The 164,773-nt window shown below is 46.2% G+C and carries 162 protein-coding genes, 5 tRNA genes, 1 other RNA gene, 3 pseudogenes and 1 riboswitch; of the genes and pseudogenes, 75 read left to right on the forward strand and 96 right to left on the reverse strand.

Features of this window, described 5'->3' with window-relative positions; translation table 11 throughout:
• Positions 1–435: 435 nt before the first annotated feature.
• A complete protein-coding gene (locus tag ACH2BK_RS03255; protein WP_395002081.1) occupies positions 436–2,793 on the reverse strand; it encodes a tol-pal system YbgF family protein in 2,358 nt (785 codons plus the stop codon).
• An 834-nt stretch (positions 2,794–3,627) separates the two neighbouring features.
• Here ACH2BK_RS03255 and ACH2BK_RS03260 point away from each other — a divergent pair.
• The gene (locus ACH2BK_RS03260; protein ID WP_395002082.1) at positions 3,628–3,981 is read left to right on the forward strand and encodes a hypothetical protein; all 354 of its coding nucleotides are present in this window, start codon (positions 3,628–3,630) and stop codon (positions 3,979–3,981) included.
• Positions 3,982–4,193: 212 nt separating this feature from the next.
• A complete protein-coding gene (locus tag ACH2BK_RS03265; protein ID WP_395002083.1) occupies positions 4,194–4,412 on the forward strand; it encodes a hypothetical protein in 219 nt (72 codons plus the stop codon).
• Between the two features lie 177 nt (positions 4,413–4,589).
• Here the strand turns inward: ACH2BK_RS03265 and accA are convergent, their stop codons facing one another.
• The 8 genes from accA to flgL form a co-directional block, all read right to left on the reverse strand.
• Positions 4,590–5,519 carry an acetyl-CoA carboxylase carboxyl transferase subunit alpha gene (gene accA / locus ACH2BK_RS03270; protein WP_394994801.1) on the reverse strand — a complete coding sequence of 310 codons (930 nt, stop codon included), beginning with the start codon at positions 5,517–5,519 and terminating at the stop codon, positions 4,590–4,592.
• 9 nt (positions 5,520–5,528) lie between these two features.
• On the reverse strand, positions 5,529–6,767 hold the full coding sequence (locus tag ACH2BK_RS03275; RefSeq protein WP_395002084.1) for a beta-ketoacyl-ACP synthase II: 1,239 nt from the start codon (positions 6,765–6,767) through the stop codon (positions 5,529–5,531).
• 82 nt (positions 6,768–6,849) lie between these two features.
• Complete coding sequence (gene acpP / locus ACH2BK_RS03280) at positions 6,850–7,083, reverse strand: acyl carrier protein (protein ID WP_394994807.1); 234 nt, start codon at positions 7,081–7,083, stop codon at positions 6,850–6,852.
• A gap of 89 nt (positions 7,084–7,172) precedes the next feature.
• Positions 7,173–7,916: a 3-oxoacyl-ACP reductase FabG gene (gene fabG, locus ACH2BK_RS03285; RefSeq protein ID WP_394994810.1), complete on the reverse strand. Its 744-nt coding sequence runs from the start codon at positions 7,914–7,916 to the stop codon at positions 7,173–7,175.
• A 120-nt stretch (positions 7,917–8,036) separates the two neighbouring features.
• Positions 8,037–8,134, reverse strand: an RNA gene (gene ffs / locus ACH2BK_RS03290) — signal recognition particle sRNA small type.
• 93 nt (positions 8,135–8,227) lie between these two features.
• Positions 8,228–8,908, reverse strand: a complete 681-nt coding sequence (hsrA, locus tag ACH2BK_RS03295) for a homeostatic response regulator transcription factor HsrA (RefSeq protein WP_394994812.1) — start codon at positions 8,906–8,908, stop codon at positions 8,228–8,230.
• Positions 8,909–9,002: 94 nt separating this feature from the next.
• Positions 9,003–9,788 (reverse strand): polysaccharide deacetylase family protein, encoded by a 786-nt coding sequence (locus ACH2BK_RS03300; RefSeq protein ID WP_395002085.1) that lies wholly within the window; start codon positions 9,786–9,788, stop codon positions 9,003–9,005.
• Positions 9,785–12,334: a flagellar hook-associated protein FlgL gene (gene flgL / locus ACH2BK_RS03305; RefSeq protein WP_395002086.1), complete on the reverse strand. Its 2,550-nt coding sequence runs from the start codon at positions 12,332–12,334 to the stop codon at positions 9,785–9,787. The genes ACH2BK_RS03300 and flgL overlap by 4 nt, the downstream gene beginning before the upstream one ends.
• Before the next feature lie 283 nt (positions 12,335–12,617).
• Between flgL and ACH2BK_RS03310 the strand changes: the two genes are divergently transcribed.
• The 10 genes from ACH2BK_RS03310 (at position 12,618) to trxB (ending at position 22,194) form a co-directional block, all read left to right on the forward strand.
• Positions 12,618–13,781: a NifS family cysteine desulfurase gene (locus ACH2BK_RS03310; RefSeq protein WP_395002087.1), complete on the forward strand. Its 1,164-nt coding sequence runs from the start codon at positions 12,618–12,620 to the stop codon at positions 13,779–13,781.
• Positions 13,782–14,083: 302 nt separating this feature from the next.
• Complete coding sequence (locus ACH2BK_RS03315; protein WP_394994823.1) at positions 14,084–15,064, forward strand: iron-sulfur cluster assembly scaffold protein; 981 nt, start codon at positions 14,084–14,086, stop codon at positions 15,062–15,064.
• 15 nt (positions 15,065–15,079) lie between these two features.
• Positions 15,080–16,198 carry an acyltransferase family protein gene (locus ACH2BK_RS03320; protein WP_395002088.1) on the forward strand — a complete coding sequence of 373 codons (1,119 nt, stop codon included), beginning with the start codon at positions 15,080–15,082 and terminating at the stop codon, positions 16,196–16,198.
• 59 nt (positions 16,199–16,257) lie between these two features.
• On the forward strand, positions 16,258–17,307 hold the full coding sequence (locus ACH2BK_RS03325) for a D-alanine--D-alanine ligase (RefSeq protein ID WP_395002089.1): 1,050 nt from the start codon (positions 16,258–16,260) through the stop codon (positions 17,305–17,307).
• A gap of 4 nt (positions 17,308–17,311) precedes the next feature.
• The gene (locus tag ACH2BK_RS03330) at positions 17,312–18,061 is read left to right on the forward strand and encodes an alpha/beta fold hydrolase (RefSeq protein WP_395002090.1); all 750 of its coding nucleotides are present in this window, start codon (positions 17,312–17,314) and stop codon (positions 18,059–18,061) included.
• Positions 18,062–18,331, forward strand: a complete 270-nt coding sequence (locus ACH2BK_RS03335) for an acylphosphatase (RefSeq protein WP_394994838.1) — start codon at positions 18,062–18,064, stop codon at positions 18,329–18,331. It abuts the gene before it with no gap.
• A 17-nt stretch (positions 18,332–18,348) separates the two neighbouring features.
• Entirely contained in the window at positions 18,349–19,821 is a 1,473-nt protein-coding gene (locus tag ACH2BK_RS03340) for a Mur ligase family protein (RefSeq protein WP_395002091.1), read from the forward strand.
• Between the two features lie 9 nt (positions 19,822–19,830).
• Positions 19,831–20,322: an HIT family protein gene (locus ACH2BK_RS03345; protein ID WP_394994844.1), complete on the forward strand. Its 492-nt coding sequence runs from the start codon at positions 19,831–19,833 to the stop codon at positions 20,320–20,322.
• Entirely contained in the window at positions 20,322–21,173 is an 852-nt protein-coding gene (locus tag ACH2BK_RS03350) for an ankyrin repeat domain-containing protein (protein WP_395002093.1), read from the forward strand. Before ACH2BK_RS03345 ends, ACH2BK_RS03350 begins: the two co-directional genes overlap by 1 nt.
• 85 nt (positions 21,174–21,258) lie before the next feature.
• On the forward strand, positions 21,259–22,194 hold the full coding sequence (trxB, locus tag ACH2BK_RS03355; protein WP_394994849.1) for a thioredoxin-disulfide reductase: 936 nt from the start codon (positions 21,259–21,261) through the stop codon (positions 22,192–22,194).
• A 120-nt stretch (positions 22,195–22,314) separates the two neighbouring features.
• Here the strand turns inward: trxB and ACH2BK_RS03360 are convergent, their stop codons facing one another.
• The 3 genes from ACH2BK_RS03360 to glmM form a co-directional block, all read right to left on the reverse strand.
• Positions 22,315–23,217: an FkbM family methyltransferase gene (locus ACH2BK_RS03360; RefSeq protein ID WP_395002094.1), complete on the reverse strand. Its 903-nt coding sequence runs from the start codon at positions 23,215–23,217 to the stop codon at positions 22,315–22,317.
• Positions 23,218–23,773: 556 nt separating this feature from the next.
• Positions 23,774–24,265, reverse strand: coding sequence for a signal peptidase II (gene lspA / locus ACH2BK_RS03365; protein WP_395002095.1), 492 nt, complete (start codon positions 24,263–24,265; stop codon positions 23,774–23,776).
• Positions 24,265–25,644: a phosphoglucosamine mutase gene (glmM, locus tag ACH2BK_RS03370; protein WP_394994861.1), complete on the reverse strand. Its 1,380-nt coding sequence runs from the start codon at positions 25,642–25,644 to the stop codon at positions 24,265–24,267. The genes lspA and glmM overlap by 1 nt, the downstream gene beginning before the upstream one ends.
• A 128-nt stretch (positions 25,645–25,772) precedes the next feature.
• On the opposite strand from glmM, the gene rpsT reads away from it, so the two are divergent.
• The 6 genes from rpsT (at position 25,773) to ACH2BK_RS03400 (ending at position 31,669) form a co-directional block, all read left to right on the forward strand.
• Positions 25,773–26,045: a 30S ribosomal protein S20 gene (gene rpsT, locus ACH2BK_RS03375; protein ID WP_394994863.1), complete on the forward strand. Its 273-nt coding sequence runs from the start codon at positions 25,773–25,775 to the stop codon at positions 26,043–26,045.
• Positions 26,046–26,128: 83 nt separating this feature from the next.
• Positions 26,129–27,199: a peptide chain release factor 1 gene (gene prfA / locus ACH2BK_RS03380; protein WP_395002185.1), complete on the forward strand. Its 1,071-nt coding sequence runs from the start codon at positions 26,129–26,131 to the stop codon at positions 27,197–27,199.
• Between the two features lie 52 nt (positions 27,200–27,251).
• A complete protein-coding gene (gene dapB, locus ACH2BK_RS03385) occupies positions 27,252–28,019 on the forward strand; it encodes a 4-hydroxy-tetrahydrodipicolinate reductase (protein ID WP_395002096.1) in 768 nt (255 codons plus the stop codon).
• A 64-nt stretch (positions 28,020–28,083) separates the two neighbouring features.
• Positions 28,084–28,554 (forward strand): DUF2147 domain-containing protein, encoded by a 471-nt coding sequence (locus ACH2BK_RS03390; RefSeq protein WP_395002097.1) that lies wholly within the window; start codon positions 28,084–28,086, stop codon positions 28,552–28,554.
• A gap of 3 nt (positions 28,555–28,557) precedes the next feature.
• Positions 28,558–30,243, forward strand: coding sequence for a phytoene desaturase family protein (locus tag ACH2BK_RS03395; RefSeq protein WP_395002098.1), 1,686 nt, complete (start codon positions 28,558–28,560; stop codon positions 30,241–30,243).
• Between the two features lie 277 nt (positions 30,244–30,520).
• Positions 30,521–31,669, forward strand: coding sequence for an aminotransferase class V-fold PLP-dependent enzyme (locus ACH2BK_RS03400; RefSeq protein WP_395002099.1), 1,149 nt, complete (start codon positions 30,521–30,523; stop codon positions 31,667–31,669).
• A 44-nt stretch (positions 31,670–31,713) separates the two neighbouring features.
• On the opposite strand, the gene ACH2BK_RS03405 is transcribed toward ACH2BK_RS03400, so the two are convergent.
• Positions 31,714–31,872 carry a hypothetical protein gene (locus tag ACH2BK_RS03405; protein WP_395002100.1) on the reverse strand — a complete coding sequence of 53 codons (159 nt, stop codon included), beginning with the start codon at positions 31,870–31,872 and terminating at the stop codon, positions 31,714–31,716.
• On the opposite strand from ACH2BK_RS03405, the gene ACH2BK_RS03410 reads away from it, so the two are divergent.
• Positions 31,872–32,003, forward strand: a complete 132-nt coding sequence (locus ACH2BK_RS03410; protein ID WP_394994880.1) for an aspartyl/asparaginyl beta-hydroxylase domain-containing protein — start codon at positions 31,872–31,874, stop codon at positions 32,001–32,003. The genes ACH2BK_RS03405 and ACH2BK_RS03410 overlap by 1 nt on opposite strands.
• 140 nt (positions 32,004–32,143) lie before the next feature.
• On the opposite strand, the gene ACH2BK_RS03415 is transcribed toward ACH2BK_RS03410, so the two are convergent.
• The 12 genes from ACH2BK_RS03415 to ACH2BK_RS03470 all read right to left on the reverse strand — a co-directional run bounded on the left by ACH2BK_RS03415 (position 32,144) and on the right by ACH2BK_RS03470 (position 42,176).
• On the reverse strand, positions 32,144–32,365 hold the full coding sequence (locus ACH2BK_RS03415) for a hypothetical protein (RefSeq protein ID WP_395002101.1): 222 nt from the start codon (positions 32,363–32,365) through the stop codon (positions 32,144–32,146).
• A gap of 58 nt (positions 32,366–32,423) precedes the next feature.
• On the reverse strand, positions 32,424–33,431 hold the full coding sequence (locus tag ACH2BK_RS03420) for an NAD-dependent epimerase/dehydratase family protein (protein ID WP_395002102.1): 1,008 nt from the start codon (positions 33,429–33,431) through the stop codon (positions 32,424–32,426).
• 3 nt (positions 33,432–33,434) lie between these two features.
• A complete protein-coding gene (locus ACH2BK_RS03425; RefSeq protein ID WP_395002103.1) occupies positions 33,435–33,797 on the reverse strand; it encodes a transporter in 363 nt (120 codons plus the stop codon).
• Positions 33,797–34,423: a GtrA family protein gene (locus ACH2BK_RS03430; RefSeq protein ID WP_395002104.1), complete on the reverse strand. Its 627-nt coding sequence runs from the start codon at positions 34,421–34,423 to the stop codon at positions 33,797–33,799. The genes ACH2BK_RS03425 and ACH2BK_RS03430 overlap by 1 nt, the downstream gene beginning before the upstream one ends.
• Positions 34,417–35,379 carry a glycosyltransferase family 87 protein gene (locus ACH2BK_RS03435; protein WP_395002105.1) on the reverse strand — a complete coding sequence of 321 codons (963 nt, stop codon included), beginning with the start codon at positions 35,377–35,379 and terminating at the stop codon, positions 34,417–34,419. The genes ACH2BK_RS03430 and ACH2BK_RS03435 overlap by 7 nt, the downstream gene beginning before the upstream one ends.
• Before the next feature lie 34 nt (positions 35,380–35,413).
• Positions 35,414–35,608 (reverse strand): hypothetical protein, encoded by a 195-nt coding sequence (locus ACH2BK_RS03440; RefSeq protein ID WP_395002106.1) that lies wholly within the window; start codon positions 35,606–35,608, stop codon positions 35,414–35,416.
• Positions 35,595–37,283 (reverse strand): ArnT family glycosyltransferase, encoded by a 1,689-nt coding sequence (locus ACH2BK_RS03445; RefSeq protein ID WP_395002107.1) that lies wholly within the window; start codon positions 37,281–37,283, stop codon positions 35,595–35,597. The genes ACH2BK_RS03440 and ACH2BK_RS03445 overlap by 14 nt, the downstream gene beginning before the upstream one ends.
• 9 nt (positions 37,284–37,292) lie before the next feature.
• A complete protein-coding gene (locus ACH2BK_RS03450) occupies positions 37,293–38,177 on the reverse strand; it encodes a UbiA prenyltransferase family protein (protein ID WP_394994900.1) in 885 nt (294 codons plus the stop codon).
• 124 nt (positions 38,178–38,301) lie between these two features.
• On the reverse strand, positions 38,302–38,427 hold the full coding sequence (locus tag ACH2BK_RS03455) for a hypothetical protein (protein ID WP_394994903.1): 126 nt from the start codon (positions 38,425–38,427) through the stop codon (positions 38,302–38,304).
• Positions 38,424–39,632: a lipid IV(A) 3-deoxy-D-manno-octulosonic acid transferase gene (gene waaA, locus ACH2BK_RS03460; RefSeq protein ID WP_395002108.1), complete on the reverse strand. Its 1,209-nt coding sequence runs from the start codon at positions 39,630–39,632 to the stop codon at positions 38,424–38,426. Before waaA ends, ACH2BK_RS03455 begins: the two co-directional genes overlap by 4 nt.
• 41 nt (positions 39,633–39,673) lie before the next feature.
• Positions 39,674–40,750, reverse strand: coding sequence for a dihydroorotase (gene pyrC, locus ACH2BK_RS03465; RefSeq protein WP_395002186.1), 1,077 nt, complete (start codon positions 40,748–40,750; stop codon positions 39,674–39,676).
• A gap of 22 nt (positions 40,751–40,772) precedes the next feature.
• On the reverse strand, positions 40,773–42,176 hold the full coding sequence (locus ACH2BK_RS03470) for a phosphomannomutase/phosphoglucomutase (RefSeq protein WP_395002109.1): 1,404 nt from the start codon (positions 42,174–42,176) through the stop codon (positions 40,773–40,775).
• 140 nt (positions 42,177–42,316) lie between these two features.
• Between ACH2BK_RS03470 and hisC the strand changes: the two genes are divergently transcribed.
• The 5 genes from hisC to dxs are packed head-to-tail and all read left to right on the forward strand — an operon-like array spanning position 42,317 to position 48,885.
• On the forward strand, positions 42,317–43,408 hold the full coding sequence (gene hisC, locus ACH2BK_RS03475) for a histidinol-phosphate transaminase (protein ID WP_395002110.1): 1,092 nt from the start codon (positions 42,317–42,319) through the stop codon (positions 43,406–43,408).
• A 13-nt stretch (positions 43,409–43,421) separates the two neighbouring features.
• Positions 43,422–45,134, forward strand: a complete 1,713-nt coding sequence (gene fliF / locus ACH2BK_RS03480; RefSeq protein ID WP_394994913.1) for a flagellar basal-body MS-ring/collar protein FliF — start codon at positions 43,422–43,424, stop codon at positions 45,132–45,134.
• Between the two features lie 16 nt (positions 45,135–45,150).
• Entirely contained in the window at positions 45,151–46,182 is a 1,032-nt protein-coding gene (fliG, locus tag ACH2BK_RS03485) for a flagellar motor switch protein FliG (protein WP_395002111.1), read from the forward strand.
• The gene (gene fliH / locus ACH2BK_RS03490) at positions 46,169–46,987 is read left to right on the forward strand and encodes a flagellar assembly protein FliH (RefSeq protein ID WP_395002112.1); all 819 of its coding nucleotides are present in this window, start codon (positions 46,169–46,171) and stop codon (positions 46,985–46,987) included. Before fliG ends, fliH begins: the two co-directional genes overlap by 14 nt.
• An 11-nt stretch (positions 46,988–46,998) precedes the next feature.
• A complete protein-coding gene (dxs, locus tag ACH2BK_RS03495) occupies positions 46,999–48,885 on the forward strand; it encodes a 1-deoxy-D-xylulose-5-phosphate synthase (RefSeq protein WP_395002187.1) in 1,887 nt (628 codons plus the stop codon).
• A gap of 251 nt (positions 48,886–49,136) precedes the next feature.
• Here the strand turns inward: dxs and ACH2BK_RS03500 are convergent, their stop codons facing one another.
• The 9 genes from ACH2BK_RS03500 to ACH2BK_RS03540 all read right to left on the reverse strand — a co-directional run bounded on the left by ACH2BK_RS03500 (position 49,137) and on the right by ACH2BK_RS03540 (position 58,174).
• Entirely contained in the window at positions 49,137–49,259 is a 123-nt protein-coding gene (locus ACH2BK_RS03500) for a hypothetical protein (protein WP_394994921.1), read from the reverse strand.
• 1,197 nt (positions 49,260–50,456) lie between these two features.
• Positions 50,457–50,918, reverse strand: a complete 462-nt coding sequence (locus ACH2BK_RS03505) for a DUF4149 domain-containing protein (RefSeq protein ID WP_395002113.1) — start codon at positions 50,916–50,918, stop codon at positions 50,457–50,459.
• Entirely contained in the window at positions 50,919–52,091 is a 1,173-nt protein-coding gene (gene ftsZ, locus ACH2BK_RS03510) for a cell division protein FtsZ (protein WP_394994929.1), read from the reverse strand.
• A gap of 15 nt (positions 52,092–52,106) precedes the next feature.
• Entirely contained in the window at positions 52,107–53,528 is a 1,422-nt protein-coding gene (gene ftsA, locus ACH2BK_RS03515; RefSeq protein WP_395002114.1) for a cell division protein FtsA, read from the reverse strand.
• A gap of 10 nt (positions 53,529–53,538) precedes the next feature.
• The gene (locus ACH2BK_RS03520) at positions 53,539–55,029 is read right to left on the reverse strand and encodes a SurA N-terminal domain-containing protein (RefSeq protein ID WP_394994935.1); all 1,491 of its coding nucleotides are present in this window, start codon (positions 55,027–55,029) and stop codon (positions 53,539–53,541) included.
• A gap of 125 nt (positions 55,030–55,154) precedes the next feature.
• Positions 55,155–56,153, reverse strand: a complete 999-nt coding sequence (gene ruvB / locus ACH2BK_RS03525; RefSeq protein WP_395002188.1) for a Holliday junction branch migration DNA helicase RuvB — start codon at positions 56,151–56,153, stop codon at positions 55,155–55,157.
• 18 nt (positions 56,154–56,171) lie between these two features.
• On the reverse strand, positions 56,172–56,963 hold the full coding sequence (gene panB, locus ACH2BK_RS03530; protein WP_394994938.1) for a 3-methyl-2-oxobutanoate hydroxymethyltransferase: 792 nt from the start codon (positions 56,961–56,963) through the stop codon (positions 56,172–56,174).
• Positions 56,951–57,823 (reverse strand): prolipoprotein diacylglyceryl transferase, encoded by an 873-nt coding sequence (gene lgt / locus ACH2BK_RS03535; protein WP_395002115.1) that lies wholly within the window; start codon positions 57,821–57,823, stop codon positions 56,951–56,953. Before lgt ends, panB begins: the two co-directional genes overlap by 13 nt.
• Entirely contained in the window at positions 57,824–58,174 is a 351-nt protein-coding gene (locus tag ACH2BK_RS03540) for a hypothetical protein (protein WP_394994944.1), read from the reverse strand.
• A gap of 293 nt (positions 58,175–58,467) precedes the next feature.
• Here ACH2BK_RS03540 and ACH2BK_RS03545 point away from each other — a divergent pair, with 293 nt between their 5' ends.
• Entirely contained in the window at positions 58,468–58,602 is a 135-nt protein-coding gene (locus ACH2BK_RS03545) for a hypothetical protein (RefSeq protein WP_395002116.1), read from the forward strand.
• Positions 58,603–58,723: 121 nt separating this feature from the next.
• On the forward strand, positions 58,724–59,023 hold the full coding sequence (locus ACH2BK_RS03550) for a hypothetical protein (RefSeq protein ID WP_395002117.1): 300 nt from the start codon (positions 58,724–58,726) through the stop codon (positions 59,021–59,023).
• A 218-nt stretch (positions 59,024–59,241) separates the two neighbouring features.
• On the opposite strand, the gene ACH2BK_RS03555 is transcribed toward ACH2BK_RS03550, so the two are convergent.
• From ACH2BK_RS03555 to ACH2BK_RS03575, 5 genes are all read right to left on the reverse strand, one after another.
• The gene (locus ACH2BK_RS03555; protein ID WP_395002118.1) at positions 59,242–59,487 is read right to left on the reverse strand and encodes a hypothetical protein; all 246 of its coding nucleotides are present in this window, start codon (positions 59,485–59,487) and stop codon (positions 59,242–59,244) included.
• Positions 59,488–59,595: 108 nt separating this feature from the next.
• Positions 59,596–60,324 carry an RluA family pseudouridine synthase gene (locus ACH2BK_RS03560; RefSeq protein ID WP_395002119.1) on the reverse strand — a complete coding sequence of 243 codons (729 nt, stop codon included), beginning with the start codon at positions 60,322–60,324 and terminating at the stop codon, positions 59,596–59,598.
• A 34-nt stretch (positions 60,325–60,358) separates the two neighbouring features.
• Complete coding sequence (locus ACH2BK_RS03565; RefSeq protein ID WP_395002120.1) at positions 60,359–62,566, reverse strand: NADP-dependent isocitrate dehydrogenase; 2,208 nt, start codon at positions 62,564–62,566, stop codon at positions 60,359–60,361.
• 147 nt (positions 62,567–62,713) lie between these two features.
• A complete protein-coding gene (locus tag ACH2BK_RS03570) occupies positions 62,714–66,889 on the reverse strand; it encodes a type ISP restriction/modification enzyme (RefSeq protein ID WP_395002121.1) in 4,176 nt (1,391 codons plus the stop codon).
• Between the two features lie 76 nt (positions 66,890–66,965).
• Positions 66,966–67,904, reverse strand: a complete 939-nt coding sequence (locus tag ACH2BK_RS03575) for a DEAD/DEAH box helicase family protein (RefSeq protein WP_395002122.1) — start codon at positions 67,902–67,904, stop codon at positions 66,966–66,968.
• 401 nt (positions 67,905–68,305) lie between these two features.
• Here ACH2BK_RS03575 and ACH2BK_RS03580 point away from each other — a divergent pair, with 401 nt between their 5' ends.
• Together ACH2BK_RS03580 and ACH2BK_RS03585 are read left to right on the forward strand one after the other, a co-directional pair.
• A complete protein-coding gene (locus tag ACH2BK_RS03580) occupies positions 68,306–68,455 on the forward strand; it encodes a hypothetical protein (protein ID WP_395002123.1) in 150 nt (49 codons plus the stop codon).
• Positions 68,456–68,559: 104 nt separating this feature from the next.
• Positions 68,560–69,435: a viperin family antiviral radical SAM protein gene (locus tag ACH2BK_RS03585; RefSeq protein ID WP_395002124.1), complete on the forward strand. Its 876-nt coding sequence runs from the start codon at positions 68,560–68,562 to the stop codon at positions 69,433–69,435.
• A gap of 106 nt (positions 69,436–69,541) precedes the next feature.
• Here the strand turns inward: ACH2BK_RS03585 and ACH2BK_RS03590 are convergent, their stop codons facing one another.
• Both ACH2BK_RS03590 and ACH2BK_RS03595 read right to left on the reverse strand, forming a co-directional pair.
• The gene (locus ACH2BK_RS03590; RefSeq protein ID WP_395002125.1) at positions 69,542–70,633 is read right to left on the reverse strand and encodes an NAD(P)-dependent alcohol dehydrogenase; all 1,092 of its coding nucleotides are present in this window, start codon (positions 70,631–70,633) and stop codon (positions 69,542–69,544) included.
• Between the two features lie 147 nt (positions 70,634–70,780).
• Positions 70,781–71,038 (reverse strand): hypothetical protein, encoded by a 258-nt coding sequence (locus tag ACH2BK_RS03595; RefSeq protein ID WP_395002126.1) that lies wholly within the window; start codon positions 71,036–71,038, stop codon positions 70,781–70,783.
• Between the two features lie 59 nt (positions 71,039–71,097).
• On the opposite strand from ACH2BK_RS03595, the gene ACH2BK_RS03600 reads away from it, so the two are divergent.
• The 8 genes and pseudogenes from ACH2BK_RS03600 (at position 71,098) to ACH2BK_RS03635 (ending at position 77,826) form a co-directional block, all read left to right on the forward strand.
• Positions 71,098–71,238, forward strand: a complete 141-nt coding sequence (locus ACH2BK_RS03600; RefSeq protein ID WP_395002127.1) for a hypothetical protein — start codon at positions 71,098–71,100, stop codon at positions 71,236–71,238.
• Positions 71,239–71,398: 160 nt separating this feature from the next.
• Positions 71,399–71,502, forward strand: a riboswitch (TPP riboswitch).
• Positions 71,503–71,558: 56 nt separating this feature from the next.
• Entirely contained in the window at positions 71,559–72,851 is a 1,293-nt protein-coding gene (gene thiC, locus ACH2BK_RS03605) for a phosphomethylpyrimidine synthase ThiC (RefSeq protein ID WP_395002128.1), read from the forward strand.
• Positions 72,852–72,980: 129 nt separating this feature from the next.
• Positions 72,981–73,172: a carbamoyltransferase N-terminal domain-containing protein gene (locus tag ACH2BK_RS03610; RefSeq protein ID WP_395002129.1), complete on the forward strand. Its 192-nt coding sequence runs from the start codon at positions 72,981–72,983 to the stop codon at positions 73,170–73,172.
• A gap of 110 nt (positions 73,173–73,282) precedes the next feature.
• Positions 73,283–74,197, forward strand: a pseudogene (locus tag ACH2BK_RS03615) (carbamoyltransferase); the annotation flags it as partial.
• A 642-nt stretch (positions 74,198–74,839) separates the two neighbouring features.
• Positions 74,840–75,589: a carbamoyltransferase C-terminal domain-containing protein gene (locus tag ACH2BK_RS03620; protein ID WP_395002189.1), complete on the forward strand. Its 750-nt coding sequence runs from the start codon at positions 74,840–74,842 to the stop codon at positions 75,587–75,589.
• A gap of 152 nt (positions 75,590–75,741) precedes the next feature.
• Complete coding sequence (locus tag ACH2BK_RS03625; protein WP_395002130.1) at positions 75,742–75,912, forward strand: hypothetical protein; 171 nt, start codon at positions 75,742–75,744, stop codon at positions 75,910–75,912.
• A gap of 242 nt (positions 75,913–76,154) precedes the next feature.
• Complete coding sequence (locus tag ACH2BK_RS03630; protein WP_395002131.1) at positions 76,155–77,453, forward strand: hypothetical protein; 1,299 nt, start codon at positions 76,155–76,157, stop codon at positions 77,451–77,453.
• Positions 77,443–77,826, forward strand: coding sequence for a hypothetical protein (locus ACH2BK_RS03635; protein ID WP_395002132.1), 384 nt, complete (start codon positions 77,443–77,445; stop codon positions 77,824–77,826). Before ACH2BK_RS03630 ends, ACH2BK_RS03635 begins: the two co-directional genes overlap by 11 nt.
• A 140-nt stretch (positions 77,827–77,966) precedes the next feature.
• Here the strand turns inward: ACH2BK_RS03635 and ACH2BK_RS03640 are convergent, their stop codons facing one another.
• Entirely contained in the window at positions 77,967–78,188 is a 222-nt protein-coding gene (locus ACH2BK_RS03640; protein WP_395002133.1) for a hypothetical protein, read from the reverse strand.
• A 23-nt stretch (positions 78,189–78,211) separates the two neighbouring features.
• Between ACH2BK_RS03640 and ACH2BK_RS03645 the strand changes: the two genes are divergently transcribed.
• Positions 78,212–78,595, forward strand: a complete 384-nt coding sequence (locus tag ACH2BK_RS03645; RefSeq protein ID WP_395002134.1) for an SxtJ family membrane protein — start codon at positions 78,212–78,214, stop codon at positions 78,593–78,595.
• A gap of 10 nt (positions 78,596–78,605) precedes the next feature.
• Positions 78,606–78,755 (forward strand): DUF5989 family protein, encoded by a 150-nt coding sequence (locus ACH2BK_RS03650; RefSeq protein WP_395002135.1) that lies wholly within the window; start codon positions 78,606–78,608, stop codon positions 78,753–78,755.
• On the opposite strand, the gene ACH2BK_RS03655 is transcribed toward ACH2BK_RS03650, so the two are convergent.
• The 4 genes from ACH2BK_RS03655 to ACH2BK_RS03670 all read right to left on the reverse strand — a co-directional run bounded on the left by ACH2BK_RS03655 (position 78,752) and on the right by ACH2BK_RS03670 (position 82,404).
• Positions 78,752–80,050, reverse strand: coding sequence for a TRAP transporter large permease (locus tag ACH2BK_RS03655; protein ID WP_394994996.1), 1,299 nt, complete (start codon positions 80,048–80,050; stop codon positions 78,752–78,754). The two genes, ACH2BK_RS03650 and ACH2BK_RS03655, sit on opposite strands and share 4 nt — an antisense overlap.
• A gap of 303 nt (positions 80,051–80,353) precedes the next feature.
• Positions 80,354–80,572: a 4-oxalocrotonate tautomerase family protein gene (locus tag ACH2BK_RS03660; protein ID WP_394995000.1), complete on the reverse strand. Its 219-nt coding sequence runs from the start codon at positions 80,570–80,572 to the stop codon at positions 80,354–80,356.
• 3 nt (positions 80,573–80,575) lie between these two features.
• A complete protein-coding gene (locus ACH2BK_RS03665) occupies positions 80,576–81,196 on the reverse strand; it encodes a TRAP transporter small permease (RefSeq protein WP_395002136.1) in 621 nt (206 codons plus the stop codon).
• A 164-nt stretch (positions 81,197–81,360) separates the two neighbouring features.
• Positions 81,361–82,404 carry a DctP family TRAP transporter solute-binding subunit gene (locus ACH2BK_RS03670; protein WP_394995004.1) on the reverse strand — a complete coding sequence of 348 codons (1,044 nt, stop codon included), beginning with the start codon at positions 82,402–82,404 and terminating at the stop codon, positions 81,361–81,363.
• 175 nt (positions 82,405–82,579) lie between these two features.
• Between ACH2BK_RS03670 and ACH2BK_RS03675 the strand changes: the two genes are divergently transcribed.
• The 3 genes from ACH2BK_RS03675 to ACH2BK_RS03685 are packed head-to-tail and all read left to right on the forward strand — an operon-like array spanning position 82,580 to position 84,809.
• The gene (locus ACH2BK_RS03675) at positions 82,580–84,268 is read left to right on the forward strand and encodes a glycosyltransferase (RefSeq protein ID WP_395002137.1); all 1,689 of its coding nucleotides are present in this window, start codon (positions 82,580–82,582) and stop codon (positions 84,266–84,268) included.
• Positions 84,265–84,531, forward strand: coding sequence for a glycosyltransferase family A protein (locus tag ACH2BK_RS03680; protein WP_395002190.1), 267 nt, complete (start codon positions 84,265–84,267; stop codon positions 84,529–84,531). Before ACH2BK_RS03675 ends, ACH2BK_RS03680 begins: the two co-directional genes overlap by 4 nt.
• Entirely contained in the window at positions 84,510–84,809 is a 300-nt protein-coding gene (locus ACH2BK_RS03685; RefSeq protein WP_395002138.1) for a hypothetical protein, read from the forward strand. The genes ACH2BK_RS03680 and ACH2BK_RS03685 overlap by 22 nt, the downstream gene beginning before the upstream one ends.
• Here ACH2BK_RS03685 and ACH2BK_RS03690 read toward each other — a convergent pair.
• The 3 genes from ACH2BK_RS03690 to ACH2BK_RS03700 all read right to left on the reverse strand — a co-directional run bounded on the left by ACH2BK_RS03690 (position 84,775) and on the right by ACH2BK_RS03700 (position 86,328).
• A complete protein-coding gene (locus ACH2BK_RS03690; protein ID WP_394995009.1) occupies positions 84,775–85,113 on the reverse strand; it encodes a type II toxin-antitoxin system PemK/MazF family toxin in 339 nt (112 codons plus the stop codon). The two genes, ACH2BK_RS03685 and ACH2BK_RS03690, sit on opposite strands and share 35 nt — an antisense overlap.
• Positions 85,113–85,367 (reverse strand): AbrB/MazE/SpoVT family DNA-binding domain-containing protein, encoded by a 255-nt coding sequence (locus ACH2BK_RS03695; protein WP_394995012.1) that lies wholly within the window; start codon positions 85,365–85,367, stop codon positions 85,113–85,115. The genes ACH2BK_RS03690 and ACH2BK_RS03695 overlap by 1 nt, the downstream gene beginning before the upstream one ends.
• A gap of 97 nt (positions 85,368–85,464) precedes the next feature.
• Complete coding sequence (locus tag ACH2BK_RS03700; protein WP_395002139.1) at positions 85,465–86,328, reverse strand: glycosyltransferase; 864 nt, start codon at positions 86,326–86,328, stop codon at positions 85,465–85,467.
• A gap of 393 nt (positions 86,329–86,721) precedes the next feature.
• Between ACH2BK_RS03700 and ACH2BK_RS03705 the strand changes: the two genes are divergently transcribed.
• The 13 genes from ACH2BK_RS03705 (at position 86,722) to ACH2BK_RS03765 (ending at position 96,454) form a co-directional block, all read left to right on the forward strand.
• Positions 86,722–87,774 carry a GDP-L-fucose synthase family protein gene (locus tag ACH2BK_RS03705; protein ID WP_395002140.1) on the forward strand — a complete coding sequence of 351 codons (1,053 nt, stop codon included), beginning with the start codon at positions 86,722–86,724 and terminating at the stop codon, positions 87,772–87,774.
• Entirely contained in the window at positions 87,771–88,568 is a 798-nt protein-coding gene (proB, locus tag ACH2BK_RS03710; RefSeq protein ID WP_395002141.1) for a glutamate 5-kinase, read from the forward strand. The genes ACH2BK_RS03705 and proB overlap by 4 nt, the downstream gene beginning before the upstream one ends.
• A gap of 9 nt (positions 88,569–88,577) precedes the next feature.
• A complete protein-coding gene (locus ACH2BK_RS03715) occupies positions 88,578–89,501 on the forward strand; it encodes a methionyl-tRNA formyltransferase (protein WP_395002142.1) in 924 nt (307 codons plus the stop codon).
• A 227-nt stretch (positions 89,502–89,728) separates the two neighbouring features.
• A complete protein-coding gene (gene secG / locus ACH2BK_RS03720) occupies positions 89,729–90,148 on the forward strand; it encodes a preprotein translocase subunit SecG (RefSeq protein ID WP_394995026.1) in 420 nt (139 codons plus the stop codon).
• 18 nt (positions 90,149–90,166) lie between these two features.
• On the forward strand, positions 90,167–90,733 hold the full coding sequence (gene frr / locus ACH2BK_RS03725) for a ribosome recycling factor (RefSeq protein WP_394995030.1): 567 nt from the start codon (positions 90,167–90,169) through the stop codon (positions 90,731–90,733).
• A gap of 5 nt (positions 90,734–90,738) precedes the next feature.
• A complete protein-coding gene (gene thrS / locus ACH2BK_RS03730; protein ID WP_395002143.1) occupies positions 90,739–92,559 on the forward strand; it encodes a threonine--tRNA ligase in 1,821 nt (606 codons plus the stop codon).
• Positions 92,556–93,080, forward strand: a complete 525-nt coding sequence (gene infC, locus ACH2BK_RS03735; protein WP_395002144.1) for a translation initiation factor IF-3 — start codon at positions 92,556–92,558, stop codon at positions 93,078–93,080. Before thrS ends, infC begins: the two co-directional genes overlap by 4 nt.
• A gap of 197 nt (positions 93,081–93,277) precedes the next feature.
• Positions 93,278–94,426 (forward strand): hypothetical protein, encoded by a 1,149-nt coding sequence (locus ACH2BK_RS03740; RefSeq protein WP_395002145.1) that lies wholly within the window; start codon positions 93,278–93,280, stop codon positions 94,424–94,426.
• A gap of 52 nt (positions 94,427–94,478) precedes the next feature.
• Positions 94,479–94,673, forward strand: coding sequence for a 50S ribosomal protein L35 (gene rpmI, locus ACH2BK_RS03745; protein WP_394995042.1), 195 nt, complete (start codon positions 94,479–94,481; stop codon positions 94,671–94,673).
• Between the two features lie 95 nt (positions 94,674–94,768).
• Positions 94,769–95,116 (forward strand): 50S ribosomal protein L20, encoded by a 348-nt coding sequence (gene rplT / locus ACH2BK_RS03750; protein WP_394995044.1) that lies wholly within the window; start codon positions 94,769–94,771, stop codon positions 95,114–95,116.
• A gap of 149 nt (positions 95,117–95,265) precedes the next feature.
• On the forward strand, positions 95,266–95,400 hold the full coding sequence (locus ACH2BK_RS03755) for a hypothetical protein (RefSeq protein WP_394995047.1): 135 nt from the start codon (positions 95,266–95,268) through the stop codon (positions 95,398–95,400).
• A 102-nt stretch (positions 95,401–95,502) separates the two neighbouring features.
• Complete coding sequence (locus ACH2BK_RS03760; RefSeq protein ID WP_395002146.1) at positions 95,503–95,646, forward strand: hypothetical protein; 144 nt, start codon at positions 95,503–95,505, stop codon at positions 95,644–95,646.
• A gap of 262 nt (positions 95,647–95,908) precedes the next feature.
• The gene (locus ACH2BK_RS03765; protein ID WP_395002147.1) at positions 95,909–96,454 is read left to right on the forward strand and encodes an outer membrane beta-barrel protein; all 546 of its coding nucleotides are present in this window, start codon (positions 95,909–95,911) and stop codon (positions 96,452–96,454) included.
• 85 nt (positions 96,455–96,539) lie between these two features.
• On the opposite strand, the gene ACH2BK_RS03770 is transcribed toward ACH2BK_RS03765, so the two are convergent.
• From ACH2BK_RS03770 to ACH2BK_RS03780, 3 genes are all read right to left on the reverse strand, one after another.
• Positions 96,540–96,707 (reverse strand): hypothetical protein, encoded by a 168-nt coding sequence (locus ACH2BK_RS03770; RefSeq protein WP_395002148.1) that lies wholly within the window; start codon positions 96,705–96,707, stop codon positions 96,540–96,542.
• A 202-nt stretch (positions 96,708–96,909) separates the two neighbouring features.
• Complete coding sequence (gene mqo, locus ACH2BK_RS03775; protein WP_395002149.1) at positions 96,910–98,433, reverse strand: malate dehydrogenase (quinone); 1,524 nt, start codon at positions 98,431–98,433, stop codon at positions 96,910–96,912.
• Positions 98,434–98,516: 83 nt separating this feature from the next.
• On the reverse strand, positions 98,517–99,287 hold the full coding sequence (locus tag ACH2BK_RS03780) for a sulfite exporter TauE/SafE family protein (protein ID WP_394995293.1): 771 nt from the start codon (positions 99,285–99,287) through the stop codon (positions 98,517–98,519).
• Between the two features lie 287 nt (positions 99,288–99,574).
• On the opposite strand from ACH2BK_RS03780, the gene ACH2BK_RS03785 reads away from it, so the two are divergent.
• On the forward strand, positions 99,575–100,384 hold the full coding sequence (locus ACH2BK_RS03785) for a J domain-containing protein (protein ID WP_394995054.1): 810 nt from the start codon (positions 99,575–99,577) through the stop codon (positions 100,382–100,384).
• A 302-nt stretch (positions 100,385–100,686) separates the two neighbouring features.
• Here ACH2BK_RS03785 and ACH2BK_RS03790 read toward each other — a convergent pair whose 3' ends face one another.
• Positions 100,687–101,802, reverse strand: coding sequence for an autotransporter outer membrane beta-barrel domain-containing protein (locus ACH2BK_RS03790; protein ID WP_395002150.1), 1,116 nt, complete (start codon positions 101,800–101,802; stop codon positions 100,687–100,689).
• Between the two features lie 40 nt (positions 101,803–101,842).
• On the opposite strand from ACH2BK_RS03790, the gene ACH2BK_RS03795 reads away from it, so the two are divergent.
• The 5 genes from ACH2BK_RS03795 (at position 101,843) to ACH2BK_RS03815 (ending at position 105,144) form a co-directional block, all read left to right on the forward strand.
• Positions 101,843–101,989: a hypothetical protein gene (locus ACH2BK_RS03795; protein WP_395002151.1), complete on the forward strand. Its 147-nt coding sequence runs from the start codon at positions 101,843–101,845 to the stop codon at positions 101,987–101,989.
• 325 nt (positions 101,990–102,314) lie between these two features.
• On the forward strand, positions 102,315–103,199 hold the full coding sequence (locus ACH2BK_RS03800; RefSeq protein WP_395002152.1) for an MFS transporter: 885 nt from the start codon (positions 102,315–102,317) through the stop codon (positions 103,197–103,199).
• Between the two features lie 24 nt (positions 103,200–103,223).
• Positions 103,224–103,676 carry a hypothetical protein gene (locus ACH2BK_RS03805; RefSeq protein ID WP_395002153.1) on the forward strand — a complete coding sequence of 151 codons (453 nt, stop codon included), beginning with the start codon at positions 103,224–103,226 and terminating at the stop codon, positions 103,674–103,676.
• Entirely contained in the window at positions 103,670–104,092 is a 423-nt protein-coding gene (locus ACH2BK_RS03810; protein WP_395002154.1) for a hypothetical protein, read from the forward strand. The genes ACH2BK_RS03805 and ACH2BK_RS03810 overlap by 7 nt, the downstream gene beginning before the upstream one ends.
• Positions 104,089–105,144, forward strand: a complete 1,056-nt coding sequence (locus tag ACH2BK_RS03815) for an HlyD family secretion protein (RefSeq protein WP_395002155.1) — start codon at positions 104,089–104,091, stop codon at positions 105,142–105,144. The genes ACH2BK_RS03810 and ACH2BK_RS03815 overlap by 4 nt, the downstream gene beginning before the upstream one ends.
• Positions 105,145–105,213: 69 nt before the next feature.
• Here the strand turns inward: ACH2BK_RS03815 and ACH2BK_RS03820 are convergent, their stop codons facing one another.
• Positions 105,214–105,474 carry a hypothetical protein gene (locus tag ACH2BK_RS03820; protein ID WP_395002156.1) on the reverse strand — a complete coding sequence of 87 codons (261 nt, stop codon included), beginning with the start codon at positions 105,472–105,474 and terminating at the stop codon, positions 105,214–105,216.
• A gap of 4 nt (positions 105,475–105,478) precedes the next feature.
• Between ACH2BK_RS03820 and ACH2BK_RS03825 the strand changes: the two genes are divergently transcribed.
• A complete protein-coding gene (locus ACH2BK_RS03825) occupies positions 105,479–108,121 on the forward strand; it encodes a TolC family protein (protein WP_395002157.1) in 2,643 nt (880 codons plus the stop codon).
• Positions 108,122–108,261: 140 nt separating this feature from the next.
• Here ACH2BK_RS03825 and truD read toward each other — a convergent pair whose 3' ends face one another.
• Positions 108,262–109,383 carry a tRNA pseudouridine(13) synthase TruD gene (truD, locus tag ACH2BK_RS03830; RefSeq protein WP_395002158.1) on the reverse strand — a complete coding sequence of 374 codons (1,122 nt, stop codon included), beginning with the start codon at positions 109,381–109,383 and terminating at the stop codon, positions 108,262–108,264.
• A gap of 82 nt (positions 109,384–109,465) precedes the next feature.
• On the opposite strand from truD, the gene ACH2BK_RS03835 reads away from it, so the two are divergent.
• Genes ACH2BK_RS03835 through ACH2BK_RS03850 form a run of 4 tightly spaced genes read left to right on the forward strand, consistent with a single transcriptional unit; the run spans position 109,466 to position 115,018 of the window.
• Positions 109,466–111,304, forward strand: a complete 1,839-nt coding sequence (locus ACH2BK_RS03835; protein ID WP_395002159.1) for a Na/Pi cotransporter family protein — start codon at positions 109,466–109,468, stop codon at positions 111,302–111,304.
• A 44-nt stretch (positions 111,305–111,348) separates the two neighbouring features.
• On the forward strand, positions 111,349–112,125 hold the full coding sequence (locus ACH2BK_RS03840) for a Nif3-like dinuclear metal center hexameric protein (RefSeq protein WP_395002160.1): 777 nt from the start codon (positions 111,349–111,351) through the stop codon (positions 112,123–112,125).
• A 16-nt stretch (positions 112,126–112,141) separates the two neighbouring features.
• Positions 112,142–112,876 (forward strand): zinc ribbon domain-containing protein, encoded by a 735-nt coding sequence (locus tag ACH2BK_RS03845; RefSeq protein WP_395002161.1) that lies wholly within the window; start codon positions 112,142–112,144, stop codon positions 112,874–112,876.
• Positions 112,877–112,915: 39 nt separating this feature from the next.
• Positions 112,916–115,018, forward strand: coding sequence for an LTA synthase family protein (locus tag ACH2BK_RS03850; protein WP_395002162.1), 2,103 nt, complete (start codon positions 112,916–112,918; stop codon positions 115,016–115,018).
• Between the two features lie 155 nt (positions 115,019–115,173).
• Here ACH2BK_RS03850 and ACH2BK_RS03855 read toward each other — a convergent pair whose 3' ends face one another.
• A complete protein-coding gene (locus ACH2BK_RS03855; RefSeq protein WP_395002163.1) occupies positions 115,174–115,296 on the reverse strand; it encodes a hypothetical protein in 123 nt (40 codons plus the stop codon).
• A gap of 239 nt (positions 115,297–115,535) precedes the next feature.
• Here ACH2BK_RS03855 and ACH2BK_RS03860 point away from each other — a divergent pair, with 239 nt between their 5' ends.
• Complete coding sequence (locus ACH2BK_RS03860; protein WP_395002164.1) at positions 115,536–115,886, forward strand: hypothetical protein; 351 nt, start codon at positions 115,536–115,538, stop codon at positions 115,884–115,886.
• Positions 115,887–116,055: 169 nt separating this feature from the next.
• A complete protein-coding gene (locus tag ACH2BK_RS03865) occupies positions 116,056–116,838 on the forward strand; it encodes a DUF2339 domain-containing protein (protein WP_395002165.1) in 783 nt (260 codons plus the stop codon).
• On the opposite strand, the gene ACH2BK_RS03870 is transcribed toward ACH2BK_RS03865, so the two are convergent.
• Complete coding sequence (locus ACH2BK_RS03870; protein ID WP_395002166.1) at positions 116,738–118,522, reverse strand: ArsB/NhaD family transporter; 1,785 nt, start codon at positions 118,520–118,522, stop codon at positions 116,738–116,740. The two genes, ACH2BK_RS03865 and ACH2BK_RS03870, sit on opposite strands and share 101 nt — an antisense overlap.
• 176 nt (positions 118,523–118,698) lie before the next feature.
• On the opposite strand from ACH2BK_RS03870, the gene ACH2BK_RS03875 reads away from it, so the two are divergent.
• Positions 118,699–122,178 (forward strand): proline dehydrogenase family protein, encoded by a 3,480-nt coding sequence (locus ACH2BK_RS03875; protein WP_395002167.1) that lies wholly within the window; start codon positions 118,699–118,701, stop codon positions 122,176–122,178.
• Between the two features lie 12 nt (positions 122,179–122,190).
• Entirely contained in the window at positions 122,191–123,975 is a 1,785-nt protein-coding gene (locus tag ACH2BK_RS03880) for a sodium:proline symporter (RefSeq protein ID WP_395002168.1), read from the forward strand.
• Between the two features lie 53 nt (positions 123,976–124,028).
• Here ACH2BK_RS03880 and ACH2BK_RS03885 read toward each other — a convergent pair whose 3' ends face one another.
• A complete protein-coding gene (locus ACH2BK_RS03885) occupies positions 124,029–124,670 on the reverse strand; it encodes an SDR family oxidoreductase (RefSeq protein WP_395002169.1) in 642 nt (213 codons plus the stop codon).
• 304 nt (positions 124,671–124,974) lie between these two features.
• Here ACH2BK_RS03885 and rrpB point away from each other — a divergent pair, with 304 nt between their 5' ends.
• The gene (gene rrpB / locus ACH2BK_RS03890) at positions 124,975–125,304 is read left to right on the forward strand and encodes a MarR family transcription factor RrpB (RefSeq protein WP_395002170.1); all 330 of its coding nucleotides are present in this window, start codon (positions 124,975–124,977) and stop codon (positions 125,302–125,304) included.
• 34 nt (positions 125,305–125,338) lie between these two features.
• Here rrpB and hypE read toward each other — a convergent pair whose 3' ends face one another.
• From hypE to hypD, 3 genes are read right to left on the reverse strand one after another with little or no spacing between them, the layout of a single operon-like run.
• Positions 125,339–126,337, reverse strand: coding sequence for a hydrogenase expression/formation protein HypE (hypE, locus tag ACH2BK_RS03895; RefSeq protein ID WP_395002171.1), 999 nt, complete (start codon positions 126,335–126,337; stop codon positions 125,339–125,341).
• Positions 126,338–126,352: 15 nt separating this feature from the next.
• Positions 126,353–128,020, reverse strand: a complete 1,668-nt coding sequence (locus tag ACH2BK_RS03900) for an AAA domain-containing protein (RefSeq protein ID WP_395002172.1) — start codon at positions 128,018–128,020, stop codon at positions 126,353–126,355.
• Positions 128,021–128,028: 8 nt separating this feature from the next.
• On the reverse strand, positions 128,029–129,135 hold the full coding sequence (hypD, locus tag ACH2BK_RS03905; protein ID WP_395002173.1) for a hydrogenase formation protein HypD: 1,107 nt from the start codon (positions 129,133–129,135) through the stop codon (positions 128,029–128,031).
• Between the two features lie 221 nt (positions 129,136–129,356).
• Here hypD and ACH2BK_RS03910 point away from each other — a divergent pair, with 221 nt between their 5' ends.
• On the forward strand, positions 129,357–129,533 hold the full coding sequence (locus ACH2BK_RS03910) for a hypothetical protein (protein WP_395002174.1): 177 nt from the start codon (positions 129,357–129,359) through the stop codon (positions 129,531–129,533).
• 221 nt (positions 129,534–129,754) lie between these two features.
• Positions 129,755–130,414, forward strand: a pseudogene (locus ACH2BK_RS03915) (alpha-1,2-fucosyltransferase); the annotation flags it as partial.
• Between the two features lie 190 nt (positions 130,415–130,604).
• On the opposite strand, the gene fusA reads toward ACH2BK_RS03915, so the two are convergent.
• The 25 genes and pseudogenes from fusA to ACH2BK_RS04040 all read right to left on the reverse strand — a co-directional run bounded on the left by fusA (position 130,605) and on the right by ACH2BK_RS04040 (position 154,901).
• Positions 130,605–132,683 (reverse strand): elongation factor G, encoded by a 2,079-nt coding sequence (gene fusA, locus ACH2BK_RS03920; protein ID WP_395002175.1) that lies wholly within the window; start codon positions 132,681–132,683, stop codon positions 130,605–130,607.
• 21 nt (positions 132,684–132,704) lie between these two features.
• Positions 132,705–133,172, reverse strand: coding sequence for a 30S ribosomal protein S7 (gene rpsG / locus ACH2BK_RS03925; RefSeq protein WP_095627519.1), 468 nt, complete (start codon positions 133,170–133,172; stop codon positions 132,705–132,707).
• A gap of 21 nt (positions 133,173–133,193) precedes the next feature.
• The gene (gene rpsL, locus ACH2BK_RS03930; protein WP_095627520.1) at positions 133,194–133,583 is read right to left on the reverse strand and encodes a 30S ribosomal protein S12; all 390 of its coding nucleotides are present in this window, start codon (positions 133,581–133,583) and stop codon (positions 133,194–133,196) included.
• 82 nt (positions 133,584–133,665) lie between these two features.
• The gene (locus ACH2BK_RS03935) at positions 133,666–142,335 is read right to left on the reverse strand and encodes a DNA-directed RNA polymerase subunit beta/beta' (protein ID WP_395002176.1); all 8,670 of its coding nucleotides are present in this window, start codon (positions 142,333–142,335) and stop codon (positions 133,666–133,668) included.
• A 151-nt stretch (positions 142,336–142,486) separates the two neighbouring features.
• Positions 142,487–142,864, reverse strand: a complete 378-nt coding sequence (gene rplL, locus ACH2BK_RS03940) for a 50S ribosomal protein L7/L12 (protein ID WP_394995122.1) — start codon at positions 142,862–142,864, stop codon at positions 142,487–142,489.
• A gap of 19 nt (positions 142,865–142,883) precedes the next feature.
• Positions 142,884–143,366, reverse strand: a complete 483-nt coding sequence (gene rplJ / locus ACH2BK_RS03945) for a 50S ribosomal protein L10 (RefSeq protein ID WP_394995125.1) — start codon at positions 143,364–143,366, stop codon at positions 142,884–142,886.
• 92 nt (positions 143,367–143,458) lie between these two features.
• Positions 143,459–144,163, reverse strand: a complete 705-nt coding sequence (gene rplA / locus ACH2BK_RS03950) for a 50S ribosomal protein L1 (protein ID WP_394995128.1) — start codon at positions 144,161–144,163, stop codon at positions 143,459–143,461.
• A 16-nt stretch (positions 144,164–144,179) separates the two neighbouring features.
• Positions 144,180–144,605 carry a 50S ribosomal protein L11 gene (gene rplK, locus ACH2BK_RS03955; protein WP_395002177.1) on the reverse strand — a complete coding sequence of 142 codons (426 nt, stop codon included), beginning with the start codon at positions 144,603–144,605 and terminating at the stop codon, positions 144,180–144,182.
• Between the two features lie 37 nt (positions 144,606–144,642).
• Entirely contained in the window at positions 144,643–145,158 is a 516-nt protein-coding gene (gene nusG, locus ACH2BK_RS03960) for a transcription termination/antitermination protein NusG (protein ID WP_394995135.1), read from the reverse strand.
• Positions 145,159–145,195: 37 nt separating this feature from the next.
• Positions 145,196–145,378: a preprotein translocase subunit SecE gene (gene secE, locus ACH2BK_RS03965; RefSeq protein WP_395002178.1), complete on the reverse strand. Its 183-nt coding sequence runs from the start codon at positions 145,376–145,378 to the stop codon at positions 145,196–145,198.
• A 54-nt stretch (positions 145,379–145,432) separates the two neighbouring features.
• Positions 145,433–145,508, reverse strand: a tRNA-Trp gene (locus ACH2BK_RS03970).
• Between the two features lie 17 nt (positions 145,509–145,525).
• Positions 145,526–145,696: a 50S ribosomal protein L33 gene (rpmG, locus tag ACH2BK_RS03975; protein WP_394954831.1), complete on the reverse strand. Its 171-nt coding sequence runs from the start codon at positions 145,694–145,696 to the stop codon at positions 145,526–145,528.
• Between the two features lie 8 nt (positions 145,697–145,704).
• Positions 145,705–146,904, reverse strand: coding sequence for an elongation factor Tu (gene tuf, locus ACH2BK_RS03980; RefSeq protein WP_394908601.1), 1,200 nt, complete (start codon positions 146,902–146,904; stop codon positions 145,705–145,707).
• A 63-nt stretch (positions 146,905–146,967) separates the two neighbouring features.
• Positions 146,968–147,042: transfer RNA gene (locus ACH2BK_RS03985), tRNA-Thr, on the reverse strand.
• Between the two features lie 105 nt (positions 147,043–147,147).
• Positions 147,148–147,224 (reverse strand) — tRNA-Gly (locus ACH2BK_RS03990).
• Between the two features lie 66 nt (positions 147,225–147,290).
• Positions 147,291–147,375 (reverse strand) — tRNA-Tyr (locus ACH2BK_RS03995).
• 56 nt (positions 147,376–147,431) lie between these two features.
• Positions 147,432–147,507: transfer RNA gene (locus ACH2BK_RS04000), tRNA-Thr, on the reverse strand.
• 102 nt (positions 147,508–147,609) lie between these two features.
• Entirely contained in the window at positions 147,610–148,194 is a 585-nt protein-coding gene (gene ruvA / locus ACH2BK_RS04005; protein WP_394995140.1) for a Holliday junction branch migration protein RuvA, read from the reverse strand.
• Positions 148,195–148,208: 14 nt separating this feature from the next.
• Entirely contained in the window at positions 148,209–148,796 is a 588-nt protein-coding gene (locus tag ACH2BK_RS04010; RefSeq protein WP_394995142.1) for an HAD family hydrolase, read from the reverse strand.
• Between the two features lie 48 nt (positions 148,797–148,844).
• Positions 148,845–149,579, reverse strand: a complete 735-nt coding sequence (locus tag ACH2BK_RS04015) for a toxin-antitoxin system YwqK family antitoxin (RefSeq protein ID WP_395002179.1) — start codon at positions 149,577–149,579, stop codon at positions 148,845–148,847.
• A gap of 86 nt (positions 149,580–149,665) precedes the next feature.
• A pseudogene (selD, locus tag ACH2BK_RS04020) lies at positions 149,666–150,652 on the reverse strand (selenide, water dikinase SelD); the annotation flags it as partial.
• Between the two features lie 77 nt (positions 150,653–150,729).
• Entirely contained in the window at positions 150,730–151,347 is a 618-nt protein-coding gene (yedF, locus tag ACH2BK_RS04025; protein ID WP_394995146.1) for a sulfurtransferase-like selenium metabolism protein YedF, read from the reverse strand.
• A gap of 23 nt (positions 151,348–151,370) precedes the next feature.
• Positions 151,371–152,714, reverse strand: coding sequence for a class II 3-deoxy-7-phosphoheptulonate synthase (locus ACH2BK_RS04030; protein WP_394995149.1), 1,344 nt, complete (start codon positions 152,712–152,714; stop codon positions 151,371–151,373).
• 14 nt (positions 152,715–152,728) lie between these two features.
• Positions 152,729–154,285: a ribonuclease Y gene (gene rny / locus ACH2BK_RS04035; protein WP_395002191.1), complete on the reverse strand. Its 1,557-nt coding sequence runs from the start codon at positions 154,283–154,285 to the stop codon at positions 152,729–152,731.
• Positions 154,215–154,901, reverse strand: coding sequence for a 5-formyltetrahydrofolate cyclo-ligase (locus ACH2BK_RS04040; protein WP_394995151.1), 687 nt, complete (start codon positions 154,899–154,901; stop codon positions 154,215–154,217). The genes rny and ACH2BK_RS04040 overlap by 71 nt, the downstream gene beginning before the upstream one ends.
• A gap of 63 nt (positions 154,902–154,964) precedes the next feature.
• Between ACH2BK_RS04040 and ACH2BK_RS04045 the strand changes: the two genes are divergently transcribed.
• From ACH2BK_RS04045 to radA, 3 genes are read left to right on the forward strand one after another with little or no spacing between them, the layout of a single operon-like run.
• The gene (locus ACH2BK_RS04045) at positions 154,965–155,732 is read left to right on the forward strand and encodes a TlpA family protein disulfide reductase (RefSeq protein ID WP_395002180.1); all 768 of its coding nucleotides are present in this window, start codon (positions 154,965–154,967) and stop codon (positions 155,730–155,732) included.
• A gap of 25 nt (positions 155,733–155,757) precedes the next feature.
• A complete protein-coding gene (gene ftsY / locus ACH2BK_RS04050; RefSeq protein ID WP_394995157.1) occupies positions 155,758–156,642 on the forward strand; it encodes a signal recognition particle-docking protein FtsY in 885 nt (294 codons plus the stop codon).
• A gap of 6 nt (positions 156,643–156,648) precedes the next feature.
• Complete coding sequence (gene radA / locus ACH2BK_RS04055; protein ID WP_395002192.1) at positions 156,649–157,995, forward strand: DNA repair protein RadA; 1,347 nt, start codon at positions 156,649–156,651, stop codon at positions 157,993–157,995.
• A 65-nt stretch (positions 157,996–158,060) separates the two neighbouring features.
• Here the strand turns inward: radA and ACH2BK_RS04060 are convergent, their stop codons facing one another.
• The 10 genes from ACH2BK_RS04060 to ACH2BK_RS04105 all read right to left on the reverse strand — a co-directional run.
• Positions 158,061–158,936, reverse strand: a complete 876-nt coding sequence (locus ACH2BK_RS04060; protein ID WP_394995160.1) for a carbon-nitrogen hydrolase — start codon at positions 158,934–158,936, stop codon at positions 158,061–158,063.
• Positions 158,936–159,109, reverse strand: coding sequence for a hypothetical protein (locus tag ACH2BK_RS04065; RefSeq protein ID WP_395002181.1), 174 nt, complete (start codon positions 159,107–159,109; stop codon positions 158,936–158,938). Before ACH2BK_RS04065 ends, ACH2BK_RS04060 begins: the two co-directional genes overlap by 1 nt.
• Positions 159,096–159,797, reverse strand: coding sequence for a ThiF family adenylyltransferase (locus ACH2BK_RS04070; protein WP_394995164.1), 702 nt, complete (start codon positions 159,795–159,797; stop codon positions 159,096–159,098). Before ACH2BK_RS04070 ends, ACH2BK_RS04065 begins: the two co-directional genes overlap by 14 nt.
• A 24-nt stretch (positions 159,798–159,821) precedes the next feature.
• Complete coding sequence (gene surE / locus ACH2BK_RS04075) at positions 159,822–160,628, reverse strand: 5'/3'-nucleotidase SurE (RefSeq protein WP_394995166.1); 807 nt, start codon at positions 160,626–160,628, stop codon at positions 159,822–159,824.
• Positions 160,628–161,494 (reverse strand): polyprenyl synthetase family protein, encoded by an 867-nt coding sequence (locus ACH2BK_RS04080; RefSeq protein WP_394995169.1) that lies wholly within the window; start codon positions 161,492–161,494, stop codon positions 160,628–160,630. Before ACH2BK_RS04080 ends, surE begins: the two co-directional genes overlap by 1 nt.
• Positions 161,495–161,502: 8 nt before the next feature.
• Complete coding sequence (locus tag ACH2BK_RS04085) at positions 161,503–162,522, reverse strand: PDZ domain-containing protein (RefSeq protein ID WP_394995171.1); 1,020 nt, start codon at positions 162,520–162,522, stop codon at positions 161,503–161,505.
• A gap of 9 nt (positions 162,523–162,531) precedes the next feature.
• A complete protein-coding gene (locus ACH2BK_RS04090) occupies positions 162,532–162,834 on the reverse strand; it encodes a YbaB/EbfC family nucleoid-associated protein (RefSeq protein WP_395002182.1) in 303 nt (100 codons plus the stop codon).
• An 18-nt stretch (positions 162,835–162,852) separates the two neighbouring features.
• Positions 162,853–163,212, reverse strand: a complete 360-nt coding sequence (panD, locus tag ACH2BK_RS04095; RefSeq protein ID WP_394995176.1) for an aspartate 1-decarboxylase — start codon at positions 163,210–163,212, stop codon at positions 162,853–162,855.
• A gap of 79 nt (positions 163,213–163,291) precedes the next feature.
• Positions 163,292–163,690 carry a glycosyltransferase gene (locus ACH2BK_RS04100; protein ID WP_395002183.1) on the reverse strand — a complete coding sequence of 133 codons (399 nt, stop codon included), beginning with the start codon at positions 163,688–163,690 and terminating at the stop codon, positions 163,292–163,294.
• 8 nt (positions 163,691–163,698) lie between these two features.
• Positions 163,699–164,773 (reverse strand): glycosyltransferase family 4 protein (locus ACH2BK_RS04105; RefSeq protein ID WP_395002184.1); only part of this gene is annotated, 1,075 nt, incomplete at its 5' end.

The following is a 164,773-nucleotide window of genomic DNA, read 5'->3' on the forward strand; positions in this document are numbered from 1 at the left end:
CCGCTGCGCGAACATACACTGCGTTTTCTAGCAAGGTTACAGAATCTCTTAGTGTAGCCGCGTCAGGAACGCCGCTTGGGCTAGCACGTTTTCTATAAACCAAAGATTCTATCAGAACATACCATAGAATCTAGGTTTTTTGGATTGTGTGTGCTCTTTAGATTCTGAATCTGCTCGAGATTCTGTAAAGTTTTTGGAGTTTGGATTCTGTGTGTTTGAGAATCTATGTGGCTAGATTCTGTAATGTCTTAGATTCCGCAATTTTGTTTGTATGAATCTTGATTGGATTGCGCGAGGGTAGATTCTGCGCAATGGAGTTGGCAGTCATATCGATATTCACAGCCTATTGGTGCATTACACTCGAGCATAATCAAGCAAGCCCATAAGCCCCCAAAGCACCAAAGTCCGCAAGCAAGCCCAATCCACCCCCCATTTTTATGGCAGCAGCCCTAGCCCTTCAGTGCAGAGGTTTTGCCACACTTCCACGCCCTCGCCCCCTAGCTTTTGACAGGATTCAAAGCTCTCCCTAGCGCGCGCATAATCACTAGCATTTTTGTCATTAGAGCCCTGCAGGTAGAGGGCTTGGGCGCGCGTGGATTGCGTGATATCTTTTTGCAAAAGTGCGCCAAGTATGGCGTTCGCATCTCCCCACGCCCCAAGTCGCATATAAGATTGTGCGAGGGCGAGCTCCACATACGGCGTGCCATTGCTCGTGCTATGGAGTGCTTGTAGGCGCAAAATATCACGCGCATACAGCTCGATAGCAGTCTCCTCCTTTTGTGCCTGCGCGCCTTTTAGCAGCTCTAGCTCCACATCTATCATACGCGCATCATCGCCCAAATGCTTGTGCAAAAATGTATAAACCTCCCGCGCCTCATCAAGGTTTTCTAATGCCATTAGGTTTTTAAAGAGCACAAACCCCACATCATAGCGCGCGCTTTGCCCTAGCCCGCGTGCTAGCGTGAGCGCATCGCGACTTGCGAGCACGACTTGCTTTGTCAAGCCTAGCTTATCGAGGTTGCGCGCTTCACGATAGAGAATCTCTAGCCTTTTACTCATATCGCTTTGTGCTTGCGCCATACCCTCGATGACTGCTTGGGCTTGACTATTGAGCGAGAGCTCATAGAGGCAGTCAAAAATCCTTAGATTCTGTGCCTCATCAAACTCTCCTCTATCGTAGTGCGCAAAATACTCCGCGATTTTTGGGCAGTCGTTGGACCGCTGGGCTTTGAGGATAAGCTTTTGGTAGCTTTTGTGGGCGAGCTCCTCATTTGGCGTATCTAGGAGTTCCTCATAGCGTCCCTGTGCAAAGAGGATTTGGGATTTGAGCTCTTGGGCTTTTTGGGCAATGTCAGTATTTGGGTATTTTTGCATTAGATACTCATAACGCTCTATTTTTTTCTCGTCCTCATCGCCCACGCCCACAAAAAAGAGCAGCTTGTCATCGCGCTCCTTGACTTCTTGCGCCTTTGGTTTGTTGCCAAATTCCTGCAGGAAAAGTGCGTTGAGTTCGTGGGATTTTTCATACTGCTGGGCGTTTTGGTAGTATAGCGCGGCTTTGTCGAGCACCTCCTCGTGCGAGAGTATCAGGCTATCTTGGAGTTGGGTAAAGAGCGACTCGCTCATCTTTGCCGCACTCTCCCACATCTCGCTTTCTGCGAGCAATCGGATAAAGCCCTCGACTTTGGCAGGGTTTTTGCCCAAAAATTGCGGATAGGCGAGCATAAGCGTATCGATGAGCTTTTTTGCCTCGGGCTTTTTGTGAGATTGTATATAAAACTCACTCCAAGCAAGTGCTATCATACCCGCGCTATCGAGATCCTTAGCCTCTTGATAGGCTTGCACAAAAAGTCGCATCGCCATTGGCGAATCTGAAAGCCCATAATAATTTTTGGCTAGCTGCATTTTGGCTAGGGGCGCGAAGCGCGAGCTAGGATACTCGCTGATAAGCCGCTCGTAAAAATACTTAGATTCTACGCCAAAGCGGATATCGTTATACGCATTGCCCACATAATAGAGCACCTCGGGGATATGCATATCGGTAGGATAGCGTTTTACCCATTTAGTCCCCATATCGATGATAGCATCGGCGTTTTCTTGGGGATCTATCTCTTGGAGTGCCTTGAGGCGGTAATACATCAAATCTTTGACAAAAATGCTCTCTGGAAACGCGCGCAGGGTTTCATCAATCGCCTTTATCGCATCGAGATAGAGCGCGTTTTTCATCATATCCTGAATCCCGAGATAATAAGTAAAATCCTGCCCCTCCTCAAACTCTAGGGGCGCGCGATTGACATCTAGCTCGTGGATAAATGTCTCTTGGTTGTGCGCTATAGACACGGGGAAGTTTAAGCCCTTGGCAGCAGTGGAGCTCGATGAGAGGAATGGAATGCGCTCTTTGTAGCCCACAATCTGCCATTTTTGGGATTTTTTGGGACGCTCTTTGGGGATAGCCACTTCATCGCGCAAATCCACATAGGTGTTGAAAAGCTTGGCAGAGAAATTGGGCTCGATATAGAGGTAGAGCTCCCCATCTATCACGCGATTCCAAAATTTAAAAAACACCGTGCTTGTAGGAGCAAAACTCGCCATAGGCGTTTTTTTGACCACACACACGATGCGTGTAGCCTCGCCTTGGGTGTTGTCAATCTCTTGGCACTCAAAGGGCTCACTATGCTGGAGATTGAGGACAGAGAAGTGCGCGCCATTTTGCTTGCCGTAATTTATGCTCACCTCAAGCGCGCCACTTACCCCTGCCAAAATCCACGCACAGCACACAAAAATCCGCAGCAATCCCACTCCTTTTGCTAAGCTTTGTGAGTGTGTAAGCAATTTTTGCGCCACTTTGGTGTGTGCGTTTATTTTACGCGCCACTTTGGCGAGATGAGTGGGTTTGGATTTGGTGATTTTGGAAGTTGGGTTCTCCCACAGGAAAATGGCTCCGCAGGCTTGCAATGCGATAAGGTTGAAAAATTTCTAAAGAAACTTCGTTTTCTAAAGAAACTTCGTTTTGTGAAAGGCACACACGACGCTTTGGCTTAAGTGAGCACAACGAAACAAAAAACATTTAAACCTTACGCACAAAGCATAGCTTCCTTAGAAAACAAGACAAAGCCGCAGTTTCTTTAGAAAACCCTAGAATACTAAGGGGCAAAGCCACGCGCGAAGTCTCAAGCGGATTTAGAATCTAAAGAAAGTTTAGATTCTAGTTTTAGCAACTTAGATTAAGAATCTAGCTCCACAGATTCTAAGGCATTCATAAATCTACCCCAACAGATTCAGAATCTAGAACAATTACAGAATCTACTATTTTAAAAAAACCTCATCAAGACTTTGCCCAATATCAATAATAGTGCGGTGCGCAAGCACGATGCCCAAACAGAATCTAAAGATTCTAAATCTTTATTCTGCCATTAATGCAGCGCAAAAATCCAATCAAAAATCCCGTGCGAAGCACCCACAAAAAGCGTTGTCGGGGTGGGGGGAGAGGTTGAGAGGGGAGAGGGAACGACTTCGCACGCGTGGCAGAGCCACTCGCCCACACTTGCACATTTTAAGCCTCGCTCCCCCCTCTCGTATAAAACAAGTGATACAGAGAATCTAGAAAGTATTCGTGAGAATACAACTTTGAGAAATGGAAAAATGCAGAATCTAAGCAATATGGAAATTACAGAATCTAAAGTGGATTCAAAATCTAGATTCAGAGTTTTGGCTTTAGATTCAGAATCCAAAGCAGATTCACAATCTCATCAAAACTTAGAATCTAGCCTCTTAGATTCACGCTCTCACGGATACTTCCTAGATTCTCAAAATCGCTTGTTTGCGCAAAAGAAAAGGGGTTTCCCCTCTCCCCGCACTCTCAAAGCCCGCAAAAAGAATAAAGCGCCGCGTTTTTGCTGCGCTTTGCTTGCAACCCGTTGGCTCTTTTTGCGCAATCGGGGAGAGTGCCTCGCTGTTTCCTTGTCTAGGCAAAAATGCTAAAAATGCACTGCTGCATTTTCTTAACGCATTTTTCTAAAGAAGCTTACGCTTTGCCACACACGACAAGGGCGAGTGGCGGTTGGTGCTTGCGCACCTATATATTGATTTGATTTTTGCGTTGCAAAAATGGCAGAATATAAAGATTCTCAATCTTTAGATTCTGTTTGGGCATCGTGCTGGCGCACGCACTATTATTGATATTGGGCAAAGTCTTGATGAGGTTTTTTGAAGTGGGGGATTGTGAATCTGTTTTAGATTCTGTGAGATGGGATTTTGTGTTTGAATCTCTCAATCTAGATTCTGAATCTATTGGAGTGGATTATGTGATTGTTTTGGATTCTATGGAGGGAGGTTTTAATTTTCTGAATTTAGATTCTGAATTTGAATCTAAAGCATTGAAACCAGCTTCTATGTCTCCCCCTAGATTTTGAATCTATTGGGCTAGATTCTAAATTTTGTTTTTGTGAATCTTACTTGGTTTCTTGGGAGTAAATTTTGTGAAGCTAGATTCTGAATCGATTCCGTGGGGCTCAAGTCTGAATGTAAGCCAAAATAAATCTCTAAAACTAGCACCTACATTTTGAGTGCCAATCAAGCTTTATCAGTTTTTAATCGCCAAAAACCCCATAGCGCATAATCTTATCGTAACGCTTTTTCATATACTCTTCATCGTGTTCAAGCTCTGCAAGGGATTTGAGAAAATATGTCTCTATGGCTTTTGCCGCGCCTGCCCTGTCTCTGTGCGCACCTACCGATGGCTCAGTAATCACATCATCAATAAGCCCCATTTTTTTAAGCTCATCTGGAGTGATTTTGAGTGCCTTTGTAGCAGTCTCTAGCTTAGTTGGATCGTTCCACAAAATCGCCGCGCAACCCTCGGGCGATATGACGCTAAAGACGGAGTATTGCATCATCGCGAGCTTATCGGCAACTGCAATGGCTAGCGCACCACCGCTTCCACCCTCGCCAATGACGACAGAGATCGTGTGAGTCTGCAATGCTGCAAACTCTTGGAGATTTTTAGCGATAGCCTCGCTCTGCCCCCGCTCCTCGGCACCCACACCCGGATACGCGCCAGAAGTATCGACAAGCATAAGCACGGGAAGTCCGAATTTTTCTGCGATCTTTGCAGCACGCAACGCTTTGCGATAACCCTCGGGGTGTGGCATACCAAAATTACGCATTAGCTTGTTTTTCGTTCCTCGCCCCTTTTCTTCCCCTATCACCACAGCGGGCTGGATACCGATTTTACCAATGAAGCACACTATCGCCTTATCGTCATGAAAATGCCGATCGCCACAGATTTCGTATTTGTCTTTGAGTATGAGATCAATATAATCCATCGCATAAGGTCTATCGGGATGACGCGCAAGCTGCAACTTCTGATAATCACTCATATTGCCATACACTTGAGCGATCTCCTTATCGAGAGCCTTTTGTAAAATCTCTTTAGCTGCGATATCGCCACGAATATCCGCAGATTCTATATCATCTTGTAGGCTTTTTATTTTTTGCTCAAAGTCAAGGTAAGTAGCCATTCCCTAACCTTAAGGCTTTTTGAAAATTACCACACCATTGGTCCCACCAAAACCAAAAGAATTACTCATAACGGCACTGACATTCGCCTGCCTTGCAACATTTGGGATATAATCGAGATCGCACTCCGGATCGGGGGTTTCTTGGTTTATCGTAGGTGGTAGCACTCCCTCTTGCATCGCCATAATCGATATTACAGCCTCTAGCGCACCCGCTGCCCCTAGACAATGCCCAATCTGCCCTTTTGTAGAGCTCACTGGAGGGACATTTTCCTTAGATCCAAACGCGCTTTTAAGTGCCATAGTTTCAAAAAGATCATTATAGGCAGTGCTCGTGCCGTGGGCGTTGATATAGTCAATCTTTGTATTTGCCATCTTAAGCGCAGCTTTTATCGCACGCAGCGCACCTTCCCCGCCGGGTGCGGGCGTCGTGATATGATTTGCATCGCCACTCTCGCCAAATCCAGCGACTTCTGCGTAGATTCTCGCTCCACGTGCCTTAGCGCTCTCATAATCCTCTAAAACCAATGCAGCCGCTCCCTCGCCCATCACAAAGCCATTTCGATCCTTGTCAAATGGTCTTGAGGCTTTTTGTGGCTCATCGTTCCTATCCGAGAGGGCTTTCATAGCTGCAAAGCCACCAATACCCACAGGGCATATCGCAGATTCAGAGCCAATCACAAGCATTTTGCCCACTTCGCCTATCATAATCGACTTCGCCGCCTCTATAATTGCGTGAGTGCCCGCCGCACAAGCTGTAACACTTGCGAGATTAGGCCCTTTGATACCAAACTCAATAGAAGTAAAGCCGCCAAGCATATTCACAAGCGCGGAGGGGATAAAAAACGCGCTAATCCTTCTTGGACCCTTTTCAAAACATACGATAGAATTTTTCTCGATGTTACCAAGTCCGCCAATCCCCGCACCAGAGCTCACACCAAAATCATCAGCGATACTCTCACTCACCTTGCCATCACTACCAAGCAGTCCAGAATCTAGCATCGCTTCTCTTGAAGCCTTAAGTGCTAGCTGGATAAATCTATCCGCCTTTTTGACTTCCTTAGGATCCATAACTTCCTCGGGGTTAAAATCCACGATCTCCCCTGCAATCTTCACAGGAAAATTCTCCACATCGAAGCAAGAAATTCTTTTAATTCCACTTTTGCCCTCAACGATAGCCTTAAAAGAATCGCCTCTATTAAGTCCTAATGAATTTATCATTCCTAGTCCCGTTACCACTACCCGACGCACATATTCTCCTTGTGTGATTTTGTGAAAAATGTAAGCAATAAATAAAAAGGTAGATTCCCTAATAAATAGAGAATCTCAAATGCTACTTCTTGACTTTTTCAATGTAATCTACGACATCTTTAACGGTTTTGATAGCTTCAGCATCTTGATCTGGAATCTCAATGCCAAACTTCTCCTCAAGTGCCATAATCATCTCTACGACATCTAGTGAGTCTGCATTAAGATCATCGATAAAGTTAGAATTTTCCTTTACCTCATCAGCATTCACACCAAGCTGCTCGACAATCACTGCCTTTACATCATCAAATAGTGCCATAAACTCTCCTTGTGTTTAGAATTGACTTGCATACAAGATGGGATTATAACTTAAGAAAAGCAAAAATAAGCTTAAACTTTGTGAGCAAGCTACATATACAGCCCGCCATTTACCCTTAAAACTTCGCCTGTGATATAGCTCGCCTCATCGCTTAGCAAAAACGCCACGGCATTTGCGACTTCCTTTGCCTCACCAAAGCGCGCTAGAGGGATATTTTTGATATACATTTCTTTAATCTCGTCTTTGAGTGTGTCTGTCATATCTGTGCGGATAAATCCCGGTGTTATGCAATTACAGCGCACATTCCTAGGTGCTCCCTCATAGGCAAAGCTCTTAGTCATCGCGATCATTCCGCCCTTGCTCGCAGCGTAGTTTGTCTGTCCGGCATTGCCTTTTTCGCCCACGATAGAGGAGATATTTACCACAGCCCCAAACCGCTGCTTACTCATTGTCTTTAGCGACTCGCGTGTGCCGATAAATGCCGACTTTAAGTTCGCTTCAATCACACCCATAAAGTCCTGCGTGCTCATTCTGATAGCAAGCTTATCATTAGTTATCCCTGCATTATTGACGAGATAGCTTAGCTCCCCATCACTCTCTACAATCGCCTTTATCGCATTCAAAAAGCCCTCTTCATCTGTCGCATCAAATTGTATAACCGCTGCTTTTCCACCATTAGATTCTATCTCTTGCTTAAGCGCGTCCGCGATTTCGGGCTTGCTGCGGTAGTTTATCCACACCTTTAATCCATAGCCTGCCAACACCTTGCAGATTTCTGCACCTATGCTTCTGCTCCCGCCCGTCACAAGGACATTCTTACCAGTAAAAGTCATAATATTCCTTTATGAAAAAATGTGATGATACCATCAAGGGGTATTATAACCAAATCAATGAGTAGATACAATGCAAACGACAATGAAGGGATTTGTGTCATAAGAATCCTAAGAGGGAACCCCCTTACAGATACCCACGGCACACAAAAATCTAAGCTGCTCTGCTGTGTTCCCACCCTGAAGCGTTGTCCTAGAAACTCGTTGCATGGGTCTATAAAGGAGCGGGTGGCATTATACACAGACTAGACTTAAAGAAAAATATAAAAAATAAAGCTTTTTAGTGGGTTAATGGAGAAAAGAAAGTGGCGTCACTAGCTTTCGCTAGGTGCCTTTGGGTAACAAAATCTATAACCTCTGCGGCGCACCGTCTCGATCGTGCTGATACCCAGAGGCTTGTCCATTTTTTGCCGAATCTGATTAATCGCTACTTCAATCACATTTGGAGTTACGAGCTCTGGCTCCTCCCAAATCGCGTCTAAGAGCTGCTCTTTTGATACGATCTGATCACGATGCCGTGCTAAATGCGTAAGCACCTCAAAAGGTTTGCCTTTAACCTCGATTTCTTGTCCCTTGTAGGTGATTTTTTCCTCATCTGGGTTGATCACGAGATCCTCAATCTCAATCACACTCGATCCCCAAAACTTCAATCGCGCTTCCACGCGCACGAGCAACACTTTCATATTGAGCGGCTTTGCGATAAAGTCATCAGCCCCGTCCTTAAAAGCCTCAATCTCACGCTCCGCGTCAGCCTTATCAGAGATGATGATCACAGGCGTTCGCGGGGATTTTTCTTTGACTTGAGAGATGATTTCCACGCCTATGCCATCAGAGAGCGTATATCCACTCACGACTAAATCATAATTACGGATACTGATATAATACTCCCCATCTTTGATATTTTCAGCCACATCTGTTTGATAGCCGCCAGCACTCAATGTCTCGCTTAGTGCCTTGCTTAGCGTCGTATCGTCTTCTATGATCAAGATTCGCATCGTCTTCCCTTCGAGATTTTAGTAAATTGCTTAAAAAAATCTTGGGCATTATAACACATAAAATGATTTTTTGTTAAAAAAATTTAAGAAAACCTTATAAAAAGGCTTTTAATGCCTTGTAGCGGAAAGAGTTCTCACACACAAAAAGAAACTTTTTCAAATGCCACAAACCATCGCGCATAGGATAATAGCTGTTTTCTTCTAAAACAGAATCTTGGAGATTTAGCCCCGTTTGCTTGAGATAAAAGGCATTAAACTCCATCTTTTTAGCCGTGCGCAAAAGCGTAGCATCATACTCGCCACGGGGCCAGAGCAAATGCGTAGTGCGCACCCCAAGATGCTGTGAGATAAGATCCTTTGAGAGCTGCAAATCCTCGTGCCACGGCTTAGCCACATAATTTGAAAGCTGATAGGTATGCGTCATAGAGCCGATACTGACAAAATCTTTTGCCCGTGCTAATTCCTCCCATGTGCAGACTACCGAGCGAGGATTCTCACTTAGTGCTAGCATCGCTTCGTTATGCGCCACATTAGCATCTTGTATGCCCATCGGGTTTTGCTGCTCCTGCTTTGAAGCCTCATCAATCCACTCCGTAGCGATAAAAACCCCCACCTTTGCCCAATAATGCTGCAAAATCGGCACCGCATTGGTATAAAAATCCCTCCAAGCACCCTCAAAAAGTATGAGCACATATCTCTGCCTGCTAGATTCTAAGGACTTTGTATCGCATTTGAGCGCGACATACTCATCAAGACTCAAAAACTCATAACCTCTTTTTTTGAGATACGCGATTTGTCGCTCAAACTCCCCCACGCTCACGCTTTGGGATTCTGCCCTATCCCGAATATGCTGATAGCCAATAATAGGTATATTTTTCATAGATAATTTACCAACGACATTTGATTGATACGACTTGTCGAAGCCAAGATGGCATTGTAATTTGTCGTGAGGTTTGAAAAGTGATTGTAGGTTTGAGCCATATCTGTGCCAATGTTATCGTTTTTGATAGAGGCGATTTGCACCTTAAGCACCTCATTGCGTCGCAAAGCATTCTCAAAACTCCTTCCGTGCGCGCCATTTTGGGCAATCATTTTTTCTATGTGATTGCTAAAATGCCCAAAAAGCTCAATGCTATTTTGTATGCCGATATTGCGCATATCTGGGACATAATTATCCCCATACATATCGGGACGATAGATTCCATTACGCACAGCCTTAATCATCTCATCAAGCCCATCAAAAAAGTTAATATCTGGCTGATCGATGGTTAGGGCATTATTTGCGTTAAAGCTCAAAAAAGTCGTGTGATTGTGCAGTGCGTCTTCTGAAAAATCATTGCTTTTAGCATTATAAATCATAAACTTCATCCGCGATATAGAGCGCATTTCATCAGAGATTTGTATGCGTCCTTGCGAGGTGAGATTTACCTCTATTTTGCCTTGCTTGGCTTGGAGCAGAGATTCAAAGGCTCTCTTGCCCTCTTGAGTAGGCGCGCCATTTTCAAGCCTAGCAGCAGCGAGATAGGCTTGTGAATCTTGATTAGAATAATTTAGCGCAATGCCAATGGCATCCATTAGCTGCCTATAAGTCATATCATCGGCTTTTGTGATACTCACCGCAGGTGGCTCATCGTGTGGATTATAAAGCGGGATATGGATCTCTTCACCACTCTTTGAATCTGGCAACACAAGGAACGATCCCTCTTTGTTGCTTAGCATAACGCGCGCTTGGAGCGGCACGCCATTATGATCGCTAAGGCTTAAATTATACACCTGTCCATCGATACTCCCTCCAGCGACTTCAGAAAGTTTTGTCTCATCATTGGCAAATCCCATACCACTGCTTAGAATCTGCTGCACATTGGATATAAGCTTTGAGCCACGATTTTCAAACGCTAGCCTGTCATACTCTGCCTTATAATCGCTCCTAAGCCCATTGCGCAACTCCCCACCGCCATAAGTAGAGAGCGAGAGGCTAAATCCGCTCTCGCCATTAAATGGCGGCTCATAGGTATCTTTGTCTTTGTTTTTGACATTTTTATCCCTAAAAACAAGCTCCCCGTGGATCATCTCGCCCTCTAAGCCACCCCCAAAATGCGCGCTCACTTGCTTAATCACATCGCGAAACTGCAGAGAATCGTCAATGCTGATTTTTAGAGATTCTATAGGCTCGGGGTTTATCTTGCCTTCAGTAGTGTTTGGGCGTGTGCCGGCAAACACAAGCGTATCGATCCCCTCAGGCAGCACATCGCGCAGTTTTGTGGTGAGGGTAGCGGGCGCATTGTCTTTGGTTAAAAATGTCGAGGGGATTTTTGAGATTCTATGATCATAATTATCGCGCAAGCCCGCAATTGTGTGCTGCGAGTATTCCCCCATAAATGGGCTTTTCTGAAAGCTCGTAACCCTCGCACCCATAGAGGCAAGCTCATCGAGATTTTCCACATCGGCGTTGCTTGAGATGAGATGAAAGTCCAAATTCGCATTACCCGGTGCTAGATTCTTAATCTCTATTTCCCCCCAATAATTCAAACTCACATCTACGACTTTATTCTTAGAAGTGTTGCCAAACTCCCTGCCTATCTTATCGAGCAAATCCTGCACCCTCGTGGCATTTTTCTCATCGCCAAAGCCCACATCAAAGGCAAATTTGCTCTTAAAGCTCGTGCCATCGGGGCGCACGCCACGCATATAAAAATATTCCTTGCCATTATTATCAGTAATCCTATCATCATCGCCTAGCAAATCCCGCAGGGTATCCGTGCTCTTAATATACACTTCCTCAGGTATATCGCCGCGGCGGATTCTATCCATAATGTCGGGATTGAGCTTGCTTTGGTTGAGTTTTCTTATATTGGTTGTGATGGTTTTGTAACTATCAGAATCTCGCCCAAAAAACAGCTCCTCGCCCGTGATATTATAGGGCATAAGATTTTTTGAGCTTATGAGGGCTTCTAGTCGCTCGTTATTGCCTTTATAAGTGCCATCGGGCTCAAAAGGGCGGATTTTGACATTACTCCCGGAGAAAAGAAACTCCCCGCCGATGGAGGTGTTAGCAATACTAATCATATGCTCTTTGAGCTTTTCCAAATCCCGCGCAATCGCCTCCCGCGAGACAGGGGAATGTATATCATTAGCCGCTTGGATGAGCTTAGTGTTAAACTGCATGGCGGTTTGGGAGAGCTCTTGGAGGGCTTTGTCGGTATTGAGCGTGCGCGTGTAGGCGGTGTTGGAGTTATCAATGCCTTGATCGAGGTTTAGCTCCTCGTATTCTAGCTTTAGATTCTGATTAAACACTGAGCTATCTTGATAGCCGTATTGAATCTTTAGCCCAGAGGCGATTTTGGTATTGATATCAGAGAGCTTGCTCTGCATCGTGCCTTGGTAATAATTCATTTGGTTGTATTTAGTCCCAAAGGTAATACGCATTCTCTAACTAACCCCCTAGCTAAATTTTAAGCTACATAACTATCGAAATATGCCTATAAACATTTAAGCCCTAACCGACAGCATCACTCCCAAGCTTTAAGCAATTTTGATACCCAAATTTACTCCAACCCACTCCCTTGAGAAAACGCGGCGATTTTGCAAATGGCAAATAAAGCATTAATAAACATTGTGTAAAATCCACGCGTTTTTAAGTCCCTAAAGAGCATTTTTCACTCAAAAACACAACAACTCTTTACATTATAGAATCTAACAGGAGCAGTTAATGAAAAGCGTATATTTAGACAACAACGCCACGACTATGGTGGATCCAAAGGTAAAAGCACTTATGGAGCCATTTTTTTGTGAATATTATGGCAACCCAAACTCTTTGCACAAATTTGGCACACAAACCCACCGCGCCATCCACGAGGCGATAGAGGAGCTCTATAAGGGCATCAACGCAAGCGATGAGGACGATATCATCATCACTTCTTGCGCGACAGAATCGAACAATTGGGTGCTAAAGGGCGTGTATTTTGATCTCATTCATAATGGCGATAAAAAGCATATCGTTACCACCGAAGTGGAGCACCCAGCGGTGGGGGCGACTTGCAGCTTTTTAGAATCTCTTGGCGTGCGCATAACGCGCCTACCTATAAATAGCAATGGCAATATCTCGCTAGAGCAGGTGCGCGAGGCACTCTGTGAGGATACCGCGCTTGTTAGCATTATGTGGGCAAACAACGAAACGGGGCTTATTTTCCCTATAGAGGAGATTGGGGCATTGTGCAGAGAGAGGGGCATATTATTCCACACAGACGCGGTGCAGGCTATCGGCAAAATCCCTGTGGATGTGCAAAAAGCAAATGTGGATTTGCTAAGCTTTAGCGCGCATAAATTCCACGGACCAAAGGGCGTGGGCGGGCTCTATATCCGCAAGGGCGTGGAGCTAACCCCGCTTTTGCACGGCGGCGAGCATATGCGCGGACGCCGCAGCGGCACGCTCAATGTCCCCTATATCTTGGGTATGGGCGAGGCGATGAGGCTAGCGGTAGAGAGCCTAGAGCATGAGGATACGCAGGTGAGGGCGTTGCGCGATTATCTAGAGGACGAGCTCCTTAAGATAAAAGATGTCTTTGTCGTGGGTAGCCGTGAAAACCGCGTGCCAAACACCACGCTTATTAGCGTGCGCGGGATTGAGGGCGAGGCGATGCTCTGGGATCTGAACAAAGCGGGGATTGCCTGCTCCACGGGCAGCGCGTGCGCGAGCGAGGATCTGGAGGCAAATCCCGTGATGGTGGCTATCGGTGCGGACAAGGAGCTTGCGCACACCGCGATTAGAATCTCGCTAAGCAGATTTAATACCCGCGAGGAGATAGAGTATATGCTAGAGGTGTTTAAAAAGGCGGTAGAGAGACTGCGCACTATCTCTAGCTCGTATGAGTAAATCTCACGCTAGACACAGAGGGCTGGGGCTAGATTCTAGGCTTTTACAAATCTTTAGAATCTACAGAGATGTTGCACAAAATCTCATAATAAGCCCCTTAGCAAAGCCCGCAAAAAAAAGCTAGTGAAAGAAGGAATTAGCAAAAGGTGGCGCGTAATGAGAGAGATTCTCTACTTGCTTTATCGTGCGCTTATAAATTGTCGTTTGCTTACCCTTAGAGTAGCACGCGGAGCTACCCTAAAGCTAAGCAAATCTATCACAGGGATAGAACGCTAAATCTCATAACATTTTAAGGAAGAAATATGGCAAAAAATGACTTACTCGGTGGTGCGCTCTGGGACGCATATAGCAAAAAAGTTAGTGAAAGAATGGACAACCCCACGCATTTGGGTGTATTGACGCAAAAAGACGCAGACGCAAAGGGAGCTAAACTCATCGTAGCGGATTATGGCGCGGAATCTTGTGGCGATGCGGTGCGGCTGTATTGGCTCGTAGATTCTAATGATGTGATTATTGATGCGAAGTTTAAGAGCTTTGGCTGCGGGACGGCAATAGCAAGTAGCGATATGATGGTGGAGCTCTGCCTTGGCAAAAAGGTGCAGGACGCGGTAAAAATCACCAATCTCGATGTGGAGCACGCACTGCGCGATGATCCCGATACGCCCGCGGTCCCGGGGCAAAAAATGCACTGCTCGGTAATGGCGTATGATGTGATAAAAAAGGCTGCGGGAATGTATCTAGGCAAAGATGCGGAGGATTTTGAAGATGAGATAATCGTGTGTGAGTGCGCGCGCGTGAGCCTCTCGACTATCAAGGAAGTGATAAAGCTTAATGACTTAAAAAGCGTAGAAGAGATCACCAACTACACCAAGGCTGGGGCGTTTTGCAAAAGCTGTGTGAAGCCCGGAGGGCACGAGAAGCGCGAGTATTATCTCGTGGATATTCTCGCTGATGTGCGCTCTGAGATGGAGCGCGAGGCTCTCAAAGAAAATGTCGCAAAGAGTGCGAGTGGCGCGCTAGCGTTTAAAGATATGACGATGGTGCAAAAAGTAAAGGCGGTAGATTCTGTGATTGATGCGCAGGTGCGCCCAATGCTAATGATGGATGGCGGGAATATGGAGATTTTGGATATTAAGGATTCTAGTGATGGGCATATCGATGTGTATATCCGCTATCTTGGGGCGTGTAGTGGCTGTGCGAGTGGAGCGACTGGCACGCTGTATGCCATAGAATCTGTCCTGCAGGAGAACTTAGATTCTAGTATCCGTGTGTTTCCGATATAGCGCATAGAGGGCGATATGGCAGACAAAAACGCGCATTTAGGGGCGTTAGATAGCTTCCGAGGGATTGCGGCTCTTAGCGTAGTGATCTACCACCTCTACATTGTCTCTGCGGTGAGCGAGTGGGAGTTTTTTAGATATTCCCATCTGTTTGTGCCATTTTTCTTTGTGCTTAGTGGCTTTGTGATCGCGTATGTGTATGACAAAAGCTCCTTTAGATTCAAAGATTTTATGATTGCGCGAAGTTTTAGAATCTTGCCGCTTTATTACATAATGCTTGCGTGTTTTCTAGCCCTAGAGTGCCTGAATTATGTGCTGTATTATAAATTTGGATTGTTTTTTAAAAACATTCCTTTTAGCGAGGATAGGGGCTTAGATCAGATTGTGCCAAATATCTTGCTTTTGCAGTCTTGGCTGCCCTGGACTTATCCGCTCTCGTTTAACAACCCCGCTTGGAGTCTGAGCGTGGAGTGGTATCTCTATATTTTCTTTGGAATCTTGATGTTTGTGCCTAGATTCACGCGCTATGGGGTGTTTTTGCTCTGTGCGAGTTTGGCGTATTTTCATCTTTTGGGATTTTTGAGGAGTGAGAGTCTCTCTGGAGTCTTGTATTTTTGTAGCGGGGTGTTGGTGTATTGGCTTTTTGCACTTTGCAAGCTTAGAACAATCCCGCCCCTCCTCCTCACGACTTTGGAGATTCTCCTCATCATCTTAAGCGCGTATATCATTGCTCACAACCACGCGCAATACGCGGTTTTTGTCTTTGGCGCGTTAGTCTTTGTCTTTGGGTTTAGCTCGTATCAGCATAGAAGGGTAATTGGGGGGGGGGCAGTCGCCTCTTTGTTAGAATCTAGATTTTTCCTCTTCTTTGGCACCCTCTCATATAGCATTTACATTTCACACTACTTTGTTATCAGCATTATCAAAGCGGCGATGAGCCTACTTGCCAAATACGGCTATTGGGAGATGGTGCGCCTTGATGAAAAGCTCTATGTCGATTTTGGTAATCCCCTTATCGCAAACCTCTATCTTGTGCTAAATCTCTGTGTGGTGGTGGCGTTTGCCTATCTCTTGCACAAGTATATAGAAAAGCCCTCCATCGCCCTTGGCAAAAACCTTCTCAAAAAGCGCACATAATAATCTTTTTAGTTATTTCAAGCTACAATCTAGCCCCTAAATCGTAGCAAAGGAATGTGATGGGTATTAGCATAATCTTTGGTGGGGCGAGTTATGAACACGAGATTAGTATCGTGAGTGCGGTGGCGATTAAAAAAACACTTGGGGCGCACATAGAGCATTATATTTTTTTAGACGGCGAGCATCGATTTTGGCTCATTTCTCATACCGAGATGAAGTCCTCATTTTTTGCCAAAGGCTTGTATAAAACAAAAGCCAAAGAGCTTTTTGTAGGCAATGGCGGATTTTACCACCCACAAGGCGTATTTAACAAACCAAAGATTCTCAAAACGGGCATTCTCTATAGCCTCATACACGGGGCTGATGGCGAGGATGGCGTCTTAAGCGCGCTGTGTGAGTTTTTTGCTATCCCCTATATCGCGCCGCGCGTGCAGGCTTGTGTGCTAAGCTTTGACAAAGCCCTCACCAAGCTCTTTGCAGCCCAAAGGGGCGTGCTCACACTCCAATCCCAAATCCTCACACAAAACCAAACACCACACCTCACTATCCCCTACCCCGTGATTATCAAGCCCACAAGGCTTGGCAGCTCACTTGGCGTGAGCGTGGCGACAAATGAGAGTGAGCTGCGCTATGGGCTTGATAGCGCGTTTGAATACGATACGCGCGTGCTTATTGAGCCATTTATCCAAGATGTCAAAGAATACAATCTCGCAGGCTGCAAAGTCGGTAATGAGTGGATATTTTCCCTCATTGAAGAGCCACGCAAAAAGCAGTTTTTGAACTTTGAGGATAAGTATTTGGATTTTGCGCGCACCGAGCAGGTTTTGCGGGCGGATATCTCTAGCGAGCTTGAGCGAGAGATTGAGGAAAATTTCAAAAAAATCTATGCCGATGCGTTTGAGGGCGCGCTCATACGATGTGATTTTTTTGTGATTGATAATCGCGTGTATCTCAACGAGATTAATCCCATTCCCGGCTCTGGCGCGCATTATTTGTTTGAAAATTTCCCAAGCACTCTCCAAGCCCTAAGTGAGAATCTCCCCTCAAGTAAGCGCATAAAGCCAAGCTACAAATACATAGAGCAGATTCAAAGAGCCAAGGGCAAATAGCGCGATGGCATTAGCACGCATTCACTACCAAGGCAGCGCATTCCCCATCAGCTATGATCTCCACAACCTAAGCATTCCAAGCCCCCGCGGGGTGCTTGTGTTTTTGCACGGATGGGGGAGCAACAAGGAGCTGATGAAAATCGCTTTTGGGCAGAGCTTTGGGGAATATGTGCATCTTTATATCGATTTGCCCGGCTTTGGAGCAAGTGCCAATGAGCAGATTCTGCACACCCACGATTATGCACAGATTCTAGAATCTTTGCTTAGCTACATACGCACGCATTTTAGCGAGCTAGATTCACAGGAGTTTATTATGGTGGGGCATTCCTTTGGGGGCAAGGTAGCCACTCTGCTTGCAAAAGAGCAGCTAATCCTCCTAAGCAGCGCAGGAATCCTCACGCCCAAACCCCTCAAGGTGCGCGCCAAAATCCTCCTAGCAAAGCTTTGCAAAAAACTCGGGATTGGGGCAAAATTTTTGCGCGCTCAAGACGCGCACAATCTCAACGAAGCGATGTATCAGACATTTAAAAATGTGGTTGATGAGGACTTTAGCCAATCTTTTAAGCAATGCCGGGCGCAAGCCTTTGTCTTTTGGGGCAAGGACGATAGTGCCACGCCCCTTAGCAGCGGGGAGATGATCGCCTCGCTGCTGCCTAGAAGCCAATTTTTCCCCCTTGAAGGGGATCATTATTTTTTTCTCAAACAAGCTAAGCTTATAGAATCTCTCTATCACAAAAGCACACAAGGAGGCTAAATGCAAACGCATTATATTTTGGTTTTTGGGAAGGTGCAGGGCGTGGGGTATCGGAAATTTGCCAAATACCACGCCGACAAACTCGGAATCCTCGGAAGCACGCGCAATCTCGAAGATGGTAGTGTGGAAATCTACGCACAAGGGGAACAAAAAGTGCTCGAAGTGTTTATGCAATACCTCCATAGCGGTCCAGAACGCTCCGATGTGGTGCATATACAATCCCAAAAAATCGCGCCGCGCGAGTTTAGTGGGTTTGTGATTTTGAAATAATACAGAAGTGAGAGAGAATGAATATAGAGGATTTTATCGGCATTGTCGCGAGATTTTTGCTAAGCTTTGAACTCGCGTATTACCTCATCACGCTTTTGCAGTGGTATAACTATAGCTTTTATCGCGTCGTTTTTATGCACCACAAATTTATGTGGCATATATGGTTTTTTCTCCTGCCCTTGGTGCTTTCTATCGCCTTGCAGATTCTAGAACTCAAAGAATATGTGATGGTGGTAGCAGTGCTGCTACTCATAGCACTTGTGCTCTGGAGACTAAAGCAGGATAAGCCGCTCAAGGTTACCAAACGCGTGCAGCGGTTTTTTGTGCTATGCTTTATTTTCGTGCTGCTTGATGAGGGCTTGGGGATTTTGTTTGAGACTTCTAATCCCTTTGTGCATATTCTGCCCCTGCTCTTTGCAGTAGTTATCTCCAATCTCTATGAGCGCGTGCTGCTCAAGCAATACAAGCAAATCGCCAAAGACAAGCTCGAGATAATGAGTCGCCTAAAAATCATCGCCATCACCGCGAGCTTTGGCAAAACAAGTATCAAAAACTTTCTCTTTCAGATTCTAAGCGCGCATTTTAGCGTCTATGCCACGCCGCGCAGTGTCAATACGCTCACGGGTATCGTAGCTGATATCAATGAAAATCTCGACTACACCGCTGATATTTACATCGCAGAAGCCGGAGCGCGACTAAAGGGCGATATCGATGAAATCGTGCAGTTTTTGCACCCACAATACGCCGTGATTGGCGAGGTGGGTGCGCAGCACCTAGAATACTTCAAAACCCTAGAAAACATCACCAACACCAAGTTTGAGATTCTCAACTCATCGCGCCTAAAGAAGGCTTTTGTGTTTGAGCAAAACACCCTCCCAAAAGACTTAGATTCTAAAAAGGCAAAGCTGCTTAGCTTTTATCCCACGGGTTGTAGGAATATCAACGCCACGCTGGAGGGCACGAGCTTTGAGCTAGAGTATAAGGGGCAGTGGTATGCCTTTAGCACACAGATTCTAGGAGCCTTTAATGTCGCCAACATCGCTGCTGCGGTGAGTATGGCACTAGAGCTTGGTATGCGTATGAGTGATATCCAACACAGCGTGAGCAAATTCGAGCCCGTGCCACACCGCTTGCAGAAGATTCTCACAAACCAAAAGCTAATCCTTGATGATAGCTTCAATGGCAACTTTAAAGGTATGTTTGAGGCAGCGCGCCTCGCCTCTCTGTATGAGGGGCGCAAGGTAGTGGTAACCCCGGGCATAATCGAGAGCAACATAGAATCTAACGCAGAGCTTGCCAAATATTTTGATGAAGTCTTTGATATCGTGATTATTACCGGCACGCTCAATGCCAAAGTCTTCTCTCAAAACATCTCGCGCGCGCAAAAAATCATTCTCCACAGCAAAGAATCCCTAGAGAGTATGCTCAAATCCTGCACGCTGCCCGGGGATTTGATCCTCTTTAGCAATGACGCCCCCAACTTCATCTAAAGGAGAGTGATGCACACCATCTACGCCCCGTGGCGCAAAGAATACTTCGGCTCACAGGAGAGCTCTTGTGTGTTTTGTGCTATCAGCTCCGCGCCAGATTCTGATACACAAAACCGCGTATTCTACCGCGATGACTTCTGCTTTGGCGTGATGAATCGCTTCCCCTACACTCCCGGGCATTTTATGCTCATCCCCCACGCGCATTGCGACTCCCCAGAGCTCTTAGATTCTAAGACTTGGGCGCATATACAGAATCTAAGCCAAAAAGCCTTTGGGATTTTATACGAATATGGTGCGAGCGGGATAAATATGGGTATGAATGTCAAAAAAGCTGGGGGCGCGGGGATACCAGAGCATATCCATATCCATTTTGTCCCGCGATATGTGGGCGATACCAACTTTATGACTTCTGTGGCGAACGCACGCACCTATGGCGTGGATTTTGATGAAGTTTTTGAGACAATCTCAAGGCTTGCAAACAAACACCTAAAGGAGAGATGATGGCTAGGCTATGGCGGATTCTGTGTCTGTGTATGGGGCTTGTGAACGTGGGTATGGGCGCAAACGATCGCTACAATGCTATGCTTTTTAGCAACAACTACACCGAGGTGCGCAAGGGAATCTCACTAGGGGCTGATGTGGAGGCGAGGCTGCGCGGGAGCACGCCTCTGTATGACGCCGCGCGCAAAGGCAACCTCGAGATCGTAGGGCTACTCATAGAGCGCGGCGCAGATGTCAATGCCGTATGCCACGGCGAGACGGCACTGCTCAAAGTCGTGGCACTAGGCAATGTAAAGATGGCGAGTGAACTCATACGCAAGGGGGCTAAAGTCAATGTGGCTGATGAGCACCTAGGCAACACGCCCCTGCACTATGCAGTTCTCAAAAAAAACACTGCGATGATAAACCTCCTGCTATCTAATGGTGCGGATATGTATGCTGAGAATAAGCGCGGGGATACGCCAGCGCGCGTAGTGCTTGCCAATAGGACGATGCCCGCGGTGAGTATTGAAAATGGCGATATCACGCTGCGTGCCAATGCCTTTAACCTAGGCAAGGGAAGTGTGAGCCTAAATATCACTAACAAAACAGAGGAGTTTATCACAGTCACTTATGTCGCGCTTTATGTCGATGGGGATTTGGTGAGTGAGGTGGGTATGAATAAAAAGCTCGCGCCAAAGGTGGGGGCTTCCGTGGGGGCATTGAGCGTGCCACAAAAGACTTATGAGGGAGCAAAAATCCGCAAATCCGGCGCAGCAAGCGTGAAGTATGGCTTCGCAGTCGAATACGACATAGGGGGCAGATCGCGTAGCTTGTATAAAAACACAAAGACAGAGTTTCAGCTTTGGTAATTTTGGGTAATAAATAATAAAAATTATCGTTTGTTTAATGCGCTATCTTATAATCCCTCGCATATTTTAATACAAAGGAGCAAAAATGATTGATTTAGCAATTATTGGTGGTGGTCCTGCTGGACTTAGCGCGGGATTATACGCAACAAGGGGCGGTGTGAAAGATGTCGTGCTGTTTGAAAAGGGTATGCCGGGCGGACAAATCACAGGAAGCAGCGAGATAGAAAACTATCCGGGTGTGAAGGAAATCAAAAGCGGACTAGACTTTATGGAGCCTTGGCAGGAGCAGTGCTTTAGGTTTGGGCTCAAGCACGAGATGACAGAGGTTAGTATGATAAGCAAAAAGGGCGATGTGTTTGTCATCACGCACGCCGATGGCAAGATTACAGAATCTAGAGCCGTGATTTTCGCAGCGGGTGGGCGTCCAAAACGCTCTGGCGTGAAGGGTGAGGACGCATTTTGGGGCAGAGGCGTGAGCACTTGCGCCACTTGCGATGGATTTTTTTATAAAGGCAAAGATGTGGCAGTACTCGGCGGGGGCGATACCGCACTAGAAGAGGCGATCTATCTCTCTAGAATCTGCAACAAAATCTACCTCATCCACAGACGCGATGGCTTCCGCGCTGCACCTGTGACAATCGAGCATGTGAAAAGTAATCCTAAGATTGAGATCATCACGCCCGCAGTGATTGAGGAAATCAAGGGCGATAATAGCGGCGTAACGGGTGTGAGTATCAAGGATACTAAAAGCGGGGAAGTGCGCGATTTGGCAGTGTTTGGGGTTTTTGTGTTTGTGGGCTATGATGTCAATACACAGATTTTGAGGCAGCCCGATGGCACTATGCTCTGTGAGTGCGATGAGTGGAATAGTATCAAAGTCGATCTCTCGATGAAAACCAACATACCCGGGCTCTTTGCCGCGGGTGATGTGCGCGTGCAAGCCCCTAAGCAAGTCGTGTGTGCCGCGGGCGATGGTGCTACTGCAGCACTGCAGGCTATCGCATACCTAGAGCACCACTAATCCCCACAGACAAGGGCAGGCAGCAAAGCCTGCGCCCTTTTATCTCCCCTCATATTTTAGATTCTCTACGCCTTGTGTGCCCAAATCTTCTCGCATTAGCCTAGAGATTGGGCAACTTTGCTAGCCTTGTAGATTTTCCTGCAGGCAGGCATTTTCTAGATATTTTACATTGCGATGTCCTCTAGCAAATATCGTGATAGGGTGGGCATTATAGAGATTAGCCGCCGAGCAATCCTTAGGGAATCTATCCCCGCACAAATCCTCCCGCACAAAAAACGCATTCACCCCATTGATACCCGTAGCCACGAGCCTATATCCCTTATCTTTGCCAAGCTTTGTGAGGGATTCTAACGACGCGCCGTGCTTATCCGTGCCATTCCACATATGCGAGGGATTGTATAGCATAACCCACTCCATCGGCGGTGGGAACTTCGCATTCATCTCTACGACAATCACGCGCGGACTGATGGCTTTAACTGCCTTAAAGATATGGTAATCATTCCCATCTATATCAATAGAGAGCAAATCAATATCCCCAATCCTAACCGCCCCCGTGCGAGCAAACAAATCATTGATATTTTCTGCGGTGATAAATTCATTTAAGAGCGTGAGCCGCCCTTGCGCTAGCGGGGTTTGGAAATTCTTCCTAATCTCTTTGCAATACTCCGCACTCCCCTCGATAAACACGCCGCTCCAGCCCTGCAGCAGCAAAAAATGCGAGTTGCACTCTAGCCCATCCTGCACGCCAAATTCTATAAAAAAGCGATTTTTCGCCCCAATGCGCCTAAAAATCTCAGCCAAGATTCCATCCTCATCGTTTTGGCTATACACCTTGTAGCCAAATCGCTCAAGTCTCTTTGTATCCTGATATTTTGGAGTATTTAGGATACTCTGCAGCCACAATTCTTGCTTGCAGCGCAAAATATTATGCTGCATCGCTAGATGATGGTGCAAGAAATTAAGTCCCCTCCTAGGGAGATTTAGCTTGCGCAACTTTCTCTTTAGCCCCATACCAAAGCCCATATGCTCTCCTTGTGTTGGTGTGCCGCGCAATTTACAAAAAAAACAATTACCAAATACGCTTTTAGGTTCTAAGCATTTAAAAAGCTTGGTAGTGGGATAGAATTTGGAGATTGGAGCTTATTTTGTTGTATCGTGCTAATGACGCAGGCTTGATAGAATCTAGCTTTTGGGTTTTTGTAAGCGCTAAGAGTTAGATTCTATGAGGCTTTGCGTGTGGGGTTAGATTTAGGAGTTCAGCCCACACAGAATCCAAAGCTATTTTAGAATCTACCCCAACAGATTCAGAATCTAAACAGCTTATAGAATCCACAACGCCAAAAAATCCTAGCGAGGCTTTGCCAAATATAAATAATGTGCGCGATAGCGCAATACCGAGCAGAAACTAAAGATTTAGAATCTTTAGTTTCTGCCATTTTTGCAATTGCGCTCGGCTTGCGCTTGCGCACGCACTATTATTTGAATTTAGCAAAGCCTCGCTAGGATTTTTTGGCGTTGTGGATTCTATAAGCTTACCAACGCAAACAAAACTAGTCGTTGCGGTGGTGCTTGTGGAGTTTTACCTCCGCGATCTCCACATCTGCCACACCAGCAGCACCACACCCACATCAATCATCACATCAGCAAAGTTAAAAATCGCAAACTCAAAGCCATAGTGCCAAAACACATAATCCACCACGCCCCCGTGTATGAATCTATCTAGCACATTGCTCGCACCCGCGCCAAAGATGAGCCCAAACGCCGCATAATGCCTCTGCAAAAGCCCCCCATAGAGCACAAACCCAAAGAGCAAAAGCAGCATAGCCACCTGAATGTATTTGAGATACGCGCCCAAAAACGCAAACATCGAAAACGCCACGCCATCGTTATACACCAGCGCCCTGCCACCAAGCGTAAGCACGCTACAATCCCAGCTAAGCCCTTGCAAAAAGAGGATCTTTAACCACTGATCAAGCCCAAAGACTACGCACGCTACAAGGAGCATCACAAGGAGCTTTGCGCGGGGCGTGCGAGGCGCGCAAAACACTCGAGATATGGGATCTGTGTGCATTAGCCTAGCTTTTGGGTAAGGAAGTTTGCGAGCTCTTGAATCTGCGTTTTTACACTCTTAGCACTCTTGCCCTCTACTAAGATTCTAAGCTTGTTTTCTGTGCCAGAGTAGCGCACGAGATGGCGATTGCCAGATTTGCTGATAGAATCTAGCATAGCCTTAAGCCCCGCAATCTCCTCTAGCGGGAGCTTTTGGGAGACATTGAGATTTATCATCTCGCTTGGATAGAGTTTGAAGGGATTGAGCGCGAGGGAGGATTTTTTGCCACTTTGCTTGAGATAGGCGAGCACCTGCAGCGCAGAGACTAGCCCATCGCCCGTCTTGGCATAATCCCCAAAGATAATGTGCCCGCTATTCTCCCCGCCGAAGTTTAGCCCATATTTTTGCATAGATTCTATGACATATTTATCGCCCACATTGCAACGCTCTAAGCCTATGTTGTGGCTTTTTAGAAATTCCTCTAGCGCGAGGTTGCTCATCAGCGTCGCCACGATTTTATCGCCCCTTAGGGTGCTACTTTGCTTTTGGTAGAGAGCGAGCGCACCGATGAGCTTGTCGCCATCCACGACTTCACCCTCATCATCTACCACCACGAGCCTATCGGCATCGCCATCGAGTGCGAATCCTATATCAGCACGATATTTTTTGACTTCTTGGGCGAGGATTTGGGGGTGCATCGCGCCACATTGATCGTTTATGTTATATCCATTTGGCTTGTCGTTTATCATAATGGCATCGGCACCCAGCTCCCTAAAAATCGTCGGTGCGACTTTGTAAGCCGAGCCATTGGCACAATCACACACGATTCTCATACCTTGCAGCGTCAGGTGCTTGGGAAAAGAATTTTTGATATGCACGATATAGCGTCCCACGACATCATCGATACGCTTTGAGCTCCCTATCTCATAGCCAGTTTTTAGCGAGGTGCTAAGCAGCTCTTTGTCGTAGTAGTTGTCCTCTATGCACTTTTCAGAATCCTCATCGAGCTTGTAACCTAGATGGTTAAAAAACTTTATCCCATTGTCATCAAAGGGATTGTGGCTCGCACTGATCATAATCCCCGCATCGCAGCGCATATCCTCTGTCAAAAACGCAATAGCCGGAGTGGGCATCGGACCGATTTGGATCACATCATAGCCCACCGAAGTGAGGCTTGAGACGAGCGCGTTTTCTACCATATAGCCACTGCGGCGCGTGTCCTTGCCCACCAAAATCCGCTTACTATGGACTGCCTTAGCTCTCTGCTGGAAATAAATCCCCGCACTCGCACCCAGCCTAATCACAGAATACGGTGTGAGGAAACGCCCCGCCTTGCCACGCATACCATCGGTGCCAAAAATCTTTTGTCTCTTATCCTTAGCTTTTTTCTCTTGGCTCATTACTCGCTCCTTGCATTGGTTCATTGGGATTTATAGAATCTCAGTGGATTCTAAGGCTTAAACTCTCTTTAAAAAAAATTTTGGCAAAATTCTGCCCTAAATTTTTTTATAAAAGGATTAACGAACCCATGGCAAATCACAAATCGGCACAAAAACGCATTAGACAGACTAAAACTAGGACAGAGCGCAACCGCTACTACAAAACCAAGCTCAAAAATATGGTGCGATCCCTCCGCGAAGCAGTAGAATCTAAAGATATAACAAAAGCCCAAGAATGCCTAAAGGTGGCTAATAGAGAGATTCACAAGCTCGTGAGTAAGGGGATTTTGAAAAAAAATACAGCCTCAAGAAAAGTATCACGACTAAATGCAAGTGTCAAAAAAATCGCCCAAAGTGCTTAAAAATTTTTAGTATGCCTGTGCTATGCCCACACCTTAGGCGTAGCACAGGCGTAGATTGATACAAAATCACAGAATTTTAAAGAATAAAAATGCTAGTTGATAAACTCGAGCCCATCATCGCACGCTATGATGAGATCACTGCCCTCCTACAAACCCAAGAGATTCTAAATGACATCACAAAGCTAAAAACCCTTAGCAAAGAACAAAGCGATATGGAATCTCTCGTGCAAAAGGCGCGCGAGTATCTAGCGATTTTGGAGCAAATAGAGCAAAACAAGCAGCTCCTAGAGGACAAAGAGCTAGGCGAGCTCGCCAAAGATGAGTTAAAAGATCTCGAGGTGCGCTCAAAAGAGATACAAGAAGAGATAAAAATCCTCCTTATCCCCAAAGATCCTAATGATGACAAAAATATTTATCTAGAATTGCGCGCCGGGACAGGTGGCGATGAGGCGGGGATCTTTGTGGGCGATTTGTTTAAGGCGTATTGTCGCTATGCGGATTTGCAAAAATGGAAGGTAGAAATCATCAGCTCAAGCGAGAATAATGTCGGGGGGTATAAGGAAGTCATTGCGCTTATTAAGGGTAAGGGCGCGTATTCTAAGCTCAAGTTTGAGGGCGGCACGCACAGGGTGCAGAGAGTCCCCGAGACAGAATCCCAAGGGCGCATACACACTTCTGCCATCACGGTGGCGATTATGCCCGAAGTCGATGATGTGCAAGTCCATATCAATCCAAGTGATTTAAAAATCGAAGTCTTCCGCGCGGGCGGGCACGGCGGGCAGAGTGTCAATACCACAGATTCAGCCGTGCGTATCACGCACATACCCACGGGCATTAGCGTATCGATGCAAGATGAAAAATCCCAGCACAAAAACAAAGACAAGGCGATGAAAATCCTCCAAGCTAGAATCTACGAAGCCCGGCTCCAAGAGCAGCTAGACCAAAACGCCGCCGCGCGCAAAAACCAAGTGGGCAGTGGCGATAGGAGCGAGCGCATACGCACCTACAACTACCCCCAAAACCGCCTAAGCGATCATCGTATCAATCTCACGCTGTATTCCCTAGAGGAGATTATGCTCTCGGGTAATCTCGATTTGGTGATAAACCCCCTCATTGCCGCGGCACAAAGCGAGGCTATCAGTAACCAATCATAGATTCTGCGTTTTGTCGCTAGATGAGTGAGGGAATTATTTAAAGGAGGTGTTTATGACACAGGTTGGGATTTTTGGAGCGAGTGGGCGTATGGGGACGCTGCTTGTGCAGGAGACACAAAGCGATAACGATATGGAGCTTAGCAGCGTGTATGCGCGCGATGGTATGCAGGAGCTGCGCGCTCGCGATCTGCCCGTGGCAGGCAGTGTTGAGGAGTTTTTGCGATCGTGTGCGTGCGTGATTGACTTCTCTTCAAAAGAAGGCAGTCTAGAGCTTGTGCGCACTGCACAGAATCTAGGGCTGTATAAGCCTATGGTTATCGGCACGACGGGGCTTACACAAGAGGATTTTACGCAGATTCAGACACTCGCTCAGCACTGCCCGATTTTGTATGCGAGCAATATGAGTATGGGCGTAGCAATCCTCGCTAAAATCTCTGCGCTTGTTGCCAAAACGCTCAAAGATAGCGATATCGAGATTGTCGAATACCACCATAGGCACAAAAAAGACGCACCCAGCGGCACCGCACTCACGCTCGCACAAGTCTGCGCAGAGGCTAGAGGACTAGACCTCCAAAAGGTGCGCATAAGCGGGCGTGATGGCATCATAGGGGCGCGCAGCAGAGAGGAAATAGGCGTGATGAGCGTGCGCGGGGGCGATGTGGTGGGCAAGCACAATGTGGGCTTCTACCTCGATGGCGAGTATATAGAACTCTCACACAACGCCACGAACCGCCTGACATTTGTCAAAGGTGCGATAAACGCGCTCAAATGGCTCATCTCCAAGCCAAATGGGCTCTATGGCATACAAGATTGCTTGTAAGATTAAGGAATTTTAAGGTAGCCTAACGGGTTTCACTTCACATTATAAACAGAAAGGATGTATTATGTTTTTAAAAATGTTAATGGCAGGTTGTTTAGGTATGGTTTCTCTCAATGCCGCAGTAAGCGGGATCTACCTCCTCCCCAAAGACGACAAAGGCAAGGGAAGCGTGGCAGAAATTTTTGAGAAAAATGGCAGGTTTTATGGCGTGGGCTTTGCGGCAAGCGATGGAAGCGTGAATACGGATGTAGATTCTAAGAATCCCAATAAAGCCTTACAAAGTCGCCCTGTGCGTGGCTCGGTGTTTTTAGAGATGAGTTGCAAGAGTGATGATACTTGCGTAGGCAGGATGTATAGCTTTGATAAGGGCAAAATCTATCCCATCAAAAGCAGCTTAAAAAACGACAATCTTTCTATTAAAATCGATGTGCTTTTTGGTCCCACGCTAGAGTGGCAAAAGCTAAGCGAGGAGCAGGCAAAACCCTTTGCGGATAAAAGGCTTGATGTGCAAAGCCTTGATACAAAAATGGAGTAGGCAATGAATAAGCAAAATTATGATATTATCATCATTGGTTCAGGGCTTGGGGGCTTATCATGCGGAGCGACTTTGGCAAAAAATGGTAAAAAAGTGCTTGTGCTAGAGCAACACGAGCTAATCGGAGGCTGTGCGACTTGCTTTAAAAGAAAGGGAATGCTAATAGATGCTGGACTGCACGAGATGGACTTTGGCAGCGAAAAAACCGATATGAAGCACACCGTCTTTAAAAAACTTGGACTTTTTGAGAAAATTACTCTTGTAAATCTACCTAGTGCGTGGAGTGTGAAAGTGCTAGATTCTAGTTTAAATTCTAAGAGCGGCGGTGCGGATTTTGATGAGGTAAATTCTAAAACACAAGACTTTTTAATCCCGCATAAAAGCACAAAAGAGGCTTTGATAAGCTATTTTCCGCACGAAAAAAAGGGCTTAGAAAAATACTTTAAAAAGCTACATTTTCAAGCGAGGCTAAACTATAAATTCCCCTTTGATATGGGCTTTTTGGAATTTTTCTTTGCACCCTTGCATACGCTTTTTTTCCTTACTCTAAGTGCCATTAGACAAAGAAAAGTGGGTGATATGCTAGATAAGCTCATCAAGGATTCTAAGCTTAAGAAGATTTTAAATATCAATATGCCGTATTACCACTACGATGCGTGGAAGTTTAATTGGAATTTTCACGCTATCGCACAGGCAAACTACTATCATCAGGGCGTGTATATCAAAGGCGGCTCACAAAGTCTCTCAAATGCTTTAACTGAAATCATCAAAGAAAATGGCGGCGAGGTAAGGGCAAGAAGTGATGTGAAAAAAATCTTGCTTGCTGATAAAAAGGCTGTGGGTGTGGCTTTTGTAGATAACACGAACTCTGATTCTAAGGCTAAGGGAGTGCAAGAGCTTTTTGCTGAAAAGATAGTGGCAAACTGCGATCCTAGGATAGTTTATGAGGAGCTTTTAGATACTGATGTTAGCAAGGATTACAAAACTACGCAAAATTTTACTGCCAAAACCTCCTTACTTTCTGTGTATATGGTGTTTGATACGAATTTAAGCAAGAAATTTAAGGATATGGACTACTCAACCTTTTGCATTGATAAGGAGTATTTTGACAAGCCTTTTGATAGAGATAGTGAGGATATGTTGGCTGTGGATTTAGAAAAAAGGGGCTTTGTATTTGTGAATTACTCTAAAATTGATAGTGGCTTAAGTGCTAGAGAGGATAGATACTTTGGCGTCATCACTGCCTTAAGTAGTAGTGAGGAGTGGGAGAATCTAAGCAAAGAGGAGTATAAGGCGAAAAAAGAGCGTGCGAAAAAGGCTTTTGAAGCTAGGCTTGAGGCATTTTTCCCGGGCATTATGAAGCATTGCATACATTCTGAATTTGCCACGCCAAAGACGATAGAACGCTACACTAGGGCTAAAAAGGGCGTGCCTTATGGTTGGGATCAGGATTTAGAGGGCTTTTTTGCTAGAAGTCGCTTTAAGTCAAAAAGTGTGAAAAATCTTTATTTTGCCTCTGCCTTTGGCTTTCCCGGCGGTGGCTTTACCGGGGCTTTACTTTCAGGCTATAGAACGGCTAGAAAAATGCTAGATCCATACTTTTACCCGAGACAACTTAGCCTTTGTGTGCTTTTTGGCGTGGTGGTAAGCACGCTTGTGATAGAGGGGATAAAGTTTTTGTTAGGGTAGCTTTGTCCCATAAAGCCTAAAACACTATGCCTAAAAATTGGCGTTCATTGGGATTTGCCCCTCAAATGAGAGGCTTACACGAGAAAAGAGACAAAATGCAACCAAACAAGACTGAATCTACACAATCTCAAGAGGCAAAAAGACACGAAGTGCTTTGTGGGCGAGTGGGAGGCATTGCGCAGGAGTGGGGATCGCACGCAATGCGCACCATTATGGCTATGAGGGGCAAAGGGTGCGTGAGGGCAGCTCACTCATCTCTCTGTAAAGGCAAGTGCGCGTGAGAATCTATCTCGATAATGCCGCCACAAGCTTCCCCAAAGCCCCGGGCGTGAAAGAGGCGGTGTGTGCGTTTATGGAAAGCGTGGGGGCAAGCCCTGGGCGCAGTGCGCACGCCCTCTCTATAGAATCTGGGCGGATTTTGTATCAAGCACGGCGGGGTTTGGCGGATTTGCTGGGCTTAGAGGATTGCAAAAGGGTGTTTTTCACGCACAACGCGACAATGGCGATAAACACGCTTTTGCAAGGCTTTTTGCGCGCAAATGATGTCGTGGTTACCACGCAAATGGAGCACAACGCGCTGATGCGCCCACTTAATGCGCTCAAAACACGCCTAAACCTTGAGATTAGACAGATTCCCTGCGCGCAAGATGGCACGCTTGATTTGGAATCTGCTAGGGAATTGCTAAAGGGCGCGAAGCTCCTAGCCTGCGCGCATATTAATAATGTCAGCGGGGCGATGATCCCCCTAGAGGAGCTTAGCGCACTAGCACGCAATGAGGGCGTGGCGTTTTTGCTCGATGGCGCGCAAAGCGTGGGGTGCGTGGATATGCGCAATGTGATGGAACAAGTGGATTTTCTAGCTCTTAGCGCGCACAAGGGGCTTTTGTCGCCTATGGGCGTGGGGGCGTTGCTAGTGGGCGATAGTGTGGCGTTTAAAGAGCTAGAGCCACTCATCTATGGAGGCACGGGCAGCGCGAGCGAGGAGGAGATTCAGCCCTTGTTTTTGCCCGATAGGTTTGAGAGTGGCACGCCAAATATGCACGGAATTGCCGGGCTTTGCGCGGGATTAGAGTGGATAGAATCTAAGGGCGTGCGCGAGATTCACGCCCACGAGCTAGATTTACGCGCGCACCTCACGGAGGGCTTACAGGACATTAAGGGCGTGAGATTCTATAAAGTAGCAAATCCCGCAAACGCCACGCTTTCACTAAGTTTTGAAAACAAAAGTATCTCAGAAGTGGCGATGAGGCTTGATAGGGAGTTTGGGATCTGCGTGCGCGCAGGATTGCATTGCAATCCCGCCACGCATAGAATCTTAGGCAGTTTCGCACAGGGTGGGAGCGTGCGCCTAAGTGCTGGGGTGTTTAACACACACGAGGAGATACAATCCTGCCTAGCAGCCCTTAGCGCGATTGCTAAGAGCTAGGGGACGCTAGAGATAAAATCTAGCCAAAAGCTAGCACTACCCCATCAAGCCCCGCTTTTAGTGGCGATGAGCAAAAAGTGCGGATACCAAAGCTTGGGCAGGTAGAAATACTGCACCCCAAAGCCTAGTGCCTCTAACTCCGCGCTTAAAACTTTGGGATAGATACTGCGCACGCGCTCGCCGTTTATAAGCAAATCGTGCATTGCATTGGCGAAATTCCCAAAGCGGTGCATGGCGTCGATATCCTTTATCACGATATAGCGCGCGTGCGGGGCGATCGTGTGCAAAATGCCCTGCCACGACTGAGAATCTAAGTGATGGAGCACATCGCTAGCAAAGAAGAGAAGGTTAGCGTGGGAATATGAATCTAGGGATTGTGCGCCTTGGGCGGATTGCGTCGCGTCGCCAAATCGCAGGGAGGATAAATCCGCAAGGCAAGTGATATTTGGGTATGTGGGAGTTGGCTTGTAAGTCTTATAAAGAGAATCCATTGCAATTACCCCCCCCCCGGACTTGGCTTAGCCTCTTAGCAAAAAACTCGCTCCAAAACAATGTGCCAGCCCCAAAATCTAGCACACACTCCAAATCCTCCCATCGCACATAGCTATCTAAAAGATTCTTAATCTCCTGTGTGGGGAGGACATAGCCCCTTCCTATCTTGCGTAATGTATCTAGTGAATGCGTGCCAAAACCCATAAAAACTCCTTGTGTGAAAATAGAATGCCATTATAGCACCTCCCAATTGACGCAGGGCTTAGGGCTTAAGGTTGCGCACATACTCCTCATACGCCTCAAGCAGCATATCACTATCGCTCTCCCTTGGCTGCCACTCCAAAAGCTCCATAGTGCGCGCTATATCCACGATGTATTGCTCATCAGCTATCATATACTGCTCCCTATACATTAGCGGTGCGCCAAGAGATTCTAAAAGAGCTAGGAGCGCCTTAACCCCGCGCGCATAGGTGGGCACGAGGATAGAGCGAGATCCTGCGTGCGTAATAAGCGTGCCCAAAAGCTCTCTAATGCTTGGGGGATTGTGCGAACCTAGGTTTAGCTCGGCGTTTGGAATCCTTTTGGCAATCGCGCACACAATAGCCCGCGCACAATCCCGCACGCTTATCATCTGGTAGCAATTCCTGCCACTGCCAATCATCGGCACAGGCAGGGAGTGGCGCACGAGCGCAAAGAGCTTGGTTAAAATCCCATATCGCCCAGCTCCCACGATGATACGCGGGCGGAAAATCGTGGCATTTAGCCCTCGCTCTCGCGCAGCAAAGATGAGGGATTCAGACTCTACCTTGCTACGCCCATACCACCCAAATGGCTTGCGCTGATGGCGGGAATCCACGGGCAAATATTGGGGCTTGCCATACACCATATCGGTGCTAAAGTAGATGAGATTTTTGCACCCACACGCGAGCATTGCCTCTAGGACATTATGCGTCCCGCGCACATTGACTTCCCTAAAATAGTGCTCCAAATCCCTCGTGGGTGGCTTGGGCGCATAGGCTCTAGCGGCGAGATGTATCACGATATCTTCAGACACAAACTCCACAGGGCAACCCTGAGTAATATCACACTGTATAAACTCCACCTCACTTGGCAAATCCTTAGATTTGTGCAAATCTAGGCACACCACTTGGGGCGCGCTAGATTCTGTAATGCTAGATTCTATACCGCCATTAGCAGCGATAGAATCTAAAATCGCTCTAATGGTATAAACGCCCACAAACCCACTGCCACCAATCACGATATAGCGCATAGCCTATCCTTTCGCCATCGTGAGGCACACAAGCCCTAGGCATATAAGCGCGATTCCGAGGATTTTTAGCCCCCCTAGCGGCTCGCCAAAGGCAAAATACGCCACCACCGCAGAAAACACAAACCCTATGCTAAGAAAGGGATAAGCGACGCTGACATTGACTTTGGCTAGCACGATGAGCCACGAGACTATACTCACTGCATACACGCCCATACCGCCGATGATGTAGGGGTTTAGCACACCGCGCAGAACAAACTCTAAACTCAAACTTAGCTCGCCCAAGCTACTCATACCTTTTTTGAGCAAAAGCTGCGCGGTAGCATTGAGCAATACCGAGAACAAAATAAGCGGGATAAAAACTACCATCAAAACTCCTTGTGTGTGAGATAAAGTGGAATGTGAATCTGAAACAAGAAAGAAATGCCAAAAAAGCGAGGAAGATTCTGTAATCGCGTGGCGGGGATAAAGAGTGAGAATCTATAAACGCGCGCAGACAGGGGCGATGCGCTAGTGCTTTTGCTAAGAAGGCGGATAAAAAGAGATGTGTGATAAAAAATGAAGCAAAAAAGTGGATAAAAATGGGCTAGGTATTGTCTTTTAAGGAGTGTATTCCCCCCCCCCCCGAGAGTGGTTTTAGAATCTTCTACCTCTCTAAACACCCAAAATTTTTGCAGAGGGTAGGAAAATAGCGGCACACTAAGTGCGATACACAAACTCACAAGCACATACGAAAATCCCTGCCCCACAAGCGTGATGAGCTGCCCATAGGCAAAGATGAGGCAAAGCAGCGCGAGGTATCTAGGCAGCATCACGCTATGTCTAGCGCGCACGCCAAAGGCGTATCTCATCTGTGCAAAATACCCAAACACAAAACTTGTGAGATTGCCCATAAAAGTGGCGATATGTGCGTTGCAAACAAGCGCGAGCGCGTTTGCGACGAGATAAAAAATCGCTGTCGCCAAGCAACCCACAATAATGTATCGCCCTAGCACGCCGCGCGCCTCTTAGATTCTAAAATCATTACATACATTGCCACCAAAAACGCCGCGATAACAAACACGCAAAAAACCACGCCCATATTCATCGCCCAATGCGTGCTAAGCTCTGGATTGAAGCGATCAAAGAGGGGCTTAAACACGCTCTGCCCACGCCATAAAAAGAGTGCCAACACAACCATATAGCACAACTTCCTAACACCAAGCGACACAGACGCAAGGCAAATGGCAACAAAAAGCATATAATGATCGTATCCCAAATGTGGCAAGCTAAGGAGTGAAAGCACGATAGAGCCTGCTATCACGAGATTATCCCTAGGCTTTAGCCTCCACACTAACACCACAAAACTCACATAGACACACACAATCACTAGTGAAAGCATAGAATATGGCGTGCCAAAAAGCTTTTGGGAGAGACTCATCAAATCACTTGGACCACCAAAAGCACCCTCACGCATATAGTGATAGGCATTGACTTCAGAGAGGAGACGCAAGACTTCAAAAGGCGAAATACCGACCTTAAACCCAAACAAACAGACAAACCCAAATGCCACAAGCGCACTAACAACAACCTCTTTGTAATACCCACAAAGAAAAAATCCAAGCAAGATAGGCAATGCAAAGGAATGTTTGATACACACGAGGCTCAGTCCCAAAACCACAACCCAAGGCTTGTGTCTAAAACGATAGGCTAAACTCACGCCAAAGCCCACGATGATGGCACTTTGGGCATTGCCTATGACATTGCCATAAGTGTAGCCCAGCAGCACCAAAACCGACATAAGCCACAAAAAAATCCTCGGCACGCCCGCGCCATAGAGCAAAACGATAGTCGCGACAAAAAGCGCGATATTGCAAAGCCCAAAGGCGACTTTGGCGCTCTCCCAATCCAAAAACGCAAAGGGCATCATCAAAAAATACATAAATGGCATATAATTTGGGCCATTTGCCATAAATCTATCTCCTTGTAAGAATGCTAGATAAGGGTTAATAGAATTCCCCCCCCCCCGAAGTCCAAAGCTGCACCGCGGGATACCACTGCATATCCAAACTACTCTCAAGCGCGCCCAAAAAGCTATAATACGAAGCCCTAAGCGCGAGCAATGCAAAAACTATCCAAAAAACAACATAATAGCGATTATAAAGGCTTATCAAGCCCCCTATTGTCTTACTTTTGTCCATACTCTGCTCCTTTGTGTGATGTATTAAGATTTTTAAACACGACAAAATCCTCCGTATCAAGGATCTTTTCATACGGCAGCGTGCCAGCTTGCAGCTCTTTGAGTGTGTGCAGGGATTGCTCAAGATCTTGGCTTATGATATGTGGGCGTTTAGATTCACTAAAAAACGCAGAATCTTTGCGTAAGATGATAAAGTCCTTTGGGACAAAAGGGAATGTATGGGGCTTTTTGCTCCACTCCTCATAGACAAAGCCCTCGGGATTTAGTCGTCCATAGGGTCTATAAATGTGCTTTGGCTCTAGCCCAAAGCGCAAATACGCAAGTGGCGTATCAATAAGCAATGTAAATGGCGGCTCCATAGCCTCAAAATACGGGGCTAGAAGTGTGGCGAGTTTGTCGGATTGCTCATAAATGGCTTGCAAGTCGCGTGGGTATTTCTCAAGCACCCGCGCATATGCGTGGTTATAAATCCCACCAAAAATCTCTAAAGCTATAAGCATACTAAATGCCCCCCCCCCGAGAGCTATTTTGGCAAGTGCTCCCTTGGAGCGCGCCCTAGATTCTGTAAATGCGGCATTTAGGGCAAGCACAAAGGGTATAAAGAGCAAAATCCCAAAGCAAATCGAGCTAAAGTAATAAACCTCCCAAGCCTTATTGACTTGCACAAAAAGATAGAGCATTGAGATAGCAAAGCTAAGAGCAATGGGGATAAACACATCATAGCGCTGCCAATCCTGCCTAGCGCGCCCTAAGAGTATCTGCAACGCCCTAAAGGAGAGCATAGCGCACACAAGCACGAGCACGCAAAACACCACAAGTGCAAAATAATAAAAATCCACGACTTCAAAGATCTTTTGGGCAATACCCACATCGATATATGAGCCGTGATTGGTGGCATTGCTATTCATATTACCCCTAAACATACTAAGCCACGCCAAAAAGCCCCTAGGGTGCAAAAGGTAGGGATTGGTAACAATCCACAGCACAAAGATAGCCAGTGTGGCTAGCGCACTCTTTTTGACAACCTGCAGCAATGTGCGCACGCCAGGACTCGTGGCAAAGAGATAAAAGATATAGCCATACACAAGGGGCAAAAACATCACGGCTTGGAATTTCGCCGCGCCTAGTGCTAATCCAAAAAGCACAATGCCATAACGATAGAATCTACCAAAGGCAAAGTTGTCCCTGCACAGATAATACACACAGCAAAGCAGCAAGAGGGCTTGAAAAGTATCGGGCTTAAAGGTATAGCCCACTTTCCAAAAGCCCGGCATAGCCACCGCAAAGACACAGAACAAAAGCGAGAGCTTTGGGCTTAGATACAGCCGAGCGATTTTGTATATCATCGCAAGCAGCGCGATAGCAAAGAACGCGTTTAGCATTCTAGGAGCATAAATCGCTAGCTCATAATTAGGAAAAATCTTAAAAGGTAGCACCACGATGAGGTTTGCCACATACCACAAAAATCCGTAGTTATAAAACTCAAAGGCAAAAAATTTTTTAATATCGTGCTCTAGCAGTGCCTCATACATCTTTTGGAGTTGCAAAAATTGGGGAAACTCATCGCCCATCGTGTATTCCAAAAACTGCACATCGACATACCGCCAATTGATATACGCAAAGACTCCAAAAACACAAAGTCCCAAAAGCCAAAATGCCACATTAACTCGCCTCATACACACTCCTTATACTTTAAAATACACAAGTCCCACAAAGCACACAAGCCACAGCAAGATCACGATTTGCAAAAATCTATCGGTAAGTAGGATTTTAGAAGGATTGGAGCTGCGCTCCTGCACAAAGGTAATCTGTAAGTAGCGAAAGATTCCAAGCAGCACGAACAACGAGGTAAAATACAGCTTATCCGTGCCAAACCTCTGCTCCACCGCCTCATCGATACTATAAAAGATATACGCCACCATCACGAGCGAAGCCGACACGCTCATCGCCACATCAAGAAACGCACGATTGTAGGATTCTATATTTTGGCGCATTTTCTGCCCGCTCTTCTCAAGCAGGACGCAGTCATCGCGCCGCTTAGCCAAAGCCAAAAAGAGTGCTAGAAGAAAGGTAACAATCACAATCCAATGTGAAAGCGGGATAGAGAAGCAAATCGCCCCAATCCAAAGGCGCAGGATAAAGCCAAGCGCAATGATAAACACATCGACAATCGCGATATTTTTAAGCCAAAGGGAATAGAGGATATTAAGGATTACATAAAGAATAACGGGAGAAAAAATCGTGGCAGGAGAGGAACTCATAAGTAATGCCCCCCCCCCGAGTGCTAAAATGAGCATAAGCCAAGCGCCCGCTCTCACGCTCACTCTACCGCTTGCGATGGGGCGGTGGCGTTTGGTGGGGTGGAGCCTGTCATAACGCCTATCGATGATATCATTGAGACAATACACGCTACTACACACCAGACTAAAGCCCAAAAACACGCCCACCGCCACGCGATAGTCAATCTCCCACATACCATAAATATTAAAGGCAAAAAACAATGGCACGAAAATAAAGAGGTTTTTACTCCATTGGTAAGGACGCGCAACGCGCAGTAAATCTCGCAACATAATTTCTCGCTTTTGGGGTTTGTGGGCGAAGTGTAGCTCACAATCTCTAAGGCTTTGCTGAAAGCCAACTACACAAGTGCTTGCCTTGTTTGAGCAATAAAATCTATGCAAACGCCACATCGCATTAATGAGGCGGTGGCGTCAAATGCGATTTGGATTCTAAAATGTAGCGAGCGCGTAAGCGGAGGTATGGGGCTTTGCTCGCATTGCCATACACAAGCTTGCCGCGCAAAACCTGCACTAACATCATACAATCAGCGTGAGAATCTCCTCGAGTGCATTCGCACGAAACTCCACGCTCGCAGGCGGCAAGCCCTCATACTCCAAAAGCGTGTGTGTGAGCTCGCTAGATTCTATAAGTTTGGCATTTTGCACGCACGCAAAGAGGGCTTGTTGGTTAAAAATATGCTTACCACTGATGAGCCTTGTGCCAAAAAACGCTGGCTCTAGCGGGTTATGCCCGCCCACTTTGGGCACGAGCGAGCCACCAAGCACCACGACATCACTTATGGCATAGAGATTGACAAGCTCCCCTAGCCTATCTGCCACGATAATCTCGCCCCTAAGCTCGCTGCCAAACTCGCTTAGCCGAGTAACCTTAAGCCCCATTTTGCTAAGCATCTCACACACACTCCCAAATCGCTCTGGATGGCGCGGGGCTAAGATGAGCTGGGCGTGCGGATAGACTCGCTTAAACTCCACAAAACTCCGCACCACTACCTCCTCCTCGCCCTTGTGCGTGCTAGCCCCAAGCACGATGAGCGGCGCGCTCTTGTGATATGCTCTGCTTACCTTTGGGGGATTGAGCATTTTGAGATTGCCAAACACGCTGACATCACGCGCACCGAGTGCTTGCAAACGCTTTTTGTCCTTGCGACTTTGGGCAAGCACCATATCGATATTTGCAAAAATGCCTTTATAGAATCTCCCAAATCGCTCATAGCTTTTTTGGGATTTATCCGAGATTCTGGCATTGAGCAAAAAAGTCTTTGCACGCGTGGATTTGGCGATAAAAAATAGCATTTTCCACAGCTCTGCCTCCATCACCACGAGGCTTTTTAGATGAGTGAGCTTCCTGCGCCACAGAGGCAAAAAAATCTCAAAGGGCAAAAACTTCACGCACACCTGCGCTGGGAATGCAGCCCTAAAGAGCTTGTGCGCCTCTGCATAGCCTGTGTGGGTAATCGTGGTGATAAGCACAAGCGGTGGCTTTGGGCGATTAAGCAATGCTATGATGATGGGCTCTAGCGATTTCACCTCCCCAAAGGAGCACGCGTGAAACCAATACTGCGGCTTAAAGGGCAGCTTAAAATGCGCGCCAAAAAACCGCTGCGGGATAGAATCTTTATGCTTTGCCCGCAGCACGCTCGCCACTAAAAAGGGCAGAGCCACGATATACACGATAATACAAAGCAGCATATACACATAGGGAAAATGCAGATAATACCTCTTCACAGCCTTCCTTTAATGCAGTTCATAGCGCAATCAATGCGCCTCTAGCCTATCTGCCTAAAAGCGCACCTTTTGCCACCAAAAAGCACGCTAATGGCGTCATTTTCACACGCAATACTTTGGGGTATCTCCCACGCCTGTGGTGTGAGTTTCACAACCTTGCGCTTATCGCGCAATACAGAATCTAGCGCGTAATTTTTGCGCGCATTATCACTCACAAAGCTCTGGAGATTCTCTAGCTTGTCATAATGCGCAAACACACTCGCTAGCACACTTAGCGCAACGGGCGCAGAAAATATCCCTCCCGGGGCGTGCGCGGAGTATTTTTTGCTCCGTAAATGCGGCGCAGAATCTGAGCCAAAACTCACCTTTGGGTGCGCGCTCAACGCACACAGCAGCAGTGCGTCTCGATCGCTTGGTGTCTTTAGCATAGGCTTGCAAAATAAATCGGGCTGCATCAAGCCACCTAGCACATCATCAAGGCTTAGCAATATATGGTGCAAAGTCAGCGTGGCGTAGAGGTTTTCATACTTCTCTAGGCTCTCTAGTGAGCGCCTATCACTCATATGCTCGATGATGATTTTTAGCCGTGGGAAGCTACGCGCCAAAAACTCATACACTGCCAAAAACTCAAACTCGCGCTCCATACAATAGCCATTGCTCTCGCCGTGGATTGAAAGCATAAAGCCCAAATCCTGCGCTAAAGAGAGAATCTCAAGGATTTTCTCGCTCACCACTTCGCGCACGCCATTTTGGCTGCCTGTGGTTGCGCCCTTTGGGTAGAGCTTGAGGATTCTAATCCCCTGCGCGCTGGCTTCCTTAAGCTCCTCTAGGCTTAGGTTTTCGTGCAGATACAAAGTCATAAAGGGCGTGAAATCCTCACTAAGACGCATTATCTCATCACGATACGCCACAGCCAAGGCAGTAGTAGTGATAGGGGGATTGAGGTTTGGCATCACCACACCAAGCGCAAAACTGCGTGCGCTAGAGGGCAGCACAGATTCTAACATCGCGCCCTGTCGCAAATGTAAGTGCATATCAAGCGGATTGAGTAGCTCTATATCCCCAAACTCCCTAGATTGCGTAAAATCCTCAAAAAATCGCTCAAAAAACACGCTCATCGTTACTGCTCCGCCTATGCGCTCATTGACATTGTGCAAGGAGATCGAGCATTTTTTGTTTATAGAGCATTGCGCTCTCTTGGGAGCGCGCCTCAAAGCGACTCACAAGCACGGGCGTGGTATTGCTCGCACGCAAAAGCCCCCACCCATTCTCAAACACCACGCGCAAACCATCGATATCAATCACTTTAACAATCTTTGGAAAGTCGCTTGGTGGATTTGCCAAACGCTCCTTAAGCTCGGCGATAAGGGCGAATTTGCGCTCCTCTGTGGTGGCGATTTTCTCCTCTGGAGTGGAAAACATCTTAGGCAGGGCAGCGATTTGGGATTCTATCTCTTGGGGTGTGGCTTTGATAAAGAGCTCTAATGCCCTAAATGCTGAGTAAATCGCATCGTCATAGCCAAAATACCGCTCTTTAAAAAAGATATGCCCGCTCATCTCCGCGGCGAGATGAGCCCCTAGCTCTTTAAGCTTAACCTTGAGATTAGAATGCCCAGTTTTATACATCACCGCCTTGCCGATTTTGTCAATCTCATCATACATTATACTTGAGCACTTCACCTCGCCGATAACAACAGGCTTAATCCCGCGGCTTGCCATCTCACGCGCAAAGAGTATGGCGAGCTCATCGCCCTTGTAGCTATAATTTGTGCTCAGCAGTGCTAGCCTGTCCGCATCGCCATCAAAGGCAATGCCTATGGGGATTTGCTGCTGCGCCATAGTGGTTTTGAGATCGTGGAGATTTTCCTCCTCGCTTGGATCTGGGTGGTGGTTAGGGAAAGTCCCATCTGGCTCGAAATACAAGCCCTCATACTTGATATGTAGATTCTCTAGCACTTGCTTTATCGCCACGCCTGCCACGCCATTGCCACAATCAACCGCAATAGGATAGGGAAAATGCGCGAGATGGCTAAACTGCTCGCTTAAAAATGCAATGTAAAAATCTAGCGCGGGGAGCTTGTGAGAATCCTTGCTAGAGGGGATAAATGGGTGTGAATCTAGCTGCGTGATGAGCTCCTGCCCAAGCTCCCTTATCGCCTCGCCATAGAATGGGGCATTTTGTAGAGTAATCTTAAAGCCGTTATACTCAGGGGGATTGTGCGAGCCTGTAATCATTACAGAATTTTTGCACTGCACGCCATTGATGGTATTATAAGTGGCAAAATACGCCACGGGCGTGGGGATAAGCCCAAGATCATATACCTCTATATCAGCGTTTTCAAAGCCACTTTTTAGCCACCCAAAAAGTATCGGGGAATGCGTGCGTGCGTCCATACCGATACTCACACTTCTTTCCCCAAGCTTTTTAAGTCTCTCGCCCAAAAGCCTGCCGATATTAAACACCACATCTTGCGTGAGATCCTGCCCAAAAATCCCGCGTATGTCGTATTCTCTAAAGATTTTTTCCACTTCCTTTGTGCTCATAATTTGCTCCTCTGTCTCACTAAGAATTTTGAAAAAAATTTTACAAAAACTTTAGCAGAAATGCGATACAATTTGCCAAGTTTTGGCGTTTATTTTGGAAAAACCACTGCGATTTTTGAGATTTTTGTGTAAGGATTAAGATGCGATTTAACCCCGTGTTGCGAGATCTCGCTTCCTACGAGGCTGGGAAACCCATAGAATTAGTAATGCGTGAGTATGGTATAAAGCGCGAAGATATCATCAAGCTCGCAAGCAATGAAAACCCTTATGGCACTTCTCCACAAGTCTTACAATCCATACGCCTTGAGGATATGAGCCTCTATCCTGATGACTCCTATTATGAGCTAAAAGACGGCTTAGCAGCGCACTATGGCGTGGATTCTCAAAACATCATCATCGGTTCTGGGAGTGATCAAATCATAGAGTTTTGTATCCACGCATTGCACAAAGAGGGGCTTAAGATTCTGCACGCGGGCGTTACTTTCGCAATGTATGGAATCTATGCCAAACTCTATGGCGCACAAGTGCTAAAAACCCCCGATAACGCGCACAATCTCGCGCAGTTTTTAGAATCTTACCAAGCCCACAAGCCCGATATTATCTTTTTGTGCGTGCCTAATAACCCGCTAGGGGAATGCCTAGAATCTAAGCAGATAGAGGACTTCCTCGCACACATTAGCCCCGATACGCTCGTAGTGATAGATGGCGCGTATCAAGAATACGCCGCCTACAAAGACAGCGCAAGGAGTATCAATCCCGCACATTTTATCAGCACATATCCCAATGTCCTCTATCTAGGCACCTTTTCAAAAGCTTATGGACTAGGCGGTATGCGCGTGGGCTATGGCATAGCCCAAGGCGAGATTATTACCGCCTTGCACAAGGTGCGCGCACCCTTTAATATCACAACGCTAAGCCTGCAGGCAGCCATCAGCGCGCTTAAAGATCAAGATTTCATCCGCTCCTGTGTCCAAAAAAACTTCGAGCAAATGGCACGTTATGAGGAATTTGCTAGGACGCAGGGAATCGAGTTTATCCCCTCATACACCAATTTCATTACCTACCACAGCGAGCAAATTGAGAGCACTAAACTCTGTCAATGGCTTTTAGAGCGCGGGGTTATCGTGCGTGATTTGGCGAGCTATTCTCTAAATGCCTTTAGGATAACCATCGGCACGCAAGAGCAAAACACGCGTGTCCTTGCGCTTTTGCAAGAATACCTTGGGCGATAGCTAGGAGTGCGGTGTGAATTTGCAACTCATCTTAGAGCAAGTTTCTAAAATCCTTGGACGCATCAACAAAAAACAGCGCATTATTATCCTTGCTACCATCGTGGTGCTCATATCTTTTGTTACCTATCTCGTGCTTTTTAGAGTGGATACCAAAAACGAATACGAGGGCTATTCTGTGCTTTTTAATGGCATAGATCCCGCCGATAGCGCGCTGATTTTACAGAATCTCCAGCAAAACAAAATCCCCTATAAAATCCCCACGGATAACACAATCCTAATCCCAAGTGATAAGGTCTATGAGCAGCGCATAAATCTCGCCTCGCTTGGAATCCCAAAGCAGGGCAAAAAGATAGGCTTTAGCGATTTTATCGAGAACCAAAACCTCGGCGATACGGATTTTAGAGAACAAACCAAATACCAACTAGCCGTGGAGGGAGAGCTCACAAAGACAATTGAGAGTATCACGGCTATCGAGAGCGCGAGTGTGCTCATCGCCCCGGCAGAAAAATCCGTCTTTAGCAAGCAAAATATCCCGCCAACAGCCTCGGTGAAGATTCAGCTAAGGCAGGGTATGGATCTCACCCAAGCCCAAATCATAGGTATCAAAAACCTCGTAGCTGCCGCAGTTACCAACCTCACGCCAGATAGGGTAAAAATCATCAACCAAGATGGCGATTTGCTCGGCGAGATTAATGAGTTTAGCGAGCCATCAGGTATGATAAAACTCGCGGAATTGCAGCGCAAATACCAGATGAATATCGAAAAAAATTATGAGCACAAAATCATCGAAGCACTCAAAGCCATCGTGGGCGATGAAAGCAGGGTGCGCGCGCAAGTAAGTATGGAGTTTGACTTTAGCCAAGTCAAGCAAACCCAAGAGCTCTTTGGCAACAATGTCGTGGCGGCACAGCGCAACATCGAGGAGTATGAGAAGGGCTTGCGCGAAACTCCCATAGGTGGCGTGCCCGGTGTGGTGAGCAATATCGGACCTGTGCAGGGGCTTGATGACAACAATATCCTTAATGAGAAGCGCAAAACCGATGAAGCCACGAATTTTGTCGTGGATAGGACAGTGAGTGAGATAAAGGGACCTATTGGCACATTAAAGCGCATAAGCACGGGTGTGGTGATTGATGGGACTTATCGCGAGATAATCGATGAGGAGGGCAACAAACGCCTAGAGTATGTCCCTCGCAGCGAGCGCGATCTCAAAGAGATTGAGGATATTGTCAAGGGCGTGATTTCTTTTAGCGAGGAGCGAGGAGATTTTGTCAAAGTCTCAAACTTCGAGCTAAACGCTGCCACGGCTAATTATCGCCCAAAAGATTCTTGGGAGAGCTTTTCAGAGCAGGTTGAAAAATACCTAGGACCATTCCTGCCACTTATCAAATACTTCATCGTGGCAATCGTGCTCTTTATCTTTTACAAAAAAATCGTCGCGCCCTTTGCCGAGCGTATGCTAGAAGTGCAGGAGGAGGAAGACGACGAGGTGGAATCCCTCCTGCGGCTTGATGAGGATGACGATGAGGATCTCAATAGATTCAGTGAGCTGCGCAAGCGTGTGGAGGATCAGCTAGGCATAGGCGGTGGATTCAATGAAGATGAAGTGAAGTATGAGGTGATTTTGGAGAGAATGCGCAATGTGATTTCTGAAAAGCCCGAGGAAGTCGCCTCGCTCTTCCAAACACTCATCAAAGATGAGCTAGAGATCAACGCAGCTTCATAGCCCAAGGAGAAGTGATATGGCGATTAACCTTACCCCGCGTCAAAGAGCCCAATACGATGAACTCTCTATGTCGGAGAAAATCGCGATTTTGCTCATACAGCTAGGCGATGAGATCACAAGCGAGATATTCCGCCATCTTGATATAGATTCTATCACCGAGATTTCTAAGCAAATCGCCCAGCTTGGCAACACCGATAAGAGCATTGGGGCGGCGATACTAGAGGAATTTTATGTAATCTTCCAATCCAACCAATACATTAATAGCGGTGGCTTGGACTACGCGCGAGACTTGCTAATTAAGGCATTGGGACCAGAGGCTGCCAAGGCGATTTTGGACAAGCTCGCCAAAACTATGCAATCTGCCAAAAACTTCGCCTATCTCGCCAAGGTGCGCCCGCAGCAGCTTGCGGACTTTATCATCAACGAGCACCCCCAAACCATCGCCCTAATCCTCGCGCATATGGATCCAAGCTCTGCGGCGGAGACTTTGGGGTATTTTTCTGACGATTTGCGTGCGGAAGTGGCGATTAGAATGGCAAACCTCGGGGATATCTCGCCAAATGTCGTTAAAAGAGTTTCAGCAGTGCTAGAAAACAAGCTAGAATCTCTCACGAGCTACAAAGTCGAGGTGGGCGGCACGCGCTCTGTGGCAGAGATGTTTAACCGCCTAGGGCAAAAGGCAGCCAAGGCGACTATCGCGCATATCGAGCAAATCGATGAGCAGCTCGCCACTGAGATCAAAGAGATGATGTTTACTTTTGAGGATATCAACAAGCTCGATAACAACGCCATTAGGGAGATTCTCAAAATCGCAGACAAAAAAGATCTCACGCTCGCACTCAAATCGGCTAATGATGATCTCAAGCAAAAATTTATGGCAAATATGAGCCAGAGGGCAAGCGAGCAGTTTATCGAGGAGATGCAATTCCTCGGGGCTGTGAAAGTGCGTGATGTAGAAAATGCCCAAAGAAAAATCGTCGAAGTCGTGCAAACCCTATCAGAGCAGGGCTTAATCCAATTAGGCGAACAGGACGATGTCATTGTTTAATCAAGAAAATATCATCGGCACACAGAGTGCGCATAATCACAAAATCAGCAAGTATGAGTTTAAATCCATCACGCAGCCTAGTGATGTCCAAGCAGTGCTAGAGCAGGCAGCAGTGCCCCTGCCCCAAGAGAGCGCGCCGCAGCCACCGCATACAGAGGCACCAAAAGCCCCGAGTTTAGAAAAAGAACTCATCGATCGCCTTTTGCAAAAAAGCGATGAGCTTTCAGATTCACTAGCCAAGCTCCAATTGCAGTTTGAAAAAGCCCAAGAGCAGGCACACGCGCAGCTTAGCACCGCCAAAGATGAGGCTTACAAAGAAGGTTATAACCAAGCAAAAGAGGAGATTAAATCAGAAATACAAGATGAGTTTAACGCCCAAAAGAAAATCTTAGTAGATTCCATCATCACGCTAGAAAACGCGCTCAAAGATTCCCAAACCCATCTCCAAAATCTCGAAAAAGAGCTAAGTGCCATCGCGGTGGATATCGCAAAAGAAGTGATTGTCAAAGAGATAGAAGAAAATAGCCAAAAGATCGCACTCGCGCTTGCCAAGGAGCTTTTGGGCTCTATCATAGACGCCACCGATATCACACTCAAAGTCAATCCACAAGACTATCTCTACCTTAAAGAGCAGCTAGAGAGCGCGCAAAAAGATGGAATGCAAAAAATCACTATCCTCGCTGATGATGCGCTCAAACCCGGCGGGGTAGTTATCATCAGCAATCAAGGCAATATCGATGGGAGCATTATGACGCGTTATAAAAATATGAAACAATCCATTTTAGACAATATGAGAGAGATATGAACACCCTATCTATGCAGCTACAAAACGCAGAGCAGGCAGCCAAGGCACTTTTAGATTCTAAATCCGTGCGCGCGATGAATCTCGCAGAGCTAGAATGCCTAGCCCAAGGAATCCGCGCCAAAATCCTGCACACAGTGAGCAAAAACGGCGGGCATCTAAGCTCCACGCTCGGTGCGGTGGAACTCATCGTGGCTATGCACCATATTTTTGATTGCAAAAGCGATCCCTTCATCTTTGATGTCAGCCACCAAGCCTACGCGCACAAGCTCATCACGGGACGTTGGGATAGCTTCTCTAGCCTGCGCACCTTTGGGGGGATTAGCGGATTTTGCAACCCTTCAGAATCTAGCGATGATTACTTCATAGCTGGGCATAGCTCGACTTCTATATCGCTAGCTGTGGGTGCTGCCAAAAGCTTTGCGCTCCAAAAAAGTGCGCGTATCCCAATCGCGCTCATCGGCGATGGTGCGCTTAGCGCGGGGCTTGTGTATGAGGCGCTCAACGAGCTTGGGGCGCGCAAATACCCCGTGATTATTATCCTTAACGACAACGAGATGAGTATCGCAAAGCCCATAGGCGCGATTAGCAACTACCTCTCGCAAGCCTTTGCCTCCCCTGCGTATCGCTCTATGCGTGCAAAAATCAAAAAAGCACTCTCGGTAATGCCAGAATCTGCCTCATATCTCGCCAAAAGACTTGAAGAATCCTTTAAACTCATCACGCCGGGCTTGCTCTTTGAGGAGTTGGGGCTAGGCTACATAGGACCTATTGATGGGCACAATCTCGAGCTTATCATCTCGACTTTACAAAAGGCAAGAGAGCTAAGCGCACCCGTGATTATCCACGCACAAACCACCAAGGGCAAGGGCTATGAGATCGCTGAAGGACGCTTTGAAAAGTGGCATGGCGTTAGCCCCTTTAACCTTGATACGGGCAAAAGCACCAAAGCCCCAAGCGACACGCCCACACCCACACAGACTTTTAGCAGCACGCTTTTGCAAGCTGCCAAGGCTAATCCAAAAATCGTGGGCGTCACCGCCGCTATGCCCTCTGGCACGGGGCTAGATGCGCTCATCACGCACGATCCCCATCGCTTTTGGGATGTAGCCATAGCCGAGCAGCACGCTGTCACCTCTATGGCGGCTATGGCAAAGGAGGGCTTTATCCCCTTTGTGGCGATTTATTCGACATTTTTGCAGCGCGCCTTTGATGAGATTGTCCATGATGTGAGCATTATGAGTATGCCGGTGCGCTTTGCTATCGATCGGGCGGGGATTGTGGGCGAAGATGGCGAGACGCACCAAGGGCTGCTAGATATCGCGTATTTGCGCGCTATCCCGCATATGATCCTCTTTGCGCCGCGCGATAATGCCACACTTGCCAAAGCCATAGAGTTTGCCATAGCCTGCGATCACGCTCCGAGCGCGTTTCGCTATCCGCGCAATGCATTTGTCTTACCCAATGGCGAGTTTAGTGAGTGTGCCTTTAGCTTGGGCAAGGCAGAGATTTTGCAAAGTGGCAAGGATATTTTGCTCATCGGCTATGGTAATGGCGTGGGAAGAGCGTGGGCATGCTCGCTCGCGCTGCAGGAGAGGGGCTTTGCGCCCACTTTGCTTGATTTGCGCTTTCTTAAGCCCCTAGATACGCAGATTCTCACAGAGCTTGTGTGTGCGCACGATTATGCGTTTGTCTTTAGCGATAGTTATTATTTGGGTGGCGTGGCGAGCGCGATTATAGAATCCCTCCTACAAACCAACGCGCGAGAGCATATCGCCAAAATCGTGAGCTTTGAAGTGCGCGATGCGTTTGTGCCACACGGCAGGAGCGATCTAGTCGAGCAGTCCCTAGGACTAGACACACACTCCCTTGTGCAGGGCATACTCAAAGCCCTGCGATGATATTTGCCTTGATACTTGCTTTGAGATGAGGCTGCTTAGAGCCTCGCCCTAGATTCTAGCTTTGGGACGCGATACCAAGGCATTTTTAGAATCTAAGATTTAAAGCCTTAGATTTAGAATCTACTCTCACAGATTCTAAGCCATTACAGAATCTAGATTGAGAATTTTAGAATTCATCCTCACGGATTTAAAAAGCAATCAAGATTTAAACTAAGGCAGATTCTAAACCACGCACACAATCCAAAGTAGATTCAATAGAAAGTAAGTTTAGAATCTAAATCGATAGATTCACAATCTAGGGAAAATATAGAATCTAGTTTCAATGCTTTAGCTTCAAAACCAGAATCCACCTCCATAGAATCTAAAACACTCACACAATCTCCCCCACTTCAAAAAATTTGTGCAAGGCTTTGCCCAATTTAAATAATGGGACGCGTGAGCGCAATGCCTAAGCGCAATTGTAAAATTGCGCCATTAATGCAGCGCAAAAATCAAATAAAATGTGTAGCGCGCAGCGCATATCTCGCCCTTGTCGTGTGTGTTAAAGCATAAGCTCCTTTAGAAAAATGCTAAAAATGCAGGAGTGCGTTTTTAGTATTTTTCTAAAGAAACTTCGTTTTCTAAAGAAGCTTACGCTTTGTCTAGACAAGGAAGTAGCGAGGCTCTCCTGCCAAAAGATATACTTTGTGGCTGCGCAAAAAGAGCCAAAGGCTTGCAAGCTAAGCCACAGCAAAAAGCAGCACTTTATCTTTTTGTGGGCTAAAGGAAACAGGGAGGGGATAACACCCCTTTTATTTTGCGATACACAAGATTCAAAGAAACAAAGAAGTATCCGTGAGAATGTGACTCTAAGAGGCTAGATTCTAAATTTGTTTTAGATTCAGAATCTAAATCGCCAAATCTAGATTCTGAATCTAATCTGATAGATTCTATCTTTGCTCATTCTCTAGAATCTCTTTGGATTCTGTGCTCTCTAGATTCTGTGTGTGAGAATCTGCGAGGATGTGTATCGCTTGTTTTTGCAAGAGGGGGAGCGAGGCTTAAAATGTGCAGGTAGGGCTAAGTGGCAGCCTAAGTGCGCGAAGTCGCTCCTCCTCATTTTTTACAACTTAGGCGGGCGGGTAAGCACTCTCTAGCTTCCCCCACCCCGATTGAGCTTTTTATCGGTGCGTTCCGCACACTGAATCTATCTAATTGGATTTTTACGCTGCATTAATGGCAGAATCTATTGGTATAGATTCTGCTTAGGTCTTGCGCTATCGCGCCACATTATTTAAATTGGGCAAAGCCTTGATGAGGTTTTTTGAAGTGGAAGATTCTATGGTTGTTTTTAATTTAGTTTCTGAATCTGTTGAAGTGGATTGTGTAAGTGTCTTAGGTTTTGTGTTTTAATCTCTGAATCTAAAACCTAAGCTCTGTGGAGTTAGATTCTGCAAAGGCTTTAGAATCTATACTTTGTTTTTGTAAAACTTGAATGGCCTTCTTTGTGGATTGTGTAATTGGCTAAAATCTGTAACTTGCTTTTGTGAATCTTGTGAGATTCTCTAAAGGCAAAATCCTGATTTACAAACCTAAGCCCTAAAGAGCTTAAGGCATTTTGCGACAAAGAGCGCAGCGAGGCTAATGGTTAGAATCTTAAACACCACCACACTTTGGAAATGCATAGATTCAAACTCCGGAGTGCTGGCATCTGGAGCAGCTAAGATATAGGGCATATAGTAGAGATTAAACAACAAAATCATAATAACACTCACACCCGCACTAAGCATAATAATAATCCCGGAAGTGCGAAAAAGTCGCGCCGCAAAGAGCTCAAAGACAAAAATCACCATTCCCACGATATAAAGCAAATAAGAGAGCTTCTGAAAAATAAGTCCCATCAAAACACCGCTCTGCTCCTTTGTGATGGGCATATCCAAAATCGCATCGGCTTGAAAAATGATGGGCGCACTCATCGCACCACACGCTACCATCGCCCCGACACACACCCCAAGCAGGAGCAAATACGCTGAATCTATACCGCGGAATGCCATCTAGTCTTGTCCTTGGCGTATGAAAGTGGGCATATCGTAGTGAATCTCTGTGATCCCATCGCCTCCTGAAGCACGACGGATATCCCTACTCTGCGAGAGTGATGAGGGGGTAGGCGCGCTAGAAGTCATCTTGAGATTTTCCACGCTCTCTTGGGCTATAGAAGATTCTATCACCTCATCGGCAAAGCCCGTGGCGATAAAGGTAATGCGGACATAATCCTCCGGAAAACTCTCATCGCCATAAACTCCGCATTTATAGTCCGTATCCTCTGTCGCGTATTCGCTAATCCTCTCAAGCACTTCATCGATTTCCTCTCGAGAATAATCCGGGTGGATCTCTAAGCACACGATGATTCCCTTAGCATTGGTTACATTGATATTGCCCATCATCTCGGAAGCAAGTGCGTTATTGAGCGCCTCATTTGCAGCATTACCACCCTGCGCCTCGCCCATACCCATAACCGCAAGTCCCTTGCCACCCATAATGTTTTTAACATCGGAGTAATCAATATTCAAACTTCCGACAGATCCGCCGCCCAAAATGGTGTTTGCCAACCCCTTGACTGCGTTAGAGAGCACGCTATCGACTTTCGCCATAGCCTCTCTGTTGCCTATGCCACCTTTGGCAGAGATTCTGTCATTTGGTATGATGATGATACAATCACTCTGATCTTTGAGCTCCTTTTTGCCCATCTCCGCGACTTTGGCGCGCTTTTTGCCCTCATACTTAAAGGGCGTGGTGGCAATGGATATGACTAAAGATCCCATCTCCCGCATCACTCTAGCGATCACGGGTGCAGCTCCTGTACCTGTCCCGCCGCCCAAGCCCGTGGCGATAAAGACGATATCATACCCCGCGAGCAATTCTCTAATCTCCTCTTCACTCTCCACCGCAGCCTTTTTGCCCTGCTCTGGATCTGCGCCCGCACCCAAGCCCTTAGTAGTCTTTTTGCCTAATTGGAGTTTAATGAGTGCTTTATTGTGTCTAAGATGCTGGGCATCGGTATTTGCCGCTACAAGCATCACTTCGGGGTGTATGCCATGGGAGATGAGATAGTTTATCGTGTTGCACCCACCACCGCCTACGCCGATTACTGCGATACTACCGGGCTGCTTCTCTGGCATCTCGATAGCAGTTCCAATCTCTTGAATATCCAAAATATTGCTCTCCATCACCTTATCCTCGTGTTAAAATAATTGACTCAACCATCTCCAAAAGCGCCTGATGGGATTCTCGCCTCCAGCTTGGGTATGATCTGCCTCTACATCGGCGCTTTGGGTTTTTTGTTTAGCCCGTGGGGGCAAAACCTGCTTTTTTATCTGCAAATCCTGCACATTCCCCTCTTGATGATTGTTATACGCAGGAAGGTTGCTTGCAGCTTTTTGCACGCCGTGGTTTTTGCGCATTTTGATGGTGTTTTGCATCGTGAGCTCGTAATTGGTAAAATGCCCCGCAGCATAGAGCACAAGCCCCACTGCAGTCGCCATCTCCAAATCCTTTAGTATATCAAACGCACCATCTATGCCCGCAGGAGTGCCTATCCTCACGGGCAGCGGGTGCATAATGTTTTCTTGATGCAAATACTGCTCGAGATTTTTGAGCTTAGTCATACCGCCCGTGATGACGAGACCACCGCCTATCTGATCGCGCATCTCGCTGCGCTCTATGATATCTCCTAGCACTTCAAAAGTCTCACGCACGCGTGCCTCGGCGATTTTGTGCAATGTCGTAACCGGAATGAGCTTGTTTTCGGCATCTTTGCGAGAGATATTAAGCCCTCTTTGTGCATCGCCCTCTTGGACTATCATATCGACATACTCGACTTTGAGCTTTTCTGCCACCTCACGCGTAACGCCTAGCACTTGAGCAATATCTGAAGTGATATGGGCTGATCCTACGGGGAAGTAATTCCCATAGCACATCGACGCACCGCTATACATCATCATATCGCAAGTCTGTGCGCCCATATCGATACACACCACGCCCTGCCTGCGCTCCTCTGGTGTGAGGGCAGCGATGGAGGAGGCATAAGAGCTAAGCACAATATCCTCGACTTCAATCTCGCAATTTGTGAGCACCTTTTTGAGCGTTTCCACCACGGCTCGCTTCGCCATCACGACATACGCAAAACACTCCATATTTTCGGCATTCATAGAGAGCGGATCCTCGATGGGCACATTATAATCTTTGACCACGAATTTATAAGGCAGGACATGGATAGCTATATAGTTTCTCTCAAGCCTCGCGTTATACACGCAGTTTTTCATCAGTCGCTCAATATCTTTGAGCTGAATCTCACCGCGCTCTGCTGCTATATTGACGACTGCACTTGTCTTGGTGTATTCTACATACGCGCCCGAGATGGATACAGTCGCCTTTTTTGCCTTCACACCCGCCATATTGGTGGCTTTTTCGAGGGCTATTTGGAGATCCGCACTCACTTGCTCGATATTGGTGATAATCCCTTTTTGCACGCCTTGGGACTCGCACACGCCCCAACCCATAAGGCGAGGCGCACCAGCAGTGCGTTCTGCGATAAGTGTGTGAATCTTGCTCGAGCCGATGTCGATGGCTAGAATGATATTGTTAGGATTAAAGTTTTCTTGCATACACGCTCCTCTACTCAAGCTCCATAAAAATCTTTGGCGGATAGTGCTTGTTGAGATAATCGCCAAAAAGCATCATATACGCCTGCTGCTTAAAATACCCACTCACCGAGCCCAGCCCTTGCGGCGTGCCTAGCTTTTGATCTGTGATTTTATACAAGAGCATTTTTTGTCCCATCGGCAAAAATCCACTTTTAGATTCAGATTGGAATATCTGCCCTAGTGCCTCCACAAACTCCATCGGGTTTATACCTAGATTCACAATCTTCTCAATCTGTGCCTGCGAGAGAGAATCTAGCGACCAAAAGCCTATGTCCATACCCTTGAAGCTATTCACTTCCTTTTGTGCGATCTCGCGCAACACCTCTGCCTGCTTAGTAGCCACCACTTGGGCTTTTGCCTCATCTTTTGCTTCCTCATAAGCCTTTGGCTGCGCTGGAATCTTATTGATAATCTTTAGTATCACATACCCATCATCTTGCTCGATGGGCTTCAGTGTTTGTCCTTGCGTGGCGTTTTTGAGCGTTTTTATCGATTCAGCCCCGAGCACGATGCCCTGTGTCTGCGCAAAATCCTCATCAGCAAGCTCGATTGCGACTCTCTCGCCCTTTAACTCCCCGTCTTTAAAGGGCGCATAGCTCCTGCTCGCACTTTTCCACGCCTGCTCTTTGCGCTCTATGCTCGCAATCTCCTCTTTTATGGATTCAAAGGCGGGGATATTGCCATTTTCATCGGCAAACGCCCCCTTGCTAGTTTCATAACGCTTTTGCACATCTTCTTGTGTGATGGCTTGATCCTTGGCGAGCACCCGCACATATTCTAGCTCCACTCGCTCGGGCTTTAGCCACTGCGAAGTGCGCTGCTCCCAATACGCCCTAATCTCCTCATCACTCACTTTAATCTTTGGAGCTTCCAACACCTTGACTTCAAGCCTATCCTCTATCCCCGCTGGCAGAGCTAGGCTCAACTCCTCTGCCCTAGAGGGCGCGCCCACCATAGACAAAAACCCCGCAAATACCTTTTGGGCTAGGATATTGTTTTTTAGCTGCTCTTCATAATTCTCTGTGCGTAGCCCCATAGAGCGCACGATTTTTTTATACATCTCATCGCTAAAGACGCCATCTACTATGAACGCCTCGTCCTGACGCAGAGCCTCAAACACCTCCTCATCGCTCACCTGCAAGCCCAAATCCTCGCCAAATGCGCGCAATTGCGCTTGGGCGATGAGCTTTTGGAGTGCTTGTATATGCAGCCCCATAGCCTTTGCTCGCGCCTCGTCAAAGTCCCCTTGTAGCTTTTGCATTTGCTCGTTATACAGAGCTTGGTATTGCGTGCGATACTCGCTCATACTGATTTTTATATCGCCCACACTAGCCGCCCTATCGGCACTAAGGCTAAATCCGCCGCCACCCCAAGAGATCGCCCCCGCACCGATAAAAGCAATCGCACTAATCCAAATCGTGATCACAAGCCACTTTTTATGCCTTTGCATCCAAGTTATCATTACACAAAACCTTATGGAATCTAAAAATTTCAAAATAGCGGATTCTACACCAAATACGCTTTAAATTGGATTATTTACTACATTTTTTACAAAAATCTTAGCAAGCGCGGCGCAAAATACGCAAACTAAAAAAGCGTGTTTGACTGCGGGAATTTGAGCAGCTCATATGTCTTATGCGTGGCAATCCTCCCTCGTGCGGTGCGCTCCACATAGCCATTTGCCAGCAAATAGGGCTCGATAACATCCTCAATCGTGCCTTGATCCTCACTTAGCGCAGCCGAGAGGGCGTTTAGCCCCATTGGTTTGCCGCGATTTTCTGCCAAAAGCTCCAAATAGCGCAAATCTAAGCTATCAAAGCCCAAATCATTCACACCTAGCTGCTCTAGCGCATAATGCGCGCGTTTGGCAGTGATACTCTGCTCCTTTGCCACTTGGGCATAGTCCCGCACGCGTCTTAAAAGCCGCAGCGCAATCCGTGGCGTGCCACGCGAACGCTTGGCAATCTCCTTGCTCGCGGGGGCGTCTATGTGTGTGTTGAGCTTGGCACTCGCCATTTGCACGATTTTATCCAGCTCATCTATGGAGTAAAACTCCATTCTAAAATTCATACCAAACCTATCGCGCAGGGGGTTTGAGAGCATTCCTGCGCGCGTGGTTGCCCCGATGAGTGTGAATCTAGGCAAATCGATCTTTAGCGTTTGGGCAGCCGGTCCCGAACCGATGATAATATCAAGCCTAAAATCCTCCATAGCTGGATAGAGAATCTCCTCTATCGCGGGGCTTAGGCGGTGAATCTCATCGATAAATAAAATATCGCCATCACTTAGATTTGTCAAAATCGCCGCCAAATCACCGCTTTTCTCAATCATCGGCGCGGCAGAAACTTTGATATTTGCCCCCATTTGGTGAGCGATGATATGACTTATAGTCGTTTTGCCAAGCCCGGGCGGTCCAAAAAACAAAATATGATCCAAGCAGTCATTGCGCAGTCTCGCAGCCTCTATAAAAACTTGTAGATTTTTTTTGATACTCTCTTGCCCGATATATTCCTCCCACACGCTAGGGCGCAGGCTGCTTTCATTATCCTCAAACTCTATGCTCTCTACTTCCACCACGCGCTCAATACTTAGTTTTTCCATACCTTAGTAGCTTTCCTCATTATTTGGAAATGTCTTTGCGCGCACATCATCGACATATCGCTGCATCGCTTTACCCAAAAACTCCCTGCCATTGGCATAATGGCGCACAAACTTGGGCTTAAACTCGCTAAAAAACCCAAACGCATCACTCCATACTAAAATCTGCCCATCACAATCCACTCCAGAGCCTATGCCAATCGTTGGCACACTCACTTGTTGCGTGATTGTAGCAGCGACCTCCTTTTTCACACCCTCTAGCAAGATTCCAAACGCCCCCACGCTCTCTAATTCTTTAGCAAGCGCGATGAGCTCCCTCGCCTCCTCCTCATACTTGCCTTTGATCTTATACCCGCCTTCAGCGCGCACTGATTGGGGCTTTAGTCCGATATGGGGCATAATCGCAAAGCCCTCCTTGATAAGAGATTCTATAATCCCTATCTTATCGGCATTCACCTCGAGCTTGAGGGCATCGCAACGCGTTTGTGTATAAAACTTTAGCGCGTTTTTGAGTGCCTCATTGACATTATAATAACTCCCAAAGGGCATATCCGCCACGATGAGCGCACGCCTAGCCCCAGCGCACACCGCCTGCGTGTGATATATCATCGCATCCATACTAATCCCAAGCGTATCGCTGCTAGCATTAAAGCTCATATGCAAGCTATCCCCTACTAAAATCATATCCGCATACTCATCAAAAATCTGTGCCATCAGCGCGTCATAGGCAGTGATTGCCACGATTTTTTGGGCATTTTTTTTGTAATTTTTAAAAGTAGAGAGCGTTATTTTTTGCATTTTTTTCTCCTTTTGTTTGGGGGTTTTTGAGTATATAGCAAAAAAAACAACAGCCCCGCGCCCACAAACATCACGATACTTAGAATCTGCCCCATCGAGAGCCCCAAAGTGCCATAATAGCCCATCTGTGAATCCGCCTCCCTAAAAAACTCACACACAAAACGCGCCAATGCATAGCCCATACCATACACCACACTCAAATACCCATCTTTTTTACAGAATCTAAACGCCCACGCCATAAGCACAAACACCACTATCCCTTCCAAAAACGCCTCAAAAAGCTGGCTAGGATAGCGCAACTCCCCATCGACTAAAACCCCCAAAAACGCTAGCACAGAATCTGCCTCTATCACGCGCCCAAAAAGCTCGTGGTTTAAGAAATTGCCAATCCTCCCGAGCACATACGCAAGCGGTATGGAAAATGTCGCCAAGTCCAAATAGCGCAACAGCGGCTGATTTTTGAGCCTACAAAACACAATCGTAGCAACTAAAAACCCAATCACACCCCCGTGGTAGCTAAATCCCGCAATTCCTACAAACTCGCCCTGTGCGTTGAAGGGATTAAAAATCTGCCAAGGATGAGTAAGATAATACACCCCATCTCCATAGATGAGCACATACCCAATCCGCGCGCCCAGTATCACGCCCACCTCTGCCCATACGAAATAACTCTCTAGGCTTTTAGATTCTATACCAAAGCGCGCAGGGAAGCGTCTGAGCAAGAACGAAGCGATAAAAAGCGCCAAAAGCAGCGCGCCCACATAGCACAGCCCATACCAATGCACCTTAAAGCCAAAGAGCTCAAAGGCGATGGGATCAAAGCTCTCATAAAAGAGATTCCACGCGCTTAGCTCCCTCACTCACTCCTCCTCTTTTATCTTAATCACAAACAAATCCACCAAGTCCAAATCCTCAAAAAACGCAAACATACGGAAGCTATCTACGATGATCTCGAGGGGAAACTTATCATAAAGGCGCAGCTTGCACAAAAAGCCTAGCACATAGGAGCTTAGTGGGTGGGAACGCACGAAGTAGATTCTAAACACATCGCCTTGCAAGCCATATTTGCCCTCTTTGTCGTTGCTAGCAAACGCCTGTATGTAGCACTCTAGCTCTTGCTTAAAATCCAAAAACGCGCCATAGCTCTTTATCTTGCCCACGATTTTTATTGCTTGTATGCCATCTTGCAAGGCTATTTTTGAAATCTCCACTAATTAGCTCCATTCGCTCTGTATGATTATCCTGTGTGATTCTAGTCTCTATGATTTTGCGCGCAAATTTTGTAGGATTGTAGCAGGAGATACTTTAGAAAACCCAAAAAACAAATGCCACCCCCCACTCTTTTCCCTCTGCTATTTGCATAACCTCACGCTTTGTTAATCAACCACGCCATCGCGCTCATTGCTTATATCGTGCAAAGCCTTGCTTGGGTTTTGGTGTTGTGGATTGTGTGATTGTTTTAGAATCTGCGTTGTTTGGAGCTTAGTTATGTGTTTGTGAATCTGTGGGGAGATTTGTAGATTCTGTATTGCTTAGATTCTGTCTTTGTGCGTTGTTTAGAATCTTTTTAGATTCTGTAATTGCTTTAGAATCTGTGGAGCTAGATTCTGACTTTGCTTACTTTTTAGAATCTTTTTAGAATCTATGATTGTTTGTGAATCTAAGCAACTCACACAATCCCCTACTTCAAAAACTTTGTGCGAGGCTTTGCCAGATATAAAAAATAATGAGCGCGATAGCGCAAGGCCTAAGCAGAATCTATGGGAATAGATTCTGCCATTTTTGCGGAGCAAAAATCAAAGAAAAATGTCCCGTGCGGAGCACCTTTATCAAACACACAGAATCCAAGCAACATAGAATCTAAAGCAGATTCAGAATCTATGGAAAGATTAGAATCTAGCCTTTTAGATTCACTTTCTCACGGATATTGTTTAGATTCTCAAAATCGCTTGTTTGCGCAAAAGAAAAGGGGTGTTATCCCCTCCCCGCTCGCTAAAGCCCCGAAAAAGCCGCCGCTTTTTCGGCAAACAAGGGGAGTGCCTCGCTGTTTCCTTGTCTAGTCAAAAATGCTAAAAATGCACTCCTGCATTTTCTTAACGCATTTTTCTAAAGAAACTTCGTTTTCTAAAGAAGCTTACGCTTTGCCACACACGACAAGGGCGAATGTCGGTTGGTGCTATCGCACCTACACATTTTATGTGATTTTTGTTCCGCAAAAATGACAGAATCTAAAGATTTAAAATCTTTAGATTCTGCTCGGCTCGTGCTTGCGCACGCACTATTTTTTTGTATTTGGCAAAGCCCTGCTAGGATTTTTTAGCGTTGTGGATTCTGTGAGTTTTTTGGATTCTGAATCTGTTGGAATAGATTCCGTAAATGCCTTAGATTCTGAATCTGCACGAGATTCCGCGCTTGGCTTGCCAGAAATTCTAGTATCTTGCGTAAGATTTGAGTGTTTTTCAAGGCGAGGCGAAGGAGTTACCTTAGCGGTAATGACTGATGCCGAGCCGCTGAAATCACTCAAAGATTGCGTAAGAGACGAATTTCCTTTATCACCAAAAGCGCGATACCCACCCAAAGATCCGTTTTCCCACACATTACAAGCCCAAATTCTAAAATCACCCAAAAAGCCCTACAAACCAAACTCCCTTGGCAGCGCGGAGATAATCTCATAGCCTAGCAGGCGGATTTTGTGCGCGTGGAGCAAAAGTCGCCGCGCCGACACGCCACCATAGAGGCTATCGCCGATGATTGGGTGGTGCAGGGAGCTTAGATGCACGCGGATTTGGTGCGTCCTGCCCGTGGGGATCACGACTTTTAGCAGCGTTTTTTTGCCCACCACAGATAGAGGCTCGATGTGTGTGATCGCCTCCTGCCCGTTTTTATCAATTTTGGAGCGCGCAAAGCCCCTTTTAATCGTGCTAATTGGCTTATTAATACTAAAAGATTCTGCGATGATCCCGCTCACAATCGCTTGGTATTCCTTATACACCTCGCGTTTTTTAAACGCCTCTTTGGCTTTTTTACTAAACGCACTGCCCTCTTGTGTGAGCAAAATCACGCCGCTTGTCTCCCTATCGAGCCTATGGAGCAGCACCCAACCATCGTTTTGGTAATGCGATTGTAAGTCATAGGATTCTATAAACGCAGGCTTGTCTATCGCTAGCAGATTCTCATCGGCAAAGAGCACTTGGGGCTTTTGTATCTCCATAAGGCTAAAGCTCGTATTTTGGGGCAGCTCGGTGCGCGCAAGCGTGAGCTTTTTGCCATTAGCTAGCACCAGCCCCTTATCGATGAGGGCTTTGGCTTGACTATGAGAGAGGTTTTTTTGCGCGGCTAGGAGCTTATAGGCTTTTTGCATAGAATCTAGCTCTGCGTATCCACACTCTCAAAACTTACGCGCGTATCTTGGCTAAAATCGCATTGAAAGTCGCGCTAGGGCACATCACCGCCGCTGCTTTGGCGTCATCAAACTTATAATACCCGCCCAAATCCACGCGCACGCCTTGAGCGTCGATAAACTCTTGGTGGATTTTGGATTCATTTTGGCTCATCTCTTGGGCGATAGGAGCGAAAAACGCGCCCAAATCCGCGTCCTTGCTCTGCGCGCCAAGGGCTTGGGCAAAATACAGCGCGAGATAGAAGTGGCTTGTGCGGTTGTCGTCCTCTTTGACTTTGCGTGAGGGAGCTTTGTTGCTATCAAGCCATTTGGCAATCGCCTCATCGAGGCAATCCGCGAGAATCTGCGCCCTTGCGTTGCCACTCTTTTGTGCAAAAAACTCGAGGCTAGCCTGCAGCGCCAAAAACTCGCCCAAGCTATCCCAGCGCAAGTGGTTCTCCTCCACAAGTTGGCTCACTTGCTTTGGCGCGCTTCCACCCGCACCGGTTTCAAACATCGCGCCACCTTTGAGCATAGGCACGACTGAGAGCATTTTGGCACTTGTGCCAAGCTCCAAAATCGGGAATAAATCCGTGAGATAATCGCGCAACACATTGCCCGTGATAGAGATCGCATCTTTGCCAGCGCGGATAAGCTCGAGGCTCTTTAGGCACGCCTCTTTGGGCGCTAGGATTTCTATATCTTTGCCACACTCTTGCAGGCGCGCTCTTATGAGGTTTATCATTATCTTATTGCTTGGGCGTTTCTCATCGAGCCAAAAAATCGCCTTAGATCCGGTAATCTCCGCCCTCTGTATGCCCAGATCGATCCAATTTAGCACCGCATCGTATTTGACTTGATTAGCGCGATAAATGTCATTGGTGCGCACTTTGTGCTCCAAAAGCACAGAGTTATTGCGCTCATCAACCACCCTAAACACCCCATTGCTAGGCGCGATAAAAGTCTTATCGTGTGAGCCGTATTCCTGCGCCTTTTTTGCCATCAGCCCGACATTAGAGACGCTCCCTAGCACGCTTGGATCGAGTGTGCCGTTTTTGTGCAAATCCTCTATAACCGCCTCATAAATCGTAGCATAGGTTCTATCCGGGATACACGCGTTGGTATCGCGCTCCTTGCCCTCTTTGTCCCAAAGCCTCGCGCCATTTTTGAGCATAGCAGGCATCGAGGCATCGACGATCACATCGCTAGGTATATGGAGATTGGTAATGCCTTTTTGTGAATCCACCATCGAGATAGGTGCGCGCGTAGCGAGAATCTCGTGATATTTTTTCAAAATCGCCTCTTTTTTGCTACAAGATTCTATCTTACTAAGGAGTTCTGAAAGTCCGTTGTTTGGATTAACTCCTAAGCTTTGGAGCTCCTCGCCAAACTCGGCAAATAAATCCTTAAAATACACCTTAAGCGCGTGCCCAAAAATCACAGGATCGCTGACTTTCATCATCGTGGCTTTGAGGTGGAGGGAGAAGAGAATATCCTCTTTTTTCGCATAATTAATCTGCTCTTCATAAAATCTCTCTAGTGCCTCCACATCCATAAAAGTCGCGTCCAAAATCTCGTTTTGCTCGAGCTTAATGCCACTTTTTAGCACCTGCATTTTGCCATTTTCATCGATAAACTCGATTTTGGCACTCGTGGGCTCGGTGATGAGCACAGCCTGCTCATTGGCGAAAAAATCGCCCTCGCTCATATACGCGACACGACTTTTGCTATTTTTGTCAAATGGCACGACTTTATAAGGGTTTTTCTTAGCATATTCTTTCACGGCTTTGGTACAGCGCCTATCGGAGTTTCCTTGACGCAGCACGGGATTGACTGCTGATCCGAGTACCTTTTGGTAAGCCTGCTTGATGTCTTGCTCCTCTTGTGTCTTTGGCTCATCGGGGAAATCTGGCACATTGTAGCCCTTGTCTTGGAGCTCTTTTATCGTGGCTTTGAGCTGGGGGATTGAGGCGGAAATATTGGGCGTTTTTATCAGGTTCGCCTCTGGCTCATTGACAAGCTCGCCAAGTAATGCAAGCGCATCAGGGACGCGCTGCTCTGCTTTAAGAGATTGCGGGAATTGCGCAAGCACACGAGCCGAGAGTGAAATATCTGAAGTCTCTATCTCTATGCCTGCTTTGCTCAAAAATGCCTTGACAATAGGCAAAAAAGAATATGTCGCCAACGCTGGGGATTCATCTGTGAGTGTGTATGTGATTTTCATCGCAACCTTCCTTGTAGAGTAAGATAGTGTTTGCTAAAACCCTTAGAGTATAGCAAAATCTCGCCTAATGGTTACACAGATTCACAAGATTTTTGCCCCTAAAGCATTGTGCGTGTTACTTTTACACAATCGCCTTTATGTTTGGGATCATTGAGATTGTGTGATGTCGATGGTGGCTATGGATTCTATAATCCCCACACTTTTCACACTCATTGCTATCACACTCAAAAGAAGCTCTAGCACATATCTACCGCCCCTTAGTCCTTTGAGTGCGCCCTCACTGCTCTCATAGAGATTTGGGTCGTTTGTGATATGCGAAGCTTTATCGGTGCTAACTTGGTATCTATCCATTATCCATTCTATCGCGCTCTTGCCATTGATGATGTATTCATAAGCTTTTTTAGGGATATTGATGATGTGAATCTTTTCATTAAAGACTATCACACTTGTGTCTTTTGCCTTTTTCTTATCCTTGCCAAAGGTAAGTTTAGTGATTGTAAAATCCTCATCGCCCAGTGTCTCTAGCCCAGCTTGTGCGACACTGCATATATCTATACCTTGTGTGAGCAGTGTGGGGTCAGTGAGGGCTAGGCTTAAGTCCTTGACATCTTGTGCCAAGCACGCAAACACTCGGAGGCTTTCACACCCTTTTGCATAGTCCTCATAGTTTAGATGCAAATTTGCTAGCTCGCGCCCCTTTGCTTCAAGCCCCCAAAAGTCCTTGACAAATGGGATTCTAGGGAGCATTTTGGAGAGATTGTCTTTGTATTTTTCCTTATAAACGGGGTGGTTTAGCAGGGCATAGATATAATAAAATATCTCCTCTTTTGTGATTTGACTATCACTATAGGCTTCTTGGAATCTCTGCAAGGCTTCATCACGGATAGCGTCTTTGCGCCTAAAATACGCGGTATTTTGCTCAAAGTCCATACCGCCAGATTGAGGAGAATCTAGATTTTGCTTTGCCTCTGTTGTAAAATCCATCGTGCTTTGTGTGCCACTGCCCTTTTGTGCTTGGCTAGATTCTATGCGCTCATAGTAGTAGAGGGGGAAAGCTTGGGTTTGTGCGAATAGATGAATATCAATAACAAAATTAGAAATCAAGGCACCAAATACCCCACCGCCTTTATCGTTTAAACAAATAGCCATATTTGGCAGATAACCCACCTCTTTGAAAAAATATTCCTTGACATCTTCATTTATAATGACTATCGCCCTGCCCCCAGCATTATCAAATGGATATATTTTATCCATTTGATAATGGCTATGGTTATAGCCATTGTCATAATACAAATAAGCTTTTTGGAATGGACGATAGGATATAGAACGGATATTTTTAGAGTTAAACTCCAAGATTCTATTAGCCCTAACCCTATCTTTTAGGCTTCCTCCCCAAGTGATTTTTGTTAAATCATCACATAGTGTATGATTTGGATTATCACAAAGCTTTTGCCTTTCGGCATTATATGTATCAATACAAAGCTGTATATTATGCGCTAGATTCTGTTTTGAAAAATTTATAGCCCAAGTATCTTTGCCTGTAACCACACCTTGTGAAAAGATTTCAAAAATTTCTAATCCTATCTCGCCCTCTTTGTTTTTTGTAAGTGGCTTGAGCTTTTGGGCAGTACTGCCTAATGGTGTATAAGCCATAAAGCTATAATCGCGCTGGTTGATCCAGTCATAGTCTTTATTAGGCATTATGCGCGTGAAGATAGACTCCATAGATTCTATGGATTTGAGGTTTTGGATAATGTTTAGCTTGGTTTGGCGGTCGTGATAATCCCCGATGTCATAGTAGTAAATCTTAGCTTTCTCTTTGGTATCGCCACTCCCTTGTGGCTTTTTGATAAAGATAGAAATCGCAATAGGTGCGCGCGAACCGGAGTCAAAGATTGTGCCACCTTCTTTTTTTCTTTGCTCTCCTTGTGTTCTTGCATTCCCCCGCAAATTAAAGATATAGATATAACTAAACTCCTCTTCCAAGCACGCGCGCAAGCCATCATCACTATTACCATCGATAAAGCTGCCATTGGTAACAAGCCCGATGATACCGCTAGATTCTATCCTATCGGTGGCATAGCGGATAGCCATTTTGTAGGAGTCGTAGTTTGTGTTTCTTGTAGAAGTGGCAAGGGATTTCGCCCGATAAGTGTCCAAAATGCGTTGCTCCAAATAGGGATAACTTTCGTTTTGGTTATTATCATTGGCACTTTTTTGTTGTGTCGAATACGGCGGGTTGGCAATGATGATTTTAAAAGGCGTGTTTTTAAACTCCTGAATCTTAGCGTAGTTATGAGCGAGATAGTTCATTTTTGTCATATCTTGGGCTTCTCGTTTGGATTGAGGGATAGCAAAGCCTCTAGATTCTGGCGTGTAGGTGTTGAAAGTATCGGTAAAGAGGAGATTGTCTAGCAATGTATAGCCATCTTGGTGTGATTTGGTGATTTGGCTAAGTCGCTCATGGTAGGTGGAGGTGATATTGATTTGGGCGATGTAGTAGGCAAGGAGCGTGATTTCGTTTGCCCATAGCTCGTTTTTGTATTTATACTCAAGATTAGAATCTAGCAAGCCACTTTGGATAAGGCGCGTGATAAATGTCCCCGTGCCAGCGAAAGGATCACAGATATGCACATCGCTATCGCTCAAATTTTTGTCAAAATGCTTATTAAGCGCATAGGAGATAGAATGGATAATAAAATCCACTACTTCTAAGGGCGTATAGACGATACCTAGCTTTTCTTGAGTCTTTTTAAAGGCGGATTTAAAGAGTGTATCATAGAGGTTTTTGATAAGGTCTTGGCGGGATTTATCGCTTTGGGCGTAAGCGACATTTGAGCGCACACTCTCATAAAATTTCTCTAGCTCTTTGGTTTGAGAATCTAGCCCAAAATCTAGGAGATTATCATAGAGTTTGCTAAGCTCTTGGCTCACTTTGTCAAACTCACTAAACTTGATATTGGGGAAAAGGCTATCAAATATGGGCTTTAGGGTGATATGCTGGGCGATGAGATGCAACGCCTCATTTTGCTCAAAACTCGCATTGACATTAGCCTGCAAAGCCTTGCAAAAATTCTCAAAAAGCTTTTGTATGATGGTATTGTCTCTTAGAAGAGATTCTAAGCGGAGGATAATAGCATGGATAATCTCGCCTACCTTTTTGGCATAGCTCTCCCAATACTCCAAATCACCCAAGTTTTTGGGCACAGCGTTTTTCATCTCACTTACTAACTCGCTTAAAGAGAAAAGTCCGATTTGGGGCATTTGCAATTCATAAGACTCACTAACCACGCTCAAAACTTCATTGATCCGTGCCTCATCGACTAATCGCTCATCGTGGCTTCGCAGAGCCTTTAGCACGCGCCACACGCCTTTGAATTTCGTATTTTTGAGTGTGGAATCGTAGTTTTTTATCTCCTCATCGCTTAGCACGATTGGCAGGATAATATAGCCATATTTTTTCTCTGGGGCTTTGCGCATAGCGCGCCCTACCGCTTGGACGATATCCACTACACTATCGCGTGGGTCAAAAAACGCCACAGCATCAAGGCTAGGCACATCAATACCTTCGGTTAGGCATTTGGCATTGCTTAGGATTTTAAAAGGCACATCGGGATCTTCCTTGGCTAGCCAGTGGAGTTTATTTGCCTTGATAGCGGCATTATCATTGCCATCGATGTGCTGGATAATATCTTTATATTTGAGCACAGAATCTATAGAGCAGAAATTATCGGTAACAAATTTTGAGTTTTTGATGCTAGAGTGAAAGGCTATGGCGCGTTTCATTGGGGTTTTGTCATCACTAAAGGCTTCTTGTGATTTACCATCAGCAGTGATAAAAAACATATTTTGCTTACGCAAGGCATTATACACGCCCACCATCTTGCCCGCATCTTCTAGAGCTATATGGCTTTTTTCTTGGGCTTGGGATTTTTTATTGACAAAAGAAGCGAGATACTCCTTACTCATAAAGCTTATAAGCACACGATAATCGCACAAAAGCCCTTGAGTAATCGCCTCATCAAAGCGCAATCGATAAATCTCCTGCCCAAAAATCTGCTCATCGTCCATAGAAAAAAGCAAAAGCTCGTGCTCTTTGGTTGTTTCCTTTGCTTTTTCGCCATAGATTCGAGGTGTGGCTGTCATATAGAGGCGGTAGGTGGCTTGTAGTAGGCTATCATCGTGGGTTTTGTTCCACACGCTTATTTCTTTTTTCTCTTTGCCTTGTGAATCTAGGCGTTGAAACCCTGCGGTGCGGTGGGCTTCGTCATTAATCACAAGGGTAAATGGTCGCTTAAAGCCCTCATATACTCCACCAAACAACTTATCTTGACTACTTAAGCCACTTTGGGCTTGGATAATGACATCTATACTCTGATAGGTAGAAAAAATTACAATTCTAGTATCGTAATTCCCCCCCCCCCGAGTGCTTATTGATAGCCTCTGCTAGAGCTTTGGGGCTTGTCGTAGGTGGGATACAAAGCTCGCTAGATTCTATATCCTCGCTATCTTTTTTGACTTTTGTGCCGACTTTAGAATCCGAGCATACTGCAAAAATTTTGTAGCTATGCTTGGCTTCTTTGGTAAATTCCTCAATCATTTGATTGGTCAAAGCGAGGCTTGGCGCAAGAAAAAGAGCCATATCGCTATCTTGGAGGATAGAATCTATAGCGTGAATTGCAAGGAGGCTTTTGCCCGTGCCACATGGCATTATGACTTTGGCTCGTGGGTTGTTGGATTCTAAAAAATGGGCTTTGATAGAATCTAGGGCTTGCTTTTGGTGTGGGCGTAGGGCTTTTTTGGCATTAAGTTTAAGATTATTGATAGAATCTTGCATTTTATGTATATCAAATGCACTCCAATCAATGCTTAATTTCTCACATAAATCGTTGTAGCCATAAATTTTAATATCGCATTGTGGTGTTCTAGCCTTGTTGATTTGAGCTCCAAAGTCTTTTGAGGTGTCTTTGGCAGTGTGGAAAATGAGCTTTTGGCTAATTGGGAAGTTTGCATTAATATCAGCATAATGATGAGAGATAAATTTATCAATTTTGTGTGTATGGAAGTTTAGTGTGGTGGCTGGATCTAGAGCTTTGCACTGCACGGCTATCCATTGATTATCAGCAGTTTTTGCCATTATATCTATACCATCATCGCCCTTGCGCAAACCAAAAGCATCACTAAACTCGCTCCACAAATATACTTCTGTAAAACCATAAGTATCTTTGAATAGTGGGGCTTGAAACAGAATTTGCTTAATGAGATTTTCGAACATTCTGCCTTGCTTGGTCTTTGTGTCTTGGCTTTTTATAATATTTGAAAGTATTGTATCAAACATCTGCGCGCCTTTATTTTGGATTGGACAATGGAGCTGATTGTAAATATTTTTAGCTTATGAGCTTATGAAATTTGGAAAGGAATTGGTGAAAAAGTAGCACTTCTTAACTTTTCATTACTACAACACATTTTTTATGAAATTTAAGCAAAAACAAAAAAAACGCATAATGCTTCGTGCAGATTACTGCAATTTATAAATTTCTTTCAATTAAGGAGGAAGCCATGTCTGGAAAAGGTAATACTAATCCAAACTACCCAAGCACGACAGGTAAGCCATCTGGCGGTGGTCGTGGTAACACCCCAAAGGGTAAATAGGCATTGAACCCACAGGGAATCTATGTGATGTGGATTCCCTATGAGGACTAGGAGTTGAGGAAATCTACAATACGCAAAGGAGACAATATGTCAGAGAAAAAAATCACACCACAAGATAATGCGGCAAATATGCAAAATGCTAACAAAGGCACAAAAGGGACAAATAAGCAATATGCCCAAAATCAAGGCAACAGAGGCAAACAGCTTAACCCCAATCAAGCGCGAAAAAGTAAGTAACACAAAGAGGGATAGAATCTTGTATTGCACAGGATTGTATCCCGCTAGCAAACTACAATAAAACAATAAAAACCAAAAACACAACAAAATAAGCAACTAAGTCCATGAAAGAAACACAAGTATCTAGTAACATAAGACAAGAGATAAAGCATCTTAAACTAAATTGGCATTTTACAAATCTTTGCAATATGCGCTGTGCGTTTTGTTATGCAGCAAAAAATTCTACAAAACCAAATCTTTTTGCCATTGCTGACAAACTAAAAGATTTTACATTCATTAATCTTGTAGGTGGCGAACCAACACTGCATAAAGATTATAGTGCGCTTGTAAAATATTTAGCCACTAATCATAAAGTAAGCGTTGTTAGTAATGGCACAAAGTTTTTGCTAAACAATGATATTTTTACAACAACACTGCAATATTGTGAAACCATTGGCATTAGCATAGATTCTGTATGCACAAAAACCAATATATTATTGGGACGTAGTTATGGCTCTAAGAGGGCTATATCAGAAAACGAATACCTTTGGCTTTGTAAGAGGATAAAAGAGAGTGGAAAAAGACTAAAGATAAATACGGTAGTTAATAGCTTCAATGTAGATGAAGATATGAATGATTTTATAGAAAAAGCAAAACCCGATGTATGGAAGATCTTTCAAGTTCTGCCCATTGAGGGTTACAACACAAAAGCAATATGTATCACAGATTCTGAATTTAAAAGTTTCATACAAAGACACAAAAGGCACTCGCATATAATGCAGATAGAGGATAATCATTGCATGACAAATTCTTACATTATGCTTGATTCTTTGGGTCGCTTTTTTAATAACATCGGAGGAAAATATACATATTCCCAAAGTGTATTGGATAACGGGATTTGTGTAATGGATATATTTCGCTCTATGAACTATGATATACAAGCTTATAATAATCGCTATCTAATTGGCGCACAGAATCTGCATAGCACAGATTCTGTGTAATACTAAAAATCCACAAAATTGCTCAAATATCGCAATCTCGTCCCATAAAAGACCAAAGAAAACAAGGATAAATCCTCACCCTCTCTATGAAGTCCCCTAAATCTCCCTACTCCAGCGTCTTCATATCAATCACATAGCGGAATTTTGCCTTTCCCGTGGTGAGATTCTCATAGGCTTCATTGATTTGGCTTGCCGCGATAATCTCTGTCTCGGGATAGATTTTGTGTTTTAGAGAAAAATCTAGCATTTCTTGGGTTTCTTTCATACCGCCAATGAGCGAGCCATAGATTTTTTTGTGTGCATTAAAGATAAGCCCCGCTGCGCCGATTTTGGGCTCAACCTCTGTGGGTGGTAGCCCGACTATGCCCATTTCCCCGCCTAGCTTTAGGAGCTTGAGATAATCTGCTATGTTGTAGGGCGTGGGGATTGTGGAGATGATGAGGTCAAATCGCTCCGCTACCACCTTAGAATCTGTGCTATCATAGAGCTTTTTTGCCCCCATTGTTAGCGCGTCTTGCTCTTTTTTCTTATTGCGCGCAAAGACATAGACTTCTGCGCCCATTTGCTTTGCGTATTTGACTGCCATCATACCTAATCCCCCAAAGCCAGCCACAGCGACCTTATCGCCGGGTTTGACTTTGCTAAATTTTAGCGGCGCATAAGTGGTAATCCCCGCACAAAGCAAGGGCGCGACTTTCTCTAGTGGCGCATCTTTTGGCACAGTAACGGCGAAGTTTTCACTCACCACGATATTGTTAGAATACCCGCCAAAAGTAGGTTCATTATTGTGAAAATAATCATAGCAGTCATAAGTCGCCACCATTCCGCGTTCGCAATACTGCTCATTGCTCGCCTTGCACGCCTCACACTCTCCGCAACTATTTACCATACAGCCCACACCAGCGTAATCGCCGGGCTTGAACTTGCTTACCTTACTCCCTACTGCCACGACTTTGCCCGCTATCTCGTGTCCGGGCACCATAGGGTAGATTCCCTCCTTCCACTCACTGCGTGCCGAATGGATATCGCTATGGCAAATCCCCGCATACAAAATCTCGATTAAAATATCCTTCTCGCCCAAAGGGTGGCGGGAAAACTCATAAGGCTTAAAGGTATCACTTTTATGACTTACCGCATAGCCTTTAGCACTGATGCGCTTGCCTTCTTTTGCCTCACTCAAATTAGAATCTAATAGCATATTGCCTCCTTAAAAAATAAAATGACAACGCAATTATAAAAGATGAGAGCTACTCTAAGTCAAGGGGATTTGTGTATTTTGGATTCTTAAATCACAGAATCTAAGTGGCTAGATTCTGTAAATTCTAAATTTCTTAAAGTCTCTTTCTCACGAATACTTTCTAGATTCTGTGTATTGCTTTGTTTTTTCGCAATTTTCCTTGTCTAGGCAAAAATCAGCGGTGGCACTGCTGCCACCTTTTTCCTGATTTTCGCCACCACGACAAGGGCGAGGGGCGGTTGGTGCTATCGCACCTACACATTGATTGGATTTTTGCTCCGCAAAAATGGCAGAATCTAAAGATTCTACATCTTTAGATTCTGCTCGGCTCGTGCTGGCGCACGCACTATTATTGATACTTGGCAAAGCCTCGCACAAGTTTTTTGAAGTCGTGGATTCTGTAAATTGCTTAGATTCTGAATCTAGTGAGTTGGTTTCTAAAATTTTGCTTTTGTGAATCTTTAGAATCTATGGAGTTAGATTCTGAATTTACTCTACATTCCGCGCTTGGCTTTGCCTCGCTTGGTGTGGATTCTGTAAGCTTACCACTGCAAACAAAAAATTAGTCATTGCGGTGGTGCTTGTGGAGTTTTTGTCGGGTGCGGGGGTAGGAGTTACCTCATAGGTAATGACTGCCCCCAAACCTGCCAAATCTCTGCAATGATTACCCAAGGAGCCATTTTCCCTCCCCACACATTTACTTAAGAAAAGCTATAATGCACCCTCACAATAAATGACGGGAGCTTGTGAGACAGGCTGAGAGTAAGCTAGAGCTTAGACCGAACCGGACCTAGATAATGCTAGCGGCGGGAATGTTTATCCACCTTATCTACTTTCCTTCTTACCATAGCCCTGCGTTTATCATCACAAACACAAGGATTAGACTATGAAAACACAAATGGCGTATGCAAAAGAGGGCGTTTTTACCACACAAATGCAGGCTGTCGCGCAAAAAGAGGGCGTGAGCGAGGAGTTTTTGCTAAGCTCCATCGCAAAGGGCACCATCATCATCCCTGCTAATATCAACCACACAAGCCTCGATCCACACGGCATAGGCGAGGGACTACGGACAAAGGTAAATGTCAATCTGGGCGTGTCTAATGACTGCATAGATTACACTGAAGAGATGCAAAAGGTTACGCTCTCCCACGACTTTGGGATAGAATCCATAATGGATCTTAGCAATTATGGCAAGACAAGCCACTTCCGCGATGAGCTTATCAAGGTTTCCAAAGCGATGATAGGCACGGTGCCCGTGTATGACGCCGTGGGATTTTTGGAAAAAGATTTAAAAGACATTAGTGCCAAGGATTTCATCGATGTGGTGTATCATCACGCCAAAAGCGGCGTGGATTTTATGACAATCCACGCGGGGATAAACTCGCGCGCGGCGTTTATGTTTGAGCAATCCCACAGGATCACAAATATCGTCTCGCGCGGGGGCAGCGTGCTCTATGCGTGGATGAAGATGAAGCAAGCCGAAAATCCCTTTTATGAATACTTTGATGATTTGCTCGAGATTTGCGCACGCTATGATGTCACGCTCTCCCTAGGCGACGCTCTGCGCCCGGGCTCTACACACGATGCAAGCGATACCGCCCAGCTCGGCGAGCTCCTAGAGCTCTCACTCCTTACCCAAAGGGCGTGGCAAGCCAATGTGCAGGTAATGATCGAGGGACCCGGGCATATGGCAATAGATGAGATAGAGTCCAATGTCAAGCTCCAAAAGCGCGTGTGCAAGGGCGCGCCCTTTTATGTGCTAGGACCGCTCGTTACAGATATTGGCGCGGGATATGATCATATCAGCGGTGCCATAGGTGGCGCAGTCGCGGCGGCAGCGGGGGCAGATATGCTCTGCTATGTTACGCCCGCGGAGCATTTGCGCCTGCCCAACCTAAACGATGTGCGCGATGGTATCGTCGCGACAAAAATCGCCGCGCACGCCGGAGATATCGCCAAACTCCCCAAAGAGCGCGAGATAGATGATAAGATGAGCGAGGCGCGCCAAGAGATCAATTGGGGCAAGATGTTTGGCTATGCCATCGATGGCAAAAAGGCGCGCGCGATGTTTAATGAGCGCAAGCCCGAAGAGCTCAACTCCTGCTCGATGTGTGGCAAAATGTGCGCGATGAACACGATGAACACAATCCTAAAAGGCGAGGAAGTGAGCTTGAGCTAGGGCGAGATTCACAGGGCTTAGATTCAGTGCGCGGGCGTGAATATGGGCGTTGTCTCAAAAGGGAGCAAAAAGCGCGCAAATTTGTGCTACAATTTCGCCCTTTACAAACCCAAATCCCAAAGGACACCTATGCTAATCCTAGGCATATCAGCATACTACCACGATAGCGCGATCGCCCTCCTAGAGGACGACAAAATCCTCTTTGCCATCCAAGAGGAGCGACTCTCGCGCAAAAAGGGCGATGAGCGATTCCCGCGCCTTAGTATAAAAAGCGCGTGTGGGTTTCTCTCTAAAAGCATAAATGGGGGGGGGGGGCAGTAGATAAAGCCCCCGCACAAAATGCCCCTTTTTTAGAATCCACTACCCAATCTACTACAAAATCCACCGCCCACGCCACCCAAGAAACTTCAGCCAATCGCCAAACCTCCTACGACTTAGATTCTATCGATGCCTTTGTGTTTTATGATAAGCCGTTTTTGAAGTTTGAGCGGCTTTTGGAGACTTACTTCACCACTGCGCCACGCGGTTTTTTGAGCTTTCTTAAAGCAATCCCTATCTGGCTTAAAGACAAATTATTTCTCAAAGAAACCCTTGCACGCGAGCTCGTCTGCGTGTATCGCGAGCTTTACCCGCACAAGTCAAAAGCCCAAGTCAAAGCTTTCAAACAAAAAGTGCTTACCAATCTCTACTTTAGCGAGCACCACATCAGCCACGCTGCTAGCGCGTTTTATCCAAGCCCCTTTAGTGAATCTGCCATACTCGTGATGGATGGCGTGGGCGAGTGGAGCACCACGACTATCGCTAAGGGCAGTGGCAACCATATCGAGATTTGCCAAGAGCTGCATTTCCCGCACTCGCTAGGACTGCTCTACTCGGCTTTTACCTACTACACGGGCTTTAAGGTAAATTCTGGGGAATACAAAGTAATGGGGCTAGCCCCCTATGGCGAGCCCAAATATGTGGATCTCATCAAATCCCACCTCATCGACATCAAGGACGATGGGAGCTTCGCGCTTGATATGCGGTATTTCTCCTACACCTATGGGCTTAAGATGACTAATGCCGCCTTTGATGCGCTCTTTGCCCACCAACAGCGCAGCCCAGAATCCCGCCTCACCCAAGCCCATTTCGATCTCGCTGCCTCCATACAAGTGGTTACCGAGGAAGTAATGCTAAAACTCGCGCGCCACGCGCTCAAAACCACAGGTTCTAAAAACCTCGCCCTAAGCGGTGGCGTGGCACTCAACTGCGTGGGCAATGGCAAAATCTATAAGCAGCTCAAAGCCGAGGGGCTTTTGGAGAATATTTGGATACAGCCTGCGAGTGGGGATGCGGGGAATGCGTTGGGGTGTGCGTTGGCTTATTACCACATCGAGCAGGGCAAGCCTAGAGGGCATTCAGTATTGAGCGATAAAAGCGGGAATCTGCGCTCGGATTTTCAGTCACTTACGCCTAGTAAGCTCCTTCAATCCTCGCTTGATAACCCACTTTTCTCATCTCAATCCTTAGAATGCCCGGGCAAGCCAAGTGCGGAATGTAGGGAAAATACAGAATCTAGCGTAGGCTTAGAATCTAGTTTTGTCAGTTTAGATTCAGAATCTAGCTCCACAAATTCAGATTCTAAGCAGCTTACAGAATCCACTACTTCAAAAAACCTTAGCGAGGCTTTGCCAATTCAAAATAGTGTGCGCGATAGCGCAAGCCGAGCAGAATCTATGGGAATAGATTCTGCCATTTTTGCGGAGCAAAAATCTGATGAGAATATGTCGCACGAAGTGCAAACCGCTATGCACAGCAATAACAACAAACTCCCCGGTTTTTCGCTAAAAGACAACGCGCAAGGAAAAGGGACGACAAGTGGCGCAGTATTTTTCGATGATTTTAAGAGCTATCAAGCGCGAGGCGCAGGGAGCTACCTAAGCGGTAGTGACCAAGCCGAGTGCGCAGATTCTCTTAAAAGCGCGAAAAAGACAAGCCACGAGGATTCTATGCAGGGCTCGTATCTGGGCTTATCCTACACCAACACCGAGGTAGAATCCGCCCTACAAGCCCAAGGCGCAGTGTATGAGCGACACGAGTTTGCTACGCTCATTGAGCTTACCGCGCGCGCACTCACACAGGGCAAAGTCATAGGCTGGCATCAGGGGCGTTGCGAGTTTGGACCCCGTGCATTGGGTGCGCGCTCCATCATCGGCGATCCGCGCAACACCACTATGCAAAAGACGATGAATCTAAAAATCAAATACCGCGAGTCCTTCCGCCCCTTTGCACCCAGCGTGCTAGCAGAAGGCTTAAGCGAGTGGTTTGAGCTAGATTGCGATTCGCCCTATATGCTGCTTGTCGCGCCGGTAAAGGCAGAGAAATGCTACGCGATGAGCGAGGCAGAGCAAAAGCTCTTTGGGATTGATAAGCTCAATGTCGTGCGCAGCGAGATCCCAAGCGTCACGCACATTGATTATTCCGCGCGGATTCAGAGTGTGCATAAGCAGACTAATCCTCGCTATTACGCGCTTTTGCAAAGATTCTACGAGCTCACTTCCTGCCCCGTGCTTGTCAATACGAGCTTTAATGTCCGCGGCGAGCCTATCGTGTGTAGCCCGCAGGATAGTTTTGCGTGCTTTATGGGCACGGAGATGGATATGCTCGTGATTGAGGATTTTGTGCTCTATAAGGACGCGCAGAGTGGGGAGAATAGGGAGAGATATCAGGATATAAAGGATAGGTATGAGCTAGATTAGTAATCATTGGCTATTGCAAAATGGGCTAAATTCAGTATTTGCGCGCTTTTTAGGGAGTGCGGCGGTTCGCTTCACTGCGGCGTATGTCTAATACGCCTCATTCGCTCACCTTGCACAACCCTAAAAATCATCGCAAATCCTTAGAATTTTGTGTGGCATCTTGCAGCTTGGAATTCAGCGTAGATTCAAATTCAGAATCTAATTCCACAGAATCTAAGCAATTTACGCAATCCACAACGCTAAAAACCCTTATCAAGGCTTTGCCCATTAAAATATATAGGTGCGCAAGCACCAACCGCCCCTCGCCCTTGTCGTGGTGTTAAAAATGCGTTAAGAAAATGCAGGAGTGCATTTTTAGCGTTTTTAACTAGACAAGGAAAAAGCGAGGCACTCTCCCCGATTGCCGAAAAAGAAAAGCGGCGCTTTATCTTTTTCGGGGCTGGGGAGAGCGGGGAGAGGGGAAACCCCTTTTTCTTTTGCGCAAACAAGCGATGATGAGAATCTAGGGAATATCCGTGAGAATGGGAGTCTAAAAAGAATTTAAACCAAAACAAAAGGAGCAACGATGAAAATTTTAAAACACTGGATATTTTGGGTGCTACTAGGCATAGCACTTGTGCCTATACTGCTCAAGCTTAGTGGCGTGATGCAGAGAATCTTTGAGCTAGAAATCGTGCCATTTGCGTGGATTGGGCTGTATTGGTTTGTGTTTTGTGTAGCACTAAGCATAAAAGCTGCTAAAAACTCTCGCGCAAAACTCATCTATGCGTATGTGAGCGCCCTACCGCTGTGCTTAAGCCTAGGGGAGGTGTGGGGCTATGTGAGAGATTCACAGACTGCCTCTAATGCACAATGCCACCCACAAACCTCGGGCACTTACAATAGCGAGTATTTCACGCCAGATTCTATCACGGGCTACAAGGCAAAACCCAATGTCCGCGCAACTTCACTCAAGAAAAATGACGATGAAGTCCTCTATGATGTCAGCTACACAAGCAATGACTTTGGCTACCGACATACGCCCAACTCAAACACAGATTCAAAACATTGTCTTTTGTTTTTTGGCGATAGCTTCACCATCGGTGAGGGCGTCAATGACGACCAAACCCTGCCCTATTTTCTAAACCAACACGCACAATTTAAGGTTTTTAACTTCGGATTTCACGGCTATGGCAATCATCAAGCCCTAGCCCTGCTTAAAAGTGGAGAAGTGGCGCGCATCACGCAAGGCTGTAAGGAGTATATCGCCTTTTATGAAAGCCTACCCGGGCACATTCAGAGGGCAAATGGCTTTAGCCCTTGGGAAGACCTCAACGCACCGAGATTCACGCTTGCAGGCGATACACTCCTATGGAAAAACCAGCACAAAAATCTTTGGGACAAAATAGCTAACAAAATCTTTTTACAACTTGATAAAAAAAGTTATCTTTTTAAGCTCACACGTCCAAAATACGCCTATGATGAGCGATACAACGCGCTGTATTTCGCGATTTTAGACGAGATAGATATGGCTTTGCACACGCAGTTTGGCACGGGATTGCATTTTATCTTATGGGATAGTAACAACCTTAGCAATGAAACCGAGATTACAGAATCTAACGCCATTACCGCGTGGCTTGAAAATCAAAACTTTAAGTGGTTTTTAGTAAGCGAGATATTGCCACAATATACAAAAAATCGCCTGCAGTATGGGCTTCATCAGTGTGATACCCACCCAAATGCCCTCGCAAATGAGCTCATCGCAAAGTTTTTAGCCCATAAGATTGATAGCGGGGAGATCGCCACACGCCCCGCACACACCACACGAGAATCCCACCCCACACACACCACCACACCCGCACAGGAGGCGCGCGATGTGGAGTGATGAGAGGCTAGATTCTAAAAGCATTGCTTCAAAAATCTTATGCAAGGCTTTGCCAAATACCAATAATAGTGCGTGCGCAAGCACAAGCCGAGCAGAATCTAAAGCGGATACAGAATCTGTGGCAAATTTAAAATCTAGCCTCTTAGATTCATATTCTCACGGACATTTTTTAGATTCACAGAATCTCGTGTTTGCGCAAAAGAAAAAGGGGTATTATCCCCTCCCCGCTCTCTCAAAGCCCCGAAAAAGCCGCCGCTTTTTCGGCAGCCACAAAGTATATCTTTTGGCGGGAGAGCCTCGCTTTTCCTTGTCTAGGCAAAACGAAGTTTCTTTAGAAAAATCAGCGGTGGCACTGCTGCCACCTTTTTCCTGATTTTTCTAAAGAAGCTTACGCTTTGCCACACACGACAAGCGACAAGGGCGAGAGGTGGTTGGTGCTATCGCACCTACATATTTTAATGGGGCAAAGCCTTGATAAGATTCTATGAAATGGCAGATTCTGAATCTGTTGCTTTAGATTCTAAAATGTGGGTTTGTGAATCTAGAATCTAAGCTTGTAGCAGATTCTGAATTTGTCTTAGATTCTGCGCTTGGCTTGCCTTGGCATTCTAAGATTTTAGATGAGAAATCGGGGTTGTGCAGATTGGAGGCAAGGGAGTTACCTAAGCGGTAATGACCGCCGCCGACAATCAAACTCCCCGATTTATCGCTAAAAGCTGAATGCCCAATGTCCAAAACCTAAACCAAAAGGAGCAACTATGAAACCCACCACCAAAGATCTGCGCACATTCCTCACAATCTGGGCGGCAATCTTTGCGCTCATCGCGCTTTTCCCACTGCTAAAAGACGCCAACACGCCGCGCCTATGGGCACTCATCGCCTGTGGCATTAGCCTCGCACTCTTAGCATTTCCGCGCGTTATTGCGCCCATATATCGCCTCTGGATTGTCTTAGGTGAAGGCATAGGCTTTGTCATCTCGCGCACTATCTTAGCGATTTTGTTTTTTGGAATCTTCACGCCCGTGGCACTTTTCTTTAGGCTCATAGGGCGTGATGTCTTAGCCCAAAAGCCCGACAAAAGCGCACCAAGCTACTTCAAGGCGCGCGCCCAACAACCCCAAAGTATGAAAAACCAATTTTAAAGGAGGCGATATGAGTATCTTAAAAGAACTTTGGCAGTTTTTGAAAGTGAGAAAGAAATTTTGGCTTTTTCCTGTGATTTTGATGATGCTTTTCCTAGGCGCACTCATCGTGCTATCCCAAGGAAGTGCCATCGCGCCATTTATCTACACGATATTTTAGCCCGCTAGCCACAGCGAGATTTGGGGCACATAGGTGACAAGCCCTAGCCCAAACACCATAACCACAAGCCACGGGAGGATAGAGAGGACTACATTTTTGAGATCCATACCTGTGAGGGAGCTTGCCACAAAGAGGTTGAGCCCCACAGGCGGGGTGATCATACCTATCTCCATATTCACTACCATGATAATCCCAAAATGCACAGGATCGATCCCTAGCGACACCGCGATAGGCAGCAGCAAAGGCGTCATAATCATCACCACCGAGCTAGGCTCCATAAACTGCCCCATAATAAAGAGTAGGATATTTACCGCGATTAAAAACACCCACCAGCTCATATTTTGGGCGATGAGAAACTCGGCGATATGGTGGGGTATGCGCTCGCTTGTGAGAAAATGTGCAAACACCACCGCCGTCCCGATGATAAAAAATATCATCGCTGTGGTAATCGCTGCGTCTAAGCACACGCCATAGAGATCCTTTAGCTTCAAATCCCGATACACAAACACCGAAACGATAAACGCATACACCACCGCTATGCCCGCTGCCTCTGTCGCTGTGAAAAGTCCGCCATAAATCCCACCAATCACAACCACAATGATGAGCAACGCCCAAAACGCACGCATAAACTGCTTAAACCGCAGACTCAAAGGCTCGGGCTTTTGTGCCTTGTAGCCTAGTCGCTTCGCCCCGATATAGGTCCAAAGCATCATCATACCCCCAATCATAAGCCCGGGGACAATCCCTGCCTTAAACAACGCCTCGATAGAGACGACAATCTCCTTGCCATCAAGCCCGCTAAGCCCGCTTGCCGTAACGCCATAGACGATCATCACTACTGAAGGCGGAATGAGTATCCCAAGACTTCCTGCACTTGTGATAGCCCCCACCGCATAGGACTTAGGATAACCTGCCTGTTGTATCGCCAAAAACATCACCGAGCCAATCGCCACCACCGTAGCGGGCGAGCTCCCACTCACAGCCGCAAAGATGACACAAGCCAAAATCGCGCTCATAGGCAGCCCACCGGGCAAATGCCCCACCATCGACTTGGCAAAGTCTATGATTCTCTGTGCCGCACTGCCCTTGCTTAGCAGCGAGCCCGCTAGGATAAACATCGGGATAGCCATTAGTGTGGGCTTAAACGCCGATATAAAAATCTCTGGAATGCCCGTAATATCGTGCGAGGTAAAAGCCATCATCGCCACCATAGCACTGATACCTAATGCCACTGCGATGGGCACGCCAATGAGGATTAACCCAAATAGCACGATAAATAAAACCGCTACGCTCATTTCTCTGTCCTTTTTTGTCATTATTTTAATGCAATTTGCCTTTGGCAAATTGCTATCGCTCGTGGGGAGCGAATCCCCACTCGCTCCGCTGCGCGTTCATACACTGCGTTTTTTGGCAAGTTTATAGAATCTTTGGTGCCACCACCTCATCAACGCCACTTGGGCTAGCACCTTTTCTATAAACCCGCCTTAGATTCTATCTATTGCAAGCTTGCTTCACAAACTCGGGGAATGCCGCTTGGCGTTTGCTAGATTCTATACACCAAACGACAAAAGCCACCGCGCTTTACGCAATTCCCCGCTTCACGCCTTTTGGCGCGCCTTCGTGCGCAAATGCGTGACACTCTCTCCGCCAATCCCCCAATTATCCGTCTCCACCTCTTCGATGATGACAAAGGTGGTGGCGCGGTTTTTGCCTAGCACTTCAGAGACAAGCCTAGTCGCGCCCTCTATCAGCCGCTCCTTTTGCTCTTTTGTGGGCTCTCCATTTTCACGCGTTATTTTGATATTGATATAGGGCATTGCTCACTCCTTTATCGCCACATCGTGCATAATCTCATCTTGCGTGATTTTCACCACATCCTTAGCGTCCATCCACGAGATTTCATAGATTTTTTCAATCACGCGATAAGTCGCACCCAAAAAAGAGAGGGGCAAACACACGAGAAACACCCATAACGGCACATTATGCAGGGCTTCAGAATACCGCCCAAGCTCATAATTTAGCTCACACACCAAATATCCCGCATACGCCATAAACGCCAAAAAGCACGCGCTAATGATATACGAAAACAGCACGCACGCCTTAGCTAGCGCAGGCGGGAAGCGCTCCACAAGTATCATTACTGAAATATGCACGCCCTTGCGGAAGCCATACGCCGCCCCAAAAAGCGCGCTCCAAATAAAACAATAAGTCGAGACTTCCTCGCCCCAAGTCAGCGAGTGAATCCCGGGAAAAAAGCTCGCCAAAAAGCGCGTAAAGACATTAACCGCCACGATAGCCACGCCCGCTACTAGCCCAAAAACTGCGATATTTTTGTTGATACTAGCGATGAGGACATCAAGGATTTGAAAAAATCTATTAACCCCCGGGCTTAGATGCGCCCATTTAAAGGGCTTTTGCAACAGCAATAAAAACGACTTCAAAACAAACCTTTCTTTTTAAACTTACATCGCAATGCCCCGCACTGCGTTTCTACAAAATCACAGGGAGCACCCCGCTTTATCCTCCCAATACACGCATATAGAATCTAGCTTGCTTAAGTCTCACTAGATTCTATGCGCTAGGAGCTAGCTAACCCTACTTTGTCTCACTCTGTCTCGAGCGTTTTTTGGATTAACTCCTGCCCGATTAAGTCATAAAACTTCGGATAGATGGCTATCATCACATCTTGCCACTGCTTTTTTTGCTCATCATTAAGCGTGTAGATAGTGAGTTTGCCCGGATTTTCTTTAGCATACTTCTCGAGGTTTGCAAACAGCACCGCCTCATCACGCTCGCTCTCCTCGCGCTCAAACTTCGTCGCCTCATCTAATGCCTGCTTTATCACATCTTTCAAATCCTCTGGTAACTCATTCCAAAACTTCTCGCTAGCCACCACGAGATAGCCCAAATACCCGTGATTTGTCATCGTAACAGACTTTTGCACTTCATAAAATCGCGAGTTGTAGAGGTTTGAGAGCGGATTTTCCGCACCATCGACTACGCCCGTCTGCAGCGCAGAATACACCTCGCCAAAATTGATATTTTGCGGATTTGCCCCGATAGCCTTCATCTGCTCTTCTAGCACCTTAGAGCTCATAATGCGGATTTTCTGCCCCTTAGCGTCGCTTGGCAGCACGATGGGATTTTTGTTGGTGCTAAATTGCTTAAAACCAGAATCCCAATAGTCTAGGGCGATAAAGCCCTTTTGTGCGATTTTTTCTTTAAGTATCGCCCCCACTTCGCCATCCATCACATTGTGCAAATGCTCATTATCACGGAAGATAAAGGGCACGTCCCAGAGATTAAACTCCTTGACAATGGGTGTGAATTTTGAAAAGCTTGGGGCTGCCATTTGGACATTATTGCGCTTAAGCTCTTGGAAAACTTTATCATCATCGACAAGCTGCGCAGAGGGGAATACCTCCACCTTTAGCCTACCACCGCTTAGCTCCTCTGCTCTTTTGGCAAACAAATCCGCTGCCTTGCCCTTGGGGCTACCTGAGCTCACCACATGGGCGAACTTTATCGTATAGACTTTCTCCGCATTGCCTGCGCTAGATTCTGTCTTAGAATCTCCTTTAGAATCCCCACAAGCCACAAAAAACCCAGCGACAACCAAACTCATCGCAAAACCAAAAAACTTTTTCATAAGCCTTCTCCTTTGATTTAAGTGTGAGTTTTGATTGTAACCCAAAAAAATCAAAAAACTTCATAAAAATAAACATATTTTGCGAGATGATTTGCGCGGGATTTTTCATTTTTACACATTGCCACCCGATACATTTATGATACAATCCCGCCAAATTTTGCTATAAAGGCGATATATGGCACACTCCACACTCCCCATAAGCGCGACGATACTTGTCAAAAACGCCCAAGATACTTTACGAGAATGCCTAGATTCACTACGCGAATTTGATGAGATTATCCTCCTAGATAATGGCAGCAGCGATGAGACACTCACAATCGCACGCGAGTTTAACGCCACTTATGGCAATCTAGTAATCCACACAAGTGGGTTTATCGGCTTTGGCGCGCTAAAAAATCTCGCGGTGAGTTATGCGCGCAATGACTGGATTTTTAGCATAGATTCTGATGAGGTGCTAGAATCTGCCACTTTGGCGCGATTAAAAGAGCTCTTTGGCGTGCCAAAAGGCGCAGATTCTAAGGACAGAGATTCTAAAACCTCAGAATCTAGCGCGCTAGATTCTCAAACTCCCCAAACCCCACAAACCCCGCCGCCAAACACCCTCTTCGCCCTGCCACGCAAGAATCTCTATAAGGGCGAGTGGATAAAGGCGTGTGGGTGGTATCCTGACTTTGTTACGCGCATTTTTCACAAAGGCTACACGAGGTTTAATGATCATCTCGTGCATGAGAGCATCATACTCCCGCAGGACTCCAAGCTAATGCGCCTAGAGTGCGGGCTTAGACACTATGCGTATGATAATATCACACACCTCCTCCAAAAGCTCCAAGCCTACTCAAGCCTCTGGGCGGAGCAAAACACACACAAAAGCGCGAGCCCACTAAAAGCCATCACTCGCTCGATTTGGAGCTTTGTGCGTAGTTATGCTTTCAAAAAAGGCTTTTTGTATGGGTATAAGGGCTTTATCATCTCCGTGTGCAACGCCCTTGGCGTGTTTTTTAAATATATGAAACTCTATGAAATCAAACTCCCCAAAAAACCCCACTCCTGCTCGCTCATCATCACGACTTATAATCAAAAAGAACGCCTAGCCCTCGTGCTAGATTCTGTGCGGGATTTGGCAGTGCTACCCACCGAGGTGCTCATCGCCGATGATGGCAGCAGGGAGGATACAAGAGAGCTCATAGAATCTTATGCGCGCGACTTCCCCTGCCCTCTTAGGCACATTTGGCACGAGGATAGAGGCTTTCGCTTAAGCGCCATACGCAATGCCGCCATTAGGGAAGCAAAGGGCGAGTATCTCATCATCATCGATGGCGATATGATCTTACACCCTTTCTTTGTCGCTGATCATTTAGCCTTTGCCGCGCCTAGAGTATTTGTGCAAGGCTCGCGCGTGATTGTGGATTCGCCCACTTCAGAATCTATGCTCCAAGAGCGGCAGGAAGGCGAGAAAAGCGAAAAAAGCGCGCATAAGCGCGTCTTTGCTCTAGGTGGGCTTAAAGCAAAGCGGTGCGGGCTTCTCTCCCGCCTTGTGTATGCCACCTCACGCGTGGATTCTAAGGTGTTTGCCAAAAGAGAGCTTATCAAAGGTATCCGCGGGTGCAATATGAGCTTTTTTAAGTCTGATTGTGAGGCGATAAATGGCTTTAATGAGGGCTTTGTGGGCTGGGGGCGCGAGGATAGCGAGTTTGTGGCGCGATTTTTGTTTGCTGGCGGGGCTTTGAGACGGCTAAAGTTTGGCGCACTCGCCTATCATATCTACCACCCCGAAAACACGCGCGATCTGTTAGAATCTAACCACCAAATCTACCTAGAAACCATACGCACCAAGGCGACATTTTGCCAAAAGGGTTTGCGATGAAGCCGCTGTGTGTAATCGTGCCCATCTTTAATACCGCTACATATCTGCGAGAGTGTTTGGATTCACTAGCGAGGCAGAGCTATACAAATATCTGCTTTGTGCTCATCAATCAGCCAATTTGCTCAAAGCCTTTGAGGCGATTGCTGCATTTTTCACACGCCACCACATTAGCACCATCGGGCTTCCCACGCATATGCTGCGCACACAAGCCAAGTCCTTTGTCCAAAACGATGGAGAGTTTTTGGATTTTAGAGCGCGCATAGAGCGACTACAAATCCCCCAACCCCTCCAAGACAAAGTGATCAAAGCACTTTTACAATCCACCAACGCCCGCGACTTCCTCCAAGCCACAATATCGCTCAAAGAATGGCTTAGGAGCAACTTTGGCATTCGGTTTTCTAAAAAGCAAAATATCATAAGCTTTTTGGCAAAACACTCTATGAGGGCAAAAGGCTCTAAGGGCGAGATTCTAAAAACAGCACTTCTTAAATACACAAAAGCATTGTTTATAAAGCAAACATTTCACACAGCACGCCGCTAAGCTCTCGCGCCACATCATCAGGCAACTTCCCGATTTTTTGGTGCAATCTTTGCAAGGACACACAGCGGATCTGATCGCAAAGTATTTTGGCATCTTTGTCTAAAAGTCTAAAGCTAATCCGATAGGGTGCGTCAAAGCTCTTAGAAGTGATGGGTGCGATGAGTCTTGTGCTAAGAGAGTTTAGTGCATTTGGCGAGATAATCACACACGGGCGAATCTTTTTAATCTCGCTGCCTATGGTAGGCTCGAGATTTACCCAATACATTTCAAAGCGATTAGCTTCTTTAGCAAAGTGGCTAGGCATTACCATTCCCAATCATTTTCACAATCAACAGCCTCAAAATCCCGCATAATTGCATCGCTATTATCCTCTGCGCTTCCCACACCGCGCTTAGTAGCCTCCTCCCAACCACTCCGCAGCTTTTGCACAGGCTTTAGGAGCAGCCCCTCCTCCACCACGACTAGCTCAAGCTCGGTATTTTCTAAGCGCGCTTGCGTGATGAGGTGCTTTGGGATTCTAATGCCTTGTGAATTGCCAATTTGTATAAGACTTGTCATCAGCACCCCTTAAACGAAGTAATTACAAAGTAATTATACCACAAGCAGCCCTTTGCCTCCAAGATTCACAGCAAAGCTGCTCTAAAACAGCACTTCCTCAAAAGCCCTGCGTGCGCGCTCTAATATCAAAGCCCTTAGCGATATTTAGGGACTTAGATTCTAATGCCTCTCTGCGCGCGCTATCCTCATAGAGGCGGTGCATAGCATCTGCCAAGCTCTGCGCGTCTTTGGAAGCGAAAAACTCCGCACACTCGCCAAGCTCAGAATCTATAAGTATCTCCTTGCTTGTGGGGATATCGCTTGCGATGATTGCCTTGCCCAGCACGCAAGATTCTGCTAGCACCAGCCCATAGCCCTCATAGTAGCTTGTGAGCATACAGACATCACACGCTTTCATATACGGGTAAGGATTTGTTTGGAATCCCAAAAACTTGACATTGCCAACCCCTTGAGATTGTATGCGCTCAAGCAGCTCTCTTTTATACCGCTCGCCCTCGCCTATGAGCCAAATATCATACTCTAGCCCCTCCTTTTGGAGTATCGCGTTTGCATCTAGGAGCGTCTCTAGCCCCTTTTGGTGCGTGAGCCTCCCCACTTGACAAAAGCTAAATCGCTTCTTTTCCACCTGCCTTACTTGCGCCTTTGCCCTGATAGATTCTGTATTGATGGGATTGTGGATTACCACGATATGTTTGTGTGCTAGCTCTGGATAGAGGCGCAGGAGCGATTCTCTCACATAGTGCGACACGCAGATGAGTGAATCTAGCGCGAGATACGCTGCTAGCTCCGCCTCATCACGCACGCCATCGCGTATCTCCCAAAGCGATATGTGGATATAGCCGATTTTTTTGCCGCCATTTTTTTGCGAGATATATATCGTGCTAATGCCCTCCAAAAAGCCGATATTGACATCATAATGTTGCGGGACAAAGCGATTGAGAAGCTTTGGGTTTTTGAGCACGCGCCGCTTCCAAAATTTGTTTAAAAACCGCACTTTGCCAAAAATATGAGGGAAGCTAAAGACTTTGTGCAGATGCTCCTCGCATCAAGCGAGATACACATCTTGGCGTTTTCTCTCTATTAGGAATAAATCAATATCTCTTTTAGGATCTAATTCCCCCCCCCCGAAAGCGCGCTATGCTCCCAAGATTGAAAAAAATCCACCAGCACTCTCTCAGCTCCGCCACCGCCGATACCAAGCATACATACCAAAATCTTCATCACCACTCCTTAGGGCATAATCTCCCCGCGCATATTTCCTAAAAACCCTTTAAGAAACCCTAAACCCATAAGCAAACCTTAGCCAAACTTTGGCTACAATGCGCCCCCATTTCACTTGCGCAAAAGGACAACTATGCAAACAGATTCTAGGATTTTTGTCGCGGGGCACAGGGGACTCGTGGGCTCGAGCATACTGCGCGTTTTGCAAGAGCGCGGCTATTCTAATCTCCTCACTAAAACCCACCAAGAGCTAGATTTGAGCGATTTTGGGGCGGTGGAGAGATTTTTTAGCTCACACAAGCCAGAGTATGTGATCCTCGCAGCTGCCAAAGTCGGCGGGATCGCAGCAAACAACGAGTATCGCGCGGACTTCATCTATGAGAATCTCGCTATCCAAAACAATGTGATCTTCCACGCCCACAAGCACAACGCTAAAAAGCTCCTTTTCCTAGGCAGCTCGTGTATCTATCCCAAAAACGCCCCCCAACCCATCACAGAATCTTCCCTCCTCACCAGCGAACTAGAATACACCAACGAACCCTACGCCATCGCTAAAATCGCGGGGCTTAAAATGTGCGAGAGCTTCGCACTCCAATATGGTTGCAATTTTCTAAGTGTGATGCCAACCAATCTCTATGGCGATAATGACAACTTCAACCTCCACACCTCCCACGTCCTCCCCGCACTCCTACGCAAAATCCACCTAGCCAAGCTCCTCGCACAAGGCGAGTATGAATCTGTGCAACGCGATGTGGGCTTAAGTGGGAGTGAGCTAGAGGAGTTTTTGGCGCGTTTTGGGATCAGCGCACAAAGCGTGCAGATATGGGGCAGTGGCAAGCCGCGCAGGGAGTTTCTCCACGCGCTAGATATGGCGAGGGCGTGCGTGTATGTGATGGAGCACATAGACTTTGAGAATGTGCGTGGGAGCGCGGCAGAGGTGCGCAACACCCACATAAATATCGGCTATGGCAGCGATGTGAGTATCGCTGAGCTCGCGCAGATGATTAAAACCATCGTGGGCTTTGAGGGCGAGCTAGTCTTTGATAGCACCAAGCCCGATGGCACTTACCAAAAGCTAATGGACTCAAGCAAGATCCAAGCACTCGGCTGGCAGCCCACTATCGATTTAGAATCTGGCATAGCGAGCGTGTATGCCCACTATCTCAAGAGCTATGGGGGCAAGTGATGAAACCAAAAATCGTGCTCAAAGTCGGGAGCTCCAATATCTCCAATGGACAGAGAATCGATGAGGACAAAATCGCTGCTATCGCAAGGCTCATTAGCGAGCTACGCGCGCGCTATGATGTCCTGCTCGTGAGCTCTGGCGCGGTGGCTAGTGGCTACACACGCCTCAAAATCGATAAATCCCTCCTGCCCAACAAACAAGCCCTCGCAAGTATCGGGCAGCCACTACTTATGCAAACCTACCGCACACGATTCCAAAAATATGGCATAGAAGTCTCACAAATCCTACTCACCCAAAACAACTTTGATTCGCGCACGCAAACGCAATGCGCCAAGGACTGTATCGATACGCTCCTAGCACATAGCATTTTGCCCATCATCAACGAAAACGACTCCACTGCGCTTACGGAATTTGTGGGCGATAACGATCGTCTAAGCGCGTATGTGGCGCATTATTTTGGCGCGCAGCTGCTTGTGATTTTGAGCGATATTGATGGGTATTTTGACAAAAATCCCGCGCTAGATTCTAATGCCAAGATACGCCCGCAAGTAGAGCGCATAGATCCAGCAGAGCTAGAAGCCCCACACACGCCAAATGCGAGCTTTGCTACCGGCGGGATTGTTACTAAGCTTATGGCGGCGCATTTCCTACTGAAACGCGACAAGGCGATGTTTCTCACTAATGGCAACAATCTCGAGGTGTTGCGCGCCCTGCTTTTGGAGGGCAGACAGACTAGCGGCACGCTTTTTGGGACACTGCCAGAGGCGATTTGCGCGCTAGATTCTGTGCGCTAGGATTTGGCGATGAGAATCTTGCTTGCTGGCACACCGCACTTTGCCAAAGTCGCCTTTCAAACCCTCCTCCAAGCCGAGCAAAAAGACACGAGGCTAGAGCCCATCGGACTCCTTACCCAACCCGATAGAATCTTTGGGCGCAAAAAAGAGCTCAAAGCCCCGGAGACAAAGGAGTTTTTCCGCGCACAATTCCCTAGCCTCCCTATCTTTCAGCCCGAGCGCATAGATTGTGAAACCATAGAATCTATCAAAGCCCTAAAGCCCGATATAATCGTCGTCGTGGCGTTTGGACAGATCCTGCCACAGGCATTTTTAGATATCGCACCGTGTGTGAATCTCCACGCCTCAATTTTGCCGCATTTGCGCGGGGCTAGCCCGATACAGGAGATGATCCTCTCACAACCGCGATTTTTTGGCGTGAGCGTAATGCAAATGGAATTGGGGCTAGATTGCGGCGCGGTGCTAGGCGTGGGCTATGTGCCAAATAATGGCGAAAATTTAGAGAATCTAAGCGAGATCCTCGCCAAAAAGGGCGCGCAGGTGCTCCTAGGCGTGCTCAAGCGCGCCCAAATCCTCGCGCCACTGCCCCAAAGCCACGCAGATTCTACCTACTGCACCAAAATCACGCGCCAAGATGGGCTCATCACCCTGCACGACGCACAGGAAGTCTATCGCAAATACCTTGCGTATTATGGCTGGCCCAGCGTGTTTTTAGAATCTGGCTTGAAACTCACGCGTATTTTGGGCTTTGTGCCACAGGGGGCGCATAGAGCCGGAGAGATTTTACAAATCCTCCCACAAAGCGCGCTCATAGGCTGCAATCAGGGCTATCTGGAAGTGGCTAGCGTGCAACCACCTAATAAAAAGGAAATGCCAATCACTGCCTATCTTTTGGGCGCGCGACTGCAAAAGGGGCAATGCCTAGAGGGATAGGCTGCGTGGGATAGAGTGCGGTAATAATTAAAGAGATATAAGCGAGATTAAGGCAAGGCTCAAAGCGGGATATAAAGCAAGGCTAAGAGATGCAAAATCTTTGGCAAAATCCTTGACAAACGCCCCTTTTATTGTCCCATTTTATGAGTTTTAAAGATTTTTTTGCTAGAATTGTGCCTCATTTTGTGCATTTTAGATTGAAATTTTGAACTTAAATTGGAGCGATGATGGCGACGACCCTACTTGCGATTCAGATTGTTTTAACCCTACTCATCACTATCGTAGTTTTGTTACAAAAAAGCTCGAGTATCGGGCTTGGCGCATACAGCGGGAGCAACGAAAGCATGTTTGGTGCCAAGGGACCATCGGGATTTTTGGCTAAAGCCACGATGGTTTTGGGATTTTTGTTTTTAGTCAATACCATCGCACTTGGCTATATGTATAACCGCCAAACAAGCGTGGTGGATAGAATCCAACTCCCCGCCAAAGGCGACTCCACCCTCGCCCCACTACCCACCCAACCCACTAGCGGAGCGCAGAATCCACTAGATTCACAAAACCAATTAAAGGTGCAGGAGGGGAACAATCCCTTCAGCTCTAGCGTGCCCGCCGCACCGAGCGCACCCGCAACCACAGACAACAAATAAGCCACCCAAAGGAATGCAATGAACGAAGAGATACAAAAGATTTTGCAACACACCAAAGAAAATATGGACAAATCCCTCCAAGCCTTGAAAAGAGAATTTTCCCTTTTGCGCAGTGGGAGGGTTTCAAGCGCGATGGTGGATTCTATCAAAGCCGATTATTACGACACGCCTACACCACTTAGCCAAATGGCGTCTATTATGGTGCAAGACGCCTCTAGTATCCTCATCACGCCGTGGGATAAAACCCTGCTAAAAAATATCGAGCGCGCCCTGCAGGAAGCCAATATCGGTGCCACTCCCAACAACGACGGAGAGGCTATACGCCTGCACTTCCCCCCTATGACAAAAGAGCAGCGTATAGAAATCACTAAAGAAGCCAAGGCTATGGCAGAAAAGGGACGCGTAGCCATACGCAATATCCGCCAAGACGCCAACAACCACCTAAAAAAACTTGAAAAAGCCAAAACCATCACAGAGGACGAGAGCAAAAAATCCCAAGATAGCGTCCAAAAACTCACTGATGAGTTTGTCAAAAAGATTGATGAGACGCTAAAAAGCAAAGAAGATGAGATACTAAAGGTTTAGATTCTATGAGCAAAACCCTAATTGGCAAAAAAATCGACAACCACATCTACGATCTCTGCACGATTGAGCAAAACGCCCTAAGTGGCGGGGAGCCAATCTATCTCGATAATAGTGAAGATTCACTAGAGATTTTGCGCCACTCCTGCGCACACCTTATGGCGCAAGCGATCAAAGCCCTCTATCCAGAAGCGCAGTTTTTTGTCGGTCCCGTGGTAGAAGAGGGATTTTATTATGACTTTAAAATCACACACAAGATTGGCGAGGAGGATCTCCCCATTATAGAATCTAAAATGAGAGAAATCGCCCAAAAAGCCTACCCTATCGAAAAATACACCACCACACGCGCCTTAGCGCAAGAAAAATTCGCCGATGATGAGCTAAAGCTTGCGGTGATGAGCAGGATTAATGGGGATAGCTTTAGCTTCTACACACAGGGGGATTTTGAAGATCTCTGTCGTGGTCCCCACCTCCCAAACACAAAGTTCTTAGAGCACTTCAAGCTTACCAAAATCGCAGGGGCGTATCTAGGCGGCGATGAAAACGCCCAAATGCTCACCAGAATCTATGGCATAGCCTTTAGCACCAAAGACGCGCTTAAAGACTATCTTTTTCAAATCGAGGAAGCCAAAAAGCGCGATCATAGGAAGATTGGACAGGAAATGGGGCTTTTTAGCTTTGATGAGGAGATTGGTGCGGGGTTGCCCCTGTGGCTACCCAAAGGAGCGCGCCTACGACGCAATATCGAAAATCTCCTCACCAAAGCCCTTATCGAGCGTGATTATGAGCCCGTGCGAGGACCAGAGATCCTCAAAAGTGATGTGTGGAAAAAAAGCGGGCATTATGAGAATTACAAAGAAAATATGTATTTTACCCTCATCGATGAGCAGGAATACGGCATCAAGCCGATGAACTGCGTGGGGCATATCAAAGTCTATCAGAGCAGCCCTAGGAGCTATCGTGAGCTGCCGCTGCGCTTTTATGAGTATGGCGTGGTGCATAGACACGAGAAAAGTGGCGTATTGCACGGGCTTTTGCGCGTGCGGGAATTTACCCAAGATGATGCGCATATCTTCTGCACCCCCGCACAGATTAAAGGCGAAGTGCATAATATCATCGCCTTTACCAAAAACATTATGGATCTCTTTGGCTTTAGCTACGAGATGGAGCTCTCCACGCGCCCCAAAAAGTCCATCGGGAGCGATGAAGTGTGGGAGAGTGCGACAGATTCTCTACGCCAATCTCTAGAGCAAAACCACATCAATTACCGCATAGATGAGGGTGGCGGGGCGTTTTATGGACCAAAGATTGATATTAAGATTACCGACGCGCTCAAGCGCAAATGGCAGTGCGGCACAATCCAAATCGATATGAATCTCCCAAGTCGCTTTGCACTTAGCTACACAGACGAGCACAACAGCGCGCAAATGCCCGTGATGATCCACAGAGCGATTTTAGGGAGCTTTGAGCGATTTATCGCGATTTTGACAGAGCACTTTGGCGGGGAGTTCCCGCTCTTTGTCGCGCCTACACAGGCATGCCTCATACCCATCACAGACGCCCAAATCCCCTATGCCAAAGCCCTGCGTGAGAAGCTCATCACACAAAGCGGAGCGTATGCCGAGATTTTGGACAAAAATGAAACACTAAGCAAAAAAATCAGAATCGCTGAAAAGCAGCACACGCCGCTCATCGTAGTCCTAGGCGAGAAAGAAATGCAGAGCAAGATTCTAGCCATTCGCGATCGCACCAAGCGCGAGCAATACAGTCTAAGCGAGGAGGAATTTATCGCAATGCTACATACCAAAATAAGTGAGGTTCGTATTTGAGCAAAGAAGAAGTATTACTAAATGAGGCGATAAACCTCAAGGAAGTGCGTTGTGTGGGCGATGATGGGCAAGTGTATGGCGTGATGAGCTCAAGGGAGGCGTTAGAAATCGCCGTGCGAGAGGATTTGGATCTCGTGCTTATATCGCCTAACGCCAATCCGCCCGTGTGCAAGATTATGGATTATGGCAAATTCCGCTACCATCAGGAAAAACGCCAAAAGGAAGCCAAAAAGAACCAAAAACAAATCGAGATTAAAGAAATCAAGCTCTCCACGCAGATCGCGCAAAACGACATTAATTACAAAGTAAAACACGCTATACAATTTTTAGAATCTGGCAAGCACGTGCGCTTTAGAGTGTTTCTCAAGCAGCGCGAGCTAAGTATCCCCAATGCGGGCAGAGACACGCTAAACAAAATCGCACCAATGCTTGAAGAAGTCGCGGTAGCGGAGAAAGAGCCAAAGCTGGAGGGACGCTATCTCAATGTGCTCTATATCCCCAAAAAGCACGAGAAAAAATAAAGTCAAAAGAGATGGGGCTCTTAAAGAGGCTATAAAATAATGCTATATATTGCCCCCCCCCCCGAGAGAGGAATTCTAGCGCATACGAGCTAGCCCTCCGTCGCTTCGAGGAGCAAAACTTCAGCGCGTTTTCCCGCGCCCATATCCCACCAAACTGCGTGCTGCTCGTAGAATACTCTCCATCTCATGGGGAAGTTTTGTGCGCTTTGGTGCGCTATATGCTCGAGCTTGGCTACCGAGTCGATGTGCTGCTACACACGCAGCTCTTTTTGGACAATGCCCTAAAACTTGGCTTTGATGATAGGGTGAGAGCCTTTGCCACGAGCCCGGTACATATCGAGATACTTTTAGGCAGCGCGCAGGTTGAGGCTTATGAATTTGCCTTTTTCAACACCCTTGTAATCTACCAAATCCCACCACTTTCACTCCCCCACTTTATCCCGTGTCGCCAACCCAAAAACGGCTTTTGCGCCATAGATCACAACGCAACACTGCAATATAAGAGAATCTTACCCACACAGCGCATCTTTTCGCTCCTACCAAACACCTTTTACCCACACTTCCTCAACGCGCATTTTTTTGGCACGCACTCACACGCCAAAAATCTCGAGGATTCCACACACCCCACACACGATGAATGCAATGCACACCCCAAGAGCTCCGAGAATCCACACCCCACACACGACGAGCCTACTAGATTCCTCATCGCCGGGCGTTTGAGCAAAGATCTCTCACCACTCCTAAAGCTCTTTGGGCGACTAGCACACACGCATACCGCCTTTAGCCTCACCATCGTGGGGAGCTACGATAAGAGCCTCTATGATACACACAATCTAGGGGATCGCCTGCGCTTCACAGGTTATGTGAGCTATGACACGCTCTATGCCCACGCTCGCCAATCCCACTTTATCCTCCCTCTCCTTGATGCGAGCAACCCACATCACGACAGGTATTTGTATGATTTTTCCGGCAGTTTGGGGCTAAGCTATGGCTTTGGGATTATCCCCATTATCCACTCCAAATTCGCCTCGCACTTTTTGCTAACCCAAGAAAACGCGCTCATCTATGATGATGATAGTTTGTTTGAATCTCTGCGCCAAGCCCTCGATATGCCCAAATCCCGCATACAAGGCAAATCCCAAGCCCTGCGCACACTCGCTAGCAGGCTGCACGCACAATCCCTAGAGCACATCGCCCAAGCCCTCCAAACCCCTTGCCCACCGATACGCTACACGCTCACATCGCGCATTAGGGCATTCCTTAGACAGAGATATTTTAGGCTTAGGCGTCGCGGCAAACTCCTCTATCTCCTGTGCAAAAGTTTCCTAGCACAAAAGCGAAGTTAAAGCCAAAAGTGAGTAGAATTGCGGGCTTTTAATTACACGAAAGGAGAGAGTGATGCCAAAGATGAAGACAAATCGCGGTGCGGCTAAGCGTTTTAAGCTCAAGAAAAACGCCATCAAGCGTGGCAGTGCTTTTAAAAGTCATATCCTGACTAAGAAAAGTCCAAAGCGCAAAGCAAACCTCAACGCGCCGCACTATGTGCATAAGAGCAATGTCGATTCTGTCAAAAGCCTGCTTTGTATGGCGTAGCGCAGAATCTATGAAACTCCCCTAAGCACACGCGTGCGACAGGGCAAGGAGAGCCACAGGCTCACACCTATTAAGACAAAGGTAAAGGAGAAAATATGAGAGTAAAGACAGGCGTTGTCAGACGCAGACGACACAAAAAGATTCTAAAACTAGCGCGAGGCTTTTATAGCGGACGTCGCAAGCACTTCCGAAAGGCAAAAGAGCAGCTAGAGCGCAGTATGTATTATGCGTTCCGCGACAGGAAGCGCAAGAAGCGAGACTTTAGACGCCTATGGATCACCCGTATCAATGCGGCTTGTAGGAGTAATGGCGTGAGCTACTCGAAGTTTATGCACGCGCTCAAGCTCGCCAATATCGAGCTCGATAGAAAAGTCCTAGCCGATATGGCGATGAATGATACTCCAAGCTTCCAAGCGATATTAAAAAGCACAAAGCTCATCTAGCTTTCCCACCACGCGAGCTTTGCACCCCGCAGGGCTCGCACACCCTCTTAGCACACCCACAAACAGCGCGCAATCCCAAAATTCCCAAAAACTCAGAATCTAGCCTCCACAAAATTCCACACAAATCCACAAGCACAAATCTCGTCCTATTGAGCGGAGCAAAATCTTTAGATTCTAAAGCCATTACAGAATCTATCGCCAAAAAATCCAATCAAGATTCATACAAGCAAGGTTTAGAATCTAAGGAATTGCAGAATCTAGCCCAACAGAATCCAAAGCTTTAGAATCTAGCGTGATAGATTTAGAATCTAGTGAGATTTCAGAGTTGCATTCAGAATCTAAAACAGATTCACAAGTTGCCACTTCAAAAAAACTTGTGCGAGGCTTTGCCAAATAGCAATAATGTGCGCGATAGCGCAAGCCTATTGCGCCATTTTGCAACGCAAAAATCACATACAATCAATTCAGTGTGCGGCGTTCCTGACGCGCTCACACTAAGAGATTCTATAAACTTGCTAGAAAAGCAGTGAGCGCGTAAGCGGAGCGTAGTGGCAATCCACTTGCCACGAGCGGTAATAAGTTTTTGCTAAAGCAAAAACTTGCATTAAATATAGAATCTAAGACAGATTTAGATTCTAAAAAATCACGCAAGATTCTCACAAAATGCCTCTTTTTAAGTTTCTTATAAGGGGGGGGGATAGAACGGCGAGGTTTTTATTTTTTGGATTTTGTGGAGTTAATTCAGGGATTTAAAAGATAAGGCGACAATTTAACTAAGGAGTTTTGAGTGTAATGACTACCGAATCGACTTTTAACGATACAGTGTCAAACAATACCTCTATCCTCACAAACAAGGTAGCGAGTGTGGGTAACCTCCGCTATGGACTTATGGGTGGGTATAAGTGGTTTTTTAGCGAGGGCTTTGGGCTAAGAGCGTATCTCCAAGTCAATAATGGGACAAATTACTCTCCACAAAGAGATCTTCATGTAAGTATCAGCACCCTTAATGTGATGGCCAATGTCGATGCGCTCTATAATTTTTATACGAGCGAATCGAGCTCTGCAGGACTTTTTGCTGGTCTTTCATTTGGCTATGCGATCCACTATGGTAAGGCAGTCGATGGGCTAACTGCTGGCGGGCTCAAAAATCCTTCAGGCTTTGATATGGGGATAAACTTTGGTCTTAGGACGATTTTTGCCAAAAACCACGGCGTGGAGTTTTTTAGCCGATTTGGTGTGATTGGTGCGAGTGCGACAGGCGATCAAGGTGGCACCGAAACAAAAATGTCAATCCTCCAACCCTATGCCTTTGGTGCGCGCTATACTTACAATTTCTAGTTATCCCACACAATGCCTCTTTTGGGGGCATTGTCTCGGGCGTTGCTCTTTGGTGGGGCATTATCCCTTCTTTTGAGACTACCTCTTATCTTTTGAAAGTATTGGCTATTGACAACTGCCCACTAGATTCTAAGTTTTTCTTGAGGTTGTGAATCTGCTTAAATTCTGTAAATACCCCAGATTCTGAATCTATTTGGGTTGAATTTCTGTTAAATTCTTTTGGGCTTGGGTTATATTGCCTAGATTGTATCATTGCTCGTTTTTGGAGTCTTCTTAGATTCTATATACAACTTTATGCACACAAGCAGTGGAGCGCAAAGAGAGGGGAGGGCACTCCGCGCACAGCAAGCAAATCTCACAGCGGTGCCAAATCCCGCCACATTACCTTGCTCACACTCTTATTCGCACTAGCTTGCTCACTTGTCTCATCTGCATTTCCCACCCGGATTCTAAGATCAAATCTCTACAAAAGGGATTTGCAAGGCTTGAGCGGTTTGGGCACGTTGATGATTGAAGCTAGCGATATTTTGCTCTAAGGTGTTTTGGTATGAGGGCACCATCTCTTTAATCTTGTCATAATGCGTTTGTATCTCTGAAGCGAAGCATTTTTCTAGCACTTCGAGGATCACATCTACCGAGATAGAAGCTCCCGGCGATGCGCCAAGCACCGCCGCGAGAGATTTGTCAGCTGAGACGACAACCTCTGTGCCAAACTCTAGGAAGCCTCTGCCTTGGGCATTTTTCTTGATAATCTGCACCCTCTGCCCCGCGATTTTGAGCTCCCAATCCTCCTGCCTCGCGCTAGGCATATAAAATTCCAGCTTGTCCATACGCCCGTTTTTGCCCAAAAAGATTTGGCGCACGAGATAGGCAGTGAGTGGGATATTATCAAGCCCAGCTTGCAGCATTGGCAGGAAGTTATTTAGCCGCACAGAGAGCGGGAAATCTAGCAAGCTGCCGTATTTGAGAAAGCGTGTATTAAAACTCGCATAGGGTCCAAACATCAGCTCCTTTTTGCCATCGATGATACGCGTATCTAGGTGTGGCACGGACATAGGTGGATCGCCCACAGAGGCTTTGCCATAGACTTTTGTCGCGTGCTTGTCGATGAGCTCTTTATTATTACACGCTAGCCACAAGCCGCTCACGGGGAATCCTGCGTATCCCCTCCCCTCGGGTATCGCGCTTTTTTGCAGTAGTGGGAATGCCCCGCCGCCAGCACCCAAAAAGACAAAGCGCGCCTGCACTCTTTTATGCACATCGTTTTTGGTATCGATGACTTTGAGCTCCCAGCCTTGGGAAGAGCGATTGATATCAGCGACTTTGTGCGAGAGAAAAATCCCCACTCCCTCTTTTTTGGCTAAATTGGCTCTAAGTTGGGTAACAATCGCGCCAAAATTCACATCACTCCCGCCGTCCATAAAAGTCGCCGCCACGGGCTGATTGGGATCGCGTCCTTCCATAACGAGCGGCGCCCATTGTGCGATTTGCTCTCTGTCTTGGGAGAATAGCATATGCGCATAGAGGGGCGATTGGCGCAGTGCCTCAAATCTGTCTTTTAAAAAGGTAACATTAGAATCTGCGACAAAGCTTAGGTGCGGCAGAGGATTGATAAAGCTCTGTGGTGCATCAAGGAGATTGTTTCTGACGCAATACGCCCAAAATTCTTTGCTAAGTTCAAATTGTTGGTTTATTTTGAGGGCTTTTGAGATATTGATGGTGCCGTCTTTTTGGCGTGGTGTGTAGTTGAGCTCGCAGAGGGCTTGGTGCCCTGTCCCTGCGTTGTTCCACGCCATACTGCTTTCTAAGCCTACATCATCAAGCATTTCATAGATTTGGATTTGTAAAGATGGTTGGAGTTCTTTGAGAATTGTGGCGAGGGTGAAGCTCATAATGCCACCGCCAATGAGTGCGATCTGCGTTTGTTCGTTCATCATTATCTCCCTAACTTTTTTGGTTTGGCCTAATAATTTATACAAAAAGTTGTTTATTTAGGTTAATAAAACCTAAATTTTGTGTAAAGAATTTACAAAAAGTAAAAAATGGGGCATACGCACCAAAATCACTCAAACACAATCACGCACAGCTTATACACGCTCGCACAGAGCGAGAATGCGTAAATCCCAATAAGCGCGTATCGGTGGTTTGTGAGGCTTGTAAGATCAATAAGCTTAGTGCCAATAGCCACGCCAATTGTCGCAAAACCCCCTACGATGAGCCCTGTGCGCAAGTCGATGAGATCTTGGGAATACAGCGAGAGTGAGCCGGAGATAGAGGCAAAGATGATAAAAAAAAGCGAGATGGGCACGACTTTTTTAGAATCTAAGCCTAAAAAATACGCCAGAAGCGGACCGATGATAAGTCCTCCGCCGATACCCAGCGAGATGGCAAACACGCCCGTGAGTGCCCCCACGCCAATCATCACGAGCTTTTGCTCCCTAGGATTTTTGATAGGCGGGTTGGGGTTGGCAGTGGTTTTGGTGTTGAACACATATTTTTTGAAACTCACAAAGGTAAGGAGGATAAAGAGCAGGAGCAAAATCGTGCTATGGATATTTGCGACGATAAGCCCGCTAAAGCTCGCACCAATCAGCCCGCCTAAACCCACATAAAACCCCGCTTGCAAATCAAGCTTTTTGCGCCAGATATTAAGCACACTCCCAAAGACTGAGGAAAAAATCATCTGCACAATAGAAATCCCTATGGCATACTCCATACCGATACCAAAAAACAGCAGACAGGGCACGATGATCACACCTCCGCCGATACCAAAAAACCCAGCGGCAATGCCACTAACAAAGCCAATGAGCGCGAATACGCCCTCTTGTATCATAGAATCCACCTTATAGCCTCCTTATGCGCCGCACACTCGCGCTTCTCCCGCAGTGGCGCAAAGTCACTAGGGTAGCACACTAATGCTTAAAATTGTGGCGAGGCAGAGCGTGTGGGCGGGTGCTTTGTGGAATGGGTGCATAGTTTTTACACAGCGGCGAGATTGCGGGCGGCTTGTGGGTTAAAAATCTTTGTTCTCAGTCGATTTATATTATACTTTAAGCCAAAGCAAAGGTGGAATTTTGTTTGCTTTAGCCTAAGCAGTCTAATCCAGAGAGTTCGCATAAGATGAATGTAGCACTAAATGAGAGATATATCCAAATTACCGTTGAAGACGACAATGCGTTCTTGCACAAAGCCATCGCGTATGCGGAGAAGTATTTTTCTAAAAGCTATCGACTCTCTCGCACAGTGCTTATTTTAGACGATGGCGAGAGGTTTAAAAAAAATTATCTTATCAATTGGGCATATCACGCGTGCCTCCAAAACGATCAAAACGCTCACAATCACGAAATGCAGGATTTGGAGTATTTGCTAGACTTTACCTATCTGCCTATCCGTATCAAAATCGTGGGCAAAAACTCGCTTGTGGAGCGCGTGAAAATCTCGCTCCGTATCCTTAATGGCAAGCGCGTAATGCTCAAAATGAGCAAATCCAACGCCACTGCGCGACGCTACATCGCCAATCTTTTTGATGAATATTATATGGGCTGCGATCGTGATGAGATTTATTTAGACAGCACCAAGCCCTATTTTTGGGACAATATCATCAATCTCGTGAGCTTTAAAGTCATCCATAATGTGATTTTGGATTTTGATTATGAGAGCTTTAGAAACCGCGGCGGTATGGGTGGATTTGGCGATAGTTTCCTCACAGAGCAGGAGCGGGAGCTGCGCCATAGCTATATGATTTTAGAATCCCATTATCAAGATGATTTTGAAGTGGTAAAAAAGCGTTATTTGCAACTTGCCAAGGAATACCACCCCGATAATGTTTTTGGGCAAGATTCTGAAGTTATCGAGAGCTACAACGAGCGCTTTAGAACCATACAAGAGGCGTATGAGAAAATCCGCAACACGCTAAAAATCGCCTCGTAGATTCTGGATATTAATAATGCAATTTTGCTTGTAGCAAAATTGTTATCGCTCGTGTGGAGTGAATCCACCCTCGCTCCGCTTACGCGAACATACACGCAACTTTTAAGCGAGATTCTGTGATTTTGTGGTGTGAGCGCGTCAGGAACGCGTTTTGGGCTAGCACATTTTCTATAAACCTGACTAGAGCTAAAGCAAAATTGTTATCGCTCGTGTGGAGTGAATCCACCCTCGCTCCGCTTGCGCACTCACTGCCTAAATCTCTTTGCTTAGATTCCTTAGATTCTATAACCCCGCTTGTGGGCTTAGAATCTATACTTCACCCCGAGGTTGCCGCTAAGGTATGTCACGCTTGTATCTGTGCCTGCTAGGCTCTGCTTCACTCCCGCGCCGATACTAAAGCTCAAAAACTCTCTAAGTGCGATATCTCCACCCACAAGCACACTGCCATAAGTCTTTAGCCCCCCATCGCCCGCGATGATAAAGCTCGTATCACTCCCTACAAAGCTAGCAGTGTAGAGCTTATCCCCGCTCATCACATACTGCTCGATTTTGGGCAGGATATAGATAAAGCTCCCATTGCCAAAGTATTTGCGCACATCCCCACCCACGCTCACACTCACATTCACATCGCTCCTTGCCTCCACGCTCGTGGCTACTCCCCCGCGCTGCGTGTATTGCGGTGTGTAGAGATAATACACATTCACGCCCACAAGCGGTTTAAAGAACACACTGCCCTTGCCAAAGACATAGCCATACTCCACCTTTGCGCCCACAAAGCTGCTCATATACTCCGCCTCGCTCCCCATACTCTTTTGATCGATGAGCCCAGCCTGATAGCGCACACTCATATCCACCTCGCTGCGCCCTATGGTGCTGCGTGTGTAGAGCCATGCTTGGAGATTTTGGGCATTTTGCGTCAGGGAGCTGCCCTGTATCTGCGCCCACGCATAGCTTAGATAGCCTCCTAAGAGCGTGGATTGCCCTATCTTGGCGTCATATCCCGCACTTAGCCCATACACGCCCCCGCTCTTGCCACCGATGATATTTGCCCCGCCAAAGACATTAAGCCAGAGGTTGTTGTCATAATCATATCGTGCGAGATAAGCGGGAGGGAGCGTGTTTGAGCTATCGGCTAGGCGCAGGGATTTGAGTGCTTGGGCATACATCACATCTTTGTAGGGATTGCTCCATTTTGCTAGACGCGTGGCGATACTCATATCGTTAGCAAGGATTAGGGTTTGGGTTATATCACTAGCGGTGTGCAGGCTATCGCGGGCATTAGATTCTATCTCTTGGGCGAGCTTAGCGATCTTAGCCCCATCATAATACACAAAATCCGCGAGATACTCCACTGCCATTGCTTGGAGCGAGGAGTTTTTGAGCGAAGTGAGGATTTGACTGCCCACAAGCGATAACAAATTTGCCCTAGCAAACTTGCATTAAGTGATAAGCTCTAGTTTGGTTTATAGAAAATGCGCTAGCCCAAGCGGCGTTCCTGACGCGCTGACACTAGAAAATCACAGAATCTCGCATTTAGATTCTGTGTATGCTCGCGAAGCGGAGCGAGCGGAGATTCACTCTCCGCGAGCGGTATCAAGTTTGTGAAACAAACTTGCATAAAATAATAAGCTCTAGTTTGGTTTATAGAAAATGCGCTAGCCCAAGCGGCGTTCCTGACGCGGCTAAGCCAAAAGATTCTATAATCTTGCTAGAAAATGCGCTGACAGCTCGCGAAGCGGAGTGAGCGAGGATTTATTCCTCGCGAGCGATAACAAGTTTGCCCTAGCAAACTTGCATTAAGATAGCAGGTATATAATGCACCCCGTCTTTCAAACTCTAAGACAATCTAGCCTTAGAGCGATTATCTTTCCAAGCCTTCCAGCCTTACAGACTGCCCTAGACTAGGATTATTTAGCACAATCTCTGCAATTTGTCCCAAAGCATTTGGGCGTGCTCGCAGCGCGCCCAAACACGCCTTGTGCGCATTACAGAATCTAGATTCTGTAATCTCGCCCTAAGCTGCTTTGTGCCCTATCAGAGATTTGTGCATTATCGCCAAGTAATGGAGGTGTGTATGCCACTTAGTATCAAAGAGCGCTTTAAGCCCAATGAAATGCCCTCAATCTGGGGCAGTCCAGCTAAGCCAAACCTGCCTAGCTCCCTGCGCCTGCTCTATGGCGTGGCGTTTGCCATCATTCTCATCACTGCGAGTTTGCAAAACAACCTCATCATCGCCTACATCGACTATCTACAGGGCGATTTTGGCTTCACTCCCCTGCAGGGCGGGTGCGTGAGCGCGGCGTATTATATGGGCAATGTCTGGACGACAATCCTGCTCTTTCGCTTCCGTCAGCACTTTGGGCTCAAAGTCTTTTTTACTTGTATCTTTGTGGTGCTCCTGCTCTCGCAGATTCTCGAGCTTAGCTTTAGCAATTTTTGGGTGGTGGTGTTTGCGCGATTTATCGGCGGTGTCGTGGGTGGCGGGATTAGCGTGCTGTGTATTTTCTACACACTCCAAATGCTCCCAACGAGCAAAAAATACCTCCTTTTTCCCGCTAGTATCGGGCTTATACAGATTGGCTCGCCGCTAGCGCATTTTCTCGTAGCGTCCTTTAGTATGAGCGATTATCCGTATTTGATGAATTGCTTTGAGATAGGCTTTTGCCTCATCGCCTTTTGTGTCTTTTTGCTCATCGAGCTCCCGCCCTCACACACCGCTAGAGCCTTTTTTCCAGAGGATTTTTCTATCCTTTTGTTTGCGCTTGGAGTGGCATTTTGCTGCCTTATCTTTAGCGTGGGGAATATCATTTGGTAGGATTATGAGCCCATCGCCTATGGCTTGTGTATCGCCCTTATCTCTTTTGGGCTCTTTTTTATCGCGGAATTTTTCAAAAAACGCCCCTTTATCCATCTGAAGTTTTTGCTCAATTTCCAACTCATCGAGCTCGCCCTCGCCGCGGCGTTTGTGCGTATGTGTCTCGCAGAGCAGAGCACGGGTGCCACGGGACTTTTGCACAATGTGCTAGGCTTTAGCAATTATCAGCTTACGGGCTATTATGGGATTCTCACGCTAGGGGCGTTGTTTGGCGGGATTTTGTGTCTGTGTATCTATAACTACGAACGCTCGCACGGAATGATACTCTTCGCCGCGGCTCTCATTCCGCTAGAGAGCTTCCTCTCGCTCAATCTCACGCCAAGTATGCTGCCTAGCGATGTGTATTTAGGGCAGTTTCTCATCGCCTTTGCGAGCGTGTTTTTTATCGGCCCCTGCTTGTCAATGGCATCGTGCTAGGTTTTGCGCGCGGGACAAATTATGTGATCACCTTTGCGATTATTTTTACCTTTTCTCAAGGCGTCTTTGGGCTCTTTGGTTCGGCACTTATCGGGTATTTTGTGCGCTATGAGAGCACCCAAATCGCCCAAGATCTCATCACGCACAATCTAACCAACCCCCTCTTTAGCGCGCAAGGGGGCGATGTGCTAGAGCGGCACGCGGGGGTTTTGGCGTATGGGGATTTGTTTTTTGCTATCGGTGTGATTGGGAGCGTGATTTTTGCCCTGCTTGCGGTGCGCTATGTGTATTTTAAACTCACGACAAATTCCCTGCGCCGCGAGCTTGATATCCTCAAAAACCGCGCGATACATAACAACGCCAAAACCGCGGAGATTCTCAAACAACAATCCCAAAACTTAGGAGGACAATTATGAAAGAGCACTACTCATGGCTTCCTAGCAAGCCCAAAGTCTTTATCATCATCGCCACAAGTCTTGGCATTATCACAGGCGTTTTGCTTATCCTCTATGCGTGGCAGCTCCCGCCCTTTTTTCTCAATGTCGTGGCGACTAATGATGCCTATGTGCAGGCAAAAACCACGCTCCTCTCCCCGCAGGTGAGCGGCTATGTAACGGAGGTGTATGCCAAAGATTTTGCCTTTGTCAAAGAAGGACAGCCGCTTTTGCAGATTGATAAGCGCGTCTTTGTCCAAAGGCTTGAAGAGGCGCGCGCAAGGGTGCAGAGCGCACAGAGCAGCCTGCAAGCCTACGCCCAAAGCTACCGCCTCCACGAAGCCAATATCATCGAAAAAGAAGCCCAAATCAAAGCCGCGCAGGCAACTCTCACAAACGCTCAAGCAGAAAATAGCAGGGTTTCAAGGCTGCTCAAAAATGAGAGCTTAAGCAAGCGCGATTATGACAATGTCAAGGCTAGGCTTTTAAACGCCCAAGCCGCGCTTACACAATCAAAGGCACAATACCAAAAAGCCCTCCAAGAGTTTGAAGCCTTCAAAACCACTAAGACTTCACTAGAGGCTGAACTCAATCGCACAAAAGCCCTGCTAGAGCTCGCCCGCATCGATTTGGACAACTCCCTTATCAAAGCCCCCATAGATGGGCAGCTCGGGGAGATTCTCGCGCATATCGGGCAGTTTGTCTCCCAAGAGAGCGCGCTCGCCTATATCGTGCCGCACACGCACTGGGTGATAGCCAATATCAAAGAAACTAAGATGGATAAAATCGCCCTAGGACAGAGAGTGCGCTTTAGCGTCGATGCGCTAGGGGATGCGGAGTTTAGTGGCGTGGTGGAGGAGATTTCCCCCGCAACAGGCAGTGAGTTTAGTCCCATAAAAGTCAATCACGCCACGGGGAATTTTATCAAGATTGTTCAGAGAATCCCGATAAAAATCAAGATAGATTCTAGCAATGAGCGGTTGGGGGAGTTGCGTGCGGGAATGAGTGTGGTGGTGGAGGTATATACAAAATGAGAGAACAAAGACATTCAGCTTTTGGCGATAAAAGCGGGAATCTACGCTCGGATTTTCAGTCACTTACCTCTAGTAAGCTCCTTCAATCCTCGCTTGATAACCCACTTTTCCCTCGCTTGATAACCCACTTTTCTCATCCAAAATCTTAGAATGCCAAGAGGGCAAGCCAAGCGCGGAATGTAAAGAAAATACAGAATCTAAGAAAAACTTAGATTCTAGATTCAGTAATTCAGATTCAGAATCTAGGGGAAACATAGAATCTAGTTTTAATTTTTTAGATTCAAAATCTAAGCAATATACAGAATCTCCAACACCAAAAAACCTTATCAAGGCTTTGCCCGATTCAAATAATAATGTGCGCGATAGCGCAAGCCGAGCGCAATTGCAAAATTGCGCCATTTTTGCAAAGCAAAAATCACATAAAATGTGTAGCGCGGCAGCGCATACCGACACTCGCCCTTGTCGTGGTGGCGAAAATGCGTTAAAAAAATGCAGTAGTGCATTTTTAGCATTTTTGACTAGACAAGGAGATAGCGAGGCTCTCCCCTTGTTTGCCGAAAAAGAAAAGCGGCGCTTTATCTTTTTCGGGGCTAAGGGGAGCGGGGAGGGGATAAACCCCTTTTTCTTTTGCGATACACAAGATTCTAAAAAATTAGAAAGTATTCGTGAGAATGCGAGTTTAAGAAACAGAGAATCTACAGAATCTAGCGTGGATTCAAAGACGATTACAGAATCTAACGCGGAGATCCTAAAAAACGCACAACTTACAGAATCTAAAGAGATTCTAAAAAATGAAAAAATACAGAATCTAGGGGGCGCAGAGTCTAGGGCATTTACAGAATCTAGCTCAACAGATTCTGAAACACACACAAAATCTAAAGAGATTCTAAAAAATGGGCAAGGACAGAATCTAAGTGGCACAAAGCTTGCACAATCTGTAACACAGAATCTAAGCCCAAAAGAATTTACAGAATCTAACAAAAGCTTAGATTCTAGATTCAGAAATTTGCGCACAAAACCCAAAGGGATTTTAAACCCAAACAAGGCGGATTTTACAACAGATTCACAATCTAACCTCACGCAATCTAAGGCATTTAAATCTACCCCAATCAATGCTCTAACACACGCAAAATCCCCCACCACGCGCAATCTAAGCAAGAGACAAACACACCCAAAGCCCCCCAAAATCCCCAACAAAAATCTTTGGCAGCACACAACAAAGCTCCCATACAAAGCCCTAGCAAAGCTCCTGCTTATCCCCTGCCTGCTTATCCTTAGCGCGTGTGCGCCACGCATTAGCGATGTGCCACAAGATGCGCAAATCACGCTAGCTCTAAGCGACTCTCAAGAGCGCGTAAATGCCCATTGGTGGGAGGATTTTCACAATCCCGCCCTACTCTTTTTGCTCACGCACGCGCGGGAGTTTCACACGCAAAACAAGCTCGCCAAGACGCAGATTGCTATGGCACAAAACGCCCTCAAAGTCGCTAGGGCGCAGCTCTACCCTCACCTTAGCCTTAGCATAGAGCCCGCTTATAACCAAACCATACTCCACCCTCTGTATGCCCTCACACAGGGCAATCTCGACTTTTCCTATCATTTGGATTTTTTTGGGAAATACCGCTACGCTAAGCAGAGCAAGCACTACGCGCTGCAAGCAAGTATCGCTAGGAGTTATGTCATAGGGCTCACTATCGATATGCTAGTGGCAAAGACTTATATCGCGCTTTTGGGCTCATATGCGCACCTAGAGTTACTTTATACCACGCTAGAGGCGCGCAAGCGGGAGCTTAGGATTATGCAGGAGCGTAAAGATATGGGCTATATCAGTGCCTATGACGCCAAGCAAGCCATCATCGCCTTTGAATCTGTGCAAGCCCAAATCGCTCAAACCAAACGCGCTATTGCTATGAGTAAAAACGCCCTAGAATACCTCACGGGCGTCGATGTGGAGTCACAAAAGTTTGTGCGCTTGCAGGGCTTTAGTATGCAGGGGCTTGCCTCTATGGAATCTAACGCTAGAAAATCTAAGCCCACAAGTGATATTACAGAATCCAAACAACCTCAAGCACTAGATTCAGACAATGTATGTGCGCTAAGAGTCAGTAATAAGGGAGTGAGCGGGGATTTGCCACAAGCAAATTGCACTAATTTGTCAGAATCTAGCTTGGTTTATAAAAAAGGTGCTAGCCCAAGCGGCGTTAATGAGGTGGCAGCACCAAACAATAACTTAGATTCTATAAAATCCCCTGTATGCACGCGTAGCGGAGTGAGTAGGGATTTACTCCCCACGAACGATAGCAATTTGTCAGAGACAAATTGCGCTAAAATGATACCCCCTGACGCCACCGCTGCCTTTATCGCCCTGCAAGCCCCTAGCCTCCCTAGCGCGCTCTCCTCAAAGCTCCTAAACCACCGCCCCGATGTGCTGTATGCGGAGTTTATGCTCGCCTCTAGCAGCGCGTATCTTAAAAAAGCGCGCGCGGACTTCTTGCCCGATTTTAGCCTTGGGTTAAACCTTGGGGCGGTGGGCTATGCGGATTTCACGCAGTTTTTGCTCATAGGTGGGATTGGCACTAGCGTGCTCACACCACTTTTTAAAGGCGGGGAATTGCAAGGGGCGTTTGGCATAGCAAACGCGCAGAGAGATGAGGCAGCCTATATCTATCGCGATGTGGTGATACAAGCCTACAAGGAGGCAAAGGACGCCTATAGCAGCCTATCCTTTATCAACGCAGAGCGCGCTAGCACCAAAAGGCAGCAAAAAGCCGCGAGAGAAGCCCTCACACACGCAAAGGAACGCTACAACACGGGGTATTCCTCCTATCTAGAAGTCATCGACGCGCAACGCTCGCTCCTAGAGATAGAGACAAACCTCATCGCGCTAAAGACTTTGTATATGGAATCTCTATGCAATCTCTATGGCGCGCTGGGTGGGGGGATAGAGTATCCTAGGGAGCTGCTAGAGGAGAGATGATAATACCAAATGAGGGATTAGGGCACAAAATCCTATGTGCTGCCCCGCTAGCACACCAAAAAATATTATGACAAGCCTCGCCTCTGCTCACTGCCGCGCCTACCAATACGCCTTTTGGTTGAGATTCTAGGCATTGCGCGCTAGCTTTGTGAGAGCGATCTATTGAGCAGTGTTTCTAGGAAAATCGTGGCATAGCTCCCCTTTGGCAGACTAAATGTGAGCTCCATCTGCGCGACTTCGGGCTTATAAGTGTATGCCACATCTTGCGCCCACACCCACGCATACCGCCTGCTTCCCACCTCGCGCAATCGCGTATCTACAAACGCCCTTTCTATCTCTAATGCCACGCCTTGCGCGCTTATGAGCTTTTTGCCACACAGCGCGCCGCTTGGGGCAATTTGCCGTTTGCTAAAGCGCGCAGATTCTATCCCCACATCATCGATCACAAACGCCCTGCCGTATGGATAATGCACCGCCACATCGCCACGCAGTAGCTTAAAAAACTGCTCCTGCTCTTTGAGCGCGCAGAGCACCCCCTCATCGCACAATACACAATCTGGCACGCCATAGCCCCTAGCATTGCGCGCTAGCTCCCTTGGGCTGCAAGTTTCTATCATCGCGCTTAGGCGCATACGCTCTAGCAGCCAGAGGTTAAAGAGGTGGCTTTGGTAGGCAGAGAGTAGGAAGCGCGCGATTTTTTTATCACGAGTAATGCGGAGGTTTTCTAAGATTTTTTCGCCCTCTTGGTAGTTTTGTCCGTCTCTGCCAAATCGCTGATCCCCAAAATAATTCGCAAACCCGCTATCTTTGAGCACTTCAAGCGCGTTTATGGCTTTTTGGGCTTCAAGGGGCGTGAGTTTTTTTAACCGCATAAAAAAGCTATTGCCCCTTAGGTGTCCCACGCGGAGTTTGTTGGTATGTGCCCTGTGCTCTAGCACCTTGATACCTCGCTCATTTAGCGATGCACTGCACGCGCTTAGCTTAGATTCAAAGCTACGGGGGATTGAGAGGTATTGGTAAGTCGTGGCGTGCTTGTCCTTAAGCCCTGCGTAGCCAATTTGCGCGGATTTTAGCCCTAGGGTGTTGCTTAGGATCTCTACCATCTCAAAGGTGCTAAGCTCCTTTTTGCGCACAAGCACGATGAGATGCTCCCCTGCCCCACTTGGCTCATACAGCGGGATCTCACGCACGACAAAATCCCGCACACTCGGGCGGAAGTAACACGCAATGGGGGAATGAGTGAGATGAAAGAGTTTGCGCATACAACAACCTTAGAAAAATTAAAGTTTTTTAAAATTATAATACAGCCCTTTGTGAAATCTGTGCAAAATCCTAAGGAAACCTATGCAAACACTCAAAAAACTTTGGCTCCCCGCCGTGTGTCTCATCGCCATCTATGCAATGAGTATCGATCCTTCTTTAACCGAGATTTTTGCGGGGATTGGGGTGTTTTTGTTTGGTATGATTTTTTTAGAAAACGGCTTTAAGGGCTTTAGCGGCGGGATCTTAGAGAGTATCCTCACAAAATGGACAAATAGCAAGCTAAAAGCCCTGCTTTTTGGCATTATCACCACAATCCTTATGCAAAGCTCCACGCTTGTAACCATCATATCCATCTCCTTTCTTTCAGCCGGGCTCATCAGCCTCGCTCAAGCCATTGGCATAGTCTTTGGGGCAAATCTAGGCACCACCACAGGCGGGTGGATCATCGCGGGCGTGGGTATGAAGATGGACATCGCCTCCATTGCTATGCCCCTCATTGTCCTTGCGATTTTGCTCGTGTTTCAAAAGGACAAAAACATCAAATCCCTAGGGCATATCTTTGCGGGGATTGGGTTTTTTTTCTTAGGCATTGCGTATATCAAAAGCGGGTTTGAGGGTTACAAAGACGCGCTGGATCTAAGCGCGTATGGGAGCGGAAGCCCAAAGGATCTCTTTATCTTTGTGATGGCGGGAATCCTCATCACCTCCATCGTGCAATCAAGCTTTGCCACACTCACAATCATCATATCCGCCCTAAGCACAGGCACCATCACTTATGACAACGCGCTAGGGCTTGTGATAGGCACCAATGTCGGAGGCGTGGTAACCGCGCTTGTCGCCTCCTTTGGCTCAAATCTCGAGGGTAAAAAGCTCGCCATTACCAACACGATTTTTAACCTCATCATCGCCCTCATTGCGCTTGCGTTTTTGTCCTATTTTAAGGGCATTGTCGATCTCATTAGCGAGCTTAGCGGCATAGGCGAGCAGGATTACGCGCTCAAAATCGCGGTGTTTCATACATTCTACAACGCCCTTGCAGTGGCGATTATGACGCCTTATATCCAAGTGTTTGTGAAGTTTGCCAATACCTTCATAAAGAGCAAAAAGCCCGCCGATATGGACGCGCCTATCTATCTCAATGCAAACATCATCGCCTACCCGATGACAGCGACCCAAGCCCTCATCAACGAAGTCAAACATCTCTATGACAATGTCTTTAGCGTTATCGCGCATTCTCTAGGATTCTCGCGCTCTGATATTTGCGCCAATCTCCCCAAAGAGACGCTCCTAGCCAAAAAATGGTATAGCGATACAGGCAATGTCAATGATCTCTACCATCATAGGGTAAAAGTCCTCTTTGACGCGATTATCGACTTTAGCACCAAAGCCCAAACCCACATCAACCAAGAGGATTTTATCAAGATAAGCAATGAAGCCAATGTGAGCGCGCGCAACCTCGCTGAAGCCACCAAAAATATGATGCTCCTTGAAAAAAATCTCAAAAAAAACGCCACGAGCCCAAATCCCCAAATCGCCCAAGAATACAACCTCATCAGAATCCAAATCGCCCAGCTCCTTGCCAAAATAAACTCGCTCAAACTCATAGAATCCACAAACTACCAAGAAATCGCTGATATCCTCAAGCAAGAGCGCAAAGCCCTCAAGCAGTTTGACAAACGCGCACTTATGCGAGTAGAAAAGATCATTATTGAGAGCAAAATATCAGCAAACTACGCCACTTCACTACTCAATGACATCGCCTTTGCGAGCAATATGGGCAAGGAAATCATCAAAGCAGTGGGCAAAATCTACAAAATCTCCCTGCTTATGCAAAATAGCCAAGAGCTCCACAACCAAATCGATGATGAGCTCACGCACGAGGATTTGGAGGGCTCGCTCGATGAGATTGAAACGCGATGAGGCAAAAACCCAAAAACCTAAGAAACCAAAGAAAGGCACAAGCTATGAATCCCACACAAAACACAGCAGGATCTAAACGCAACAGCGTGGGCTATATGCACTATGTCTGCGACTTCACCTCGCCCTTTAACACCCAAGAATCGTGGGATAACTCTGGGCTCAATCTCGGCTCGCTCACACAAGAATTTGACAAGCTCTACATCACGCTTGAGGTTACCCACGCTCTGGCGCACTCCGTGTCGCCAAATAGCCTCATCATCGCCCACCACCCGCTTTTTTTTAAAAGTATCAAGAGCTTTGATACTGCCAGCTATCCGTGTAATATCGCGCGTGAGCTCATCGCCAAAAACTGCGCGCTTATCGCTATGCACACAAACTTTGACAAAAGCCATCTGAATGAATACTTCACACATCAGATTCTAGGATTTTCACATTTTGTGCAAGATTCTCTGTATTGCCACGGCGCGATAGAAAAGACTCCATTTGCCGAGCTTGCCAACGCCCTAAAAGCAAAGCTTGGGCTAGAAAGCCTGCGTGTGTGCCAAGCCAGTGAATCTATCGAGCATATTTTTGTGATTTGTGGGAGTGGGTTTAGCGAGATCGCCCACATCGCCGCGCTTACTCTCCCAAACAGCCTGCTTATTAGCGGCGATCTCAAATACCACGACGCGATGATTGCCAAATCCCTAGGCTTAAGCCTTATAGACATTCCACATTATGAGAGCGAAAAATATTTTACGCAAATTTTTCATTCCCTTTTGAAAAACGCGGGATATCAAGCTATAATTATGGATTGTGAAAATCCCATTACACACATTTAACCCTTAAAGGAGTCCTATGAACAAACATCTGCAATCACTTATCCAAATCGCAAACCTTGACAAACAAATCGATGACTTAGAACCCAAAATCACCCAAGCACGCAAAGAGCTAGATTCTAAAATAGCGCAAAAAGCCTCCACACTCCGCGCCATAGAGACACTACAAGAGCAAAGCAAAAATCTCCAACACGAAATAGCCCAAAACGATCGCCTCATACGCGAGACTTCCACGCGCCTAGAGGATATCGCTAAAAAGCAGCAAGAAATCCGCAACGAAAAGGAATTGCGCGCATTAAGCGTCGAGGAGGACATCGCTAAAGAAAATCTCACGCTTGCTAATGAGCAGATTCAAAAACTCCAAACAATCCAAAAAGCCAAAAATGATGAGATAACACAGCTCCAAGGGAGTATCAGCGAGCTAGATTCTCAAATCAGTGAGCTAGAGCAATCCACGCAAGGCGCGGTAGAAGTAATCAAAAAAGAGCAGCAAGAGATTTTCAAACAAAAGCAAGCAATCATCACCAAATCCGATATCAAAACCATCACATTTTATGAAAAAATCCGTCGCTGGGCAAAAAACACGAGCGTGGTGCCAGTGTTTAAACAAGCGTGTGGCGGGTGCTTCATACGCCTAAGCGATCGCACCTATGCCGAGGTGCTTTCAGGAGAAAATTCCCTCACTACCTGCCCGCATTGTGGCAGAATCCTCTACCCCTCCGACAAGCAAACCTACCAAGAATGCGTGCAGTAGTTAAGCACGCAATGGATTTACATTAAACCAAGGCTGCATTTGCGAACGACAAACACACTTTTTCTTATCATAAGCCTTATATGTCTCTATATGCTTAGCTTCCTAGCTATGCGTGTGGTAATGCAGATTGTCTTTGTCCCAGAGGCGAGCACGCAGGATTTGTGGATTGCCTATGAGATGGGCAGCAGGCTTGATTTGCGTGTGGTGTGTATGGGCGTGGCGGCTATTTTGCTCTTTAGCTACGCCACCGCCCTCCTCGCACCCCTTAGCGCGAGATTGCGCCAAGCCCGCGCAAGCACACAAGCGACTACTAAGGGAGGGGGAGTAGCACACAAAATTTTGCTTGCCTACATTGCCCTTATAAGCTTCCTTGTGTGCTTTAGTGCCATTGGCAATTTTTATTATTTCAAAACCTACCACACGCGCATTGACGCCTTTATCTTTGGGATTAAAGATGATGATACACTTGCGATTTTGCAAGTGATATGGCAGGATTATCCCGTGCTACTTATCCTTGGTGCTTGCGTGCTCTATGCCTTTGTGTGCGCTCGCTTGGCTCGAGGGATTCTAAGCCTGCACCTCCCAAATTTGCGCAGTGTCTCTGCCATAGTCCTGCACATTATCGCCATACTCTTACTTTTCCTCGGTATCAGGGGCTCACTAGGCACGCAACCGCTCAAAGCAGACACCATCTACACCACCCAAAACCAAAGCCTAAACCACCTCATCTTTAATCCCATTTTAGCCCTGCATTACGCGCATACACACTACAAAAACGCCATCAAGTTTCAACCCACAACGCTCACAGAGGGCACCGCGCTCCAAGCTAAGACTTTCCCCATCTTTTTTGCACACACACAAGACATGAATAAGCCCCTAGATTCTCTCCCCATTACAGAATCTAGCGCTCCCAAATCCCCCGCCACACACTTCCCCGCGCCACAATCCTCCCCGCACATCGTTGCCGTGCTGATGGAGAGCTTTGCTTCCAATATGCTTGCGCTTGATGATGCCAAGGATTTTGATTTGCTAGGGAGTTTCCGCCCATATTTTGAATCGGGCAAGCGCAAGCACGCAGGGCAAAACGACTTTGTCTTTACACACTTTCTATCCGGAGGCAACCACACTGCCGCTTCCTTTGCCCTGCTTTTGCCTATCGCGCCCCACCCCACGATCTCGCTTAGCTCTGCCAAAGCCACCAAGCTCCCACTCACGCCCATTGATGTCTATAAAAAAGCCGGATATGAAGTCATTTTCATCACTTCAGGCAACCAAAATTGGTACAGCCTCGGGGATTATCTCAAAGTCTTAGGGGCGGATGCAGTGTATGATAGCAGCTATATCGCCCAGTACTATCCACAGAGCAGGGCGAATGCGTGGGCGTTTGGCAATGCCGATGAATACGCGTTTTCTCTCGCCACCGAGATTTTGCTAGAGGCACAAAAGCCCACTTTGCTCATAATCCTCACGATCTCAAACCACCAGCCATTTGCCACGCCAAAGAGCTTTGAGCCCCCAACATACGCGCTAGATTCTAAGATGGATTTTTTTAGCTACGACAATCCGCAGCGCATAAGGCTTTTGCTTGAAGCTTTTACCTACGCAAGCGATGCGTTTGGGAAATTTGTGAGTGAAGTCCGCAATTCCCCCACCCTCAAGGACAAAGTCATCATCGGAGCAAGTGGCGATCACCTCTGTCGCGATATGAAGCAGGGCGCAAACATTGCGCTTGATCACGCCGTGCCCTTCTATCTCTATATCCCCACGCACATTGCCAAAGACTTGGAGTTTGATCCAGCCACGCTTGGCTCGCACAAGGACATCTTCCCCACGCTCTATGCGCTAAGTCTCAAGGAGTATGAATTTCTCTCGCTTGGCGGGCGCAATCTCTTTGAAGCCCACAAAGAGGGCAATGCAAAATACGACTTCGCCTACAACGACGCGGTGTGGATAGATAAAGAGGGTATCTATCCCATCGGCACGGACACGGGCTATCGCTATATCCTCAAAGATGGCGTGATAACTCCCCAAGAGCACTTCCAAATCCCAGAATCCAAAAGACAATTTATCGACAACTACCACAAACTTTCGTGGTGGCAGATAAATTACAGAATCTATGGCGACAAAGCCAAAGCACCCTAACAAAAGCACGCGTCTTTTAAAGCCACAAGTCTATGCAATGCGCCGCCTTGTGTGGTTTTAGAAAATCTAAGACGCCCACAAAATCTATCCCGATAGATTTAAAATCCTAAGAGAAAGTTAGATTCTAGATTCAGTAATTCAAGTTCAGAATCCAATCAAGATTCACAAAAACAAAACTTAAAATCTAGTCTTTCAGATTCTAAGTAATTTACAAAATCTAGCGCAGATTCAGAATCTAAACAACTCACACAATCCACCACTTCAAAAACCCTTATCAAGGCTTTGCCAAATATCAATAATGTGTGCGATAGCGCAAGCCGAGCGCAATTGCAAAATTGTGCCATTAATGCGGAGCAAAAATCAAATCAATATATAGGTGCGATAGCACCAACCGACACTCGCCCGCTTCGTGGTGCGCAATCGTTGGAGAAAGGAGGCAGTAGTGCCCTCCGCAACGATTGCGCTAGAAGCGGAAAAAGCGAGGCACTCCCCTTGTTTGCCGAAAAGACCCAACGGGTTGCAAGCAAAGCGCAGCAAAAAAGCGGCGCTTTATCTTTTTCGGGGCTTTAGCGAGCGGGGAGGGGATAACACCCCTTTTTCTTTTGCGCAAACACGAGATTCTAAAAAATTAGAAAATATCCGTGAGAATGCGATTCTAAGAAATTTAGAATCTACAGAATCTAGCGTGGAGATTCTCAAAAATGAAAAAACACAGAATCTAGGGAGCACAGAATCTAAAGTAGATTCAAAGACGATTACAGAATCTAGTTGCATAGATTCTAAAACATACGCAGAATCTAAAGGGATTCTAAGAAGTGAACAAAGACAGAATCTAACAATCAAAGAATCTGCAGAATCTAGATTCTAAATCTTTAGATTCTGCTAGGTATTGCGCTTGCGCGCTCCATTATTTGATATTTGGCAAAGCCTTGTTAAGAGTTTTTGAAGTGGGGGGGCTTGTGTGATTGTTTAGAATCCAACTAGTTTTAGCCTCGCTTTGTTATAATGCCGCGCAAAAGCGTTGCAAAGGATTTGCGTTGGACACATTGATTGCATTTGGCGTTGTTTTGTTTTTTGTCATACTCATCGGTGCGATACTCGGGATTTTTGCTTATAGCGCAAGCAGGCGTAACGCCACGCAGATAAAACAACTCCGCGCACTCCTCTCAAAAACCACAAGCGAGCTCCACGCGCTGCAGGAGCGGCACAATACATTGCAAAAACGCTTTTATAGATTTTCTTTACAAACCACCTCCGTGCTTAAATCCCCGTCAAAAGACGCGCAAGACGCCGCCCCTAGCAAAGCCCCCTCTAGCGCGCCCCACACCATAGAATCTAGCCACACAGAATCTAACACAGAATCTAGCGCGCAAATCCCTAAAACCCCTAAGCAAACCCCCGCACAGCACACAAAGGCCCTCACAGAGGCTACACCCACCAGCCCCATAGCCTCACTCACGCCACAGCACGCATTCTCAAAGCCCCAAGCACCCAAAAAGGTGCGCGAGGCGCGCTTTAGCTTCGAGCAGCTTTTTACCCAAAAAATTATGGTCTTTGTCGCGGGGATATTTTTCATCTTTGCTGCGTTTTTCCTTATCCGCTATTCCATAGAAAATGCCTTGCTCACGCCTCTAGCGCGCATTATCCTCGCCCTTAGCTTTGGTTTGGTACTCATTATTGCAAGCTTTGTGTGTGCGTTCTTTATGCGCACAAACGCCCTTAGCACAGGCTCTGCGCTAGATTCTGTGGCGCACTCCCCACACTCCCCACACTCCCCACACTCCGCAGCACGCTTACCCACAACCCCAAAAGTGAGGTAAAAAGCACACAAAATGTGATGACAAAAGCAAAGGCGAGGTAAGTTAGCAATGGGATTTTTATACCAGAGATTTTGAGCTTGAGCAAAAAGAGCAAGGTGGCAAGCGAACCTATGGGAGTGAGTTTAGAGCCGATATTGCAACCTAGTAGGTGCGCGAGGGCTAGGACATTTTGATGGGCTGAATCTAGGCTAAAAGATTCTATGGTGAGGTTGCCCAGTAGCACCATAGGGAGGTTGTTTATCACGCTAGAACCGAGACTTGAAAACACGCCTACGCTAAAAATCTGCACAAACAGCGGTGCAGATTCTATGCTTTCAAAAACCTCACGCATAGATTCTAAAAACCCCGCATTTTTCACACCAAACACCACCACAAATAACCCAAAACTAAAAACCACGACCGAAAAAGGCGTCTCTCTAAACAGGGTGCGAGGCTGAAATAGCCCCAAAGCCCACGCATACGCTAATGCGATAAAACTAGCCCCAAACAAAAAGACATAGAGTTCCGCACCATATCTCTCCCCAACGACAATCCCTCCTAAAAGTGCGATGACAAGGACATAGCACAAAAGCAAAGTGAGTTTGGTAGGCTTGTGCGCAAATGTGTGTTTTGAAAGCGGACAATCATGCTCTTTGTCGCAGGTGAAGCTAAATTGTGCGTTAGAATCTAAGCTAGATTCTCTTTTAGATTCTGTGGCAAAGCACAATGTGCGCGGGAGAAATCGTCTAAAACAAAGCCACGCAATACCCACAAAAGCAAGCAAACCAAAGATTTGGGGCAGTGCCATAGTAAGCGCAAAACGCACAAAATCCATACCAAACATTTGTGCAGTGATGATGTTGGTGAGATTAGAAATCACAAGAGCATTGGAGGCGAAGTCGCTGACAAAGCTAATAACAAGCAAAAACACAATAACAAGCGTTAAATGGCTTGTCTTTTTTGCGCTTTTAGCGGAGTGTTCGTGCTCGGCTTGGTCACTACCGCTAAGGTAGCTCCCGGCGCCTTGCCTCCAAAAACTCCAAAAATAGCTCAAAGATACTGCGCCACTCTCATTATCTTTGTTTGGTAAGTTTGGAATTTTTGGTTTGTTGGATTCTGTGCCGTTAGATTCTGTATTGGTTTGTGAATTTGTGTCGTTAGATTCATAAATTCTAGTATCTTGCGTAAGATTTGCCCGCTGGGATTTAGTCGCTTCGCTCCCGCATGAATGTTGCACAAAACGAGGCGAGGAAGCTACCTCTTTGGTAGTGCCCGAAGCCGAGTTGCCGTGCTCATTCAAAGATTGCGTAAGAGACGAATTTCTTTTGTCAAAGAGTGCTAGTATAAGCGGAGTTAAAACCAACACCGCCCCATCATTAGCAAAAACTATGCTTACCACACTCCCCAAAATAATGAGCAACACAAAGAATTTCCAAGTCTGGATAAAATGCGTGTGTGGCGTGATACACGAGGCAAGGTGTGTGAAAAATCCAAGCTTTTCAAAGGAGAGGCTAAGGAGGATAAGCCCGATGAGTGCAAGGGTGCTTGGCTTAGTAATCTCCCACACAAGTGCGATGTCGCTAAGACTTACCACATCTAGAGCATACGCACACACCGCCCCAAGTGTGCTAAATACCCATATTGGCAGTCTAAATGGGCGCAGATAAACACAACATATTGTGAGCGTGAAAATGATGTATCCCATAGCATTACTTATCTGATAAAATTGACTAGACTCGGCATTATAGCACAATTTGGAGTTTGTGGCTTGTTACCAAATCACACAGGGGCTAAAATATACTACCATAATTTTAACTCTAGCTTGATTTTTTGTTACTATTATCTAATGAAATCTAAAGACTACAAGTTAAGGAGTTTCCCATGAATGAAACAATCCAACAATCCCTCAAGCTCGCCAAAGAATTGCAACACAAGATTGAAGCACATATCTCACAGAGTGAGCGGGAATTTCACAAAAAAATGCAAAAACTACTAAATAATCCCAAAAATAAGGTTATGCTAATAGAATTATTAGACCGTTCTTTTAGATGTAAAGATAGGGCTGCTTCTTTTGAGCTTATAGAACATACCTTGAAAAAATTTGGTATAGCGGACTTTTTTACGAGCTTTGAAAAGTTCTTGCTTTTTTCTTTTATAAATTTTGGTCGCTTTGCGCCTAGCATTTCTGTGCCTTTTTTTGTTTCTCATCTTAGAAAAGATACAAGTGCTATGGTTTTAGACGCAAGTGAAAGCTTTTTAAAACCCCACATAGAAAAGAGAAAAAACGAGGATAAGATTACTTTGAATGTGAATCTAATCGGCGAGGAGGTTTTAGGAGAAGCAGAAAGTGCTTACCGCATAAAAAAATACGAAGAGGCTCTAAAATCAAGCTATATAACTTATATATCTATAAAAATTACTACTATTTTTTCACAAATTAACATCATAGATTACGAATACTCAAAAGATGAGGTGGTAAAAAGGCTAGATTATCTTTATGCCTTAGCTAGAGAGGAGGAAAAAAGGCAAGGTATTGAGAAATTTATCAATCTTGATATGGAGGAATTCAGGGATTTAGAGCTAACAGTGGCTGCTTTTATGGAAAGTCTAAGTAAATTTGACATAAAGGCTGGCATAGTCTTACAAGCTTATATACCGGATTCTTATGAGTATCTTAAAAAACTTTTTGCCTTTTCAAAAGAGAGGGTTTTAAAAGGAATGAAGCCTATAAAAATCCGCTTCGTAAAGGGTGCAAATATGGAAAGTGAGGAAACTATCGCAAGTCAAAGAGGCTGGGAGCTTCCAACTTTTTATAAGAAAATTGATACAGATAGCAATTACAACAAAATGCTTGATTTTATCCTTCAAGATGATAACTACAAATACATCAACATCGGCATAGCAAGTCATAATATCTTTGAGATAGCCTATGCTTACACAAGGATAAAAGAGGCTAATGCACTTGATAGCTTTACCTTTGAAATGCTTGAGGGTATGTCTTTGCAATGCTCTTATGAGCTGTCTAAAATTCATAATCTTATTTTGTATGCTCCAGTTTGTGATGAGGCACATTTTAACAATGCCATAGCCTATCTTGTAAGAAGACTTGATGAGAATACTAGCGAGGATAATTTTATGCGCTATTTTTTCAACCTAAAGGTTGGAGATTCAAATTGGCAAATGCAAGAAAAACTTTTTTTAGAAGGTTTAGAAGGCATTAAAAGCCTAGATAATAGCACTCACAGAAAGCAAGATAGAAACAAAGAACAAAATATAAAAAGCTCTTATGAGAGTAAAAGCTTTACAAATGAAAGCGATACAGATTTTATCTTAGCTCAAAATAGGGCTTGGGCTAAAAAAATCAAAGAAAAATATGAAAATTTAAGCGGCTATGATGTCTATCCTGTGATAAAAGATAGTATAAAAGATGAAAGCCTAAGCTATATCGAAGTAAAAGATAAGATAAAAAATCGTGTAATAGGCAAGGCTTACTTAGCTGGAGAAAAAGAGATAAAAGAGGCTTTGGAAGTAGCTAAAAACTCTAAGTTTAAAGAAAAAAGCTTTGATGAGATTCATCAGATTTTAGCCCGTGCTGCAAAGCTAATGCGAGAAAAAAGAGGAGATTTGATAGGTCTTGCAGCCTTAGAAGTGGGTAAAACTTTTTTAGAAATAGATCCTGAAGTGAGTGAAGCGATAGACTTTACCGAGTTTTATCCACATTCTTTAGCTAAACTAAGAGAGCAAAATCCTAAGACTAAATTTAGCCCAAAGGGCGTGGGAGTTACCATAGCACCTTGGAATTTCCCTGTGGGAATTTCTGTAGGCACGATAGTAGCACCGCTTGCTGCGGGTAATGCTGTGATTTATAAGCCCTCATCGCTATCTACGCTTACAGGATATATGATTTGCGAAATTCTTTGGGAGGCTGGAGTGCCAAAAGACGCGCTTATTTTCTTGCCTTCAAAGGGAAGTGATGTTTCAAAATACTTACTTGTAGATGAAAGTGTGAAATTTAGCATACTCACAGGAGGAGAAGAAACGGCTTATAAAATGCTAAAAGCTAATCCTACCTTGCTTTTAAGTGCTGAAACAGGAGGCAAAAACGCCACCATAGTTTCAAAATTTGCCGATAGAGATAGTGCTATTAAAAACATAGTGCATTCAGCCTTTTCAAATTCAGGGCAAAAATGCTCGGCTACTTCTTTGCTTGTCTTAGAAAGTGAGGTTTATGATGATGAGGATTTTAAAAAGACTCTTGTAGATGCAGCCTCATCTATGCTTGTTGGTTCGCCATTTGAGTTTAAAAATAAAATCGCTGCTCTTTGTGATGATATAGATTCTAAGGTTCAAAAGGCTTTAGATGAGCTTAAACCTTATGAAAGCTGGGCTTTAAAGCCTAAATTTATAGATGATAACAAGCATTTGATGAGTCCTGGCATAAAATACGGCACAAAAAAGGGTGATTTTACCCATATGACAGAGCTTTTCGCACCGATTTTAACCGTGATGAGAGCAAGAGATTTAAAAGAAGCAATTGAGATAGTAAATTCCACAGGATATGGGCTAACTGCTGGTTTTGAAAGCCTTGATGAAAGAGAGTGGGAGTATTTTCACACACACATAGAGGCTGGAAATATTTATATAAACAAACCTACAACAGGTGCGATAGTTTTGCGTCAGCCCTTTGGAGGTATTAAAAAATCCGCCATTGGCTTTGGTAGAAAGGTAGGAATTTACAACTACATCACGCAATTTTTAGATATCTACCAAGATGAAGTTGATGAGAATGTGCTTGAAAATGAACTTGCAAAAGAACTTAAAAAGCTTGGCTTAGATGAGCTTTGTGCTATGGCAAAATCTTATGCTTATCATTATGAAAACGAATTTAGCCTTAGCAAGGACTATGTAAATATCAGAGGAGAGGATAATCTTTTCTCATACACAAAGATAAAAAATCTTGGCTTTAGAGTGTGCAAAGATGATAGTTTAAGAGATATTTTAGCTGTCATCTTAGCAGCAAATACTGCTAAGGTAAAACTTGACATAAGCTTTGATGAAAATGAAAATATATCAAAAGCAAAAGAGCTTAGTCAAAAACTAAATTTAAGTGCAGAATTCATACAAGAAAAAGAAGAGGATTTTGTGGCTAAGATAGAGGAGTATGAGAGAATCCGCTATCACGCAAAACCTAGTGTAAATGACAAAATTTACATAAAAGCTGCTTCTTTAGCTAAGATAGTCATTAGAGATAAGCCGCTTTTAAATGGACGCTTTGAGCTTTTGTTCTACCATAATGAAAAGTCTTTGAGCATATCCTATCATCGATATGGAAATTTAGGGATTCGTGCTTTAAAAAACTAAAAGGAGGATATAATGGAAGTTGTAAGTATAAACACACCTATTGCGATAATGTTTGTGAGCTATGCAGCTTTGATGCTTTTTATAGGTTTTTATTTTTATCGGCAAAACAAAAGCACCGAGGATTATTTCCTTGGTGGTCGCTCTATGGGACCTGTGGTTTCTGCCATAAGTGCTGGGGCTTCGGATATGAGCGGGTGGCTTTTAATGGGCTTGCCCGGAGCGTTGTATGTAAGTGGCTTTATCGATAGCTATATTGCCATAGGCTTGACCATTGGGGCAAGTTTGAATTGGATTTTTGTCGCCAAAAGACTTAGAATCTACACAAGCGTGGTGGCAAACTCACTGACAATCCCAGATTATTTTGAGACGCGATTTAGCGATGATAAGCATATTTTACGCGTGGTTTGTGCGGTGGTGATTCTCATCTTTTTTACCTTTTATGTTTCATCAGGGCTTGTGAGTGGGGCGAAACTTTTTGAGGAAGTTTTTGGTATCAAATACTCCCACGCCTTGACTACTGGGACTTTTATCATCGTGGCTTACACCTTTTTTGGAGGTTATAAGGCTGTGTGTTGGACGGATATGATTCAAGGACTTTTAATGATTTTAGCCCTTGTGGTCGTGCCAATTGTGATGCTTTCCCACATAGGCGGACTTGATGAAGCGGCAAAATACATCAGAAACTCCGATGATTCAAGCAAAAAGATTGTGGAGTTTCAGGGGCAGATTCCAAAATTTATAAATAACCTTGAGAGTGCAGAATCTAAGGAGTTTGTAAAATCCCTCATACAAAACCTCCAAAACACACAAGATCGAAGTATCCACGCCTCAAAGATTCCAGCACAATTACAAGATGATGCCAATATTTTGACATTTTTTGACAATAAAGCAGTAATTACCTCCAAAGACATAGCACACAAGCTAGAATCTGCCTTGTTATCAAATGACAATACCACTCTTCATTCCCTACTTTTAGCATTTGCAAAGATACCTTTTGTCGCAAAAGAGCGGTTGCAATGGCTTAGCGGTGTCTCTATCGTGGGGATTATCTCGGCACTTGCTTGGGGACTTGGATATTTTGGGCAACCTCATATTTTAGTGCGATTTATGTCAATCCGCTCGACCAAAGACATTCCCACAGCGACTTTTATCGGCATAGCTTGGATGGCTATTTGCCTCATTGCTGCTTGTTTTATCGGTATGCTTGGCGTGGCGTATGTCAATAAATTTAATCTCACCCTGCAAGATCCCGAACGTATTTTTATCGTGATGTCCCAACTCCTCTTTAACCCATGGATTGCTGGAATCTTGCTTAGCGCAATCCTTGCTGCGATTATGAGCACCGCCAGTTCGCAACTACTCGTCTCTAGCTCCACGATTGCAGAGGATTTTTACAAAAAGGTTTTCAAGCAAGAAGCATCAGAGGCGATGGTGCTACGACTTGGCAAAATTGGGGTGCTTGTGGTGGCACTCATCGCCTTTGTCATCTCCACAGATAAAGATTCTAGCGTGCTAAGTATCGTGGCTTATGCGTGGGCTGGGTTTGGAGCGTCTTTTGGGTCGGTGATGCTTTTCTCGCTTTTTTGGAGCAGAATGACAAGAATCGGCGCGATTGCTGGAATGATTAGTGGTGCGGCTGTCGTGGTGGCTTGGAAGCAATTTTTTGCTGATACGGGTGTGTATGAGATTATCCCGGGATTCTTGGTGGCGTCTTTGGCGATTGTTGTCTTTAGTCTAGTGAGCAATGTGCGTCCGGGCACCAAAGCTGCCTATAACAAAATGCTAGAAAATCTCTAAAATTTGGAGTAATTTTGCCACAGAATCTCGCTTGATGCCTTTGATGAGGGCTATTACAACCCTATCACGCCCACTCTCTGCCTATCATACTTAGAATCTAGGGCAATATCTAATAAAGCAGAGGCATAATCCGCATAACTGCCCTTAGACTCGCCCTTGTCATTCACCTCAAAGACTTCGCCAATGATTTTGTATTTGCCTGTTTTTGGGGCGTCATAGACAAAGATAGCAGGAGGGCTGACAAAAACCCAATGTATATCGCCAACCCCGCGCAAAAAGTCTAGCACCTCGCCTTGAGCCTTTGCTAATGGCAAATACTCGCTTGGGAACTCTTTGGTATCATACAGTCTTGTCGTGTGGCTTGTATCCATATACAGACTGCCCGCTCCGCCGACGATTAAAAGCTTTGCCTGACTGCCTTTAAGAATCTGTGCTAGATGCTCAATATGCTTTTTGTGCAAGCTTAGATTTTGCCACTCACCAAAGGCATCGATAATCACATCAAAGCCCTGCAAGTCTTTAGATTCTAGCTTGAAAATATCTTTTTGCACCACCTCTACTTCTTTAGCAAACTTGCCCTTTTTAGAATCCCGCACAAACGCACTCACTTTGAGCCCTCTACCCACTGCCTCTTCTACGATGAGGCTACCCGCCTTACCACTTGCCGCTAGGACGGCGACCTTTAGATTTTGCATATTTTGCTCCTTGTGTGTTGTGCTGCCTTTAGCAGAGCAAGAGCCGCTAAAAAGTGATAGTGCTAATGTGAAAACGAGAAGTTTTTTCATACCTTTCCTTTTTTAGAAAATTTTGCCCGTTTAAGGCAATGATGAAATGATAATAAACTAAGTGTGAAAGATCAAGTAGGCATTATTTTATAATCTAGTATCATTTTTCATACTATTGCGTAAAATAGGAGAATTTTAGGGAAAGATTTTAGAATCTAAAGAGCTAGATTCTAAGAAATATGCTACAATCGCGCACAAAAACCAAAGGATAACAATGAAAAAATACCATTCCCCCTGTCCAGTAGAGACAACACTCAATCTCATTGGCAATAAATGGAAGTTGCTCATTGTTTATAATTTACTAGAGGGCAAAAAACGCTTTGGGGAGCTAAAGAAAAGCATCAGCGCGACAAAAAATCAAAATATCTCACAAGCGGTTTTGACACAGAATCTGCGGGAGCTAGAGGAGGCAAAGATTCTCAAGCGCAAGGTCTATGCTGAAGTCCCACCAAGAGTGGAGTATGCGCTCACACCGCTTGGAGAAAGCCTAAATGGGGTTTTAGAATCTCTAGCCACTTGGGGGGAGTGCTACAAGCAGTTTTAGCGCACATACCACAACCTATGGTATCTAAACAAAGCTAGCAGATTCTAGGCAGAATCTCGCCCTGTGGGTATTCTAGGTAGCGTCTCGTGCCATAGGCATTATGCAAAACCACTCTTTGGGGATTTTGCTCACAAACCTCGCCAATGAGGCGTGCGCTTTGCCCTAGTGGGTGGGCGTGCAGGAGCTCTAGCACCCTCTGTGCGTCCTTGCGCGAGACGCTGAGCACACACACGCCCTCATTTGCCAACACATAAGGCTCAAGCCCAAGTATCTCACACACCCCACGCACTTCATCCAAAATCGGCACTTGCGATTCTTGGATACTAATGCCCACATTGCTTGCTTGCGCCCATTCATTGAGCACGCTTGCGAGTCCTCCTCGCGTCGCATCGCGCAGCGCGTGAATCTCCACACCGGAGGCAAAAAGCGGCTCTAGCATACCAAAGAGCTGCGCACAATCACTCTGCAAGCTACTCACTAGTCCTATTTCGTTACGCTCACAATACACCATACTCCCGTGCGTGCCGACATTACCGCTCACGATGATACAATCTCCGTTTGTGAGATTATGCGCACTAAGATTTTCATACACCACCTCGCCATAAGCGGTTGTATTGATAAAAATCTTATCCATACTCCCCTTTGGCACGACTTTGGTATCCGCGCTTAGGAGTTTGAGCCCACCTCGCTCAAGTTCGCGCGCCATCGATACCACGAGAGATTCTAGCTCCTCGCTCCCAAAACCCTCCTCGATGATAAATCCCGCACTTAGATACATCGGACGCGCGCCCATCATCGCCACATCATTACTACTCCCACACACGCAGAGCTTGCCGATATCCCCGCCCCTAAAGCGATAGGGTGTTATCACATAGCTATCCGTGCTCATCGCAAACGCCCCCGCGCCCCCGCGCGCTATGCCCGCATCCTCTCCACTGCCCTGCATAAAGGGCGCTAGGTGTTTGAGAAAAATTTTTTGCGTGAGTTCTTGGGATTGTATCCCGCCGCTACCGTGTGCTAGAGTGATAGTCATAAAGCCTCCTTGTGCTTAGAGATTAATCCGTGTAGATTGACTAAGCAACGCGTGGAGAAACTGCCCCTCCTGCTGCTGCCAAAAGCCCAAATCACACACGATAAAAAGCCGCTTTTTGAGCCGACTGATCGCGACATTGAGTCCAAAGAGCGCATTAGTCTGCCTAGAATCTGTCAAGTAGTAGTGCAAGCCCACTGGTGAAAAAATCACATTTTCCCATTCCCTACCCTGCGAGCCGTGTATGGTGCTGATATCACTATGTGCGATGGTGCGCTGCAGGAGCTTTTTTTGATTGACAAATGGCGTGATGATACCAAGGCTTTGTGTGAGGGATTTTTGGTGCAGGTATTTGTAGAGCTTGTGGATAGCTAGGGCTTCATTTTGGCTCACATTGCTTTGTGCCTCGCCCTTAGCACCACTATCGATACAATAAATCTCCATCCTCTCATCACGCCCGCGCAAGCCTATGTGATAAATCGCGCGATCTAGAATCTGTGCGAGATTGTCCCCATAGCGATGTGTGAATCTAAGCTCGGCTATGTGGCTAAGGGTGGGCGTATCGGTGGGCTGCTTCTCTAGCATAACTTGGGGAGAGTGAAAAAACTCTTCTAAAAAAAGCGCGGAGAGATTCCACACACTCACTTCTTTGTGAATCTTAAGCGCATTAGGGGGCATTTCACAGATTGGCATAAGCTGCTTGTGATCGCCAAAAAGCGTGAGTGGCACATCATCTGCGCACAACGCACACGCTTTGGCTAATGGCGCAAACGCGCACTCATCCAAAAAATAATGCGCAAATTCCACCTCGAGATTCTCACGCTTTTTGATAAAGCCATCGAGCGTAAGCCCGATGATATGCGCATTTTTAAGGCGATTTTTGAGCGAAGTGGGTTGGGCAAAAAGTGAGGTTTGTCCTCGTTGGACAAGGAGGTTTGGATCGCAGCATTCTGGATAGAGACTTAAGAATTTTTGCGTGGGCATACCAAGCCGCAGGAGATTGCTAAGCTCAAAGTCCATCTGCTTAAAATGCGCAATAAGCGTGGTGAAAATCTGCTCTAGCGCGGAGTTTGTGGGGGCTAGCACGCAGGTTTTAAGCCCCTGCTTGGCATAATGATACACCGCCTCAAAAAGCACAACCTGCGTCTTGCCGCTGCCCGGCGCGCCCCACACATAGCTAAGGCTTTGGGAGAATAGCATAATAAGGGCGTTTTTTTGATACTCATTGAGGTATGAGGGGATTTGTGGAGGGGCGATGGGCTTCCTGCTAGGTAGGGAAAGGGGGTGCTTGGTAGCAAACTCCTCGACATTGCGCACGAGAAACTTAAGATCACTAAAAAGTTTGAGATTTTCTAGCGCGAGCTTATGTGCGCTGGATTTTTTGGGCTTTTGGCTTTGGAGTTGCTGCAGGGATTCTAAAAGCTCATAATTTGGGGAAATCTCTAGGATAGAATCTTCTTGATTGTATTGCATATCCGCACACGCACTTAGTTCAAAAAGCCTCTCCCCCACTTGCAGCACCAAGCCATCTTGGGATAAAACTTTCACTCCAAGTGTGAGGATAAGTCGCTCCTGCTCCAAGGTTGCGCCGACGATTTTAAGCTCTTCTAAGCCCAGATCGTGCTCGCTAAGATACGCGTAATAGCTCTTGGCTGAATCTATAAGTATCTCTTGTGGTGTTTTCACACAATCCATCACAAAAGCGCACCGTATTTGTAATACGCCGCACACGCACCCTCGCTGCTCACCATACAGCTTCCTATGGGGTTGTTTGGCGTGCAGGCTTTGCCAAAGACTTTGCAATCCATAGGCTTGGCATTGCCTTTTAGGATCTCGCCACACAAACAAGCCTTGTGATCTGCCTTGCGCTCTTTGGGGAGATATGTGGCAAATTCTATCTCGGCATCGTAGCGCGCGAACTCATCTCTAAGGCGCAGGGCAGATTCTGGAATATCGCCTAGCCCACGCCACTCAAAATGCTCTCGTGGGCAAAAATATCGCTCCACCATCGCTTGGGCTTTGAGATTGCCCTGCATATCCACCACGCGCGCGTATTGAATCTCAAGGCGCGGAGTGCGACTAATAGCCTGTTTGAGGATAGAGAGAATGCTTTGCATCATATCAAGCGGCTCAAAGCCACTCACCACAATGGGGAGCTTAAATCGCTCCAAAAGCGGCGCATAGATTTTCGCCCCGCTTATCACGCTCACGTGAGAGGGTGCGATGAGGGCATTGATAGAGCAATCAGATTGGGCGAGGATAAGCTCTAGGGGTGGGGGGACAAGCACGTGGTTTATATGAAAATACACATTTGTGAGCCCTAGGGCGATACACTGCTCCAAAAGCGCGGCACTCATAGGCATAGTCGTCTCAAAGCCGATAGCAAAAAACACGATTTTTTTACTAGGATTGTCTTTAGCGACTTTTAGCACCTCTATGGGCGAATACACAAAGCGCACATCCGCACCTTGCGCACGCGCATTTTGCAGGCTACCATTGCTACCGGGGACTTTTATCATATCCCCAAGCGTTAGCAAAATCACATCGGGAGACATTGCGATATGATACGCCTCATCGATACGCCCACGCGGCATAATGCACACCGGGCAGCCCGGTCCGTGGATAAACTCGATATTTGGCGGCAAAAGCTTGAGCAAGCCGTATTTCATAAGCGTGTGGGTATGCCCGCCACACACTTCCATAATCCTAAGCTGGGCGGGGAGCTTGGGGGCGAGTGCCTGTATCGTGTGCGCTACTGCGAGGATAGAATCTCTATCCCGATATGTCTGCATATAATCCATAAAAAGCCTTGTTGTCTGATAAATTACATAACAAATGGTGGATATTACATAATCCTTGCTTAATTTTTACAGGACTTGTGCTATCTCAATTTGAGATTGGCATTAAGCGTAACCATCGCCCTTAAGCGCGCTATAGTGGATTGTATGCTACAATGCACCCACACTAAGCGTTTGTGCTTGTCTAAAGCCCACGCATTGCACATAAGGACAAAAGGATCAAAATGCCGCGACGCAAATCACTCACTATCCGCCTTGGCGGCGGACTTGGGAATCAGATGTTTGTCTATGCCTTTGCACGCTATCTCCAAACATATGGCTTTGCCATAACACTAGATACAAGTGTTTATGAGGACAATGAGGGGGGGGGGGCAGTAGTGAAAATCGCGCACTTGAGTTAGCGCACTTTAGCCTCAATCCACATATCACGCTCACTAGCTTTACTCATCCGCTCCGCCATCCTATCAAGAATCATTGCGTGTTTTTCCCATATTTGTATTTTTGGCTCACACACTCTGGGCGCAATAGGCTTTTGCATATCACAAATCGTATTTGTGGTGCTGTGTTTAAGAAAATGCCTCTAGACATACAATGGTGGTATAGGCGCTAGTTTTTTGTCGAACAATGGACAAACGCGAAGCTGTGCCACGCACACCACACAATGCTTAAATCCCATAACTTCGCATTTGCAAATAATGCCTATGTGTGTGGCTGCTTTCAGAATCTAGAGTATTTTTCCGCGCTTAAAGACACGCTGCAAAAGGACTTTAGGCTCAAAACACCGCTTAGCGCAGCAAATGCTAGATTAAAAGAAAAAATCCTGCAAACGCCAGATTCTGTGTTTTTGCACATTAGGCGCGGGGATTATTTGAATCTTTGGCATTTTATAGAGCTTGGAAGTGCGTATTACAACAACGCCCTAAGGGAGATAAAGGCGCGTGTGCAACGCCCAAATGTGTTTGTCTTTAGCAATGACATTCTATGGTGTGAGCAGCATTTTCTCCAAAGTCTAGATTCTAAAGTGCGTGAGGGGGTGAGATTTGAATTTGTGCGGGGTAATTCTGAAACAAATGCGGCAGAAGAGATGGAGCTAATGAGAAGCTGCAAGCACGCTATCATAGCAAACTCCACTTTTAGTTGGTGGGCAGCGTATCTTATTGGCTATAAGGATAAAGTCGTGTGTATGCCTAGATATATTTTTTGCAATCCGCATTATGCCCCAAACGATCTTGCAAATTACCTCCAATGCCCGGGCTGGATTCTCATCAATCATATTTGGTAGGATAATCTTAAGTAGGAAGGGTAGGATTAAATGCCTCTTATGCCTTAGGGAAGCAATGACAGAGTAAGCTCAGAATCTACACAAACGCCACAAAAAGATCATACCCTAAGCAAGCGATGCAGAAAGACAAAGAAAGAAGCCATAAAAGAGCTTTGTGGTCTCAAAGCCCTATAGAGGGGTAAATCACCGATTATGCGTTGCGTTTCTCCATAATCTCTTTGGCAATATTATTGGGAACTTCACCGTAGTGATCGAATTCCATAGTGTAAGTGCCGCGCCCTTGTGTAGCGGAGCGCAAATCGGTAGAGTATCCAAACATTTCAGCCAATGGAACAAACGCATTGACAATCTTTAGCCCCATACGATCGTCCATAGAGTTAATCTGTCCGCGTCTTCGGTTGAGATCTCCTATCACATCGCCCATATACTCCTCTGGCACCTCTACTTCGACTTTCATAAGCGGCTCTAGCAATACCGCATTCGCCTTTCTACACGCATCTTTAAACGCCATAGAACCCGCGATTTTAAATGCCATCTCTGATGAATCCACTTCGTGATAGCTACCATCATAAAGCGTTACTTTAAAATCCACCACAGGATACCCTGCCAACACGCCATTTTGCATAGCTTCTTGGATACCTTTATCCACAGCAGGAATGTATTCCTTAGGGATCACACCGCCACTAATGTTATTAACAAACTCATAACCACTGCCGGGCTCTTTTGGCTCTAGTCGGATAAATACATGCCCATATTGACCACGTCCGCCTGATTGCTTGGCGTATTTGCACTCCTGCTCGACAGCACTTCTCACCGTCTCTCTAAACGCCACCTGTGGCTGCCCCACTTCTGCCTCGACTTTAAACTCTCTTTTCAGCCTATCAACGATGATTTCTAGGTGCAACTCTCCCATACCGCCGATGAGCGTCTGCCCTGTCTCTTCTTGTGTGCTTACTCTAAAGCTTGGATCTTCCTCAGCAAGCTTGCCCAATGCGATAGACATTTTTTCTTGATCTGCCTTTGTCTTTGGCTCAACTGCAATTTGAATTACCGGCTCTGGGAATTCCATTCTCTCCAATATCACTGGCTCTTTCTCATCACACAATGTATCCCCAGTAAGCGTGTCTTTTAGCCCCACAAACGCACAAATTTCGCCGGCATAAATCTCTTTAATATCCTCACGTTTATTAGAGTGCATTTTTAAGAGCCTACCAACGCGCTCCTTTTTGCCTTTAGTAGAGTTTAAAACATAGCTTCCAGACTCTAGCATACCACGATAAGCCCGCACAAATGTCAGCTGCCCCACAAATGGATCAGTCATAATCTTAAACGCTAAGCCCGCAAAAGCACCCTTATCACTAGATTCTACGCTGATCTCGCTTTCATCTTTTGGATTGATACCCCTAATCTCTGCAACTTCCGTGGGCGCTGGGAGAAAATCCACTACCGCATCCAAAAGCGTCTGCACGCCTTTGTTTTTAAAGCTAGAGCCACAAAGCATAGGGATTAAACTCATATTGAGACAACCCGCCTTAATGCCCTTTTTGATCTCATCAACGCTAAGCTCCTCGCCACCGAGATATTTTTCCATCAATACCTCGTCCTGCTCCGCTACAGATTCAAGAAGTTTTTCTCGATATTCCTTTGCTTTGTCCATAAGATCTGCTGGAATATCCTCTATATCGTATTTAGCCCCCATAGATTCGTCATTCCATACGATTGCTTTCATTTGGATGAGATCCACTACGCCCTTGAAGTTTTCCTCGGCTCCAATGGGGATATTAATAGGCACAGGATTTGCCTTTAGGCGTTGCTTGATTTGAGACTCTACATTATAGAAATTTGCCCCAATTCTATCCATTTTATTCACAAACACCATTCTAGGCACGCCATATTTGTTTGCTTGTCTCCAAACGGTTTCACTCTGTGGTTGCACGCCACCTACCGAACAAAACACTGCCACAGCACCATCTAGCACGCGCATAGAGCGCTCTACTTCAATTGTAAAATCCACGTGCCCGGGGGTATCAATCAGGTTTATCTGATAATCCTTCCAAAAACAAGTCGTTGCTGCAGAGGTGATCGTAATGCCCCGCTCTTTTTCCTGCTCCATCCAGTCCATCGTCGCAGCACCATCATGCACCTCGCCGATTTTATGACTCACACCGGTATAAAATAAAATCCTCTCTGAAGTCGTCGTCTTACCAGCGTCAATATGCGCTGCAATACCTATGTTTCTAATTCTGTTTAATGGGGTTTGTCTCGCCATAATCTAGTCCTTCAAAGAGTCTTACCAACGATAGTGTGCAAACGCCTTGTTCGCTTCCGCCATCTTATGCACATCTTCTCTTTTCTTAAACGCTGCACCTCTATCATTTACCGCATCCATTAGCTCATTTGCTAATCTCTCTACCATAGTGCGTTCATTACGCTTTCTTGTGGCTTCTAGAATCCATCGGATAGAAAGTGATTGTTGTCTAGCAGGGCGCACCTCCACCGGGACTTGATAGGTAGCACCACCTACCCTACGGCTACGCACTTCCACCAATGGCTTAACCTTTTCTAGGGCTTTTTCAAACACCTCAATTCCCTTCTCGCCACTCTTCTCTTCTATCTTGTCAAATGCAGCGTAGATAATTTTCTCACTCACGCTTTTCTTACCATCATACATCATTTTATTGATAAATTTCGTAACTACTTTGTTGTTGTAGATAGGATCACCCAAAACCTCTCTAACGGGAGCTTTTCTTCTTCTCATACAAAACCTTCCTTAAGTGATTTATTTTTTATCAGCGCCACTCTTAGCTTTTTTGGCACCATATTTACTACGCGAAACAGTTCTCTTAGCCACACCTGCAGTATCCAACGCACCACGCACAATATGGTATTTCACACCCGGTAAGTCTTTCACACGACCACCGCGCACAAGCACAATAGAGTGCTCTTGGAGATTGTGTCCCTCTCCGGGGATATAGCTAATAACCTCAAATTTTGATGTGAGCTTGACTTTTGCTACTTTTCTAAGTGCGGAGTTTGGCTTTTTAGGAGTGGTGGTATAAACACGAGTGCAAACACCCCTTCTCTGTGGGCATTCTAGCAATGCCGGTGACTTAGTTTTCTTAAGAACTTTTTTTCTCTCTTTTCTGATTAACTGATTGATAGTTGGCACGAATATCCTTTCCCAAATGTAATGTGAAAAATGGTGGGATTATAGCCCACCAAAGCTTTTGTTTATCTTAGAGAGCCCAAAATTAGCTCTCTTTTGCGTCCTGCACACTATACTTGAACTTCTTGTGATGATAGAGCCCTGTCCCTACCGGAATCATTCTACCAAGCACCACATTTTCCTTTAAGTCATCAAGTGTATCTGTTTTAGCCGCTATACTAGCCTCTGTTAAGACTTTGGTAGTCTCTTGGAATGATGCTGCTGAAATCACAGAATCGCTTCCTATAGCCGCCCTTGTGATACCAAGCAACACCGGTTCCGCAATAGCTGGCTCCCCACCGAGCTTGAGAATCCGCTCATTTTCCTCTTTAAAATGACGCTTGCTAATCAAATCGCCATCAATAAACTTCGTATCGCCGCTATCGATAATCTTAACTTGTCGCAGCATCTGTGAGACAATAATCTCAATATGCTTATCAGCGATATTCACGCCCTGACGGCGATAGACTTGCTGCACCTCACTCACGATGTATTTATGTAGCGCCTTCTCCCCAGAGATTCTCAAAATATCGTGGCTTGAAACCACTCCATCTGTCATCGCCTCGCCTGCATGGACAAATTCACCAGCGCGCACCAAGATTCTCTTATTTTTATCCACAGAATACTCTGCCACACGCCCATCATCCGCGGTAACCACAATCCTCTCTTTGCCTCTTAAAGCCTTACCAAAGCTCACAACCCCATCGATTTCTGAGAGAACTGCGATGTCTTTTGGCTTGCGTGCTTCAAAGAGCTCTGAAACGCGTGGCAAACCTCCGGTAATATCCTTAGATTTTACCAATGCCTTAGGTGTCTTTGCCAAAATATCGGCTTCCTGCACAACCGCACCATCTTGAATCGCAATAGTTGTATTGGATTCTAAAGGATAGATATGCTCCTTACCAGCCTTATCAATCACCACGATAGCAGGCTTTTTGTCCGCCGGAATATACTCACTGACAATAAAGCTCTTAGCACCAGTGAGCTCATCTTCTTGCTCATTAACCGTGATACCAGCGATGATGTCTCGATACTCGACCTTTCCGCCCACTTCTGCGATTGTTGGGTTATTATAAGGATCCCAACTAGCCACGACGATATTTTCTTTATTAAGCGGTTGGGCAATGATACTCTCAGAATCCACCACGCTATTATCATCGATGAGAATCTTAGAGTTGCGCGCGATATAATGACGCGTAGATTCTCTGTCGTTCTCATCGGCGATGACTGCAAACACGCCTTTTTCATCAATCACCATACCCTTTTTGATGTCGCGTTTGCGCTCTAGGGTATCGGAGTTTAAGAAATAATACTTGACGATGCCTTTTTCTTTTGCCTCAATCTTGCAGGCGATTGGATCGTTATCGGCAACTTTTAGCTCACTACCATATGGGATTCTGTGTGGCACATTCCAGCCATCTTTGATGATATCCACGATACTGCCGCCTGCACTGACTTTGTAGCCGCTATCGTGAGGTACCAAAAGCTTGCCATCGACTTTGCCAGTGATTCCTGCGAGCTCGTTTTTCTTAGCGATATCATCTTTGCGCAAATTATAATGCACCTTATCCTTATCGCCCACAACCGTGATCACCACTTCATCATGTACATTTTCGATATGCACCACACCATCAAATGGCGCCTTGATTTTGGGCTCCACGAGTAAGACGGCGGCATTGCGTCTATTGGCTACGATATGCTGACCTTCTTTGTTTTTGAATGTCTTAATATTGTAGTAGCGGATAAAGCCTTCTTTGTTCGCCTCGATTCTGTTTTCCTCTTGGCTTGTGCTTGCTGTCCCACCGATGTGGAAAGTCCTCAGCGTGAGCTGTGTGCCGGGCTCGCCGATACTCTGAGCTGCCAGCACACCAACCGCATCGCCGGGTTTTGCCATCTTAGATTCACCGAGATTTAGTCCATAGCACTTAGCGCACACACCCTTTGGTGCCTTGCAGGTTACAGGAGTGCGGATTGTTACATTTTTCACACCCGCCTCATCGATGCGCATCGCCATCTCTTCATCGATGAGCACACCCTCACTAAAGAGAATCTCATTGGTAATCGGATCGATAATATCCCTCGCTAGCACTCTGCCCTGCACACTTTCACGCAAAGATTCCACAAGAGAGCCACCAACGGTAATATCCGAGATCTCTACACCCTCGTGTGTGCCGCAATCCTCGATAGTTACCTTCACATTTTGACTCACATCAATGAGTTTTCTTGTCAAATACCCCGCATTAGCAGTTTTAAGCGCCGTATCGGCGAGCCCTTTTCGCGCACCGTGTGTGGAGTTAAAATACTCTAGCACATTCAAGCCCTCTTTAAAGTTTGAGGTGATAGGCGACTCGATAATCGTGCCATCGGGCTTAGTCATCAAACCACGCATAGCAGAAAGCTGCCTGATCTGCGCCGCACTACCACGCGCTCCAGAATCTGCCATCATATGGATTGAGTTAAATCCCTGCTTATCCTCTCGAATCTTCTTAGCCAATGTCTTACCCATCTCTTCACTTGTGCGCGTCCAAATGTCGATGATTTTGTTATAGCGCTCTTGTGCTGTCGAAGATCCAGATTCAAAAGCTCCCTGCACCACCTTAATCTCATTGCGAGCTGCCTCGATCATAGTCTGCTTATCATCGGGTGTGATGATATCAGGAGCGGCAATAGAAATACCAGCCTTGGTAGCGTATTTGAATCCAAGATTTTTTAAATTATCAAGGAATGTCGCCGTAACTCCCAAACCGCCGCACTTATGCACATAATCCACAAGCGCGCCAATATCTTGCTTTTTCAACACCTTATTCCAAAGATTGAGCGGCACAAAATCCGGCAGGATTGAGCTAATAATCATTCTTCCTGCAGTCGTCTCTATGATCCTGCGTTCAAAAGAAACACGAATCTTGGCGTTAATGTCTAACTCTCCCAAATCAATGGCTATCATAGCATCTTGCGCGCTTGCAAAGATTTTATGCTCGCCCTTAGCACCCTTTTTCTCCAAAGAGAGATAATAAAGCCCTAGCACCATATCTTGGCTAGGGACAGCCACCGCCTTACCACTAGCGGGGAGCAGGATATTCATAGAGCTAAGCATAAGCACCTTGCATTCTGCGATAGCCTCCTGCGAAAGCGGCACATGCACAGCCATCTGATCGCCATCAAAGTCAGCATTAAACGCCGAGCACACCAATGGGTGGAGCTGAATCGCCTTACCATTGATGAGTTTTGGGTGAAACGCTTGGATAGACTGCTTGTGTAAGGTTGGCGCGCGGTTTAATAGCACCGGATAATCCTCGACAATCTCCTGTAGGCACTCCCACACCTCATTATTTTTTTGCGCAATCATCTTAGTTGCTTGCTTGAGGTTGGTGGCATAGCCCTTTTCCTCAAGTTTGGCAAACAAATGCGGCTTAAAGAGCTCAAGAGCCATATTTTTTGGCAATCCACACTGATCCATACGCAGATTTGGTCCCACTACAATGACACTTCGTCCAGAAAAATCCACGCGCTTACCAAGTAGATTCTGTCGGAATCTCCCCTGCTTGCCTTTAATAATCTCTGAAAGCGATTTAAGCGGGCGCTTATTGGCACCTTTAACCGCATTTGCGTTTCTACCATTATCAAAGAGCGCATCGACTGCCTCTTGGAGCATACGCTTTTCGTTGCGGATAATAATCTCTGGTGAATCTAGTTCGATAAGGCGTTTAAGGCGTTGGTTTCGATTGATAACGCGACGATAGAGATCATTGACATCACTCACCGCAAACTTCCCGCCATCAAGTGCCACAAGCGGACGCAAATCCGGTGGCAATACCGGTAGCACTGTGAGTACCATCCATTCTGGACGATTGCCAGAATTAATAAAGCTCTCCACAACCTTAAGACGCTTAACAATCGTCTTTTTCTTAGCTTCAGAGTTCGTGGATTTCGCCTCTTCACGCAATCTTTGGAGCAACTCCACCAAATCAAGTTGCTCTAGCAATTCTCTCACAGCCTCCGCACCCATTTGCGCGACAAAGCCCTTATCCCCAAAACGCTGATAAATATTTTGATACTGCTCCTCGTTTAGCACATCATATTTCATAATAGGCTTTGTGCCCTCATTGTCATACGATGCTTCGCCCGGATCTTTGACGATATAAGCCTCATAATACAACACGCGCTCAAGATCCTTCATTTTCACGCCAAGGAGTGTGCCTATGCGGCTTGGCAAAGAACTCACATACCAAATATGTGCCACAGGAGCGACAAGCTCAATGTGCCCCATTCTGTAACGCCTCACCTTAGATTCTGTCACCTCCACGCCGCATTTTTCACACACCATACCTTTGTAGCGCATCTTTTTGTATTTCCCACAAAGGCATTCATAATTTCTCACAGGACCAAAGATTTTTGCACAAAACAACCCATCGCGCTCGGGTTTAAGCGTGCGATAATTGATTGTTTCTGGTTTTTTTACCTCACCACGACTCCACGATCGGATACTCTCTGGGCTCGCAAGCACGAGCTGAAACGCATTAAAATCCTTAGGGCGATTATCCTCTTTGATAACTAGTGGCTTAGAAGCACCGCTCTCATCGACCTCATCTCCATACACCTTGACATCAAGCACGAGTGACTGAAGTTCCTTTGCAAGCACATAGAATGTCTCTGGAATCTTAGATTCTCCCACGTGCTCGCCCCTTGTGATAGCTTTATACGCCTCTTTTCTGCCTTCTGTATCATCAGATTTAATAGTAAGCATTTCCTTGAGTGTGTGAGCCGCACCATAAGCCTCAAGCGCCCACACCTCCATTTCTCCGAATCTCTGCCCGCCAAAAAGTGCCTTACCACCCACTGGCTGCTGCGTTACGAGACTGTATGGACCTGTGCTTCGTGCATGCACTTTTTCATCGACAAGATGATGAAGTTTGAGCATATACATATACCCCACATTCACGCGCTCGATCATTTTCTCGCCCGTCCTGCCGTCATAAAGCTCTGTTTTGCCATCCATATCGATTTTTGCAAGCTCAAAAAGCTTATTAAAACGCTCCTGCTCAATCCCCTCAAACACCGGGATAGCAAACTTCACACCCTTGCTCCAATCTTTGGCATAAAGGATGAGATCCTCATCAGAGAGATTTTTCAAAAACTCCGTGGCTGCTGGATTATCGGTATTTACAACCTTAGAGATTTCAAGCATTTTGTTGCGCAAATTTTTAATCCACGACTGGCTTTGCTGTGCAAAAATATCCTCAATCTGCTTGCCTAGATTCTTGCCCACTAGCCCCAAATGCACTTCAAGAATCTGTCCGATATTCATACGGCTTGGCACACCCAAGGGATTGAGGATGATATCCACAGGCTCGCCGTCTTTGGTATAAGGCATATCCACTAAGGGCACGATATTAGAGACGATACCTTTATTCCCGTGGCGTCCCGCCATTTTATCCCCTACTTTGAGTTTGCGTTTTGTCGCTATATAGATTTTCACGAGCTTGACAACGCCACTTGGCAAAATATCATCTTTTTCTAGGATTGAGAGCTTCTCCTCGTGCTCCTCTCCCAAAGCCTTTTTTTGCTCTAAGAAGTTTGCTTTGATTTGCTCATATTTTGTCTGCATTTCTTTAGAATAGCTCTTAATAAGCGTATTGAGCGCAAAGCGATTGATATTTGCTATATCCTCTTTGGGGATACTCTGTCCTTTTTTAAACTTTTTGCCACCGATACTCGCATCACTCACGAGCTTTTGTTTAGAAAGCATAGCGGAGATTCTGACCATCTCTTCTTGATTGAGCATCGTTAGTCTATCGTGGTGTTCGATATCTAGCACAGATTTTTCCTGCTCATACGCACTAATGGCTCTTGAATCTTTCTCATAGCCTTTTTTAGTGAAAATTTTCACATCGACTACGACGCCTTCTAAAGACGGAGGACAATACAATGATTTATTGATCACATGCCCAGCCTTTTCCCCAAAAATCGCACGCAGCAATCGCTCCTCTGGAGTAGGCTTCACTTCGCCTTTTGGTGAAACCTTGCCCACCAAAATCATACCTTGAGAGACATAAGTCCCAATACGCACAATCCCGCTCTCATCGAGATGGGCTATTTCGCTCTCTTTAACACCCGGAATATCTGATGTGATCTCCTCTGTCCCATGCTTTAGCTCACGCGCTTCAATCTCTTTTTCATAAATATGCACGGAAGTGAATGTGTCTTCCTTAATGAGACGCTCACTCACCACAATCGCATCTTCAAAGTTATAGCCATTCCACGGCATAAACGCCACTCGGATATTCTTACCGAGTGCCAACTCGCCACTATCCATACTTGGACCATCAGCGATAACCTGTCCTGCCTCGACACTATCGCCTTTTCTCACGATTGGGCGTTGGGAGAATGAAGTGTTTTGGTTAGTCCGTAAATTTTTGCAGAGTGAATAGTAGTCGATATATGCACCACTCTCATCTTCTCCCAAAATATAAATACTTTTAGAATCTACCTTTTCGACAATCCCGCCTCGCTTTGCTTTGATCGCCTCCCACGCATCACGCGCGATTACCTTCTCTATACCCGTTCCCACGACAGGTGCATCAGGTGTGAGCAATGGCACTGCTTGACGCTGCATATTTGAGCCCATAAGCGCGCGGTTTGCGTCATCGTGCTCTAGGAATGGGATAAGCGATGCAGCCACACCCACAAGCATTCTTGGGCTTAAATCTATCAAATCCACCTTGGATTTTTCCGTGAGGATAATCTCGCCATCTTTTCTTGCCTCTATCAAGTCTTCGATAATGCTGCCATTTTTATCAACCTTCGTAGAAGCCGGCGCGATGATGAGACCCTCCTCTTGCGCGGCGGTGATATATGTGATCTCGTTACTTACCTTGCCATTTTTGACTTTCTTATAAGGTGCCTCAATGAATCCCAAGCTATTGACATGCGTAAAGGTTGAAAGCGTATTGATTAAACCAATATTCTGCCCCTCTGGTGTTTCGATAGGACAGATTCTGCCATAGTGTGTGGGATGCACATCACGCGCTTCAAATCCCACGCGCTCTTTGACAAGCCCACCTTCCCCAAGCGCAGACAATCTACGCTTATGTGTGATCTCAGCAAGCGGATTTGTCTGATCCATAAACTGCGAGAGCTGCCCACCTGTAAAAAACTCCATAATCGTGCTTGTAATCATCTTGGAGTTAATCAAATCGTGAGGCATAAGATTCTCAAACGAACCATTGAGCGAGCTAAGTTTATCGCGGATAGCCTTTTGCATTTTGACAAGCCCAGTGTGTAGCTCATTTGCCAAAAGCTCACCGATAGACCGAATCCTTCTGTTGCCTAAGTGATCTCTGTCATCAATGTGCCCCTCGCCATTGCGCACATCCATAAGATACTTAATCGTCGCAATAATATCGTTGTGCGTTAGTACCGTAACATAATCAGGAACATCCAATCCAAGCTTATGATTCATTTTCATACGCCCAACGCGTGTGAGATCGTAACGCTCCGGATCAAAAAATAGCTGATTGACAAACGCTTTTGCCACATCTTTGGTTACAGGCTCACCGGGACGCATAACCTTGTAGATTCTGATTGCTGAGAGATCATTTTCATCCTCAATGTTTTCTGTGTGTTTGAGGTTTCGTAGCGACTCCGCGTCACTAGCAAAGGAATTCATCAAGGAATTATCCAAGCCCTTAGCAGTATCATTGGCAACTTTGAATTCTTTAATCCCATTTTCTAGAATCTTTTGAATCTTACTCTCATCAAGTTGTGTCAAAATATCAAAAAGCAATTCCCCATTTTTATCATACACTGCCTCTGATAGGTATCGATCCACAAGCCTTTGCAGTGGATATTCCATCCACTTAATGTCTTTTTCAAGTTCCTTTAATTCCTTAAGTTTTTTGCTCCCTATTCTTTTGCCCGATGCAAGCAAGAGATTGCCCTTAGAATCTTTGATATCAAACTCCGCGCGCGCACCGACATTTTCTACACTAAAGGGCACAAAGCATTTATTTTTTTCAAAACGCACGCTTAGCGAGGGGTAAAAAATATTCAAAATATCCTGTTTAGTGTATCCAAGTGCGCGTAAAATGATGGTTACAGGGATTTTTCTGCGTTTGTTGATACGAGCATACAAAATGTCTTTTGCATCATATTCAAAGTAGAGCCAAGCCCCTCTATCTGGGATAATCTGTCCCGTATAAATGAGTTTATTTGAGGAGGTATTAGACTCCTCTTCTTTAAAAATTACACCCGGACTTCTGTGTAGCTGATTCACCACAACGCGCTCAACACCATTGATGATAAAACTCGTGCGATCCGTCATTAATGGAATCTCTCGGATAAAAATACTTTGCTCTTTTACATCTTTTACCGCAAGTTTTTCTCCACTTTTTTCGTCTTTTTCCCAAAAAATAAGGCGGATTTTAATTTTTAGCGGAATGGAGTATGTGATCCCTCGCTCCATAGCTTCTCTTGTGGTATATCTAGGCTTACCAAACTCACAACCAGCATATTCTAGCGTGATACGATTTTGGGCATCTTGAATGGGAAAAATGGATTTAAAAACTTTCTCTATACCACTTTCTTTTGTAGAATCTGCGAATAAAAAATCATTATAACTATCTCGCTGCAAAGATAAAAGATCGGGGACATCTAGCAATTGAGGATTTTTAGTAAAGTCTATACGGAATCTTTTGTTTTGTTTTATTTGCTCTGACATTTGCTCAACCTTCACGATGTGGATTTAAGAGTAGCACTCTGTAGAAATCTCGTGCAAAAACCTCTACAGAGTGCAAAAAACGCAAAAAGCCCAATCCCCGCCATATAAGCGAGATTGGGCAACTTCCCCTTGGAAACCGAACGCTGTAGAGTTATTTGACTTCTACTTTTGCGCCTGCTTCCTCAAGTTTCTTTTTGAAGTTTTCAGCATCTTCTTTGCTCACACCTTCCTTAAGGGTGCTTGGAGTATTTTCTGTAGCGTCTTTAGCCTCTTTGAGACCAAGCCCTGTGATCTCTCTCACGGCTTTAATGACATTAATTTTGTTAGCACCTGCATCCACGAGCACGATGTTAAACTCTGTCTTCTCTTCCGCACCACCTGCACCACCACCTGCAGCTACTGCTCCAGCTACAACGGTGGGAGCGGCACTCACGCCAAACTTCTCTTCAAAAGCCTTAACAAGCTCTGAAAGCTCCAATACTGAAAGACCGCCAATATATTCCAAAACTTCTTCTTTTGAAATAGCCATTTTCGCTCCTTTTAATGTTTTATGCTTCTTCTTTTTGTTTTCTTAGATTATCAAGCCCCGTGACAAAGTATCTTGCCGGCGCACTCCAAACTGACAACAACATACCAATAAGCTCTTCTCTGCTTGGCAACTTTGAAACAGATACGATATGATCTTTTTGGACCACATTGCCATCAAAATAACCAAACTTCAAAGCAAACTTATCTTCGTTTGCATCCGCAAACTTGCAAACCACTTTTGCGAGCTTAATCTGATCATCGCCCCAGACAAAAATATTTGTGCCAGTAAGCTCTGATTGGGGATATTGCGCATTTTGCATAGCAATTTTTGCAAGTGTGTTTTTGATCACACGAACTTTAATGTTCTCTTCCCTTGCTTTTGCACGCAAAGATTCTAGCTGCGCAACACTCAAGCCCTTGTAATCACAAATGATCATAGAGCTCGCATCCCGAAACTCAGAAGTAAGGTTCTCTATAGTCTGAATCTTGTCTTGCTTAGTCATGCTTCTCTCCTTTCAGACCAAATCTCACATAGGGTGTATCTTTTAAGCAAATGCCCCGATGATCTTCGATCTAAGATAAAAGAAATAAATCTTTATTTTGTATCCATCAATTCCTGAGAATCTAGCTTTACACCCGGACTCATAGTTAGAGATAATGTGCCACTTCTGATATATTTACCTTTTGCAGAAGCAGGCTTTAGCCTATTGATAACGCGCACAAGTTCAAGCATATTTTCTCTAATTTTATCCTCTTGAAAACTCACTTTACCGACAGGAGCGTGAATAATCCCTTTTTTATCTACGCGGAAATTTACTTGCCCGCTTTTGGCATTTGTTACAGCCTTGCTCACATCAGCGGTTACAGTCCCCGTCTTGGGATTTGGCATCAAGCCTTTTGGACCTAAGATTCTACCAACTTTTCCAACCAATGCCATCATATCCGGCGTTGCTATAACCATGTCAAAATCTGTATTGCCATTCTTGATTTCTTCAGCCAAATCATCAGCACCTACGATATCCGCTCCTGCTGCTTTTGCCTCATCAGCCTTCACGCCCTTTGCAAAAACCGCTACGCGAACTTTTTTCCCCGTGCCATGAGGCAATACCACCGCACCACGAATCATTTGATCAGCATGTCGTGGATCAACACCGAGCTTTAGGGCAATCTCAACGGTTTCATCAAACTTCGTGGATGCCAAAGACTTAACAAGGCTTACTCCACTAGCAACATCATAAATTTTATTGGTATCAACCTTTGCTTGCAAAGCCTGTAATCTTTTTGTTATCTTTTTTCCCATCTCAAAACTCCATACATTAATCTACTATTTCAACACCCATACTTCTAGCACTACCCGCAACGATTTTCTTTGCTGCTTCAATATCCACAGCATTAAGATCTTCAAGCTTAGTCTCTGCTATCTCTTGTAGTTGCTTTTGGGTAAGCTTACCTACCTTATTTTTCAGCGGATTATCCGAGCCTTTGCCCAAGTTGATAGCCTTTTTAATTAAATCCGTAACTGGAGGTTTCTTTGTGATGAAGCTAAAACTCTTATCCTGATAAACCGTAATAAGAACAGGGATATTAAAATTGCCCATATCCTTTGTTTTTTCATTAAAGGCCTTACAAAACTCCATAATATTGATACCTCTCTGTCCAAGTGCCGGACCAACGGGAGGAGATGGATTAGCCTTCCCTGCAGGTATTTGTAATTTAAGCTCACCAACGACTTTTTTTCCCATAGCAATGTCCTCTCTTTATAAAATGAAATCCAAAGTATTAGATTATCTTTTCTACTTGTGAATACAGTATCTCCACCAATGTATTACGACTGAAAATAGAGACATTGAGTTTCAAAGTGCGACGCTCTATGTCGTATTCCTCAACAGTCCCAGTAAAGTTTGCAAATGGACCCTCAACAATACGCACAACCTCTCCATTTTCAAAAAACACTTTGGGTTTTGGCTCAGCAGGATTGCGAATCTTATCGAGTATCTTTTCGATATCCGCTTCATTAAGTGGAGTAGGTTTTTTGCTCTCTCCTATGAAGCGTCCAACTCGCGGCAAGGATTGTATCATATGCCACAATTTTGTATCAAGCTCAACCTTGATAAACACATACCCCGGATACAAGCTCCTCTGTGTTATTTTCTTTTTGTCTTCATAAATAGCCTCGGTAGGGACAACAATTTGCTCAAATCTATCTTGTATCTTATTCTCTACGATAAGATTCTCAATAGCTCTCTTTACAGATTGCTCACTACCGGAATATGTTTGTATAGCATACCATTCCAAAACCTACCCCTTTCCCTAACTACGACACACCACTACCTTACGATATGATACTAGATACAGAAGCAGATGAGATAAGGTCAACTAATGCCAAAAATAAAGTAATGACAACAACCACAGCAACAACCGATATAGAAGCATTTCTAACTTGCTCTTTTGTAGGCCTTATAACCTTATTAAGCTCTTCTTTTGCGTTTCTATAATAAGCTACAACTTTTTTCATCACTACCCTTTTGCACCATCTCTACTTCATAGCAATATCTCTAAACTAGCTTTATGGCAGGCCAGGAGGGACTCGAACCCCCAACACTCGGTTTTGGAGACCGACGCTCTACCATTGGAGCTACTGACCTACAAAGCTAGGACAAGCCTAGCTTTTAAGTTTTACTTCCTTGTGAATAGTGTGCTTATTCAATCTAGGAGAAAACTTCCTGAGCTCCAGTTTTTCTGTTTGAGTCTTGGCGTTCTTGGTGGTGCTATAGTTTATATCACCACACTCTGAACACTTAAGACCTATCTTTACTACATTTCCCTTAGCCATCTCAAACCCTATTCAAGAATCTTAGTTACCACACCAGCACCAACCGTTCTACCACCTTCACGGATAGCAAAACGCGTTCCTTCCTCAAGTGCGATTGGGTTAATGAGCTCAACAGTAATCTTTACATTATCACCGGGCATTACCATCTCAACGCCATCAGGAAGCTTAATAGAACCTGTTACATCGGTAGTGCGCACATAGAATTGTGGTCTATAGCCATTAAAGAATGGTGTGTGGCGTCCGCCCTCATCTTTAGAAAGCACATAAATCTCGCCTTCAAATTTCTTGTGAGGTGTAATAGAGCCGGGCTTACAGAGAACCATACCTCTCTCTACTTCTTCTTTTTTTGTTCCTCTTAGAAGAATGCCGACATTATCGCCTGCTTCACCTTTATCAAGCTCTTTTCTAAACATCTCAACACCAGTTACGGTTGTTTTTTGAGTATCACGGATACCCACGATTTCAACCTCATCACCAACCTTGATTTCACCTCTCTCGATTCTACCAGTTACCACGGTTCCACGACCAGCGATTGAGAATACATCTTCTACTGGCATAAGGAATGTCTTATCCACATCTCTTTGAGGAGTAGGGATATATCTATCTACTTCTTCCATAAGCTTGAGGATTTTCTCACCCCACTCACCTACTTTGCCCTCTTTTGCTTCTTCAAGTGCTTTAAGCGCAGAACCTGCAACGATAGGTGTGTCATCGCCCGGGAATTCATAGCTCGAGAGCAACTCTCTCACTTCCATTTCTACAAGCTCCAAAAGCTCTGCATCATCAACCATATCTTGTTTATTCAAAAACACAACGATATATGGCACACCCACCTGACGAGACAATAGAATGTGCTCTCTTGTTTGTGGCATAGGACCATCTGCAGCAGATACGACTAAGATCGCTCCATCCATTTGTGCAGCACCTGTAATCATATTTTTTACATAGTCTGCGTGCCCGGGGCAATCAACATGCGCATAGTGGCGATTTTCTGTCTCATACTCAATGTGAGATGTTGCGATAGTAATACCTCTTTCTTTTTCTTCAGGGGCATTGTCGATATTGTCATAGTCTTTAAGTTCTGCAAGTCCTTTTGTAGCCAATACAGCAGAAATCGCAGCACTCAAAGTAGTCTTACCATGATCCACATGTCCGATAGTTCCGACATTCACATGCGGCTTGCTTCTGTTAAATTTTTCTTTTGCCATAACTTCTCTCCTAAATTTTTGTAGTATTAAGAGCTATCTCACAAAGATTCTCTTAAGAAAAACTGGAGCCCATAAGCGGGATTGAACCGCCGACCTCTTCCTTACCAAGGAAGTGCTCTGCCACTGAGCTATATGGGCAACACACCTGACACAAAAACGCGGAATTGATTCTATAAAGCTTAAAGAGTGCTGCACAATCTACAAACACCCACATAAATAATGAAAGAATCAGCTCCCAGTATATGGAGCGGGAAACGGGGCTCGAACCCGCGACCCTCAGCTTGGAAGGCTGATGCTCTAGCCAACTGAGCTATTCCCGCATCTTCATAACAACAAAACTATCTCGACTACCACTAATTTAGTCCAAACCAACCCGCCCAAATCAATGGTGGTGAGTCGTGGATTCGAACCACGGAAGACAAAGTCAGCAGATTTACAGTCTGCCCTCGTTGGCCACTTGAGTAACTCACCAAACATAGCTAAACACTGGTCAAACACTGAAAGCAGAAAGCTGCTAGAGTTTGAAATGGAGCTGGTTAAGGGACTTGAACCCCCGACCCTCTGCTTACAAGGCAGATGCTCTACCAACTGAGCTAAACCAGCACAACAAAATAAACTTAGTGGGTTAAAAACACACGCAAACAAAATAAAGGTTGGAATTATATACAGAAAAACCTATGTTGTCAAGCATTTATTGATTGTTTTTTATTTTTTCTTACCCAAAATTTTTAGTGCTTCTTTGACGATATCTGCCACCTCGCCACCACTTATATTTTTTAGTGCGTTGCTGATATCTGCGCTCTTAAAGCCTAGAGATTCTAGCGCAGCACTTGCCTCGCGTTTGACATCACTCATAGTATTTTTCTCAATCCTATCTTCTATAAGCTCATTAAAAAATCCTGCCAACTCCACCATTATCTTTCCTGCACTCTTAGCGCCTATCCCCGGCACACGCTGCAATGCCTGTATATCCTTATCTTCTAAAATCTTTGCAAAACTTTGAGGCGTATAAGTGCTAAGAATCGCCAACGCCACCTTGGGTCCCACACCATTAATCTTTATCAAGCGTTCGAAACTCAAACGCTCCACCTCATCAAAAAACCCAAATAACGCCTGTGAATCTTCGCGTATAATCTGCACGCACAGCACCTTGACGCGCTCACTAGCACATTCTTTAAGGCGCATACTTGTATTGAGTGAAACCCCCAACCCATACACCACGCCACCTACATCAATCTCCACAAATGTCGGCTCCAATCTCTCCACACTACCTTTTAATGCGACAATCATCTCCACCACCCACCTTAATAAAACTTCTTATAAAATCTCTGCGTCGCTAGCGCTAGCATCGCCAAATCCCCCTTAGAATCCCCATACGCATAAATCTCCTCATACTGCACTATATCATAGCTCGCCCTGATACGCACCGCCTTTTGTTCCCCATAGCAATTTGGTGTCCCAAACTTACCACTAAGCACTCCATCTACGACTTCTAGTCGCGTGGCGAGGCATTCTAATCCTAGATTCTGACAAAATGGCTTGAGATACTCTTCAAAAGTCGCACTCACCACAACCACGATATCGCCCCTATCCTTGTGCCACGCAATTTTTTCCATCGCTTGGATTCTAAGAATCCCACAAAGCGTAGTCTGAAAATTCTCACACAACAGTGCAAACTCCCGCGCACTATATCCCTTAAAAAAATACCGCATTAGTGATTGCTTAGCGTAAGTGTTTGAGCATAATCCCAACATATAGCCAAAGAGTATCCAGCAGCGCGCCACAAGCCCTTTATAAAATCTCCACTTCCCCACTGCAAATTTCACAAACACAAAAAGGCTATCTTTTGTCGTTATCGTCCCATCAAAATCAAAAAACGCTATATTTTTCACTACCTACAAGTCTCTCTTACTGAATCTAATTGTGAATCTAGGCGACTTCTATCTGCCCATCTCTTTGCTACTCACCTTTTTGCCATTTTCATACACACTCTCACTCACAAGCCCATTTTTATTATATTCCCGCACGATGCCACAGATTATATCTTTGTCATAGGTTACCTCACGCTCGAGATTCCCCTCTTTATCGTAGTATTTCCCTATGCCTTGCTTTCTGTCTTCCTCATCATATGCGACAGCTGAGCGTAATATCCCATTTTCGTGATACTCCTTGACAAAATGCACCTCGCCACGCACCCATTCTCTAGATTCTTGCAAGATTCCCTCTGGGCTAAAGATCTCCTGTATGCCACATATCTCGCCATTGACAAAAGGCGTCTTACTAATGATCGTGCCATTTGCGTGATACCACAGCTCCACTCCATTTATCACATCTGCTTCAAAAGACATCTCAAGCATCTTTGTGCCATCTTCATAATACTCAGTGCTAAGCCCATCTTTTTTCCCATCACGCCAGCAAATCGTGCTTTTGACTTTGCCATTTTGATGGTATTCCACTTCTTTGCCTTCCTTTTTCCCACGCACCATAGGCGTTTGAAGCTTTAGCGTGCCATCATTATAATACCACTCCTGCACGCCATCGACATAGTGCTGCTTAGACTGCAGCGCACCATTTTGGTAATAAAACTTCTCCACGCCGTGCTTTAGCTCACCCCGATATGAGCTCTCACACATCAAGCTCCCATCTGGATAATACTCTTTTTGTATTTCTGCCATACATAATCCTTAAAGGCTTAAAGTCTCATAACGCCAAAGATTGTAAAAAAACTTTGATTAAAATCCCATTAAGCTTTAGAATCCAACTAGCCCAAAATGATGGTGTGTTGGCGTCTAGGCAGAATCTCCCCGATGATACTCGCACCCTCATAGCCTAATTTTCGCAAATCATACACGAGCTCCTTTGCTTCGCTTATAGGCAGCGCAAAGAGCAACCCTCCGCTTGTCTGCACATCATAATAGATAATATCATCACTCATATCGCATTCTATGCCCACAAACGCGCTAAATGCCTCTTTATTCTTATATGTCCCACCGGGAATAATGCCCTCTTGCGCTAGTAAATCTACTTGAGCAAAAATTGGCACATCGCTGCTATACACTAGCGCGGAATAGGGCGCCCTGCCCTTAGAGCACATCTCAAAAATATGTCCGATAAGCCCAAAGCCTGTGATATCTGTGCAAGCGTGAATCTGATACTTTCGCGCCGCCTGTGTGGCGTAGAGATTGAGCTTACACAGAGACTGCACCATCTCATCAGCTTGCGTGATCGCTCGTGCCTTAAGCCCCGTGCTCACAATCCCAGAACCGATAGGCTTGCACAGCACCAGCATATCGCCTATTTGCGCGGTGTTGTTGCGCCACAAATGCGTAGATTCTACAATCCCCGTAACACTCAAACCATACTTTTGCTCACTATCGCTTGTGGTATGCCCGCCCAAAAGCATAGCCTGAGATTCTGTAATCTTACTAAGCCCGCCTTGGAGGATCTCGCGCGCCATCTCCTTGCTCACATTTGCACTATCCCACATAAAGAGATTAAGCGCGCTAAGAGCCCTACCACCCATCGCAAACACATCGCTTAGTGAATTTGCCGCAGCAATCTGCCCATAGATATAGGGATCATCGACAATGGGCGTGATAAAATCCGCGGTATTTAACAAAATCTGCCCAGATTCTGCTGAATCTAGCACAAACGCACCGCAATCCTCACTGCTCTCAAAGCCGACTACCAAATCCTTAAAGGGCGGCTGCTTAAGCGAGCTTGTCATTTGTCTAAGATCCTCCGGACCTACCTTTGCCGCTCACCCAGCACACGATACAAACTGCGTCAAGCCCCTCATCTCTTCCACACACACTCCTTACATGGCTACAATCTCACGACACCTTCACTTTTGAGCATATTTTGCATACTCTCTAGGGCATTGCCTATCATTCCCACTTTCAGACGCTCCGTCAAAGCATAATAGCTCAAGCACGAACCACAGGAATAAATCTCCACGCCGCTTTTCTCAAGCTCCTTTAGCATCTCCACAATCTCATCGTTTTCCACCTCTGCATTATCGGTGGTGAGTAGCACGCCGCGATTGACAAAGATGATCTTTTGTGGCAGGACATCGGTATTGCTTAGCGACTTTAAAAACGCATTGACAAGCATCACGCCAAGTTCCCCCTCGCCGACTTTATCATCAGTTACAAACAAAATCTTTGGGATAATTCTTTCACTCACCTGCCGCTTTGTGCCATCGCTCTTGCCCTTGATGAGGATCATATACTGATCGCCTTGGGAATGCCCTATCTCAAACTCATAGCCAGCAGTGCGCAAAAAACGCGAGAGATTCTCCTTTGCCGTGAGTGTATTGCCCAAAATCTCATAACTCGCGTGCCTAAGCGTCTCCTCTGTAACCCCCACCAATGCCTTTTTTACCTTGACTACCGGTTGGGGGCAGGGCAAATCCCGCACATCAATTTGCACCGTGTTATTCATCTGCACTCCTTGTGGTTTAGAGGTTACCTCATACCCTTTATCATATCAGCGATCAAAAATGCCATCTCAATAGCCTGCATTGCGTTCAGGCGCGGATCGCACTGCGTGTTGTAGTTGCACGCTAAGCCCTCTTCGGTAATCGCCTGCGAGCCGCCCGTGCATTCTGTCACATCCATACCTGTCATTTCTAGATGCACGCCCCCAGCGATCGTGCCATTGGCTTTGTGAATCTCAAAAAAGCTCTTAACCTCATCTAAGATTCTATCAAAGTTCCGCGTCTTATAGCCACTTTGCGCCTTTATCGTATTGCCGTGCATCGGATCGCAGCTCCAGAGGATATTGCGCCCCTCATTTTTGAGAGAATCTAGCAATTTTGGCAGCTTTTCTTTGATCACATCAGCCCCCATACGAATGATGAGATTTAGCCTCCCGTGCTCATTTTGTGGGTTTAAAATATCACAGATTCCTAGGATATCCTCTTTGGTAGCATTTGGTCCGATTTTGACACCTAGAGGATTTTTGACACCACGCAAAAACTCCATATGCGCCTCATCTAAGCCCCTTGTGCGCTCGCCAATCCATAACATATGCGCCGAGCAGTCATACCACTCTCCTGTGAGTGAATCCTGCCGACATAGCTGCTCCTCATAATGCAGCACAAGTGCCTCGTGAGAAGTGTAAAATTCCGTCTCGCGCAAAATAGGGAAGTTTTTAGAATCTATCCCGCACGCGCTCATAAAAGCGAGGGCTTGCGTGATTCTATCCGCGAGCTCCTCGTATTTCTGCCCAAAGGCATTGTCTTTGACAAAGCTTAGATTCCATTTATGCACTTGATTGAGATCGGCAAAGCCACCTTGCGCAAAGGCTCGCAAGAGATTGAGCGTAGCCGCGCTCTGATGATAGCCTTGCAAAAGCCTCTGTGGATCTGCCTTGCGCGCTTGTGGGGTAAATGCCACATCATTGATCAAATCCCCGCGATAGCTTGGCAAACTCACACCATCAATGCTCTCCATATCGCTACTGCGCGGTTTGGCAAACTGCCCCGCCATCCTGCCTATCTTGACAACCGGACAACTCGCCCCGTATGTGAGAATCGCCCCCATTTGGATAATAACCTTAAACAAATCGCGGATATTTGTGGCGTTAAACTGCGAAAAGCTCTCCGCGCAATCCCCACCTTGTAGCAAAAATGCCTCGCCTCTAGAGACTTTGGCAAGCTGGGCTTTGAGTGCTCTAGCCTCTCCGGCAAACACAAGCGGTGGGTATTGTGCCAAACTCTGCTCGACTTCACTAAGTGCCTGTGTGTCCTCATAAATGGGGTGCTGCTTAATAGGTTTGTCGCGCCACGATGTCTTATCCCACTGCATACTAGCTCCTTTTGTTATTTTGCGTATTCTATCGTCCGAAACTCACGAATCACATTGACTTTGATCTCGCCGGGGTATTGGAGGTTTGACTGAATATCTCTAGCGATATCACGCGCTAGGACAACGCTCTCATCATCACTCACCAAATCCGCGCCCACAATCACACGCACCTCACGCCCTGCGCTAATGGCATACGCTTGCTTGACGCCAAATTTCTCTAGCGCGATATGCTCGATATCTTGCATACGCTTAAGGAAGTTCTCTAATGCCTCTCTCCTAGCACCCGGACGCGCTGCCGATAGCGCATCGGCTGCACACACCGCGGCACATTCTATGCTTTTTGCTTCCTCGTGCCCGTGATGAGCCAAAATCGCATTTATCACTACCGGATGCTCCTCATAGCGCGAGCACATCTCCACACCTAAATCCACATGACTCCCGCCAAGCTCTTGTGTGAGGGATTTGCCAATATCGTGCAAGATTCCAGCGCGCCTTGCGAGCTTCTCATCGCCACCTAGTTCCCCTGCGATGATTGATGCGAGTTTTGCCACTTCTATGGAGTGCCCCAACGCATTTTGCCCAAAGCTCGCGCGATATTTCATCTTGCCAAGCAGTTTTTTAAGCTCTGGGTGCATATAGCCAAGCCCCATATCAAGCACGATTTCCTCGCCATCACTTAGAATCTGCTCCTCCATTTGGCTAGAGACTTTCTCATACATCTCCTCTATGCGCGCAGGCTGAATCCTGCCGTCCTCTATCAGGGCTTCTATGGTTTTTAGCGCGATGGTGCGCCGATAGAGATTAAAGCTACTCACAACAATCGTATTTGGCGTATCATCGACGATGATATCCACGCCGCTAAGCATTTCTAATGTGCGGATATTGCGCCCCTCCTTGCCTATGATGCGCCCCTTTAGCTCGTCACTTGGGAGATGGACGACATTGATAAGCCGCTCGCTAGCGTATTCCCCTGCATAGCGCGTGGTGGCTTGTGCGAGGATATAGTTTGCCTTTTTTTGCGCCTCCTGCTTAGCCTGTGCTTCATAACGCCTAATCATACGCGCCCTATCCTCCACAAGCTCCTCTTCTAAAAGCCCTAGCAAAATCTCTCTAGCCTCTTGGCGCGGGAGCTGCGTGTAATTACTCAGTAGCTCTATGGCTTCCTTTCTTGCGTCCTCATACTGATCCCTGACTTTTTTATTGATAGAATCTGTATTGAGAATCTTATTTTCTAAGCGATTTAATCTCTGCTTTTCGTCCTGCAAAATCTGACTTTCTCGCTCGATTTGGTGGCGGAGCTTATACTCTTCTTTTTCGATATCGCTCATTTTTTGCTCATATTTTTGCTTGAGGGAGTTTTGCTTTTGCTCGTATTTTTGCTTGAGCTCTAGCTCGGCTTCTTTGTATCTCACTTTATGCTCGCTAAGGAGCTTTTGGGCTTCGTATTCTATCGCCTTAGCCTTTGCCTTTGCCTGCTCCAACAATACACTGATATTTGAGCTAAAAATCTTTTTGGTTACTAGATAGGTTGCCACACCCACGATAACGCCAAAGATTATAAACTCTATCACTTTTAAAAGAATGTCCATATCGTGTCCTTTTACAACACATCGCCGCACTGACAAAATAATGTCCTCGTATATCGTGAGATTGTGTCAGCACCTGCTCGCTCACGCAAGCAAGCCGACTTACAAAAATAAGCGGAATTGTTTTTTTGTGGTATTGCGAAAAAAATCTGTCATACATTCCCTTGCCAAACCCTATACGCTTAAAGCTTCTATCAATCCCTAATACCGGTATCACAGCCGTGTCGATTTTTGCTAAATTAAATTCTGATTTGCTTGTTTCAAAAATACCATACTTGTTTTTTTGCAACGGCAAACGCAATGGTAGCACCTTAAACCTTATTCCTTCCATAATGTAGGGGATAAAAATTTGCTTCCCCTGCTTTCTTAGGCGCAAAAGTAGCTTTTTGCTATCAGATTCAAAGCCAAAGGGCGTATAGAGCAAAATCTTGCGTGCTTGCAGGCTTTGGAGAATCTTTGCAACTTGCGCATTTATGCGATATGACGCCACATCAGTGCCCCTGCAGTCTTTCACATACGCCTTTTGCAAGCACTGCTTGCTCCATAGGCGAAAGGCACTTTTTGCCCTCTGCGCTTTTGCGCCCTGCACATCGATAGACAAATCCACTCCTTTTTTGTATAATCACGGCATTGTATCACATTGTGTTTTTCCGGAGGTAGCGTTATGAAAAGATTTCTCAAGGTTTTGGGCTGTGTGTGTGTGATAGCGGGCTTGCTAGTAGCCTGCAAGGACAAGCAAGAATCCCAGATTGCCCAAAAACGCGATATATTTGCCTACACACTCATTACCACAAGCACACAAGATTCTAACCCCACCCAAGACTTTATCCAAAGTTTTATCATAGAGGTGCTCGATCAGCCTAGCGAACGGCTAGCCTTTTATCCTGCCAAAGACCAAAACACGCCCAAAAACGACATTGGCAAAAGTATCTTTGAAGAGCCAAAACCCACCATCGTGCTTTTTGTGCAAGATGAGTGCCAAAACTGCCTCACGCAAACCCCCTATATCATTCAACTCAAAGAAAAATACGCCTCCCAAATCAATCTCCTCATCCTCGCAGCACAGCCCCAAAGCACAGGCATAGACGAAGTGCTCAAAAGCCATCACAAAAGCTACCCAATCTATGCGCCAAGCGATTCACAAAATCTCCTAGAATTCCTTGGCAAAGACATCTCACAGGGCTATCTCGCGCTTTTTGACACAGAGGGCAACAAAGTCATCGATTATGCCGGGCTCACGCCTCCAGAAATGCTAGAGCGTGATATACTCTTTCTTATCCACGACAGAGAATCCCACCAAATCGAGACAGACTTAGGCACTACAGAATCTACCCAAGATTCACAAGCCACGGAATCCACCCAAGAGAATGAGGACACGCAACCACAACAGACACGGGAAGTAACCCAAGATTCACAAACCCAAAATCCCTAATCACATTTGCATACAGGAGCCCGCTATGTTTTCCCTCCTCGCCAAAACAATGAAAAAAACCACGAACAATATCACCTCTCTGCTTGGCTCTAAAAAAGAAAAAATCCACAAAGACGAGCTAGAGGAGCTTTTGATAGAATCTGATGTGGCGTATGAGATTATAGAATCTCTACTAGATTCACTCCCCACCCATAGCACCAAGGAACAATTAGAGCGCGCCCTACTCTCGCTACTTAGTTCTGCGAGCTCGCTAGATTCTACCCCAACACCACAGAATCTAGAAATCCTCCTCATCATCGGTATCAACGGCGCGGGCAAAACCACCACCATCGCCAAACTCGCCAACAAATACAAGCACGAGGGCAAAAAGGTGCTCCTAGGTGCGGGCGATACATTCCGCGCAGCAGCCATAGAGCAGCTAAAGAGCTGGGGAGAGAGGCTCCAAATCCCAGTGATAGCCACCAAGCACGGGCACGATCCAAGCGCGCTAGCCTTTGATGCGATCTCTTCAGCCTGTGCCAAGGGCTATGATGTCCTGCTCCTAGATACCGCAGGGAGGCTACATACCCAAACCAACCTCACCAACGAGCTCTTAAAGATTATCCGCGTGAGCGAAAAGGCACTCACACAACACAACCAAAACGCACGCCTCCAAAAGCTCCTCGTGCTTGATGGCACACAAGGAAGCTCGAGTATCAACCAAGCCAAGTATTTTTCCGAGCATACCGAGATTGATGGCATCATCGTAACCAAACTCGATGGCACGAGCAAAGGCGGGGCAATCATCAGTATCACGAGCGAGCTAAAGCTCCCCGTGCTCTATGTGGGCGTGGGCGAGGGGGCGGAGGATTTGCTCCCTTTTGAGCCGCGTGAGTATGTCAAAACGCTTTTAGATTCTATCTTTGTGTAGGGTATGATGGCAAAAAAACACACACTTTTTGAATGCCAACACTGCGGCTTTCAGAGCACCAAATGGCTTGGCAAATGCACCAACTGCGGCGCGTGGGAATCCTTCCTCGAGCTTAATGCCACACAGATACAATCCTTGAAAGAAAGCACAAGCACGCACACACAGAGCAAAGCCACACCAATCACACAAGTCGCCTTTGAATCGTTGCAAAAATTTACCTCCTATGAGCAAGAGCTTGATATCGTGCTAGGCGGGGGGATTGTCAGCGGTGGCTTGTATCTCGTGGGCGGAAGTCCGGGCGTGGGCAAATCCACTCTACTACTCAAAATCAGCGGTTCTATCAGTCAGCACACGGGCAAAAAGGTGCTCTATGTCAGCGGCGAGGAGAGCCCTAGTCAGATTAAGCAACGCGCGCAACGGCTAAATTGCGTGAATGAAAATCTCTATTTGCTTAATGAAATCGATATGCACCAAATCCGAGCCACTCTGCTCCAAGGGGATTACACGATGTGCGTGATAGATTCTATCCAGACGCTCTACTCTCCCGATATTGCCTCCGCGCCCGGCTCGGTTTCACAAGTGCGCGAGATCACTTTCGCGCTTATGCGCCTTGCCAAAGAGCACAATATCGCCGTTTTTATCATCGGGCATATCACCAAAGAAGGCTCGATAGCCGGTCCCAGAGTGCTAGAACATATGGTAGATTGCGTGCTGTATTTTGAGGGCGATCCAAGTAGGGATTTAAGAATCTTGCGAGGGTTTAAAAATCGCTTTGGCAGCACGAGTGAAATAGGGATTTTTGAGCTCAAAGAAGAGGGGCTTGTGAGTGCCAAAAACGCCTCCAAGCTCTTTTTTTCTCAAAAGCCCTCACAAGCCGGGAGTGCCATCAGCGTGCTTTTGGAGGGATCAAGGGCATTGGTGATTGAGATTCAGGCATTAGTGAGTGAGAGCAGCTTTGGCAATCCCAAACGCTCCAGCACGGGCTTTGATAACAATCGCCTAACAATGCTCCTAGCCCTGCTAGAGCGCAAACTAGAGCTCCCGCTCAATCGCTACGATGTGTTTATCAATGTAACGGGCGGAATTAAGATAAATGAGACGAGTGCGGATCTCGCCGTGATTGCTGCGATTATCTCAAGCTTTAGAAACCGCCCGCTGCACAACAAAACCGCGTTTTTGGGCGAGGTTAGCCTCATTGGCGATATCAGAGAAGTGCATAATATCGATGCGCGCCTAAGGGAGCTTGAGGGCTATGGATTCCAAAAAGCCATATTGCCCAAAAAGCCAGAATCCCGCACAAATCTCAAATGCTTTGAAGCCGATGATGTGCAAAAAATCCTAGAATGGATGTGAGCCACGCGCCAAGGTACAAAGCCACAAATCACACACAGGCTAGATTCACACCGCTTAAAAGCCTGCTAATCACAGAATCTTTTTAATAGTGGCTTAAAAGATTCTATACGCCTATCACGCAAAAATGGCCACATACGCCGCACTTCCTCACTCCTGCGCAAATCTATATCCACCAAAATCGCGCCTTCTTGCGCGCAATCTGCCTGTGCCAAAAGCTCTCCTTGCGCACCAAAAGCAAAGCTATGCCCCCAAAATCGTATGCCCCGCGAAGTGTCGCTGCTATCTGGCTCAAAACCCACGCGATTTATCGCCACTACCGGCAGTCCGTTTGCTACACTATGCCCTCTTTGCACCGCTATCCACGCTTCTAGCTGCCGAGACTTCTCCTCCTCACTATCCTCATCAAACCACCCAATCGCCGTGGGATAGATGAGCATCTGCGCGCCTTTGAGTGCCATTATACGCGCTGCCTCGGGATACCACTGATCCCAGCACACGAGCACGCCTAGCCGCCCCACGCTCGTATCGATAGGCTCAAAGCCCAAATCCCCGGGCGTGAAATAAAACTTCTCATAAAACTGCGGATCGTCAGGAATGTGCATTTTGCGGTATTTGCCCGCAATCTCTCCGCTAGATTCAAACACCACTGCGGTATTGTGATACAGCCCCGCGGTGCGTTTCTCAAAAAGCGAGCTCACAAGCACCACGCCTGCCTGCTTTGCCACATTAGCGAAATACGCCACATCGGATTCAAAGTCATTGGCATAGTCAAAAAATTTAGGATTTTCACTCTGACAAAAATACTCGCGCGTATGGAGCTCCTGCAGGCACACTAGCTGCGCACCACCCTCTGCTGCGCGCAACACCTCATCTCTGCTGCGCGCCATACTCGCCTCCCTACTGCCCGCATAGGCTTGCTGGATAAGCGCGACTTTAGGCATCACTCCTCCTCATACTCATAGTCTGGATTCTCATAGTCATCGTCGTCATAGCCACTGCCCGTGCGCCACTCCTCCTCGCCATACTCAAATTCATCTTCATACTGCGGATTTTCCTCTTCCTCGTAGTTTTCATACACTTCATCATCTTCATACATATCTTCACTTATGTGCATAATTCTCTCCTTGCAAAATATCTCGCACCACTTCCGAAGCAATTACCAAGCCAAAACTCCCCGTAACCGCGCTAAAGCTCCCCAATGCCTTGCATTTAGGCTCCTCTGGGCTAAAGACGACTTTTATCTTTGCTGTGCGTGTAAATTTTTTGAGATTCTCACGAAATTTGCGCGCAAACTTATCACCATAGCTTTTCCACACATTTGCCACTTGTATGCGCGTGGGATCGAGCTTTTTGGCACTGCCTGTGGAGACGATATAGCGTCCATAGGGCTTTTGTGAGGCGATACGCGCGATGGCGACTTTAGCGGGTATATCATCTATGGCATCGATGATATAGTCATAGCCCAAAATATCGTGCGTGCGCAAAAACTCCTCATCCACGCGCCTCCTTAGCGCGATCACACCGGGGTATTTGCGCGCTAGCACCTTTACTTTGGGCTCGCCTACGCACTCAGAGCCGATTTGACGGTTTTGGTTGGTTACATCAAAGCTATCAGAATCTACGATGGTTATCTCCCCTATGCCACTCCGATAGAGACAATCTAGCGCGAAACTCCCCACGCCACCCACGCCAAAAAGTATCACGCGCGTGCGTTGTAACGCCCTAAAGCCCTCGCCAAAGAGAATCCTAGAGCGTGTGAATCTATCCTCGCCCACAGCCTTATTTGTCAGAATCTCACTCATAGTCCGCACTCACAGCCCAAACACTCATAGCCACTTTTGCACACCGCGCACATCTTCATAGCTTGTGAGATCGAGCTTAATGGGTGTGATAGAGACATACTGCTCCCTAATCGCGTCAAAATCACTCTTCCCACCAAACACCTCGCCATTAACCTCAGGCATATCCGTGCGCGCCTCCCACATCAGGGGCTGCAAGCCTAGCCAATGGTATTCCTGCCCGCGTGGATTGCGGTGGAGTTGGGCTTCGTTGCCATAGATTCTATACCCCATTTGTGTTACTAGCGTCCCCTTGCACTGCGCGGGCGTGATTTGTGGGATATTGACATTTAAAAACTTGCGTTTGCTTAGCGGAAAACCTTTAGCAAAAATCCGCTCCACAAGCGCGCTAATGCTCTCGCACGCTAGCGCAAAATCAAAATCTTGTGCGAGATTTTTATCACGCATAGCTTGAGAGATAGCAATAGAATCTATCCCGTGCAGACAGCCCTCCATAGCCCCAGCAGCCGTGCCAGAGTAGGTAATGTCCTCGCCCATATTTGAGCCGATATTAATCCCAGAGATTACCAAATCCGGACGTGCATTCTCGCCATAAATATTGTTGAGTGCCAAATACACGCAATCACTTGGCGTGCCATCTTCAAGCTTATAAAAATCATCATCGACTTGCACAAACCGCAAGGGACGCGTGATACTTAGCCCGTGCCCGCACGCAGATTTTTCACTAGCGGGGGCGACTACCACGATTCTCGCGAAGTCTTTAAGCGCGTTTTTGAGTGCCAAAAGCCCTCTAGATTCAAAGCCATCATCGTTTGTCAAAAGTATGTTTTTCATCACTCTCCTTTAATCATAAAATACGGCTCTATGAGCGCGAGTAGATTGCGCGCTAAAATCGTGGGCAGCAGGGCAAGGCAGGCACGCATAGATTCTATAAGCTCCTCACATTGCGTGCGCGCACCCTCTATTCCTAGAAGATTCACATAGGTGTTTTTGCCCTCATCATTGTGCAGAGTCTTGCCCTCTAGCGCGCTATCGCCTAGCACATCGAGCAAATCATCGCGCACCTGAAAGAATAGCCCCAACGCCGCACCAAAGCTATCAAGGTGTGTGCGCACCTCCTTTGGAGCATTGGCGATGATCGCGCCAAAGCGCAGGGAAGTGGCGATGAGCTTTAAAGTCTTGTTTTGGTGGATAGTCTTTAGCTGCTCAAGGCTTAGCCTAGTATTCTCATACGCACAATCTAGCACCTGCCCTAGCACCATACCGCTAAAGCCCGCATTGCGCGCTAACTCATAGATGAGCTCGACTTTTGTCTGCGGGCTTAGGCGCGCGGTGCTTAGGAGCTCAAAGGCATAGGTATTGAGCGCATCGCCCACGAGCAGAGCGAGTGTCTCATCATAGGTTATGTGCAAAGTCGGATAACCGCGGCGCAAAGGGGAATTGTCCATACAAGGCAAATCATCGTGTATGAGCGAGTAAGTGTGCAGAGATTCTAACGCAAGCGCGGGGAGGAAGGCATTTTTGCGCATTTGGGGCGCAAGGGACTCCACCACGCACAGACACAAAGCGGGGCGAAACCTCTTGCCCCCCGCGAGCACCATCTCCCACAACGCCTTTTGGTAGCTAGGGTGGAAGCTCTCCACCTGTGGCGCACTCTGCCTCACAAACTCCTCAAACTCCTGCATAATCGCTCTGTCCATATCTCTCCCTAAATCTTTATAAAAAACTCAAACTCGCCGCGGCGCACAAATAGCTGAATCTTGCCCTCATACTTGGCAAGCTCCTCTGGGGTAAGCGTGTGGCTTAAGAGGTTTTTTAGATTCTCTAGCGTGGCGGGTTTTTTGTTTATCCACACGATTTTATCGCCCACTTTGAGTTCTTTGAAGCGATTTGGTGCATCGTGCTTGCTCAAAATCACTAGATTGCTATCAAGCCTAATCCCAAAGCGTTCCAAAAAAGTATCGCTTAGCAAAAATCCGCCATAGAGTCTATCGGGCTTAATCGCAAAATTTAGAATCTCCCCGCCGCGGCGCACCTGCACCATAGCTTCCCGCGTGCGAGGGAGATTGGTAATCGCCCAAATGGCTTGCGTGCTCGAAGTGATTTTGCTCGCGTTTATGCTCACGATCTCATCGCCTTGCAAGAAAGGATTATGCGGAAAAAACGGATCGCTTAGCACCACCACCGCGCGTTTAGAATCTAATCGCACGCCAATATCGCTATAAGCAACCTCTTTAGCATTTAAAAATCGCTCAATATAGGCTCGCTCGATAAAGCCCTTGCCGCCCACGCCCACGCCATAGATTTGGTAGCAGATATTGCCAATCACGCTATTGCGCTCTAGAGTGTTAGAAAATTGCGCATAGTGCGTGTAGCCGCCCTGCCGCCCTGTGATATGCCCTCTAATGGGGGATTTAGCAGATATGGCTACGAGATTTTTATCCTCTATCGTGCGTTTATCGAGTGCAAGCAGATCGTAGCTTAGCTTGGTGGGTGCAGATTCTATGAGATAAAATCCCATAAATGGATCGCTTTTTAGAATCTTAGCCTTTGGCGGGGTGCGCGCATAAAGGAAATACACCACCTTGCCATTGTGTTTAAGCGCCACCGCGCGCGTATCGCCCACCGCCACGCTAGCGTTTTTGTAATACTCCATACAATGCGTATAATCATACTCCTGTGAGCACAGAGCACACACAAAGGCACAGCAGAGCACCCACCACTTCAAAAGCGCGCCTTATTTTTTAAACATATCAAAGCCGCCAAGCATATCAAGCGCACTTTTTTGCTTGTTTTGCTCGACATTTTTATACACGTCATTAATCGCGCCTATGAGCAGAATCTGCAACGAGTCCTTATCCTCTAGCAGGCTATCATCAATTTTTATATCCACCACTTCGCCCACGCCATTGAGACTGACTTCTACTAGTCCGCCACCACTTTTGGCAGTGAAAATCATCTCTTTATTTTTATCAGCAAATTCTTTTAGTGAATCTTGGATACTGCCAAACATCGCACCTAGCTGCTTTGGATCAAACATACCTCTCCCCTTTTATCTTTAAGAAATGCAAATAATGCGATTGTTTGCCTGCGCATCTATTTGCACGATCGTGGGCTTGAAGCCCTCGCACTCACTCTCCTCTAGCAGCGCATACGCCACAATGATCACGATATCGCCCACTTGCGCCTTGCGTGCCGCTGCGCCATTGATACATATCTCGCCCTGCTTGTCTCCATAAATCACATAGGTGCTAAAGCGCGCGCCATTATTGCAATTTAGCACATCGACTTTCATTCCCTCTTTGAGCTTAGCACTTTTGGCTAGATTCTCATCAATCGTGATAGAGCCGACATACTCGAGATTGGCATCACTCACCCGCGCACGATGGATTTTAGAATACAACATTTCAAACTGCATAATCCCTCTTTATACATAGCAAGATTCTGTGTGATTGCGGGGTATTTTAGCATATTTTTGGGGTGTTTTTTTGCAAATCCTAGCTTTGGTAAAGCGACAAAAGGTTTTTTAAATATTGTTGGTGTGATAAACCTTGCACAAGCAATGCGCGCTTAGATTCAAACTCTCTCCAAACTATGGGATAAGAGCCCAAAATCTCGCTCATCTTCGCCACAAGATGCGCACCCTCCTCCGCATAAAGCTCAAAGCTAAAGCCACAAAACTCCCTTGCAGTATCCCCGTATGCGCCTATGCCGCTTGCGAGCGGGATCGCTCCGCTTAGGGTAGATTCAGCAATGCTTAGCCCAAAAGTCTCATAGCACTTTGTGGGCATCACGGCGAGTTTGGCATAGCGCAAAATACGCGCCAAGTTCGCAGGGGATTGGGAATCTAAAAACACGATTGGGTAACGCGCGTATAAGCAAGCTAATATGAGCAATATATCAATTAAGATAATGCCCCCCCCCCGAGCTCATAAATTTTCATAAGATCGCGCAGATACTTGGGGTTGCCGAGGTTTTGCACGATTTCCTCACGCTTTGTGATAAACTCCTGCCAAATCTCCTCATAGGAGCGCAAACTCGAGCTAAGCACAATCTCAAGATTCTCTACATTTGCCAAAAACCGCTCGCCATAGGGCTTAGATACATCAATCTCAAAGGCAAAGCTGCACCCACAAAACTCCTCAATCGTCTCCTTGAGCGCGCCGATACGCGAGACGAGAGGCAGTGCGCCTGCGAGGATAGACTCCACAATCACCAGCCCAAAAGTTTCATACCATAGTGAGGGCACCACAGAGATCTTGGCGGTTTTTAGAATCTGCGCTATCTGCGTGGGCGATTGTCTCCCAAGGAATGTGTAGTGCGTGATAGCACTCTGTGAATCTTGTGAGCGCGTTTGGTGTGGATTTGGTGGGATTTTTGGAGCTAGGAGGCTTCGTGCGAGATTTTCACAACGCGCCCTATCCTCGCCATCACCGATGATACAAAGCTGATATGAGGCAAACTCTGGCTTTTTGATAAGCCTCGCAAACGCCTCGATGAGTAGGGGCACATTTTTTTCCGGTGCGAGCCTGCCAAAAAACACGATGAGATTTTGCTTATCCTTTAAGCGCACATCAGAGTTATAAAACTGCATTTGTATGGGGTTTTGCAGGACTTCTAGCTTTTTGGGATCAAAGCCATCATCTTTATGCTTTTGGCACTGAAACTCCCCCACACACAGGATTTTATCAAAGAGCTTGTCCTCGTGCATAAAAATCCCACAATAAAACAATGTGCGCACGCCTTTTAAAAGCGAGTATATCCGCCCGCGTCTGTCGCAGTTTTTCCACATAATGCGAAACTTTGAGTGCCCTATGCACGCCTCACAAATGGATTTTTGCGCGTAGTTATACAAGCCGCCATTAGGACAAACGCCAAAGTTATGCTGCGTAAAGATAAGCTTAGTGTGAGGGAATTTGCGCTTATAAGAGCGCAGGGCAAAGAGCACGCTGGGGCTTAGGCGTGAGAGGTAGTTTTGG

Origin of the sequence: uncultured Helicobacter sp. (assembly GCF_949282165.1) — a bacterium.
Lineage (GTDB): Bacteria > Campylobacterota > Campylobacteria > Campylobacterales > Helicobacteraceae > Helicobacter_F.

Coding starts and splice junctions, on each gene's coding strand:
- ACH2BK_RS03520 (WP_394994935.1), bottom strand. CDS start 55,029: ATGATAACTTGGATGCAAAGGCATAAAAAGTGGCTTGTGATCACGATT.
- ACH2BK_RS03415 (WP_395002101.1), bottom strand. CDS start 32,365: ATGGGTTTTGGCACGCATTCACTAGATACATTACGCAAGATAGGAAGG.
- dapB (WP_395002096.1), top strand. CDS start 27,252: ATGACACAGGTTGGGATTTTTGGAGCGAGTGGGCGTATGGGGACGCTG.
- fusA (WP_395002175.1), bottom strand. CDS start 132,683: ATGGCGAGACAAACCCCATTAAACAGAATTAGAAACATAGGTATTGCA.
- flgL (WP_395002086.1), bottom strand. CDS start 12,334: ATGCGTATTACCTTTGGGACTAAATACAACCAAATGAATTATTACCAA.
- glmM (WP_394994861.1), bottom strand. CDS start 25,644: ATGAGCCAAGAGAAAAAAGCTAAGGATAAGAGACAAAAGATTTTTGGC.
- ACH2BK_RS03650 (WP_395002135.1), top strand. CDS start 78,606: ATGAGTATCTTAAAAGAACTTTGGCAGTTTTTGAAAGTGAGAAAGAAA.
- ACH2BK_RS03690 (WP_394995009.1), bottom strand. CDS start 85,113: ATGCCTAGCCACTTTGCTAAAGAAGCTAATCGCTTTGAAATGTATTGG.
- ACH2BK_RS03435 (WP_395002105.1), bottom strand. CDS start 35,379: ATGGCAAATGGCCCAAATTATATGCCATTTATGTATTTTTTGATGATG.
- fliG (WP_395002111.1), top strand. CDS start 45,151: ATGGCGATTAACCTTACCCCGCGTCAAAGAGCCCAATACGATGAACTC.
- ACH2BK_RS03635 (WP_395002132.1), top strand. CDS start 77,443: ATGTGGAGTGATGAGAGGCTAGATTCTAAAAGCATTGCTTCAAAAATC.
- ACH2BK_RS03470 (WP_395002109.1), bottom strand. CDS start 42,176: ATGAGCACAAAGGAAGTGGAAAAAATCTTTAGAGAATACGACATACGC.
- ACH2BK_RS03425 (WP_395002103.1), bottom strand. CDS start 33,797: ATGGTAGTTTTTATCCCGCTTATTTTGTTCTCGGTATTGCTCAATGCT.
- hypE (WP_395002171.1), bottom strand. CDS start 126,337: ATGACTATCACTCTAGCACACGGTAGCGGCGGGATACAATCCCAAGAA.
- rplJ (WP_394995125.1), bottom strand. CDS start 143,366: ATGACTAAGCAAGACAAGATTCAGACTATAGAGAACCTTACTTCTGAG.
- ACH2BK_RS03590 (WP_395002125.1), bottom strand. CDS start 70,633: ATGCTATTAGATTCTAATTTGAGTGAGGCAAAAGAAGGCAAGCGCATC.
- ACH2BK_RS03440 (WP_395002106.1), bottom strand. CDS start 35,608: ATGGACAAAAGTAAGACAATAGGGGGCTTGATAAGCCTTTATAATCGC.
- ftsY (WP_394995157.1), top strand. CDS start 155,758: ATGTTTTCCCTCCTCGCCAAAACAATGAAAAAAACCACGAACAATATC.
- ACH2BK_RS03330 (WP_395002090.1), top strand. CDS start 17,312: ATGGCATTAGCACGCATTCACTACCAAGGCAGCGCATTCCCCATCAGC.
- ACH2BK_RS04090 (WP_395002182.1), bottom strand. CDS start 162,834: ATGTTTGATCCAAAGCAGCTAGGTGCGATGTTTGGCAGTATCCAAGAT.
- ACH2BK_RS03345 (WP_394994844.1), top strand. CDS start 19,831: ATGCACACCATCTACGCCCCGTGGCGCAAAGAATACTTCGGCTCACAG.
- secE (WP_395002178.1), bottom strand. CDS start 145,378: ATGAAAAAAGTTGTAGCTTATTATAGAAACGCAAAAGAAGAGCTTAAT.
- surE (WP_394995166.1), bottom strand. CDS start 160,628: ATGAAAAACATACTTTTGACAAACGATGATGGCTTTGAATCTAGAGGG.
- rplL (WP_394995122.1), bottom strand. CDS start 142,864: ATGGCTATTTCAAAAGAAGAAGTTTTGGAATATATTGGCGGTCTTTCA.
- rplA (WP_394995128.1), bottom strand. CDS start 144,163: ATGGGAAAAAAGATAACAAAAAGATTACAGGCTTTGCAAGCAAAGGTT.
- yedF (WP_394995146.1), bottom strand. CDS start 151,347: ATGAATAACACGGTGCAAATTGATGTGCGGGATTTGCCCTGCCCCCAA.
- rplK (WP_395002177.1), bottom strand. CDS start 144,605: ATGGGAAAAAAAGTCGTTGGTGAGCTTAAATTACAAATACCTGCAGGG.
- ACH2BK_RS03780 (WP_394995293.1), bottom strand. CDS start 99,287: ATGATACAAGAGGGCGTATTCGCGCTCATTGGCTTTGTTAGTGGCATT.
- acpP (WP_394994807.1), bottom strand. CDS start 7,083: ATGGCACTATTTGATGATGTAAAGGCAGTGATTGTCGAGCAGCTTGGT.
- ACH2BK_RS03300 (WP_395002085.1), bottom strand. CDS start 9,788: ATGAAAAATATACCTATTATTGGCTATCAGCATATTCGGGATAGGGCA.
- ACH2BK_RS03885 (WP_395002169.1), bottom strand. CDS start 124,670: ATGCAAAATCTAAAGGTCGCCGTCCTAGCGGCAAGTGGTAAGGCGGGT.
- ACH2BK_RS03335 (WP_394994838.1), top strand. CDS start 18,062: ATGCAAACGCATTATATTTTGGTTTTTGGGAAGGTGCAGGGCGTGGGG.
- ACH2BK_RS03550 (WP_395002117.1), top strand. CDS start 58,724: ATGGGAATAGATTCTGCCATTTTTGCGGAGCAAAAATCAAAGAAAAAT.
- ACH2BK_RS03695 (WP_394995012.1), bottom strand. CDS start 85,367: ATGACAAGTCTTATACAAATTGGCAATTCACAAGGCATTAGAATCCCA.
- ACH2BK_RS03320 (WP_395002088.1), top strand. CDS start 15,080: ATGGCAGACAAAAACGCGCATTTAGGGGCGTTAGATAGCTTCCGAGGG.
- panB (WP_394994938.1), bottom strand. CDS start 56,963: ATGCAAAAAATAACGCTCTCTACTTTTAAAAATTACAAAAAAAATGCC.
- ACH2BK_RS04030 (WP_394995149.1), bottom strand. CDS start 152,714: ATGCAGTGGGATAAGACATCGTGGCGCGACAAACCTATTAAGCAGCAC.
- ACH2BK_RS03910 (WP_395002174.1), top strand. CDS start 129,357: ATGCCGCGACGCAAATCACTCACTATCCGCCTTGGCGGCGGACTTGGG.
- ACH2BK_RS03875 (WP_395002167.1), top strand. CDS start 118,699: ATGAATGAAACAATCCAACAATCCCTCAAGCTCGCCAAAGAATTGCAA.
- ACH2BK_RS03765 (WP_395002147.1), top strand. CDS start 95,909: ATGACTACCGAATCGACTTTTAACGATACAGTGTCAAACAATACCTCT.
- secG (WP_394995026.1), top strand. CDS start 89,729: ATGGCGACGACCCTACTTGCGATTCAGATTGTTTTAACCCTACTCATC.
- ACH2BK_RS03390 (WP_395002097.1), top strand. CDS start 28,084: ATGTTTTTAAAAATGTTAATGGCAGGTTGTTTAGGTATGGTTTCTCTC.
- ACH2BK_RS03675 (WP_395002137.1), top strand. CDS start 82,580: ATGGCACACTCCACACTCCCCATAAGCGCGACGATACTTGTCAAAAAC.
- ACH2BK_RS04045 (WP_395002180.1), top strand. CDS start 154,965: ATGAAAAGATTTCTCAAGGTTTTGGGCTGTGTGTGTGTGATAGCGGGC.
- ftsA (WP_395002114.1), bottom strand. CDS start 53,528: ATGCAAGAAAACTTTAATCCTAACAATATCATTCTAGCCATCGACATC.
- ACH2BK_RS03340 (WP_395002091.1), top strand. CDS start 18,349: ATGAATATAGAGGATTTTATCGGCATTGTCGCGAGATTTTTGCTAAGC.
- rpmG (WP_394954831.1), bottom strand. CDS start 145,696: ATGGCTAAGGGAAATGTAGTAAAGATAGGTCTTAAGTGTTCAGAGTGT.
- ACH2BK_RS03770 (WP_395002148.1), bottom strand. CDS start 96,707: ATGATACAATCTAGGCAATATAACCCAAGCCCAAAAGAATTTAACAGA.
- ACH2BK_RS04060 (WP_394995160.1), bottom strand. CDS start 158,936: ATGCCTAAAGTCGCGCTTATCCAGCAAGCCTATGCGGGCAGTAGGGAG.
- rpsT (WP_394994863.1), top strand. CDS start 25,773: ATGGCAAATCACAAATCGGCACAAAAACGCATTAGACAGACTAAAACT.
- ACH2BK_RS03655 (WP_394994996.1), bottom strand. CDS start 80,050: ATGAGCGTAGCGGTTTTATTTATCGTGCTATTTGGGTTAATCCTCATT.
- ACH2BK_RS03315 (WP_394994823.1), top strand. CDS start 14,084: ATGGCAAAAAATGACTTACTCGGTGGTGCGCTCTGGGACGCATATAGC.
- ACH2BK_RS03560 (WP_395002119.1), bottom strand. CDS start 60,324: ATGCAAAAAGCCTATAAGCTCCTAGCCGCGCAAAAAAACCTCTCTCAT.
- ACH2BK_RS03580 (WP_395002123.1), top strand. CDS start 68,306: ATGTCAGAGAAAAAAATCACACCACAAGATAATGCGGCAAATATGCAA.
- accA (WP_394994801.1), bottom strand. CDS start 5,519: ATGGCTACTTACCTTGACTTTGAGCAAAAAATAAAAAGCCTACAAGAT.
- fliH (WP_395002112.1), top strand. CDS start 46,169: ATGTCATTGTTTAATCAAGAAAATATCATCGGCACACAGAGTGCGCAT.
- ACH2BK_RS03505 (WP_395002113.1), bottom strand. CDS start 50,918: ATGGCATTCCGCGGTATAGATTCAGCGTATTTGCTCCTGCTTGGGGTG.
- hsrA (WP_394994812.1), bottom strand. CDS start 8,908: ATGCGAATCTTGATCATAGAAGACGATACGACGCTAAGCAAGGCACTA.
- radA (WP_395002192.1), top strand. CDS start 156,649: ATGGCAAAAAAACACACACTTTTTGAATGCCAACACTGCGGCTTTCAG.
- ACH2BK_RS04070 (WP_394995164.1), bottom strand. CDS start 159,797: ATGAGTGAGATTCTGACAAATAAGGCTGTGGGCGAGGATAGATTCACA.
- pyrC (WP_395002186.1), bottom strand. CDS start 40,750: ATGAGCGTGTTTTTTGAGCGATTTTTTGAGGATTTTACGCAATCTAGG.
- ACH2BK_RS03670 (WP_394995004.1), bottom strand. CDS start 82,404: ATGAAAAAGTTTTTTGGTTTTGCGATGAGTTTGGTTGTCGCTGGGTTT.
- ACH2BK_RS04015 (WP_395002179.1), bottom strand. CDS start 149,579: ATGGCAGAAATACAAAAAGAGTATTATCCAGATGGGAGCTTGATGTGT.
- ACH2BK_RS03680 (WP_395002190.1), top strand. CDS start 84,265: ATGAAGCCGCTGTGTGTAATCGTGCCCATCTTTAATACCGCTACATAT.
- ACH2BK_RS03935 (WP_395002176.1), bottom strand. CDS start 142,335: ATGTCAGAGCAAATAAAACAAAACAAAAGATTCCGTATAGACTTTACT.
- thrS (WP_395002143.1), top strand. CDS start 90,739: ATGAGCAAAACCCTAATTGGCAAAAAAATCGACAACCACATCTACGAT.
- rpmI (WP_394995042.1), top strand. CDS start 94,479: ATGCCAAAGATGAAGACAAATCGCGGTGCGGCTAAGCGTTTTAAGCTC.
- ruvA (WP_394995140.1), bottom strand. CDS start 148,194: ATGATTGTCGCATTAAAAGGTAGTGTGGAGAGATTGGAGCCGACATTT.
- ACH2BK_RS04080 (WP_394995169.1), bottom strand. CDS start 161,494: ATGGACAGAGCGATTATGCAGGAGTTTGAGGAGTTTGTGAGGCAGAGT.
- hypD (WP_395002173.1), bottom strand. CDS start 129,135: ATGGATTATATGCAGACATATCGGGATAGAGATTCTATCCTCGCAGTA.
- tuf (WP_394908601.1), bottom strand. CDS start 146,904: ATGGCAAAAGAAAAATTTAACAGAAGCAAGCCGCATGTGAATGTCGGA.
- ACH2BK_RS03565 (WP_395002120.1), bottom strand. CDS start 62,566: ATGAAAATCACATACACACTCACAGATGAATCCCCAGCGTTGGCGACA.
- dxs (WP_395002187.1), top strand. CDS start 46,999: ATGCAGCTACAAAACGCAGAGCAGGCAGCCAAGGCACTTTTAGATTCT.
- rplT (WP_394995044.1), top strand. CDS start 94,769: ATGAGAGTAAAGACAGGCGTTGTCAGACGCAGACGACACAAAAAGATT.
- ACH2BK_RS03445 (WP_395002107.1), bottom strand. CDS start 37,283: ATGAGGCGAGTTAATGTGGCATTTTGGCTTTTGGGACTTTGTGTTTTT.
- ACH2BK_RS03880 (WP_395002168.1), top strand. CDS start 122,191: ATGGAAGTTGTAAGTATAAACACACCTATTGCGATAATGTTTGTGAGC.
- rpsG (WP_095627519.1), bottom strand. CDS start 133,172: ATGAGAAGAAGAAAAGCTCCCGTTAGAGAGGTTTTGGGTGATCCTATC.
- ACH2BK_RS03620 (WP_395002189.1), top strand. CDS start 74,840: ATGCAGGGCTCGTATCTGGGCTTATCCTACACCAACACCGAGGTAGAA.
- ACH2BK_RS03815 (WP_395002155.1), top strand. CDS start 104,089: ATGAAAGAGCACTACTCATGGCTTCCTAGCAAGCCCAAAGTCTTTATC.
- ACH2BK_RS03405 (WP_395002100.1), bottom strand. CDS start 31,872: ATGCACGATTTGCTTATAAACGGCGAGCGCGTGCGCAGTATCTATCCC.
- frr (WP_394995030.1), top strand. CDS start 90,167: ATGAACGAAGAGATACAAAAGATTTTGCAACACACCAAAGAAAATATG.
- ACH2BK_RS03360 (WP_395002094.1), bottom strand. CDS start 23,217: ATGGGCTTTGGTATGGGGCTAAAGAGAAAGTTGCGCAAGCTAAATCTC.
- ACH2BK_RS03645 (WP_395002134.1), top strand. CDS start 78,212: ATGAAACCCACCACCAAAGATCTGCGCACATTCCTCACAATCTGGGCG.
- truD (WP_395002158.1), bottom strand. CDS start 109,383: ATGCGCAAACTCTTTCATCTCACTCATTCCCCCATTGCGTGTTACTTC.
- ACH2BK_RS03585 (WP_395002124.1), top strand. CDS start 68,560: ATGAAAGAAACACAAGTATCTAGTAACATAAGACAAGAGATAAAGCAT.
- ACH2BK_RS03395 (WP_395002098.1), top strand. CDS start 28,558: ATGAATAAGCAAAATTATGATATTATCATCATTGGTTCAGGGCTTGGG.
- ACH2BK_RS03840 (WP_395002160.1), top strand. CDS start 111,349: ATGAATCCCACACAAAACACAGCAGGATCTAAACGCAACAGCGTGGGC.
- ACH2BK_RS03325 (WP_395002089.1), top strand. CDS start 16,258: ATGGGTATTAGCATAATCTTTGGTGGGGCGAGTTATGAACACGAGATT.
- ACH2BK_RS03835 (WP_395002159.1), top strand. CDS start 109,466: ATGCAAACACTCAAAAAACTTTGGCTCCCCGCCGTGTGTCTCATCGCC.
- ACH2BK_RS03660 (WP_394995000.1), bottom strand. CDS start 80,572: ATGCCCTATATCAATATCAAAATAACGCGTGAAAATGGAGAGCCCACA.
- ACH2BK_RS04065 (WP_395002181.1), bottom strand. CDS start 159,109: ATGCACATAAGTGAAGATATGTATGAAGATGATGAAGTGTATGAAAAC.
- trxB (WP_394994849.1), top strand. CDS start 21,259: ATGATTGATTTAGCAATTATTGGTGGTGGTCCTGCTGGACTTAGCGCG.
- ACH2BK_RS03715 (WP_395002142.1), top strand. CDS start 88,578: ATGAGAATCTTGCTTGCTGGCACACCGCACTTTGCCAAAGTCGCCTTT.
- ACH2BK_RS03310 (WP_395002087.1), top strand. CDS start 12,618: ATGAAAAGCGTATATTTAGACAACAACGCCACGACTATGGTGGATCCA.
- ACH2BK_RS03450 (WP_394994900.1), bottom strand. CDS start 38,177: ATGTTGCGAGATTTACTGCGCGTTGCGCGTCCTTACCAATGGAGTAAA.
- ACH2BK_RS03630 (WP_395002131.1), top strand. CDS start 76,155: ATGAAAATTTTAAAACACTGGATATTTTGGGTGCTACTAGGCATAGCA.
- lspA (WP_395002095.1), bottom strand. CDS start 24,265: ATGCACACAGATCCCATATCTCGAGTGTTTTGCGCGCCTCGCACGCCC.
- ACH2BK_RS03785 (WP_394995054.1), top strand. CDS start 99,575: ATGAATGTAGCACTAAATGAGAGATATATCCAAATTACCGTTGAAGAC.
- ACH2BK_RS03455 (WP_394994903.1), bottom strand. CDS start 38,427: ATGATGTTAGTGCAGGTTTTGCGCGGCAAGCTTGTGTATGGCAATGCG.
- ACH2BK_RS03845 (WP_395002161.1), top strand. CDS start 112,142: ATGAACAAACATCTGCAATCACTTATCCAAATCGCAAACCTTGACAAA.
- rrpB (WP_395002170.1), top strand. CDS start 124,975: ATGAAAAAATACCATTCCCCCTGTCCAGTAGAGACAACACTCAATCTC.
- fabG (WP_394994810.1), bottom strand. CDS start 7,916: ATGACTTTTACTGGTAAGAATGTCCTTGTGACGGGCGGGAGCAGAAGC.
- ACH2BK_RS03610 (WP_395002129.1), top strand. CDS start 72,981: ATGCTAATCCTAGGCATATCAGCATACTACCACGATAGCGCGATCGCC.
- ACH2BK_RS03870 (WP_395002166.1), bottom strand. CDS start 118,522: ATGGGATACATCATTTTCACGCTCACAATATGTTGTGTTTATCTGCGC.
- ACH2BK_RS03575 (WP_395002122.1), bottom strand. CDS start 67,904: ATGTTTGATACAATACTTTCAAATATTATAAAAAGCCAAGACACAAAG.
- thiC (WP_395002128.1), top strand. CDS start 71,559: ATGAAAACACAAATGGCGTATGCAAAAGAGGGCGTTTTTACCACACAA.
- panD (WP_394995176.1), bottom strand. CDS start 163,212: ATGCAGTTTGAAATGTTGTATTCTAAAATCCATCGTGCGCGGGTGAGT.
- ACH2BK_RS03420 (WP_395002102.1), bottom strand. CDS start 33,431: ATGCGCTATATCGTGATTGGTGGCAGTGGGTTTGTGGGCGTTTATACC.
- hisC (WP_395002110.1), top strand. CDS start 42,317: ATGCGATTTAACCCCGTGTTGCGAGATCTCGCTTCCTACGAGGCTGGG.
- ACH2BK_RS03350 (WP_395002093.1), top strand. CDS start 20,322: ATGGCTAGGCTATGGCGGATTCTGTGTCTGTGTATGGGGCTTGTGAAC.
- ftsZ (WP_394994929.1), bottom strand. CDS start 52,091: ATGGAGAGCAATATTTTGGATATTCAAGAGATTGGAACTGCTATCGAG.
- ACH2BK_RS03705 (WP_395002140.1), top strand. CDS start 86,722: ATGCAAACAGATTCTAGGATTTTTGTCGCGGGGCACAGGGGACTCGTG.